Annotated in this window: 215 protein-coding genes, 6 tRNA genes, 1 other RNA gene and 2 pseudogenes (1 of these 224 only partly in view); 82 read left to right on the forward strand and 142 right to left on the reverse strand. The window is 73.4% G+C overall.

Going from position 1 to position 228,064, the window contains the following annotated elements; genetic code table 11:
- Positions 1-90: 90 nt before the first annotated feature.
- The 10 genes from ftsY to ileS all read right to left on the reverse strand — a co-directional run bounded on the left by ftsY (position 91) and on the right by ileS (position 13,800).
- Positions 91-1,296, reverse strand: coding sequence for a signal recognition particle-docking protein FtsY (ftsY, locus tag CLV34_RS01370; protein ID WP_100348484.1), 1,206 nt, complete (start codon positions 1,294-1,296; stop codon positions 91-93).
- 57 nt (positions 1,297-1,353) lie between these two features.
- Positions 1,354-1,656, reverse strand: coding sequence for a hypothetical protein (locus tag CLV34_RS01375; RefSeq protein WP_100348485.1), 303 nt, complete (start codon positions 1,654-1,656; stop codon positions 1,354-1,356).
- A gap of 114 nt (positions 1,657-1,770) precedes the next feature.
- Positions 1,771-5,346 carry a chromosome segregation protein SMC gene (smc, locus tag CLV34_RS01380; protein ID WP_211289317.1) on the reverse strand — a complete coding sequence of 1,192 codons (3,576 nt, stop codon included), beginning with the start codon at positions 5,344-5,346 and terminating at the stop codon, positions 1,771-1,773.
- A gap of 68 nt (positions 5,347-5,414) precedes the next feature.
- Positions 5,415-5,837, reverse strand: coding sequence for a nucleoside-diphosphate kinase (gene ndk, locus CLV34_RS01385; RefSeq protein WP_100348486.1), 423 nt, complete (start codon positions 5,835-5,837; stop codon positions 5,415-5,417).
- 21 nt (positions 5,838-5,858) lie between these two features.
- Positions 5,859-6,347 carry a DUF4233 domain-containing protein gene (locus CLV34_RS01390; protein WP_342747189.1) on the reverse strand — a complete coding sequence of 163 codons (489 nt, stop codon included), beginning with the start codon at positions 6,345-6,347 and terminating at the stop codon, positions 5,859-5,861.
- A gap of 61 nt (positions 6,348-6,408) precedes the next feature.
- Positions 6,409-7,158 (reverse strand): dihydroxyacetone kinase phosphoryl donor subunit DhaM, encoded by a 750-nt coding sequence (gene dhaM / locus CLV34_RS01395; protein WP_245858878.1) that lies wholly within the window; start codon positions 7,156-7,158, stop codon positions 6,409-6,411.
- A gap of 20 nt (positions 7,159-7,178) precedes the next feature.
- Complete coding sequence (dhaL, locus tag CLV34_RS01400) at positions 7,179-7,817, reverse strand: dihydroxyacetone kinase subunit DhaL (RefSeq protein ID WP_100348487.1); 639 nt, start codon at positions 7,815-7,817, stop codon at positions 7,179-7,181.
- 46 nt (positions 7,818-7,863) lie between these two features.
- Complete coding sequence (gene dhaK / locus CLV34_RS01405; RefSeq protein ID WP_100348488.1) at positions 7,864-8,859, reverse strand: dihydroxyacetone kinase subunit DhaK; 996 nt, start codon at positions 8,857-8,859, stop codon at positions 7,864-7,866.
- A 118-nt stretch (positions 8,860-8,977) separates the two neighbouring features.
- Positions 8,978-10,390 (reverse strand): bifunctional folylpolyglutamate synthase/dihydrofolate synthase, encoded by a 1,413-nt coding sequence (locus CLV34_RS01410; RefSeq protein ID WP_100348489.1) that lies wholly within the window; start codon positions 10,388-10,390, stop codon positions 8,978-8,980.
- Positions 10,387-13,800: an isoleucine--tRNA ligase gene (gene ileS, locus CLV34_RS01415; RefSeq protein WP_100348490.1), complete on the reverse strand. Its 3,414-nt coding sequence runs from the start codon at positions 13,798-13,800 to the stop codon at positions 10,387-10,389. Before ileS ends, CLV34_RS01410 begins: the two co-directional genes overlap by 4 nt.
- 336 nt (positions 13,801-14,136) lie before the next feature.
- Between ileS and CLV34_RS01420 the strand changes: the two genes are divergently transcribed.
- From CLV34_RS01420 to CLV34_RS01435, 4 genes are all read left to right on the forward strand, one after another.
- On the forward strand, positions 14,137-14,442 hold the full coding sequence (locus CLV34_RS01420) for an STAS domain-containing protein (protein WP_100348491.1): 306 nt from the start codon (positions 14,137-14,139) through the stop codon (positions 14,440-14,442).
- 11 nt (positions 14,443-14,453) lie between these two features.
- On the forward strand, positions 14,454-14,912 hold the full coding sequence (locus tag CLV34_RS01425; protein WP_100348492.1) for an ATP-binding protein: 459 nt from the start codon (positions 14,454-14,456) through the stop codon (positions 14,910-14,912).
- Positions 14,905-17,226 (forward strand): SpoIIE family protein phosphatase, encoded by a 2,322-nt coding sequence (locus CLV34_RS01430; protein WP_100349127.1) that lies wholly within the window; start codon positions 14,905-14,907, stop codon positions 17,224-17,226. Before CLV34_RS01425 ends, CLV34_RS01430 begins: the two co-directional genes overlap by 8 nt.
- 124 nt (positions 17,227-17,350) lie before the next feature.
- Entirely contained in the window at positions 17,351-17,797 is a 447-nt protein-coding gene (locus tag CLV34_RS01435) for an ATP-binding protein (protein ID WP_157803652.1), read from the forward strand.
- A gap of 19 nt (positions 17,798-17,816) precedes the next feature.
- On the opposite strand, the gene CLV34_RS01440 is transcribed toward CLV34_RS01435, so the two are convergent.
- On the reverse strand, positions 17,817-18,596 hold the full coding sequence (locus CLV34_RS01440) for an SDR family oxidoreductase (protein WP_100348494.1): 780 nt from the start codon (positions 18,594-18,596) through the stop codon (positions 17,817-17,819).
- 152 nt (positions 18,597-18,748) lie between these two features.
- Between CLV34_RS01440 and CLV34_RS01445 the strand changes: the two genes are divergently transcribed.
- From CLV34_RS01445 to cofD, 4 genes are read left to right on the forward strand one after another with little or no spacing between them, the layout of a single operon-like run.
- On the forward strand, positions 18,749-19,849 hold the full coding sequence (locus CLV34_RS01445) for a putative F420-0 ABC transporter substrate-binding protein (RefSeq protein ID WP_245858880.1): 1,101 nt from the start codon (positions 18,749-18,751) through the stop codon (positions 19,847-19,849).
- Positions 19,846-20,937 carry a putative F420-0 ABC transporter permease subunit gene (locus CLV34_RS01450; protein WP_211289318.1) on the forward strand — a complete coding sequence of 364 codons (1,092 nt, stop codon included), beginning with the start codon at positions 19,846-19,848 and terminating at the stop codon, positions 20,935-20,937. Before CLV34_RS01445 ends, CLV34_RS01450 begins: the two co-directional genes overlap by 4 nt.
- A complete protein-coding gene (locus CLV34_RS01455; RefSeq protein ID WP_100349130.1) occupies positions 20,934-21,716 on the forward strand; it encodes an ATP-binding cassette domain-containing protein in 783 nt (260 codons plus the stop codon). The genes CLV34_RS01450 and CLV34_RS01455 overlap by 4 nt, the downstream gene beginning before the upstream one ends.
- Before the next feature lies 1 nt (position 21,717).
- Positions 21,718-22,764, forward strand: coding sequence for a 2-phospho-L-lactate transferase (gene cofD / locus CLV34_RS01460; protein ID WP_245858882.1), 1,047 nt, complete (start codon positions 21,718-21,720; stop codon positions 22,762-22,764).
- Positions 22,765-22,796: 32 nt separating this feature from the next.
- Here cofD and cofC read toward each other — a convergent pair whose 3' ends face one another.
- On the reverse strand, positions 22,797-23,453 hold the full coding sequence (gene cofC / locus CLV34_RS01465; protein ID WP_100348495.1) for a 2-phospho-L-lactate guanylyltransferase: 657 nt from the start codon (positions 23,451-23,453) through the stop codon (positions 22,797-22,799).
- 164 nt (positions 23,454-23,617) lie between these two features.
- Between cofC and CLV34_RS01470 the strand changes: the two genes are divergently transcribed.
- From CLV34_RS01470 to CLV34_RS01480, 3 genes are all read left to right on the forward strand, one after another.
- A complete protein-coding gene (locus CLV34_RS01470) occupies positions 23,618-23,893 on the forward strand; it encodes a hypothetical protein (protein WP_100348496.1) in 276 nt (91 codons plus the stop codon).
- A gap of 168 nt (positions 23,894-24,061) precedes the next feature.
- Positions 24,062-24,658, forward strand: coding sequence for an HhH-GPD-type base excision DNA repair protein (locus CLV34_RS01475; protein ID WP_100348497.1), 597 nt, complete (start codon positions 24,062-24,064; stop codon positions 24,656-24,658).
- Positions 24,659-24,669: 11 nt separating this feature from the next.
- Positions 24,670-25,143 (forward strand): nitroreductase family deazaflavin-dependent oxidoreductase, encoded by a 474-nt coding sequence (locus tag CLV34_RS01480; RefSeq protein WP_100348498.1) that lies wholly within the window; start codon positions 24,670-24,672, stop codon positions 25,141-25,143.
- Here the strand turns inward: CLV34_RS01480 and cofE are convergent.
- Both cofE and CLV34_RS01490 read right to left on the reverse strand, forming a co-directional pair.
- Positions 25,116-25,979: a coenzyme F420-0:L-glutamate ligase gene (cofE, locus tag CLV34_RS01485; RefSeq protein ID WP_100348499.1), complete on the reverse strand. Its 864-nt coding sequence runs from the start codon at positions 25,977-25,979 to the stop codon at positions 25,116-25,118. The two genes, CLV34_RS01480 and cofE, sit on opposite strands and share 28 nt — an antisense overlap.
- A 35-nt stretch (positions 25,980-26,014) precedes the next feature.
- Positions 26,015-27,013, reverse strand: a complete 999-nt coding sequence (locus CLV34_RS01490; protein ID WP_100348500.1) for a TIGR03557 family F420-dependent LLM class oxidoreductase — start codon at positions 27,011-27,013, stop codon at positions 26,015-26,017.
- A 96-nt stretch (positions 27,014-27,109) separates the two neighbouring features.
- On the opposite strand from CLV34_RS01490, the gene CLV34_RS01495 reads away from it, so the two are divergent.
- Positions 27,110-27,733: a nucleoside deaminase gene (locus CLV34_RS01495; RefSeq protein ID WP_100349132.1), complete on the forward strand. Its 624-nt coding sequence runs from the start codon at positions 27,110-27,112 to the stop codon at positions 27,731-27,733.
- Between the two features lie 63 nt (positions 27,734-27,796).
- Positions 27,797-30,607, forward strand: a complete 2,811-nt coding sequence (gene valS, locus CLV34_RS01500) for a valine--tRNA ligase (protein WP_100348501.1) — start codon at positions 27,797-27,799, stop codon at positions 30,605-30,607.
- Between the two features lie 54 nt (positions 30,608-30,661).
- Here valS and CLV34_RS16225 read toward each other — a convergent pair whose 3' ends face one another.
- From CLV34_RS16225 to CLV34_RS01535, 7 genes are all read right to left on the reverse strand, one after another.
- Positions 30,662-31,861 (reverse strand): baeRF2 domain-containing protein, encoded by a 1,200-nt coding sequence (locus tag CLV34_RS16225; RefSeq protein WP_157803653.1) that lies wholly within the window; start codon positions 31,859-31,861, stop codon positions 30,662-30,664.
- A gap of 82 nt (positions 31,862-31,943) precedes the next feature.
- Positions 31,944-32,276 carry a chorismate mutase gene (locus CLV34_RS01510; RefSeq protein WP_100348502.1) on the reverse strand — a complete coding sequence of 111 codons (333 nt, stop codon included), beginning with the start codon at positions 32,274-32,276 and terminating at the stop codon, positions 31,944-31,946.
- 86 nt (positions 32,277-32,362) lie between these two features.
- Complete coding sequence (gene clpX, locus CLV34_RS01515; protein ID WP_100348503.1) at positions 32,363-33,667, reverse strand: ATP-dependent Clp protease ATP-binding subunit ClpX; 1,305 nt, start codon at positions 33,665-33,667, stop codon at positions 32,363-32,365.
- Between the two features lie 201 nt (positions 33,668-33,868).
- Positions 33,869-34,582, reverse strand: a complete 714-nt coding sequence (locus CLV34_RS01520; protein WP_100348504.1) for an ATP-dependent Clp protease proteolytic subunit — start codon at positions 34,580-34,582, stop codon at positions 33,869-33,871.
- Positions 34,583-34,620: 38 nt separating this feature from the next.
- The gene (locus CLV34_RS01525) at positions 34,621-35,232 is read right to left on the reverse strand and encodes an ATP-dependent Clp protease proteolytic subunit (RefSeq protein ID WP_100349133.1); all 612 of its coding nucleotides are present in this window, start codon (positions 35,230-35,232) and stop codon (positions 34,621-34,623) included.
- A 246-nt stretch (positions 35,233-35,478) separates the two neighbouring features.
- The gene (gene tig, locus CLV34_RS01530) at positions 35,479-36,843 is read right to left on the reverse strand and encodes a trigger factor (protein WP_100348505.1); all 1,365 of its coding nucleotides are present in this window, start codon (positions 36,841-36,843) and stop codon (positions 35,479-35,481) included.
- A gap of 200 nt (positions 36,844-37,043) precedes the next feature.
- Positions 37,044-37,117 (reverse strand) — tRNA-Pro (locus tag CLV34_RS01535).
- Between the two features lie 189 nt (positions 37,118-37,306).
- Between CLV34_RS01535 and CLV34_RS01540 the strand changes: the two genes are divergently transcribed.
- A tRNA-Gly gene (locus tag CLV34_RS01540) sits at positions 37,307-37,380 on the forward strand.
- A 441-nt stretch (positions 37,381-37,821) separates the two neighbouring features.
- Here the strand turns inward: CLV34_RS01540 and CLV34_RS01545 are convergent.
- Genes CLV34_RS01545 through CLV34_RS01555 form a run of 3 tightly spaced genes read right to left on the reverse strand, consistent with a single transcriptional unit; the run spans position 37,822 to position 41,182 of the window.
- Positions 37,822-38,268: a response regulator gene (locus CLV34_RS01545; protein WP_100348506.1), complete on the reverse strand. Its 447-nt coding sequence runs from the start codon at positions 38,266-38,268 to the stop codon at positions 37,822-37,824.
- Positions 38,265-39,962, reverse strand: a complete 1,698-nt coding sequence (locus CLV34_RS01550) for a sensor histidine kinase (protein WP_100348507.1) — start codon at positions 39,960-39,962, stop codon at positions 38,265-38,267. The genes CLV34_RS01545 and CLV34_RS01550 overlap by 4 nt, the downstream gene beginning before the upstream one ends.
- Entirely contained in the window at positions 39,959-41,182 is a 1,224-nt protein-coding gene (locus tag CLV34_RS01555) for a PP2C family protein-serine/threonine phosphatase (RefSeq protein WP_245858885.1), read from the reverse strand. The genes CLV34_RS01550 and CLV34_RS01555 overlap by 4 nt, the downstream gene beginning before the upstream one ends.
- Before the next feature lie 552 nt (positions 41,183-41,734).
- Between CLV34_RS01555 and cysK the strand changes: the two genes are divergently transcribed.
- The 3 genes from cysK (at position 41,735) to CLV34_RS01570 (ending at position 44,574) form a co-directional block, all read left to right on the forward strand.
- Positions 41,735-42,670 carry a cysteine synthase A gene (cysK, locus tag CLV34_RS01560; RefSeq protein ID WP_100348508.1) on the forward strand — a complete coding sequence of 312 codons (936 nt, stop codon included), beginning with the start codon at positions 41,735-41,737 and terminating at the stop codon, positions 42,668-42,670.
- Positions 42,670-43,389, forward strand: a complete 720-nt coding sequence (epsC, locus tag CLV34_RS01565; RefSeq protein WP_100348509.1) for a serine O-acetyltransferase EpsC — start codon at positions 42,670-42,672, stop codon at positions 43,387-43,389. Before cysK ends, epsC begins: the two co-directional genes overlap by 1 nt.
- A 114-nt stretch (positions 43,390-43,503) precedes the next feature.
- Entirely contained in the window at positions 43,504-44,574 is a 1,071-nt protein-coding gene (locus CLV34_RS01570) for an LLM class F420-dependent oxidoreductase (protein ID WP_100348510.1), read from the forward strand.
- Positions 44,575-44,578: 4 nt separating this feature from the next.
- Here CLV34_RS01570 and CLV34_RS01575 read toward each other — a convergent pair whose 3' ends face one another.
- The 5 genes from CLV34_RS01575 to CLV34_RS01595 all read right to left on the reverse strand — a co-directional run bounded on the left by CLV34_RS01575 (position 44,579) and on the right by CLV34_RS01595 (position 48,733).
- Positions 44,579-44,908, reverse strand: a complete 330-nt coding sequence (locus CLV34_RS01575; protein WP_100348511.1) for an MGMT family protein — start codon at positions 44,906-44,908, stop codon at positions 44,579-44,581.
- 19 nt (positions 44,909-44,927) lie between these two features.
- Complete coding sequence (locus CLV34_RS01580; RefSeq protein WP_100348512.1) at positions 44,928-45,725, reverse strand: methyltransferase domain-containing protein; 798 nt, start codon at positions 45,723-45,725, stop codon at positions 44,928-44,930.
- Position 45,726: 1 nt separating this feature from the next.
- A complete protein-coding gene (locus CLV34_RS01585) occupies positions 45,727-47,070 on the reverse strand; it encodes a GNAT family N-acetyltransferase (RefSeq protein ID WP_100348513.1) in 1,344 nt (447 codons plus the stop codon).
- A 64-nt stretch (positions 47,071-47,134) separates the two neighbouring features.
- On the reverse strand, positions 47,135-48,241 hold the full coding sequence (locus tag CLV34_RS01590; protein WP_100348514.1) for an Fpg/Nei family DNA glycosylase: 1,107 nt from the start codon (positions 48,239-48,241) through the stop codon (positions 47,135-47,137).
- A 42-nt stretch (positions 48,242-48,283) separates the two neighbouring features.
- Positions 48,284-48,733 carry a ribose-5-phosphate isomerase gene (locus CLV34_RS01595; RefSeq protein ID WP_100349135.1) on the reverse strand — a complete coding sequence of 150 codons (450 nt, stop codon included), beginning with the start codon at positions 48,731-48,733 and terminating at the stop codon, positions 48,284-48,286.
- Positions 48,734-48,808: 75 nt separating this feature from the next.
- Between CLV34_RS01595 and CLV34_RS01600 the strand changes: the two genes are divergently transcribed.
- Positions 48,809-50,872 carry a M13 family metallopeptidase gene (locus CLV34_RS01600; protein WP_100348515.1) on the forward strand — a complete coding sequence of 688 codons (2,064 nt, stop codon included), beginning with the start codon at positions 48,809-48,811 and terminating at the stop codon, positions 50,870-50,872.
- A gap of 72 nt (positions 50,873-50,944) precedes the next feature.
- On the opposite strand, the gene CLV34_RS16230 is transcribed toward CLV34_RS01600, so the two are convergent.
- The 3 genes from CLV34_RS16230 to CLV34_RS01620 form a co-directional block, all read right to left on the reverse strand.
- Positions 50,945-51,838, reverse strand: coding sequence for a hypothetical protein (locus CLV34_RS16230; protein WP_157803654.1), 894 nt, complete (start codon positions 51,836-51,838; stop codon positions 50,945-50,947).
- A gap of 162 nt (positions 51,839-52,000) precedes the next feature.
- Entirely contained in the window at positions 52,001-52,519 is a 519-nt protein-coding gene (locus CLV34_RS01615) for a pyridoxamine 5'-phosphate oxidase family protein (protein WP_157803655.1), read from the reverse strand.
- A gap of 46 nt (positions 52,520-52,565) precedes the next feature.
- Positions 52,566-53,162 (reverse strand): mycothiol-dependent nitroreductase Rv2466c family protein, encoded by a 597-nt coding sequence (locus CLV34_RS01620; protein ID WP_281255172.1) that lies wholly within the window; start codon positions 53,160-53,162, stop codon positions 52,566-52,568.
- Positions 53,163-53,433: 271 nt separating this feature from the next.
- Between CLV34_RS01620 and pepN the strand changes: the two genes are divergently transcribed.
- The gene (gene pepN, locus CLV34_RS01625; protein WP_100348520.1) at positions 53,434-56,016 is read left to right on the forward strand and encodes an aminopeptidase N; all 2,583 of its coding nucleotides are present in this window, start codon (positions 53,434-53,436) and stop codon (positions 56,014-56,016) included.
- A gap of 103 nt (positions 56,017-56,119) precedes the next feature.
- Here the strand turns inward: pepN and malQ are convergent, their stop codons facing one another.
- Positions 56,120-58,270: a 4-alpha-glucanotransferase gene (malQ, locus tag CLV34_RS01630; RefSeq protein ID WP_100349136.1), complete on the reverse strand. Its 2,151-nt coding sequence runs from the start codon at positions 58,268-58,270 to the stop codon at positions 56,120-56,122.
- A gap of 63 nt (positions 58,271-58,333) precedes the next feature.
- Here malQ and CLV34_RS01635 point away from each other — a divergent pair, with 63 nt between their 5' ends.
- Both CLV34_RS01635 and CLV34_RS01640 read left to right on the forward strand, forming a co-directional pair.
- Positions 58,334-59,260 (forward strand): mechanosensitive ion channel family protein, encoded by a 927-nt coding sequence (locus tag CLV34_RS01635; protein ID WP_100348521.1) that lies wholly within the window; start codon positions 58,334-58,336, stop codon positions 59,258-59,260.
- Positions 59,257-59,799: an HAD-IA family hydrolase gene (locus CLV34_RS01640; RefSeq protein ID WP_245858886.1), complete on the forward strand. Its 543-nt coding sequence runs from the start codon at positions 59,257-59,259 to the stop codon at positions 59,797-59,799. Before CLV34_RS01635 ends, CLV34_RS01640 begins: the two co-directional genes overlap by 4 nt.
- Here CLV34_RS01640 and CLV34_RS01645 read toward each other — a convergent pair.
- Positions 59,763-60,287 carry a PTS sugar transporter subunit IIA gene (locus CLV34_RS01645; protein WP_211289320.1) on the reverse strand — a complete coding sequence of 175 codons (525 nt, stop codon included), beginning with the start codon at positions 60,285-60,287 and terminating at the stop codon, positions 59,763-59,765. The genes CLV34_RS01640 and CLV34_RS01645 overlap by 37 nt on opposite strands.
- A gap of 164 nt (positions 60,288-60,451) precedes the next feature.
- Here CLV34_RS01645 and CLV34_RS01650 point away from each other — a divergent pair, with 164 nt between their 5' ends.
- The 3 genes from CLV34_RS01650 to CLV34_RS01660 all read left to right on the forward strand — a co-directional run bounded on the left by CLV34_RS01650 (position 60,452) and on the right by CLV34_RS01660 (position 63,365).
- Positions 60,452-60,850 carry a globin gene (locus CLV34_RS01650; protein WP_245858888.1) on the forward strand — a complete coding sequence of 133 codons (399 nt, stop codon included), beginning with the start codon at positions 60,452-60,454 and terminating at the stop codon, positions 60,848-60,850.
- A gap of 4 nt (positions 60,851-60,854) precedes the next feature.
- Positions 60,855-61,757, forward strand: a complete 903-nt coding sequence (locus tag CLV34_RS01655; protein ID WP_100348524.1) for an acyl-CoA thioesterase — start codon at positions 60,855-60,857, stop codon at positions 61,755-61,757.
- A 78-nt stretch (positions 61,758-61,835) separates the two neighbouring features.
- Entirely contained in the window at positions 61,836-63,365 is a 1,530-nt protein-coding gene (locus CLV34_RS01660) for an SDR family oxidoreductase (protein ID WP_100348525.1), read from the forward strand.
- On the opposite strand, the gene CLV34_RS01665 is transcribed toward CLV34_RS01660, so the two are convergent.
- The 7 genes from CLV34_RS01665 to CLV34_RS01695 all read right to left on the reverse strand — a co-directional run bounded on the left by CLV34_RS01665 (position 63,362) and on the right by CLV34_RS01695 (position 72,086).
- Positions 63,362-64,204 carry an MOSC domain-containing protein gene (locus CLV34_RS01665; protein ID WP_211289321.1) on the reverse strand — a complete coding sequence of 281 codons (843 nt, stop codon included), beginning with the start codon at positions 64,202-64,204 and terminating at the stop codon, positions 63,362-63,364. The genes CLV34_RS01660 and CLV34_RS01665 overlap by 4 nt on opposite strands.
- A complete protein-coding gene (locus CLV34_RS01670) occupies positions 64,201-64,701 on the reverse strand; it encodes an acyl-CoA thioesterase (RefSeq protein WP_100348527.1) in 501 nt (166 codons plus the stop codon). Before CLV34_RS01670 ends, CLV34_RS01665 begins: the two co-directional genes overlap by 4 nt.
- Positions 64,702-64,742: 41 nt before the next feature.
- A complete protein-coding gene (locus tag CLV34_RS01675; RefSeq protein WP_100348528.1) occupies positions 64,743-66,152 on the reverse strand; it encodes a hypothetical protein in 1,410 nt (469 codons plus the stop codon).
- A gap of 91 nt (positions 66,153-66,243) precedes the next feature.
- Positions 66,244-67,926, reverse strand: coding sequence for an energy-dependent translational throttle protein EttA (gene ettA / locus CLV34_RS01680; RefSeq protein WP_100348529.1), 1,683 nt, complete (start codon positions 67,924-67,926; stop codon positions 66,244-66,246).
- Between the two features lie 195 nt (positions 67,927-68,121).
- Positions 68,122-68,718, reverse strand: a complete 597-nt coding sequence (locus CLV34_RS01685) for a single-stranded DNA-binding protein (RefSeq protein ID WP_100348530.1) — start codon at positions 68,716-68,718, stop codon at positions 68,122-68,124.
- An 84-nt stretch (positions 68,719-68,802) separates the two neighbouring features.
- Complete coding sequence (locus CLV34_RS01690; protein WP_100348531.1) at positions 68,803-70,344, reverse strand: GTP-binding protein; 1,542 nt, start codon at positions 70,342-70,344, stop codon at positions 68,803-68,805.
- Positions 70,341-72,086, reverse strand: coding sequence for a GTPase (locus tag CLV34_RS01695; protein ID WP_245858890.1), 1,746 nt, complete (start codon positions 72,084-72,086; stop codon positions 70,341-70,343). The genes CLV34_RS01690 and CLV34_RS01695 overlap by 4 nt, the downstream gene beginning before the upstream one ends.
- Positions 72,087-72,169: 83 nt before the next feature.
- On the opposite strand from CLV34_RS01695, the gene CLV34_RS01700 reads away from it, so the two are divergent.
- The 4 genes from CLV34_RS01700 (at position 72,170) to CLV34_RS01715 (ending at position 74,560) form a co-directional block, all read left to right on the forward strand.
- Positions 72,170-72,242: transfer RNA gene (locus CLV34_RS01700), tRNA-Arg, on the forward strand.
- A 214-nt stretch (positions 72,243-72,456) separates the two neighbouring features.
- On the forward strand, positions 72,457-73,137 hold the full coding sequence (locus CLV34_RS01705) for a biotin transporter BioY (RefSeq protein WP_100348533.1): 681 nt from the start codon (positions 72,457-72,459) through the stop codon (positions 73,135-73,137).
- Between the two features lie 155 nt (positions 73,138-73,292).
- Complete coding sequence (locus CLV34_RS01710; protein WP_100349138.1) at positions 73,293-73,961, forward strand: energy-coupling factor ABC transporter ATP-binding protein; 669 nt, start codon at positions 73,293-73,295, stop codon at positions 73,959-73,961.
- Entirely contained in the window at positions 73,958-74,560 is a 603-nt protein-coding gene (locus CLV34_RS01715) for an energy-coupling factor transporter transmembrane component T family protein (RefSeq protein WP_100348534.1), read from the forward strand. The genes CLV34_RS01710 and CLV34_RS01715 overlap by 4 nt, the downstream gene beginning before the upstream one ends.
- On the opposite strand, the gene CLV34_RS01720 is transcribed toward CLV34_RS01715, so the two are convergent.
- A complete protein-coding gene (locus tag CLV34_RS01720; protein WP_100348535.1) occupies positions 74,561-75,229 on the reverse strand; it encodes a phosphatase PAP2 family protein in 669 nt (222 codons plus the stop codon).
- A 448-nt stretch (positions 75,230-75,677) separates the two neighbouring features.
- On the opposite strand from CLV34_RS01720, the gene orn reads away from it, so the two are divergent.
- Positions 75,678-76,316, forward strand: coding sequence for an oligoribonuclease (gene orn / locus CLV34_RS01725; RefSeq protein WP_100348536.1), 639 nt, complete (start codon positions 75,678-75,680; stop codon positions 76,314-76,316).
- A 54-nt stretch (positions 76,317-76,370) separates the two neighbouring features.
- Complete coding sequence (locus tag CLV34_RS01730) at positions 76,371-76,583, forward strand: three-helix bundle dimerization domain-containing protein (protein WP_100348537.1); 213 nt, start codon at positions 76,371-76,373, stop codon at positions 76,581-76,583.
- Positions 76,584-76,689: 106 nt separating this feature from the next.
- On the opposite strand, the gene CLV34_RS01735 is transcribed toward CLV34_RS01730, so the two are convergent.
- The 5 genes from CLV34_RS01735 to CLV34_RS01755 all read right to left on the reverse strand — a co-directional run bounded on the left by CLV34_RS01735 (position 76,690) and on the right by CLV34_RS01755 (position 79,276).
- Positions 76,690-76,765 (reverse strand) — tRNA-His (locus CLV34_RS01735).
- Positions 76,766-76,848: 83 nt separating this feature from the next.
- Positions 76,849-77,787: an ATP-grasp domain-containing protein gene (locus CLV34_RS01740; protein ID WP_100348538.1), complete on the reverse strand. Its 939-nt coding sequence runs from the start codon at positions 77,785-77,787 to the stop codon at positions 76,849-76,851.
- Between the two features lie 9 nt (positions 77,788-77,796).
- Positions 77,797-78,618: a tRNA (guanosine(46)-N7)-methyltransferase TrmB gene (gene trmB / locus CLV34_RS01745; RefSeq protein WP_100348539.1), complete on the reverse strand. Its 822-nt coding sequence runs from the start codon at positions 78,616-78,618 to the stop codon at positions 77,797-77,799.
- A gap of 118 nt (positions 78,619-78,736) precedes the next feature.
- A tRNA-Lys gene (locus tag CLV34_RS01750) sits at positions 78,737-78,809 on the reverse strand.
- A gap of 77 nt (positions 78,810-78,886) precedes the next feature.
- The gene (locus CLV34_RS01755; RefSeq protein WP_425436162.1) at positions 78,887-79,276 is read right to left on the reverse strand and encodes a GroES family chaperonin; all 390 of its coding nucleotides are present in this window, start codon (positions 79,274-79,276) and stop codon (positions 78,887-78,889) included.
- A gap of 66 nt (positions 79,277-79,342) precedes the next feature.
- Between CLV34_RS01755 and bcp the strand changes: the two genes are divergently transcribed.
- Both bcp and CLV34_RS01765 read left to right on the forward strand, forming a co-directional pair.
- Positions 79,343-79,816, forward strand: a complete 474-nt coding sequence (gene bcp, locus CLV34_RS01760; RefSeq protein ID WP_100348541.1) for a thioredoxin-dependent thiol peroxidase — start codon at positions 79,343-79,345, stop codon at positions 79,814-79,816.
- Between the two features lie 109 nt (positions 79,817-79,925).
- Positions 79,926-80,008 (forward strand) — tRNA-Leu (locus CLV34_RS01765).
- Between the two features lie 19 nt (positions 80,009-80,027).
- Here CLV34_RS01765 and trxA read toward each other — a convergent pair.
- Entirely contained in the window at positions 80,028-80,405 is a 378-nt protein-coding gene (gene trxA / locus CLV34_RS01770) for a thioredoxin (protein ID WP_100348542.1), read from the reverse strand.
- A gap of 151 nt (positions 80,406-80,556) precedes the next feature.
- On the opposite strand from trxA, the gene CLV34_RS01775 reads away from it, so the two are divergent.
- Positions 80,557-81,132: an NUDIX hydrolase family protein gene (locus CLV34_RS01775; RefSeq protein ID WP_100348543.1), complete on the forward strand. Its 576-nt coding sequence runs from the start codon at positions 80,557-80,559 to the stop codon at positions 81,130-81,132.
- The gene (locus tag CLV34_RS01780) at positions 81,129-81,539 is read left to right on the forward strand and encodes a DUF3054 domain-containing protein (protein ID WP_100348544.1); all 411 of its coding nucleotides are present in this window, start codon (positions 81,129-81,131) and stop codon (positions 81,537-81,539) included. Before CLV34_RS01775 ends, CLV34_RS01780 begins: the two co-directional genes overlap by 4 nt.
- 12 nt (positions 81,540-81,551) lie before the next feature.
- Here CLV34_RS01780 and rdgB read toward each other — a convergent pair whose 3' ends face one another.
- The 7 genes from rdgB to clpS form a co-directional block, all read right to left on the reverse strand.
- On the reverse strand, positions 81,552-82,193 hold the full coding sequence (gene rdgB, locus CLV34_RS01785) for an RdgB/HAM1 family non-canonical purine NTP pyrophosphatase (protein ID WP_100348545.1): 642 nt from the start codon (positions 82,191-82,193) through the stop codon (positions 81,552-81,554).
- Positions 82,190-83,005, reverse strand: coding sequence for a ribonuclease PH (rph, locus tag CLV34_RS01790; protein WP_100348546.1), 816 nt, complete (start codon positions 83,003-83,005; stop codon positions 82,190-82,192). The genes rdgB and rph overlap by 4 nt, the downstream gene beginning before the upstream one ends.
- Before the next feature lie 22 nt (positions 83,006-83,027).
- A complete protein-coding gene (locus CLV34_RS01795; RefSeq protein WP_100348547.1) occupies positions 83,028-83,834 on the reverse strand; it encodes an MBL fold metallo-hydrolase in 807 nt (268 codons plus the stop codon).
- A complete protein-coding gene (gene murI / locus CLV34_RS01800) occupies positions 83,834-84,637 on the reverse strand; it encodes a glutamate racemase (protein WP_100348548.1) in 804 nt (267 codons plus the stop codon). Before murI ends, CLV34_RS01795 begins: the two co-directional genes overlap by 1 nt.
- Before the next feature lie 91 nt (positions 84,638-84,728).
- Positions 84,729-84,884: a hypothetical protein gene (locus tag CLV34_RS16530; protein ID WP_170044545.1), complete on the reverse strand. Its 156-nt coding sequence runs from the start codon at positions 84,882-84,884 to the stop codon at positions 84,729-84,731.
- Positions 84,885-85,031: 147 nt separating this feature from the next.
- The gene (locus tag CLV34_RS01805) at positions 85,032-85,655 is read right to left on the reverse strand and encodes a DUF2017 family protein (RefSeq protein ID WP_100348549.1); all 624 of its coding nucleotides are present in this window, start codon (positions 85,653-85,655) and stop codon (positions 85,032-85,034) included.
- On the reverse strand, positions 85,655-85,981 hold the full coding sequence (gene clpS, locus CLV34_RS01810) for an ATP-dependent Clp protease adapter ClpS (protein WP_100349139.1): 327 nt from the start codon (positions 85,979-85,981) through the stop codon (positions 85,655-85,657). The genes CLV34_RS01805 and clpS overlap by 1 nt, the downstream gene beginning before the upstream one ends.
- Before the next feature lie 73 nt (positions 85,982-86,054).
- Between clpS and CLV34_RS01815 the strand changes: the two genes are divergently transcribed.
- The gene (locus CLV34_RS01815; protein WP_100349140.1) at positions 86,055-87,422 is read left to right on the forward strand and encodes a nicotinate phosphoribosyltransferase; all 1,368 of its coding nucleotides are present in this window, start codon (positions 86,055-86,057) and stop codon (positions 87,420-87,422) included.
- A 5-nt stretch (positions 87,423-87,427) separates the two neighbouring features.
- Here the strand turns inward: CLV34_RS01815 and CLV34_RS01820 are convergent, their stop codons facing one another.
- The 9 genes from CLV34_RS01820 to CLV34_RS01860 all read right to left on the reverse strand — a co-directional run bounded on the left by CLV34_RS01820 (position 87,428) and on the right by CLV34_RS01860 (position 97,505).
- On the reverse strand, positions 87,428-89,269 hold the full coding sequence (locus CLV34_RS01820; RefSeq protein ID WP_100348550.1) for a DEAD/DEAH box helicase: 1,842 nt from the start codon (positions 89,267-89,269) through the stop codon (positions 87,428-87,430).
- Entirely contained in the window at positions 89,269-89,583 is a 315-nt protein-coding gene (locus tag CLV34_RS01825; RefSeq protein ID WP_100348551.1) for a DUF3039 domain-containing protein, read from the reverse strand. The genes CLV34_RS01820 and CLV34_RS01825 overlap by 1 nt, the downstream gene beginning before the upstream one ends.
- A 101-nt stretch (positions 89,584-89,684) precedes the next feature.
- Positions 89,685-91,112: an extracellular solute-binding protein gene (locus tag CLV34_RS01830; RefSeq protein WP_100348552.1), complete on the reverse strand. Its 1,428-nt coding sequence runs from the start codon at positions 91,110-91,112 to the stop codon at positions 89,685-89,687.
- 88 nt (positions 91,113-91,200) lie between these two features.
- The gene (gene nagB / locus CLV34_RS01835) at positions 91,201-91,983 is read right to left on the reverse strand and encodes a glucosamine-6-phosphate deaminase (RefSeq protein WP_100348553.1); all 783 of its coding nucleotides are present in this window, start codon (positions 91,981-91,983) and stop codon (positions 91,201-91,203) included.
- A 2-nt stretch (positions 91,984-91,985) separates the two neighbouring features.
- Positions 91,986-92,966 (reverse strand): ROK family protein, encoded by a 981-nt coding sequence (locus CLV34_RS01840; RefSeq protein ID WP_245858892.1) that lies wholly within the window; start codon positions 92,964-92,966, stop codon positions 91,986-91,988.
- Between the two features lies 1 nt (position 92,967).
- Complete coding sequence (locus CLV34_RS01845) at positions 92,968-93,870, reverse strand: carbohydrate ABC transporter permease (protein WP_211289322.1); 903 nt, start codon at positions 93,868-93,870, stop codon at positions 92,968-92,970.
- Positions 93,867-94,850, reverse strand: a complete 984-nt coding sequence (locus CLV34_RS01850; RefSeq protein ID WP_100348554.1) for a carbohydrate ABC transporter permease — start codon at positions 94,848-94,850, stop codon at positions 93,867-93,869. Before CLV34_RS01850 ends, CLV34_RS01845 begins: the two co-directional genes overlap by 4 nt.
- 53 nt (positions 94,851-94,903) lie before the next feature.
- Positions 94,904-96,259, reverse strand: coding sequence for an extracellular solute-binding protein (locus CLV34_RS01855; RefSeq protein ID WP_211289323.1), 1,356 nt, complete (start codon positions 96,257-96,259; stop codon positions 94,904-94,906).
- An 85-nt stretch (positions 96,260-96,344) separates the two neighbouring features.
- The gene (locus CLV34_RS01860) at positions 96,345-97,505 is read right to left on the reverse strand and encodes an ROK family transcriptional regulator (protein ID WP_100348556.1); all 1,161 of its coding nucleotides are present in this window, start codon (positions 97,503-97,505) and stop codon (positions 96,345-96,347) included.
- 285 nt (positions 97,506-97,790) lie between these two features.
- Here CLV34_RS01860 and CLV34_RS01865 point away from each other — a divergent pair, with 285 nt between their 5' ends.
- Positions 97,791-98,132, forward strand: coding sequence for a hypothetical protein (locus CLV34_RS01865; protein ID WP_157803656.1), 342 nt, complete (start codon positions 97,791-97,793; stop codon positions 98,130-98,132).
- 71 nt (positions 98,133-98,203) lie between these two features.
- On the opposite strand, the gene ssrA is transcribed toward CLV34_RS01865, so the two are convergent.
- From ssrA to CLV34_RS01940, 15 genes are all read right to left on the reverse strand, one after another.
- Positions 98,204-98,572: a transfer-messenger RNA gene (gene ssrA, locus CLV34_RS01870) on the reverse strand.
- A 119-nt stretch (positions 98,573-98,691) separates the two neighbouring features.
- Positions 98,692-99,162, reverse strand: coding sequence for an SsrA-binding protein SmpB (gene smpB / locus CLV34_RS01875; protein ID WP_100348558.1), 471 nt, complete (start codon positions 99,160-99,162; stop codon positions 98,692-98,694).
- Between the two features lie 141 nt (positions 99,163-99,303).
- Positions 99,304-100,773: a M23 family metallopeptidase gene (locus CLV34_RS01880; protein WP_100348559.1), complete on the reverse strand. Its 1,470-nt coding sequence runs from the start codon at positions 100,771-100,773 to the stop codon at positions 99,304-99,306.
- 5 nt (positions 100,774-100,778) lie between these two features.
- Positions 100,779-101,693, reverse strand: a complete 915-nt coding sequence (gene ftsX, locus CLV34_RS01885; RefSeq protein ID WP_100348560.1) for a permease-like cell division protein FtsX — start codon at positions 101,691-101,693, stop codon at positions 100,779-100,781.
- Between the two features lie 2 nt (positions 101,694-101,695).
- A complete protein-coding gene (gene ftsE / locus CLV34_RS01890) occupies positions 101,696-102,385 on the reverse strand; it encodes a cell division ATP-binding protein FtsE (RefSeq protein WP_100348561.1) in 690 nt (229 codons plus the stop codon).
- A gap of 218 nt (positions 102,386-102,603) precedes the next feature.
- Complete coding sequence (gene prfB / locus CLV34_RS01895; RefSeq protein WP_100349143.1) at positions 102,604-103,728, reverse strand: peptide chain release factor 2; 1,125 nt, start codon at positions 103,726-103,728, stop codon at positions 102,604-102,606.
- A 69-nt stretch (positions 103,729-103,797) separates the two neighbouring features.
- Positions 103,798-104,220 carry a hypothetical protein gene (locus tag CLV34_RS01900; protein ID WP_157803657.1) on the reverse strand — a complete coding sequence of 141 codons (423 nt, stop codon included), beginning with the start codon at positions 104,218-104,220 and terminating at the stop codon, positions 103,798-103,800.
- A 77-nt stretch (positions 104,221-104,297) separates the two neighbouring features.
- Positions 104,298-104,786, reverse strand: coding sequence for a pilus assembly protein TadE (locus CLV34_RS01905; protein WP_100348563.1), 489 nt, complete (start codon positions 104,784-104,786; stop codon positions 104,298-104,300).
- Positions 104,783-105,175, reverse strand: coding sequence for a TadE family protein (locus CLV34_RS01910; RefSeq protein WP_281255159.1), 393 nt, complete (start codon positions 105,173-105,175; stop codon positions 104,783-104,785). Before CLV34_RS01910 ends, CLV34_RS01905 begins: the two co-directional genes overlap by 4 nt.
- Positions 105,172-105,426, reverse strand: coding sequence for a hypothetical protein (locus CLV34_RS01915; protein ID WP_100348564.1), 255 nt, complete (start codon positions 105,424-105,426; stop codon positions 105,172-105,174). Before CLV34_RS01915 ends, CLV34_RS01910 begins: the two co-directional genes overlap by 4 nt.
- Positions 105,427-105,496: 70 nt before the next feature.
- Positions 105,497-106,444 (reverse strand): type II secretion system F family protein, encoded by a 948-nt coding sequence (locus CLV34_RS01920; protein WP_100348565.1) that lies wholly within the window; start codon positions 106,442-106,444, stop codon positions 105,497-105,499.
- Complete coding sequence (locus CLV34_RS01925) at positions 106,441-107,298, reverse strand: type II secretion system F family protein (protein WP_100348566.1); 858 nt, start codon at positions 107,296-107,298, stop codon at positions 106,441-106,443. Before CLV34_RS01925 ends, CLV34_RS01920 begins: the two co-directional genes overlap by 4 nt.
- A 1-nt stretch (position 107,299) precedes the next feature.
- Positions 107,300-108,568 (reverse strand): TadA family conjugal transfer-associated ATPase, encoded by a 1,269-nt coding sequence (locus tag CLV34_RS01930; protein ID WP_100348567.1) that lies wholly within the window; start codon positions 108,566-108,568, stop codon positions 107,300-107,302.
- A 157-nt stretch (positions 108,569-108,725) separates the two neighbouring features.
- Positions 108,726-109,046 (reverse strand): hypothetical protein, encoded by a 321-nt coding sequence (locus tag CLV34_RS01935; RefSeq protein ID WP_100348568.1) that lies wholly within the window; start codon positions 109,044-109,046, stop codon positions 108,726-108,728.
- Between the two features lie 127 nt (positions 109,047-109,173).
- Positions 109,174-110,310 (reverse strand): S1C family serine protease, encoded by a 1,137-nt coding sequence (locus CLV34_RS01940; RefSeq protein WP_100348569.1) that lies wholly within the window; start codon positions 110,308-110,310, stop codon positions 109,174-109,176.
- A gap of 202 nt (positions 110,311-110,512) precedes the next feature.
- On the opposite strand from CLV34_RS01940, the gene CLV34_RS01945 reads away from it, so the two are divergent.
- Together CLV34_RS01945 and CLV34_RS01950 are read left to right on the forward strand one after the other, a co-directional pair.
- Positions 110,513-111,820 (forward strand): MFS transporter, encoded by a 1,308-nt coding sequence (locus CLV34_RS01945; RefSeq protein WP_100348570.1) that lies wholly within the window; start codon positions 110,513-110,515, stop codon positions 111,818-111,820.
- A 75-nt stretch (positions 111,821-111,895) separates the two neighbouring features.
- Complete coding sequence (locus CLV34_RS01950; RefSeq protein WP_245858894.1) at positions 111,896-113,137, forward strand: aminotransferase class I/II-fold pyridoxal phosphate-dependent enzyme; 1,242 nt, start codon at positions 111,896-111,898, stop codon at positions 113,135-113,137.
- A 27-nt stretch (positions 113,138-113,164) separates the two neighbouring features.
- Here the strand turns inward: CLV34_RS01950 and CLV34_RS01955 are convergent, their stop codons facing one another.
- Positions 113,165-113,797 carry a LysE/ArgO family amino acid transporter gene (locus CLV34_RS01955; protein ID WP_100348571.1) on the reverse strand — a complete coding sequence of 211 codons (633 nt, stop codon included), beginning with the start codon at positions 113,795-113,797 and terminating at the stop codon, positions 113,165-113,167.
- 90 nt (positions 113,798-113,887) lie between these two features.
- Between CLV34_RS01955 and CLV34_RS01960 the strand changes: the two genes are divergently transcribed.
- The gene (locus CLV34_RS01960) at positions 113,888-114,829 is read left to right on the forward strand and encodes a LysR family transcriptional regulator ArgP (protein WP_100348572.1); all 942 of its coding nucleotides are present in this window, start codon (positions 113,888-113,890) and stop codon (positions 114,827-114,829) included.
- 27 nt (positions 114,830-114,856) lie between these two features.
- Here CLV34_RS01960 and CLV34_RS01965 read toward each other — a convergent pair whose 3' ends face one another.
- Entirely contained in the window at positions 114,857-117,160 is a 2,304-nt protein-coding gene (locus tag CLV34_RS01965; protein ID WP_100348573.1) for an esterase-like activity of phytase family protein, read from the reverse strand.
- A 106-nt stretch (positions 117,161-117,266) separates the two neighbouring features.
- Positions 117,267-118,496 (reverse strand): multidrug effflux MFS transporter, encoded by a 1,230-nt coding sequence (locus CLV34_RS01970; protein WP_100348574.1) that lies wholly within the window; start codon positions 118,494-118,496, stop codon positions 117,267-117,269.
- Between the two features lie 72 nt (positions 118,497-118,568).
- Between CLV34_RS01970 and CLV34_RS01975 the strand changes: the two genes are divergently transcribed.
- Positions 118,569-119,360 (forward strand): SOS response-associated peptidase, encoded by a 792-nt coding sequence (locus tag CLV34_RS01975; RefSeq protein ID WP_100348575.1) that lies wholly within the window; start codon positions 118,569-118,571, stop codon positions 119,358-119,360.
- Between the two features lie 115 nt (positions 119,361-119,475).
- On the opposite strand, the gene CLV34_RS01980 is transcribed toward CLV34_RS01975, so the two are convergent.
- Both CLV34_RS01980 and CLV34_RS01985 read right to left on the reverse strand, forming a co-directional pair.
- A complete protein-coding gene (locus CLV34_RS01980; RefSeq protein ID WP_100348576.1) occupies positions 119,476-120,477 on the reverse strand; it encodes an adenylate/guanylate cyclase domain-containing protein in 1,002 nt (333 codons plus the stop codon).
- 25 nt (positions 120,478-120,502) lie between these two features.
- Complete coding sequence (locus CLV34_RS01985; RefSeq protein WP_100348577.1) at positions 120,503-121,387, reverse strand: biotin--[acetyl-CoA-carboxylase] ligase; 885 nt, start codon at positions 121,385-121,387, stop codon at positions 120,503-120,505.
- 142 nt (positions 121,388-121,529) lie between these two features.
- On the opposite strand from CLV34_RS01985, the gene CLV34_RS01990 reads away from it, so the two are divergent.
- From CLV34_RS01990 to CLV34_RS17255, 9 genes and pseudogenes are all read left to right on the forward strand, one after another.
- Positions 121,530-123,143, forward strand: coding sequence for an acyl-CoA carboxylase subunit beta (locus CLV34_RS01990; protein WP_100349146.1), 1,614 nt, complete (start codon positions 121,530-121,532; stop codon positions 123,141-123,143).
- 19 nt (positions 123,144-123,162) lie between these two features.
- Positions 123,163-123,696 carry a hypothetical protein gene (locus CLV34_RS01995; protein ID WP_100348578.1) on the forward strand — a complete coding sequence of 178 codons (534 nt, stop codon included), beginning with the start codon at positions 123,163-123,165 and terminating at the stop codon, positions 123,694-123,696.
- On the forward strand, positions 123,693-123,968 hold the full coding sequence (locus CLV34_RS02000; protein ID WP_100348579.1) for an acyl-CoA carboxylase epsilon subunit: 276 nt from the start codon (positions 123,693-123,695) through the stop codon (positions 123,966-123,968). Before CLV34_RS01995 ends, CLV34_RS02000 begins: the two co-directional genes overlap by 4 nt.
- A gap of 55 nt (positions 123,969-124,023) precedes the next feature.
- On the forward strand, positions 124,024-125,745 hold the full coding sequence (locus CLV34_RS02005) for a DUF885 domain-containing protein (protein ID WP_100348580.1): 1,722 nt from the start codon (positions 124,024-124,026) through the stop codon (positions 125,743-125,745).
- A 233-nt stretch (positions 125,746-125,978) separates the two neighbouring features.
- On the forward strand, positions 125,979-127,265 hold the full coding sequence (locus tag CLV34_RS02010) for an acyltransferase family protein (protein ID WP_100348581.1): 1,287 nt from the start codon (positions 125,979-125,981) through the stop codon (positions 127,263-127,265).
- 51 nt (positions 127,266-127,316) lie between these two features.
- Positions 127,317-127,976: pseudogene (locus tag CLV34_RS16820) on the forward strand (Maf family protein); the annotation flags it as partial.
- Between the two features lie 735 nt (positions 127,977-128,711).
- Positions 128,712-130,490, forward strand: coding sequence for an acetyl/propionyl/methylcrotonyl-CoA carboxylase subunit alpha (locus CLV34_RS02020; protein WP_100349147.1), 1,779 nt, complete (start codon positions 128,712-128,714; stop codon positions 130,488-130,490).
- A 47-nt stretch (positions 130,491-130,537) separates the two neighbouring features.
- Complete coding sequence (locus CLV34_RS02025) at positions 130,538-131,164, forward strand: type IV toxin-antitoxin system AbiEi family antitoxin domain-containing protein (RefSeq protein ID WP_100348582.1); 627 nt, start codon at positions 130,538-130,540, stop codon at positions 131,162-131,164.
- Positions 131,161-132,480, forward strand: a complete 1,320-nt coding sequence (locus tag CLV34_RS17255; protein WP_211289324.1) for a nucleotidyl transferase AbiEii/AbiGii toxin family protein — start codon at positions 131,161-131,163, stop codon at positions 132,478-132,480. Before CLV34_RS02025 ends, CLV34_RS17255 begins: the two co-directional genes overlap by 4 nt.
- Here CLV34_RS17255 and CLV34_RS02035 read toward each other — a convergent pair.
- Together CLV34_RS02035 and CLV34_RS02040 are read right to left on the reverse strand one after the other, a co-directional pair.
- Positions 132,444-133,847 (reverse strand): histidine-type phosphatase, encoded by a 1,404-nt coding sequence (locus tag CLV34_RS02035; RefSeq protein WP_100349148.1) that lies wholly within the window; start codon positions 133,845-133,847, stop codon positions 132,444-132,446. The two genes, CLV34_RS17255 and CLV34_RS02035, sit on opposite strands and share 37 nt — an antisense overlap.
- Positions 133,848-133,964: 117 nt before the next feature.
- Entirely contained in the window at positions 133,965-134,459 is a 495-nt protein-coding gene (locus CLV34_RS02040) for a hypothetical protein (RefSeq protein ID WP_100348583.1), read from the reverse strand.
- Positions 134,460-134,602: 143 nt separating this feature from the next.
- Here CLV34_RS02040 and CLV34_RS02045 point away from each other — a divergent pair, with 143 nt between their 5' ends.
- Complete coding sequence (locus tag CLV34_RS02045) at positions 134,603-135,274, forward strand: NAD(P)-dependent oxidoreductase (RefSeq protein WP_245858896.1); 672 nt, start codon at positions 134,603-134,605, stop codon at positions 135,272-135,274.
- Positions 135,275-135,315: 41 nt separating this feature from the next.
- Here the strand turns inward: CLV34_RS02045 and CLV34_RS02050 are convergent, their stop codons facing one another.
- Complete coding sequence (locus CLV34_RS02050; protein WP_245858897.1) at positions 135,316-136,770, reverse strand: NAD(P)H-quinone dehydrogenase; 1,455 nt, start codon at positions 136,768-136,770, stop codon at positions 135,316-135,318.
- A 38-nt stretch (positions 136,771-136,808) separates the two neighbouring features.
- Between CLV34_RS02050 and CLV34_RS02055 the strand changes: the two genes are divergently transcribed.
- The 3 genes from CLV34_RS02055 (at position 136,809) to CLV34_RS02065 (ending at position 140,722) form a co-directional block, all read left to right on the forward strand.
- Entirely contained in the window at positions 136,809-137,669 is an 861-nt protein-coding gene (locus CLV34_RS02055; RefSeq protein ID WP_100348586.1) for a purine-nucleoside phosphorylase, read from the forward strand.
- A gap of 136 nt (positions 137,670-137,805) precedes the next feature.
- Positions 137,806-139,689 carry a phospho-sugar mutase gene (locus tag CLV34_RS02060; protein WP_100348587.1) on the forward strand — a complete coding sequence of 628 codons (1,884 nt, stop codon included), beginning with the start codon at positions 137,806-137,808 and terminating at the stop codon, positions 139,687-139,689.
- A gap of 286 nt (positions 139,690-139,975) precedes the next feature.
- On the forward strand, positions 139,976-140,722 hold the full coding sequence (locus CLV34_RS02065; RefSeq protein ID WP_100348588.1) for a DUF4352 domain-containing protein: 747 nt from the start codon (positions 139,976-139,978) through the stop codon (positions 140,720-140,722).
- 64 nt (positions 140,723-140,786) lie between these two features.
- Here CLV34_RS02065 and CLV34_RS02070 read toward each other — a convergent pair whose 3' ends face one another.
- Genes CLV34_RS02070 through CLV34_RS02085 form a run of 4 tightly spaced genes read right to left on the reverse strand, consistent with a single transcriptional unit; the run spans position 140,787 to position 143,790 of the window.
- Positions 140,787-141,650 carry a siderophore-interacting protein gene (locus tag CLV34_RS02070; RefSeq protein ID WP_100348589.1) on the reverse strand — a complete coding sequence of 288 codons (864 nt, stop codon included), beginning with the start codon at positions 141,648-141,650 and terminating at the stop codon, positions 140,787-140,789.
- Positions 141,647-142,336 (reverse strand): deoxyribose-phosphate aldolase, encoded by a 690-nt coding sequence (gene deoC, locus CLV34_RS02075; RefSeq protein ID WP_100348590.1) that lies wholly within the window; start codon positions 142,334-142,336, stop codon positions 141,647-141,649. Before deoC ends, CLV34_RS02070 begins: the two co-directional genes overlap by 4 nt.
- Positions 142,333-143,511, reverse strand: a complete 1,179-nt coding sequence (locus CLV34_RS02080; protein WP_100349149.1) for an adenosine deaminase — start codon at positions 143,509-143,511, stop codon at positions 142,333-142,335. The genes deoC and CLV34_RS02080 overlap by 4 nt, the downstream gene beginning before the upstream one ends.
- A gap of 51 nt (positions 143,512-143,562) precedes the next feature.
- Positions 143,563-143,790 carry a hypothetical protein gene (locus CLV34_RS02085; protein WP_100348591.1) on the reverse strand — a complete coding sequence of 76 codons (228 nt, stop codon included), beginning with the start codon at positions 143,788-143,790 and terminating at the stop codon, positions 143,563-143,565.
- Between the two features lie 166 nt (positions 143,791-143,956).
- On the opposite strand from CLV34_RS02085, the gene CLV34_RS16840 reads away from it, so the two are divergent.
- Entirely contained in the window at positions 143,957-144,898 is a 942-nt protein-coding gene (locus CLV34_RS16840; protein ID WP_157803659.1) for an NUDIX domain-containing protein, read from the forward strand.
- On the opposite strand, the gene CLV34_RS02095 is transcribed toward CLV34_RS16840, so the two are convergent.
- The 13 genes from CLV34_RS02095 to CLV34_RS02155 form a co-directional block, all read right to left on the reverse strand.
- Positions 144,853-145,431, reverse strand: coding sequence for a HipA domain-containing protein (locus CLV34_RS02095; protein WP_245858990.1), 579 nt, complete (start codon positions 145,429-145,431; stop codon positions 144,853-144,855). The two genes, CLV34_RS16840 and CLV34_RS02095, sit on opposite strands and share 46 nt — an antisense overlap.
- Positions 145,326-145,949 (reverse strand): HipA N-terminal domain-containing protein, encoded by a 624-nt coding sequence (locus CLV34_RS02100; protein WP_100348593.1) that lies wholly within the window; start codon positions 145,947-145,949, stop codon positions 145,326-145,328. Before CLV34_RS02100 ends, CLV34_RS02095 begins: the two co-directional genes overlap by 106 nt.
- On the reverse strand, positions 145,949-146,197 hold the full coding sequence (locus CLV34_RS02105) for a helix-turn-helix domain-containing protein (protein ID WP_245858899.1): 249 nt from the start codon (positions 146,195-146,197) through the stop codon (positions 145,949-145,951). The genes CLV34_RS02100 and CLV34_RS02105 overlap by 1 nt, the downstream gene beginning before the upstream one ends.
- Positions 146,198-146,293: 96 nt before the next feature.
- Complete coding sequence (locus CLV34_RS02110; RefSeq protein WP_100348594.1) at positions 146,294-146,617, reverse strand: DUF202 domain-containing protein; 324 nt, start codon at positions 146,615-146,617, stop codon at positions 146,294-146,296.
- Between the two features lie 31 nt (positions 146,618-146,648).
- The gene (locus CLV34_RS02115; protein WP_100348595.1) at positions 146,649-147,080 is read right to left on the reverse strand and encodes a YidH family protein; all 432 of its coding nucleotides are present in this window, start codon (positions 147,078-147,080) and stop codon (positions 146,649-146,651) included.
- Between the two features lie 2 nt (positions 147,081-147,082).
- A complete protein-coding gene (locus tag CLV34_RS02120; RefSeq protein WP_100348596.1) occupies positions 147,083-148,381 on the reverse strand; it encodes a thymidine phosphorylase in 1,299 nt (432 codons plus the stop codon).
- On the reverse strand, positions 148,381-148,830 hold the full coding sequence (locus tag CLV34_RS02125; protein ID WP_281255161.1) for a cytidine deaminase: 450 nt from the start codon (positions 148,828-148,830) through the stop codon (positions 148,381-148,383). Before CLV34_RS02125 ends, CLV34_RS02120 begins: the two co-directional genes overlap by 1 nt.
- A gap of 4 nt (positions 148,831-148,834) precedes the next feature.
- The gene (locus CLV34_RS02130) at positions 148,835-150,133 is read right to left on the reverse strand and encodes an ABC transporter permease (protein WP_100348597.1); all 1,299 of its coding nucleotides are present in this window, start codon (positions 150,131-150,133) and stop codon (positions 148,835-148,837) included.
- A complete protein-coding gene (locus tag CLV34_RS02135) occupies positions 150,130-151,374 on the reverse strand; it encodes an ABC transporter permease (protein WP_100348598.1) in 1,245 nt (414 codons plus the stop codon). The genes CLV34_RS02130 and CLV34_RS02135 overlap by 4 nt, the downstream gene beginning before the upstream one ends.
- Positions 151,371-152,939 (reverse strand): ABC transporter ATP-binding protein, encoded by a 1,569-nt coding sequence (locus CLV34_RS02140; protein WP_100348599.1) that lies wholly within the window; start codon positions 152,937-152,939, stop codon positions 151,371-151,373. Before CLV34_RS02140 ends, CLV34_RS02135 begins: the two co-directional genes overlap by 4 nt.
- A gap of 142 nt (positions 152,940-153,081) precedes the next feature.
- Positions 153,082-154,188 (reverse strand): BMP family lipoprotein, encoded by a 1,107-nt coding sequence (locus CLV34_RS02145; protein WP_100348600.1) that lies wholly within the window; start codon positions 154,186-154,188, stop codon positions 153,082-153,084.
- Between the two features lie 192 nt (positions 154,189-154,380).
- Positions 154,381-155,574 (reverse strand): amidohydrolase, encoded by a 1,194-nt coding sequence (locus CLV34_RS02150; protein WP_245858991.1) that lies wholly within the window; start codon positions 155,572-155,574, stop codon positions 154,381-154,383.
- 32 nt (positions 155,575-155,606) lie between these two features.
- Positions 155,607-156,731, reverse strand: coding sequence for a mannose-1-phosphate guanylyltransferase (locus tag CLV34_RS02155; protein ID WP_100348602.1), 1,125 nt, complete (start codon positions 156,729-156,731; stop codon positions 155,607-155,609).
- A gap of 272 nt (positions 156,732-157,003) precedes the next feature.
- On the opposite strand from CLV34_RS02155, the gene sdhC reads away from it, so the two are divergent.
- The 4 genes from sdhC to CLV34_RS02175 all read left to right on the forward strand — a co-directional run bounded on the left by sdhC (position 157,004) and on the right by CLV34_RS02175 (position 160,574).
- Positions 157,004-157,384: a succinate dehydrogenase, cytochrome b556 subunit gene (sdhC, locus tag CLV34_RS02160; RefSeq protein ID WP_100348603.1), complete on the forward strand. Its 381-nt coding sequence runs from the start codon at positions 157,004-157,006 to the stop codon at positions 157,382-157,384.
- The gene (gene sdhD, locus CLV34_RS02165; protein ID WP_100348604.1) at positions 157,384-157,860 is read left to right on the forward strand and encodes a succinate dehydrogenase, hydrophobic membrane anchor protein; all 477 of its coding nucleotides are present in this window, start codon (positions 157,384-157,386) and stop codon (positions 157,858-157,860) included. The genes sdhC and sdhD overlap by 1 nt, the downstream gene beginning before the upstream one ends.
- 93 nt (positions 157,861-157,953) lie before the next feature.
- A complete protein-coding gene (gene sdhA, locus CLV34_RS02170; RefSeq protein ID WP_100348605.1) occupies positions 157,954-159,798 on the forward strand; it encodes a succinate dehydrogenase flavoprotein subunit in 1,845 nt (614 codons plus the stop codon).
- Positions 159,798-160,574, forward strand: a complete 777-nt coding sequence (locus tag CLV34_RS02175) for a succinate dehydrogenase iron-sulfur subunit (RefSeq protein ID WP_100348606.1) — start codon at positions 159,798-159,800, stop codon at positions 160,572-160,574. Before sdhA ends, CLV34_RS02175 begins: the two co-directional genes overlap by 1 nt.
- On the opposite strand, the gene CLV34_RS02180 is transcribed toward CLV34_RS02175, so the two are convergent.
- The 4 genes from CLV34_RS02180 to CLV34_RS02195 all read right to left on the reverse strand — a co-directional run bounded on the left by CLV34_RS02180 (position 160,558) and on the right by CLV34_RS02195 (position 164,019).
- On the reverse strand, positions 160,558-161,871 hold the full coding sequence (locus CLV34_RS02180) for a YihY/virulence factor BrkB family protein (protein ID WP_100348607.1): 1,314 nt from the start codon (positions 161,869-161,871) through the stop codon (positions 160,558-160,560). The genes CLV34_RS02175 and CLV34_RS02180 overlap by 17 nt on opposite strands.
- 45 nt (positions 161,872-161,916) lie before the next feature.
- Positions 161,917-162,465, reverse strand: coding sequence for a 2'-5' RNA ligase family protein (locus CLV34_RS02185; RefSeq protein WP_100348608.1), 549 nt, complete (start codon positions 162,463-162,465; stop codon positions 161,917-161,919).
- The gene (gene trpS / locus CLV34_RS02190; protein WP_100348609.1) at positions 162,462-163,499 is read right to left on the reverse strand and encodes a tryptophan--tRNA ligase; all 1,038 of its coding nucleotides are present in this window, start codon (positions 163,497-163,499) and stop codon (positions 162,462-162,464) included. The genes CLV34_RS02185 and trpS overlap by 4 nt, the downstream gene beginning before the upstream one ends.
- A gap of 103 nt (positions 163,500-163,602) precedes the next feature.
- Positions 163,603-164,019: a twin-arginine translocase TatA/TatE family subunit gene (locus CLV34_RS02195; protein ID WP_157803660.1), complete on the reverse strand. Its 417-nt coding sequence runs from the start codon at positions 164,017-164,019 to the stop codon at positions 163,603-163,605.
- Between CLV34_RS02195 and CLV34_RS02200 the strand changes: the two genes are divergently transcribed.
- Complete coding sequence (locus CLV34_RS02200; RefSeq protein ID WP_100348610.1) at positions 164,009-164,797, forward strand: O-methyltransferase; 789 nt, start codon at positions 164,009-164,011, stop codon at positions 164,795-164,797. The two genes, CLV34_RS02195 and CLV34_RS02200, sit on opposite strands and share 11 nt — an antisense overlap.
- Before the next feature lie 87 nt (positions 164,798-164,884).
- On the opposite strand, the gene CLV34_RS02205 is transcribed toward CLV34_RS02200, so the two are convergent.
- The 5 genes from CLV34_RS02205 to dapE form a co-directional block, all read right to left on the reverse strand.
- Positions 164,885-165,052, reverse strand: coding sequence for a DUF3117 domain-containing protein (locus CLV34_RS02205; RefSeq protein ID WP_100348611.1), 168 nt, complete (start codon positions 165,050-165,052; stop codon positions 164,885-164,887).
- 166 nt (positions 165,053-165,218) lie between these two features.
- Positions 165,219-166,541 (reverse strand): hypothetical protein, encoded by a 1,323-nt coding sequence (locus CLV34_RS02210; protein WP_100348612.1) that lies wholly within the window; start codon positions 166,539-166,541, stop codon positions 165,219-165,221.
- Positions 166,541-167,479 (reverse strand): dihydropteroate synthase, encoded by a 939-nt coding sequence (gene folP / locus CLV34_RS02215; RefSeq protein WP_245858902.1) that lies wholly within the window; start codon positions 167,477-167,479, stop codon positions 166,541-166,543. The genes CLV34_RS02210 and folP overlap by 1 nt, the downstream gene beginning before the upstream one ends.
- On the reverse strand, positions 167,476-168,306 hold the full coding sequence (locus tag CLV34_RS02220) for an LOG family protein (RefSeq protein WP_100348613.1): 831 nt from the start codon (positions 168,304-168,306) through the stop codon (positions 167,476-167,478). Before CLV34_RS02220 ends, folP begins: the two co-directional genes overlap by 4 nt.
- A complete protein-coding gene (gene dapE / locus CLV34_RS02225; protein ID WP_425436163.1) occupies positions 168,303-169,457 on the reverse strand; it encodes a succinyl-diaminopimelate desuccinylase in 1,155 nt (384 codons plus the stop codon). The genes CLV34_RS02220 and dapE overlap by 4 nt, the downstream gene beginning before the upstream one ends.
- Positions 169,458-169,526: 69 nt before the next feature.
- Here dapE and dapD point away from each other — a divergent pair, with 69 nt between their 5' ends.
- Together dapD and CLV34_RS16245 are read left to right on the forward strand one after the other, a co-directional pair.
- A complete protein-coding gene (dapD, locus tag CLV34_RS02230) occupies positions 169,527-170,513 on the forward strand; it encodes a 2,3,4,5-tetrahydropyridine-2,6-dicarboxylate N-succinyltransferase (RefSeq protein WP_100348614.1) in 987 nt (328 codons plus the stop codon).
- A gap of 157 nt (positions 170,514-170,670) precedes the next feature.
- On the forward strand, positions 170,671-171,555 hold the full coding sequence (locus tag CLV34_RS16245) for a hypothetical protein (protein WP_170044581.1): 885 nt from the start codon (positions 170,671-170,673) through the stop codon (positions 171,553-171,555).
- Between the two features lie 102 nt (positions 171,556-171,657).
- Here the strand turns inward: CLV34_RS16245 and CLV34_RS02240 are convergent, their stop codons facing one another.
- The 3 genes from CLV34_RS02240 to fdxA form a co-directional block, all read right to left on the reverse strand.
- Complete coding sequence (locus CLV34_RS02240; RefSeq protein ID WP_100348615.1) at positions 171,658-172,953, reverse strand: citrate synthase; 1,296 nt, start codon at positions 172,951-172,953, stop codon at positions 171,658-171,660.
- 301 nt (positions 172,954-173,254) lie between these two features.
- Positions 173,255-174,379: a succinyldiaminopimelate transaminase gene (gene dapC, locus CLV34_RS02245; RefSeq protein ID WP_100348616.1), complete on the reverse strand. Its 1,125-nt coding sequence runs from the start codon at positions 174,377-174,379 to the stop codon at positions 173,255-173,257.
- Positions 174,380-174,388: 9 nt separating this feature from the next.
- The gene (gene fdxA / locus CLV34_RS02250; protein ID WP_100348617.1) at positions 174,389-174,706 is read right to left on the reverse strand and encodes a ferredoxin; all 318 of its coding nucleotides are present in this window, start codon (positions 174,704-174,706) and stop codon (positions 174,389-174,391) included.
- A 79-nt stretch (positions 174,707-174,785) separates the two neighbouring features.
- Here fdxA and CLV34_RS02255 point away from each other — a divergent pair, with 79 nt between their 5' ends.
- The 4 genes and pseudogenes from CLV34_RS02255 to CLV34_RS02265 all read left to right on the forward strand — a co-directional run bounded on the left by CLV34_RS02255 (position 174,786) and on the right by CLV34_RS02265 (position 176,564).
- Positions 174,786-175,142, forward strand: coding sequence for a hypothetical protein (locus CLV34_RS02255; protein ID WP_245858905.1), 357 nt, complete (start codon positions 174,786-174,788; stop codon positions 175,140-175,142).
- Positions 175,143-175,177: 35 nt separating this feature from the next.
- A pseudogene (gene uraD, locus CLV34_RS16845) lies at positions 175,178-175,735 on the forward strand (2-oxo-4-hydroxy-4-carboxy-5-ureidoimidazoline decarboxylase); the annotation flags it as partial.
- Positions 175,718-176,125 (forward strand): hydroxyisourate hydrolase, encoded by a 408-nt coding sequence (uraH, locus tag CLV34_RS16850; protein ID WP_245858993.1) that lies wholly within the window; start codon positions 175,718-175,720, stop codon positions 176,123-176,125. The pseudogene uraD and the gene uraH, both read left to right, overlap by 18 nt.
- Positions 176,126-176,216: 91 nt before the next feature.
- Entirely contained in the window at positions 176,217-176,564 is a 348-nt protein-coding gene (locus CLV34_RS02265) for a hypothetical protein (protein WP_100348619.1), read from the forward strand.
- Positions 176,565-176,905: 341 nt separating this feature from the next.
- On the opposite strand, the gene CLV34_RS02270 is transcribed toward CLV34_RS02265, so the two are convergent.
- Together CLV34_RS02270 and pucL are read right to left on the reverse strand one after the other, a co-directional pair.
- A complete protein-coding gene (locus tag CLV34_RS02270; RefSeq protein WP_245858907.1) occupies positions 176,906-178,387 on the reverse strand; it encodes a nucleobase:cation symporter-2 family protein in 1,482 nt (493 codons plus the stop codon).
- Positions 178,388-178,441: 54 nt separating this feature from the next.
- Positions 178,442-179,479, reverse strand: coding sequence for a factor-independent urate hydroxylase (gene pucL / locus CLV34_RS02275; RefSeq protein ID WP_100348621.1), 1,038 nt, complete (start codon positions 179,477-179,479; stop codon positions 178,442-178,444).
- Between the two features lie 771 nt (positions 179,480-180,250).
- Between pucL and CLV34_RS02280 the strand changes: the two genes are divergently transcribed.
- Together CLV34_RS02280 and allB are read left to right on the forward strand one after the other, a co-directional pair.
- A complete protein-coding gene (locus CLV34_RS02280) occupies positions 180,251-180,679 on the forward strand; it encodes a hypothetical protein (protein ID WP_157803662.1) in 429 nt (142 codons plus the stop codon).
- A gap of 554 nt (positions 180,680-181,233) precedes the next feature.
- Positions 181,234-182,667, forward strand: a complete 1,434-nt coding sequence (gene allB / locus CLV34_RS02285) for an allantoinase AllB (protein WP_100348623.1) — start codon at positions 181,234-181,236, stop codon at positions 182,665-182,667.
- Positions 182,668-182,671: 4 nt separating this feature from the next.
- Here allB and CLV34_RS02290 read toward each other — a convergent pair whose 3' ends face one another.
- On the reverse strand, positions 182,672-183,382 hold the full coding sequence (locus CLV34_RS02290) for a YoaK family protein (RefSeq protein ID WP_100348624.1): 711 nt from the start codon (positions 183,380-183,382) through the stop codon (positions 182,672-182,674).
- 77 nt (positions 183,383-183,459) lie between these two features.
- On the opposite strand from CLV34_RS02290, the gene CLV34_RS17260 reads away from it, so the two are divergent.
- The 7 genes from CLV34_RS17260 (at position 183,460) to CLV34_RS02330 (ending at position 193,472) form a co-directional block, all read left to right on the forward strand.
- Entirely contained in the window at positions 183,460-185,925 is a 2,466-nt protein-coding gene (locus tag CLV34_RS17260) for an amidase family protein (protein WP_342747191.1), read from the forward strand.
- Positions 185,926-185,999: 74 nt separating this feature from the next.
- On the forward strand, positions 186,000-187,211 hold the full coding sequence (locus tag CLV34_RS02305) for a pyridoxal-phosphate-dependent aminotransferase family protein (RefSeq protein WP_100349157.1): 1,212 nt from the start codon (positions 186,000-186,002) through the stop codon (positions 187,209-187,211).
- Positions 187,208-188,509: an allantoate amidohydrolase gene (locus tag CLV34_RS02310; RefSeq protein ID WP_100348625.1), complete on the forward strand. Its 1,302-nt coding sequence runs from the start codon at positions 187,208-187,210 to the stop codon at positions 188,507-188,509. The genes CLV34_RS02305 and CLV34_RS02310 overlap by 4 nt, the downstream gene beginning before the upstream one ends.
- A gap of 76 nt (positions 188,510-188,585) precedes the next feature.
- Positions 188,586-189,314: a TetR/AcrR family transcriptional regulator gene (locus tag CLV34_RS02315; RefSeq protein ID WP_100348626.1), complete on the forward strand. Its 729-nt coding sequence runs from the start codon at positions 188,586-188,588 to the stop codon at positions 189,312-189,314.
- On the forward strand, positions 189,311-190,645 hold the full coding sequence (locus CLV34_RS02320) for an MFS transporter (protein ID WP_245858910.1): 1,335 nt from the start codon (positions 189,311-189,313) through the stop codon (positions 190,643-190,645). The genes CLV34_RS02315 and CLV34_RS02320 overlap by 4 nt, the downstream gene beginning before the upstream one ends.
- Complete coding sequence (locus CLV34_RS02325; protein WP_245858912.1) at positions 190,642-192,021, forward strand: type III PLP-dependent enzyme domain-containing protein; 1,380 nt, start codon at positions 190,642-190,644, stop codon at positions 192,019-192,021. Before CLV34_RS02320 ends, CLV34_RS02325 begins: the two co-directional genes overlap by 4 nt.
- Positions 192,018-193,472, forward strand: a complete 1,455-nt coding sequence (locus CLV34_RS02330) for a D-arabinono-1,4-lactone oxidase (RefSeq protein ID WP_100348627.1) — start codon at positions 192,018-192,020, stop codon at positions 193,470-193,472. The genes CLV34_RS02325 and CLV34_RS02330 overlap by 4 nt, the downstream gene beginning before the upstream one ends.
- Positions 193,473-193,488: 16 nt before the next feature.
- On the opposite strand, the gene CLV34_RS02335 is transcribed toward CLV34_RS02330, so the two are convergent.
- The 8 genes from CLV34_RS02335 to CLV34_RS02370 all read right to left on the reverse strand — a co-directional run bounded on the left by CLV34_RS02335 (position 193,489) and on the right by CLV34_RS02370 (position 203,911).
- Positions 193,489-194,580 carry a prephenate dehydrogenase/arogenate dehydrogenase family protein gene (locus CLV34_RS02335; RefSeq protein ID WP_100348628.1) on the reverse strand — a complete coding sequence of 364 codons (1,092 nt, stop codon included), beginning with the start codon at positions 194,578-194,580 and terminating at the stop codon, positions 193,489-193,491.
- A 7-nt stretch (positions 194,581-194,587) separates the two neighbouring features.
- Positions 194,588-195,547, reverse strand: a complete 960-nt coding sequence (locus tag CLV34_RS02340; RefSeq protein ID WP_100348629.1) for a prephenate dehydratase — start codon at positions 195,545-195,547, stop codon at positions 194,588-194,590.
- Positions 195,544-196,494: an ACT domain-containing protein gene (locus CLV34_RS02345; protein WP_245858913.1), complete on the reverse strand. Its 951-nt coding sequence runs from the start codon at positions 196,492-196,494 to the stop codon at positions 195,544-195,546. The genes CLV34_RS02340 and CLV34_RS02345 overlap by 4 nt, the downstream gene beginning before the upstream one ends.
- A 3-nt stretch (positions 196,495-196,497) precedes the next feature.
- Complete coding sequence (locus CLV34_RS02350) at positions 196,498-198,261, reverse strand: VanW family protein (RefSeq protein ID WP_100348630.1); 1,764 nt, start codon at positions 198,259-198,261, stop codon at positions 196,498-196,500.
- Positions 198,262-198,350: 89 nt separating this feature from the next.
- On the reverse strand, positions 198,351-198,866 hold the full coding sequence (locus CLV34_RS02355) for a DUF6113 family protein (protein WP_157803663.1): 516 nt from the start codon (positions 198,864-198,866) through the stop codon (positions 198,351-198,353).
- A 4-nt stretch (positions 198,867-198,870) separates the two neighbouring features.
- On the reverse strand, positions 198,871-199,929 hold the full coding sequence (locus CLV34_RS02360; protein WP_245858915.1) for a PIG-L family deacetylase: 1,059 nt from the start codon (positions 199,927-199,929) through the stop codon (positions 198,871-198,873).
- Between the two features lie 4 nt (positions 199,930-199,933).
- Positions 199,934-201,865 carry a translational GTPase TypA gene (typA, locus tag CLV34_RS02365; protein WP_100349162.1) on the reverse strand — a complete coding sequence of 644 codons (1,932 nt, stop codon included), beginning with the start codon at positions 201,863-201,865 and terminating at the stop codon, positions 199,934-199,936.
- A gap of 174 nt (positions 201,866-202,039) precedes the next feature.
- On the reverse strand, positions 202,040-203,911 hold the full coding sequence (locus CLV34_RS02370; RefSeq protein ID WP_100348632.1) for an ABC transporter ATP-binding protein: 1,872 nt from the start codon (positions 203,909-203,911) through the stop codon (positions 202,040-202,042).
- 47 nt (positions 203,912-203,958) lie between these two features.
- On the opposite strand from CLV34_RS02370, the gene CLV34_RS02375 reads away from it, so the two are divergent.
- Positions 203,959-204,543, forward strand: coding sequence for a PH domain-containing protein (locus CLV34_RS02375; protein WP_100348633.1), 585 nt, complete (start codon positions 203,959-203,961; stop codon positions 204,541-204,543).
- A gap of 11 nt (positions 204,544-204,554) precedes the next feature.
- Here CLV34_RS02375 and CLV34_RS02380 read toward each other — a convergent pair whose 3' ends face one another.
- The 3 genes from CLV34_RS02380 to CLV34_RS02390 all read right to left on the reverse strand — a co-directional run bounded on the left by CLV34_RS02380 (position 204,555) and on the right by CLV34_RS02390 (position 209,232).
- Positions 204,555-205,661 (reverse strand): ABC transporter permease, encoded by a 1,107-nt coding sequence (locus CLV34_RS02380; protein WP_100348634.1) that lies wholly within the window; start codon positions 205,659-205,661, stop codon positions 204,555-204,557.
- Positions 205,658-207,190, reverse strand: a complete 1,533-nt coding sequence (locus tag CLV34_RS02385) for an ABC transporter permease (RefSeq protein ID WP_100348635.1) — start codon at positions 207,188-207,190, stop codon at positions 205,658-205,660. Before CLV34_RS02385 ends, CLV34_RS02380 begins: the two co-directional genes overlap by 4 nt.
- Before the next feature lie 188 nt (positions 207,191-207,378).
- Positions 207,379-209,232, reverse strand: coding sequence for an ABC transporter family substrate-binding protein (locus tag CLV34_RS02390; protein WP_100348636.1), 1,854 nt, complete (start codon positions 209,230-209,232; stop codon positions 207,379-207,381).
- 384 nt (positions 209,233-209,616) lie between these two features.
- Between CLV34_RS02390 and CLV34_RS02395 the strand changes: the two genes are divergently transcribed.
- On the forward strand, positions 209,617-211,284 hold the full coding sequence (locus CLV34_RS02395; RefSeq protein ID WP_100348637.1) for a bifunctional phosphatase PAP2/diacylglycerol kinase family protein: 1,668 nt from the start codon (positions 209,617-209,619) through the stop codon (positions 211,282-211,284).
- A gap of 27 nt (positions 211,285-211,311) precedes the next feature.
- Here the strand turns inward: CLV34_RS02395 and CLV34_RS02400 are convergent, their stop codons facing one another.
- Both CLV34_RS02400 and CLV34_RS02405 read right to left on the reverse strand, forming a co-directional pair.
- Positions 211,312-212,070 carry a class I SAM-dependent methyltransferase gene (locus CLV34_RS02400; RefSeq protein WP_100348638.1) on the reverse strand — a complete coding sequence of 253 codons (759 nt, stop codon included), beginning with the start codon at positions 212,068-212,070 and terminating at the stop codon, positions 211,312-211,314.
- A gap of 86 nt (positions 212,071-212,156) precedes the next feature.
- Positions 212,157-213,962 (reverse strand): BCCT family transporter, encoded by a 1,806-nt coding sequence (locus CLV34_RS02405; protein WP_245858916.1) that lies wholly within the window; start codon positions 213,960-213,962, stop codon positions 212,157-212,159.
- 153 nt (positions 213,963-214,115) lie between these two features.
- Between CLV34_RS02405 and gad the strand changes: the two genes are divergently transcribed.
- Positions 214,116-215,510, forward strand: coding sequence for a glutamate decarboxylase (gad, locus tag CLV34_RS02410; RefSeq protein WP_100348639.1), 1,395 nt, complete (start codon positions 214,116-214,118; stop codon positions 215,508-215,510).
- Positions 215,511-215,556: 46 nt separating this feature from the next.
- Complete coding sequence (locus CLV34_RS02415) at positions 215,557-216,348, forward strand: YrhK family protein (RefSeq protein ID WP_211289325.1); 792 nt, start codon at positions 215,557-215,559, stop codon at positions 216,346-216,348.
- A gap of 30 nt (positions 216,349-216,378) precedes the next feature.
- Here the strand turns inward: CLV34_RS02415 and CLV34_RS02420 are convergent, their stop codons facing one another.
- Together CLV34_RS02420 and CLV34_RS16250 are read right to left on the reverse strand one after the other, a co-directional pair.
- The gene (locus CLV34_RS02420) at positions 216,379-217,482 is read right to left on the reverse strand and encodes a DUF3592 domain-containing protein (RefSeq protein ID WP_157803664.1); all 1,104 of its coding nucleotides are present in this window, start codon (positions 217,480-217,482) and stop codon (positions 216,379-216,381) included.
- A gap of 107 nt (positions 217,483-217,589) precedes the next feature.
- Complete coding sequence (locus CLV34_RS16250; protein ID WP_157803665.1) at positions 217,590-218,282, reverse strand: TetR/AcrR family transcriptional regulator; 693 nt, start codon at positions 218,280-218,282, stop codon at positions 217,590-217,592.
- A 106-nt stretch (positions 218,283-218,388) separates the two neighbouring features.
- Here CLV34_RS16250 and CLV34_RS02430 point away from each other — a divergent pair, with 106 nt between their 5' ends.
- Both CLV34_RS02430 and CLV34_RS02435 read left to right on the forward strand, forming a co-directional pair.
- Positions 218,389-219,189, forward strand: coding sequence for an alpha/beta hydrolase (locus CLV34_RS02430; protein ID WP_100348641.1), 801 nt, complete (start codon positions 218,389-218,391; stop codon positions 219,187-219,189).
- A gap of 14 nt (positions 219,190-219,203) precedes the next feature.
- Entirely contained in the window at positions 219,204-219,989 is a 786-nt protein-coding gene (locus tag CLV34_RS02435; RefSeq protein WP_100349165.1) for an SDR family NAD(P)-dependent oxidoreductase, read from the forward strand.
- Here the strand turns inward: CLV34_RS02435 and CLV34_RS02440 are convergent.
- From CLV34_RS02440 to CLV34_RS02450, 3 genes are all read right to left on the reverse strand, one after another.
- A complete protein-coding gene (locus CLV34_RS02440) occupies positions 219,976-221,718 on the reverse strand; it encodes a SulP family inorganic anion transporter (protein ID WP_100348642.1) in 1,743 nt (580 codons plus the stop codon). The genes CLV34_RS02435 and CLV34_RS02440 overlap by 14 nt on opposite strands.
- 129 nt (positions 221,719-221,847) lie before the next feature.
- Positions 221,848-222,309, reverse strand: a complete 462-nt coding sequence (locus CLV34_RS02445) for a phage tail protein (RefSeq protein WP_100348643.1) — start codon at positions 222,307-222,309, stop codon at positions 221,848-221,850.
- Between the two features lie 89 nt (positions 222,310-222,398).
- Positions 222,399-223,037, reverse strand: a complete 639-nt coding sequence (locus CLV34_RS02450; RefSeq protein WP_100348644.1) for an IMPACT family protein — start codon at positions 223,035-223,037, stop codon at positions 222,399-222,401.
- Positions 223,038-223,121: 84 nt separating this feature from the next.
- Here CLV34_RS02450 and CLV34_RS02455 point away from each other — a divergent pair, with 84 nt between their 5' ends.
- Positions 223,122-223,592: a DUF2199 domain-containing protein gene (locus tag CLV34_RS02455; protein ID WP_245858917.1), complete on the forward strand. Its 471-nt coding sequence runs from the start codon at positions 223,122-223,124 to the stop codon at positions 223,590-223,592.
- A gap of 623 nt (positions 223,593-224,215) precedes the next feature.
- Positions 224,216-224,821 (forward strand): hypothetical protein, encoded by a 606-nt coding sequence (locus tag CLV34_RS16255; RefSeq protein ID WP_157803667.1) that lies wholly within the window; start codon positions 224,216-224,218, stop codon positions 224,819-224,821.
- 22 nt (positions 224,822-224,843) lie between these two features.
- Here CLV34_RS16255 and CLV34_RS02465 read toward each other — a convergent pair whose 3' ends face one another.
- From CLV34_RS02465 to ychF, 5 genes are all read right to left on the reverse strand, one after another.
- Positions 224,844-225,077 carry a hypothetical protein gene (locus tag CLV34_RS02465; RefSeq protein WP_100348647.1) on the reverse strand — a complete coding sequence of 78 codons (234 nt, stop codon included), beginning with the start codon at positions 225,075-225,077 and terminating at the stop codon, positions 224,844-224,846.
- A gap of 545 nt (positions 225,078-225,622) precedes the next feature.
- Positions 225,623-226,096, reverse strand: coding sequence for a DIP1984 family protein (locus tag CLV34_RS02475; protein ID WP_100348649.1), 474 nt, complete (start codon positions 226,094-226,096; stop codon positions 225,623-225,625).
- A gap of 113 nt (positions 226,097-226,209) precedes the next feature.
- The gene (locus CLV34_RS02480; RefSeq protein WP_157803668.1) at positions 226,210-226,566 is read right to left on the reverse strand and encodes a hypothetical protein; all 357 of its coding nucleotides are present in this window, start codon (positions 226,564-226,566) and stop codon (positions 226,210-226,212) included.
- Between the two features lie 136 nt (positions 226,567-226,702).
- Entirely contained in the window at positions 226,703-227,044 is a 342-nt protein-coding gene (locus CLV34_RS02485) for a hypothetical protein (RefSeq protein WP_100348651.1), read from the reverse strand.
- 150 nt (positions 227,045-227,194) lie between these two features.
- Positions 227,195-228,064, reverse strand: the 3' portion of a protein-coding gene (gene ychF, locus CLV34_RS02490) for a redox-regulated ATPase YchF (RefSeq protein WP_100348652.1). The gene runs 216 nt beyond the window's last position; only the last 870 of its 1,086 coding nucleotides appear in the window; its start codon lies beyond the right edge, outside the window — the gene reads right to left on this strand; its stop codon occupies positions 227,195-227,197.

A 228,064-nucleotide genomic window follows, 5' to 3' on the forward strand; every position in this document is an offset into this window, starting at 1 on the left:
CGGTGCCGGCGTTACGCACGCGTGACGAGTGGGCGCGCCGTGTAAACACCTCGTTTCGGCGCCCGGCGCGCGTGCGCCGGGCGCCGGCCCTCAGTCACCCAGGAGCGCGTCGACGAACTGCTCCGGGTCGAACGGCGCGAGGTCGTCGGGGCCCTCGCCGAGGCCCACGAGCTTGACGGGCACGCCGAGCTCGCGCTGCACGGCGACGACGATGCCGCCGCGGGCGGTGCCGTCGAGCTTGGTGAGGACGATGCCGGTCACGCCGGCCACCTCGCCGAACACGCGCGCCTGCGTGAGACCGTTCTGACCGGTCGTGGCGTCGAGCACGAGGAGCACCTCCGACAGGGGGGCCTCCTTGGTGATGACGCGGCTGATCTTGCCGAGCTCGTCCATGAGGCCGGCCTTGTTCTGCAGGCGGCCGGCGGTGTCGACGAGCACGACGTCGGTGCGCTGCGTGCGGCCCGTGCGCACGGCGTCGAAGGCGACGGCGGCCGGGTCGGCGCCGTCCCGGTCGGACCGGACGGTCTGGACGCCGACACGAGCGCCCCACGTCTCGAGCTGGTCCGCGGCGGCGGCACGGAACGTGTCCGCGGCGCCGAGCACGACCGTGCGGTCCTCGGCGACGAGGACGCGCGCGAGCTTGCCCACCGTGGTGGTCTTGCCCGTGCCGTTCACGCCGACCACCAGGACGACGGCGGGCAGGTGCGACCCGTCGGGCGCGGTCGCGGGTGCCGTCGACAGCGACCGGTCGAGGCCGGGCTCGACGAGCGCGAGGAGCTGCGCACGCAGCAGCTCGCGGGCACGGGCCGGGTCCTTGACGCCCTCGACCCGCACCTGCGTGCGCAGCGCCTCGAGGAGCTCCTCGGTGGGACCGGCGCCGAGGTCGGACACCAGGAGGGTCTCCTCGAGCTCGTCCCAGTCGTCCTCGGTGAGGTGGTCGCGCGACAGGACGGACAGGAGCCGGGCGCCGAACGGCGAGCCCGACCGAGCCAGCCGCCCGCGCAGGCGCGACATGCGTCCGGCGACGGGCTCGGGGGCCTCGAGCGCCGGCGCACCGCCGGGAGCGGGCTCCGCGACGGCCTCCTCGACGGGCGCGTCGGACGGGGCGCCATGCGCAGCGGGCTCCGCGCCAGGCGCGGACGCGTCCGGCGGTGCCTCAGCGGGTGCGGGTGCGGACGGGCCCGACGGCGCGGGCGGGGTGGGGCGGCGCGAGCCGCGTGCACGGAAGCCGACGAGCCCGACGACGACGAGCAGGACGACGCCGAGGACGATCCAGAGCCAGGTGAGGTCGTTCACCCGCACAGTCTCCCAGCCCGACGCGTCCCGGTGCGACGCGGGCGGGCCCTGCGGCCGTCAGGACCAGCGCGGTCCGGGCGCGTCGTCGGGCTCGGACCAGTCGAAGACGTCGCCGAGCGGGCTGTCGACAGGCTGCAGAGCCTGGTGTCGCAGCGCGATCTCGGACGCCATCTCGGGGTTCTTGCGGGCCACGCGCTCGGCGCGGATCTCGCCCCAGCCGGCGCGGAAGTCGGCGACGAAGCCGCGCAGGTCGCCGCTGGAGACCTCCGGGTTGGCGCGCCGTTCGACGCGCAGCACGAGAACGAGCACTGCCGCCGCAGCGATCAGGGCCAGAAGCATCCACACCAGGACTTGCACCACGCGTTCAAGTATCGGGGACGCGCGCCGTCGTGCAGCCGGACAGGCCCGTCGTTGCCGAATCGACATCGACGTTCACGCGATGTGCACAAACGGGCGGGGCCGCGCCGGCGCGTCTCAGACCGGCGCGTCCTCGCGAAGGCGCTGGCTGATCACGGTGGTCACCCCGTCGCCCCGCATCGTGACGCCGTAGAGGGCGTCCGCGATCTCCATCGTGCGCTTCTGGTGCGTGATAACGATGAGCTGGGAGTCCTGCTGGAGCTCGGTGAAGATGTCGAGCAGGCGCCCGAGGTTCACGTCGTCGAGCGCGGCCTCCACCTCGTCCATGACGTAGAACGGGCTGGGCCGCGCCTTGAAGATCGAGACGAGCAGCGCGACGGCCGTGAGCGAGCGCTCGCCGCCCGACAGCAGCGACAGCCGCTTGACCTTCTTGCCGGCGGGGCGCGCCTCGACCTCGATGCCGGTCGTCAGCATGTCCGACGGGTCCGTCAGGACGAGCCGCCCCTCGCCGCCCGGGAACATGCGCGGGAAGACCCGCTCGAACTGCGCGGCCGTGTCGCGGAACGCCTCGGCGAAGACCTGCTCGACGCGGTCGTCGATCTCCTGGACGATCTGGAGCAGGTCCGCGCGCGACTTCTTGAGGTCGGCGAGCTGGTCGGTGAGGAACTTGTGCCGCTCCTCGAGCGCCGCGAACTCCTCGAGCGCCAGCGGGTTCACCGTGCCGAGCTGGGCGAGCGTGCGCTCCGCGGACCGCAGCCGCTTGACCTGCTCGTCGCGGACGTACGGCCGGTGCCTCGGGGCGTCCGCGTCGACCTCGACCCCGGGCGCCACGACGACCGGGACGGGCCGGTCCGGCCCGAACTCGTCCACGAGGACGCCCGGGTCCAGCCCGAGCTCCTCCACGGCGCGCTGCTCGAGCTGCTCGATGCGCAGCCGCTGCTGGGTGCGGGCCACCTCGTCGCGGTGGGCCACGTCGGTGAGCTCGCGCAGCTCCTGGTCGTGGCGGGCGACGTCCGCGCGCGCCGTGACGAGCCCCTGCTCGCGCTCGGCCCGCTGGGCCTCCGCCGTCTCCCGGGCGTCACCTGCCCGGACGAGCGCCACGGCGAGCGCGTCGAGCGTGACCTCGGTGCCCGTGGCGACCGCGCGCGCCCGCGCGGCCTCCGCGGCGCGCTGCCGCTCGCGCACCTCGGCCCGCGCCCGGGCCTCCCGCTCGTTCGCCGCCGCACGCTCGAGCGACTGCGCCCGGCCCGCGAGCGCCCGCGCCCGCTCTTCCGCGGTGCGCAGCACGAGCCGCGCCTCGGTCTCGCGGGTGCGCGCGGCCGACGCGTCCGCCGACAGCCGGACGCGCTCGTCGTCGGAGCCGGCGGCCTCCGACCCCGCCGCGGTGTCGTCGGGGGCGTCCTGCGCGGCCTCGAGCCGCGCAGCGAGCGCCGCGAGGTCCGCCTCCTGCTGCGCCAGCGTGGTGCCCGCCTCTGCCAGGCGCGCGCGGGAGCGCTCGGCCTCCGACCGGGCCGCGCGTGCCGTCGCGCCCAGGTGGCCGAGCTGCTCCGCGACGGCAGCGAGCGCCGCGTCCGACTCGTGCAGGCGACCCAGCGTCTCGTCGTGGAACGTCTGCGCCTCGGCCTGCTCCGCGAGCGCGGACGCCAGCGCGAAGCGCGCCCGCTCCCCCGCGGCCACGGCCTCGGCGAGCGACCCGCGGGCCTCGTCGAGCGCGGCCTGGAGGTGCAGCGCACCGGGCGCCGACGCCGACCCGCCGGACGCGTGCCGGGCCCCCAGCAGGTCGCCGTCGCGCGTGACGGCCCGCAGGTCGGGGTGCGCGGCGAGGACCGCGCGGGCCTGGGCGAGGTCGTCCACGACGACCACGTCGCAGAGCTCCGCGAGCAGCCCGTGCGCACGGGGGTCGGCCGTCACGACGTCCACGAGCCGGCGCGCGCCGTCCGGGAGGGAGCCCGCCTCCGCCGGGCGCCCGTCCTGGCCGCCGACGACGACGGTCGCGCGTCCGGCGTCCTCGGTGCGGAGCCAGCGCAGGGCGTCCACCGCGGCGTCGACAGAGCCGACGACGACGCCGTCGGCGAGCGGCCCGAGCGCCGCCGCGACGGCTCCCTCGAACCCGGGCTCCACCGCGAGCGCCGCGGCGACCGAGCCGTGCAGGCCGTCGGGCGCGCCGGGTCCGTCCGCGGCCAGCAGGGCGCCCGCACCGTCCTTGCGCTCGAGGCTGAGCTCGAGGGCGTCGACGCGTGCGGACCAGCTCGCACGGTCCCGGTCCGCGCGCTGCTCGTCGCCGCGCAGGGCGTCGACGCGCGAGGTGGCGGCGTCGAGCCGCTCGGTGGCCTGCTCGTGCGCGGCGTCGAGCCCCTCCTCGCCCGCCTCCGCGCCCACGACGCCCGCCTCGAGCTCCGCGAACCGGCCCGACGCGTCCTGGTCACGCGCCTCGGCCTCGGCGACCACCTCGTGCAGGCGCCCGATCTCGGCGGTGGTCGCCTCGAACCGGCTGCGCTGCGCGGCGACCTGCCCGGCGAGGCGCGCGAGGCCCTCGCGCTGGTCCGCGACCGCGCGCAGTGCCGCCGCGTGGGCTCGCTCCGCGGTCGCGACCGCGTCCTCGGCGGCCGAGCGCTCCGCGACGAGCGTCTCGAGCGACGCGCGGGCGGCGTCGACCTCCTGCGCCAGCTCGTGCTCGGAGCGCCGCACCCTCTCGGCCTGCGCCGCGAGGTCGTCGGGGTCCTGGCCCGTGGCGGCCGGCGCGGCGGTGCCGAGGAGCCGCTGCCGCTCCTGCGCGAGCGTCAACGTGCCGCGCAGCCGCTCCCGCACCGCGGAGAGCTGGTACCAGGTGTCGTGCGCCGCCGCGAGGCGCGGCGAGTCCGCGGCTGCCTCCGCCTCGAGCCGTGCGAGCGCCGCGCGCGCGGCACCGAGGGCCGCCTCGACCTCCTCCTGCCGCGCCCGCAGGGCCGACTCGTCCGCGAGCTCCTGCTCGAGCGTCGCGGTGAGCTGGGCGAGGTCGTCCGCGAGCAGGCGGGACCTGGCGTCGCGCAGGTCGGTCTGCACGACCTGCGCCTTGCGTGCCACCTCGGCCTGCCGCCCGAGCGGCCCGAGCTGACGGCGCACCTCGCCCGCCAGGTCGGCGAGCCGCGTCAGGTTGCCCTGGACCGCGTCGAGCTTGCGGACCGCCTTCTCCTTGCGCTTGCGATGCTTGAGGACGCCCGCGGCCTCCTCGATGAAGCCGCGACGGTCCTCCGGGGTCGCGCGCAGCACCGCGTCGAGCTGGCCCTGCCCCACGATGACGTGCATCTCGCGCCCGATGCCCGAGTCGGACAGCAGCTCCTGGATGTCGAGCAACCGGCACGACGACCCGTTGATCGCGTACTCCGACCCGCCGGACCGGAACAGCGTCCGGGTGATCGTCACCTCGGTGTAGTCGATCGGGAGGGCGCCGTCCGTGTTGTCGATCGTGAGCGACACCTCGGCGCGGCCCAGCGGCGGCCGCCCGGACGTGCCGGCGAAGATGACGTCCTCCATCTTGCCGCCGCGCAACGACTTCGCGCCCTGCTCGCCCATGACCCAGGCGAGGGCGTCCACGACGTTCGACTTGCCCGAGCCGTTCGGGCCGACCACGCAGGTCACGCCCGGCTCGAAGCTCAGCGTCGTCGCCGAGGCGAACGACTTGAAGCCCCGCAGCGTCAGCGTCTTGAGGTGCACAGGCCGAGCCTAGACGCGCGGGCGCCCGCCTCCGGGGAGGCGGGCGCCCGCGGGTGCGTCACCGACCGTCAGACACCGGGGAACCAGAGCCCGATCTCGCGCGCGGCGGACTCCTGCGAGTCGGAGCCGTGGACGAGGTTCTGCTGGACCTTGAGGCCCCAGTCGCGGCCCAGGTCGCCGCGGATCGTGCCCGGCGCCGCGGCCGTCGGGTCGGTGGCGCCCGCGAGCGAACGGAAGCCCGCCACGGCGCCCTGACCCTCGGCGACGACCGCCAGGATCGGGCCCGACAGCATGAACTCGACGAGCGGCTCGTAGAACGGCTTGCCCTGGTGCTCCGCGTAGTGCTGGGCGAGCAGCTCGGGGGTGGCGGTGCGCAGCTCGACGGCGGCCAGGACGTAGCCCTTCGCCTCGATGCGACGCAGGATCTCCCCGGACAGGCCGCGGCGGACACCGTCGGGCTTGACGAGGACGAGGGTGCGTTCGGTGGTCATGGCGCCACCCTACCGGCGGGGTCAGTCGGCGGTCGGAGCGGTCTCGGGGTGCTCGGCGTCGTACGCCGCGCGCTCCCGGTCGATGCGGCCGCCGACCCGCAGGGACGCGATCCACAGCGCCACGAAGATGCCCCCCGCGAGCAGCATCATCGGCACCCACAGCGCGAGCGCGAGCACCGGCACCTGGACGACCGACCCCGCCACGTACCCGGCGGGCGACCCCACCGACCGGGACAGGATCGCGAGGACGAGCGCGAGCGTGCCGCCCAGCACCCAGATCGCCGTGCCCGACGGGGGCGCGAGCAGCGGCCACGCGCCCGGCACGTCACGCAGCCCGTACATCACGAGCGACGCGAACAGCACCACGAACGCCTCGAGCAGGAGCATCGCCTGGGTGAACTGCAGCTTCGCGGACCGCTTCGCGACGATGCGGGCGGGCGCGTCGGACGCCGCGGCGTCGGGGCGCCCGGCAGGGCGGTCGGGGGTGGCGTCGGCAGGCAGGGTGCTCACCCCACCAGGGTACGGGGACGCGCCGGCCCGCAGGGCACTCGGTCCGTCCGCACCACGGAGGTCACGCCTCGCCGAAGCCCGAGGCGATCTCGTCCGCGACCGCCGCGAGCGCGGCGGTCGCGTCCGGGCCCGACGCCGTCACCTCGAGCTCCTGCCCGCCTGTGGCACCGAGGCCCATGAGCTCGAGGACGCTCGCGGCGTCGACCCCGGCCACCGTGACGGCCGCGTCGAAGCCCGCGGCGAGCCGCGCGAGCGTCGCCGCCGGCCGGGCGTGCAGGCCCAACGGGTTGCGCAGCGTGACGGTGCGACGCAGGACCACCGCGTCGGCGTCGGTCGTGCCGGAGACCGGCCCCTGCTCGGCGGCCGACGCGGCACCTCCCGCGAACGACGCCCCGGCGCCCTGCGCGGCCGCCAGCACCGCGTCCACGTCGCCTCCGCCCTGAGCCGCGACCGCGGCCGCGACCGCACCCTCGACGAACGGTGCGTCGGCCAGACGAGCACGGGCCCGGTGGTCGTCGTCGAGGAGCTCGAGCACCGAGTCGACGGTGAGCACCGCGGAGCCCAGGTCGGCCAGCAGGACCGCGCCGCGGCACGCCGCGAGCACTCCTTCGACGGCGGCCTGCACGCGGTCGAAGTCCGTGCCGATCCCCCCGTCGGGCCGGCCGCCCGCGACCTCGACCCGGACGTCGGGCGCCATCTGGGCGGCGAGGTCCCGCGCCCCGGCAGCCAACGGCGCGGAGTGCGACACGAGGACCAGGCCGACCCGACGGTCGTCACGGTCGTCGTCGCGTCCCGACGGTTCGGACGGCACAGCGGCTCCTTCCGTCCCGATCAGCCGGCCTCGGACGCCGCCACGCCCGCCGCGAGCACGAGCGCGGTCGACGCCGCCCCAGGGTCCTCGTGGCCGGCGCTGCGCTCGCCCAGGTAGCTGGCGCGACCCTTCGTCGCGACGAGCGGGACGGTCGCCTCCGCACCCTGCTGCGCGGCCTGCGCCGCGGCGGCGAAGACCTGCGCGGCGTCACCGCCGGAGTCTGCCGCCGCGACCGCTGCCTCGACCGCCGGGACGAGCGCGTCCACCATCGTCTTCTCGCCGGCGGTGGCCTTGCCCCGCGCCTGCACGCCCTCGAGGGCCGCTTCCAGCACGGCGACGACGCCCTTACCGTCGAGCTCCGTCACGTCCGCGACCTTCGACGCGCGCAGGTACGCCGTCCCGTAGAGCGGTCCGGCGGCACCCCCGACGGTCGACATCAGGGTCGTCGCGACGAGCTTGAGGACCTCGCCGACCGTCGCCGGCGGCTCCTCGAGCGCGTCGAGCTTCGCGACGACCGCCCGGAACCCCCGGACCATGTTCTCGCCGTGGTCGCCGTCGCCGATCTGCCGGTCGAGCTCGGTGAGCTCGTCCCGGTGGTCCGCGATGCTCTGGGCCGTCTCGTGCACCCACCGGCTCGCCCACGCCACGTCCGCCGTCATGCTCCGCCCTCTTCTCCGTCCTGACCGGACCCCGTCGCCTGCCGGGTCACCAGCGCAGCGCCGCGGTGTGCACGGGCGCGTCCCACAGCTCGGTGAGCTCCGCGTCCAGCCGGAGCACCGTGACGGACGCCCCTTGCATCTCGAGGGACGTCACGTAGTTCCCGACCAGCGAGCGGACGACCACCGCGCCGCGTCCCTCGAGCAGCTTCCTCGCCTGACGATAGACGACGTACAGCTCGGACAGCGGGGTGCCGCCCATGCCGTTGACCAGCAGGAGCACCTCCTCGCCGCTCGTGAGGCCCAGGTCGTCGGCGACGGGGTCGAGGAGCATCTGCGTGATCTCGTCGGCGGGCGCGAGCGGGATGCGGCGCCGGCCGGGCTCGCCGTGGATGCCGATCCCGATCTCGATCTCGTCGTCGGGCAGGTCGAACGACGGCTTGCCGACGTGCGGGACCGTGCACGCCGTGAGCGCCACGCCCATCGTGCGGACGTTGGCGTTGACCTTGCTCGCGACGGCGGCGACGGCGGCGAGGTCGTCGCCGCGCTCCGCGGCTGCGCCGGCGATCTTCTCGACGCACACGGTGCCTGCGACGCCGCGACGCCCGGCGGTGTACAGAGAGTCCTGGACGGCGACGTCGTCGTCGGTGACGACCGTGGCGACCTCGACGCCCTCGGCCTCGGCGAGCTCGACCGCCGTCTCGAAGTTCAGCACGTCGCCCGTGTAGTTCTTGACGATCGCGAGGACGCCGGCGCCGCCGTCCGCGGCGAGGAGCGCGGGGGTGATCTGGTCGGGCGTCGGCGAGGTGAAGACCGCACCGGGGACGGCGGCGCTGAGCATCCCGACGCCGACGAACCCGGCGTGCAGCGGCTCGTGGCCCGATCCGCCGCCGGAGACCAGCCCGACCTTGCCCTGGACGGCGCCGCCCACGCGGGTGCCGAAGATCGGGTCGTCGTGCGCCTCGACGATGTCGGCATGGGCCGCGACGAAGCCCTCGACGGACTCGACGACGGCGTTGGCCGGGTCGTTCAGCAGCTTCTTCACGGTGCTCGCTCCTCCGTTGGCCGACCCCCCGTGCGTCTCATGAAACACCGAGACGCAGGTCTGCGCACGGCGCGTGCACGGACGTGCAGCGCCGTGCGCGGGACCGGCCCGCGAAGGGTCAGCCGCGCCCGAGGACGACTCGCGCGTCCGCCGCCAGGATCACCGACCCGGTAACGAGCACCCCGACGCCCTGGCCGCCGCCGACGGCGTCGTACGGCTCCACGAGGTCGGCGGCCGTCGTGATCGCGTCGGCGAGACGCTCCACGACGTGCACGCGGTCCTCGCCGAAGACGTCGCGCGCGATCTCGGCGAGGTCCTCCGGCTCGGTCGAGCGCGGCGACGACGACCGCGTGATCACGACCTCCGCCAGCACCGGCTCGAGCACCGCGAGCAACCCCTCGGCGTCCTTGTCGCCGAGCACGCCGACCACACCGACGAGACGCTCGAACGCGAACGACTCGTCGAGCGCCGCGACGAGGGCCTCGGCACCCGCAGGGTTGTGCGCAGCGTCCACGAGGACGGTCGGGCTGGACCGCACGACCTCGAGCCGGCCGGGCGAGGTGACGCCCGTGAACGCGGCCTCGACGAGCCCGCCGTCCAGTGCGCGGCCCCCCGACAGCAGGGCCTCCGCGGCGCCGAGCGCGAGGAGCGCGTTGTGCGCCTGGTGCGCGCCGTAGAGCGGGAGGTACACGTCGGCGTACACCGCCGCGGGGGTGCGCAGTGCCATCACCTGGCCGCCGACCGCGGGTGCCCGCTCGACGACGGCGAGCTCGGCGCCCTCGCGCAGCACGTGCGCGCCGCGCGCCGCGGCGACCTCGGCGATCACCTCGTCCGCCTCGGGCGTCTGCTCGGCGACGACGACCGTCGCGCCGTCCTTGACGATCCCGGCCTTGGTGCGGGCGATCTCCTCGAGAGTGTGCCCGAGCCACTGCTGGTGGTCCATCGCGACCGGTGCGATGACGGCCACCTCGGCGTCGATGACGTTCGTCGAGTCCCACTCGCCGCCCATCCCGACCTCGACGACGGCGACGTCGACCGGTGCGTCCGCGAACGCGGCGTACGCCAGCACGACCAGCACCTCGAAGAAGGACAGCGGGGCGCGGCCCTGCTCGGCGAGCTCCGCGTCGACGATCTGGACGTACGGGTGGACGTCGTTCCACGTGTCGACGAAGCGCTGCGCGCTGATCGGCTCGCCGTCGACCTGGATGCGCTCGGTGACGCTCGTCAGGTGCGGGCTGGTGAACAGGCCGGTGCGCAGCCCGTGCTCGCGCACCAGCCGCTCCGCCATGCGCGCGGTGCTCGTCTTGCCGTTCGTGCCCGTGACGTGGATCGCCCGGAACGCCCGGTGCGGGTCGCCGAGGATCTCCATGACCCGCTGGACCCGGTCGAGCGACGGGTTGATCTCGTGCTCGGGTGCCCGCGACACGATGTGCTGCCAGATGCGGTCGAGGTCGGCGCGCGCGGCGGCGTCCTCGGCTCCTTCGCGCGCGGCCCGGGCGGCCGAGCGTCCGTCCGGGGTGCGCGGGCTCATGCCTGCACCACCCGTCGGGCGACCGACACGACCGGTGACCGGTCCTGCGCGGAGTCCGGCAGCGCGCTCAGGTCGAGGTCGACCGCGAGCGTCTCCGCCGCGACGAAGTCCCGGTACTCCTCCACCGCTGCGAGGTGCTCGACGGGCACCTCCACGCGCAGCGCGATCCGGTCGCTCACGTCGAGGCCCGCGGCCTTGCGCGCGTCCTGGACCTCGCGGACCAGGTCGCGGGCGTAGCCCTCGGCGCGCAGCGCGCCGTCGAGCACGAGGTCGAGCACGACGAAGCCGCCGCCCGACAGGACCGCGGCCCCGACCGTCGCGTCACCGCCCTCGGCCGCACCGGCGGCCTCGTCCCCGGCGGCGCCGCCCACGACCGTCGTCACCTCGAACTCGCCCTCGACGAGAGGCACGTCGCCGTCGGCGGTGTGCGCGACGGTCGTGCCGTCGTCCGCCACGGACCAGTCGCCCGCGCGGGCCGCCTTGATGACGCCCTGGACGGAGCGCCCGAGGCGCGGCCCCGCCGCGCGGGCGTTCACGGTCAGGCGCTCGCTGATGCCGAACCGCTCCGCCACGCCGTCCTCGACGCCGACGAGCTCGACGGTCTTGACGTTGAGCTCGGACGCCAGCAGCCCGGTGTACGGCGCGAGCGCCCCCGGGTCGGCGACCACGACGGTCAGGCGCGACAGCGGCTGCCGCACCCGCAGGCCGTGCGCCTTGCGGACGCCGAGCGCCGACGACACGACGGCACGGACCTCGTCCATGCCCGCGACGAGGTCCGGGTCGGCCGCGAGCACGCGGCCCAGGTCCGACGGTGCCGACGGCTCGCCGAGGTCCGGCCAGTCCGCCAGGTGCACCGAGCGCCCACCCGTCAGACCGCGCCAGACCTCCTCGGTGACGATCGGCGCGAGCGGCGCCATGACCCGGGTCAGCACCTCCAGCGCGGTGTACAGGGTGTCGAACGCGTCGGCGTCCTCGGCCCAGAACCGGTCGCGCTGCGTGCGGACGTACCAGTTGGTCAGGACGTCGAGGTGCTCGCGCACCGACTCGCACGCCCCCGCGATGTCGTACGCGTCGAGCTGCTCGCGCGCGGCGGCGACGAGGTCGTGCGTGCGGGCCAGCAGGTACCGGTCCATCGGGCCGAGGCCCGCCACCCGGTCGGCCGTGAGCGCCTGCGCCCGGTAGCCCGCGGACGCCGCGGGGCCGCCCGCCGCACCGGCCGCAGCACCCGAGCCCGCGCTGTTCGCGTACAGGGTGAAGAAGTAGTACGTGCTCCACAGCGGCAGCAGGACCTGCCGGACCGAGTCGCGGATGCCCTCCTCGGTGACGACCAGGTTGCCGCCGCGCAGGATCGGGCTCGACAGCAGGAACCAGCGCATCGCGTCGGCGCCGTCCCGGTCGAAGACCTCGTTGACGTCCGGGTAGTTGCGCAGCGACTTGCTCATCTTGCGGCCGTCGGAGCCCAGCACGATGCCGTGCGAGATCGCCGAACGGAACGCCGGCCGGTCGAACAGGGCGGTCGACAGCACGTGCAGCAGGTAGAACCAGCCACGGGTCTGCCCGATGTACTCGACGATGAAGTCGCCGGGGAAGTGGTGCTCGAACCAGTCCGCGTTCTCGAACGGGTAGTGCACCTGGGCGAACGGCATCGACCCCGAGTCGAACCACACGTCCAGGACGTCCGGGATGCGGCGCATCGTCGAGCGGCCCGTCGGGTCGTCCGGGTTCGGGCGCGTCAGCTCGTCGATGTACGGGCGGTGGAGGTCCGGCTCCCCCGCGGCGTTCGTCGGGACGCGGCCGAAGTCGCGCTCGAGCTCGGCCAGCGAGCCGTACACGTCCGTGCGCGGGTACGCCGCGTCGTCGCTCACCCACACCGGGATCGGCGTGCCGAAGTACCGGTTGCGGCTGATCGACCAGTCGCGCGCGTTCGACAGCCACTTGCCGAACTGGCCGTCCTTGATGTGGTCGGGCGACCAGGTGATCTCCTGGTTCAGCTCGACCATGCGGTCGCGGAACTCCGTGACGCGCACGAACCAGCTCGACACCGCCTTGTAGATCAGCGGGTTCCGGCAGCGCCAGCAGTGCGGGTAGGAGTGCTGGTACGTCTCGTGGCGCACCAGGACCGGCCGGCGTGCCGCCTCGACACGCTCGAACGGCCCCGACATCTTCTTGAGGTCCGCGATGATCCGCGGGTTCGCGTCGAAGACCTGCTCGCCGTCGTAGTCCGGGACGAGGTGCGTGAACCGGCCGCGCGAGTCGACCGTCACGACCGTCGCGATGCCCGCCGCGTCGCACGCCGCCTTGTCGTCCTCGCCGAACGCGGGCGCCATGTGGACGACGCCCGTGCCGTCCTCGGTCGTGACGAAGTCGGCCAGCAGCACGCGGTGCGCGTTCTCCTCGCCCACGAAGTAGTCGAACGGCGGGTCGTAGCTCGCGCCGCCCAGGTCGGCGCCGCGCAGCGTCGCGACGACCGTCGCCGCACCGAGCTCCCGCTCGTAGGCGCCGAGGCGCGCCGCGCCCAGCACGACCCGCTCCCCCGGGTGCTCGTCCGCGAACGGCGAACCCTGCGCCGGCTCGACGACCACGTACTCGACGTCCGGGCCGACCGCCACCGCGAGGTTGGACGGCAGCGTCCACGGCGTCGTCGTCCACACGAGCAGGAACGCGCCGGCCGCAGGGTGGCCGGACGCGGCGGGCCCGCCCACGTCGTGCAGCCGGAAGCCGACCGTCAGCGCCGGGTCCTGGCGCGACTGGTAGACCTCGTCGTCCATGCGGAGCTCGTGGTTCGACAGCGGCGTCTCGTCCCGCCAGCAGTACGGGAGCACGCGGTGCCCCTCGTACGCGAGGCCCTTGTCGTGCAGCTGCTTGAACGCCCAGACCACGGACTCCATGTAGGTCACGTCGAGCGTCTTGTAGTCGTTCTCGAAGTCGACCCACCGGGCCTGCCGGGTGACGTACTCCTCCCACTCCTTCGTGTAGCGGAGCACGGACGAGCGGCACGCCTCGTTGTACGCGGCGATGCCCATCGCCTCGATCTGCGACTTGTCGGTGATCCCGAGGATCCGCTCGGCCTCGAGCTCGGCGGGCAGGCCGTGCGTGTCCCAGCCGAACCGTCGCTCGACGTGCTTGCCGCGCATCGTCTGGTAGCGCGGGACGGCGTCCTTGACGTAGCCCGTCAGGAGGTGGCCGTAGTGCGGCAGGCCGTTCGCGAACGGCGGGCCGTCGTAGAACACGAACTCGTTGCTGCCGTCCTCGCCGGCGGGGCGCGCCGCGACGGACGCACGGAACGTGTCGTCGGCGTGCCAGTACGCGAGCGTCTCGCGCTCGAGCGCGGGGAAGCTCGGCGAGGCGGGGACGGCCTCGGTCGTCTGGTCGGTGGTCTGGCGCGGTGCGCGGTGCAGCGGGTAGGCCATGGGTTCGGCTCCTGGGTGCGTGGTCCTGCTCCTCGGTGCGAGGACGACGCCTGGGCGCCGCGGTACCACCCCGCTTGTCGACCCCACGGCGCCGGCGGACCGGTGCACGGGCGACGACCGCTCGTGACGGCTGTGACGGGCCTACCCGTCCGGTTCTACTGGGGCCGACCGCAGCCGACCCGTTCTTCCGGAGGCTCGCCGGTGATGGCCGGGTCGACGCCTGTGCGTCTATCGTACCGGGCGTCGGCGCCCCGTTCCCGTAGAGTGGCCCGGCAGCGCAGGGGCCCGAACCAGGCGGTCCCACGGCGCGCCACGACAGGACGAGGTAGCGACCCGATGACCGGACCGAGCACGAGCGGCGTGCGAGTCGAGCAGGACGGCGCACACTGGGTGATGTGGGGCGAGATCGACGCCGCCGCCATCGCTCCCGTGAAGGACGCGATCGACGACGCGATGTCCCGCCACGCGACCTTCAGCCTCGACCTCGGAGACGTGACCTTCATGGACTCAGCGGGCTTGCGCGTCCTGTACCTCGCGGCGACCACCGCGACCGAGCCGCCGCGGCTCGTCGGTACGCCTGCGTCGGTGCGTCACCTCCTGGAGATCGCCGGGGTGACCGATCTGTTTGCTCTGACCGACTGAGGAGTCCGACCGTGCCCTTCTCCGTCGTCCGCACCACGCCCCCCTCGTTCCACGAGGTGGGCGCGTGGCCCTTGGAGTCGATCGACGACGTCGCGACCGTCCGCGCCGGCCTGCGCACTCTGCTGGCCGCCGACCCCGACTTCACCGACGGGGACTCCGTGGTGCTCGTCGCGAGCGAGCTCGCGACGAACGCCGTCCGCCACGGCAGTCCGCCCGCCGGCCTGCGCCTGCTGCGCGGCCCGGAGGGCTACGTGGTCGACGCCGTGGACGCCGCGACCGACGTCGTGCCGCACATCTCGCGCGGCCGCGCTCCGGGCCTCGGCGGTTTCGGCATCGCGCTCGCGGTGAAGATCGCGACGGACGTGGGCTCGTACGCCGACGACGCCGTCAAGCACGTCTGGGCCCGCTTCGGCGGTGTGCCTGCGCTCGACGCACCGGGGGCCGGTGCCGCGGCCCGCCTCGATGCCTGAGCGCGTCGAGGGGGTGCACGGCGCAGTCCCCCTGTCCTCGGACGACGCCTTCCTGGCGCCCGGCGAGCCGGTCGACCTGGACAACTGCGCCCGCGAGCCCATCCACGTGCCGGGCCTGATCCAGCCCCGCGGCGTCCTGCTGGTCGTGCTCGAGGAGACCGGCGAGGTGCTGCAGGTCTCGGCGAACGCCGGCGACGTGCTCGGGGTCGACGTGCCGGCCGCGCTGGGCGCACGGCTCTCCGGGGTGCTCGGGAGCGACGGCGAGCGGGTCCTGCGGTCCGCGACGCGGACGGCCGACCTGGCGGCGCACAACCCGTACCTGGTGCGCCTGCCCGCGACCGCCGACCGCGCCGAGCTGCTCCTGGACGCCGTGGTGCACCGTCCGCCGCTGGAGCCGGACGACACGCCGGTGCTCGTGATCGAGCTGGAGGCCGCGGCCGCCGCACGCCCGCTCGCGTTCCCGAACACGTACCGGGGCGTGCGGCAGGCGCTCGGGGCGCTCGAGCAGGCGGCGACCCTCGGCGACCTGTTCGCGGCGGCCGCGCACCACGTCCGCCTGCTGACGGGCTTCGACCGCGTGATGGTGTACCGCTTCGACGCCGACTACAACGGCGAGGTCGTCGCGGAGTCCAAGCGGGACGACCTCAACCCGTTCCTCGGGCTGCACTACCCGGCGACCGACATCCCGGCGCAGGCGCGGGCCCTGTACGAGAAGAACTGGATCCGGCTCATCGCGGACGTCGCCTACACGCCGGTGCCGCTGGTGCCGACGTGCCTGCCTACGACGGGCCGGCCGCTCGACCTCACGTACTCGACGTTGCGCAGCGTGTCTCCCATCCACTGCGAGTACCTGGGCAACATGGGGGTCGGCGCGTCGATGTCGATCTCGTTGCTCCGCGACGGCCGCCTGTGGGGCCTCATCGCGTGCCACCACTACTCCGGGACGCACGAGCCGTCGTTCGAGGTGCGGACGGCTGCGGAGTTCCTGGGTTCCACGCTCTCGGTGCGCCTCGTCGCGCAGTCCGAGGAGGAGCGTGCCGCCGCGGTCGAGCGGTCCGCGTCGCTCCTGTCCGCGCTGGTCGCCCAGACGACCGACGCCGACGTTCCCCTGGCAACGCTGCTGACACGCGACGACCGCCTGCTCGAGGCGCTCGGCGCGGACGGCGTCGTGGTGCGCGCCGAGGGCCGCACCGCGAGCCGGGGCGCCGTCCCGGGTGAGGCGGGTGTCCTCGCGCTCCTCGGCTGGGCCGCGACGAGCGGCGAGGAGATCGTGCACACGGACCGCCTCGGCGAGGCCGCGCCCGACGTGGCACGCTCCGCGCCGGACGTGGCCGGCGTGCTCGCGATCCTGCTGCCCGACGGGCAGGAGATCCTGTGGCTGCGCACCGAGGTCGCGAAGTCGGTCGACTGGGGCGGCGACCCGCACAACAAGGCGATCGCGCGCCTCGAGGGCGACACGGTGCGCCTCAGCCCGCGCAAGAGCTTCGACCGGTGGCGTGAGGTCGTCAGCGGCCACAGCCTGCCCTGGGGCCTCGACGCCCGGGAGGCGGCGGGTGCGCTGCGCCGACACCTCGTCGAGGTGCTGTACCGGCGTGGCCGCCGCGACGTGCGGGCGACGCAGGCGCTCCAGCGCAGCCTCCTGCCCGACGTGCTCCCTTCCGTGCCGGGCTGGACGGTCGACGCCCGCTACGACGCCGCGGGCACGGGCCTGGTGGGCGGCGACTGGTACGACGTGATGCCGCTCAGGGACGGCCGCGTGGCGCTCGTCGTGGGCGACGTCACCGGGCACGGGCTCGACGCCGCGGCGGCCATGGGGCAGCTGCGCAACGGCTTGCGCTCGGCCCTCGTGTCCGCTCCCGATCTGGCGGCCGCTCTCACGCAGTTCGGTGCCGTGGCCGCCTGGACGATGGCGGGCCAGGTCGCGACGCTGGCCGTGGTCGTCCTCGACCCGTCGGACGGGACCTTCGAGCACGCTTTCCTGGGACACCCGCCCGCACTGGTCGCCGACCGCGACCGGCGGACGCGGTGGGTCGACCGGGGCGCGGGGCGTCCGGTCGGCGTGGGCGACCTCGTGGTCGACGTGCGGCGGGACCGGGTCCCGGAGGGCGGGGTGCTCATCCTGTTCACCGACGGTCTCGTGGAGCGGCGCGACGAGTCGATCGTCGACGGGCTCGACCGGCTCGCGCGCGTCGTCGCGGCGCGCAGCGCCACCACGGTCGACGACCTCGTCGCGCTGGTGCGCGACCCCGCGTCGACGGACGACGCGACGTTCGTCCTCGCACGCCACGACGTCGCCCGGCCGGGCGCGTCCTGACCTCGCCTTCCACAGGTCGGACCTGGACGCGCCGAGACGCCTCGCGCCGCCTAGGCTCGGACCTGGCTCGGACCGTTGCCACCAGAGCGGACCACCCGGTCCGCCCGAACCACGGAGCACACCCATGTCCCTCGCATCCCATCGCGCCCCCGGATCGTTCCGGGTCGTGCGCACGTGGGACCTCGAGCGGCTCGAGGACCTCGCGGCCGTGCGGTCGGACCTCCGTGAGGTGCTCGGCACCGCCCACGAGGAGGCGCCCTCCGTGGAACAGCTCTCCGAGCGCATCGTGCTGGCGGCGAGCGAGCTCGCCGCCAACGCCCTGCGGCACGGCGCACCGCCCGCCTCCCTGCGTCTGCTCACCGACGGCGAGGCATGGGTGCTCGACGCGCTCGACCACGCCGCGGCGCACGCGGCGCAGGTCGCCGGAGACCGGGCGCCGGGAGACGGCGGCTACGGCCTGCTCCTCGTGGGCCGGCTGTCGGACGGCGTGGGCTCGTACGTCGTGGGCGGCACCAAGCACGTGTGGGCGCGGTTCGCCGACGAGTGCGAGGAGCCGGCCCGGGCCGGTTGACCGGTCCGGTGCCGGGCGGTCAGGCGCGGCGGTCCAGCTTGGTCGGCGAGCCCTGCGCGCGCGGGCGGACGACCAGCTCGTCGACGTTGACGTGCGGGGGCAGAGACAGGGTCCAGCGCACCGCCTCGGCGACGTCCTCCGCGAGCAGCGGCCCCGGGACCCCCGCGTACACGGCGTCGGCCCTGGCCTGGTCGCCGCCGTACCGGACGAGCGAGAACTCCTCCGTCTTGACCATCCCGGGAGCGATGTCGATGACGCGGACCGGCTCGCCGACGAGCTCGAGGCGTAGCGTGCGCGTGGCGACCCGCTCCGCGAACTTCGCGGCCACGTAGCCGCCCCCGCCCTCGTACGGCTCGTGCGCGGCGGTCGAGGTCACCACCACGATCGATCCCTCGGCCTCCCGCAGCGCGGGGAGGAGCCGCTGCACGGTGCGGAACGTGCCGAGCACGTTCAGCTCGTACATGCGGCGCCACTGGTCGATGTCGGCCTCGGCGACCGGGTCGGTGCCGAGCGCGCCGCCCGCGACGTTCACCAGCGCGTCCACCGGACCCGACGCCACGACCTCGTCGACGAGGCGGGCGACGTCGTCGTCCGAGGTGAGGTCCGCCACGACGACCTGCGCGCCCGTGCGTTCTGCCACGCCCGCGAGGCGGTCCGCGCGGCGCGCGACCGCGACGGTGTCCCACCCGTCGGCCGCGAGGGCGGCCACCGTGGCCGCACCGATGCCGGACGACGCTCCGGTGACGACCGCACGGCGGCGGCGGGTGGGCGGGTGGTGTGCGGTGGCGTCGTGGCTCATACGTCCACGCTACCGGGCCGGGACTAGGCTGGTGGTGGGATCGCGAGCCGCCGATTCGGCCCGACGTGGCGCCCCGGACTTGGGGCGCGTGTCCCTGCGCGCCGTCGTCGCGCCTGTCGACACATCCCTGCCACCGGAAGGTCCCGCCACCCGTGCGCCCTCTGCTCGACGCGTCTGCGTCCCGCACCCGTCCGTCCGGACGTCGCTCGCTCGTCCACCCGTCCGTCCGGCCGTCCGTGCGGCACGGCGTGGCCGTGGTCGCCGCCCTGTCGGTGCTCGGCCTCGCCGCCTGCACGTCGGGCTCGTCCGCCCCGTCGGGGCCCACCTCGCCCGCCGCGGGTGCCGCGGCCGACGCGGGCCCGCGCACCACCTACCCCGTCGACCTCGACAACTGCGGCACCAAGGTGTCGTTCGAGGCGGCCCCCACGCGCGTCGTGACGATCAAGTCCTCGACGACCGAGATGATGCTCGCGCTCGGGCTCGGCTCGAAGATCGTCGGGACGGCGTTCCTCGACGGGCCGATCCCGAAGAACCTGGTGTCGCAGGCGAACCAGGCGGTCGCGAGCCCGCTGTCCGACAAGGTCCCCGCGAGCGAGGCCGTCCTGGCCCTCCAGCCCGACCTCGTGTACGCCGGCTGGGAGTCGAACGTGACCGCGCAGGGCGCGGGCGACCGGGCGACGCTCGCCAAGCTCGGCGTGAACACCTACGTGTCGCCGTCCGCCTGCCAGGAGACGGGCTACCAGCCCGACCCGCTCACGTACGACGACGTGTTCGGCGAGATCCAGGAGGTCGGGAAGGTCTTCGACGTGCAGGGTCGGGCCGCCGCGCTCGTCGCGCAGCAGAAGAAGGAGCTCGCGGCGATCCGGCCCGACACCCGCGGGCTCACCGCCCTGTGGTGGTCGTCGGGCGACGACACCCCGTACGTCGGCGGCGACATCGGCGCGCCCGCGATGATCCTGAAGCAGGTCGGCCTGACGAACGTCGCGGCCGGCGTGCACGCGACCTGGACGCCACTCGGCTGGGAGAGCATCGTCGCCGCCGACCCCGACGTGATGGTCCTCGTCGACGCGTCGTGGAACACCGCGCAGGCGAAGATCGACTTCCTCGAGTCGAACGCCGCGACGAAGAACCTCACCGCGGTCAAGGAGCACCGTTTCGTCGTCCTCCCCTTCGCCAGCACGGAGGCGGGCGTGCGCAACGTGGACGCGACCCGGACCCTGGCGGCCGACCTGGCGAAGCTCGGCGCGCCGTGACCACGACCGCGCACCGTCCGGGCACGTCGTCGCGCGACACCGCTGCGGCCGGGCGCCCGGGCGGCCGGCGCGGCTTGCGAGCGACCGGCTGGCTGGTCGGCGCCGCCGTCCTGCTCCTCGCGAGCGTCTCGGTCGCGGTCACGCTCGGCCCCGCCCACTTGCCGGTCACCGACGTGTGGCGCGCGGTGGTCGACCACCTGGGCCTCGGCCGGACCCTCGGCGTGACCCCTCTCGCGCCGCTGCCGGACGGGATCGTCTGGGAGCTGCGCCTGCCCCGCGTCCTGACGGCCGCGGGCGTGGGCGCCGGCCTGGCGATCTGCGGCGTCGTCATGCAGTCCCTCACCCGCAACCCGCTCGCCGACCCGTACCTGCTCGGCCTGTCGTCCGGCGCGTCGCTCGGCGCGGTCGCGGTGCTGGGGCTCGGGCTCTCGCTCGTGCTGCCCGTCGCGGCGTTCGCGGGCGCGCTGCTCGCGCTCGCCGCGACCCTCGGCCTGGCCGGGGCCGCGGGCGGGCTGACGCCGACGCGGACCGTGCTCGCAGGGCTCGCGGTGAGCCAGCTCGCCGCGGCGGCCGTGAGCTTCGTGGTGTTCTGGACGGCGACCGGCGACTCGTACCAGGAGATCCTGTCGTGGCTGCTGGGCTCGGTGGCCGGCTCGACATGGACCTCGGTGGCCGTCGCGTGCGGCGCCACGCTCGTCCTGGGGTCGCTGCTCGCGAGCACCGGCTCGCTGCTCGACGCGTTCACGTTCGGCGACACGGCGGCCGCCGCGCTCGGCGTGCCCGTCGAGCGCGCCCGACGCGTCCTGCTGGTCGTCGTGGCGGTGCTCACCGGTGCGTTGGTGTCGCAGTCGGGGTCGATCGGCTTCGTCGGGCTCGTGCTGCCCCACGCGGTGCGCCTCCTCGTGGGCGCCGGGAACCGGCTCCTGCTCCCCCTGTCCGGCCTCCTGGGCGCGACGTTCCTCGTGTGGGCCGACACCGCCGCACGGACCGTCTTCGCGCCCCGCGAGATCCCCGTCGGCGTCATGACGGCCGCGGTGGGGGCGCCCGTGTTCGCCTTCCTCCTGTGGCGCGGACGGGGGCGCGCGTGAGCAGGGACGGGCTGGGCGCCGAGCGGGTCGCCTGGTCGGCGGGCGGCAGGCTCATCGTCGACGGCGTCGCGATCGACGCCCCGCCCGGTGCGGTGACCGGGCTCCTCGGCCCGAACGGGTCCGGCAAGACGTCCCTGCTACGCCTCCTCGCCGGCGTCCGACGGCCCGACGACGGTTCTGTCGCGTTCGACGGCACAGACCTGCTGCGCGCCGCACCCCGGGAGCGCGCCCGGACCCTCGCGCTCGTCGAGCAGGACGCGTCCACCGACCTCCCGATCACGGCGCTCGACGCCGTGCTCCTCGGCCGCATCCCGCACCGCTCGCTGCTCGCCGGGCCGACCGCCGACGACCGGGCGGCGGCACGCGACGCGCTCGCGGCCGTCGAGGCGGAGCACCTGGCCGCACGGCACGTCACGAGCCTCTCGGGCGGAGAGCGGCAGCGCGTCCACCTCGCCCGTGCGCTGGCCCAGCAGCCCCGGCTGCTGCTGCTCGACGAGCCCACCAACCACCTCGACGTGCGCGCGCAGCTCGCCACCATGACCCTGCTGCGCAAGCTCGCCGCGGACGGCGTCACCGTCGTCACCGCGCTGCACGAGCTCACCATGGCCGGTCAGACGTGCGACCACGTCGTGCTGCTGTCGCAGGGACGCGTCGTCGCGGCGGGCCCGGTGGACGACGTCCTGGTGCCCGCCGTCCTCGAGCCCGTCTACGAGGTGCGCGTCGACGTGCTGCGCCACCCCCGCACGGGCCGTCCCGTCATCACCTGCACGGAGTCCTGAGATGACCACATCCAACACCACGACCACGACCACGACCACGACCGATCACCCCCTGCGCGTCACCCTCCTCGCCGGCGGCGTCGGGGGCGCACGCTTCACGCGCGGTCTGCGCGACCTGCTCGTGCGACGCGGCGTCGACGCCGAGCTGACAGTGGTGGTGAACACGGGCGACGACCTGTGGGTCGACGGCCTGCGCGTCTGCCCCGACCTCGACACGGTCCTGTACACGCTCGCCGGCGTGGTGCATCCCGACCAGGGCTGGGGGCGGCAGGACGAGACGCTCCGCGTGTCGGCCGAGCTGCACGCGTACGGGCTCGGTCTGCCCTGGTTCACCCTGGGCGACCTCGATATCGCCACCCACGTCGCCCGGACGGCGATGCTGCGCGAGGGCGTGCCCCTGTCGGCCGCCACGGCGCGGCTCAGTGCGCGCTGGCCGCTCGGCGTGCGGCTGCTCCCGATGAGCGACCAGGAGGTCGAGACGCACGTCGAGCTCGCCGACGGGTCCGGGACCGTCCACTTCGAGGAGTGGTGGGTGCGCCTGCGCGCGGCCGTCCCGGCACGGCGGTTCGTCCAGGTGGGCGTCGAGGACGCGTCGCCCGCGCCCGGCGTGCTCGACGCCCTCGCGTCGGCCGACGTGGTGCTGCTGCCACCGTCGAACCCGGTCGTCTCGGTCGGGACCGTGCTCGGGGTGCCGGGGATCCGCGAGGCCGTGCGGACGACGAGCGCCCCCGTCGTGGGCGTCTCGCCGATCCTCGGGGGCGCGCCCGTGCGCGGGATGGCCGACGCCTGCCTCACGACGGTCGGGGTGGAGACCAGCGCGCTCGCCGTGGCGCGGCACTACGGGTCGCGGCGTGCCTCCGGACTGCTCGACGGGTGGCTCGTCGACGACGTCGACGCCCCTGCGGTGGCCGCACTGGCCGCGGACGGGCTCGCCGCCCGTGCTCTGCCGCTGCTGATGGGCGACGACGTGGGCGACGACGGGCGCAGCGCGACCGACGCGATCGTGCTCGCCGCCCTCGACCTGGCCGGGGTGCGGCTGCCGGGCTGACCGTCCGACGCACGGCTGCGCGGCCGTGCGGGTCAGGGCGGGGGCGCGGCGTGCGACGCGAGGAACGCGCGGGTCCGCGGCCCGAGCCCGAGCACCGCCGCGGCGGCGAGGTCGTCCGGGGTGTCGACGTCCTGGCGCACGCTCGGCGGGACCCGGTCGAGGTCGACGTGCCCGGCCGCGCGGTGCGCCGCGGCGGACCCCGGCCCGAAGCGCGGACGCAACAGCCCTGCCGCGCGTGCGGCGAGGAGAGTCGTGCCCGTCCCGGCGGCGTCCGGGACGAACGACCGGTCGAGGTCGCGCGCGGCCGTCAGCACGTCGTCGAGATCGCTCGGGCGCAGCGCCGGCAGGTCGCCGAGCAGCACCCCGACAGGCACACCGCCGTCGGCCGCCGTACCGGCGCGGACACCCGCCCGCACCGCGGCGACCAGACCGCCGCCCGGGTCGGGGACCATGTCCAGCCCTGTCGTGCCGGTGAGGTCCACCCCGTCCGTCACGACGACCACCCGCGCCACCGACCGGGCCGATCGGACGGCCTCGAGGGTGTCCCCGGCGAGCGCGTCCGCGAGTCGGCGACGCTCCGCAGGGTCGGGGACGAGGTCGCGGAGGCGGGACTTCGCGCCGTCACCACCCTTGACCGGCACCACGACGACCCATCCCGCGCCGTCCGAGGCGCACTCCCGTACGTCCACGTACCACCTTCCGTCGCGTCGAACCGTCCGGCGTCAGTCTCGCAGCCCCGACCCCCGCCGACCGCGTACAGGTGGGCGTGCTCGCCCACCCGGCACGCAGGCGTCCGGTCCTGGCGTCTTCCTGACCTCTGGCGCGCGACCCGTCCGCCCGCTACCGTAGGCCCATGCCGCTGACGAACGAGGACCCTCGGAAGAGGTCGGGGGCCGGTGGGGCGAGCACCCGTCGCCACGTCCGCGGCGGCTGGGCGGCCGCCGCGCTCCTGACCCTCGTCGTCACCTTCCTGATCTCGGGGACCCAGGTCGCGAGCTGCTCCGACGGGGTGACGACCAGCACGTGCACGTCGACCACACCCGTCGGTGCGCCGGCTCCGGTCGTGGTGGCGCTCGGTGTGGCCGTCGCCGCATGGTGCGCGTACCGCGCCCTGCGTGGTGCACGGTGAGCCGTCCGGAGGACCCGCGGCGGACGTGCTGTGCCTGGTCTGTCGACAACCGCTCTACGGCCGCACCACGCTGGGCCCGCAGCTCCAAGGAGTGGAGTGCGGCGCTGACGCCGGTCGACCGCTCCGGTGGCCCGTGCGGCGGGGCGTCCGGCGCGGCACGATGGACGCATGCCCTCCGCCGACCTGTGGCTCACCGGTGATCCCGACGCCGACGCGCTGCTGACGCGCGACCCGTTCGCCCTGCTCGTCGGGATGCTCCTCGACCAACAGGTGCCGATGGAGTCGGCTTTCGCCGGTCCCCGCAAGCTCGACGAGCGGCTCGACGGCGGTCTGAGCGTCCACGCCGTCGCGACCGCCGACCCGGACGCGTTCGCGGCCCTGTGCGCGACTCCCCCGGCGGTGCACCGGTTCCCGGGCTCGATGGCTGCCCGGATCCAGTCGCTCGCCACGATCCTCGAGGACGATTACGACGGCGACGCGGCACGCCTCTGGACGGACCCGTCGTCGGACGGCACCCCACCGGACGGCGCGACGGTGCTGGCGCGCGTGAGGGCGCTGCCGGGCTTCGGCGAGCAGAAGGCGCGCATCTTCCTCGCGCTGCTCGGCAAGCAGTACGGCGTCACGCCGGACGGCTGGCGCGAGGCCGCCGGGCCGTACGGCGAGGACGGCGCCCGGAGGTCCGTCGCGGACGTCGTCGACCCGACCTCGCTCCAGGAGGTCCGTGCCACCAAGAAGGCGGCCAAGGCCGCCGCCCGGAGCCGATGACAGGAGTCGCCGTGCCACTGCCGCAGTCCATCCCCCAGGCCGCGAAGAGGTTCAACCCGCACGTCCTGGCGCTCGCCCGGCACCGACCGCCCTTCGCCGTGGTCTACCACGAGGGCCGCACGACGGGGCGCCGCTACCGCACGCCGGTCATCGTGTTCGCGCGGCCGCGCGACGACGGCGAGGTCGACGCCCTGTTCGCGCTGCCGTACGGCCCGCGAGTGGACTGGGTGCGCAACGGCGAGGCCGCGGGCCGGCTCCTGCTGGAGCGGGCCGACGTCGTGTACGTGCTCGACGACCTGCGCACGCAGCACGGCGACGAGGCCATGGCGCAGGTGCCGGACCCGGCGCGGACGTTCCTCACCACCCTCGGGACACGCGACGTGCTGCTGGCGCGCGTGCGCCACCTCGTCGAGCCGCCCGCGGACCCGCGCCCCGGGGCGGTCGGGCCCGAGGAGGATCAGACCATCTCCGCCGACTCCGCCTGAGCCTCGCCGTCCGCGAACCCCTGCTCGTAGCCGGCCCGGTACGCCGGGTCCCGGGTCTCGTCCACGGCGTCGTCGTACCCGGCGTCGTACCCGGCGTCGTACGCCTCGGTGCTGCCGGTGCGGAACATGTCCTCGTCGGACGGCCGGACGGCTGACCGCGCGCCCGGCCCGTCCTCCGCAGAGACCCAGTGCGCCGCACCGCGCACGACCGCCACCGGTGCGGCGTCCGCCTTGCCGCGCACCAGCTCGGTCGCGGCCGCGAGCTGGTCGGCGACCGCGACGACGGTCCCCGTCAGGACGCGCCCGCTCGCGTCGGGCCGACCACGCAGGTCGTCGAGCACGACGACCCCGGCGGCACCGATCGCGATGTCCGTGACGCCCGACCGCCAGGGGCGCCCGACGGTGTCGGACACGACGACGCCCACGGTCCGGCCGGTCGCCTCGGCGATGCGCGCACGCAGGGCGCGGGCGGACGCGTCCGGGTCCTCGGGCAGCAGCAGCACCGTCCCCTCAGGGGTGTTGCTCGCGTCGACGCCCGCGGCCGCCATGACGAGCCCGAGCTTGTTCTCGACGATGCGCAGGGTCTTCCCGTCGGTCTCACGGGTCGCGACGACGCGCACGGTCTCGGCCGTGATCGCCGCCTCCCGGTCGTCCCCGCGGACGACGCGCCCCTCGGCCTTCGAGACGACCTTGCTGGCGACGACGACGACGTCGCCGTCCTCGAGCGACGTCCCGGCGGGGCCGGTGAGGGACCGCACGACGATCGCGGCGAGGTCGTCCCCCGGGGCGACCTCACCGATGCCGTCGACCGACCAGACCTGCAGCATCTGCGACATGTGCCCTCTTCTCCTGGTCCCGCGCCTCGGCGTGGTCAGCGGGTCAGCTTCGGCAGCACCTCGCGGCCGAACGTCTCGATCCACTCACGCTGGTTACGACCCACATTGTGCAGGTAGACGCGGTCGAACCCGAGGTCGACGTACCGCTGGATCGCGGCTCGGTGCACGTCCGGGTCCGACGAGATGACCATGCGGCCCTCAAAGTCCTCGGGGCGAACGAGCTTGGCCATCTGCTCGAACTCGAACGGCGAACGGATGTCGGCCTTCGGGAACTTCATGCCGCCGTTGGGCCACTCGTGCATGGCGTTCGCGAGCGCCTCCTCGTCGGTGGCCGCCCACGACAGGTGGATCTGCAGGGCGCGCGGCATGTCGTCGGGGTTGCGGCCCGACTCGCGCACGCCCTCGTCGAACTTGCCGAACAGCATGGAGATCTTCTCGAGGGGCGCCCCCACCGTGATGAGCCCGTCGGCGACCTTCCCGGCGCGCTTCGCGGTGACCGGTCCCCCGGTCGCGACGAGGATCTCGGGCGCCTCCTCGGGCATCGTCCACAGGCGCGTCGACTCGAGCTTGTAGAACTGCCCGGCGTGCTTGACGTCCTTGCCGGCGAGCGACCCCGTGAAGAGCTTCTTGATGACGTCGATCGCCTCGAACATGCGGTTGATCCGCTCGGGCGCCTCCGGCCAGTACTGCGCGGTGATGTGCTCGTTGAGCGCCTCACCCGACCCGAGCCCGAGCCAGTGCCGGCCCGGGTACATGGCGGCGAGCGTCGCCGACGCCTGCGCGACCATCGCCGGGTGCCACCGGAAGGTCGGGGCGGTGACGCCCGGACCCATGTCGCCCGTGGTGCGCTCGCCGAGCGCGGTGAGGACGTTCCACACGAACGCCGACTGCCCCTGCGCGGGGACCCACGGCTGGAAGTGGTCGGCGGCCATGACACCTGAGAAGCCGTGCTGCTCGGCGTACGCCGCGAGGTCCACCGCCTCGGTGGGGTGGAACTGCTCGAGCTCTGCCACGTATCCGATCGTCAGACCCATGCTCCCGACACTAGCCCGCGCCGGCGCCGGGTACCGGGTTCGGGGCCGCTCGGCGCCGCAACCTCCACGACACGTGCGGCCGTTACGGTGGTCGGCATGACGAACGCGTACGACGACGCCGCCCTGCACCGTCTGCTCGACGTGGTCGAGCGCGACGTCGTCCCGCTCACGCGGGCGGGTGTGGACCGCGGCGACAAGCTGTTCGGCGCGGCGGTGCTGCGCGCGGACGACCTCTCGCTCGTCGTCGCGGGCACGAACAACGAGACGGTCAACCCGCTGTGGCACGGGGAGGTCGACGCGCTCAACCGGTTCTTCGCGCTGCCCGCCGACGAGCGTCCCGCCCCTGCGGACTGCGTGCTGCTCGCGACGCACGAGCCGTGCTCGCTGTGCCTCAGCGCGATCACGTGGTCGGGTTTCCGGCGCTTCGCGTACGTGTTCTCGCACCGCGACTCGGCGGAGTCGTTCGCCATCCCGTACGACATCGCGATCCTGCAGGGCGTCTACGCCGTGCCGGACCCGGACCGGGCGGCCCCCGCGCCCGGGCGCGACCTGTACAACCGGCAGAACGCGTACTTCTCGTCGGTCGACCTCGCCGCCGAGATCGCGGCGTCCGGCGACGCGTCGCTCGCGACCCGTCGTGCTTCGCTCGCCGCGACGTACGCCGCGCTGTCCGACACCTACCAGCGGGGCAAGGGCGCGCACGGCATCCCGCACGCCTGAGGAGGCGTCCACGCGCCGGGACCGGGGTCCTCGGCGGCGCGTCGATCTGGGAGAATGTCGCCCATGAGCGACCTCACCCCGACGTCCCCGACCCGTCCCGACGACCCCACCCCCGCGGCGCAGCGCGCGGTCGCCGTGGAGGTAGCCGCGGACGCCGTCGTCCGGGGCGTCCCGGACCGCGTGTCGCTGGAGGGTCTCGAGGACTCGCTCGGCGCACGCTGGCGCGACGAGCAGACGTACACGTTCGACCGTTCCGCGACCCGCGACCAGGTGTTCTCGATCGACACGCCGCCGCCGACGGTGTCGGGCTCGCTGCACGTCGGGCACGTGTTCTCGTACACGCACACCGACCTCGTGGCGCGCTACCGCCGCATGCAGGGCAGCGAGGTCTTCTACCCCATGGGCTGGGACGACAACGGCCTGCCCACGGAGCGCCGCGTCCAGAACTACTACGGGGTGCGCTGCGACCCGTCGCTCCCGTACGTCGAGGGCTACGAGCCGCCGCTGCAGGGCGACACGTCGACCGGCAAGGGGCGCGCGGCCGACCAGCAGCCGATCTCGCGCCGCAACTTCGTCGAGCTGTGCGAGCGCCTGACCGCCGAGGACGAGCAGCAGTTCGAGGCGCTGTGGCGCCACCTCGGCCTGTCGGTCGACTGGGAGCACCACTACCAGACCATCGGCCAGCCGGCGCAGAAGGTCGCGCAGACCGCGTTCCTGCGCAACCTCGCCCGCGGCGAGGCGTACCAGGCGGAGGCGCCCGGTCTGTGGGACGTGACGTTCCAGACGGCCGTGGCACAGGCGGAGCTCGAGGCACGCGACTACCCGGGCTTCTTCCACCAGGTGGCGTTCCACGCGGGCGGTGACGACCGGGTGGTCATCGAGACGACGCGCCCCGAGCTCCTGCCCGCATGCGTCGCCCTCATCGCACATCCGGACGACGAGCGCTACCAGCACCTGTTCGGCACCGCCGTGCGCAGCCCGCTGTTCGACGTCGAGGTGCCCGTCCTCGCGCACCCCGCCGCCGAGCCCGACAAGGGCGCCGGCATCGCGATGTGCTGCACGTTCGGCGACCTGACCGACGTCCAGTGGTGGCGCGAGCTCCAGCTCCCGACGCGCTCGGTGGTGCGCCGCGACGGCCGCGTCACCGCGGAGACGCCCGACTGGATCACGGCCGACGCGGGCCGCGCCCTGTTCGCCGAGATCGCCGGCAAGACGACGTTCTCGGCCCGCACGCTCGTGGTCGACGCGCTGCGCGAGGCGGGCGACCTGCTCGCCGAGCCCGTCGCGACGCAGCGCAAGGCCAACTTCTACGAGAAGGGCGACAAGCCCCTCGAGATCGTCACCAGCCGCCAGTGGTACATCCGCAACGGCGGGCGCGACTGGCTCGACACGGACGCCGAGGGTGCGCCCGGCTCAGGCATGGTTCGCGACCTGCGCGCCGAGCTGCTCCGCCGCGGCGAGGAGCTCGGGTTCCACCCCGACTTCATGCGCGTGCGCTACGAGAACTGGGTCAAGGGCCTCAACGGCGACTGGCTCGTCTCCCGCCAGCGGTTCTTCGGTGTGCCCATCCCTGTGTGGTACCCCGTGGACGCCGACGGCGAGCCGCAGTGGGACGCGCCGCTCGTCCCGTCGGAGGCCGAGCTCCCGATCGACCCGTCCTCGCACGTCCCCGCCGGGTACACCGAGGACCAGCGGGGCGTCGCGGGCGGTTTCGTGGGCGACCCCGACATCATGGACACGTGGGCGACCAGCTCGCTGAGCCCGCAGATCGCAGGCGGCTGGCTCGACGACCCCGACCTCTTCGCGCGCGTCTTCCCGATGGACCTGCGCCCGCAGGGCCAGGACATCATCCGGACGTGGCTCTTCTCGACCGTGGTGCGCTCGCACCTCGAGCACGGCTCCCTGCCGTGGTCGGACGCCGCGATCAGCGGCTGGATCCTCGACCCGGACCGCAAGAAGATGTCGAAGTCGAAGGGCAACGTCGTCACGCCGATGTCGCTGCTCGAGGAGCACGGCTCGGACGCCGTCCGCTACTGGGCCGCGTCCGCGCGCCTCGGCACCGACGCCGCGTTCGAGGTCGGCCAGATGAAGATCGGCCGCCGCCTCGCCATCAAGATCCTCAACGCGAGCAAGTTCGCGCTGTCCTTCGGGGCGGACCCCGCGACGGACGAGACGACCGGCCACACCGTCCGGCTCGACCCGTCGCTCGTGACCGTCGAGATCGACCGCGCGATGCTCGCCGGGCTCGCCGCCGTCGTCGCGCAGGCCACGGAGGCGTTCGAGGCGTACGACCACACGCGGGCGCTGGAGATCACCGAGACGTTCTTCTGGACGTTCTGCGACGACTACCTCGAGCTGGTCAAGGACCGCGCGTACGGTGCCGGGGCCGGTGCCGACGCGGCACCCGCGACCCAGTCCGCCCGGACCGCCCTGGCGCTCGCGCTCGACACGATGCTGCGCCTGTTCGCGCCGTTCGCGCCGTTCGCGACCGAGGAGGTCTGGTCGTGGTGGCAGGAGGGCTCGGTGCACCGCGCCGCGTGGCCCGTCGCGGCTCCGCTCGCCGCGGCGGCGGGTGACGCCGACCCGCTCGTCCTGACCGCGGCCGGGCACGCGCTCGCCGCGCTCCGCAAGATCAAGTCCGAGGCGAAGGTCTCGATGCGCGTGCCGATCCTCGGCGCGACCGTCGCGGTCCCCGGCGCCCTGCAGGCCGGGGTGCGCTCGGCGATCGACGACGTCCGCGGCGCCGGGCGCGTCACGGGCGGGCTCGAGATCGTCGACCCGGCCGACGGCCAGGGCGACGTGGCCGTCCAGGGCGGCATCGTGGTGCTCGCCTCCGAGCTCGGCGAGCCGGAGCCCAAGCAGCCACGCGCCTGACGCACCGCAGGCCGCTCCCGCAGTCCCGGGGGCGGCCTGCTGCGTCCTCCCTGCCTACACGACGTCGCGCAGACGCCGCTGGTCGCCCGACATCGTGGGAGCCGACTCGCTCGGCGTCCCCGCGTCCGTCCAGCGCAGCAGCGCACCGACCCCGTCGACCAGCTCGACCGACCCGGCCGGGACGAACGTCAGACCGGCGTCCTGGCCGAGCGCCGCCCGGACGAGCGCGACCGACGCCGGCAGCGGGTGCACGCCGTCGTCGGCGCCCAGGGCCACGACGGAGGCACGGTCCGAGCCGATCTGCAGCGGCTCCGGCCCCACCCACACCTCGGTGCCGTCGATCTCGGAACCCGAGCGCAGCTCGTCCGACAGGATCAGCTCGCGCACCTGACCGCGCTGCAGCACCGTCACGACGTCCGCGAGGGCGGTGACGGAGCCGTCCGCGCGCCCCTGTCCCTCGCGGTAGGCGTCCACGACCACGGCGCGCCGGCGGGCGCGGCACGCCTCGACCTCGTCCGCGAGACGCTGCGCGAACACGGAGTCCTTCGCGCCCGCCGAGCGCGAGCCGCCCGGGACCTCGACGAGGAGGTCGACGGACCGCTTGGACAGGGCGCCCCGCACGAGCCCGACGCTGCGTCCCTCCCCCGTGAGCACGACGAGCTCGGGCCGGTGCTCGGCGACCTGACGGTCGACCTCGGCCGCGACCGCCTCCGCGTTGCGCTCCCAGGAGTCCTCGGCGCGCGCGTCGAGCCGTCTGTCGTTGAGGCTCCCGGTCTTCACCTTGGTGATGTCGTCGTGCCCACCCTCGACGGTGAGCGGCTCAGGCTGGTTCGCTCGCTCCCCGCCGACCGACCACGTGAGGTCGGCGCCCTGCCGGTCGACGGTGACGACCAGGTGGTCGACGGTCTCGTCGGCGGCGCGCGCCGCCTGGATGAGGTACGGGACCGGCCCGTACTCGCCGTGCTGCACGGCGGGAGGCTCGCTGAGCACGCGGTCGACGAGGATGCCCGCCTCTTCCGTGGCGACCAGCACCCGCCCGTGCACCCCGACGCCCCGCGCCGACGACCGCAGCGCCTCCTCGAGCGTGTCGCAGAGCCCGGGCGGCGCCCCCTGTGACTCGAGCGACCGGCGGACCGACCGCCACCTGCTGCCGATCTCCCGGTCGGTGGACTCACGCGACGGGGTCGCGTCGAGGTAGACGGTCGCGAAGGGGCCCGGCTCCCCGAGGAGCGGCCTGAGCCAGTCGATCTTCACAGGTGGTCACCTTCCGTCGGACGGGGATCACCCCAGCGTCACCCGGTTCGGTGCGTCGCGCCACCCGTCGTCCGGCGTGCCCTCAGGAGTAGGTGTCGAGCACGGGGACGTCTCGCCCCGCGTGCTCCGCCGCGATGCTCTCGTGGTGCCGGATGACCTCGGAGACGATGAACTCGCGGAACTTCTCGGCGAACGCCGGGTCGAGACCCGACGCGTCCGCGATCCCGGTGAGCCGCTCGATCTGCTGGCGGTCGCGAGCAGGGTCGGCGGGAGGCAGACCGCCCGAGGCCTTGAGCTCGCCGACGCGACGCGTGCACTTGAAGCGTTCGGCGAGCAGGTGCACGAGGGCGGCGTCGATGTTGTCGATGCTGGCGCGCAGGGCGAGGATCTCGTCGGGGACCGGGGGGACGTCCATACGTCGATCCTCGCACGTCACCAGGCACGGCCCAGACGCGGTCCCTCAGGGTCGAGGGCCGCCGCGGCCGTCACGGGGCCGCTCTGTCAGGCGCTCTTCTCGCGCGGCGCGCGGCGCGAGACGCTGCGCGGCACCAGGGTCGGGTTGACGTTGTCGCGGACGACCTCCGCGGTGACCACCACCCGCTCCACGTCGTCGCGGCTCGGCACCTCGAACATGACCTGCTGGAGGACCTCCTCCATGATGGCCCGCAGCCCGCGCGCACCCGTGCCGCGCAGCAGCGCCTGGTCGGCGATCGCACCGAGGGCGTCGTCCTCGAACTCGAGCTCGACCCCGTCGATCTCGAACATGCGCTGGTACTGCTTCACGAGGGCGTTCCGCGGCTCGGTGAGGATCCGGACCAGCGCGTCCTGGTCGAGCGGTGCGACGGTCGTGATGACCGGCACGCGGCCGATGAACTCGGGGATCAGGCCGAACTTGAGGAGGTCCTCCGGCATGACGTCACCGAACGGGTCGGTCTCGGACGGCATGTGCAGCTCGGCGCCGAAACCGATGCCGCGCTTGCCCGACCGGCTCTGGATGATGTCGTCGAGCCCCGCGAACGCCCCCGCGACGATGAACAGGACGTTCGTCGTGTCGATCTGGATGAACTCCTGGTGCGGGTGCTTGCGCCCACCCTGCGGCGGGACCGACGCCGTCGTGCCCTCGAGGATCTTGAGCAGCGCCTGCTGCACACCCTCGCCCGAGACGTCGCGCGTGATCGACGGGTTCTCGGCCTTGCGGGCGATCTTGTCGATCTCGTCGATGTAGATGATGCCGGTCTCGGCCTTCTTCACGTCGAAGTCGGCGGCCTGGATCAGCTTGAGCAGGATGTTCTCGACGTCCTCGCCGACGTAGCCCGCCTCGGTGAGGGCCGTGGCGTCCGCCAGCGCGAACGGGACGTTGAGCATCCGTGCGAGGGTCTGCGCGAGATACGTCTTGCCGCACCCGGTGGGCCCGATGAGCAGGATGTTCGACTTCGCGATCTCGACGGGGTCGGCGTCATCGGCGCCCGCGACCGCGGCGCCGAGCGCCTTGGGGGCCGACGGCGCCTGGCCCGCCTGGATCCGCTTGTAGTGGTTGTAGACGGCGACGGCGAGGGAACGCTTGGCCGGCTCCTGCCCGACGATGTACTGCTCCAGGAACTCGAAGATCGCCTTCGGCTTCGGCAGCTCGGCCATGCCGAGCTCCGCGGCCTCGGTGAACTCCTCCTCGAGGATCTCGTTGCACAGCTCGATGCACTCGTCGCAGATGTACACCCCTGGTCCTGCGATGAGCTTCTTGACCTGCTTCTGCGACTTGCCGCAGAAGGAGCACTTCAGCAGGTCGGATCCATCCCCGAGTCGGGCCACCGATTGCCTCCGTCGTTCGGGCCCCGCGTGGACGACGCGGGGCGGTGCCCGGCGGCGCCCGCCGGACCCTCATGCTCCCATTGCACACCACCGAACAGGTGGATGTCAGCCGCGGGTGTCGCGTCCGGTTGCGAGCCCGGGGTCGTCGTGATCACGACGACCCCGGGAGACGGCTCACCGGCGGCCGGCGGACGGCCGTCGTCAGCGGGCGACGACCTTCGGCTTGCGGCTCTCGAGGACCTGGTCGACCAGGCCGTACTCCTTGGCGGCCGCGGCCGTGAGGATCTTGTCGCGCTCGATGTCCTGACGGATCTGCGCCACGTCGTTGCCGCTGTGGAACGCGAGGGTCTCCTCGAGCCACTCGCGCATGCGGATCAGCTCGTTCGCGTGGATCTCGATGTCGGACGCCTGCGCGTAGCCGCCACCCTCCATCGCGGGCTGGTGGATGAGCACGCGGGCGTTCGGGAGCGCGAGACGCATGCCCGGGTGGCCCGCGGCGAGCAGCACCGCGGCGGCCGACGCGGCCTGACCCAGGCACACGGTCTGGATGCGCGACCGGATGAACTGCATCGTGTCGTAGATCGCCGTCAGGGCGGTGAACGAGCCACCCGGCGAGTTGATGTAGAGCGTGATGTCGCGGTCCGGGTCCTGGCTCTCCAGCACGAGGAGCTGCGCCATGATGTCGTCCGCGCTCGCGTCGTCCACCTGCACGCCGAGGAAGATGATGCGGTCCTCGAAGAGCTTGGTGTACGGGTCCTGGCGCTTGAACCCGTAGGCGGTGCGCTCCTCGAACTGCGGCAGGACGTACCGGGACGACGGCGACGCGGCCGCCAGGCCGCCGGGCATGCCGGCGGGGAGGCCATGGCTGCCCGCGAGCCGCTGCGCGGTCGAGATGTACTGGGACTCGATGCTCACGATGTTCTCCCTGGGTCAGGAAATCTGGGGGCGGTGGATCAGTCGTTGGCGGCTGTGCCGCCACCACCGGTGACCGCGTTCGAGCTGGTCACGACGTGGTCGACGAAGCCGTACTCGAGGGCCTCCTGCGCCGTGAACCAGTTGTCGCGGTCGTTGTCCTGCAGGACCTTCTCGAGCGACTGTCCGGTCTGCTCGGCGGTCAGCTCGGCCAGCACGTTCTTCATGTGCATGATGAGCTGCGCGTTGATGCGGACGTCCGTCGCGGTACCACCGATGCCGCCGGACGGCTGGTGCATCATCACGCGGGCGTGCGGGGTGGCGTAGCGCTTGCCCTTCGCGCCGGACGAGAGCAGGAACTGCCCCATCGAGGCGGCCATGCCGACCGCGATGGTCGCCACGTCGGGCTGGATGTACTGCATCGTGTCGTAGATCGCCATACCGGCCGTGATCGAGCCGCCGGGCGAGTTGATGTACAGCCAGATGTCCTTGTCCGGGTCCTCGGCCGCGAGCAGCATCATCTGGGCGCAGATGGCGTTCGCGTTCTCGTCGCGCACCTCCGAGCCGAGCCAGATGATGCGTTCGCGCAGGAGCCGGTTGTAGATGGAGTCGGTCAGGCCGAAGCCACCGCCCTCTCCACGCAGGGCGGGCATGGCGGGTGCGACTGCGTCGTTCACGAGATTCTCGCTCCTCCTCGTCGGCGCCGGTGCGGTGACGCCCGGCTGATCCCGACCCTAACGTCCGACGGACCGCGTCCAGGCCCGGACCGCCCCCCTTTCGCTCACGGCGCACGACTCCCCCCGCACCGGTTCTCGCAGCGTCCCGGGACGACGACGGCCCCCGTCCCGGTGAGGGGACGGGGGCCGTCTGGCTCGGGCGCCGGTGTCCGGCGCGAGAGGTCAGTCCTTGTCGGTCGCCGAGGCGCTGTCGGCCACGGCGGACGCGGCGGCCGCGTCGGCGAACGCGTCGGCCGACGCCTCCTCGGCGTCGCCCTCGTCCGAACCGATGAACGCGGACAGGTCGACGTCAGCGCCCTCGGAGTCCTTCACGGCTACCTGGCGCAGCGCGACGGCGAGCGCCTTCGAGCGCGCGACCTCGCCGACCATCGCGGGGATCTGGCCGTTCTGGTCGATGGCCTGGACGAACTGGTTCGGGTCCATGCCGTACTGGCGCGACTGCGCGACGAGGTACTCGAGCAGCTCGTTCTGCGCGACCTGCACCTCGAGCTTCTCGGCGAGCGTGTCGAGGACGATCTGGTTGCGGAGCGCCTTCTGGGTCTCCTCCGTCACCTCGGTGCGGTGCTCGTCGTCCTCGAGACGACCCTCGGACTCGAGGTGACGGTGCACCTCGGCCTCGACGACGCCCGACGGGACCGGGACCTCGAGCGAGCCGACGATCTGCTCGAGGAGCAGGTCGCGGGCCTGGACGGCCTGGTTCTGGGTCTTGATGCCGGCGACCTGCTCGCGCAGGTCGTCCTTCAGCTCGTCGAGGGTGTCGAACTCGGACGCGAGCTGCGCGAAGTCGTCGTCGGCGGCGGGGAGCTCGCGCACCTTGACCTGCTGCGCGGTCACCGTGATGTCGGACTGCTTGCCCTCGTGGTCGCCACCCGCGAGCGGGGCGCGGAACGTCGTGGTCTCGCCGGCCGAGAGGCCCGTGAGCGCCTCGTCGATGCCCTCGAGCATGTTGCCCGAGCCGATCTGGTAGCTGACACCGGAGACCGCGTCGATCTCGTCGCCGTCCACCTCGGCCTTGAGGTCGATGACGACGAAGTCGCCGTCCTCCGCCGGGCGGTCCACGCCCACGAGGGTGCCGAAGCGCTCGCGGAGCGCGTCGAGACGCTCGGTGACGTCCTCGTCGGTGACCTCGCTCGCGTCGACCGTCACGGTCAGCGCGTCCAGCGCGGGAAGCTCGACCTCGGGGCGCACCTCGACCTCGGCGGTGAAGTGCAGCTCACCCTCGTCGTCGCCGGGGACCTGCGTGACCTCGACCTCGGGCTGGCCGAGCGGGCGCAGCTCGTTCTCGCGGACCGCGTCGGAGTAGAACCCGCCGAGACCCTCGTTGATGGCGTGCTCGAGCACGGCGGAACGACCCACGCGCTGGTCGATGATGCGCGGCGGCACCTTGCCCTTGCGGAAACCGGGGATGTTGACCTGCTCCGCGATGTGCTTGTACGCGTGGTCGATGCTCGGCTTGAGCTCGTCGGCGGTCACCTCCACGGTCAGCTTGACCTTCGTGGGGTCCAGGTTCTCGACGGCGCTCTTCACTTCGATGATCTCCAACCGGTGGGCGCACGCCGACGGGCTGCGCGGGACACGTGTGTGCGGGGCCGTGCCACCCTGGCAGCCCCCGTCGGGGGCGCGCGCCGGGCGCACGAACAACCCTTCGATCGTACGGCACGGGCTCACGGCGACGAAAACGCGTCAACGCGTCGGCCGCGCCGAAACCTCGTGCCGGACTCAGACGGTCGGGGTGACAGGATTTGAACCTGCGACCTTCCGCTCCCAAAGCGGACGCGCTACCAACCTGCGCCACACCCCGTCGCCGCGCGGTGGCGCGACGGCGGTCAGTCTAGTGCGGCACCGACGCACACCGCGCCGCGCCGCGCGCGGGCCCGGAACACGACACGGGCGTGCACGACGTGGTCGCGCGGGTTGCTAGGATCGTGGCCGCGCGCTTCTCCGGATGCGTCGGCCGAACAGTCGACGGACCACACTCGGAGCACGCCGCGCGGACGTAGCTCAATGGTAGAGCCTCAGTCTTCCAAACTGATCACGCGGGTTCGATTCCCGTCGTCCGCTCCATCACTCGCTCCGTGGCTGGGCACGGCTCGCTCGACGGCCCGCCCGACGGCTCGTCGAAGCAGCGCGGGGATCCACCGCGGCGCGGCACGAGGCGCTCCTGCCACACGCATCTTCCGGCGGGGCGGCTTCACCGACGACCTCACGCACCACGCGATGCACGCCCTCGGCAGCCGCGCCTGGGGCTTCTCGCAGGAGCTGTTCGACAGCGCTCCGCCGACCGCGCCGCCCGACCCCGCGACCCTCGCCGCACTCGCGACCGCGTTCCCGAACGTCGCCGCCGTCGCGGCGCCGGCCACCCACGACGACGGCTCCGTCGTCGCGCGCGGCTGCGACGACCAGCGCGAGTTCGAGCTCGCGCTCGACCTCCTCTGCTCGACGGTCTCGGCCGCCTGCACGCGCAGGGCTGGCACTCCTGAGGCGTCGCCCTGCGACGCCTGCGCGTCAGAGGTTGCGGCCGGGGAGCCGCACGACCTCCACGAAGAACTCGTCGACCTGCCGCACCACGTTGATGAAGCGCTCGAAGTCCACCGGCTTCGTGACGTACGCGTTGGCGTGCAGCGAGTACGACCGCACGACGTCCTCCTCGGCCTCGCTCGTCGTCAGGACGACGACCGGGATGGCACGCAGGTTCGCGTCCTCCTTGAGCGCCGCGAGGACCTCGCGCCCGTCCATGCGGGGCAGGTTGAGGTCGAGCAGGATGAGGTCCGGGGTCGGCGCGTCCGCGTACTCGCCCTCCTTGCGGAGGAACTGCATGGCGCTCACGCCGTCCTGCACCACCGAGAGCCGGTTGGTGACCTTGTGGTCCTCGAACGCCTCCCGGGTCATGAGCACGTCGCCGGGGTCGTCCTCCACGAGCAGGACGTCGATGGTCTTGCGGGCGTCGGTCACGAGCGGTCTCCTTCGAGGGACGGGGTCTTGGGGGCGTCCGGCAGGTCGCGGGCCGCGGGTGCGGCGAGCGGCGCGAGGGACGGGACGAGCACAGGGTCCGCGGACGGCACGGGAGCCGGTGACGCAGCAGGGAGGGTGAACCGGATCCGCGTGCCCACGCCGTCGTCCGGCGGGTCGATCCAGATCTGGCCGCCGTGGAACTCGACGATCTTCTTGCACAGGGCCAGGCCGATGCCGGTGCCCTCGTAGACGTCCTTGGGGTGCAGGCGCTGGAAGATGACGAACACGCGCTCGGCGTACTGCGGGTCGATGCCGATGCCGTTGTCGCGGCAGTCGACCTCCCACCGGTCGCCGTCGCGACGCGCGCTCAGCCGCACCACGGGCGCCCGGTCGGGAGCGCGGAACTTGATGGCGTTGCCGACGAGGTTCTGCAGGAGCTGGACGAGCAGCGGCTCCTCCCCCCGCACGGTCGGCAGGTCGTCGACGACGACCTGCGCGCCCGACTCCTCGACGAGCTCGGCGAGGTTGTCGAGGGTGCGCGCCAGAGCCCGGTCGAGCGCGACGTCGGTGACCTCGCCGCCCACCCGGCCCACGCGGCTGAAGCCGAGCAGGTCGTGGATGAGGCGCTGCATGCGCTTGGCGCCGTCGACCGCGAACTCGATGTACTGGTCGGCGCGTTCGTCGAGCTGGCCGCCGTAGCGCTTCTGCAGGAGCTGGGTGAACGACGCGACCTTGCGCAGCGGCTCCTGCAGGTCGTGCGACGCGACGTACGCGAACTGCTCCAGGTCGCGGTTGGACCGGCTCAGCTCCTCGGCCTGCTCGACGAGCCGGTCGTTCGCCGCCATCGCCTGGGCGTGCGCGGCCTCCGTGGAGGCCACCTGGGCGACCAGCGTCCGGCGCATGGCCTCGATGTCGGCGGCGAGCGCCGCGATCTCACCGGGCCCGTGCGCCGTGACGGGATGCTCCAGGTCGCCGGACGCCACGGCCCGGCTGTCCGCGGCGAGCTCGTCGACCGGGGTGATGACCCACCGGCGCAGCGCGACCCAGACCAGGGTCCCGGCCACGACCCCCGCGACGCCCATCGCGATGAGCGCGACGAGGGCGAGGTTCGTCCACCGCTCGAGCTGACGCGACTCGCGGTCGCGCACCTGCGCAAGCTCGTCCGAGAACGCCAGCGACGCGGCGCGCACCTCGTCGAACTGCTCCTTGCCCTGCTCGACCTGGGTGGACGTGACCGAGTCCGGTCCCTGCGTCTTGACCTGCTCGACGAGGGGCGCCGCGTAGCCCGTCACCCAGTCCTGGGCGAGCGCGTCCGCCCGGGTGGCGGCGGCGTGCAGCGCGTCCTGGTCGACGGCGATGTCGGCGAGGCTGTCGGCGACGTCGTCGAAGGTGTCGTCGCGGGACGCCAGCGCGTCGTCGTACGGCTCGAGGAGCGTGGGGTCGCCCGTGATGACGTAGCCGCGCACTCCGGTCTCGGCGTCCACCATCGCGAGGAGCCGGTCGTCGGCGTCGCGGCGCGCGTTGAACAGCTCGACGGTGACCTGCTTCTGGACGGTGAAGAGGCGTGCGAGCGCGAGCCCGTCGGCGATCATCACCACCGCGAGGACCACAGCCGCGCCCGCGAGCAGCCACGCGATGCGGCGGCGCAACGTGACTGTGGGCCGCGCAGCGGCCCAACGGCTCCGGGCGCTCATCGGCGGTCCTCGACGACGACGACGGCCGCGTCGTCGTCCAGGTTCCCGCCGTGCAGCGCGCGGACCTCGTCGAGGACGGCCTGGGCGAGCACGGACGCCGGGACGACCTCGTCGGGGGCGGTCTGCGTGCGGACGCCCTCCGCGACCTCGAGGAAGCCGGTCATCCCGAGCCGTTCGCGCGAGCCGCCGAGAGTGACCTCGAGCACTCCGTCGGTGTACAGGGCGAGCCGCCAGCCCACCGGCAGCTCGATCCGGGCGGGGTCCCAGCGTCCGGGCCCGGGGAGGCCGAGCAGCCGGCCGCGGTGCGTCGTCGGCAGGAAGGCGGCCTCCGGGCCGAGCGCGAGCGGCTCCGGGTGGCCGGCGAGGTACAGGTCGGCCGCGGAGCCGTCCGCGGTGATCTCGACCATGACCATCGTCGTGAACACCCAGTCCTCGGCACGCTCCGCGACGAGCACGCGTTCGAGGAGCCCGAAGAGCTCTCCGGTCGGCGTCCCCGTCAGGACGAGCGTGCGCCAGGCCGTGCGCAGGGTCGCGCCGAGCGCGGCCTCGTCCGGGCCGTGCCCGCAGACGTCGCCCACCACGACGAGGACGGACCCGTCCGGACGTTCGACCGCGTCGTAGAAGTCGCCGCCGAGCACGCCGTCGCGACCGGCGCGGTAGGCGACGCCGACCTCGACCGGCGCGTGGGTGACGACGGGGCGCGGCAGCAGGGCACGCTCGAGGCGGTGCGACTCCTGGGTGCGGACCTCGCTGCGGTACAGCTCGCGACCCGTCACCTCGAGGCGACGACGCTGCACGGCGTAGCGCACGGACCGGGCGAGCAGGCGGCCGTCGACCTCGTCCTTGACGAGGTAGTCCTGGGCCCCCGCCGCCACGGCGAGCATCCCGGCCTCGTCGCCCGACAGACCGGTGAGCACGACGACCGCGGGGGCACCCGCGTCGAGCACGCGGCGCAGCGCGGGGATTCCGACGCCGTCGGGCAGACCGAGGTCGAGGAGCACGCAGTCGACGTCGAGGGCGCCGAGCGCCTCCCCGAGCGTGCGGACGTGCTGCAGCTCGACGTCGATCGCGGCGTCCTGGAGGTTCTCGTGGACGAGAAGGGCGTCGCCCTCGTCGTCCTCGACGAGGAGCACCCTGATGACACCGTGGTCGGGGTCCTGCGGAAGCCGGTCGGCAGCGTCGCTCCTGGCCTCCCACTCCCTGTCGGGTGCGGTGATCACACGTTCCTCCGGTCCGTCGACGAACTCGGGCCGCTGCTTGACCACGTCTCGACTGCGCGAGGCACGCTACCCGAAAACAGGGCCGCGTCACGAGTACGGAACACCACGCGACCGGTCGGCGTTGTGCACCGTGACGCCCGCAGCCGCGGCGTCTCAGCATCGGGGACGCCGTTGCAGCATGTGGACACCCCGGGCTAGCGTGTTCGTGTCAGCCGCACCACCACCGGACAGGAGGATCGATCATGGGCGACGCCCTGACCGGTCACCGCGCGACGTCGCGCGTCCTCGTCCTGCCTGTCGTGTCGTGCGTGTGCTGTCCCTGCTGTCCGTAGAGCGCTGACCGCTCCCCGGAGATCGCTCCGGGCCGTCGAGGCCGCCCGGCCCCGGTCACCGCTCCTCCCCCGCCCCCGGCGCCTTCACCGGGCACAGCCGCGGCCGCCCCTGGCGCACACCGTCACCAGACCGGTCACCCGGCCCGCCCCGTGCCCACCCGCCGGAACCCCCCTCAGATCCGCACCGCCCGGCACCCTGGGCTCCACCGAAGAGGAACACATGGCACGCATCTACGACGACGCGACGAAGCTCATCGGCAACACGCCGCTCGTGCGTCTGAACAAGCTCACCGAGGGCCTCGAGGCGACCGTCGTCGCGAAGCTCGAGTTCTACAACCCCGCGAACTCCGTGAAGGACCGCATCGGGGTCGCCATCCTGGACGCCGCCGAGGCGTCGGGCGAGCTCAAGCCGGGCGGCACCATCGTCGAGGGCACGTCGGGCAACACCGGCATCGCGCTCGCGTTCGCCGGCGCCGCGCGCGGCTACAAGGTCGTCCTCACGATGCCGGAGACCATGTCCAAGGAGCGCCGCGCGCTGCTGCGGGCGTACGGCGCCGAGCTCGTCCTCACGCCGGGCTCCGAGGGCATGAAGGGCGCGGTCGCCCGCGCCGAGCAGATCGCGGCCGAGCGCCCCGGCGCGATCCTCGCCCGCCAGTTCGCGAACGCCGCCAACCCGGAGATCCACCGGAAGACGACCGCCGAGGAGATCTGGGCGGACACCGACGGCGCGGTCGACATCGTCGTCGCCGGGATCGGCACGGGCGGCACCATCACGGGCGTCGGCGAGGTCCTCAAGTCGCGCAAGCCCGAGGTGCAGATCATCGCCGTCGAGCCGGCGGAGTCCCCGATCCTCACGGGCGGCCAGCCCGGCCCGCACAAGATCCAGGGCCTCGGCGCGAACTTCGTGCCCGACATCCTGAACCGCGAGATCTACGACGAGGTCCTGGACATCGACGCCGAGACGGCCGTCGAGACCGCGCGTGCCACGGCGAAGGCCGAGGGTCTGCTCGTGGGCATCTCGTCCGGTGCCGCGATCCACGGCGCGCTCGAGATCGCGAAGCGCCCGGAGAACAAGGGCAAGCTGATCGTCGTGGTCGTCCCCGACTTCGGCGAGCGCTACCTGTCGACGATCCTCTACTCGGACCTGCTCGACTGATGACGACGACGGCACGACGAGCGACCCCCGAGGCTCCGTCCACGGGGGCGCTCGTCGCTGCCGCCGACGCCCCCGCCACCCCTCCCGCCGCGGCGCAGCACGTCCCCGCCGCGCCCGGCGTCCTCGCCGCCCTGCGGTCCGCGCGCGACCGCGTCCGTGAGGACGTCGAGGTGGCGCGCCGGCGCGACCCGGCCGCCCGCTCCACCCTCGAGGTCGCCCTCGCGTACCCCGGCGTCCACGCCGTGTGGGCGTACCGGCTGGCGCACCGCATGTGGCAGCACCCGGGACTGCGCCTGCCGGCGCGCCTCGTGTCGCAGGTGGCGCGCTCGATCACCGGGATCGAGATCCATCCCGGGGCGACGATCGGGCGTCGCCTGTTCATCGACCACGGCATGGGCGTGGTCATCGGGGAGACGACCGTCGTCGGCGACGACGTGCTGCTCTTCCACGGCACCACCCTGGGGGGCCGGTCGATGAGCCACGGCAAGCGGCACCCCACCCTGGGTGACCGGGTCACGGTCGGCGCGGGCGCCAAGGTGCTGGGCCCGGTGCTGATCGGCGACGACGCGCAGATCGGCGCGAACGCGGTCGTGGTGAAGAACGTCCCGACCGGCGCGGTGGCCGTGGGCGTCCCGGCGCGCGTGCGCGTGCCGGAGCGGCGCGTGGTCCCGCCGCAGACGATCGAGGACCCGTCCCAGCTCATCGAGTACGTGATCTGAGACCTGCGCCCGCGGGGCGGTAGAGTGCGCAAGTACCTGAGACGGACAGTCTCAGGAAGTTTGCTCACCGCGGTCGGCACCACGGTCGACAGCCCTCGACGAGGAGGACGCGTCATGCGCTTCGGCATCCAGACCGGCTACTGGTCCGCAGGACCGCCCCCCGGGGTCCAGGACGCCGTCGTCGAGGCCGACCGCCTCGGCATCGACTCCGTCTGGACGGCCGAGGCCTACGGCTCCGACGCGTTCACCCCCCTGGCCTGGTGGGGCTCGCAGACCTCGCACGCGCGGCTCGGCACCGCCATCGCGCAGATGTCCGCCCGGACGCCGACGGCGACCGCCATGCAGGCCCTCACGCTGGACCACCTGTCCGGCGGACGGTTCGTCCTCGGGCTCGGCGCCTCCGGCCCCCAGGTCGTCGAGGGCTGGTACGGCCAGCCGTACCGGCGCCCCCTCGCCCGGACCCGCGAGTACGTCGACGTGGTGCGGCAGGTGCTGCGGCGCGGCGAGCCCGTCCAGGTCGACGGCGAGTTCTTCCAGCTCCCGCTGTCCGCCGAGCGCGGCGGCAGCGGCCTCGGCAAGCCGCTGCGACCGACCGTCCACCCGCTGCGCGCCGACCTCCCGATCCTGCTCGCCGCCGAGGGCCCGAAGAACATCGCGCTCGCCGCCGAGATCTGCGACGGCTGGCTCCCCGTGTTCTACGCGCCGCGGCTCGACGAGATGTTCCGCGGCTTCCTCGCCGAGGGCTTCGCCGCGCGCTCCCCCGAGCTGCCGCCCGCCGAACGGTTCGAGGTCGCGGCGAGCGTGCCCGTGAGCGTCCACGACGACGTCGAGCGCGCCGCCGACCGCCTGCGCCCCTGGATCGCGCTGTACGTCGGTGGGATGGGTGCCAAGGGCGCCAACTTCCACCGCAACGCCGTCGACCTGCTCGGCTACTCCGACGCGGCCGACGAGATCCAGGACCACTACCTCGCCGGCCGCAAGGACGACGCGGCGCGCGCCGTCCCGACCGCGCTGGTCGAGGACATCGCGCTCGTGGGCCCGGCCGAGAAGATCGCTGCCGAGCTCCCCCGGTGGGAAGCGAGCGCCGTCACGACGATGCTGCTCCAGGCCGACGCCGACGCGGTGCGGACCGTCGTCGGCGCGGCGGCCGCGGCCGGGCTTCTCCAGGGGCCGCGCAGCGCGTAGAGCGTCAGTCCGGCAGCCACACCGCGTCGCGGAGCCGGACCCGCGCACCGTCCGCGGTCAGCGGGCAGCCCTCGGCGCGCAGCGCGTCGAGAGCACGGGTGGCGTGGCGGGCCGGCGGCGCGCCCGACGCGTTCACGACCCGCCACCACGGGACGCCCGAGCCCGCCCGTGACAGCACGGTCCCGACCTGGCGCGGGCCACCCCTGCCGCGGACTCCGAGGTCGGGCTCGGAGTGGTCGCGCAGGAACTCGGCGACCAGGCCGTACGTCGTCGCGCGGCCCGGCGGCACGCGCACGACCACGGACAGCACCGCGTCGAGGTAGTCGTCGTCCACGGCGTCGAGAGTACGAGCCTCAGGCCGTCGGCGTCGGCTTGCGGAGCTCGAAGAGGGTGCGCGACGAGTGCGCGACGAACACGCCGTCGCGGCGGATCAGCGCGTCGAGGTCACGCAACCGGTCGCCGTACGCCTCGACCGTGAATCCCGGCACCCACCAGACCAGCTTGCGCAGCAGGTACACCACGGCCCCCACGTCGAAGATCTCGATGCGCAGCCGCTGCGTGCGCACGTCGACGACCTCGAGCCCGGCCGCGCGGGCCGCCGCCTCCTCGTCGTCGTGGTGCCGACCGCGCCGTGCCTCGGGCTGGGGCCCGAGGAACCACTCGATGAGCTCGAACCCGCTCGCCGGGCCGACGTGCTGCGCCAGGTACGTGCCGCCGGGTGCGAGGACGCGCGCGATCTCGCTCCACGGCGGGTCGACGGGGTGGCGGCTCGTCACGAGGTCGAACGCACCGTCGGCGAACGGCAGCGGGGCCCGCTCCTGCGTGGCGACGACCGCGACCCCACGGGGGTGCAGCAGGGCCGTCGCGACGGCCGCGTTGGGGGGCCAGGACTCGGTCGCGACCGCGACGGGCGGGAAGTCGTCGGCCGAGCCGAGCACCTCGCCACCGCCCGTCTCGAGGTCCAACGACGCGCGCGCCCTGGCGAGGCGTTCCGCGAGGAGCCCGCGGTACCCCCACGCGGGTCGTTCCTCGGTCGCGCGACCGTCCAGCCAGGAGAAGTCCCAGCCGTCGACCGACACCTCGGCGGCCTCCGCGACGAGGTCGTCGAAGGACCGCGAGGCGTGCGGATGCCCGGCGGCGGCGTGCGCCACGTCAGAACACCCAGCTCGACAGCGGCGCGACGGGCCACGCGAACGCCGCCGACGCCGCGGCGAGCGCACCCGAGGAGTGGACCTCGACGAGGCCCGCCCCTGCGAGCGCCGCGAGCGTCGGGCCGCCCAGGTACACGGACCCGAGGTCGCGCACGTCGAGCGACAGGTCGGCCGCGTCCGTGGTCCGCTCGGCGCTCACGCCGTCCTCGAACGCCGACGCCCGTAGCCGCCACCGACCCGCATTCGCGGGCAGGAGCGCGTCCCGCACCTCGAGGACGACGTCGACCTCGCCGGCGTAGCGCCGGGCCGCGAGCGCCACCGGCACGTCGAGCAGCCGCACCCAGAGGTTGTCGTAGAGGGTCGGCGCGGCGCCGCGGTAGCTCGCGAGGAGATGGACCAGCGGGTCGTCGGGGGCGATCATGAACGGCCGGACCTCGTCCGTGAGGTCGAGGTCGAGCAGCACGTCGTAGAGCGCCTTGGCCGCCGCGGCGTCGAGGGCCACGACCTCGCCACCGGACACCCAGCCCCGGGCGCCCAGGGTCTCCCACGACAGCTTGCGGCGGAACGTCGTGTACCCGCGGGGCTCGCCGTCCCGCTCGACGATCACGATGCGCTGCGGTTCACGGCCCTCGCGCGTGGCCTCGTGGTCCGTCCAGAAGTACCGGCGGAGCTCCGAGGTCTCCCGGCTCACCCAGCCCGGACGGTTCAGCCCGCTCCCCCCGACGTCGCGGCCGGCCCGCTCGTGCAGGTCCTCGCACAGGGCGGCGTGACGGTCCGGGTCGACCGTCTCGATGCGGACGGTGTGCTCGGCGGCCCCGGGGACGTCGCGCAGGGCGGCCCGGCGCGGGACGGTGAGCCGCAGGTCCTGCGCGGCCACCCCGTACCCGAACCGGCCGTAGATGGTCGCCTCGGCCGCGAACAGGACGGACACCGCCTCGCCGCGTGCGAGCGACCTCGAGACGTGCGCGTCGATCATGGCGGTGAGCAGGCCGCGGCGCCGGTGACCGGGGTGCACCGCGACCCAGGTGAGCCCGGAGGCGCGGGTCGTGCCGCCGGGGACAGGGAACCGGGCGAACGGGTACGACGCGTGCATGCCGACGAGATCGCTGCGCACGGGGACCGCGCCGTCGACGGGCACGGCGTCCGGGTCGTCCGCGTCGTGGAAGACGCCGACGGCCCGGTCCCACGAGAGGGGCGACGGCGCCTCGGCCAGCGACTCGACGCTCGCGCCGGTCGGGAAGGCCCAGCCGTCGAGGGTCAGGACGTCGCGCTGGTCGGCGGGACCGAGGTCGCGGAACCGGTATCCGGGCGGGAGGGACGCGGTCGGTGCGGGGCGCTCGGGCATGCGGACGACTCTGCCGCACGACGGCCCGGGCTGCACGCGCTTTCCGGTGCTCAGCGTCCGGTGCTCAGCGCTGGCAGACCGCGCACCAGTAGAGCGTGCGCCCCGCGACCTCGCGCACGAGCACCGGGTTGCCGCACACGCGGCAGGGCAGACCCTCGCGGTGGTAGACGTAGAACGCCGCGTCGGACCGCACCGCGCCGGGCGTCTCGTCCGTGTTCTGCCGCACGCGGTGGCGCCCGGCCGTGCCGCCCGGCACGCGGTCCGCCTCGCGCGTGGTGACGATCGCGCCCGTCCGCACGCCGTCGCGCATCAGGTCGACCAGGTCGTCCCACACGGCGCGCAGGTCGTCGGCCGGGACCGACGACCCTTGCCGGAACGGGTCGATCCGCGCCCGGAACAGCACCTCGGCGCGGTAGATGTTGCCGACGCCCGCGACGACCGACTGGTCCATGAGTCGCACCCCGATCGAGGTCCGCGACCGGCGCACGGCGTCCGCGAACCGCTGGGGGTCGTCCCGGTCGTCGGGCTCATCGCCGGCGTGGACGGCATCGCCCCACCGGATCGGGTCGGGCCCGAGGGTCGCGACGACGGCCGCCGCCTCGTCGCGCGTCAGCACCTCGCACGTCGTAGGGGCGGTGAGGTCGGCCACGGCGTGCTCACCCAGGAGTCGCACGCGGACCGCGCCACGCGGTGCCGGCGGCGTCCAGGCGTCCTCGCCGGCGGACGCCGCCCGCGCCGCGGCGAGGTCACCGCGCCTGCCCGCAGGGGCGCCCTCCGGTCCGGCCGCCGACGCGGGCGACCCGGCGCCGCGCGGCAGCGGCTCGGGTTCCGGCGCGAGCGCGGGCAGCGGCGTCTCCGTCTCCCCCACGCGTCGCCGGGGTGCGCCGATCGCGTGCACCACCTCGGCGCTGCCGTCCCCCGCGAACGTCCACGCGCCGTAGAGCCCCAGGTGGACGCGGAGGACGAGCGGCTCGCCCGCCTGCCCGGGCGGCGGCGCCAGCTCGACGAAGAGCTGCTTGCCCCACGCGCTCGCGCCCGCGAGGACACGCCCGTCGAGGCGTGCAGCACCCGCGGCGAACCGGCCCTGCGGGCTCGTGACCGCGAGCGCCTGGCCCGCGAACAGGTCCGTCAGGGCGCGCGCGAGACGGTGAACGGTGTGACCCTCAGGCACGGGAGCTCCTGCAGGACGAGCCCCCGGCCGACGTCGGACCGTTCAGCGCGACGCCTCGTAGTCGGCGAGCTGGTCGATGCGGCGCTGGTGACGCTCGTCGTGGCTGAACGGGGTCGCGAGGAACAGGTCGACGAACGACGCCGCCTCCTCCACCGTGTGCTGCCGGCCGCCGACTGCGATGACGTTCGCGTCGTTGTGCTGGCGCGCGAGCTCGGCCGTCGCGGTGTTCCACGCGAGCGCGGCGCGCACGCCCGTCACCTTGTTCGCGGCGATCTGCTCGCCGTTGCCGGAACCGCCGATCACCACACCCAGGCTGCCCGGGTCTGCCACGACCGCCTCGCCTGCCGCGATGCAGAACGCCGGGTAGTCGTCGAGGTGGTCGTAGGCGTGGGCGCCGTGGTCCACGACGTCGTGTCCTGCGGACTGGAGGTGGGCGACAAGGTACGCCTTGAGCTCGTACCCGGCGTGGTCGGAGGCGATGTGGACGCGCATGACGCCCATCATGCCGCACCGCACGCGCCCGAGCGGAGGCCGACCAGGGCGCCGACGACGGCATAGCCTGACTCCATGACGCAGACCACCACCCCCAGCGGGGACCAGTCCGCCGTGCCGTCGTCCGGGCGTTCGTCCGGGCGCTCCTCGGGTATCGAGGTCGACGCGCTCGACCCGGCAGCCCGCCCGCAGGACGACCTGTACGGGCACGTGAACGGCCGCTGGGCCGCCCAGCACGTGATCCCCGCCGACCGGGCGATCGACGGCACGTTCCGGCGCCTGCACGACGAGGCCGAGGAGCAGGTCCGCGCGATCGTCGAGGAGTGCGGCGCGCGCGCCCGCACCACCGGGACGGCGGACGGGGTCGCGGAGCAGGTCGGCACCCTCTTCGCGGCGTTCATGGACACGGCCACGATCGACGCCCTCGGCGCCGACCCCCTGCGGGCCGACCTCGACCTCGTGGCCGGCGTGACCAGCCAGGCGGAGCTGACGGGCGTCCTCGGCGCCCTCGCCCGCACCGGCGTCCCCGGACCCGTCGAGCTCTACGTGGACAACGACGCCGAGCAGCCCGACCGGTACGCCGTCCACCTGGTCCAGGCGGGCCTCGGCCTGCCCGACGAGGCCTACTACCGCGAGGAGCAGCACGCCGAGCTGCGCGCCGCCTACGCGGCCCACGTCGGGCGGATGCTCGTGCTCGCGGGCGTCGTCGGCGAGGACGAGGCCGCGGCCGCGGGGGCGTCGGTCCTGGCGCTGGAGACCCGCCTCGCGGCGCACCACTGGGACGTCGTGAAGGACCGCGACGCCGAGCTGACGCACAACCCGTCGTCGCTCGCCCGCCTGACGCAGGACGCGCCCGGCTTCGACTGGACGGCGTGGGTCGCCGCGCTGGCCGCGCCCGCCGGCGCGTTCGACGCGATCGTGGTGCGCGAGCCGAGCTATCTCACCGGTCTCGCGGAGGTCTGGCAGGAGCTGCCGCTCGAGGAGTGGCGCCTGTGGGCGTCGTTCCACGTCGTGTCGTCCCGGGCCGCGTACCTCACCGACGCGTTCGTCGAGGCGAGCTTCGACTTCTACGGCCGCACCCTCACGGGCGCCCAGGAGCTGCGGGACCGGTGGAAGCGCGGCGTCGGGCTCGTCCAGGGCGCGCTCGGCGAGGCCGTCGGCGAGGTGTACGTGGCCCGCCACTTCCCGCCGACGCACAAGGAGCGCATGGACGAGCTGGTCGCGCACCTCGTCGAGGCGTACCGCTGGTCGATCTCGCATCTCGACTGGATGGGCGCGGAGACGCGCGAGCGCGCCCTCGCGAAGCTCGACGCCTTCACGCCGAAGATCGGCTACCCGGTCCGCTGGCGCGACTACTCGTCGCTCGTGATCGAGGCGGGCGACCTGGTCGGGAACGTGCGCCGCGCGAACGCGTTCGAGCACGACCGCGAGCTCGCGAAGATCGGCGCTCCCGTCGACCGGGACGAGTGGTTCATGACGCCGCAGACCGTGAACGCCTACTACAACCCGGGGATGAACGAGATCGTCTTCCCCGCCGCGATCCTGCGCCCGCCGTTCTTCGATCCCGACGCGGACGACGCCGTGAACTACGGCGGGATCGGCGCCGTGATCGGGCACGAGATCGGCCACGGGTTCGACGACCAGGGCTCGAAGTTCGACGGCGAGGGCCGCCTGGTGAGCTGGTGGACCGAGGCGGACCGCACGGAGTTCGAGCGTCGGACCGCCGCACTGGTCGCGCAGTACGACGCGTTCGTGCCGCCGCAGCTCGGGGCGGACGGCCCGCACGTCAACGGCGCGCTCACGATCGGCGAGAACATCGGCGACCTCGGTGGCCTGTCGATCGCGCTCACCGCGTACCGCATCGCGACGACCGGCTCGGCCACCGGCTCCCTCGACGACGCCCCGGTGATCGACGGGCTCACCGCGCTCCAGCGCGTCCTGCTCGGCTGGGCGCAGGTGTGGCGCACGAAGGGCCGCGACGAGGAGGTCCGGCGCCGTCTGGCCACCGACCCGCACTCGCCCGCCGAGTTCCGCTGCAACGGCGTCGTCCGGAACGTCCCGGAGTTCTACGCGGCGTTCGACGTCGCGCCCGGCGACGCGCTCTACCTGTCGCCCGAGGAGCGCGTGCGGATCTGGTGACGCCCCGCGGGGCGGTGCCCGGGCCGGGAGGCCGGGCACCGCCCCCCAGCGCGTACCAGGGGTGCGCGTCGCTCAGAACGACCCGATACCCGCCTTGGCGATCGTGAAGCCCTTGCCGGACGACTTCTCCGTGCACCGGACGCCCTCGCGCGTGCTGTGGCACGTGAACGGGCCGGCGGACCTCTGCTTGCCGTACGCCAGCACGGACACCGACGACGGCGCCGCGGCCGGTCGGGAGGCGGCGCACGGCGCGCCGACCTTCCCTGCGGCGTCGAGCGTCGCGACGTATCCCACCGTCCCCTCGCACCCGTCGACCGGCGCAGGCGTCTTCGCGAGGTCGGCGATGTCGCAGGTCACGGCGTCCTTGGACATCGCGCACGTGATGTTGCGCGACGGCGACGCGAACCTGACCTTCACGGGCGCCGCAGCGGCCTGGTGCGACGTCGTCGACGACGGCTCCGGCGCGGCAGCGGCCCCGCCCGAGCCCCCGCCGCCGAGGACCACGAACGCCATGACGACCGCCGTGACGACGAGCATCAGGACGACACCGCCGAGCACCACGACAGCGGGCTCGAGCTCACCGAGGTAGCGGCGGACGGCGACCGTGCCGCCGACCGGACCGGCAGCCGCGCCCCGCGTCGTCCGCGGGCCGGACGCGCGCGACGGAGGACCTTGCGCCGCGCGCGGGTCGGCAGGAACGGGTGCGGCCGGGCGCGGGGCGGCCTGCCGCGGGTCCGTCGGACGCGGCGCCGGGGGCTGCTGCGGCACGGACGACGGCGCCGGCTCGACCCGGACGGCACCGAAGACCGCCGTCGCCTGCTGCGCGTCCAGGTCGGGGCCTGCGACCGAGGGCGACTGGGCGGGGACCTGCGCGTGGCCCGGAGCCGAGGAGGCCGGGACGACGTGCGACGCGGTCGCCCGGGAGCCACGCGGGGCGACCGACGGCGGGAACGTGCGAGGTGGCACGCCCGCGCTCGCCGCGGGGTTCGCGTGCGGAGGCGGCGGTGTCGGCACAGGGCCGGGTCCGTGACCGGACATGGGTCTCCTTCCAGCGGCGTCAGGCGTCGGGGCAGCATGCCACGGTGCACCGGAAGGGACAAAAAGCCCGGGCGGTCCCCCGGGACCGGGTCAGGGTTCGGAACGCGTGGTGAGCCCCGCCGTCGGGGTCCACGTCTCGTACCTGCTGCCACCCTCGACCGCGGTGACCAGCTCCACCGACGTGACGTCCAGCCAGTAGCCGTCGGGGACCGGGCCGGCGAGCCAGCGCTCGAGCGTCGGCGAGACGCCACCGAACGCCTCCTGGACGCCGGTCAGCGAGAGCGGGGTCGCCCGGCCGTGGACCATGGCGTCACCGGCCCGGCGCGACCCGTCACCCGGGTTGGAGTGCAGGGCGAAGCGCGGGTCGCGGCGCAGGTCGTCGGCGACCGGGCGTCCGGCGGTGCCGACGACCGCGAGACGCGCCCCGACCCACCGCACCTGCGCTCCCGAGACCCGGGGCGAGCCGTCGAACGCGCGCGACGCGAGCACGTGGTCGGGCGCCGACTCGAAGCGGGCGCGGACACGCCCGGCGAGGTCAGGCGCCTGGCGGGCGAAGAGCTCCCACCGCGCGGCGGACGGCGGGACGGCGGGCACACGATGCAGCGTCACGAGGCGATGCTGCCACGCGACCGGGCGCCCGCGCCGACCGAGCCCGTCAGTCGAAGACCGGGCCCTGGGTCCGGGTCCGCTTGAGCTCGAAGAAGCCCGGGGTGGACGCGACGAGAACGCAGCCGTCCCACAGGCGACCGGCCGCCTCGCCCTTCGGGGCGGGCGTCACGACCGGGCCGAAGAACGCGGTGCCGGCGAACGCGACCACCGGGGTGCCGACCTCCTCGCCCACCCGCCCGATGCCGTCGGCGTGCGACGCGCGCAGCGCCTCGTCGTGGTCGGTCGACGTCGCGGCGTCCGCAAGCTCCGCCGGGAGCCCCACCTCGGCGAGGGCCTCGCGCACCACGGCGTCGTAGTCCGTGCGTCCGCCCGGGTGCACGCGCGTCCCGATCGCGTCGTAGAGCGGCTTGAGGACCTCGTCGCCGTGCGCCTGCTGCGCTGCGACGAGGACGCGCACCGGACCCCACGCCTTCGCCATCAGCTCGCGGTAGCGCTCGGGCAGCTCGTCGCGGCCCTCGTTGAGCACGGCGAGGCTCATGACGTGCCACCGGGTGCGCACCGGGCGGACGCGCTCGACCTCTCCCATCCACCGGCTCGTCATCCACGCCCACGGGCACACGGGGTCGAACCAGAAGTCGGCCACGCCGACGGCACCCCCGTCCGGCGCGGCACCGTCGCTCGCGCCGTCGGTGAGGGTGGTCGTGGCCGGTGCTGCGCTCGTCGTCACGGGGTGCTCCTGTCGCGGTCGGGGGACGGTCACCGGGGCAACCTGGCCCACGATGCCCGTATTCCCGCCGGGGCGCCGCACCACGCGTGGCACGATAGGGGCGGCCCGCCGGACCCCGCGGGCCGCCGACAGCGGTCGCACCACCGAGCCCCTCGCTGTCCTCGCCGCTGCCTGCTAAGGAGAGCCCGTGCCCGGAGAGAACCTGACCCGCGACGAAGCCGTCGAGCGCGCAGGGATCGTCCAGACCCGGTCCTACGAGGTCGTGCTCGACCTCACGACCGGTCCCACCACGTTCCGCTCCACGACGACGCTCCGGTTCGACGCCACCCCGGGTGGGGCGACGTTCGTGGACCTCGTCGCGCCGACGGTCCGCTCGATCGTGCTGAACGGGCGCGAGCTCGACCCGGCCGAGGTGTTCGCGGACTCCCGCATCGCGATCGACGAACTCGCCGCCGAGAACGTGCTCGTGGTCGACGCCGACTGCGCGTACACGAACACGGGCGAGGGCCTGCACCGCTTCGTCGACCCGGTCGACGACGAGGTCTACCTGTACTCCCAGTTCGAGGTCCCGGACTCGCGCCGCGTGTACGCGGTGTTCGAGCAGCCCGACCTCAAGGCGACGTTCCAGCTCACCGTGACGGCACCCGCCGCGTGGGCCGTGGTGAGCAACTCCCCGACGCCCGAGCCGGTGGCCGTCGAGCGCGAGGCGACCGACGACGCCGCTGCCGACGCGCAGGTGGCCGCGGCGACCTGGACCTTCGCGCCCACCAGCGTCATCTCGTCGTACATCACCGCCCTCGTCGCCGGCCCGTACGTCGGCACGCACAGCGAGCTCACGAGCGCCGACGGCCGCGTGATCCCCCTCGGCGTGTACGCCCGCGCGTCGCTCGCCGAGCACCTCGACGCGGACTACATCTTCGAGAAGACCCGCCAGGGCTTCGTCTACTACGAGGACAAGTTCGGCGTCCCGTACCCGTTCGAGAAGTACGACCAGCTCTTCGTCCCCGAGTTCAACGCGGGCGCGATGGAGAACGCCGGATGCGTCACGCACACCGAGGCGTACGTCTTCCGCTCCAAGGTGACGGACGCCGTCAAGGAGCGCCGCGTCGTCACGATCCTGCACGAGCTCGCGCACATGTGGTTCGGCGACCTCGTCACCATGAAGTGGTGGAACGACCTGTGGCTCAACGAGTCGTTCGCCGAGTGGGCGTCCACGATCTGCACTGCCGAGGCCACCGAGTGGACCGAGGCCTGGACGACGTTCAACGCCATGGAGAAGACCTGGGCGTACCGCCAGGACCAGCTCCCGTCGACGCACCCGATCGTCGCGACGATCAACGACCTCGAGGACGTCCAGGTCAACTTCGACGGCATCACGTACGCGAAGGGCGGCTCGGTCCTCAAGCAGCTCGTCGCGTGGGTCGGCATCGACGCGTTCTTCGCGGGCGTCGGCGCGTACTTCCGCAAGCACGCGCACGGCAACACCGTGCTCAAGGACCTGCTCGTCGAGCTCGAGGCCACCTCGGGCCGTGACCTGTCCGGCTGGTCGGCCCTCTGGCTCGAGACCGCGGGCGTCAACACGCTGCGCCCCGAGCTCGAGATCGACGGCGACGGCGTCATCACGTCGTTCGCGGTCACGCAGACCGCGCCCTCGGACTACCCGACGATCCGCCCGCACCGCCTCGCGATCGGCTTCTACTCGCTCGACGAGCAGGGCGCCATGACCCGGCACCACCGCGTCGAGCTGGACGTCGACGGCGAGCGCACCGACGTGCCGGAGCTCGTCGGCCTGCAGCGCCCCGACCTGGTGCTCGTCAACGACGAGGACCTCGCCTACGCGAAGATCCGCCTGGACGACGCCTCGCGCGCCGCAGCGCTCGCGCACCTGTCGCGCATCAGCGACCCGCTCGCCCGCTCGCTCGTGTGGGCCAGCGTGTGGGACGCGACGCGCGACGGCGAGACGCCCGCCACGGACTACGTGCAGCTCGTGCTCGGCAACATCGCGGCCGAGACCGAGTCCACGACGATCCGCACGACGCTCGGCCAGCTCGGCCTGGCCGCGACCGCGTACGTCGCCTCGGAGCGCCGCACCGCGACCCTCGAGCGCGTCGGGGACGGCCTGTGGGAGCTCGCGGCCGCAGCGGAGCCCGGGTCCGACCTGCAGTTCCAGCTCGTGAAGTCGTTCGCCCACGAGGCCTCGACGCCCGCCCACGCGGCGACGCTCCAGGCCCTCCTCGCCGGCGACACGCGGCTCGAGGGGCTCGAGATCGACACCGACCTGCGCTGGGAGCTGCTCGAGGGGCTCGTGCTGCTCGGCGAGGCCGGCGGCGACGAGATCGACGCCGCGCTCGCGGACGACCACACCGCGACCGGACAGCAGGCCGCCGCGCGCGCACGCGCCGCGATCCCCACGGTCGAGGCCAAGGCGGCGGCGTTCGCGTCGCTCGTCGAGCGGTCCGACGCGCCGAACCTCGTCGCCCGCTACACGGGCCTCGGGTTCACGCACGTCACCGACCCGACCGTCCTGGCGGACCTCGTGGCGCCGTACTTCGGGTCGCTCGAGACGCTGTGGGCCGAGCGCAGCTACCACATGGCCGACACGATCATCCACGGCCTGTACCCGGCGCCGCTCGCGAACGAGGAGCTCCGGGCGGCCGGCCAGGGGTGGCTCGACGAGCACCCCGACGCCCCGCCGGCGCTGCGCCGCATCGTGGCGGAGAACCTCGCCGCGACCGAGCGCGCGCTCGCCGCGCAGGCCGCCGACGCCTGACCCGGCTCCGTCGGGCCCACCGGGCCAGTACCCGCAGCACGACGACGCCCGCCGTCCCCTCACGGGGCGGCGGGCGTCGTCGTGTGCCGGTGTCTGCCGCCGGTCAGGGCGCGCGGTGGTGGACCGCGCCGTCGACGACGGCGAGCAGCGACTGGAGCCGCACCGACCCGAACAGGTCGTCGAGCAGCACCGGCTCCCCCGTCCCGTCGCCCAGCGGCACCTTCCAGTTCGGGTACTCCTGGTCCGTCCCGGGCTGGTTCTGGGCCCGGCGCTCGCCCGTGGCGTCCGCGAGCGACACCCCGACGAGGAGCGACGGGGTCGCCGCGACGAAGGCGTGCAGCGCCTCGACGACCTCACGCTCGGAGGCGTCCTCACCGAGCAGCCCGCGGTCGCGCAGGGCGCGGAGGACGGCCTCGCGCTCGCGGCGGGCGTCGCGGCGGACGACCTCCGGGTCCTCGGTGAGCAGCCCGAGCCGCTCACGCAGCTCGACGTGCTCGCCCGCGAGGTAGGCCGGGGTGGGCGGGAGGTCGTGGGTCGTGACGGTCGTCAGTGCCAGGCGGCGGTACGCCTCGGGCGGCAGGGGCGCGCCGTCGCGCTGCTCGAACCAGAGGATCGACGTGCCCAGCACGCCGCGGTCCGCGAGGTAGTCGCGGATCCACGGCTCGACCGTCCCGAGGTCCTCGCCGATGACGACCGCGCCCGCGCGCTCCGCCTCGAGGCACAGGATGCCGACGAGCGCCTCGTGGTCGAACCGGACGTACGTCCCGCGGTCCGGCGTCATGCCGTCGGGCACGAACCACAGCCGGAACAGACCGAGGATGTGGTCGATCCGGATGCCGCCCGCGTGCCGCAGCACGGTCCGCAGCATGTCCCGGTACGGCGCGTAGCCGACGCGCGGCAGCTCGACCGGGTTCCACGGCGGCTGCGACCAGTTCTGGCCCTGCTGGTTGTACATGTCCGGCGGAGCACCCACGCCGACGCCGTTCGCGAGGACCTGGCGCTGCGCCCAGCGGTCGGCGCCCTCCGGGTGCACCCCGACGGCGAGGTCGTGCACGATCCCGACGGACATGCCGGCGTCGAGCGCCGCCCGCTGCGCGCGCTCGAGCTGCTCGTCCGCGACCCACTGCAGCCACACGTGGAAGTCGACCCCGTCGGCGAGCTCGGTGCGCAGCTCGGCGACGAGCGGGCTCGTGAGGTCGAAGGCCTCGTCGGGCCAGTCGCGCGTCCCGCCGAAGTGGTCGACGAGCGCGCACCACAGCGCGAAGTCCTCGAGGCCCTGGCCCTCGCGCTCCCGGAACGCGTCGAGCGCCGCCTGCCGCGCCGTCGAGCGGGGGTGCGCGAAGACGACCTCGAGGGCCGAGCGCTTGGCGGTCCACGCCGCGTCGCGGTCGATCGGCCCGGGGTCGGTGTCGAGGTCGCGCACGGTGTCGAACGCCCACTCGACGAGCGACCGGTCGGCCGCCGACAGGTAGGCCGTCTCGCGGACGTCCTCGACCCGGACGTACAGCGGGCTGACGAAGCGCCGCGTCGTCGGCAGGTACGGCGACGGGGTGAGCGGGGCGCGCGGCTCGGCCGCGTGCAGCGGGTTCACGAGCAGGAAGTCCGCGCCCGACCGACGGGCCGCGAGCCAGGCGAGGTCGCCCAGGTCGGTGAGGTCGCCGACGCCCCACGACTGGCGGGACCGCACCGAGTAGAGCTGCGCCATGAGCCCCCACGCCCGGGCTCCCTTGCGCAGCGCGCGCGGTAGGCGCAGGTGCGCGGGCGTGACCGCGAGGACGGCGTGCGAGGTCCGGTTCCCGCTCGACGCGTGCAGGGTGTGCCACCCGAGGCCCACGTCGTCCGGGACGGCGAACGTCGCCTCGCCGAGCAGCCGGCCGTCGACGGTCCGCGGCTCGACCACCCGGTCGACCTGGTGCGCGGCGACGGTCCCGCCGCCCTCCAGCTCGATCCACACGTCGACCGGGTCACCGTGCTCGACGTGCACCGGGAACGTCGTCCCGGCGCCCGCCCGCGCGACCACGGTCGGCGGGAGCATGCGCCGCCAGGGAGCGTCGAGCCGGTGCGCCAGATGGATCCGCACGAGGTCCGGCGTGGACGCCGGCACGCCCAGCGACTCGAGGACCGCGACCAGCGTGTCCTCTTCGACCTGCACCCGCGCACCGAAGAAGTCCCAGTACTCGGCCGCGACGCCGTACGCCTCCGCGAGCTCGCGCAGCGCGCCGTCGTCCCCGGTACGGGGCCTTTTTCTCTCCACGGACCGATCCTGCCAGAGGGGGGCGGGCGTCGCCCGGACGAACACCCCGATAACCTCGGGTGCATGCTCGTGCACCACCTGCCGTCGGTCCGCACCGACTCCCCGTCGCCCTCCCCCGACCTCACGCCGCAGGACCTCTCCGACCCGCAGTCGTGGTGGGACTGGTTCCTCGGCGTGCCCCTGCAGATCGCCGTCACCGTCGTGATCGCGTCGATCGTGCTGCTCGCGCTGCGCGTCTCGGTGCACCGCGTGACCGAGCGGATCGCGTCGGGCGGCCAGGAGGCGACGCCGCCCGGCAGCCCCCTGCAGCGCGCCAACCCGCTCGCCACGCACCGGCGCGCGCAGCGGGCCCGGACCCTCGGGTCCGTGCTCGGCTCGACGGCCACGATCGTCGTCGGCACCATCACGCTCCTCATGGTGCTGGCGGACCTCGGCGCGAACATCGCCCCGCTCATCGCGTCCGCGGGCGTCGTCGGCGTCGCGCTCGGCTTCGGCGCGCAGAGCCTCGTCAAGGACTTCCTGTCCGGCACCTTCATGCTGCTCGAGGACCAGTACGGCGTCGGCGACACGGTGGACTTCGGCACCGTCCGTGGGACCGTCGAGGACGTCGCCCTGCGCGTCACCAAGGTGCGCGACGGGTCCGGGACGCTCTGGTACCTGCGCAACGGTGACATCGTGCGCGTCGGCAACGAGACCCAGGAGTTCTCCGTCGCCGTGGTCCCCGTGGTCGTCGACCCGGCCGCCGATCTCGACGCCGCGCGCGCAGCGGTGGAGCGCGCCGTCGACTCCGTCCAGGAGGACCCGGTGCTCGGCGCGGCGCTGCTCGAGCCGGCCGTCGTCGTCCCCGGGGTGGCGCTGACCGCCGACGGCATCACGCTGCAGGTGCGCGTCCGAACGCGCCCCGCGATGCAGTGGGACGTCCAGCGTGCCGTCCGGCTGGCCGCGCGCGACGAGCTCGCGCACGCGGACGTGAAGCTGGTGTCCGCGTGAGGGCGCGCGTGCGCCACGTCCTGCTGGGCGCCGACGGCGTGGTGCAGACCGCGTCCGACGGCGGGGCGCTCGGCATCGAGCCGTCCCGAGCCTCGCTGGAGCTGGTGCGCCTGCTGCGCGCCGGCGGGTTCGGGGTGCACCTCGGCACGAACCAGGAGTCGTACCGCGGCGCGTACATGCGCGACGTGCTGGGGTACGACGCGCTGTTCGACGTGAGCTGCTACTCGTACGACCTCGGCGTCACGAAGCCCGACCCCGGGTTCTTCGTCGAGGCGGCCCGCCGCATCGGGGCCGACCCTGCGGAGGTGCTCTTCGTGGACGACACCGAGCGCAACGTCGAGGCCGCCCGGACCGTCGGGATGCCGGCGTTCCGGTGGGACGTCACGCAGGGTCACGGGCTGCTGCTCGGGCTGCTCGCGCAGCACGGCATCACGGTGGACACCGCGGGCGCGGTCCCGGCCGGGCGCACCACGGGCGCGGTCCGGCCTCGCGGCCGCGACGGTCAGTCGTCCGCTACCACCCAGGACAGCACCGGCTGACCGGCCCGCACGGCGTCGCCCGAGGCGACGAGCAGCGACACGGCCCCGGCGTCCGCCTGGAGCGCGACGACGGGCGTGAGCGTCGAGAAGCCCGCCGCGGCGACCTCGTCGGGGTGCCAGCCGATCACGGGGTCGCCGAGCGCGAGCTGCTCGCCCTCGCCGGCGTAGATCGCGAAGCCGGCGCCGGCGAGGCGCACGGTGTCGAGGCCGAGGTGGACCAGGACGGGCAGCCCGGGCTGCGGCTCGACCGCGAAGGCCTGCGCGAACACGGTCACCAGCCGACCCGCGACCGGGGAGTGTGCCAGGACCTGGCCGGCGGCGCCGGGAAGGGGCTCGACGGCGACTCCCGGCCCGGCGATGCCCGCCGCGAAGACGTGGTCGGGCAGCTCGTCCAGAGCCCGGACGACGCCGTCGAACGGCGCGCAGAGCACGACGGCGGCACCGGCGCGCGACGTGTCGTCACGTGTATCGCGATCGTCCTCGAGCACCGGCGCACCTCCTCGCTCCCCGGGGGATCGGTGCCCACCTTATGCCCGGTAGGTCCACCCTGCGCCCCGGGCGTCGTGAGCCGCCTCACACGCCGTGGCGCCGGTCGGGACTCTGCGCGCACGGCCTGCCGGAACTCCGTCCTCCGGGTTGCGATACTGGACCGGTGACCTCCCCTGCGCCCCGCCCCGACACCTTCTACGAGGAGGTCGGTGGGCACGAGACATTCGTCCGTCTCGTCGACGCCTTCTACGAGGGCGTGGCCGACGACCCCGTCCTGCGACCGATGTACCCGGAGGAGGACCTGGGGCCGGCCCGGGAGCGTCTCACGATGTTCCTCGAGCAGTACTGGGGCGGTCCGGCGACGTACTCGGAGACGCGGGGCCACCCGCGCCTGCGGATGCGGCACGCGGGGTTCCGGGTGAACCCCGACGCCCGGGACCGGTGGCTCGGGCACATGCGCGCGGCCGTGGGGGCGCTCGAGCTCCCACCGATGCTCGAGGCGACCCTGTGGGACTACCTCGAGCGGGCCGCGTTCTCGCTCGTCAACACCTTCGAGGAGTGAGCCGGTGACCGATCCGCTCGCGCACCTGCTGCGCGTCCTGGACCTGGAGGCCCTCGGTGCGGTCGAGCAGGCGAGCGCGGGCGCGCTCGTCGGCGACGACCTGTTCCGGGGCGAGAGCGTCCACCAGCCCAACGGCCGCGTGTACGGGGGGCAGGTGCTCGCGCAGGCGCTGGTCGCCGCGCAGCGCACCCTCGCCGACCACGCGTCGCGCGCGCCGCACTCGCTGCACGGGTACTTCCTGCGGCCGGGCGACCTGTCGGTGCCGATCGACTTCACGGTCGAGCGCCTCCGGGACGGCGGGTCGTTCAGCGCCCGCCGCACGCACGCGGTGCAGCACGGCCGCCCGATCCTGTCGATGATCACGTCGTTCCAGGAGCTGCAGGGCGGCGCGGAGCTCGCCGGGGAGGCGCCCGCGGCCCCCGCGCCCGAGGACGTCCCGTCGGCGGCGGACGTCCTGGGCGGGATCGACCACCCGTACGCGCGGCACTGGTCGGACGACAGCGCGTTCGAGCTGCGGCACGTCGACGGCTCCCTGTACCTGCGCCCGCCCGCGCCGAGCGAGCGCCAGCTCGTGTGGCTGCGGGCGCGCGGCCCGGTGCCGGACGACCCGTTCCTGCACCGCGCCCTCCTGCTGTACGCGTGCGACCAGGTGATGCTGGAGCCGGTGCTCCGGGCCGAGGGCGTGGCGTGGCCGACGCCCGGGCTGTCGGTCGCGAGCCTCGACCACGCCATGTGGTGGCACCGCGACGTCCGGGTGGACGAGTGGCTGCTGTTCGAGCAGACCGCGGTGAGCGCCCAGGGCGGGCGCGGTCTCGGCGCCGCGCGGGTGTGGTCGCCCGACGGCCGGCTCGTCGCGTCGATGGGCCAGGAGGGCATGATCCGCGTCCCGGCGGCCGACGCGCGCTGACCGCTCCCACGCCGGCACGGCGATCCTGCGGGGGCGTCCGGGCGCGCCAGAGCACCGCCGCCGGACGCACAGTGGAGGATGGACCGACCACTGACCGTTGCCGTCACCGGGGTCACCGGCTACGTCGGCGGACGTCTCGTCCCCGAGCTGCTGGACGCCGGGTACCGGGTGCGCGCGCTGGCCCGCGACCCGCGCCGCCTCGCGGGGCGCTCGTGGGCCGACGACGTGGACCTCGTCCGGTGCGACGTCGCCGACCTCGACGCGGTGCGTGCCGCGCTCGAGGGCGCCGACGTCGCCTACTACCTCGTGCACTCGCTCGGGACCGGGCGGGACTTCGAGGCCCGCGACCGGCACCTCGCCCGGACGTTCGCGCGCGCGGCACGTGAGGCGGGGGTGCGCCGGATCGTGTACCTCGGCGGCCTGTCCCCCTCGGGCGTGCGGCTGTCGCGCCACCTGGCGAGCCGCCGGGAGGTCGGCGAGATCCTGCTCTCGTCCGGCGTGCCGACGACCGTGCTGCAGGCTGCGGTGATCCTCGGGTCGGGCTCGGCGTCGTTCGAGATGCTGCGCTACCTCACCGAGCGCCTGCCCGTCATGACGACGCCGCGCTGGGTGTCCAACCGGATCCAGCCGATCGCGGTGCGCGACGTGCTGCGTTACCTCGTGGGCAGCGCGGAGATGCCGCCGGACGTGTCCCGCACGTTCGACATCGGCGGCCCGGACGTCCTCACGTACCGCGACCTCATGCAGCGGTACGCCCACGCCGCCGGCCTGCCGCGCCGCCTGATCGTGCCGGTGCCCGTGCTCACGCCGCGCCTGTCGAGCCTGTGGGTCGGCTTGGTGACGCCCGTCCCGTCGGGCATCGCGAAGCCGCTCGTCGAGTCGCTCGAGCACGAGGTCGTGTGCCAGGAGGACGACGTGCGCGAGCTCGTCCCGGACCCTCCGGACGGCCTCGTGGGTGTCGACCGCGCGCTGGACCTCGCGCTGCAGCGCATCCACGACGGCGAGGTCACGACCCGGTGGTCGTCCGCGTCGCTGCCGGGTGCGCCGAGCGACCCGCTGCCCACGGACCCCGACTGGTCGGGCGGGTCGTTCTACGTCGACGAGCGGCGCACCGTCGTCGAGGCCCCCGCGGACGTGCTGTGGCAGGTCATCGAGGAGATCGGCGGGCACCGTGGCTGGTACTCGTGGTCGCTGGCCTGGCGCGTCCGCGGCCTCATGGACCGGGTCGCCGGCGGGCCGGGCCTGCGCCGCGGGCGGCGCGACGAACGGCACCTGCGGGTCGACGACGTGCTGGACTTCTGGCGCGTCGAGGCGATCGAGCCCGGCCGACGCCTGCTCCTGCGCGCCGAGATGCGCCTTCCCGGGCTCGCATGGCTCGAGCTGCGGGTCGACGACGCCGCCGAGGAGCTCGGCACCCCCGACGACGGACCGTCCCCCGAGGACGCCGCCGGCGCGGGCCGCACCTACTTCGCGCAGCGCGCGCTCTTCTCCCCGCACGGGCTCGCGGGCCAGCTCTACTGGTGGTCCGTCAAACCGTTCCACGGCGTCGTGTTCGGCGGCATGCAGCGCAACGTCGCCGCCGAGGCGGCGCGCCGCGCCGACGGTTAGCCGAGCACCTCGACCGGGTCGCCGACGCGCAGGGTGCCCGGCCCGTCGGTCAGCAGGTTCACCGCGAACAGGAGCTCCTGGGCGACCTTGCGGTGCCGCGCGAGCGTGCGCAGCGGCTCGCGGCGACGCTCCCCCGACTCCTGGTCGGTCGTCGTCATGACGCAGCGCGCGCACGGGCCGGCCACGCGCAGCGTCGTGTCCCCGACCCGGAGCCGCCTGCCCGACCAGTCGTCCTCCGCCCACGCGTCGAAGCCCGACACCACGAGGTTCGGCCGGAACCGGGTCATCGGCACGACCTCGTCGGGCGACGACTCCGCCGCGATCCAGTCGTTGAGCGCGGCGAGCGACGACGTGCTCGCGAGGAGCAACGGGTAGCCGTCCGCGGCGCTCACGACGTCGCCCGGACGCGTCCACTCGGCGTCCAAGACGGGCCGCCGGGTGGGGTCGTCCATCCACACGAGCCGCAGCTCGCGGCCCGCGGCGCGCGACAGCCACGCGTCGGCGTCGTCACCGCACGACGACGCCCGGAACTCCGTGCCCCAGATCGACGCCGTGACGTCGGCACGCGCCGCCGTCGCCACGTCCAGGTCGGGCAGGTCGTCGCGACCCGGCGCGGTGAGCGTCAGCACGCCGTCCGCGAGCGCCGGACGGACGCCCGTGAGCGCCCGCACCTCGCGCTGGCTGACGAGCTTGCCCGTCTCGTCGACGGGCAGGAAGCGGCGGTCGCCCACCAGCCCCCACGGGTCCAGCGTCGCACTGTCGACGTCCACGCGGTGGCAGCCCTTGACGGGGTACACGTGCAGGGAGTCCACCCTGCCCGCAGTGCTCGCGGTGCTCACGACCGGCGCCGGAACGCGATGGGCTCGCCGAGGAACGGCTCCCACGCCGCCCGCTCGGCGGGCGCCAGGCGGCGCGGCGCACCCGTGCGGGCGTCCACGACCACGATGGTCGTCGTGGCGCGCGCGTAGGGCCTCCCGCCCGACGACGGTCCTACCCGGTCGAAGCGCGGGCCCCCGTCGTGCACCTCGTAGCAGACGTCGAGGCTCGCGCCGCCGAGGTGCCCGATCCACATCTCGACCCGGACGGGGTGCCGGGTGAAGCCCAGCGGGCGCAGGTACTCGATCTCCTGGTGCGCCACCAGCGTGTGCGAGGGAGCGTCCGGGCCCGTCGCAAGGACCGCGGTCGGCCAGGCCTCGCCGTCCTCGGCACCCGGGTGCTCCCAGAACGCGGTGATGCGGGCGTCCTCCAGCAGCCGGAACATCTCGACGTTGTTGACGTGCTGGTAGGCGTCGAGGTCCGACCAGCGCAGGGAGACGGGGACGTGCAGGCGGGTCACGGGAGTCGAGACTACCGGTGAGGACGGCGTGGTCCCGCCGGTCAGGACGTCCCGGTGCGCGCGGCCGGCAGGACGATCCGGCCGTCGGGCAGCGTCGCGACGACCGACACGACGGGGACGTCGGTGTCCTCCGCCGTGCCGTCCTTCGCCCACGTGGACGCGGCCGGACGCGGGACGACGCCGCCTCGCGCCGCGAGGTGCACGCTCGACCCGGGGACCCGCACGTCCACGCGCGAGACGCCGGGAGCGGCGGCCACGACGAGGCTCGGCACCGTGCCGGGCTCACGTGAGACCCACCCGGACACGAGGGTCGGGTCGCCGAGCGCGCCGCCCGGCCTCCCCTCGGCGAGGGCGACCGTCAGGCTCGACGCGCTGCCGCCGGAGCTCGCCTCGGGGTCGAACGCGAGCTGCGCGGCCGTCCAGCTCCCCCGCGCGCGGACCGCGACGACCGCCGCCGGGGCGTCGGGGGCGACCCGGTAGTCGCCCAGCAGCTCGACGTCGAACGGTTGCGACGGGCTGTCCGGACCGCTCGTGAGGGCCCGGTCGGCGGTTTCCAACGTCGTCCACAGAGCGGCCCAGGTGCGCCGCTCGCGGGTCGGCGACCCCAGCGCGGACCACAGTGCAGCAGGCTCCGGCACGGACGCCAGGACCCCGCGCTCGTGGTCCGTGAACGCCACCAGGTGCTCGCTCTCGCCCCGCTGCGCCGGGAGGCGCACCGCGCCCGCACCGTCGAGGGCCAGGAGCCCGCTCTGCAGCGTCTCGTCGACCGTCTCCGCCGTCGACGGACCCTCGTCGCTCCAGGACGGCTCGCCTGCCGAGGACAGGTCGTCGTCCTCCAGGACGGGGACGGTCTCCTGACCGAAGGGCACCGCGTCGTGCGCGACGAGCACGACGCTGCCGTAGCGCGCAGCGAACGGGATCGCCGAGTAGTCCTCGGATCCGCGCGACGCCTCGTCGAGGACCTCGAAGTCCTCGACGGTCCGGCCGCCGTCGCGGTCCACGTCGATGTCCGCGCCGACGAGGACCGTCCGGAAGCCCTGGCTGAGCACGACGTAGCGGTGCCCGACCGGCTCCCACACCGCGGGCGGGTCGGCCGACACGATCGGGACGTCACCGGCCCACAGCACGTCCATCCTTCCGTCGTCCGCCGGCTCGACCCTCGTCGTCGTGCGCCACGCGTCGGCTGCGGCGGCGAGGACGTCCGCGTGCTCGTGCGGGTCGGCGAGCTCGCCGCGGGCCGGGAACCGCCCGTACGAGCGGGCCTCCACACCACCGGCCGGGTCGTCCTCGTCGCCCGAACCGCGCGTCAGGACGACGACCACGACGAGCACCACGGCCAGCGCCGCGGCGACCACCCAGACCGTGCGGCGCCGCCACCACGGGCGACGCTGCGGGCGGGGCGGCTCGGCAGGACGCGGTGCGTCGAGGTCGGGGACGGACCAGGAGCTCATGGGCGACGACCGTAGCGGCGTGCGTCCCCGAACGCAGCAGCGCGCCCACCGCACGAGACGGTGGGCGCGCTGCTGCGGAACGCGGAGCGACTCAGTCGCGCGTCAGCTTGCGGTACGTGACGCGGTGCGGGCGCGCGGCGTCGGCGCCGAGACGCGACACCTTGTTCTCCTCGTAGGACGCGAAGTTGCCCTCGAACCAGTACCAGCTCGACGGGTCCTCCTCAGTGCCCTCGTAGGCGAGGATGTGCGTCGCGACCCGGTCGAGGAACCACCGGTCGTGGCTGACCACGACGGCGCAGCCGGGGAACTCGAGCAGCGCGTTCTCCAGCGAGCCGAGGGTCTCGACATCGAGGTCGTTGGTGGGCTCGTCGAGCAGCAGCAGGTTGCCGCCCTGCTTGAGCGTGAGCGCCAGGTTCAGCCGGTTGCGCTCACCACCGGACAGCACGCCCGCGGGCTTCTGCTGGTCCGGGCCCTTGAAGCCGAACGACGCGACGTACGCGCGCGACGGGATCTCGACGTTGCCGACCTTGATGAAGTCGAGGCCGTCGGACACGACCTCCCAGAGCGTCTTCTTCGGGTCGATGCCGCCACGACTCTGGTCGACGTACGAGATCGAGACGGTCTCGCCGACCTTGAGGTCGCCGTCGTCGAGCGGCTCCAGGCCGACGATCGTCTTGAACAGGGTCGTCTTGCCGACGCCGTTCGGGCCGATGACGCCGACGATGCCGTTGCGCGGCAGCGTGAAGCTCAGGCCGTCGATGAGCACGCGGTCGTCGAAGCCCTTCTTGAGGTCGTTGGCCTCGATGACGACGCTGCCCAGACGCGGGCCGGCGGGGATCTGGATCTCCTCGAAGTCCAGCTTGCGGGTCCGCTCGGCCTCCGCCGCCATCTCCTCGTAGCGCGCGAGACGGGCCTTCGACTTGGTCTGGCGGCCCTTGGCGCTGGAACGCACCCACTCGAGCTCGTCCTTGAGGCGCTTGGCGAGCTTCGCGTCCTTCTTGCCCTGGACCTCGAGACGCGCCTGCTTCTTCTCGAGGTAGGTCGAGTAGTTGCCCTCGTACGGGTACAGGCGACCACGGTCGACCTCGCAGATCCACTGCGCGACGTGGTCGAGGAAGTACCGGTCGTGGGTCACGGCGAGGACGGCGCCGGGGTAGCTCGCGAGGTGCTGCTCGAGCCACAGGACCGACTCGGCGTCGAGGTGGTTGGTGGGCTCGTCGAGGAGCAGCAGGTCGGGCTGCTCGAGCAGCAGCTTGCACAGCGCGACGCGGCGGCGCTCACCGCCCGAGAGGACCTTGACGTCGGCGTCCGGCGGCGGGCAGCGCAGCGCGTCCATCGCCTGCTCGAGCTGGGAGTCGAGGTCCCACGCGTTCGCGGCGTCGATGGCCTCCTGCAGCACGCCCATCTCAGCGAGCAGCGCGTCGAAGTCCGCGTCCGGCTCGGCCATGAGCGCCGAGATCTCGTTGAACCGGTCGAGCTTGCCCTTGATCTCGGCGACGCCCTCCTCGACGTTCCCGAGCACCGTCTTGTCCTCGTTGAGGGGCGGCTCCTGCAGCAGGATGCCGACGGTGTAGCCGGGCGACAGACGCGCCTCGCCGTTCGACGGCTGGTCGAGGCCCGCCATGATCTTGAGGATCGTCGACTTCCCGGCGCCGTTCGGGCCGACGACGCCGATCTTGGCGCCGGGCAGGAAGTTCAGCGACACGTCGTCGAGGATGACCTTGTCGCCGTGCGCCTTGCGCGCCTTGTACATGGAGTAGATGAACTCAGCCACAGGCTCGTTCCACCGTTCGCTCGCTCGTGAGGGGCACCCGCCGCACCGCCGGCAGGGGCACCTGACGGCACCCGGACGGGCAGGTCGACGGGCGGCGCCGCCTCCCACCCGTCCGGCCGCGGTGGTCCCGCGTCCACGACGCGGGGGTCCGCGGTGCTCGTCGGCTCACCAGCCTACGCGGTCGCAGCCTCGCGCTCACGCCCCCGCGACGGCGGGCTCGGGCTCGTGCGGCACGGCGTCCTCGGTGCCCCCGCCGTCAGCGTCCAGGAGCCCCGCCGCCCACGGGTCGTCGTCGTCCGTGGTGTCGCGCGCCGACTCCTCCGGCGCTGCCGCTCCCGGCCCGTCGGCCCGATCGACCACCAGGGTCTGCTCCGCCGGGCGACCGTCCCCGTCGCCGCTGCCCGTCGATCCGGGAGCGGGCACCGTCGGGCGGTGCACCACCTGGACGAACCGTGCCTCGCCGCGGGACAGGTCGGGCCCGAGCGACCGAGCCTCGAGGACGAGCGACGTGCGCGGCCCGTCCGACCCGGTCCACTCGTCCACACCGAGCACCCCCTGCGCGACCACGGGGTCGCCCTTGCGCAGCGACTGCGCGACGTTGCGCGCCGTGTCCCGCCACGTCTTGACCGTGAACCACAGCGTCTGCCCGTCGCGCCACTCCCCCGACGACCGGTCGAAGTACCGCCGCGTCGTCGCGGTCCGGAACGTCGTGTACGACGTCCCCGATGCCGACACCACGTGCCGCGGCTCCGTCGCCACGAACCCGGTCAGCGTGACCGTCACCTCGCTCATGCGTCCTCCCCTCTCGCACCGGCCCCGACGGCCGGTCACGCGAGGAGGCTCGCGCACCCGGGGCGCCCGGCGCGATCGTGCGGCTCAGGCTGTGGACGGGAGCTGCGTGGACGCGACCACGGGATGGCCGTGCGGGGCGGTCAGCGGCGGTTCGTCCGTGACCTCCCGCGCGCGCTCCGCCAGGCGCCGCACCTCGTCCCGCTGCCCGAGGATGCGCCGGGTCGGGTCCGCGAGACCCGCCCGCACGACGCGCTCCAGCGCGGCGCGCCCCGACCCGAGCACCCCGTCGCGGCGCCGACGCGCGAGCGTGCGCCGGGACTGCACGTTGACGAGGAACAGCACGAGCGCCACGAGCAGCGCTGCCACCGCGCCGACCGCGAGGCCCCCGACCCAGCTCTCGACCATCGACAGCACTCCCGACGCACCGAGGAGCGCGACCACGGCGGCGAGGACCGCCAGCACCAGGAGCACGAGCGCCGTGCGGCGCATCGGCCGGGCCGACGACGGCCCGCGCGTGTCGAGCGGGATCGTCTCGAGCTCGCGCCGCGACGCCGCGACGAGCTCGGCGGGCGTCGCGAGGCCGCCCTCGAGCGCCGACTCCCACCCCGGGCGCAGGCCCTTGCCCGCGCGCGAGAGCCAGCGGCCGCGCGACGTCGCCACCGCCGCCGTCTGGATCTCCCCGAACTCCGGGCGCCCGTAGCCGCGCCGGATCGCCGCCTGGACCTGCTCCGCGACCGACCCGAGCCCGACCGCCTGCGAGAGCGCGTCCACCTCGCGGTCCAGCGCCGCGTCCGCGTCCCACGGCGCCCCCGCGGGCGCCTGCTCGAGCAGGACGCGTCCGGCGCGGTCGAGCTCGGCCGCGGCCCGCCCCGCCGCGACGCTGCGCCGGGCGACCGCCTGCTCGAGGACCTCGCGCAGCTCGGCGACGCCCTCCCCGGTGCGCGCCGAGACAGCGAGCACGGGCACCCCGACGAGCCCGTCGTCCGCGACGAGGCGGACCACGTCGTCGAGCAACGACGAGCGCCGACCCTCCGGCACCGTGTCCACCTGGTTGACGGCCACCACCATCGCGGCCTCCATCCCGACGGACGCGCGCAGGTAGCCCGAGTGGAGGGCGTCGTCGGCGTACTTCTGCGGGTCGACGACCCACACGAGCAGGTCGACGAGCGGGAGGACGCGGTCGACGACCTCACGGTGCGCGGGCTCGATCGAGTCGTGGTCCGGCAGGTCCAGCAGGACGAGCCCGTGCAGCCCCTGCTCGTCGTCGCCGTCGAGGAGCGACTCGCGGGTGATGCGGCGCTCCCGCGCGACCCCCACCCAGTCGAGGAGGGCGTCCGCCGCGTCGCTCCACGAGCACGCGGTGACCTCGGCCGTCGTGGGACGGCGGACGCCGACGTCCGCGAAGGTGAGCCGCGAGACGGCGTTGAACAGGCTCGACTTGCCCGACCCGGTGCCGCCCGCGAGCGCCACGACGGTGTGGTCCACGCCGAGCGCGAGGCGCTCGCGCACGCTCCCCACGGCGGCCTCGACGTCTGCGACCACGACGGCGTCGGTGCGTTCGCGGGCGATGCGGAGCGCGTTCTCCAGGTCGTCGGTCCGGTCGCGCAGGCGTGCGTCGTCGGTCATCGAGCCTCTTCCGTGCGGGACGCGGCGCGGGCGACGCGCGCGTGGCGGGTGAGCCGGGCGATCTCGGCGCGGCGCAGCCGCAGCGCCGCGGGAGCGGCCTCGTCGTACGGGCCGCCGCGCAGGCTGTCGGTGACGGCGTGCGCGACGTCGCCAGCGGTCGCGGCGGACCGGTCCGCGAGGTCGGAGCGCAGCGCCGCGACGGGCTCCTCGACGTCCGGGCCGACCACACGGGCGAGCACCCGGTCGGCGTCGTCGAGGCCGGCGGCGGACAGGAGGAGCAGCGCGGCCAGCCCGCGGGTGCCGAACGCGGTGCGTGCGGCCGCCGCGCGGTCGCCAGGGAGGGCCTGTGCAGCCGTCGTCCCGCGCTCGGCCCACGCATCGACCTGGGTGCGGGCGGCGTCCGTCCGGCGGTCCTCGTGGACGGTGTCCGCGAGCCCGACCGCGACCGCCCGTCCTCCCGACGGGGCGTCGGGGCCGGTGAGCAGGTCGCGCACGGTGCGCTCGGCGTCGGCGGCGGTCGCGACGAGCACCTCGCGCACCGATCCCGTCAGGGCGTCGAGGACGACGCCCAGCGCGTCGTCGCGCTTGCGCCCCGCGCGCTTCGAGGAGCGCGCCACACCGGACTTGACGCGCACGTTGTCGGTCCGGGCGTGGGTCAGCTGCGCCCACGCGCCCGACACTCCCCCGCCGACGGTCGCGCCCGAGCGCACGCGAGCCCGGGCGGCGTCCTCGAGCGCGGGTGTCGCGGCGTCCAGACGGCGCCGGATCGCGGCGGCTGCCTCGACCTGGTGCTCGACCGCGTCCTCGACCCGGGAGACCCAGCCGGGCAGCGCGTCGAGCGAGCCCTGCAGGGTCCGCAGGATCACGGAGCGCGAACGCTCCGGACCGGCGAGGAGGCGCAGCCAGCGGCGGACGGGGGCGACCACCTCGTCGTCGAGCAGCCCCTCGTGCGGGCCGAGGTCGGGCACGACGAACAGCGGCGTGTTCGCCATCCCGTGGTCGCGCAGGCGCTGCAGGAGGTCGGCACGGATCGTGGCCAGGGAGTCGCGCGGGACGCGGTTGAGCACCATCGCGACGCTCGCACCCCGCTCGGTCGCGAGCTCGAGGGTCTGCCACGGCAGCGCGTCGCCGTACCGGGCGGCCGTCGTGACGAACAGCCACAGGTCGGCACCCTCGAGCAGCTGCTTCGCGGTCGCACGGTTGGCGTCCTCGAGCGAGTCGAGGTCAGGGGCGTCGAGCAGGGCGACGCCGCGCGGCACCTCGTCGTGCGGCACGACCCGGGAGATCCGCGTGACCGGCGCGTCGGGCACGACGTCGGCATCGAGCGGGTGGTGCGCGTACACCGGCTCGCGCGTCGTCGGGCGCAGCACGCCCGCGGGCGACACCTCGCGGCGCAGCACCGAGTTGTACAGGGTGGACTTTCCGGCACCCGTCGAGCCCGCCACCACGACCACCGCCGGCGCGCTCAGCTCCCGCAGCCGCGGAAGCAGGTGCTGGTCGAGCTGGTCGAGCAGACGCAGCCGTGACGCCTCCGCGTCGTCCCGACCCTCCAGGTCGAGCGGGAGCTCGACGGCGGCGACGTCGCGGCGCAGGTCACGCGACACGTCGTACAGGGTGGGGGTGAACGACCCCGTCGCGTCCGGCTCGGCCTGGACCTCGCCCGGGGGCACGGGCCTGTGCTCGGACGGGCGGTCGGCCCGCGGCGCGGCCGGGGTCGCGTCGGCTGCGGCTCGTGAGGTCACGCACTCATCTTTGCTGTTCGAGCCACCGGCGCAAACGCGCCGCACCGCAGCGTCGGCGGGCACTACGATGTTCGGGCGCGCCCGCCTCGATAGCTCAATGGATAGAGCAACGGCCTTCTAATCCGTAGGTTGCAGGTTCGAGTCCTGCTCGGGGCACCCTGAGAGTCGTCGTCCGGTCGCTGCGTCCGTCGCTGCGGGCGACAGCCACGCCGGGCGTCACACCGGACACCGGTCGCTTTGTCGGGAACCTCCAACGACTTGTGGAGCCGACCCAAAGGCGGCGCCCCAGGATCGGTGCACCGGAGCCTTCCCCGACCTCGTGCCCGTCGGACAGAGTTGTGCCCGACACACGAACCGACGAAGGAGCAGCATGTCGACCGAGACCACCGCGCCCGATCCCGCCGGCGGCACCACCGCGACCGCGACGGCCGCCAGCACCGGCACCACGGGCACGACTCCCGCCGCCCCCGCCCGGCCGAGCCGCTGGACGATCACCGCCGCCGACGCGGCCCGCATCGCCACGTTCGCCGCCCTCATCTGCGTCCTCTCGCTCGCGGGGCAGATCCAGTTCACCGAGGGCATGGCGCCCATCACGCTGCAGACCCTCGGCGTCATGCTCGCGGGGACCCTGCTCGGTGCGTACCGCGGCGCGCTCGCCGTCGCGACCTTCCTGCTGCTGGCCCTCGCCGGACTGCCGATCCTCGCGGGCGGCAGCGGGGGCCCGGCACCCTTCGTCGGCCCGACCGCCGGCTACCTGTACGGGTGGCTGTTCGGCGCGGCGCTCACCGGGTGGCTCGTGGACCGTGTGCGCGGCCGCCTCACCGTCCTCCACGTGTTCGGGGCGGCCCTCGCGGGCGGCGTGGGCGTCGTCTACGCGTTCGGGATCCCGGTGACGGCCGTCGTGACCGGCCTCCCCCTCGGCAAGGTCGTCGCGCTGTCGGCCGTGTACCTGCCCGGCGACGTCGTGAAGGCCGTGATCGCCGCCGTCATCACCGTCGCCGTCGTCAAGGCGTACCCGGCCGCGTCGCCCGCGGCCCGCCGGAGCCGCTGACCGTGGCACTCTTCCGTCGCTCGCGCCCCGCAGGCCGCCCCGCGGGCGCCGCCACGGGGGGCGCGAGCCCGTCCGCACCGTCGCACGTCGCCGCGGCGGCGACCGCGGACACGACCGACGCCGGCCCGGTCGTCGTCCGGCTCGACGACGTCCATGTGACGCTCGGCGAGCGCGAGGTGCTGCGCGGCGTCGACCTCGAGCTCACCGAGCAGCGGGTCGGCGTCGTCGGGGCGAACGGGTCCGGCAAGTCGACGCTCGCGCGGCTGCTCAACGGGCTGGTGCTCCCGACGCGGGGCCGCGTCACTGTCGGCGGTCTCGACACGGCCCGCGAGGGCGCCGCCGTACGCCGGCTCGTCGGGTTCGTGTTCACCGACCCGGACGCCCAGATCGTCATGCCGACCGTCGCCGAGGACGTCGCCTACTCGCTGCGCCCCCGCCGCGGCGAGCCGGCGCTCGACCCGGAAGAGCGCGACGCCGTCGTGCACGCCGCGCTGGTCGAACGCGGGCTCGCGGACCACGCCGACCACCCCGCACACCTGCTGTCGGGCGGCCAGAAGCAGCTCCTCGCGATCACGTCCGTGCTCGTCACGCGGCCTCGCGTGCTGGTCGCCGACGAGCCCACGACCCTGCTCGACCTGCGCAACGCCCGCGCCGTCCACGCGCTCCTGCGGGGGCTCGAGCAGCAGGTCGTCGTGGTGACCCACGACCTCGACCTGCTCGACGGGTACGACCGCGTCCTCGTCGTCGACGGGGGCCGGGTGGTCGCCGACGACGAGCCCGGCCCGGCGGTCGCCTGGTACCGGCGCGCCATGGGGGCGTCGTGACGCTCCTCGGCGCCTACGTGCCGCGGGACTCGGTCGTCCACCGAGCCCCCGCGGGCGCCAAGCTCGTCGCGCTGCTCGCGGTCTCGGTGGCCGTCCTCGCCGTGCCCGGCCCGTGGGCCGTCACGAGCCTCGCCGCGCTGCTGCTCGCCGTGACCCTGGCCGCGCGACTGCGCCCCCGCCACCTGTGGCAGCAGGTGCGGCCGCTGCGGTTCGCCGTGCCCGTCCTCTTCGCGCTGCAGTGGTGGTCGCTCGGGCCGGAGCGTGCGGCGCTGCTCTGCGCGCGGCTCGTCCTGCTCGTGGCGCTCGCCGGGACCCTCACGCTGACGACCCGCACGTCCGACGTGCTCGACGCCCTGACGGCGGCGACGCGCCCGCTGCGGGTCGTCGGGGTGCGCCCCGACCGCGTCGCCCTGGTCCTGGCTCTCACGGTCCGGAGCATCCCCGTCCTGGTCGCGCTGTCGGACGACGTCCGGGCAGCCCAGCGCGCCCGTGGCCGCGAGCGGGACGTGCGCGCCTACGCGGTGCCGCTCGTCGTGGGGACGCTGCGGCGGGCCGACGCGCTCGGCGAGGCGCTCCGGGCGCGCGGCGTCGACGACTGATCACGGCAGAGTCGGCGGAGGCAGGGTCGGCGGACGCGTCCGGGCGGCGACCACCGCGAGCAGCCCGACGACGACGAGCCCGCCCGCGAAGCCGGCCACCACGTCCGTGAGGTAGTGGTAGCCGAGGTAGAGACGGCTCAGCGCGACCAGAGTCGTCACGGCACCCGCGAGCAGCGAGCCCGTCCACCACCAGGCGCGGCCGCGGCACGGCTCTGCGAGCAGCACGAGCAGCCCGAACGTCAGGGCCGCGGTCCCCATCGTGTGACCGGACGGGAACGAGTGCGTGACGACCGCACCGGGCACCACCTGCGCGACGTCGGGCGGTCGCGGCCGGTCGATCACCGCCTTGAGGAGAAGCGACGCCACGGCCTCGCACGCCATCGCCACCGCGAGCAGCACCGGCCTGCGCACCGAACGGCTCAGCAGCCACCACAGCACGCAGCCGACACCGACGACGACCGGGAGCACCACCGGACCGAACACCGTCGTCACCGCGTGCCACCAGTCCGTGAGCCCGGACGTGCGGTGCGCGACCATCCACTCGAGCACGGGCGCGTCCCAGCGTGCGAGACCGGTCGAGGTCGCGACCATGAGCAGGTCCACGACGAACACCAGAGCGCACGCGGCAGCCAGCCACCATCCCTGACGCTCCCCGACCGCACCCGGCATGGGTGGAACCTACCCGGGCGGTTAAAGACGTGCTCTGTGTCACACCCTCCTGTCAGGCTGGAGCCACTCACCGCGGTGACGTCCCTCGACATGTCGCACCCTGCGGCGCGGCCCGGCCAGGCTGGTCGAGACACACGTCATGGAGAACACGAGATGCACCCCGACATGATCTTCCGCGCAGCGGAGATCGAGCACCGGCAACGCCTGGAGGAGTCGACCCTGCGCCGCGAGCGCCTGCGGTTCGTCTCCACCCGGGTCACTGCGCGAACGCGCAACCACGAGCCGTCCCGAAGGTCGGCATGACACCCAGCGTCGAGCCTGGCAGGCTCGCCGACGTCCCGGACGCCCCATCAGCGCCGGCCACACCGGCTGGAGCGGACGGGGCGTTCGTCGTGCACGCGCCCGGCGGACGTCCCTCACCTGCACGTACGCTGGGCAGGTGAGCCCGATGACGACCTCCCCCGCCACCGACCGCATCGTCTGGATCGACTGCGAGATGACCGGTCTCTCGCTCGAGCACGACGCCCTCGTCGAGGTGGCGGCCGTCGTCACCGACTCCGAGCTGAACGTCCTGGGCGACGGCGTCGACGTGCTGATCAAGCCGCCGCAGGAGGCGCTCGACCAGATGAACGACTTCGTGCGCACCATGCACACGACGTCCGGGCTGCTCGAGGAGCTCGCGCACGGCACCACGCTCGCCGACGCGCAGCAGCAGGTGCTCGACTACGTGCGCACCTGGGTGCCCGACGCGAAGAAGGCACCGCTGGCTGGCAACTCCGTCGGCACGGACAAGACGTTCCTGGACCGCGACATGACCGAGCTCGTCGAGCACCTGCACTACCGGATCATCGACGTGTCGTCGATCAAGGAGCTGGCCCGCCGCTGGTACCCGCGCGTGTACTTCCAGTCGCCCGAGAAGCACGGCGGTCACCGGGCCCTCGCCGACATCCTCGAGTCGATCGACGAGCTGCGGTACTACCGGGAGGTGCTGTTCGTGCCGCAGCCCGGTCCCGACAGCAAGTCCGCGAAGGCCGTCGCCGACAAGGTCCTCGCGTCGCCGTCCCGCGCGGGAGACGCCCCCGCCTGACGCTCGCCTGACGCCGGGCGTGCGAGTGCGCCGTGCTCCCGCCACCCTGGGCGCATGACGACGAACAACGAACAGCGGGCCCTCGGCGACGCGGTCGACCGGCTCACCGAACGCCACCCCGACGTCGCCGCGGACGAGATCCGTCGACAGGTCGACGAGACCCACGAGGAGTTCGACGGCGCGCCCGTGCGTGACTTCGTCCCGATCCTCGTCGAGCACCAGGTCGACGAGACGCTCCGCACCCAGGACAGCGAGACGCCCACCTGACCGACGGACCGGCGGTTCGCCGAGGCTCCGGGAATCCGGGACTCGCAGGAATGACGAGGGGCCCGCACCCACCAGCCTGACGGCTGAGGGTGCGGGCCTCCGTGCGTGGGGTGAGTAACGGGACTTGAACCCGCGACCCCCTGGACCACAACCAGGTGCTCTACCAGCTGAGCTATACCCACCACTACCACCCGCTGATCACCAGCAGGGGCTCGGCCACTCACCAGGAGGGCCGACGAAAAGTGTACCCGGTCCGGGACGCTGCTCAGGACACGCGAGCGCGCAGAGCCCGCAGCGCGATCGCGTCGGCGAACTTCTCGACCGCGTCGGCGTCCCGCGCGAGGAACAGGGACGGCTCCGTGAGCTCGAGCTCGATGAGCTTGGGCTCACCGTCCTGGCCGGGCACGAGGTCGACGCGCGCGTAGAGCGGCTTGGCGGCGTGCGCCACGATCTCGGCGGCAGCTCGCAGCGTCTTCTCCCCCACGGCGAGCTGCTCGGGCGTGGCCACGGCCGAACCGATCTCCTCCTCGACGAACAGCGCGGCCTCGGCCGGCTCGTACGGCCCGGAGAGCAGCGCGCGCTTCTTGATGGCGTGGGAGAAGCGGCCGTCGATGTACACGAGCCCGGTCTCGCCGGTGGTGTCCACGGCGTCGAGGTACGGCTGGATCATGACGTGCCGGCCGCTGCGCAGCAGGGCGAGGGTGTGCGTGACGGCGAGGCCGCGCTCGGTCGCGTCACCCGACTCGTAGCGGCCCGTGTCCTTCGCGCCGGCGCTCACCGTCGGCTTGATGACGAAGTCGCCGTGCGCCGGCATGCGGGTGTGGACGGCACGCCCCGAGAAGTTGCGGTCGGGGTCGAGCCACAGCGTCGGGATGGTGGGCACCCCACGGTCAGCGAGCTCGCGCAGGTACGCCTTGTCGGTGTTCCAGGCGACGACGTCGGCCGGGTTCAGGAGCTTGGGCACGCGGCGCGCCCACTCGACGAACTCGTCGCGGCGCGCGCTGTAGTCCCACGTGTTGCGGATCACGACGACGTCGAAGGACTCCCAGTCCACCTGCGGGTCGTCCCACACCACGGGTGTCGCCTCGACACGGCGCTCCGCGAGGGCTGCCACGAGGGGCTGGTCGTCGAGCTCGAGGTCGGGGAGCTCCGCGCACGTCGCGAGGCCGGCACGGAGACGGTTGGGGGCTGAGGCGTCGGTCACACCCCGAGCCTAGGCCCTGTCACCAGGGTGCACGTAGGTGACGTCGCGCACGGTGCGGCCCGCATCGGTGCCCTTGCGCTCGAAGCTCGTCAGGACGCGGCCCTCGAACCGCGGCCACCAGCCCTCGGCGTCACGCCCGGGCGCCGCGACGAACGCCGGGTGCTCGTCGAGCAGGTCGCGCACCTGCTCGGCGTAGGGCTCCCAGTCGCTCGCGAACCGCAGCACGCCACCCGGTCGCAGGACGCGGGCGACGAGGTCGGCGAACCCTGCATCCACCAGGCGCCTCTTCTCGTGGCGCGCCTTGCGCCACGGGTCCGGGAAGAACACCCAGACCTCGTCCACGGCGTCCGCAGGCAGGGCGGTTGCGAGGAGCTCGGGCGCATTCGCCTGCAGGAGCCGCACGTTGTGCACGTCGCCGGCGGCGGCGCGGCGGGCGGTGTGCGCGAGCCCGGGCTCGTACACCTCGACGGCGAGGAACCGGTCGTCCGGGTGCGCGGCGGCGGCCGCGACGACGGCCTCCCCCTGGCCCGACCCGATCTCGAGGATCGTCCGGCCCGTCCGCACGCCCGTGCCCGCCAGAGCCGCCGGGACCGTGGGGGCCGCCGGGACCGTGGGGGCCGCGGAGAACAGGGCGTCGACGTCGAGAACGAATGTCGGCTCGACCGACGTCGACGCCACCGCCCGCGGCACGTCGACGAGGTACTCCGGGCGCTGCTCGTCCCAGAGCCGCTGCTGTCCGGGCGTCAGGCGACGACTGCGCCGGACGAACGACACGGGCTGCGTGCGGTACGTCGACGCACCGGTCGGGGTGGTCGCTGCGGGGTCGGGCACCGCGCCAGTCTAGGCGGGCGTGCGCTGCGTCCGTCGGAGCTCGCGGCCGCCGCACGGCGCACCCAGAGCGCGAACGACGAAGGCCCGGAACCGTCTGGTTCCGGGCCTTCGTGGAGAGTGCGCCATCAGGGACTCGAACCCCGAACCCGCTGATTAAGAGTCAGCTGCTCTGCCAATTGAGCTAATGGCGCAACAGGAAGAAACTTAGCAGCCGAACACGGCGAACACGAAATCGGATCCGGCCCGCGCACCGGCGTCGTGGCCGACGTCACAGGTAGAGGCCGGTCCGCTCCCCGCCAGCGGGCGCCTCGGACACCCCGTGCAGGTCACGCTCGCGCAGCAGGACGTAGTCGGCACCCTCGAACGACACCTCGGCGCGCTCGTCCGGGTCGAACAGCACCCGGTCGCCGACGACGACCCGGCGCACGTTCTCGCCCGCCGCGACGACCTCGCCCCATGCGAGCTTCTTGGGCCCGACAGCAGTCGCCGGGATGACCAGGCCGGCCGCGCTCTGCCGCTCGCTCGCGTCCGTCTCGGGAAGGACGAGCAGGCGGTCGTGGAGCATGCGGATCGGCGGGCGGGCGTCGCCTCGGGGCGCGGCAGACGGGGCGGTGCCGGCTCTGCCGGTGGTGCTGGAGGTGCTGGAGGTGCTGGTCACCGCTCACACGCTACCCGCCGGCGATAGGCTCGCCGCACCCCTTCCCGTCCACCTCCTGGAGCCACCATGCCCCGCCTGACCGTCGGCGACGCCGCACCAGACCTCACCCTGCCCACCGCCGACGGCGGCACCTGGTCGCTGGCCGACCACCGTGGCCGTGACGTCGTCGTGTACTTCTACCCGGCGGCGAGCACCCCCGGTTGCACCACGCAGGCCTGCGACTTCCGCGACAACCTCGCGTCGCTCGCGGCACACGGGTACGACGTCGTCGGCGTGTCCCCCGACGCGCTCCCCGCGCTGCAGGAGTTCGTGGAGGCGGAGCACCTCACGTTCCCCCTGCTGTCCGACCCGGAGCACGCCGCGCTCGAGGAGTGGGGCGCCTGGGGCGAGAAGAAGAACTACGGCAAGACGTACGTCGGCGTGATCCGCTCCACCGTCGTGGTGGACGCGGAGGGCGTCGTGCGGCTCGCGCAGTACAACGTCAAGGCGACGGGTCACGTCGCGAAGCTGCGCCGCGACCTGGGCATCGACGCGGTCTGACCTGTCGCGGCGGTGCGCCCGACGACAAGAAGGTCCGTCAGCCGGTGGGCTGACGGACCTTTTGCTGCGGCGACGAGCGTCGGAGCGCTGCGCCTAGGATGGTGCCCGCGCGCGAGTGGCGTAATCAGGTAGCCGCGCCGGGTTTAGGTCCCGGTGCCTTCGGGCGTAGGGGTTCGAGTCCCCTCTCGCGCACTGCTCGGCCGGCGACGTCTCAGCTCTCCTCGGAGCCCTCGCGCGCCTTGTCGATCTGCGCGCGGACGTCGTCCATGTCGAGGCCGCGGACCTGGTCGATCACCTGCTGCAGCGCCGGTGCGGGCAGGGCGCCCGGCTGCGAGAACACGAGGACGCCCTCACGGAAGGCCATGAGCGTCGGGATGGACGTGATCTGGGCGGCACCGGCGAGGCCCTGCTCGGCCTCGGTGTCGACCTTGCCGAACACGATGTCGTCGTTCGTCTCGGACGACGCCTCGAACACGGGGCCGAACTGCTTGCACGGGCCGCACCACTCGGCCCACCAGTCCACGAGGACGATGTCGTTCTCGAGGACGGTCTTCTCGAAGGTGTCACCGGTGAGGGTCTGCGTGGCCATGCTGGTCCTTCCACTGGGGTCAGGGGTTCGTGAGGTAGAGCGTCCTCGGAGCCGCCGCTATTCCCCACCCTGCCCCCACCCGACCCTCGCCGACCCCTGCGCCGCAGGGCGCTGGTGGCCGCCGACACGTGCCACGGGGTAGAAAGGACGCGTGACCGACACCGCCGACCTCCCCCCGGACGACGACGACCTCTCGCGTGAGCGTCCCCGGCCGGCTGGCTGGCTCTCCCCGCGCGACATCGCGACCGCCCGCGTCCAGCTCCCCCTCGTCTACGTCGACGCCGTCCCGGTGCGCGTCGACGAGTCCGGCGACGTCGTCGCGGTGGGCCTGCTGCTGCGCATCAGCCCGACGGGCGCCATGACGCGCGCGCTCGTGAGCGGCCGCGTGATGTACCACGAGCGGATCCGGGACGCGCTGCTGCGCCACATCGAGAAGGACCTCGGCCCGGTGGCGCTGCCGCTCGTGCCGCCTTCGCCGCAACCGTTCACGGTCGCCGAGTACTTCCCCACGCCCGGCATCACGTCGTACCACGACCCGCGCCAGCACGCGGTCTCGCTCGCGTACGTCGTCCCGGTCACGGGCGACTGCCAGCCGCAGCACTCGGCGCTCGACCTGGCGTGGCTCACGCCCGAGCAGGCGTGCAGCGAGGCGGTCCAGGCCGAGATGCACGGCGGTCAGGGCGTCCTGCTGCGCCAGGCGATGGCGCACGTCGGACGCCTCCCGTGACCGAGCGCGCCGCCGGCGCGGAGGCCCCGGGCCGAGCGCTTCCGACGGCCCGGACGGTCGCGCTCGCCGCCGCCGCGGACACCGTGTGGGTGCTCGTGTTCGCCGCGATCGGCCGCCGCTCCCACGACGAGCACGAAGGTCTCGTGCAGGTGCTCGCCACCGCGTGGCCGTTCCTCGCCGGTCTCGCCGCCGGCTGGCTCGCTGTGCGGGCGTGGCGTCGTCCGCTGCCGCTGTGGCCCACGGGCGTGTGGGTGTGGGCGGCGACGTGGGCGCTCGGGATGCTGCTGCGGCTGCTCACCGGGCAGGGCATCGCACCGTCGTTCCAGGTGGTCGCCGCGGTGTTCCTCGGCCTCGGGCTGGTCGGCTGGCGCGCCGTGGTGCACCTCGTGCGGCGCCGCCGAGCCTGACGCGCCGGGCCGTCAGCGCGCGAGCGCCGCCGCGAGGTGCGGAGCCACGGCCCGGAACGCCTGCCCACGGTGGCTGATCGCGTTCTTCTCGTCCGCGGTGAGCTCGGCGGTCGACCGGTCGGACCCGACCGGCGCGAACACCGGGTCGTAGCCGAAGCCGCCGACGCCGTGCCGCTCCGTGAGCAGGGTCCCGCGCAGGACGCCCCGGACGACGTGCTCGGCACCGTCCGGCGTGACGAGCGCGGCCGCGCACACGAACTCCGCTCCGCGGTGGTGCGCCGGGACGTCCGCGAGCTGGGCGAGCAGCAGGTCGAGGTTCGCGGCGTCGTCACCGTGGCGTCCCGCCCAGCGGGCCGAGAACACGCCGGGCGCTCCACCGAGCACGTCGACGGAGATACCCGAGTCGTCGGCGATCGCCGGCAGGCCCGTCGCCTCGGCGAGCGCCCGGGCCTTGATCAGGGCGTTCTCCTCGAACGTCACCCCGTCCTCGACGGGTGGCTCGACACCGAGGTCGCCCGCGCCGACGACGGCCTCCGGGTCGAGCCCGGCGAGCTCTGGCAGGCCGGCCAGGATGGCGCGCAGCTCCCCCACCTTGTGGGCGTTGTGCGTCGCGAGGACGAGCCGCGGCGCGGGCGGCGTCCCGGCGCCGGTCACCGGTGGCCCTCGGGCTCCGCTGCGAGCGCCTCGCGCTGCAGACGTGCGAGGTCCGCGTTGCCGGCGACGGCGAGGTCGAGCAGGGCGTCGAGCTCGGCGCGGTCGAACGGCGCGTGCTCCGCCGTGCCCTGCACCTCGACGAACGCCCCCGACCCGGTCACGACGACGTTCATGTCGGTGTCGGCACGCACGTCCTCCTCGTAGGGGAGGTCCAGCATCGGCACGCCGCCGATGATCCCGACGCTGACCGCGGACACCGAGTCGCTGAGCACCTGACCGGCGCCGGTGATCGCGCCGTGGCGGCGGCCCCAGGCGATCGCGTCGGCGAGCGCGACGTACGCGCCGGTGATCGCCGCGGTGCGGGTGCCGCCGTCGGCCTGCAGGACGTCGCAGTCGAGCACGATGGTGTTCTCGCCGAGCGCCTTGACGTCGACGACGGCGCGCAGCGACCGCCCGACGAGCCGGGAGATCTCGTGCGTGCGCCCACCGACGCGGCCCTTGACGGACTCGCGGTCGCTGCGGCTGTTCGTCGCCCGCGGGAGCATCGCGTACTCGGCCGTGACCCAGCCCTCGCCCGAGCCCTTCTTCCAGCGCGGCACGCCCGGCGTGAAGGACGCCGCGCAGAGCACGCGGGTCCGTCCGAACTCGACCAGCACGCTGCCCTCGGCGGCGTCGAGCCAGCCGCGCGTGATGCGCACCGGGCGGAGCTCGTCGGGGCGGCGGCCGTCAGCGCGCACGACCGGCGGGGTCGCGGTCGTGGACTGAGCCGTGGCAGAGGACGTGGCGGAGGAAGCAGGGATGGCGTCGGTCATGGCACCACCCTACGGGCGGGGCCTACAGCGCGAGGACGTCCCCGGGCCGCGCGACGGCGACCGGTCCGTCGTACACCCCGCCGGCCTCGGCGAGCGCGGTCGCGGGCTCGTTCCACGCGGGCAGGTGCGTCAGGACGAGCCGGTGCGCGCCCGCGTCACGCGCGGCCTCGCCCGCGCGACGACCGGTGAGGTGGACCCCCCGCACCGTGTCGCGACCCTCGACGAACGCGGCCTCGCACAGCAGCACGTCGGCGTCCCGCGCGGCCGCGACCAGGCCGTCGCACGCGTCCGTGTCGCCCGAGTACGTCAGCACGGCCGTCATGCCCAGCCCACGCTCGGACGGTCCGGTGACGCGGACCGCGTAGGCCTCGACCGGGTGCTCGACCGGGAACGCCTCGAGGACGAACGGCCCGATGCGCGTGGGACGCGCGGGCTCCCACGTCCGGACCGCGAACGTCGAGTCGACGTCGGGCGCGGCGGCCCCGTCCCCGTACGCGTCGGCGAGCCGCCGCGCCGTCCCGCGCGGCCCCCACAGCGCGAGCGGCGCGAGACCGGGGTGCCGGACGGAGCCGTGCTCGGGGTGGTAGCGCCGGTACACGTACAGGCCGCACAGGTCGACGAAGTGGTCGGGGTGCAGGTGAGACACCGCGACGGCGTCGAGCGCGAACGGGTCGACGTGGCGCTGGAGCGCACCGAGCGCACCGTTGCCGAGGTCGAGGACGACCGACCAGGTGCGGCCCGAGCCGTCCTCCGCCTGGACGAGGTAGCAGGACGCCGGCCCGTCCGGCCCGGCGAACGAGCCGGCCGAACCCACCACGACCACCCGCATCAGACGCGCTCCACCAGGCGCACCTCCGGTCCGAGGAACCGTCGGGCGAGCTGCTCGAACGGCTCCGGGGTGCCCGTCGAGAGGAACTTGTGCTCGGGCGCACCCGCGCTGCGCGACCGCTCGAGACCGTGCGCGACGAGCATGCGGTACACGTCCTTCGCGGTCTCCTCGGCGCTCGACACGAGCGTCACGTCCTCGCCCATGACGTACGAGATGGCACCCGTGAGCAACGGGTAGTGCGTGCAGCCCAGGACGAGCGTGTCCACGCCCGCCGCGCGCACCGGATCGAGGTACTCGTGCGCGACCTCGAGGACCTCGGGCCCCGACGTGATGCCCGCCTCGATGAGCTCCACGAACCGCGGGCACGCCCGCGACACCAGCGTGACGCCCTGCGCGACCGCGAACGCGTCGTCGTAGCTGCGCGACGCGATCGTGGCACGGGTGCCGATCACGCCGACGTGGCCGGTCCGCGTCGCGGCGACCGCACGGCGGGCCGCCGGGAGGATCACCTCGACCACCGGGACGCCGTGCCGCACGGTGTAGCGCTCGCGGGCGTCCCGCAGGACCGCCGACGACGCGGTGTTGCATGCGATGACGAGCATCTTCACGCCCTCGTCGACGAGCTGGTCCATGATCGACAGGGACAGCGCGCGGACCGCGGCGAGCGGCTTGGGGCCGTAGGGGGTGTTGGCCGTGTCGCCGATGTAGAGCAGCGACTCGTTGGGGAGCTGGTCGAGGATCGAGCGGGCCACGGTCAGGCCGCCGACCCCCGAGTCGAAGATCCCGATGGGGGCGTCGTTCACGGTGTCGAGCCTAGTCGCGCGCGGCCGCCCGGACATGACGGCGCCCCGCCGACCACGAAGGTCGGCGGGGCGCCGCGGAGGCTGTCGGGCGTCAGACCCGGGCGCCTCGTCCTCGGCCCAGGAGCCAGCCGACGACACCGATGATCAGGATGATGACGCCGATCCAGAGGAAGATGTGTCCGATCGTCGTGGCGCCGAGAACCAGCAGCACGAGACCGATGATGAGCAGGATGAGCCACAGAGCCATGGGAGGGTCCTCTCCTCGTCGAAGCGCCCGTGACCTTCACGGGCCCCCCTTCTGACCATCACTTTTCCGCCTGCCGGGTCCGCACGCTCGTCGAACGACCCGGTCCGGATGTCCGTTTCGTACGAAGGGCGTGGCGGCGGATTCCTGCTACCGTGCGCGCAGCTCGCCGAGCATGGCCGTGACCAGCGACTCCTGGAGCCACCCCAGCGTCACGAAGACCGCCCCGAGGAAACCTCGCGGGCCGCCCTCCTCTGCGGCGTCGTCGACGTCGTCACCCGCCGCGCCGCGCTCGACCGCCGCGTACAGGCGCTCCGAGTCCTCGTCCGACCGGACGTCCAGACGCTCCGCCAGCACCAGCCGGACGTCCGTCATCGCCGCCGCGATGTCGCGAGCGGCAGCGCGGTCCACGGTGAGGTCCGTCGGGACGTCCGTCGCGGGAGCCGGCGCAACCCCGCCCGCCGCGGCGCGCGCCACCGGGTCGTCCAGGAGCAGGTCGGCGAACGCGACGAGCCGGGTCACCTTCGCCCCGACGAGATCCTCCTGCGTGAGACGCCGGAACTCCTCCGACACCTCGGGCTCGTCCCGCGACGCGTCCGGGAGCAGGCGACGCAGCGCCGGGTCGTCGGGCCACCCAGCAACGGCGCCGGCGGCCGCGCCTGCAGACGACTGGAGCAGCTCCGCGGTGTCGCCCACCACGTGCGCCAGGACCAGCCGCTCCGTCGAGTCCAGCCCGGCGACGTAGCCCTCGGGGGCCACCCGGAACGCGCGCATCAGCCGGCCTCGCGCTGCAACGTCGCCCACAGGCCGTGGTCGTGCATGGCCTGCACGTCCACCTCCATGCGTTCGCGGCCGCCCCGCGACACCACCGCCCGCCCGTCGTGGTGCACCTGCAGCATCAGCGCCTCGGCACGGGACGGCGGGTAGCCGAAGTAGCTCTCGAACACGTACGACACGTAGCTCATGAGGTTCACCGGATCGTTCCAGACCACCGTCGACCACGCGTCCGACGACGCACGCAGGGACGTGTCCTCGGCGAGCGAGAGGTCCTCCTGGACCGCCTCCTCGGTGGCAGGACGGAGCAGCGGCGGGTCAAGGATCGGCACCCCACCATGCTAGGTCCCGGACCGGACGCGGACGGCGGCACGCCGGGCCGTGGCCTACCGTGTGGACATGATCCCCGGCCGTGACGGCGCGACCGAGCGCACCCGCTACCTGCCCTCGCAGTCCACCGCTCTCCTGACGGACAAGTACGAGCTCACGATGCTCCAGGCGGCCCTCGCCGACGGGTCGGCCGCCCGGCACTGCGTCTTCGAGGTGTTCACGCGCCGGCTCCCGGCCGGACGACGGTACGGCGTGCTTGCCGGGACCGGCAGGTTCCTCGAGGCGCTCGCCGGGTTCCGCTTCGACGACGACGTGCTGTCCTGGCTGTCGCGCGACCACGTCGTGGACGCGCGCACCGTCGACTTCCTCGCGTCGTACCGGTTCACGGGGAACGTGGCCGGGTACGCCGAGGGCGAGGTCTACTTCCCCGGCTCTCCCCTGCTCACGGTCGAGGGCACGTTCGCCGAGGCGGTCCTCCTGGAGACGCTGGCCCTGTCGATCCTCAACTACGACTCGGCCGTCGCCGGCGCGGCGTCCCGCATGACGAGCGCGGCCGTCGACCGGCCGTGCCTCGAGATGGGTTCCCGCCGCGCGCACGAGCAGGCCGCGGTCGCCGCCGCTCGCGCGGCGGTCGTCGCGGGCTTCGCCGGGACGTCCAACCTCGAGGCCGGACGCCGCTACGGCCTGCCCGCCATCGGGACGGCCGCCCACGCCTTCACGCTCCTGCACGACGACGAGGAGGCCGCGTTCGCGAGCCAGGTCGCTGCGCTCGGGCCCGGCACGACCCTGCTCGTCGACACGTACGACGTCCGGCGCGGCGTCGAACGGGCCGTCGCCGCCGCGGGCACCGGCCTCGGCGCGGTCCGCCTCGACTCGGGAGACCTCATGGGGCTCGCCGTCGAGGTGCGCCGCCAGCTCGACGGGCTCGGCGCGACCGGCACGAAGATCGTCGTGACGTCCGACCTCGACGAGCACGCCATCGCGGCGCTCGCCGCCGCACCCGTCGACACGTACGGCGTCGGGACGTCGTTGGTCACCGGCTCCGGAGCACCGACCTGTGGCATGGTCTACAAGCTCGTCGCGCGCGAAGCGGCGAGCGGTCGCCTGGAGCCCGTCGCGAAGGCGTCGACGCTCAAGACGTCCACGGGTGGCCGCAAGGTCGCCGGACGCCGCCTCGACCAGGACGGGCGCGGCCTCGAGGAGGTCGTCGCGACCGGCGCCGACCTGTCGCTGCGGTCGTGGCAGCCGCCCGAGGACGCACGACCCCTCCAGGTGCAGCACGTCATGGACGGCGCCGTCGACACCCGGTGGGTCGGCGCGAGCGGCGTGCAGGCCGCGGTGCGACGCCACGCCGCATCCCGCGACGAGCTGCCCCGCGGCGCGCGCCGCCTGTCCGCCGGTGACCCGGCCCTGCCCACCTCGTACATCACCGTCTGACCACGTCAGCGCTTCCCGACGAACCAGCCCCGGACGAGGTCGACCCGCGCCTCGAGCTGCGTGGACGTCGCCTGCGGAACCTCGGGGCCCCCGCAGCGCCGTCGGAGCTCGTGGTGCACCGAACCGTGCGGCTGGCCCGACCGCCGCGCCCACGCCGACACGAGCTTCTGGAGCTCCTTGCGCAGCTCTCCGGCGCGCCGGTGCTCGGCCTCCGGGTCCGGTCCTGCAGCCCGCTGTCCGACCTGCGCCGCCTGCCGCTCGCGCAGCAGGGTCGTGACCTGGTCGGCGTCGAGCAGACCGGGCAGCCCCAAGAAGTCGAGCTCCTCGGCCGAGCCGACGTCGGCACCCGTGCCGAACTCGCCCCCGTCGAACAGGACGCGGTCGAACGTCGCCTGCGCCTCGAGCGCCTTGAACGTGCCCTCCAGCCCGTCCGGCCCGACTGCGTCGGGGCCCGAGCGGTCCTCGTTCGCCTGTGCGACGAGCGCGTCCTCCGGGGCGAACAGGTTCCCCTCCTCCTCGGCCGTCTGCGGACGGTCGAGGGCATGGTCGCGCTCCTCCTCCATCCCGTTCGCGAGCGCGAGGAGCTGCGGGACGCTCGGCAGGAAGATCGACGCCGTCTCCCCCCGGCGCCGGGCGCGCACGTAGCGCCCCACCGCCTGGGCGAAGAACAGCGGCGTCGACGTGCTCGTCGCGTACACGCCCACGGCGAGACGCGGGACGTCGACGCCCTCCGACACCATGCGGACGGCGACCATCCAGCGCTGCGTTCCGGCGGAGAAGTCGTCGATGCGGCTCGACGCGCCGTCGTCGTCGGACAGCACGACGGTGGGCGCCTCGCCCGTGATGCGACGCAGGTGCGCGGCGTACGCGCGCGCGTCCGACTGGTCGGACGCGATGACCAGCCCACCCGCGTCCGGGACGGCCCGCCGCACCTCGGACAGGCGCGTGTCGGCAGCCTGCAGCACCGACGGCACCCACTCCCCCTCCGGGTCGAGCGCGGTGCGCCACGCCTGCGCCGTCATGTCCTTGGTGAGCGCCTCGCCGAGACGCGCGCTCACCTCGTCGCCCGAGCGGGTGCGCCACCGCATGTTGCCCGAGTAGGACAGGAAGATCACGGGCCGCACGACGTGGTCGCGCAGCGCGCTCCCGTACCCGTAGGTGTAGTCGGCGACGGACCGGCGGATGCCGTCCGGGCCGCGGTCGTAGCGCACGAACGGGATCGCGGACGTGTCCGACCGGAACGGCGTGCCGGTGAGCGCCAGGCGGCGGGTCGCGCCCTCGAACGCCTCACGGACCGCGTCGCCCCACGACAGGGCGTCGCCGCCGTGGTGCACCTCGTCGAGGATGACGAGCGTGGGAGCCGCCTCCGTGCGCGCACGGTGCAGCGCCGGTTTGCTCGCGACCTGCGCGTACGTCAGCGCGACGCCGTCGTAGTGCGTGCCGTGGCGACCCTGCGCGTTCTTGAAGCTCGGGTCGATCTTGATGCCCACGCGCGCGGCCGCGTCGGCCCACTGGTGCTTGAGGTGCTCGGTGGGCGCGACTACCGTGACCCGGCGCACCGTGCCGCGCTCGAGAAGCTCGGTCGCGATGCGCAGCGCGAACGTCGTCTTGCCGGCGCCGGGTGTGGCGACGGCGAGGAAGTCCCGCGGGGCGCTGCGCTGGTACAGGTCGACGGCCTCGGCCTGCCACGCGCGGAGCTTCGACGCGGTACCCCAGGGGGCACGCCGCGGGTAGGCCGGCGAGAGGTGCTCGGCGGCAGCGGTCGACGCCGCGTGCGGGCCTGCGGCGAAGAGCGACGGCTGAGAGGAGGACGGGGGGGCGGTGGGACGGGAGGATTCGCGCGCCATCACTTGCCGGAGTCGCCCTCGCCGTCCTGCGGAGCGCGCAGCCCGTCGTAGATCTCCTTGCAGGTGGGGCAGACCGGGAACTTGTTCGGGTCGCGGCCCGGCACCCAGACCTTGCCACAGAGCGCGATGACCGGGTTGCCCGTCATCGCCGACTCCATGATCTTCTCCTTGCGCACGTAGTGCGCGAAGCGCTCGTGGTCGCCCGGCTCGGTGAGCTCCTGGGTCTCCTCGCGCTCGAGGACCGCGGTGGACGAGCCGCCGTCCGGGTCGGCGTGCGGTGCCGGGGAGGACGGGCTGGAGAGCGGTTCGGTCATGCCTCGATCCTACGTGCCGGTGACGACACGACGCCCCCGCCGCAGGTGCGGCGGGGGCGTCGGAACGGATCGGCCAGAGGCCGACGAGGGGTGCGAGGCACTCAGCCGTCCGCCTTCGTCGGCGCGTTGAGGATCTTCTCGATCTGCGCGTCGAGGTCGGCCGCGATCTTCGTGACGTCGCCACCCTTCGCGATCTTCTGGAAGGCGTCGTCGAGCACCTTCGAGTCCTCGACGTCCCTCCAGTTGGGCGCCGCAGGCGTCGACACAGCCTCGAGCGCCGACTTGGCCGCCTCGAGCGAGGTCGCGTCCTGCGGGAGGTGCACCGACGACGAGATGCGTCCCGGGATCATGGCCTGGACGGCGAGGAGGTCCTGGAACCCCTGCGACGTCATGATCTTGAGCGCCTCGTACGCCAGCTGCTGGTGCTCCGACTTCGCCGGGATCGCGAAGTTCGACCCGCCCGCGAACGTCTTCGCCACGGTGCCGGGCGTCAGACCCGGCATCGCGAACGCCTTGACCTCCTTCGCGTGGCCGTTCGGGCAGACCGAGTCGACGTACTTCGGGTCCTTGGCGATGTCCTCGGCGTTGGTCTTCTTGAGGGTCTCCACGGACGTCTGCATGGCCGGACCGAGGCTCACGTCGCCGGGCAGGTAGCCGACCTTGCCCGCGCAGAACTGGTACCGGTTCGCCGGGACCTCTCCGAGGTCGGCGTTGGTGGTCTCGTCCGTGTTCGCGGGGGCCACCGTGTCGTTGTTGGCCTCCTGGAAGGCCTGCTGGAACTGCTTGAGGCCCCGGATGCTGTCGGCGGTCGAGAAACCCGCCTTCCACGACCCGTCGTCCTGCTGCTGGGCGATGTAGCCGCCGTTGGTGTAGACGAAGGCGATGTCGTCGTGCCAGTCGCGACCGGGCAGGAACAGGCCGGCGTAGTCGACCTTGCGGAGCGCCGTCCCGTTGTGGACGAGGTCGCCCAACGTGGCGGGGTTGGTCAGCGTGACGTCCTTCGAGTCGTACCAGACGACGCGCGCTCCGGCGTAGAACGGAGCGGCGTAGAACTTGCCGTCGTACGTCCCACTCTGCACGAGGCCCTTGAGGAGGTCGGCCCCGCCGAGGTCGTCGAACTTGCCGGTGATGTCCGTGAGGACGCCCTGTGACGAGTACGTCGGCACGTCGGTGTTCCCGAGCTCGATCACGTCGGGCACGGTGCCCTCGCCCTTGACGACGGACTTCTCGTAGTCGTCCGTGCGGGTCGGCCAGGTGGTGTTGGCGAACGTCAGGGTGTTGCCGGGGAACTGCGTCTCGAAGGTCGCCTTGAGGTAGTCCATCGCGGGCTGCTCCGCAGGCGCGGGCGAGATGAACGACACGACGATGTTCTGCCCGGTGGGGAGCTTGGCGGCGGCCTTGTCCCCCGTGTCGGCGTCGGAGCTGCCGGAGCAGCCCGCGAGGACGAGCGCCGCCGCGGTGGCGGTCGCGAACAGGGGCAGTGCCACGCGTCGGGTGCGACGCGTGCGCGTGGTGAAGGAGGAGTTCACCGTGGGGTCCTCTCGGTACTGCTCGGTCGAGCGGTGCCGGCGCGCTCGCGCGCGCCGGCACGGTGTGCGGTGGGGTCGTCCCCTGGGATCAGAGGCCCTGCCAGCCGGGCTTGGACGCGTAGGTCTGGCGGTAGTAGTCGGCGAGCTGCAGACGGCTTGCCGCGGCGTCGTCCACGAGGACGGTCGCGTGCGGGTGCAGCTGCATGACGGTAGCAGGCCAGAGGGCCGAGATGGCGCCCTCGGCGAGCTGGTGGACAGCCTCGGCCTTGCCCTTGCCCGTGGCGAGCAGGACCAGGTGCTTCGCGGACATGATCGTCGCGAGGCCCTGCGTGAGGCAGTGCCGCGGCACCTGCTCGATGTCGTCGTCGAAGAAGCGCGCGTTGTCCTCGCGGGTCTGCGCCGTGAGCGTCTTGATGCGGGTGCGCGACGCCAGCGACGAGCCCGGCTCGTTGAACGCGATGTGGCCGTCCGTGCCGATCCCGAGGATCTGCAGGTCGACACCGCCGGCGTCCACGATCGCCTGCTCGTACGCCGCACAGGCGGCGGGCAGGTCGTCGGCGAGGCCGTCGGGGCCCTGGACCGCGTCGGGCGCGAAGTCCACCCGCGACGCGATCTCCGTCTCGATGACGTTCCGGTACCGCTCGGGGTGCTCGGCGGGCAGGCCGACGTACTCGTCGAGCATGAACGCACGCGTCTGCGCGAACGAGAGGCCGTCCTGGGTGTGCCGGCGAGCCAGCTCGTCGTACACCTTGAGCGGGCTCGATCCCGTCGCGAGACCGATCACGGCCTCCGGCTTCGAGCGGACGAGCCCCTCGATGGCATCGGCCGCGATGCGGGCGAGCTCCTCTGCGGGAGCGATGACGATCTCCATGTTCAGTCCTTCCGAAGTCCGGCCAGGGCGGCGCCCACGGCAGCGATCGGCACGTCGTTCGGCGCGAGCGACACCCGGTCACCGATCTTCAGGCTCGCGAGGAACGCCGAGCTGCGCGCCTGCACCTCGAGGTGCTCCCGGAGGAGCTCGAGGAGCTGCGGCCCGAGACCTGTGACGCCACCACCGATCACGACGCGCTCCACGTCGTACGAGAGCGTGATGATCCGCACGACGTCAGCGAGCGCTGCGCCGAAGTCCGCGCGGATCTCCCGCGCGAGCTCGTCACCGGCAGCAGCCGCCGCGAAGATCTCCAAGGGAGCGGGGACGTCGCCCGACGACGGCCACCGCCGCGCCAGGCCCGACCCGCTCGCGTAGAGCTCCACGCAGCCGCGCTGGCCGCAGGCGCACACCGGCCCGTCGGGCCGGATCGGGATGTGCCCGACCTCGCCCGCGGCACCGCTCGCACCCCGGCGCAGCTCACCGTTGATGACGATACCGGCAGCCATGCCGGTGCCGAGCGCCAGGTAGGCGAGGTCGTCCGAGCCGGGGCCGAGCGCGTACGAGGCCCCGAGGGCCGCGACGTTGAGGTCGTTGTCGACGCTCACCGTGGGCCCGCAGAGCTCGTCCGTGATCCGGGCGGCGAGAGGGAAGCTCTCGCCGGGGATGCCGAGGTTCACCGCGTGGTTCACGGAGCCGGTCAGCGGGTCCACGAGACCGGGGACACCGACGCCCACCGAACCGATGGCCGTGACTCCGATGCCGGCGTCGGAGGCGAGCTGCTGCACCACGTCCGTGGCGGAACGGACGACACCGTCCCCACCGCGGACCGTCGGGAGGCGGACGGACCGCAGGACGGTTCCGTCCGCGTCGAGCAGGACACCGAGGACTTTCGTCCCACCGATGTCCAGCCCGACCGCGAACGTCGTCGTCCCCGGGTCCCCCGCCTCGGTGTCGAGTGTCTCGATCGAGGCAGAGTTGGTCACGTCAGCCCTTCACCGCGCCGGCCGACATGCCGGAGACCAGCTTGCGCTGGATGAGCAGGAAGAAGATCACCACGGGCAGGGAGAACAGCACCGAGGCGGCCATCTGCGCCGCGTAGTTCGTCGCCTGGTTCGGCACGGAGAACGACGCGAGCCACAGCGGCAGCGTGTACATCGACTGGTCCTTCATGAACACGTACGCCGTCAGGTAGTCGTTCCACGCGGCGATGAACGCGAAGATGCTGGTCGAGATGACGCCCGGAGCGACGAGAGGGAACCAGATCTTCCACAGGATGGTCCACGTCTTGGCGCCGTCGACCTGCGCTGCCTCCTCCATCTCCTTGGGGATGGCGACGAAGAAGCCTCGCATGACCCAGATGGAGAACGGCAGCGTGGCTGCGACGTACGCCAGGATCAGACCGAGGTAGCTGCCGAGCAGGCCCAGGCGGTTGAACACGAGGAACTGCGGGATGAGCAGCGCCGCGGCGGGGAGCATCTGGACGGCGAGGATCGCGACGAGGATCGGTCGCCGGCTCTTGAAGCGGAACCTGGACAGAGCAGCCGACGCGAAGAAGGCGAGCCCGATCGCGAGGATCAGGGTACCCAGCACCACGATGACGGAGTTCCGCAGGTTGATGAGGAAGTCCGTCTTCGTGACCGCGGTGACGTAGTTCTGGAAGGTCGGATGCTTCGGGAGAAACTGCGGGGTGAGGTTGCTGACGTCGCCGAGCGGCTTGAACGACGTGTTCAGCATCCAGTAGACCGGGAACACCCAGATGAGCGACACGATCCCGGCGATGATGTTCGTGCCGGTGTTGTGACGGCGTCGGCGCCGGCGCGGCGCGACAGGGGGACGCTCGGCGGAGTCGACCGCGCCGAGCGGCGCGGCGGTGGAGGTGGCGGTCACAGGTCCTCCCCGGAACGGAGCAGTCGGCGGATGTAGAAGCCGGTGAAGATCATCAACAGGATGGTGGTCACGACAGCGGTGGCCGATCCGAGTCCGATCTTGAAGCCGACGAACGCCTGCTTGAAGTTCCAGACGCCGAGCGTGGACGTGGTGTCGTCCGGACCACCCTGCGTGAGCAGCCAGATCTGGTTGAAGACGTTGAAGTCCCAGATGATCGACAAGATGGAGATGAGCAGCAGCGTCGGGGCCAGGAACCGGATGGTGATCGCGAAGTAGATGCGACGCTCGGAGGCACCGTCGAGGCGCGCGGCCTCGTAGTAGGCCGGGTCGACCTGGCTCTGCGCCGCGTAGAGCGTGAGTGCGATGAACGGGACGGCCTGCCACACCACGAGCAGCCAGATCATCGTGAAGCCCAGCCAGGTGTTCTGCGCCCAGTTGGTCTGGGTCATGTCACCGAAGACGTGCAGCTGCGTCAGGAACCAGTTGAGGATTCCGTACCCGGGCTGGAACAGCCAGTTCCAGACCTGGGACGACGCGACGTTCGGCATCGCCCACGCAAAGATCAGCACGACGGTCAGCACGTAGCGCATCACCGTCGACGCACGGACCAGCACGTTCGAGAGGAACATCCCGATGATCACGCTGCCGAGCACCATCGCCGCCGTGAAGACGACGGTCCGCGCAAGAGCGGCCCAGAAGTCGGCATCCTGGAAGATCTCGGTGTAGTTGTCGAACCCGACGCTCTGATAGGCACCGGTGAACAGCGTGCGCTGGTTGGTGTTGGTGAAAGACGTGTAGACCAGGTAGACGATCGGGACGACCGTCAGCAGGACCATCACAAGCCCTGCAGGACTTACCAGAGCCCAGGGAGCGATCGACGCTCCGTTCTTGCGGCGAGAGCCACGCGGCTGCCGTGGCGCGATGAGCGCCACGGCAGCCGTGCCCTCGCCTGCGGACTCGTCCGCAGTCGGGGTGTTCATCGGGTTCTCCTACTGGGTCGCCCCGCAGGGGACCCGATCGGTGGTGCGGACGATCAGCTGTTGCCGTTCAGCGTCTCGTCGAGGTGCGAGTCGAACTCCTTCGCGGCATCGGCAGGCGTCTTCTTGCCGAGCGCGACCGAGGAGAAGAACTCCTGGACCGACTGGTCACCCTCGATGGGCAGCCAGTTCGGCGCCGGCGGGGCCGCCTTGGAGTTCGCGGCGGCCGCGTAGTACGGCTTGATGAGGTCGCTGGCCGAACCCTCGGCCTCCTTGGCACCCTCGACCGTGTTCGGGATCCAGGGCTGAGCAGCGAGGATCGACTGGATCTCCGGGCCCGCAGCGATCTTCGTCCAGACGAGCGCGAGGTCCTGGTTCTTCGACTTGGCGGCGATGCCCCAGTCGGACCCACCACCGAAGACGGGCTGCAGGCCGCTGCCCGACGAGCTCGGGATCGCGAAGGTGCCGAGGTCAGACTCCTTCACCTTGCCCTTGGAGCTGGCGACGACCGAACCCGGGTCCCAGAGCGCGCCGATGATGGTCGCGGCCTTGCCGTCCGCCATGATCTGGGTCTGGGCGGGCTCGGTCTTGCTGCCGGTGTCGATGCCCTGCGAGGCCTTGGTGGAGTACGTGTTCTGGAACGACTTCCACGTCTCGAGACCCTTCTGGGCCTCGGCCGAGGAGGTGGCGCCCGTCCACTTGCCGTCCGCCTGGGTGGCGATGTCGCCGCCCGCGTCCCAGATCCACTGCATGCCCGCGTACCAGTACTTGCCCGGCAGGTAGAACGGGGAGAAGTCCGCCGCGGTGTTCTTGGCCTTGATCTTGTCGAGGTCGGCCGTGAGGTCCGCGTAGGTCGTGGGGACGTCGGTGATGCCGGCGTCTGCCCAGATCTTCTTGTTGTAGATCGCGACGCGCACGCCGGCGAACGACGGCACGGCGTAGACCTTGCCGTCGAGCGTCGCCGGCTCGATGAGGGACGGGAGCCACGTGCGGTCCTGCTTCAGCGCGTCCTGGTACTGCGAGAGGTCCATCAGCGCGCCGTTGTACGCGTAGTTGGAGACCCAGGTGTTGCCGAGGTCGACGATGTCCGGGGTGTCGTCCTGGCCGAGAGCCGTCGAGAGCTTGGTGCTCGCGTTGGCCCACGGAAGCACCTGGACCTTGACCTCGGCGCCGGTCTCCGTCTTGAACTCGGAGTTGATCTTCGCGAGCGTCTCGTCCTTGTAGTCGCCCTCCATGACCCACACGTTGAGCGTCTTGCCCGTGCCGTCGACCTTGTCGATGGTCTTCTGGGTCGTGGCGTCCGGCGTCTTGCCGACCTCGCCGCCGTTGTCGCTGTCGCTGGAGCAGGCCGCCAGGCTGAGTGCGGCGACGATGCCGAAGGCGCCGATCGCCATGGTGCGTGTCTTCTTCAACGCATCTCCTAGTTTCGTGCGCTTCCGCGCATTCCGGGGAACCTGCCACAGCGCAGGGCGGTGCCAGGGTTGTCCATCTGGGTGGTCACGCGACCCCCAGCTGGTTTGCGAGGACGAGGACGGCGGCTCCCGCGAGCACGTCGTCCTCACCCAGGGTCGCCATCTCGAGCCGCAGCCCGCCGCCGATGGCCGGCAGCGTGCGCTGCTGGACGACGTCCAGTGCAGCGTCCCGCAGCGCGCCGCCCAGCAGGTCCGCAGGACCGCTCAGGAGGACGTCCGCGAGGTTGAGCGTGCTGATGACGGGCACCAGTGCCGCGCCGAACAGCGCTCCGACCGAGGCCAGGGCGGCCTCGGCAGCTTCAGCGTCCAGCCCGTCGACCCGTTGGCGCAGGGACGGGACGGACAGGATGGTCTCGAGGCAGCCGTGGCGGCCGCAGGCGCACAGCGCGCCATCTTGCTCGACGACCGTGATGTGGCCGATCTCGCCGGCGGCGCTCCCACGTCCACGCAGCGGGACGCCGTCGAGCATGATGCCCGCGCCGACGCCCTCACCGATCGCGACCACCATGAGGCCGTCGCCGTCAGCGCCACCGAACGTGTACTCGCCGAGCGCCGCGATGTTCGCGTCGTTGGCGACGTGCACCGGGATGCCGAGGCGGTCGGTCAGCTGCGCACCGAGCGGCTCGTCGTACCAGCGCCGGTTCGGGGCCTGGATCACGACGCCGGCGTCGTCGACGACACCGGGCGAGCCGATGCCGACGCCGATGACCGGCTGCCCCGCCTGCGCGATGAGCCCCCGGGCGAAGCGGGCGAGCAGGTCGACCATGTCGGCGCCCGTGCGACCCTCGATGTGGAGGCTCTCGCGGTGGACGAACTCCCCCGTGAGGGTCGAGACCGCGCCGCGCATGACCTCGCCGTCGGTGAGATCGATCGAGACGATCTCGAACGCGTCCGTGCGCATCCCGACGAGGATCGCCGGCTTGCCGACGCGCTGCCCGGGACGGATGCCCAGCTCCTCGACGAGGCCCTCAGCCATGAGTGCCGCGACCAGGTCCGAGATCGTCACCCGCGTGAGCGAGGTGGCCCGTGCGAGGTCCGCTCGGGACGTGGGGCCCTCGTGGAACAGGTACCGCAGGACGAGCGAACGGTTGTGCGCGCGAGCGTGCTCGGGGAGCACCTTCGCGTTGGATCGCAGTGCGCCCAGGCCTCGCCTGGGGGCTGCTGCGCCGCTGACCGTCGTCGTCATGGGTGTTAGTAGACCTTCCTTACGAAGCGTCGTCAACTTTCTTCCTCCGACCGTGTCCAATCCGTGACCTGACGTTCACGCGGCCGTGCTCGTGGAGAAGTTGTCGAGCGCTCGTGAGCCCTGGTCACGCTCCGGGAACGCGTCCCGGCCCAAGGTCACGAGTCGCTCACAGCCTCGTTCCACCAGGGACTCGACCGAGCTCGCGCGCCTATGGTTTCAGGTACCTGACCGATGACGTACCGCGCGGACCCGACCGGCCCCGCGCGAGAGCGAGAGGAGTCCCTCGTGAACCTCGCCCCGGCCCCCGCCCCCGCCCGCCGCGTGGGCAGGCTGCACGCCCCGGACTCCCGGCTCGTCGGCCATCTCGTGACGCGCGTCGCGACCCACTGGGACGTGGTGGGCCCGCACCGTCGCCCCCTCTACGCCAACCCCAAGGAGCGGCTCGAGTGGCGCGTCGCGTACGTCGACCACCGCCCGGACCTCTACTGCGACGACCCCGCTGCCGTCACCCACGCGGCGAGCCGTGAGATCGCCGGCGGCCACCTCGTCGTCGACGGAGCCGACCTGCACGTCACCTGGCTCGACGGTCAGGAGGCCGAGGACGCCTGGCGCACCCTGCGCTGGTGACCCAGAACGTGCCCGAGACAGCACGAAGGCCGCCCCCTCGCGGGGGCGGCCTTCGTGTCACACGGGGTGTGCAGTGGAGGTGCGGGGAATCGAACCCCGGTCCGGTGACGCAGATCCAGGACTTCTCCGGGCGCAGTCCGCTACGGATTTTCTCGGCCCCAGCACTCACGCAGACAAGCTGCTGACAGGCCCAGTCGTCAAAGAGTCCCTGTTACGCCGACGACGGACGCAACAAGCAGTGGCCCTCTAGATGACGCCAGCTACCAGGTCGAGAGCAACCCTGGGCTGACGGACTTCGAAGCCTCGCTCAGGCGGCGAGGGCGAAGTCGGTGCGCTTGGAATCGGCACCTATAGGTTTGCAGGCATCGTTAACGAGACAAGCCTGCGTTCTCGGCCCGCTTCTCCTGGAAGCACGACCACCGTCGAAACCGATCACCCCCATGTGCAGTTGTCAACGCACCGACCTGCCGCGAACGGCAGGCTGGGCGACGACGCACGCCGAAGCGTGCAGGTCCAGCCTAGTCGATGAACCCCGGACGCAGCACCGCTATTCCGTGCGTCAGGCGATCTCCCGCTGCCGCATGGCGCGCCGCGCCTCGAGGTCGTCCTGCCGCTCGCGCAGCGTCTGGCGCTTGTCGTACTCCTTCTTGCCGCGGGCGAGCGCGATCTCGACCTTCGCGCGACCGTCGAGGAAGTACAGGGCGAGCGGCACGATCGTGTGCCCCTTCTCGCGGGTGCGCGCCTCCAGCCGGTCGATCTCGTCGCGGTGGAGCAGCAGCTTGCGCTTGCGGCGCGGCGCGTGGTTCGTCCACGTGCCCTCGGAGTACTCGGGGATGTACACGTGCTCGAGCCACGCCTCACCATGGTCCACCAGGACGAACCCGTCGACGAGGGAGGCACGCCCCTGCCGCAGCGCCTTGACCTCGGTCCCGCTCAGCACCAGGCCGGCCTCGAGCACGTCCTCGATGACGTAGTCGTGCCGGGCCTTGCGGTTGCTGGCGACCAGCTTGCGACCGGTCTCCTTCGGCATGGTGGCCTCCAGGGCGTACGACGGCCGGGGCGGCCGAGGGGCGGGAACGGGAACCACCCTACGCGGGACGGCCCACGGCGTCCGGCGATTTCGCGCAGAGCACGGCACCCTCGCGGAGTCGCACGAACGCGAGACCTCGCGTCAGAGGAAGATCATCGGGTTGACGTAGGTCGAGTTCTCCATGACCTCGAAGTGCAGGTGGCAGCCCGTGCTGAGCCCGTAGTTGCCCGCGTAGCCCACGACCTCGCCCTGGGACACGTGCTCCCCCGGGTGCACGACGTACCGGACCATGTGGTTGTACGTCGTGAACAGGCGGTAGGTCTTGTACCGCCCGTGATCGACGATCACCCGGTTCCCGTACCCGTCGACCCAGCCGGAGAACACGACGTAGCCGTCCGCCGCCGAGTGGATCGGCACACCGCAGGGCGCGTGCAGGTCGACCCCGGTGTGCTCGCGCCAGATGTGCAGGATCGGGTGCAGGCGCCAGCCGAACGGCGACGTCACGTACGAGTTGGCGACGGGCCACGCCAGCACCCCCGAGCTCTTCAGCCCGACCGCGCCGCCGCCGGAACCCGAGCCACCGCCGGAGCCCGAACCTCCGCCGGACCCGGACCCGGAGCCGGACCCGCCGCCCGAGCCCGACTTGTGCTTGCGGGCCTCCTCCTCGGCCTTCTTCTTCGCCGCTGCGGCCCGCTTGGCGCGCTCCACCGCCTCGCGGTGCTCGATCTGCTTGACGTAGGTCGTGACCTGCTGCTTCGCCGCCGCGAGGTCCGCCTTGTTCTCGTCGAGCGACGCGAGCGCCTTGGTCTTCTCGCGCTGGATCGCGGCCTTCTTCGCCGTCTGCTGCGCGAGCAGGGCGTCGACTTCCTTCTTGCGCTCCGCCGCAGCAGCCTGTGCCGTCTGCGCCTCGGCGACCTTCGCGTCCGCCTGCTTCTTGAGCGACGCGACCTCGTCCTGCACCGCATGGAGGCGCGCCTCGCGGTTCGTCGCCACCGCCTGCGTGCGCTGGAGGGCCGCGAGGTCACGGGTCTGCGTCCGCGCGACCGTCCGCGCGATCGCGTGGTCGTCCACGTACTGCTCCGGGCTCTGCGCCCCGGTGACGACGCCCAACGACGACAGCCCGCCCGCGCCCCGCATCGACTGCCGTGCCAGCCCCGCCACGTCCGCGCGCGCGGCTGCCACGTCCTTCGCGCCCGTGTCGACCTGCTCGCCGAGCGTCGCGACCTCCTCCTGCGCGTCGGCCAGGCGCTGTGCGAGCAGCGTCTGCTCGCGCTGGGTCGACGCCACCTTCGCGTTCGCGGCGTCGAGGTCGGCCTGCGCGACCGGGAGCTTCGCCTCGATCGTGTTGAGGTCGAGCACCGCCTTCTGCAGGGACGCGCTCGTGTCCTCGAGGTCCGCCTGCAACGTCTCGCGCTGCTCCTCGATCTTGTGCTGCTGCGCCTGCGCCGCCGCCTTCTTGTCGTCCAGGTCGTCCGCGGACGCACCGACAGACGCGACCACCGGGCTCGCCAGCAAGGCCGCGGCGAGCAGCGCCACCACCCAGCGCGCCGCCCAGCGGGCGCGCCGCGTGACCGCGCGCTGCACCGTCGGACCCTTCACCGCTCGCGTCATCCGCCTCACACCCTCGTGTACCGACGCAGGGTCACGCCGCTGGCGACCACGGCGAGCAGGATCGCGATCCCGACGAGCGCGGGCGCGAGCGTCAGGACGTCCCGCTGCGTGACGTACGGCGCCCACGTGACCGACTGCGCGAGCCAGTCGTCGACGACGTACTTCACCCCCAGCCACAGCCCGCCGACGGCGAGCCCCGCCCCGACCACCGCCGAGATCGCGCCCTCCAGCATGAACGGCAGGTGCACGAACCAGTTGCTCGCCCCCACGAGGCGCATGATCTCCGTCTCGCGGCGCCGGTTCATCGCCGACAGCCGGATGGTCGTCGTCGTCAGGAGCACCGCCGCGACGAGCATCACGACCGCGAGCCCCGCGGCCAGCGCCGACGCCCGGTTCATCGCCAGGAACAAGGAGTCGAAGACGCGTCTCTCGTCCTCGACGTACTCGACCCCCGGGCGTCCCGTCAGCACGTCCGCGACCACCTCGTACTCCGACGGGTCGGTGAGCTTGATCCGGAACGACGCCTGCATGTCGTCCGCGGTGAGCTGCGTGCCGTCGTAGCCGTCCGGGTAGCGCTGCTGGAACTCCTTGAACGCCTCGTCCTGCGACTCGAACGTGGCCTTCTGCACGAACGGCGCGACGTCGTCCGACGCGAGCAGGTCCCGGAGGTCGTCGACCTGCGCCTCCGTCGCCTTGCCCGACGCGCAGTTCGCCACCGTCGAACCCGTCGGGCACAGGAAGACCGAGACCTCGACCTTGCCGTACCACTGGTCCTTCAGCTTGCCGACCTGCATCTGCAGCAGGCCCGCCGCACCGACGAACGTCAACGACACGAACGTCACGAGGATCACCGCGACCACCATCGTGAGGTTGCGGCGCAGCCCGAGGCCGACTTCCGACAGGACGTACTGTGCCCGCACGCTCAGCGCTCCGATCCGTAGACGCCGCGCGACTCGTCGCGCACGACCTCGCCGTCCTTCAGCTCGATGACCCGCTTGCGCAGCTCGTCGACCATCTCGTCGTCGTGCGTCGCCATGACGATCGTCGTGCCGTTCCGGTTGATGCGGTCGAGCAGCCGGGTGATCCCGAGCGACGTCGTCGGGTCGAGGTTGCCCGTCGGCTCGTCCGCCAGCAGGATCTGCGGACGGTTCACCATCGCGCGGGCGATCGCGACCCGCTGCTGCTCACCCCCCGAGAGCTCCTCCGGGTGACGCTTCTCCTTGCCGTCCAGGCCGACCAGCTCGAGCACCTCCGGCACCCGGAGCCGGATCGCGTGCCGCGGCTCGCCGATCACCTGCATCGCGAACGCCACGTTCTCCTGGACCGTCTTGTTGGGCAGCAGGCGGAAGTCCTGGAACACCACCCCGATCTGCCGGCGCAGCTGCGGCACCCGCCAGCTCGACAGGCTCGACAGGTCGCGACCCGCGACGAACACACGGCCGCCCGTCGGGCGCTCCTCCCGGAGCACCAGCTTGAGGAAGGTCGACTTTCCCGACCCCGACTGACCCACCAGGAAGACGAACTCGCCGCGCTCGATGTCGACCGCGACGTCGTCGAGCGCAGGTCGCGCACCGCGCGTGTACACCTTGGTGACGTCCTCGAACCGGATCATCACCCCTCCCCGCTGGGTGCCGCGGCCACCGACGGGCCTCAAGACCGCGTCGTCGGCAGACGCCGCGGGCCGCACGGACGCACGGCGGGTTCGAGAGTAGGCACGGCCGCCGGAGGCGGGACGGGAGGCACGCCGGTGTGTCGGCTACCTGGGCGTCCGCTGTACCGCGTGGGCCAGGGCCGCGGGCTGGGCTGCCGTGGCGCGCAGCCCGGGCAGCATCAGTCCTGGCCGCCGCCGCGACGCCAGCGGATGCCGGCCTCGATGAAGTCGTCGATGTCGCCGTCGAACACCGCCGACGGGTTGCCGACCTCGTGCTCCGTGCGCAGGTCCTTGACCATCTGGTACGGCTGGAGGACGTACGAGCGCATCTGGTCGCCCCAGCTCGCCTTGATGTCGCCCGCGAGCTCCTTCTTCTTCGCCGCCTCCTCCTGCTGGCGGACCAGCAGCAGGCGGGACTGGAGCACGCGCAGGGCGGCCGCGCGGTTCTGGATCTGCGACTTCTCGTTCTGCATCGACACGACGATGCCGGTCGGGATGTGCGTCATGCGGACCGCGGAGTCCGTCGTGTTGACCGACTGACCGCCCGGTCCGGACGACCGGAACACGTCGACCTTGATCTCCGACTCGGGGATCTCGACCGAGTCGGTCTGCTCGATGAGCGGGATGACCTCGACCGCCGCGAACGACGTCTGCCGGCGGCCCTGGTTGTCGAACGGCGAGATGCGGACCAGGCGGTGCGTCCCGGCCTCGACCGACAGGTTCCCGAACGCGTACGGCGCCTTGACCTCGAACGTCGCGGACTTCAGGCCCGCCTCCTCCGCGTACGACGTGTCGAGCACCGTCGTCGAGTGGCCGTGCCGCTCCGCCCAGCGCAGGTACATGCGGAGCAGCATCTCCGCGAAGTCCGCGGCGTCCACGCCACCGGCGCCCGCGCGGATCGTCACGACGGCCTCGCGCGCGTCGTACTCGCCGTTCAGGAGGGTGCGGACCTCGAGCGCGTCGAGGTCCTTGCGGATCGCGGTGAGCTCCGACTCAGCCTCGGCCAGGGTGTCAGCCGTGTCGCTGCCGTCCTCTCCGTACTCAGACGCCATCTCGACGAGGACCTCGAGGTCGTCGATCCGGCTCGCCATGTGGGTGACCCGGTCGAGCTCGGCCTGCGTCTGCGACAGCGCCGTCGTGACCTTCTGCGCCGACTCCGGGTCGTCCCACAGGTCCGGAGCGGCCGCCTGCTCGGACAGCTCGGCCACCTTCTTCTCGAGCGCCGTCGGGTCGCTCACCGACTCGATGGACTCGAGGGTGGAGCGAAGCGCCTTGATCTCAGCCGCGAAGTCGATGGTTGCCACGGTGCTCAAGGGTACGCGAGTCGTACGCCCACCCCGGCCCGCGGTCGTACCGCAGGGACCCGCAGGAGCTCAGTCGGCCCGCGCGCTCGACTGCGCCGTCACCGTGATTCCGTCCGCAAGGCCGGCCGTCAGCCACGTCAACGCCCCCGGGCGAACCCTCGTGGACAGCGCGACGTGCGCGGTCCGACCGTCGGGCGTGGACGCGTCGACCACCCGCACGTCCGTCAGCCCGCGCAGCGCCTCCGGGTGCTCCCGGACCTGGTCCCCGACCGCGTCCGCCACCCCGGTATCGGTCAGCATCACCTCCGGCGAGCCGCCCGCGCCGAGCCGGTCGTAGTACGACCCGGTGTCGAGCTCGTCCGCCGCCCCGACGGCGAGCGCGTCCGCGGCGTCGTACAGGCGCTGGCGCGCCAGATGTACTTGAGACGCCGCAGCCAGCACCAGCACCAGCGCGAGCGCCACCGCGACCACCCCGATCGTGAGGAGCAGCACGCTGCCCCGCTCCCCCGCGCGACCGGCGCACGCACCGTCGTCTCCCCTCCGCCGGACGCTGCACGCCCACCACGCCATCAACCCCACCCCGACAGGTCCGCGTACCGGTCGAACGTCCCCGTGCCGTCCGCCACGACGACGACGTGCAGCGGCACGTGCCCCTGCAGGAAGCGCGGCGCGCCGGGCAGCGGCACGTCCACCCGCACGTGCGTCAGCACCGTCGAACCCGGTCGCCCGCAGCCGTCCGCGGGGCAGGTCACCGTGAGAGCCGACGGGCCGGCACCGGCGACGTGCTGGTCGGCGAACGCGAGCCGTGTCGCCGCGAGCGCCAGACGGGTACCGGTCCTCTCGTCGGGCGACGTCACGAACACGCGCGCCGCACCGCTCGCCGCCTGCTCCGCCGCGAACGTCGCCGCCTGGACCCGACCGACGGTGACCACCAGGTAGACGAGCGGGAGCAGCAGGAGCAGGGTCGCGCCGAGGAACTCGACCACCGCGCTCCCCTCCTCGCGGCGCCGCGCCGTGCCGTGGTCGCGTGCGGCCCGTCGCCGAGCGTCCGCCGTCACGACGGCTCCCGCACCGCGTGGCCCACGACCGTGAGCCAGCCGCCCGGCCCGAGCAGACCCACCACAGGCAAGGGCGCCCGGACCGTCACCTCGACCACGGAGACGCCGTCGACCTGCGTGTAGCGGGCCGACACGTCGTCCGCGAAGCGGGACGAGAGATCGGCTGTCGCGAGCTCGCGCGTCCGCGCGACGGCGTCCTCCGGCGACCGGTCCGCCCGCGCACCGTAGCGCGCCCCCTCCGCCGCGCTGTCCACCAGGACCGCGCGGACGTGGCGCGCCAGTGCCACCTGCACGACCCCGAGGAACAGCGCCATGACGAGGATCGAGACGAGCACGAAGTCGACGACGGCCGCACCGTCCTCGCGACCGCCACGGCGAGGACGGCTCACGGCCCCTTGACGCTCGAGATCGCGTCGGAGAACGTCTTCGACAGTGCCGGACCGGCGATGGCCCACAGTGCGACGACCAGTCCCGCCGTCATCAGCGTGACGAGCACCCAGCCCGGCACGTCGCCGCGTTCCCTGTCATCCCGCGCCCGCCGCACCGCGACCGCGGCACGGACCCCGGCGCGGAGGGCGACCTCCTGCGCGCCCTCCCGCACCGCGCGGCCGACCCCTGCGACCTCGCTCCACCTCGACATGTCAGTCCTCTCAGGTTCCCGGTCGACCGACCGGCTGTTCCGGATGCGCCGCACGCGCGGCGCGGGTTCCTCACATCCCCACCCGGAGGGTGGCGAGGCTCGGGAAGACGGCGAACGCGACGGTCACGGGCAGGACGAGGAAGACGACCGGGACCATCATCCCGACCTCCTTGCGTCCCCCGGCTTCGAGCAGTGCGCGACGGCCGGCCTCGCGGACGTCCTGCGCCTGCGCGCGCAGGACGTCCGCGAGCGGTGTGCCGCGCTCGACCGCGACGGCCACGCCGTCCGCGAACCGGGTGACGGGCGCCAGGCCGACGCGGTCGGCCAGCTCCTCGAGCGCGCGGCTGAGCGGCGTCCCGGAGCGCACGGCCGCGAGCGCCGCCGACAGCTCGTCGGCGAGGGCGCCGTGCGCGGTCCGGGCCACCCGGTCGAGCGCTCCGACGGGCGCCTCCCCCGCGGTGACGGCGAGCGCGAGGAGCTCCGCGACGGTCGGGAACTCGGCGAGGATGCGCTCCTCGCGGGTCCGCACCTGCCGGGACAGGTTCTGGTCGCACAGGAGGACGCCCGCGACGCCCGCGACGACGACGAGCAGCAGCGCCGGCACGACGGAGGCCCCACGGACGACGACGAGGAGGACGGCGACCGCCAGACCGAGCGCGAGCCCGACCGCACCGGCAACGAGCTGTCGCGCGCGGAACTGCTCGACGGTGTCGCGCCGGCCGGCGCGTGCGAGGCGCCTTTCCACGTCGGCGCGGGACGATCCGAAGCGCTCGAGCCCGCGCCCCACGTCGGTGGACCAGGGCGCGACGAGGCGTTCCAGCACGGCGAAGGGCGTGGTGACGGGATCTTCGTCGAGCAGCCGCGAGACCGCGGACCAGGAGCGCAGGCCGGGCGCCACACGGGCGACGAGGGTCGGACGGCGCCGTCGCAGCCGGGTCACGACGAGCAGCACGCCGAGCGCGGCCGTCCCGCCGAGGACGGCCCCGGTCGGGACGAGGTGGGTCGAGGCACCGGTCATCGCAGCACCCGGTTCTCCTCGGGCAGCCGCCCGATGCGGATCATGGTGCGGTACGCGACGACGCAGCTCGCGGCACCGGTGAGCAGGACGGCGGCACCGGTGACGGAGTCATAGGCGCGCGCCGTCTCCGGGCGGGTCGCGAGCAGGCCGAGGACGACCCACGGTCCGGCGACGGCGAGGCGTGCCGCGTTGACCGTCCAGGACTGGCGTGCCTCGATCTCGCCGCGGGTGCGTGCGTCCTCCCGGAGGAACCGGCTCAGGGTCCGCAGGAGCCGTCCGAGGTCCGTCCCGCCGACCTCGCGGGTCATGCGCAGCGCCTCGACGATGCGGTCGCCGACGGGGTCGGCCAGCCGCTCCTTGAGCAGGTCGAGCGATTCGCCGAACCGTCCCGACGCGCGGAAGTCGCGGGCGAAGGCGAGGAACTGGGGCCGCAGCTCGACGGGCCCGCGGTCGCCGAGCTGGACGAGCGCCTCGGGCAGCGACAGGCCGGCGCGGACGGCGGACGCGAGGTGGTCGACGACCTCGGGCCACACGTGCCGCAGCGCGGCGCGACGACGCCGGGCCCTCGACCGGACGAGCGACCACGGCAGGCCTGCGGCGAGCAGCGCGAAGGCGAGGGCGATGGTGGGAGAACGCGTCAGGGCGGCGGCCAGCACCAGGACGACGACCGCGAGCGCGACGCTCGCACCGACCAACCCCGACGGGCGAACCGTTCCGGCGCCTGCCTGCACGAGGAGGTCCTGCGTGCGGGCGGACCAGCCGGTGCGACGGGCGCGCTGCTGCGTGGGAGGCCAGCAGGCCGCCCACACGGAGGCCAGGCCGGCACCCAGGAGCAGTCCGATCACGACGCCCATCTCAGACGTGCACCCCGACCGGTCGCGCGGTCGGCGGACGGCTCAGGAGCGTGGCGACGTCGATGCCGGCCCGGGCGAACCGCTCCGGGGCGGGGACCTCGGCGTCGCCCCGGACGAGCTCGCCGCCGGTCGGACCGGCGCCGACACGACGGAACAGGCTGGCGGTCTCGATGACGCCGTTCTCCACGCGGCCGGGCACGGCGAGCACCTCGCGCACGTGACGTCGACCGGACGGCGCGACGTCGAGGTGGACGACGAGGTCGACGCACGACGCGACCGTGGGAACGACGAACCGGTCGCTGACGTTCTCGCCCGCGAGGAGGGGCAGCGCGGTGAGCTTGCGCACGGCGTCGCGCGCCGAGCTGGCGTGCAGCGTGCACAGTCCGGGCAGGCCGGCGTTGAGGGCGACGAGGAGGTCGAAGGCCTCGGCCTCGCGCACCTCGCCGATGACGATCCGGTCGGGGCGCATGCGCAGCGCCTCCTTGACGAGCCGGCGCAGGGTGATCTCGCCCGTCCCCTCGAGGCTCGCCTGCCGGCACTGCATCGCGACGACGTCGCGAGCACCGACGCGCAGCTCGAACACCTCCTCGCAGGTGACGACGCGTTGCGTGACGGGCACGGAGCCCAGCAGCGCGTTGAGCATCGTGGTCTTGCCCGCCTGCGTCGCACCCGAGACGAGGATGTTGAGCCCGGCGCGCACGCTCGCGTCGAGGAACAGTGCGGCGTGCGGTGTGAGGCTGCCGAGGGCGACGAGCTCGCCGAGGTGCCCGGCGCGCAGCGTGTGCTTGCGGATGTTCACGGCGGGGTGCTCGCGCGTCACGTCCGGGAGGACGACGTGGAGCCGTTCGCCGCCGGGCAGGCAGGCATCGACGAACGGTGACGAGATGTCGAGCCGTCGGCCGGTCGGTGCGAGCATGCGGTCGACCAGCGCCCGCAGCTCACCGGGGTCGAGGATGGTGGTCGTGAGCTCGGGCTCTCCGCGCCGCGCCACGAACACCTGGGCGGGGCCGTTGACCCAGACCTCCTCGACGTCGGGGTCGTCGAGGTAGGGCTGGAGGGGGCCGAAGCCGGCGACGGCGTCGAGCACGTGCTGCGCGACGGCCGCCGGGTCCGTGAGGGTGGGCACGAGACCGCGGACGGCGCGCGCGTCGTAGTCGACGAGCACCTCGTCGACCAGGCGTCGCGCACCGGCGGCGTCACGTGCCGGATCGAGCCCGCGACGGCGCACGAGCTCGCGCACCTCGCCCTCGACGATCTCCCCTGCGTCCACATCCGCCCCCTCGCGGTCCCGCTCGTCGCGGTGCCCTCGGCCGCCACCGTAGGGCTTTTCCGTCACGGCCGTCAGCGGCCTGTGGACAACCCGTCGGACTCCCGTTCACCGCGTGCCGGACGGACTCTCGTCGCGGCACGCGGTGAACGGCGTCCGGTCAGGGGCGGCGCTTGCAGGACGCCGTCGCGGTGGCGTTGTCGGAGATCACCTTGAACGTCGCCTTGGAGCCGTTCGCGCTGACGTTGACAGCCCAGTACGTCGTGTTGCCGTTGGTCGCCGAGTAGGCCTTCACGCCGTTGACGTAGACCGAGATCTGCCCGCGGCCGCTCGCGCTGACGTAGGCGACCGGTGCGTCCGCGGGGCAGCTGATCGACGCGGTCACCGTGCGGATGGTGGCCTGCGCCGCCGTGACCGGCACGACGACGGACGCGACGAGGACGCCGAGACCGATGAGACCAGCAGAGAGCTTCCTGACCATCATGTTCCCCCAGGTGGTAGATACCCGGCATCGTCGCCGGACCGGGGATAACATAGCGAACCTTACATATCGGGACAAGGCCTGAAACCGGTGCATGAACCACGCGGCCGCGCCGGCCACGCGACGGTCAGGCGTCGACACGCGCCAGGATCTGGTGCACCACGGACAGCACGTCCCCCGCGGGGATCGCGTAGCCGGTGACGACGCGCGTGCCCGAGGACGCCGCCGTCGTGATGCCGACGACCTCGTCCTCGTCGTCCAGGAGCGCTCCGCCCGAGTCCCCCGCGACGACGTCGGCGTCGACCACGATGAGCCCCGAGAGCGACTCGCTCGTCTCGCCCTGCGACGCGCTCGTCGTGATCGAGGCGTCGAGCTGCGTGACGTCGCCCGACGCCGCGACGAGGACGCTGCGCCCGCCGGCGTTCCCCACGGCGGTGACGTCGTCGCCGACCGCAGGATCGTCGTCGTCGTCCCAGGTGGCCGTCGCCAGCCCGGACGCACCCTCGAGCTGGAGCACCGCGATGTCCGAGGTCGTGCTCTCGCCCACCACCTCGGCCCGGTACGACTCGCCGGTCGACGGGAGGGTCACCACCACCTGGGTGGCGCCCTCGACGACGTGCGCGTTGGTCACGACCTCGCCCGACGACGTGAGCACCACGCCTGTCCCGGCGGCCTCGCCCTCGTCCGTGGCGACCTGGACCACGACGACGCCCGTCGACTGGGCGTCCGTGGCGGCGGCGACCGACTCGTACGAGGTCGTCGAGCCCGAGGTGCCCGACCCCGACCCGGAGGTCCCGTCCTGGTCCGTGCTTCCCTGGGGGCCGCCGAAGCCGTCCGCGGGTCCGCCGGCGGAACCGTCCGACGACCCGCCAGGCGCGCCGCCGCCGCCTTCGGTCGTGCCGCCGGACGTCCCCGGCCCGGTGTCCTGGCCCGGCACTCCCGAGCTCTCGCCGCCGAACGCTCCCTGCTGCCCGCCGGACGACCCCTGGGCGACCTCGCTCGACCCCGAGCCGCCGTCGGCCAGCGCGACCGCGCCGGCCCCCAGACCACCGCCGACCACCAGTGCGGCGGCGACCGAGCCGACGAGGACACGTCGTGCCCGGACCGCGGGCACGACGTTGTGGGTCGCGTGCCCGGCCGGGACCTCGTCGTCGCCGAGGTGGTGGAGCGGGTGTCCGGGTCCGCCGTGCTCGGTCGCGCCGGACGAGGTCGGCGAGGTCGGCGGCGTCGAGGCGTCGGGTCGCGGCGTGTGCTGGTCGTCCATGGTGTCCTCCGAGGTTCGTCGAGGTCACCCATGCCACCCCGCGGCGTTGTGCGGACCGTCAGCCGACCCCAGGCCTGCACTGAGAAACACCTGACAACTTCCGGGGAAGGTATGATCGAATCGATTCGGACCGTGCCTCTCGCCGGCCGGACCCCCGCGCGAGCGGCCGCTCGGCCCCGCACCCCCCACCCCCGGAGTCCCCGTGGCCACGCCCGCACTCGAGACCGTCGTGCCCCCGCACGTCCGCCGCACGCGCCTCAGCCTGCTCGGCGTCTTCGCGCTCTTCGGGCTCGCCTCGGCCGCGTGGCTCTCGCGTCTGCCCACCGTGCGGACCCAGCTCGGCGTCTCGGACGCACAGCTCGGCGCGATCCTCACCACCGGCGCCGTCGGCGCCCTCTGCGCGGTGATCGTCTCGGGCGCCGTCGTCGCGCGCTTCGGCAGCCGCACGACCCTCGTGTTCAGCAGCTGGGTGTTCGTCGTCGCCACCGCGACGCTCGGCCTCGCGCTCGCGACCCGCTCCGTCCCGCTGCTCGTCGTGGGGCTGTTCGTCAACGGCGTCACCGGCGCCCTGACGAACGTGCCGATCAACACCAACGCGGCCGCCGTCGAGAGGGCCATGGGCCGGTCGGTGATGTCGCAGTTCCACGCCACGTTCTCCGTGGGAGCCGTCGCCGGCTCGGCGCTGGGGGCACTGTGCGCCCACCTCGAGGTCGGGCTCCCCGTCCAGCTCTTTGTCACGGCGGCCTTCGTCGGAGCGGCCCGGCTCGCGCTCGTCCCCTCCGCGACCGCACTGACGCGCGGCGACCAGGTGGACGGCACGAAAGAGCCACAGGTCGACCCCCGCATCGACGCGGCGCTCGCAGACCCGGGCGCGGCGGAGACCCTCGACCCGCCGCCGGCACGCCGCCGGGGCGGAGCCGTCCGGGCCGCCGCGGCGGCATGGCGCGAGCCCCGGACCGTCCTGATCGGCCTCGTCGTGCTCGCCGCATCGCTCTCCGAGGGGACCGCGAGCAACTGGCTGCCCATCGCGGTCGGCGACGGGTTCGGTCAGGCCGACGCCACCGCGGCCCTCGTCCTGACGACGTTCACGGCCTCGATGACGCTCGTCCGCGCGCTAGGACCCCAGATCGTCGACCGGCTCGGCCGCACGCGCACGCTCGTGGTGTCGGGCACCGTCGCGACCGTCGGCCTGCTCGCCTTCGGGCTCGCCCCGTCCTTCGCGCTCGCCTGGGTCGGCGTCCTGCTGTGGGGCTTCGGCGCCGCGCTCGCCAACCCCGTCGCGCTCACCGCGGCGGCCGACGAGCCGCAGCACGCACCGGTCCGGGTGTCCGTCGTGACGACGTTCGGCTCCGTCGCCCAGCTGTCGGCCCCGCCCGTGCTGGGGCTCCTCGTCGACGGCATCGGGGCGCGGCACACGCTCACGCTCATCGTGGTCGCGATGGTCGTCTCGGTCGCCGCGTCGCCCGCCGTGCGGCCGATCGGGGCGGCCGCCCTGCGCACGCGACGCTGAGGTGCGCGTCGCACACAGGTGCGGGGGCTGGCTCGCAGCGGTTCGTCCCGACAGGCGGACAGTACGCTCGGGCCCGTGCCCGCCCTCCCTCCCGGCCGCTGGCGCGACGCGGCCCGCGCGACCGGCCTGCTCGCCCCCGACGGCACGGTCGCCGCGACCGTGTTCGCCGAGATGAGCGCGCTCGCCGCGCGCACCGGCGCGATCAACCTCGGGCAGGGCTTCCCGGACGTCGACGGCCCGTCGTGGGTCCGCCGGGCGGCCGTCGACGCGATCGCCCCGGACGCCGAGTCGGGCGCCAACCAGTACCCGCCCGGCCCGGGCGTCCCCACCCTGCTGGACGCGGTCGCCGCCCACCAGGACCGGCACTACGGGATCCGACTCGACCCCGCCACACAGGTCCTCGTGACGACGGGCGCGACCGAGGCGCTCGCCGCGACGGTCCTCGCGCTCGCGGGACCGGGCGACGACGTCGTCACGCTCGAGCCGTTCTACGACGCGTACGCCGCGTGCATCGCGCTGGCCGGCGCGCGACACCTCACCGTCCCGCTCGTCCGCGACCCCGCGCGACCGGGCGCTCCCCTCCGGCTCGACCTCGACGCGCTGCGCGCCGCCGTCACGGACCGCACCCGGATCGTCCTCGTGAACACCCCGCACAACCCGACCGGGACGGTGCTGACGCGCCCCGAGCTCGAGGCGGTGGCCGACGCGGCGCGCCGCCACGACGCGATCGTCCTGACCGACGAGGTCTACGAGCACCTCGTGTTCGACGACGCCGTGCACGTGCCTGTCGCGACGCTGCCCGGCATGGCCGAGCGGACGCTCACGGTGTCGTCGGTCGGCAAGAGCTGGTCGCTGACGGGGTGGAAGGTCGGCTGGGTGACCGGCCCCGCCGAGCTGCTGACCGCCGTACGGACGGTCAAGCAGTTCCTCACCTACGTGTCGGGCGCACCGTTCCAGCCCGCGGTCGCACGGGCGCTCGGCGACGACACGTTCCCACGGGAGCTCGCCGCCTCGCTCGCGGCGCGCCGCGACCTGCTGTGCGAGGGCCTCGACGCCGCGGGCTTCGCAGTGTCGCGGCCGCGGGGCACGTACTTCGTGGTCGCGGACGGCTCCCCGCTCGGCTTCGACGACGGGGCCGACCTGTGCCGGCGGCTGCCCGCGCTCGCAGGCGTGGTCGGCGTGCCGATGTCGGCGTTCTGCACGCCGGGCTCCCCGACGGCCGTCGCCCTGAGGTCCTCGGTCCGGTTCACGTTCGTGAAGAAGGAGCCGGTGCTGCGCGAGGCGGTCCGCCGCCTCGCCGCGCTCCGGCGCGCCTGAGGGCGCGCCGCTGACGGGACGCGCCCGTCAGCGCAGGACGAGCGAGACGGCCACAAGGACCATGACGACCGCGACGACGCCGTCGAGCACGCGCCACGCGACGGGCCGTGCGAACAGCGGCGCCAGCAGCCGGGCGCCGTACCCGAGCCCGACGAACCACACGACGCTCGCGCACCCCGCCCCGGCGGCGAACGCCCAGCGCTGGCCGCCGTGCCCTGCGGCGACCGAGCCCAGCAAGAGCACCGTGTCCAGGTACACGTGGGGGTTGAGCCACGTGAGCGCGAGCGTCGTGACGACGGTCGCGCCGAGCGCGGCGGGCGGTCGGGCGCCGGCGGGGTGCAGCGTGCCCTCGGCGCCACGCGGCAGGGCGCGCCACGCGGCGCGGGCGGCGTAGGCGAGCAGGACGGCCGCGCCGCCCCACCGCACGACGGTGAGGACGGCGTCGGACCGCGCGACGACGGCGCCGAGCCCCGCGGTCCCCGCCGCGATGAGGACGAGGTCGCTGCCGGCGCACAGCGCGACGACGGTCCCGACGTGCTCGCGCCTCAGCCCCTGCCGCAGCACGAAGGCGTTCTGCGCGCCGATCGCGACGATGAGCGAGAAGCCGAACAGCGCGCCGGCGACGGCGGTGGCGGCGGTGGCGGGGTCGGAGGCGGGCACGTCTCGAACCTAGGCCGGTCTGGCCGCGCGAAGGCGTCGCATCGGTCTTCAGCAGGACGACATCTCCTGCGGGATCCTTAGCATGGCTTCATGGAGTGGGATCTCGCCCAGCTGCGGGCGCTCGACGCCGTGGTCACGCACGGCACGTTCGAGGCGGCGGCGCGCGCCCTGCACGTGACGCCCTCGGCCGTGAGCCAGCGGATCAAGACGCTCGAGGGAGCGGCCGGTCGCGTCCTGGTGCGGCGGTCTCGGCCCGTGACCGTGACCGACGACGGGCGGACCGTGCTCCGCGTCGCGCGCCAGGTCGCGCTCGTGGTCGCGGAGGCGGACCGCACCCTCGGGAGCGAACCGGACCCGGACGGAGACGTCGCGCCCTCCCCCGCCCCGGTGGTCGTCGCGGTGGCCGTCAACGCCGACTCGCTCGCGACATGGGTGCTGCCCGCGCTCGCCGGGCTCGGCGACGGCGTGTGCCTCGACCTGCGCCGCGAGGACCAGGACCACTCGCTCGACCTGCTGCGCGACGGCGACGTCATGGCGGCCGTCACGAGCGAGCCCTCCCCCGTCCAGGGCTGCACGGTCACGCGGCTCGGCGCGATGCGCTACCTGCCGATGGCGTCACCCGCGTTCGCGCGCCGATGGTTCGGGTCGCGGACCGCGCCGACGGTCGTCCGCGAGCGCCTCGCGGTCGCCCCCGTCGTCGTCTTCGACCGCAAGGACGACCTGCAGGACGCCTACCTGCGCGGGGTCGCCGCCACCGGTCGACGCGGCGAGCGGGACGCGGTGCTCGACCCGCCACGCCACCACGTCCCGGGGTCCACCGCCTACGCGGAGGCCGTCCGGCGCGGCATGGGCTGGGGCATGCTGCCCGAGCAGCAGGCGGCCGACCTGCTCGCGCGCGGCGACCTCGTCGTCCTCGACCCGGCCGCGGCGCACGACGTGACGCTGTTCTGGCAGCAGTGGCGGATCCGCTCCGACGCGCTGGACCGGGTCGCGGCGGCGGTGGCCGCCGCGGCCCGGTCCGCGTTGCGCTGATCCCTCAGCGCCGCCGGCCGCGGCGCGTCACGACCGCGCGGCCGCCCGGATCGCGGCGGTGCCGCGGTCCGCGGCGTCCGTGAAGAACCCGTCCATGCCGGCGGCGAGGAACGCGTCGACCTCGGCCGTCATGTCGCCGTACGCGTTCGGGTCGGCGCTCGACCGCAGGTCGGTCGGCAGGAACGTGTTCTCGGGCCGGAACGTCCACCCGTGCACGACGAGCCCGGCGCGGTGCGCGTCCCGGATCACGGTCGTCGGCGTCCCGAGGGTGCCGGCCGCCGTGCGCGGGATCATCACGTCTTTGCACACGCCCACGCCGTCCGCGTACCGGGCGACGTCGCGCAGGCCGCTCGCGGTGACGAGGTCGGCGTACGTTCGAGGGTCGCCCGCCGCGCGCAGGTCGTACGGCGCGCCCGAGCAGTCGACGAGCTGGACGAGCGGGAGGCGCGTCATCCGGTGCAGGGCCCGGAGGTTGCCCACCTCGAAGCTCTGGATGAACACCGGCGAGCCGGGCCGGTCGAACCCGTTGCGGTGCAGCTCGGCGAGGAGCGGCTTCTCGAGCGGCAGCCCGACCGAGGCGAAGTACGACGGGTGCTTGGTCTCCGGGTAGACGCCCACGGCCTTCCCGTCGCACGTGCGCGAGTGGCGGGCCAGGTCGAGGACCTCGTCGAGCGTGGGGACCTGGTAGAGACCGTCGAGCGCCGTGTTGGCCGGACGGGTCGCCGGGATGCGCTCCTTGGCCCGCAGCGTCTTCAGTTCGGCGAGCGTGAAGTCCTCGGTGAACCAGCCGGTGACCGCCTTGCCGTCGATCGTCTTCGTCGTCCGGCGGTCCGCGAACTCGGGGTGGCTCGCGACGTCCGTCGTGCCGCCGATCTCGTTCTCGTGCCGGGCGACGAGCACGCCGTCCTTCGTGGAGACGACGTCGGGCTCGATGTAGTCGGCGCACAGGCGGATCGCCGTCGCGTACGACGCGAGCGTGTGCTCGGGCTCGTAGGCGGGCGCGCCGCGGTGGCCGATCAGGGTCACGTCGTCGGTCGCGACACGCGTGGGCCGGATCTCGACGACGTCCATCTCGGTGTCGTCCGGCGTGCCCGGGACGCGCGCGTCGTTGCCCGGGTAGTTGTTGTCGTTCGCGATGAGGTAGCGGTCGTGGCCGAGCGGGACGATCGTCTCGAACGACTGCACGGGCAGCGAGAACGGGTCGCCCGTGCCGTACCCGTCGCCGGCGCCGATGCCGCCCGGGTTGGCGATGTCGAGCGCGTCGAACAGGAGGGTCTTCGTGGCGTAGCCCTCGGCGTCGGTACGGTCGAGGTCGACCGTGTAGACGCGCTTGATGACGGCCTTGGCGCCCTGGAAGTCGTCGCGCTCCGCGATCACGAGACGGTGGCGTCCGACGGTGTGGGCGTCGGCGACCATGTCGCCGTCCATGTCGGTCTGGTACGCCCAGCGCTGCCCGGTGTACCGGTGCTTGCGGGTGTCGTACTCGTAGACCCACCGGCGCCGGGCCTGCGTGTCGTCGAGCAGCGCGCGCTCGACGACCGGGTAGAGGTAGCGGCCGTCCGCCGACGCCGCGAGCGCCTCGAACCCGCCGGACGACGGCACGTTCGGCTTCTCCCCCGCCGCGAGCGTCGGGTTGCTCGGCGACTTGCCGTCGGGGAACGCGACGGGCGCCTCGAGCACGCGGCCCGTGCGGTCGGCGTGCACGAGGAACGGACCGAACTCGTCACCGATCCACAGGCTGCCGTCCTGCGCGCGGACGACGGACTCGATGTCGAGGTCGGCGCCGGTGAGCAGCCGGTCGCGGGTGTCCTCGTGGACGATCGGGAACGGGAAGCGGTGGTCGGGATCGCGCAGCGAGATGTAGCCCTCGACCTCGATCTCGCCCGAGCCGGTCAGCGCGCCGTGGCGGGAGGTCTGCCAGTGCGGGTCGACGTGGTAGAGGCGCAGGAGGTAGTCGGCGGAGTTGGCCTTCGATCCGAAGCCGTTGTCGGGCTGGGCCCAGAAGGTGCCGTCGCCCGCGTCGAGGACGGCGGAGAACCCGGGGATCACCTGTCCCGCGAAGGGGCCGGTGCGGCCGTTCGCGGGGGTGGCGAGGGCCCCGGACGCCGGTCCGGGCGCGAGGTAGTCGGCCGAGAGGGTGGCGCGGGCGACGAGGGTCGCGCGGTCGACGGTCCGGGTCGTCTGGTGCGACGACGCGTCGTGCAAGGGGGCACCGTGCGCGGCGGCGCCGTGGTCCGCGCCGGAAGCAGCCGCGGTGAGCGTGGTGAGGGGCGCGAGGAGCGTGGCGGCGAGAGCAGTCGCCACGACGGGTGCGATCTGTCGTCTTCTCATGGTTCCGACCGAACCGCGAGGACCTGGAATCGCGGTGCCGTCCCGGCGCACGCCGCACGACGTCACCGTGAACTCTGGGGCGCCGCACAGGCGGCGCCCCGCGTGCTCAGAGCCGGAAGCCGCCGCCGCGCCGGAAGGCGGGGGTCGCGACCGCCAGGACGATCAGGGCGAGGGCGATCGACCCGGCCATGACGGAGCTCATGGCGAGCGCGGTCGCGCCGAAGACCCCGACGAGCGGGCTGATGACGCCCGCGATCCCGGTCTGCAGCGCGCCGATCACCGCGGACGCCGTCCCGGCCATCTCGCCGTGCCGGGTGAGGGCGAGCGCGGACGCGTTGGACGGCACCATGCCCTGGAACGCGAGCACGAGCCACAGCCCGACGAGCACCCCGAGGATCCCGCCCGCGCCGGTCGCGGTGAGCACGACGAGCCCGGCCGCGAAGCACATCTGGACGACCAGCGCCGTGCGCAGCAGGCGGATCGGCGCGACCCGGTGGACGAGCGCCGCGTTGACCTGCGCGGAGGCGACCAGGGCGACGCCGTTGATCGCGAACAGGAGGGAGAACTGCGCCGACGACAGCCCGAAGCCCTCCTTGAAGACGAACGGCGAGCCGGAGACGTAGCTCAGGACGACGGCCATCCCGAACCCGGGCAGGGAGGCGAGGGCGAGGAACCGCGTGTCCCGCACGAGGGTGCGGTAGCCGCGCAGGGCTGTGCCGATCCCGCCGGCGGTGCGCCGCTCGGGTGCGAGCGTCTCGGGCAGGACGCGCCAGACGACGACGGCGAGCACGACGCCCATGCCCGCCAGGACGACGAACGTGCCGCGCCAGCCGCCGAACCCTTCGACGAGCGAGCCGATGGTCGGGGCGAGCAGCGGCGAGAGGCCGATCACCAGCATGAGCCGCGAGAGCATGCGGGCGGCGTCGGCACCGGCGAAACGGTCGCGGATGATCGCCATGCTCGTGACCGCGCACGCCGCGTTGAACATGCCCTGGACGGTGCGCAGGCCGACGAGGACGCCGATGGTCGGCGCCACGACGCAGAGCAGCGAGGTGACCACGTGCCCGGCGAGACCGACGAGCAGCGGGGGGCGGCGGCCGAACCGGTCGGACAGGGGCCCGATGACGAGCGTGCCGAGTGCGGAGCCGATGAGCATGGCGGACATCGTGAGCTGCGCGCCGGCGTCGGTCGTGTGCAGGTCGTGCCCGACGTCGGGGAGCGTCGGGAGGTACATGTCGGTCGTGAAGGCCGGGAGGGCGGCGAGCGCGCCGAGCAGTAGGATCCAGGCGACGTTCGACCGGGGGCCGCGAGCGGCGGCGGGATGAGGGTCGGTCACCCGGTCATCGTACTCGAAACGATTCGAGAGGGCCTCGGGAAATTGTCGGCGGCCCGCGGCAGGATGGCACCCATGTGCGGCCGCTACGCCTCCTTCCGTGAGACCCAGGACCTCGCCGACGCGTTCGCGATCGACGCGGCGCTCGTCGACGACCGCGCGCGCGAGCTCGCACCGTCCTGGAACGTCGCCCCGACCGACGACGTCCGCATCGTCGTCGAGCGCGGGCGCAAGCAGGACGACGGCACGACCGGACCCGTCGAACGCAGCCTGCGCGTCGCCCGCTGGGGCCTCGTCCCGAGCTGGGCCAAAGACCCGTCGGTGGGCAACCGCATGATCAACGCGCGCGCTGAGTCGCTGCTCGACAAGCCCGCCTTCACCAAGCCGTTCGCCGCCCGGCGCTGCCTCGTGCCCGCCGAGGGCTACTACGAGTGGCGCGTCGTCGAGCCCGGCACGCCCGCGACGGCCGGACGCAAGGCCACCCGCCCCCGCAAGCAGCCGTACTGGATCACCCCGGCGGACGGCGACGTCGCCGCGCTCGCCGGGCTCTACGAGTTCTGGCGCGACCCCTCCCGCGGCGCCGACGACCCGCTGCGCTGGCTCGTCAGCGCCGCCGTCGTCACACGCGCGGCCTCCGACGACCTCGCCCCGATCCACGACCGCATGCCGCTCGTCCTGCCCCGGTCGGCCTGGGACGCGTGGCTCGACCCGACCGTCGGCAAGGACGAGGCCGCCGCCCTGCTCGACGTCGCACCCGAGACGATGGTCACGCGCACCGTGTCGCCGCTCGTGAGCAGCGTGCGGAACAATGGACCGCAGCTCCTCGACCCGACCGACCCCGGAGAACCACCGTGTGCTACCCCGTGACCTGCGCGACCTGCGGCAAGACGACGTGGGACGGTTGCGGCCAGCACGTCGAGGACGTCCGGCGCGTCGTACCGGCCGCCGAGTGGTGCCCGGGGCACGACGCCGGCGGAACCGCTCAGCCCTGATACGCCCGCTGCAGCCGGACCGGCTCGACCACGCCGAGGCCCTGAACCTCCCGGGGCGACTCCGCCGTGAGCGCCAGCCCCGGCTCACCGGCGAGCAGCGCCGCCGTCGCGCGGTCCATGAGCACCGACCCGGGCTCGGCGATGTCGACGAGCCGTGCGGCAAGGTTCACGCTCGGCCCGAACACGTCGCCGAACCGTGACAGCACGCGGCCCCACACGAGGCTGACCCGCACGGGGACCCCGGCGGCACCCGGCTCGTCCGGGGACTCGCGCAGCCGCAGCGCCACCTCGGCACCCGTCGCGACGGTGTCGGCGACGAACAGGACCGCGTCGCCGATCGTCTTGACGACCCGCCCGCCGGCGGAGGCGATCCGGTCCCGCGCCCCCGCCTCGAAGCTCTGCACGAACTGCGACAGCTCGACCGAGTCGTAGCCGGCCGTGCGTTTCGTGAAGTCGACGATGTCCGCGAACCCCACGGCCCGGGCGAGCTCCAGGTCGTCCACCGGCGTGCCGTCGTCGCGCATCGCCGAGAACTCGACCTCGTACCGGGTCGCGTACGTCGCGAGGTGCCGCCGCCAGGCGTGCCGGAGCTGCTCCTCGAGCAGCGGCGCGATGCGGGGCAGGGCGTCGAGCAGCTTGAGCCGGGCGGTGACCGGGTCCACGCCGTGGTGCTCGACCAGGTCGCCGACGAGCGCCTCCGCCTGCCACAGCACCAGGCGCTCCATCGTGTGCCCTGTCGAGCGCACCAGCGTCGTCATCGTGGACTCGTCGAGACCCGTCGCCTGCGCGAACGCGAGGATCTGCGACAGCGCCGCCACGTCGTCCTCGGTGAAGATGCGCTCCGCGCCCTCCACCACGGGCAGGCCGAGCGCGAGCCAGTAGGCGCGCACCGTGTCCTCGTCCGTGCCGACCCGGGCGGCGAGCTCCGTCAGGGTCAGGTCGTCGCCCGGGCCGCCGGCCCGGGACGGGACCCCCTGTGCGTCCTGCGTCACGCGCCCAGACTAGCCACGACAGGGGTCACGCGGTCCGGTTCTCGGCGCGGACGTGCCGGACGTCGCCCGTGACGACGGGCACGTCGACCCCGTCGGCACCGCGCACGACGAGCTCGCCGTCCGGCCCGAGACCCGTCACCGTGCCGACGAGCACCGAGCCGTCCACGCGGTCCACCGCGACCCGGACCCCGAGCGTCGCGCACACGTCCGCGACCTCGTCGGCCAGCGTGCCGCCCGTCGCGCCCCTGGCCGCCCGCGCGTCGCCACCGGCCGCGCGCCAGGTGTCGAGCACCCCGAGCACCTCGCGGACCTGCGCGTCGAGCAGCGCGCCCCGGTCGGTCGTGGCCGCGCCCGCGAGCGCCAGCGACGTCGCGCTCGGCACGGGCAGCTCGTCGGCCCCCTGGCTGACGTTGATCCCGACGCCGAGCACGGCCCGGCCGTCCGGCAGCCCCTCGCAGAGGATCCCGGCGACCTTCCGGTGCGGGCCCCACCCGTCGACGGCGTCGGCCGCGGGGAGCAGGACGTCGTTGGGCCACTTGAGGACGGCGTCCAGGCCCGTCGTCGCCCGGAGCGCCCGGACGACCCCGAGCCCGACGAGCAGCGGCAACCACGGGACGCGGTGCGGCGGGACGCCGGGGTCGACGAGCAGGGACGACGTGAGCGCAGCGCGCGGCGGGGTGTGCCAGACGCGGCCCGCGCGGCCGCGGCCGGCGTCCTGGTGGTCGGCGACGAGCAACGCAGGAGCCTGCCAGGCGGACGGCTCGGCGGCCACCGCGGCGACGAGGTCGGTGTTCGTCGACCCGCTGCGCGCCACCACGTCGAGCCGCGCGAGCGGTCCCGCCGGGGCGACGAGCGTCGCAGCGAGGAGCTCGGGGTCGAGCGGTGCACGGGCCGCCGGAGTCGTCAGCATGCGCCCATTGTGCCCGCGTGCGAGCCGGGCTCGGCGTTGTGCGACTCCTCCAACGGCGGGCGGCGCGTGCAGGCCGCACCTGCCATCGAGTTGGCGGCAACCACCAACTAGGCTCGGGGACGTGACCGAGGCCATCCCGTCGATTCAGTCGTCGTCCCCGTCCGCCGATGCACCAGCTCGTCCCGTGGGCACCGCCGGAAAGCTTGCCGACCTCGCCGCCCGCGGCGCACAGGTCCGTGAGGCTGCCGAGGAGACCGCGCGCGCCAAGCAGCACCCCCGGGGCAAGAAGACCGCCCGCGAGCGCATCGACGCCCTGCTCGACGAGGGCAGCTTCGTCGAGCTGGACGCCTTCGCGACCCACCGGTCGAGCAACTTCGGGCTCGACAAGAAGAAGGTCCCCGGCGACGGCGTCGTCACGGGCTACGGGACGATCGACGGCCGCCAGGTCTGCGTCTACAGCCAGGACTTCACGGTGTTCGGCGGCTCGCTCGGCGAGGTGCACGGGCAGAAGATCACGAAGGTGCAGGACTTCGCGCTGCGCACGGGCGTGCCGCTGATCGGCATCTCGGACGGCGGCGGCGCGCGCATCCAGGAGGGTGTCGCGGCGCTGACGCAGTTCGCGGAGATCTTCCGCCGCAACGTGGCGGCGTCGGGCGTCATCCCGCAGATCTCGCTCATCCTCGGCCCGAGCGCGGGCGGCGCGGTGTACTCCCCCGCGTTGACCGACTTCATCGTGATGGCCGACAAGACGTCGAACATGTTCATCACGGGCCCGGACGTCATCCGCGCGGTGACGGGCGAGGACGTCGGCTTCGAGGAGCTGGGCGGCGGCCAGACCCACAACGAGCGCTCGGGCGTCGCGCACTACCTGGGCGCCGACGAGGACGACGCGATCGACTACGTCCGCCACCTCGTGTCGTTCCTCCCGCAGAACAACCTGTCGGACGCGCCGCAGTACGTCCCCGAGGACGTCGACCTCGAGGTCACCGCGGACGACCTGGTGCTCGACACGCTGGTCCCGGACTCCGACTCCCAGCCCTACGACATGCGCGCCGTCCTCGAGACCGTCCTGGACGACGGCGACTTCCTCGAGGTGCAGCCGCTGTTCGCGAAGAACGTCATCGTGGGCTTCGGGCACGTCGAGGGGCAGAGCGTCGGCGTCGTCGCGAACCAGCCGCAGGCGATGGCCGGGACCCTCGACATCAACGCGGCCGAGAAGGCCGCGCGCTTCGTGCGCACGTGCGACGCGTTCAACATCCCGGTGCTGACGTTCGTCGACGTCCCCGGCTTCCTGCCCGGCACGGACCAGGAGTGGAACGGCATCATCCGCCGCGGCGCGAAGCTCATCTACGCGTACGGCGAGGCGACGGTCCCGCTCGTCACCGTCATCACCCGCAAGGCGTACGGGGGCGCGTACATCGTCATGGCGTCCAAGCAGCTCGGCGCCGACGTCAACCTCGCGTGGCCGACCGCCCAGATCGCCGTCATGGGTGCGTCGGGCGCGGTCAACATCCTGCAGCGCGGCGCGCTGCGGTCGGCCGCGGAGGCCGGCCAGGACGTCGAGGCCGAGCGCCTGCGGCTCGTGCAGGAGTACGAGGACGCGATCGTCAACCCCTGGGACGCCGCCGCGCGCGGGTACGTGGACGCCGTGATCGCGCCGTCCGAGACGCGCGTGCAGATCGTGCGGGCGCTGCGGGCGCTGCGCACCAAGCGCGCGAGCCTGCCCCCCAAGAAGCACGGGAACATCCCGCTGTGACGCGTGCAAGGATCGTGCGATGAGCGACCACGACGACACCACCCACGGCCCCGTCCCCCTGCGCGACGTCGACCGCGCGCCGTTGCACGCCGCCGTCGACGCCCTCGCGGCCGCGCTGCACGAGTACGTCGACACGGCGGTGGGCGTGCGGGCCGAGTTCGGCGCGTCCGAGGCGGACGAGGACCCGCGCATCCTCGCGCTCGAGTCCCGGATCGCGGGCCGCAACGCCGACGTGTTCGACGCCCTGCACACCTCGCTCGGCATGCACCCGGACCTCAACACGCTCACGTGGGGCGACGCCGACGCGCACGACCACGACCACGACGGCGCCGACGAGCCCCTCGAGGCCGAGGTGTTCTACCTCGGTTTCGTGGTGACCCCGCCGACGCGCGCCAGCGACACCACGATGGGCGGCGTCATCGGCCTCCTGGACGAGGCGGGCGAGGCGACCGTGCAGCGGCTCGGCGAGGCCGGGTTCGAGGTCGTCGAGTGGGCGGCGTCGCGCGGCGAGCCCGACCTGTTCGACGACGACGACGACGAGGACGACGCGTGACGCCCGCGGACCGGGGCGCGGCGGACGACGCCCGTGCGGCTCTCCCGCAGGTCCGGGTGGTGCGCGGCGAGCCGGACGAGCTCGAGATCGCCGCGCTCGTCGCGGGCCTGGCGGCGGCGTCGTCCGGCACCGTGCCGGACGACGTGGCACCCGTGGAGGAGTGGACGAACCGGACCCGCGTGATGCGCGGGAACGGGGGCACGGCGAAGAGCTTCGGTGCCCGTGCGGGACGTCACAACGCGGACTCGTGGCGCTGGAGCCTGCGCTCCTGAGCCCCCGCCGCCGAGCGGCGGCGACGACACCGTACCGGCCGGTAGGGTGCGGGGCGTGGCAGATCAGCAGCGCACCCCCTCGTCCGTCGACGCCGTCGCCGACTCGTACGTCGACACGCTCGCCCGCCTGGACCCGTTGTTCGCGACCGAGGCCGGGATCCCGGGGCACGACCACGAGCTGCCGGACCTCTCCCCCGCGGGTCACGAGGCGTACGCGGCCGCCGCCCGCGAGGTGCTCCGCGCGCTCGACGACGCGGAGGCACGGGCCGGCGACGACCTCGACGCCACCGACCGGGTCACGCTCGCCGCGATGCGCGAGCGTGTCGGGCTCGACGTCGAGTCGTTCGACGCCGGGGACCACCTCAGCGACGTCAACAACATCGCGAGCCCCGCGCAGGGGTTGCGCGACGTGATCGACCTCATGCCCACGGCCACGGTGGCCGACTGGGAGAACGTGGCCGCGCGACTCACCGCGCTGCCCGCCGCGCTCGACGGGTACGTCGAGACGCTGCGCGAGGGCGTCGCCCGCGGCCAGGTCGCGGCACGCCGGCAGGTCGTCGAGGTGGCACGCCAGGCGCGCGAGCTGGCCCACGCGGACGAGTCGTTCTTCACGTCGCTCGTCCGGGGGCCCGAGGTCGACGCGGTGCTCGACGGGTCGTCGGCGTGCTCGCTGGTGCGCCGCGACCTGGAGCACGGCGCGAGCGACGCGCGGGCCGCCTACGGGCGGCTCGCGGCGTTCCTCACGGACGAGCTCGCGGCGCACGCCCCCGAGCGCGACGCGGTGGGTCGCGAACGGTACGCGCGGGCGTCGCGCCAGTTCCTCGGCGCGACGATCGACCTCGACGAGGCGTACGCGTGGGGCCTGGACAACCTGGCGCGCGTCGTCGCCGAGCAGGAGGCCACGGCCCGTCGGATCGCGGGCCCGGGCGCGACCGTCGAGGACGCCGTGGCGGCGCTCGACGCCGACCCGGCCCGCGTCCTCGACGGCACGGACGCCCTGCGCGCCTGGATGCAGGAGACGTCCGACGGTGCGATCGCGGCGCTCGACGGCCGCCACTTCGACATCCCGGGGCCGCTCCGCACCCTGGAGTGCCGGATCGCGCCCACCCAGTCGGGCGGCATCTACTACACGGGCCCGAGCGACGACATGTCCCGGCCCGGACGCATGTGGTGGTCGGTGCCTCCGGGCGTCACGCAGTTCTCCACCTGGCGCGAGAAGACGACCGTCTTCCACGAAGGCGTCCCCGGCCACCACCTCCAGGTCGGCCAGGCCGTGTTCAACCGCGCCGCGCTGAACCGCTGGCGTCGGCTCGCCTGCTGGGTGTCGGGCCACGGCGAGGGCTGGGCCCTGTACGCGGAGCGGCTCATGGCGGACCTCGGCTTCCTCGAGGACGACGGCGACCGCTTCGGCATGCTCGACTCGCAGCGGCTGCGCGCCGCGCGCGTCGTCTTCGACCTGGGCGTCCACCTCGAGCTGCCGGCCCCCGAGGAGTGGGGCGGCGGCACGTGGGACGCCGACAAGGCGTGGGCCTTCCTGCGCGCCAACGTCAACATGGACGAGGGCTTCCAGCGGTTCGAGTGGATGCGCTACCTCGGGTGGCCGGGGCAGGCGCCGTCCTACGCGCTCGGGCAGCGCCTGTGGGAGGAGGCCCGCGACTCCTCGCTCGCCGCCGACGGCGCGGCGGGCCGCGAGCCGGACCTGCGGGGCTTCCACGCCCGCGCCCTGGCCCTCGGCTCGGTGGGCCTCGACGTGCTCCGCGACGCGCTGTCGTCCTAGGCGCGGGGACCGCGGTCTGCCGGGCCGCCCAGAAGTTACCTCCCGGACACACGTCGAGCGAGACGCGGGGGCCCGGGCGCGCTTACGGTGGGCGCAGAACGACGCACCGCGCCGTCGGACGCCGCCCCCACGGTCGGCTGACGACGGACCGCCACCGGCCCCGGAGACGGGGCCCGTCGCGGAAGCCATCGCCGCCTTTCGCCCATGACGCGAGAGACCGCGAGGAGCCTGCCGTGACCCTGAACGCTCCCATCCCGCCTGCCGTGCCGACTGCGACGACCGGTCCACCACGGGCCCGGTTCGAGCTCGACGCCGTGCGCGCGCTCGGCGCCCTGGCCGTCGTGATGTACCACGGGTACCAGCACGACGGGCAGCCCCTGTGGGGCACCGCCTGGCACTCCCTCATCTCGAACACCGTGTTCGTCGAGATCTTCTTCGTGGTCTCGGGCTTCCTGCTGTGGCTTCCGCTCGTGCGCACGGCCCGGCTCGAACGCTCCCCGACACCCGGCGCCACGATGCTGCGGCGTCGCGCGACGAGCCTGCTGCCCCTGTACGTCGGGGTGATCGTCATCGTGTGGCTGATCAACAACCCCCAGTGGCCCGGCTGGTGGCAAGACCTCGCGCTCCACCTCACGATGACGAACGTCTACTCCGACCAGTTCATCTTCTGGACCGACGGCCCGGCGTGGAGCCTCGCGGTCGAGTTCCACTTCTACGTCGCGGTCGCGATCCTCACGTTCTGGATCAACGCGACGGTGCGGCGCGACGCCGCGGAGGCCGTGCGGGAGGGCGCCGGCACGGCCACCGGGAGGCGGCGGGCACGCAGCGCTCGCCGGCTCGTCGTGCTCGTCCCGGTCGTGCTGCTCGCCGTGTCGGTCGCCTACCGGCTGTGGGCGGCGCTCGTGCAGGACTACCCGTCGACGTCGTACGCGGTGTGGTTCAACCCGCTCGCGCAGGGCCACGACTTCGCGCTCGGCATGCTGCTCGCCGTGCTCGTCGGGTGGCGGGTGCGGCTCGGCCGCTGGGCGCGCGCCGGGGTGATCGTGGTCGCGGCCGGCGGCCTCGCCGCGCTCGTCCAGCTCGACACGACCGCGTCGCCGCAGACGGTCAAGCTCGCGCAGGCGGGCGTGAGCCTGTGCGCCGCCGCGCTCATCGGCACGATCGTCCTGAGCTCCGACCCGGCGCCCGCGTGGCTCACCTGGCGCCCGCTCGTCTGGGTCGGCGGGGTCAGCTACGGCCTCTACCTGTTCCACGAGCCCGTGATGCGGGCGCTCGGCGCGCTGCACGTCCTGCCCGAGCAGCCCACGCGATGGTGGCTCGTCGGCGCGTTCGTCGTCGCCGCGACCCTGCCGCTCGCGTGGCTCGCGAACGTCCTCGTGCGGACGCGGCTGTCGCCCCGCATCGACGCCGCGATCGTCCGGCACCGCGAACGGGTCGCCGCCGCCCGGTCGGACGGCCAGGCGCCGCCCGCGATCGTCGCCGCGCCGTCGTACGAGACGCACTTCGGCTGGACGGAGTAGGCGTGCCGGCGGCTCGGCCGGCCCGGAGCGCGCTGCCCTAGTGTGAGGGACATGCCCGACGCCGCCGCGCCCGTCCGCCTGCCCGTCCCCCTCGTCCTCGCCTCCGCCTCGCCGGCGCGCCTCGCGACCCTGCGTGCCGCGGGCGTCGAGCCGCGGGTCGTGGTCTCCGACGTCGACGAGGACGCCGTGCTCGACGCGGCCCGCCGCAGCCGGACGGTGACGCCCGCCGACGCCGTCCTCCTGCTCGCCCGCGCCAAGGCCGAGGACGTGGCGTCCCGCGTCGCGGCGGCGCGCGAGACCGACGGCGGCGCGCTCGTCCTCGGGTGCGACTCGATGCTCGAGCTCGACGGCGAGGTGCTCGGCAAGCCCGGCACCCCCGACGTCGCGCGGGAGCGCTGGCACGCGATGCGCGGCCGGTCCGCCGTCCTGCACACCGGGCACTGGCTCGTCGACGCCCGGACGGGGGCGCTCGCCGCGTCCGGGACGACCGCCTCGACGACCGTGACGTTCGCCGACGTCGCCGACGACGAGATCGACGCCTACGTCGCGACCGGGGAGCCTCTCGTCGTCGCGGGCGCGTTCACCATCGACGGGCTCGGCGGCGCGTTCGTCGAGCGGGTGGACGGCGACCACCACAACGTCGTCGGGGTGAGCCTCCCGCTGGTGCGCCGCCTGCTCGCCGGGCGCGGGGTGGCGTGGCCGAGCCTGTGGTCGACCCCGACCCCGACCGCGCCCGCGACCGCGACCGCGTCCGACGTCGAGGAGCGCAGCATGACGAGCCGGCACGTGAGCACGGTCGTCGGTCGTCCCGCCGCCGAGGTCTACGCCTTCGCGTCGGACCTCGACAACCTGCCGCGGTGGGCTGCCGGGCTCGCGACCGGGCTGCTGCGCCGCGACGGCCGCACCCTCGTCCTCGACTCCGCGCTCGGCGAGATCACCGTGACGTTCGCCGACGTCAACGAGCACGGCGTGCTCGACCACGACGTCACCCTGCCGTCGGGCGAGGTGGTCCAGAACCCGTTCCGCGTGCTGGCGCACCCGGACGGCACCGAGCTCGTGTTCACGGTCCGTCAGCTCGACCTCACCGACGACGAGCTCGACCGCGACGCCGCCGCCGTGGCCGCGGACCTCGCGACCCTCAAAGGCCTGCTCGAAGCCTGACCCGGTGTCCGTCCGGCTCCCGGGACCGAGCGTGCTGTTGTCGCCGTCGGACAACTGGGTGGTCCTCTGGGGCGCCTCTGGTCCCGCGTCGATGGTGGATCCCTACAACCGCCTCCGACAGCACTTGGCCACTCCCCCAATCTTGGTGGGACGACCCGGACGGAGGACCGGTCGGGCGAGGGCGGCGCGTTACGGTAAGCCGTGCCCACCGAGCAGACCCCCTCCAGCGTCGCGCCGTCCGACGCTCCCGCCGCCGCCCGGACCGCCGACGTCGTCGTCCGGCCGCTGCGGAAGGTGCTGATCGCGAACCGTGGCGAGATCGCCGTCCGCGTCGTGCGTGCGTGCCGTGACGCCGGCATCGCGTCGGTCGCCGTGTACGCGGACCAGGACCGCGAGGCCCTGCACGTGCGGCTCGCCGACGAGGCGTTCGCGCTCGGCGGCGCCCGTGCGCAGGAGACGTACCTCGACCAGGCGAAGCTGCTCGACGTCGCGCGCCGCGCGGGTGCCGACTCCGTCCACCCCGGCTACGGCTTCCTGTCGGAGAACGCCGAGTTCGCGGCCGCGGTGCTCGACGCGGGTCTCGTGTGGATCGGCCCCGGGCCGGACGCGATCTCCTCGCTCGGCGACAAGGTGAGCGCCCGCCACATCGCCGCCCGCGCCGGCGCACCGCTCGTCCCCGGCACGCCCGACCCGGTGCAGGACGCCTCGGAGGTCCAGGCCTTCGCTGCCGAGCACGGGCTGCCCATCGCCATCAAGGCGGCGTTCGGCGGCGGTGGCCGTGGCCTCAAGGTCGCCCGCGTGGCCGAGGAGATCGAAGAGCTGTACGACTCTGCCGTCCGTGAGGCCGTGGCGGCGTTCGGGCGCGGCGAGTGCTTCGTCGAGCGGTACCTCGACCGCCCGCGCCACGTCGAGACCCAGTGCCTCGCCGACGCGTACGGCACCGTCGTCGTCGTCTCGACCCGTGACTGCTCGCTGCAGCGCCGCCACCAGAAGCTCGTCGAGGAGGCGCCCGCGCCGTTCCTCACGCCCGCGCAGGAGGCCGAGCTCGACCGGGCCTCGAAGGCGATCCTCTCCGAAGCCGGGTACGTCGGGGCGGGCACGTGCGAGTTCCTCGTCGGCGCCGACGGCACCCTGTCGTTCCTCGAGGTGAACACGCGCCTCCAGGTCGAGCACCCGGTCTCCGAGGAGGTCACGGGCATCGACCTCGTGCGCGAGCAGCTGCGCATCGCCGCGGGCGAACCCCTCGGGTACACCGAGACGGTCACGCGCGGTCACTCGATCGAGTTCCGCCTCAACGGCGAGGACCCGGCCGCGAACTTCCTGCCCGCCCCCGGCACGGTCACGAAGCTGCGCTTCCCGTCCGGCCCGGGCGTGCGCGTCGACTCCGGGATCGTCGAGGGCGACACCGTCTCCGGCGCGTTCGACTCGATGATCGCCAAGCTCGTCGTCACGGGCGCGGACCGCAAGCAGGCGGTCGAGCGAGCGCGACGCGCGCTCGCCGAGCTCGAGATCGAGGGCATCCCGACCGTCGTGCCGTTCCACCGCGCCGTGCTCGAGGCCGAGGAGTTCGTGCCGTCCGGCGACGAGCCGTTCACGGTGCACACCCGCTGGATCGAGACCGGGTTCGCCGACCGCCTCGCTCAGCTCGCCCCCGCCAAGGCACCCACCGACGTCGAGTCCGCCGAGAACGAGCCGCTCACCGAGCGCGTCGTCGTCGAGGTCGGTGGCAAGCGGCTCGAGGTCGTCATCCCCGCCGGGCTCGGCATGGTGGGCTCGCGCGCCCGCACCGCCAACGCCGCGCGGCGCCCGACGCGTCGAGGCGGCGCGAAGGCCGGACCGGCCGCGAGCGGCACGTCGCTCACGTCGCCCATGCAGGGCACGATCGTCAAGGTCGCCGTCGAGGACGGCGCGACCGTCGAGGCGGGCGACCTCGTCGTCGTGCTCGAGGCCATGAAGATGGAGCAGCCGCTCGTCGCGCACCGCGCCGGCACGGTCCGCTCGCTCGCCGCGGGCATCGGCGCGTCCGTGAGCTCCGGCACGGTCATCTGCGAGATCGTCGACTGATCACGTTCACTCTGCAGAAAGTAGCCTCTGGGCCTATTCTCTGCAGGGTGAACGAACGCCTCGACGTGCGCACGCTCGTCGCACGCGCACCCCTGCGGACGGTGCGGACGCGCGACCTCGCAGCGGTGTACGCCCACCCGGCGCAGGAGGTCCCCGCACTCGTCCGGCGTGGGGTGCTCCACCGGCTCGCCCACGGTCTCTACTGCGCCGTCCCGCCCGAAGCCGACCCCGCCACGTGGCGCCCCGACCTGGAGGCAGCGGCCGCGGGGGTCGCGACCGCCCACTTCGGCGACGGCGTCCCCGTCCTCACCGGGACGAGCGCCGCGCGGGTGCACCACGCGATCCCCCGCGCGATCCACGTCGCCGCCGTCGCCGTCCCGACGCCGAGACGCCCGCTGCGCCTCGCCGACCGGGACGCCACCGTCCGTTTCGTCGTGCGCGACGTCGCACGCCTCGACGCGGTGCGGATGCCCACCGAGCTCGGACCGGCGCTCGTCACGACGCCCGAGCAGACCGTCCTGGACCTGGCGCGCGCCGACCCGGCGGGACACGGCGACACGAGCGAGGCGGTGCGGGCGCTCCTTCCGCTCTGCGACGACGACACGCTGGCGCAGATCGCGACAGCACAACGCATGCGAGCGACCCTCGCCAGGGTCCGCGGGGCTGCGTCGTGAGCGACGTCGAGGCAGAGCTGCGGGACGTCGCCCGCCGGTTCGGCGTCGGGATCCAGCAGGTCCGCAGGGACCGCCTCGTGTCGTTCGTGCTGGCCGGGATCGCGGCGTCCGCCCCCGAAGACGTCGTCTTCGTCGGAGGCACCGCGCTCTCGCGCACGGTGCTGACGGACCAGCGGCTCAGCGAAGACGTCGACCTCGTCGCGCTCACGTCGCGTTCCGACGTCGCGGCACGGCTCGAGCGCGGGATACGCGCCGCGCTCGCCCGGAGCCACGGCCACCCCGAGTGGACACCCGCGTTGACGGCGACGTCCGGAAGCCAGCCGGCCGTCCTGCGGACACCTGACGGCCTCGCCGTCCAGGTCCAGCTCATCGACGACCCGGGCTACGCGTGGTCCACCGAGACGGTGGCGATCGAGCAGCGATACTCCGACGCGCCCGTCGCGCACCTGCGCGTCCCGACACCGCGCGCGGCGGCCGCCGCGAAGCTCACCGCGTGGATCGACCGGCACGCGCCCCGCGACCTCTTCGACCTGTGGGCGCTCACCGAACGAGGGGCCGTGGACGCCCGGGCCGTCGACGAGTTCGTCGTGCACGGGCCGTTCGGTCGCCCGCCCTCGCCGTGGGTCTTCGACCGCGGACCCGACGAGGCGACGTGGCGCGGTGCGCTCGGCCACCAGACGCGGCTCCGCGTGACCGCGGAGCAGGCACTCTCCACCGTGCGTGACGCGTGGGCCGCGGCGGTCGCCGCCAGCGCGTCGACGTCACGCCGCACGCGACCGCCGACCGGGCTGCACCGGCACCCCGGCGACGGCTGGGTCGTGTGCGGCGACCACCGGCACTGGGGGCTGCACGGCGCCGCCGGCCTGTTCCTGGTCCGCCGGGACGACACCGGCGCGGTGACCCACGTCGCGCTCCAGCACCGCGCCGTCTGGTCCGACCAGGGCGGCACGTGGGGCGTGCCGGGCGGCGCGCTCGCCCCTGGCGAGTCCGCTGTCGACGGCGCGCTGCGCGAGGCCGAGGAGGAGGCCGGCATCCCGCCGGGCGCCGTCCGCGTCCTTGCGACGCACGTCCTCGACCACGGCCCCTGGGCGTACACGACCGTCGTCGCGGACGTCGCGCCAGGCGCGCCCGTCGAGCCCCGCGCCACCGACCCCGAGAGCCTCGAGGTCCGGTGGGCCACCCTGCCAGAGCTCGGGGTGCCCGCAGGCGAGGAGACCGCCGCGACGCTCCCCCTGCTCCCGGCGTTCGCGCGTGCCCTGCCTGCGCTGCTCGACCTCGCTCAGTCAGCGTGCCCGCGCGCCGACGACCAGCCGTAGCAGCGCTCGAGCTCGTCGAGGTCGTAGAACGTGCTGCCAGGCGCGACCGGCCGGCACGACGCCTTGAACGGCGTCTCCTTCTCGTCGTAGAACATCCGCACGAGGTATGAGCTGCCGTGCGCGTAGAGGTCCCACTGGACGTTCGCAGCCATGGGCGCGACGCGGGCGCCGCGGAACGGGTTGTCCAGGTACGTCATCTCGCGACCGACGGCCTGCTGGACCGTGCTGCCGGGCAGTCCGAGGAGCGCGGCGAGCGGCATGATCTCCTCCGCGTGCGTGAACCGCGCCTGCTCGACGAGGTCGGAGGTGCCGTCCCGCTTCGCCTCGAGGGTCGCGAACATGTCGTCGAGCAGCACGTCCGCCATGCCGTACGTGACGTCGTCGCCCCGGAACCCGGGACCGCTCTCGTAGAACGACGTCACGTCGTCGAGGTAGCCGAACCAGGCCGCCTGCGGGCGGGTGAGGTACGGGTCGAGGTCCCAGCCCGAACCGGCGGGCAGGTCGTGCGCCGCCTGGTCGACCGCGTAGAGCGCCTGCGCGGCGGCGACCTCGTCGTCGAACGCGGACACGTCGCCGGCGGCGAGCCGGTCCACGAACGCCCGCGTGAACGACCGCTCCAGAGCCGCCCCGGCGACGGCGTGCGTCACGCCCGTGTCGACCGGCGCGGCGACGGCGTCCGCGAGCCGGGCGTCGCCGTCCAGGTACGCGTTGTACGCCACGTCGGTCTTGTGGAAGTACAGGTGCGCGTTGTCGACGCGCGACGCGCCGACGAGCGGCGCGATCCCCGGCACGGTCTGCTCGAGCCCGGCGACGTACGCCGCGGCGCTGTCCTGCGTGCGCCGCTGGCTCGACGTCGACACGTCGATCCGCGGCGCCGCGCTCGTCGTGCCGGCGGCACCGCCCACCGCCGACGAGAAGAGGCTCGGCAGCCGCTGGGCGGTGCGGCGCGCGATGCCGGCGAGCTCGTCGGCGCCGCGCGACGACAGCTGCCCGTACCCGATCGTGGCGCTGTCGTCGAGGACGCCCCGGACCTGCGCGGCAAGGCCCTGGCCGCGCGCGGTGAGGCCCCCCGCCGCGGACGCCTCGTCCCACAGTGCGAGGAGCGCGTCGCCGTCGTCGGAGTCGGACAAGGCGCGCGACCCGTGCCGCGTGACGATCTGGGTCAGCACGGGGCGGTAGCCCGCCGGGGCCTTCGAGTACCTGCGCGGGTCCTGCTGCGGCGCGTAGGGCGTCTTCGTCGTGAACGCGTCGGCGAGGCTCACGGGCGGCAGCGCCGGGGCGCCGGCCTGCGCCGACGCGGCGAGCGGGACGACGAGGACAGCGCTCACCAGGAGCGCGGTCCCGGCGAGCAGAGGACGGACAGGCATGACGGGTCCCTTCGCGGCGTGGGTGACGCCACGCAGCACACAGGACCGCGATGAACGGACGACGTCACCCGGGCGCCGGTCGCGTGAACCCCGCCCGGCGCCCGGCCGCCGGACGGCTCAGTCCAGGACGCGGAACGTCGGAGCGACGGCGAGGTCGAGCGAGATCCGGCCCGCGCCGAGGTCGATGCCGGTGACCGTCGCACCAGCGACGTACCGGTCGGCGACCTCCTGCACCTGCACCTTCGCGAGCGGGTCTCCCGACCCGGTGACGATCGTCACGGCGTCCTCAGGCAGACCCTGCGACCGCAGGAACGACCGCAGCGGACCGTCGACGAACCCGAGGAGCTTCTGGATCGGCAGGCCGGCCGCCGTCGCGGTGACGCGCAGGCCGAGGACACCGTCGTCGAACGACTCGTAGCGGGCCGCGACGTGGACCTGCGGCGTGAGGACCGCGGCGAACCGCAGCGCGCCGGGCGGGTTCGGGATCGCGCGCAGGTCGACCGTCACGTACACGGTGTCGTCCTCGCACGTGAGGGACGGGACGACGGGGGGCAGCGGCTCGCCGCGCAGGGCGAGCGCACGGGCTTCCTCGAACGACAGGTCGACGTGCACGCGGTTCTCCTTCGGTCGGGGGCGGACGCCCCATCATGGCCCACCTCCGCCGCCGAGACCCGACCGCCCGCCGGAATGTCCGCGGCCCGCACGCGTTGGCCCAGGTGGGGTGCGGCACGTGCCGGCCCGCGAGAGGAGCGACGGTGAAGATCAGCGTGTGGGGCGGGACGGGGTACTCGGGCGGGCACGTGGCACGGGTCGCGGCGGAGCGGGGCCACGAGGTGACGGCGTTCGCGCGGACCGCGCCGTCGGACGCGCCGTCCGACGCCCCGGCGCACGCCACCGGCGGCGTCGCATACGAGGTGGGGACCGTGCTCGACGCGGCGGACCGCGCCCGGTCGCTCGACGGGGCGGACGCCGTCGTCGTCGCCCTCTCGCCGCGCGGCGACATGGCGGACCGGATGCGCGAGGCCGTGACGGCGCTCGCCGAGGACGCGCGCCGGGTCGGCGTACGGTTCGGCATCGTGGGCGGCGCCGGGTCGCTGCTCGTCGCCGAGGACGGCCCCCGGTTCGTCGACACCGAAGCGTTCGCCCCCGAAGAGGCGAAGCCGGAGGCGCTGACGGTCGGTGCCGTGCTCGACGACCTGCGGGCCACCCCGGACGACCTCGACTGGTTCATGGTGAGCCCCTCGCCCGTCTACGGCGCGTGGGCTCCTGGCGAGGCCACGGGCTCCTACCGGCTCGGTGGCGACGTGCTGCTCCCGGGGACGGACGGCGGCCCGGCGGCCCTGTCCGGCGCGGACCTGGGCGCCGTGGTGGTGGACGAGCTCGAGCGTCCCGCGCACCGCCGCGCCCGCTTCACCGCCGCGTCCTGACGGCGGACGACCGACCGCGGTGCGGGCGCGCGGTCGGTCGGTCAGTCGAGCGGCTGGTGCAGCATCCGCGCGACCTCGGCGATCGACCCGGACAGCGACGGGTACACCGTGAACGCCTCGGCCACGTCGTCGACGGTGAGCCGGTGCGCCACGGCCAGCGTCACGGGGAAGATCAGCTCGCTCGCCCGAGGCGACACGATCACGCCGCCGAGCACGACGTGCGCCTCGGGGTGCGCGAACAGCTTCACGAAGCCGTCGCGCATCCCGAGCATCTTGGCGCGCGGGTTGCGGGCGAGCGGGAGGGTCGCGGTGACGTACTTCGAGCCGGACGCCCGGAGCGCGGCCTCGGACTTCCCGACGGTCGCGATCTCGGGCGCCGTGAAGATGTTCGCGGCGACCGTCTGCAGGTTCAGGGGGTGCACCGCGTCGCCCAGCACGTGGTGCACGGCGATCCGGCCCTGCATCGCGGCCACGGACGCCAGCGGCAGCACACCGGTGCAGTCGCCTGCCGCGTACACGCCGCGGGCGCTCGTCCGGGACACCTTGTCGACGACGACGTGCCCGGACGGCGTGAGCGCGACGCCCGCCTCCTCGAGCCCGATGCCCGCGGTGGCCGGGACCGCGCCGACGGCCACGAGCACGTGCGACCCCTCGACGACGCGCCCGTCGGCGAGCGTGACGCGCACGCCGTCGGCGGTCCGCTCCGCGGCCTCGGCGCGCGAGCGTGACAGCACCTCCATGCCGCGCGCGGTGAAGACGTTCTCGAGCAGCTCGGCCGCGTCGGCGTCCTCGCCCGGGAGCACCCGGTCACGGCTCGACACGAGCGTGACCTCGGCGCCCAGCGCCCGGTACGCGCCCGCGAACTCGGCCCCGGTCACGCCCGAGCCCACGACGACGAGCTTCTCCGGGAGCGTCTGCAGGTTGTAGAGCTGCTTCCAGGTGAGGATCCGCTCCCCGTCGGGCACGGCGGTCGGCAGCTCGCGCGGCGTCGCACCGACGGCGACGAGCACGGCGTCGGCGTCGAAGGTCTGCTCGCGCTCCCCGGCGCCGGGCCCGGCCGGGACGACCACGCGCCGCGGCCCGTCGAGCCGGCCGGCACCGAGGACGACGCGCACACCCTCGCGCTCGAGGCGCGCCCGGATGTCGGCGGACTGCGCGGCCGCGAGCGCCAGCACGCGCTGGTTCACGGCGGCGAGGTCGACGCTCGCGGCGGGGGCGTCCGAGCCCGGGGTGCCGCCGAGGCGGATCCCGAGGGCGGGGGCGCGCTCGGTGGACGACATCCACTCGGCGGCCGCGATGAGGGTCTTGGACGGCACGACGTCGGTGAGGACGGCGGCACCGCCGAGGCCCTCCTGCTCGACGACGGTGACGTCGGCGCCGAGGCGACGGGCGACGAGTGCGGCCTCGTAGCCGCCGGGTCCGCCACCGAGGACGACGATGCGGGTGGCCTGCAGGTCGGGGTGCGACGCGGGACCGTTCGGGGAGGGGTTGCTCACGCTCCACATTGTCCCTGACCGCGGGCTAGCCTCGGAGCATGAGCCACCCCTCCGCCCCCGCTGACCTCCTCGACGACCCCGCCACCGACCCGTTCGACGTCGCGGCGGACGCCGCCCGCTTCATCGCCGAGCGGTCGGGTGTCGAGCGGCACGACGTCGCCCTGGTGCTCGGCTCCGGTTGGGGTGGTGCGGCGGACCTGCTCGGAGAGACGGTGGCCGAGATCCCGAGCCACGAGATCCCGGGTTTCCACGCGCCGGCGGTCGCGGGCCACGTCGCGACGACGCGGTCGATCCGCATCGCCGACGCGTCCGGGGACGGCACCGCCCCGCGGCACGCGCTCGTCCTCGGCTCGCGCACGCACCTGTACGAGGGCAAGGGCGTGCGCCGCGTCGTGCACGGGGTGCGGACGGCGGCCGCGACGGGCGCGCGCGTGACCGTCCTGACGAACGGGTGCGGGGGCCTGAACCTCGACTGGCGGGCCGGCACACCCGTCCTCATCAGCGACCACATCAACCTCACCGCGACGAGCCCGCTCGAGGGGGCGACGTTCGTCGACCTCACGGACCTCTACTCCCAGCGGCTGCGGGACGTCGCGCGGACGGTGGAGCCGGCGCTGGCCGAGGGCGTGTACGCGCAGTTCCGCGGCCCGCACTACGAGACGCCCGCCGAGGTGCGGATGGCGGGTCGCATGGGCGCGGACCTCGTCGGCATGTCGACGACGCTCGAGGCGATCGCCGCCCGGCAGGCAGGCATGGAGGTGCTGGGGCTGTCGCTCGTGACGAACCTCGCCGCCGGGATCAGCCCGGAGCCACTGTCGCACCAGGAGGTCATCGAGGCGGGACGGGCGGCCGGGCCGCGCATCTCCGCGCTGCTGGCGGCGGTCGTCCCGCTGCTGTGACCGAGCCCGGCCTGTGGCGCCCGGCCTGCGGGCGGGCGCCCGCCACGGGACGATCGTCACAGGACGACGACAGCACAGGACGACCCACGACGAGACGGCCGCGACGACGCCGCTGGACCGGACCCGAGGAGCAGAGATGACGCAGCCCGCCGCCACCGAGGCCGACGACCCGCGCTTCGAGACGCCGTCGGCGACGACACGACCGCCGGAAGGGCCGTCGCCCGAGCTCGCGGACGCGGTGCGTGCCTGGATCGCGGACGACCCCGACGAGGCGTCGCGCGACGAGCTCACCGCGCTGCTGACGGTGGCGTCCGCGGCGCCGGACGGCGACAGGCAGGTACCGGCGGCCGGGGTCGCGGCGATCACGTCCGACGCGGCGCTCGCCGAGCTGCAGGACCGGTTCGCGGGGCACCTGCAGTTCGGCACCGCCGGGCTGCGCGGTGCGATGGCGGCCGGTCCGAACCGCATGAACCGGGCGGTCGTGATCCGGGCCGCCGCCGGCCTGGCCGCGTACCTGCGCGACGTGCTGCCGGACGCGACCCCGCGGATCGTCGTGGGGTACGACGCGCGGCACCGGTCACGTCACTTCGCGCTCGACACGGTCGGCGTCATGACGGCCGCGGGGGTCGAGGCGCTGCTCCTGCCGTCGGCCCTGCCGACGCCCGTGCTCGCGTTCGCCGTCCGGCACCTCGACGCGGACGCGGGCGTCATGGTCACCGCGAGCCACAACCCCGCCGCCGACAACGGGTACAAGGTGTACCTGGGAGGGCGGGTCGTGACCGACGGCGGCCAGGGTGCGCAGATCGTGCCGCCCTTCGACGCGGACATCGCGTCCCGGATCGACGCCGTGGGGTCCATCGCGGGCGTGGACGTCGCGACGTCGGGGTGGCGCGTCCTCGGCGACGACGTGCTCGAGGCGTACGTGTCTGCGGTCGTGGCACGCTCGGACGGCGCGCCGACGCGGGACCTGCGCGTCGTGACGACGGCCATGCACGGCGTCGGCGGCGCGGTGCTGGCGGACGTCCTCGACCGGGCGGGCTTCCGCACGGTCGCGGTCGTCGACGAGCAGGCGGCGCCCGACCCCGACTTCCCGACGGTCGCGTTCCCCAACCCGGAGGAGCCCGGCGCCATCGAGCTCGCCCTCGGCGTCGCGCAGGACTGGGACGCCGACGTCGTCATCGCGAACGACCCCGACGCCGACCGGTGCGCGGTCGCCGTGTGGGACCACCGGTACGGCACGTACCGCGACAAGGAGACCGCGACCAGCCAGGGCTGGCGCATGCTGCACGGCGACGAGGTCGGGGCGCTGCTCGGTGCGGACGCCGCCGGGCGCGTGTCGGCGCAGGCCGTCGACGGTGCGCAGCCCGCGACGTTCGCCAGCTCCGTCGTGTCGTCCCGCGTGCTGGGCCGCATCGCGTCCGCGCACGGGCTGCGGCACGTCACGACCCTCACGGGCTTCAAGTGGATCTCACGCGTGGAGGGGCTCGCGTTCGGGTACGAGGAGGCGCTCGGCTACTGCGTCGCCCCCGCGAATGTGCGCGACAAGGACGGCATCAGCGCCGCGCTCGCCGTCGTCGAGCTCGCGCAGCGGCTCAAGAACGCCGGCCGCACGCTCGTCGACGCGCTCGACGACGTCGCCCGTGCGCACGGCCTGTTCCTCACGGACCAGGTGTCCGCCCGCTACACCGACCTGTCGGAGATCGGTCACACCATGGAGCGCCTGCGGACCTCTCCCCCGGCCCGGCTCGGCGGCGCCGCCGTCGTGGGGTCGTTCGACCTGTCGGAGGGTTGGAACGGCCTCCCGCCGACCGACGGCATCGGGTTCCTCACCGCCGACGACTCGCGCGTCATCGTCCGACCCAGCGGCACCGAGCCCAAGGTCAAGGCGTACCTCGAGGTCGTCGTCCCGGTGAGCCCGCAGGCGTCCGACGACCAGGTCGGCGACCGACGTGCCACCGCGCGCAAGCGTCTCGACCACGTCGCCGCGGACGTCCGCGAGGTGCTCGGCATCGCGGGGTGAGCAGCGGCGCTCGCCTTCGTCTGCTCGTCCTCGTCACCGTGGGCGTCTACGTCACCGGGCGTGGTGCCGACGCAGCGTGGCGTCCCGGCGTCGGTGACCGAACTCACGGTCGGACCTATCCGTCACGGTCGACCTGACCGACAAATCACCATGGTGCGAACCGTTGTCCGTTCGTTATCTTTGAGGGAGCCAAGGACCTCCGCAGGACGGCGTCGAGCATCGCTCCGCACCACACCGCGTCGAGGGCGGCGGCAGCTCCACATTTCCCCTCCGCGAAGGAACGACGATGACGCACGCACAGGCAGGCTGGTACACCGACACGACCGACCCCACCCGGCTCCGCTGGTTCGACGGGAGCTCGTGGACCGAGCACACCACGCCTCTCCCCCCGGCCGGCGCCCCGGCACCGGCAGCCCCTGTCGCCGGGACGAGCGCACCGACCACTGCACCGTATGCCGCAGGCTCTGGAGCCTCCAAGAAGCCGTCCTGGTTCCGTCGTCACAAGATCATGACGACGACCGGCGCCGCCGCCGTCGTCCTCGTCGGCGGAATCAGCATCGCATCGGCGGGTGGCAGCGCTGCCGACGCCGACGGTGCGTCGACGTCCGGGCACCACGCCGCGGCGTCGACAGAGACGCCAGGGGTCGGCGACAAGGTGCGTGACGGCAAGTTCGAGTTCACCGTGACGAAGGTCGAGACCGGCGTCAAGAAGGTCGGGACCAAGTACCTCAACGAGAAGGCCCAGGGCGAGTTCGTCCTCGTGCACATGAAGGTCGAGAACATCGGCGACGAGGCGCAGACCCTCGACGACACCGCCCAGGAGCTCACCGACTCGAAGGGACGGACGTTCGACGCCGACTCCACCGCCGACATCTACCTCGACGACGCCAACTCGTTCTACGAGGACATCAACCCCGGCAACTCCGTGAAGGGTGTCGTCGTCTACGACGTCCCGAAGGGTACGGACCTGTCGACCATCACGCTGCACGACTCGGTCTTCTCCGGCGGGGTCGACGTCTCCCTCGAGGACTGACAGCACAGCCCACCGCTCTGACGGACGAACGCCCGCCTCCCACGGGAGACGGGCGTCGTCGTGCTCAGGCCACCCGGGCGTCGTCCGCCTCGACGGCCTCGTTCCACTCCCGCTTCTCGGCGCGCCAGCCCTCGTCGGTGCGTCCGGCACGCCAGTAGCCGGACACGGAGACGAGCGCCTCGCGCGCGTAGCCGCGCTCCTCGCGCAGGTGTCGACGCAGCGCCCGGACCATCGTCGCCTCGCCGTGGAGGAACACGTCAGGGGCGTCGCCCGGCAGGGTCGCGTCGGCGAGCCAGCCGGCGAGCGCGCTTCCCACGGGACCGTGCCCGCGGTGCACCCAGTGCACGGTGACGTCGGTGCCGTCGGGCACGTGGAGGTCGATCTCGTCGCGCGGCCCGGCCACCTCGCAGAGGACGTGCGCGCGGGCGCCCGGCGGCAGGACGGCGACGGCCGCCGCGAGTGCGGGGAGCGCCGAGTCGTCGCCGATCAGCAGGTGCCACGACGCGCCCGCGGACGGCGCGTACCCGCCGCCGGGACCGCGGAAGGCGACGGTGTCGCCCGGCTGGGCGGCCACGGCCCAGGGCGCGGCGACCCCGGCGTCCGGGCCGTCGTCGTGGACGACGAAGTCGAGCGCCATCTCGCCGGTCGACGCGTCGAACACGGCGATCGTGTAGGTGCGCAGGAGCGGGCGCGGGGCCTCGCCGTCGGGCCCGAGGACCGCGTCAGGGTCGGGGAACACGAGCTTCACGTACCGGTCGCTGTACGGGCCGGGGTCGAGCGCCACGACGTCCGGGCCCCCGACCCACACGCGGACCAGGTGGTCCGTGAGCCGTTCCGTCCGGGTGACGGTCGCGTGCTGCGGCGGTCCGCCGCGACCACCCCGTCCGCCGGGACCGCCCGGACCGCCACCGGTCGTCGGGGCGCTCACAGGGCGTCGAAGCCGTCGAGCACCGCGGCGGTGCCGGACAGGCCGAGTCGCGTGGCGCCGTGGTCGATCATGGCGAGCGCGTCCGCGAGCGTGCGGATGCCGCCCGACGCCTTGACGCCGAGGCGTCCGCCGACGGTCTCCGACATGATCGAGACGGCCCGGGTGGACGCACCGCCGGCCGGGTGGAACCCGGTCGACGTCTTCACGAAGTCGGCGCCCGCCTGCTCGGCGGCGCGGCACGCCTCGACGATCTCGTGGTCGGTCAGCGCGGCCGACTCGATGATGACCTTGAGGACCTTGTCGGACGGCACGGACGCCCGCACCGCGGCGATGTCGAGCTCGACGACCTCCCACGCTCCCGCCTTCGCGGCGCCCACGTCGATGACCATGTCGACCTCGTCGGCGCCCTGAGCCACGGACAGCGCGGCCTCCGCGGCCTTGACCTGGCTGTGGTGCTTGCCGGAGGGGAACCCGCAGACGGTCGCGACGGCGAGGCCGTGCGCTTCGAGCGGGAGGAACGACGGCGAGACACAGACGGAGAACACCCCGAGCCGAGCACCCTCGGCGACGAGCGCGTCGACCTGCTCGCGCGTCGCTTCGGGCTTGAGGAGGGTGTGGTCGACGAACTGGGCGAGGCCCGCGCGGTCGAGCCCGTGCGAGCCCGCGGCGGTGTCGGTGGTGCTCACAGCTGCGCTCCTTCGATCTCCGCGTAGCGCGGAGCGATGATCTCGTCGACGAGCCGGCGCCGCTCGTCGTGGTGCACGAAAGCGTTCCAGGCCGCGTTCATCGTGACCTCCGCGAAGTCCTCGATCTGCCAGCCGGCCTCGTCGGCGAGCAGCGTCATCTCGCGCGTCATGGACGTGCCCGACTGGAGGCGGTTGTCGGTGTTGACCGTGACCGCGAACTCGAGCTCGAGCAGACGCGTGATGGGGTGCTCGGCGATCGACGCCGCTCCCCCGGTCTGCACGTTGGACGACGGGCACAGCTCGAGCGGCACCTGGTGGTCGCGCACCCAGTGCGCGAGCCGGCCGAGCCGCGCGACGGGCTCGAGCGTCACGGGGTCGTGCGCGCCGTCGTCCGCGAAGTCGATGTCGTCGACGATGCGCACGCCGTGCCCGATGCGGGACGCGCGCCCGAGGTGGACAGCCTCCGAGATCGAGGCGAGCCCGTCGGCCTCGCCGGCGTGGATCGTCGTCGGGAAGCTCGCCTCCGCGAGGGTGGACCAGGTCTCGGGGAACCGCGAGGGCGGGAACCCGAGCTCGGCGCCCGCGATGTCGAAGCCGACGACCGCGCCCGGGTTGTCCGCGAGCGGACCGTCGACACGGTTCGCGAGCGCCAGCTCGGCGATCTCGGCCCACCGGTCGGCGTGCCGCATCGCGGTCACGAGCTGGCCCACCCAGATGACGCCGCCCTGCTCGGCGACCTGCGCGGCGCCCTCGGCGAGCCCCTCGCGCACGGCGTCGACGGCCTGCTGGAGGGTCAGGCCCTGCTGGAGGTGCTGCTCGGGCGCCCAGCGCTGCTCGGCGTACACGACGCCGTCGGCTGCGAGGTCGAGCACCGACTCGCGGGCGACGCGGCGCAGGTGCTCTGCGGTCTGCATGACCGCGATCGTGTGGTCGAACGTCTCCAGGTACAGCGGCAGCGAGCCCGAGGTGGCGGCCTCGACGAACCAGGCGCCGAGGGCGTCCGGGTCGGTCGCGGGCAGCTCGTGCCCGATCTCGGCCGCGATCTCGACGATCGTCGCGGGCCGCAGCCCGCCGTCGAGGTGGTCGTGCAGGACGACCTTCGGGAGCTGCGCGACGTACGCGCTGGAGGTGGAGTCAGCAATGGCGGAGGTCGTCGGTGACGCGTCGGACGGCATGGCACCACGGTACCCGGCGACCCTCTGGTCCACTCCTCCGGGTGGCGGGCGTCACAGCTCGTCCGGGTCCTCCAGGCGCACCTCGTCGGCCTGCTCGACGACGTCCGCGTCGTCGGCCTCGCGGTCCGGGTCGGGCAGGCCGGGCGACGGCTGGTAGTCGGCCTCGTCGAGGACGTCCGCGTCGGGGGACGGCTCCTGCGCGGCGTGCACGACCGCGTCCGTGCCGACGGGCTCGAGGCCCGCGTCGCGCAGGGAGTCGTCGCCGGGAAGGGTGCTCATGGGTGGCCTCCGTGCAGGTGTCGGGTGGTCGGTCGGTGGTCGTCGGCCGCGGGAGCGGACGCGCCCGAGGACCTGTCCATCGTGGCCCGCCGACCGTCCCCTCGCACCCGTCCACGGCGACCTCCTCTGTCGCCGAGCGTCGGACGACCACGGCTAGGGTCATGCCATGACGCAGGTGGTGCTGACGTGCGGACCGGCCGGTGCGGGCAAGTCGACCTACGCGCGACGTCTCGAGCGTGAGGGGTTCGTCCGCCTGTCGTTCGACGAGACGGCCTGGGCGGCGGGCCACCGCGAGCACCCGCTCCCGCCGGACGTCGCGGCCGAGGTCCACGCCGGGCTGCAGCGCCGGCTCGCCGAGAGCGTGGGACGCGGCGAGGACGTCGTCGTCGACACGTCCTTCTGGTCCCGCGCCTCGCGGGACGCGTACCGGGCCGCGCTCGCACCGCTCGGCGTCGAGCTCGTCGTCCACCTGCTCGCGACGCCGAGGGACGTCGTGCTCGCGCGGCTCGGCGACCGCCGCGGCACCTCGCCGCACGACGTCGTCGTCCCGCCCGACCTCGCCGCCCGGTACCTCGACGGCTTCGAGACGCCGACCCCGGACGAGGGCCCGCTGGTGACCGTCCTCACCGCGACGCACGGCGGCACCCCGGACGGTGAGGGCCAGCCGTTCCGCCGGACGGCCGCGGTCGCGCTGGTCGACGGCGGGCGGGTGCTGCTCGGCCGCCGCACCGCCGCCAAGACGTGGTTCCCGTGCCTCTGGGGGTTGCCGGGGGGCCACGTCGAGCCGGGCGAGACCGTCCTCGAGACCGCGGTGCGCGAGCTGCGTGAGGAGCTCGACGTCGTGGTGGACCCCACGGACGCCCGACCGGTCGCCCGGGTGGACGGCCCGGACTACAGCATGGACGTGCTGGTCGCCGAGCGGTGGCACGGCACGGTGCGCAACGCGTGCCCCCGGGAGCACGACGAGCTGCGCTTCGTGACCGTCGAGGAGGCGCGCGGGCTCGAGCTCATCGACGGCGACGTGCTGGTCCGCGTGCTCCAGGCCGTCCTTGCCGCAGCCGCTCAGCGGGGCGCGGCGAGCAGCTCCTCCACGCGACGCACCCGCTGACGCAGCGCCGGGAGCAGTCGTTCCCGCACCGCGCGCACCGACCCGTCCCCGTCGTCCACCTCGTCCAGCGCCGCGGAGACCGCGGGGAGGACGGCCGCCGCTACCTCGACACGACCCAGTAGGTCGACCGGGTCGAGACCGGCGGAGTCGGCCAGCGAGGTCCACTGGGCCGCGCCGACGCGGTCGACGGCGTGCTCGCCTCCGACGGACATCGACAGCACGCGGTCCTCCCGCGCGTGCGCCAAGGAGGTCGCCACGTCGAAGAGCGGAGCGAGGTGGACGCGGTCCTGCTGGAGCAGCACGGCGTCGTTTCGCGCGTGGGCGTCCGGTGCGGCGATGACGGTGCTGAAGACGACGCCGTCGAGGAAGCGCGACACGCTGGCCCGCGCGTCGAGACCTGTCCGCGCCGTGTCGCGCAGCAGCCGGATCACGGCCGAGACACCGGGGCCGCCGAACGCCTCGTACTTCTCCTCGACCCCGAGGGCCTGGCAGAGGTCCTCCTGATGGAGTCGCTCGAGACGTCCGTCGTCCAGACGACGGTCGAACCGCCGGACGACGATCGCCCGCTCCGCGCGAACTTCGCCTGCGTGCCGCCGAGCGACCAGTGGTCGCCGGTCATCGCCCATGACGCCCGGTCGTCGAGACGCAGCTCCCCCAGGTGGGCCTCGATCTCCCTCGCCGTCACCGGCGTGAGCGAGCCCGGTCGTTCCAGCGCACGGTCGACGGCGTCCGTGGGGCAGAACTGCACGGCCCCGGGGCAGTCCGTGCCGATCGCCGCGAGAAGGCTCAGCGGGTCGCGAGGATCGACGCCCGGATGACGCCGACCGATCGCCGCGCGGGCGGCGTCGGACTCCGGGAGCAGGGCTTCGACGAACCGCGCGACGCGTCGGCCGGAGAACGAGCGCTCGACGACCGGGAGCGAGAGCGAGAGAGGCGTGCTCGTCGCGGGCACGGACCGGTCGTAGCTGAAGCGCGGCGCGCCGGCGCGGGTGCGCTCGAGGAGGCCGACGACACGACCCTCCAGGACGACGGCGAGGGCCGGCGCGGCCATCAGCGGTCACCCGCGTCGCCGACGTCGTCCCGCACGACGAGCGACGCACCGATCTCGTCGAGGACCCGCATCACGAGCCCGACCTCGAGCCCGCGAGTCTCGCCACGCTCGACGGCGACGACCCACTGCCGTGAGACACCGGCACGCGCCGCGAGCTGTGCCTGCGTGAGACCGCGCGCGGTGCGCAGCCCACGGATCGCTTGGCCAAGTAATGGCAACGAGCGCGCGTTGAGGATTCGTTCGGTCACTTTGTCGGCGTACGTGGACTTCGCTGCAATGTCTCCGTATGTAGACACCGCGGTGATGTCTCCGTACGTCGACACCACTGAGGGGCGGCCAGCTCGTCAGCCGGCAAGGCGCTCCACGGCGGCGACGACGCCCAGCAGCCCGAGCACGGCGACGACACCCGACGCGACGAGCAGCGGCACCCACGGCGGGTGCTGGACGCTGATCCGGCGCCGCGACGCGACCACCAGCGCCCACCAGGCCGTGAACCCGCCGAGCACCCCGGCGAGCGCGCCGAGGTAGGGGTGCCCCTCACGGACGACCGTGAGCGCCAGCACGGCGCAGCCGATGACGACGCCGATGGCCGTCCGCTGCCACGCCAGCTGGGTGCGCTCGGGCTGCAGGCCCGGGTCGCTCCACTCCTGGCGGGGCACGACCCTCATCGCAGCCCGACCCTCATCCGCGTCCCGGCCCTCATCGCGTGACGCCCGACCAGACGGCGTAGGCCGCGAGCAGGATGCCGAACAGCACGACGGCCGCGACGACGACAGGCAGCGCGCTCGGCGCGGGCAGCGGCTCGCCGACCCGGATCGCGCGCTCGTTGCGCCGCCACGCCACGAGCGCGTACAGCGCGAGCAGCGCGCCGGCGAGGCACGCCGCCGCCGCGACCACGTCGAGCAGCCGCGAGAGGTCGGCGAACGTCGCGAACGACGTCAGGGCGATGCCTCCGCCGACGAGCCCGAGGCCCGTGCGGACCCACGCGAGCGCGGTGCGCTCGTTCGCCAGCGAGAAGCGGGCGTCCGGGTCCGCACCCACGCTGTACACGGACCGGGGACGACGGTCCGGCACGGGGGCGTCGTCGTCGGGCGCCCCGGAGCCACCGGCGTCGTCGGTGCGCGAGGACATGCTCAGTCGCCGATCCGGTCGAGCACGACGGGCCCGCGCTCGGCGTGCAGACCGGCGTCCACGACGCGGGTCGCGCCCTCGAGAGCCTCGACCGCCCGGCCGAACCGCTCCGGGGTGTCGGTGTGCAGGGTGAGCAGCGGCTGCCCGTGCACGACGACGTCACCCGGCTTGGCGTGCATCTCGACGCCAGCAGCGGCCTGGACGTCGTCCTCCTTGCGGGCGCGACCGGCGCCGAGCCGCCACGCCGCGACGCCGACGGCGAGGGCGTCGAGGTGCGTGAGGACGCCCGACTCGGGCGCGGTGATCGTGTGCGTCTCCCGCGCGGTCGGCAAGGGCGCGTCGGGGTCGCCGTCCTGGGCACGGATCATCGCGCGCCACACGTCCATCGCGCGGCCGTCGGCGAGGGCGGCGCGCACGTCGTCCTCTCCGTGGGGTCGTCCGGCGCCCGCGAGCATCTCGACGGCGAGCGCCACGGTGAGGTCGACGACGTCCCGCGGCCCTCCCCCGGAGAGCACCTCGACGGACTCGCGGACCTCGAGCGCGTTGCCGGCGGTGAGGCCGAGCGGGGTCGACATGTCGGTGAGCAGCGCGACGGTCCGCACGCCCGCGTCCGTCCCGAGCTCGACCATGGTCTGCGCGAGCTCACGCGCCGACGCGCCGTCCTTCATGAACGCGCCCGAGCCGACCTTGACGTCGAGGACGAGCGCACCCGTCCCCTCGGCGATCTTCTTGCTCATGATCGAGCTGGCGATGAGCGGGATCGCCTCGACCGTCCCGGTGGTGTCGCGCAGCGCGTAGAGCTTGCGGTCGGCGGGAGCGAGACCGGAGCCCGCCTGGCAGATCACCGCGCCGACGTCCTCGAGCTGGCGGTGCATCTCGTCGTTGCCCAGCGCGGCACGCCAGCCGGGGATCGACTCGAGCTTGTCGAGCGTGCCGCCGGTGTGGCCGAGACCGCGCCCGGAGAGCTGCGGGACGGCGACGCCGAAGGCCGCGACCAGCGGCGCGAGCGGCAGGGTGATCTTGTCCCCCACCCCGCCGGTCGAGTGCTTGTCGGCGGTGGGGCGCGACAGGCCTGCGAAGTCCATGCGCTCTCCGGACGCGATCATCGCGGCGGTCCAGCGGGCGATCTCGGGGCGGTCCATCCCGTTGAGCAGGATCGCCATGGCGAGCGCGGACATCTGCTCGTCCGCGACGACCCCGCGCGTGTACGCGTCGACGACCCAGTCGATCTGCCCCTGGGACAGGCGCTCCCCGTCACGCTTGGCCCGGATGACGTCGACGGCGTCGAACGGCTCGGTCATCATTCTCCTTCCCGGTGCGAGCGCACCACGTCGAGCGCGGCCGGGCCGAACGCGTCCGGCAGCACCTCGTCCATCCGCCGGACGCCGCGCACGGTCTCCACGAGCAGGTCCGGACCGCCGTGCTCGAACAGGAGCTGGCGGCACCGCCCGCACGGCATGAGCACCTCGCCCCGCGCGTCGACGCACGTGAACGCGACGAGGCGCCCTCCCCCGCCGACGACGAGCGCCGACACGAGCGAGCACTCGGCGCACAGGGTCACGCCGTAGGCGGCGTTCTCGACGTTGCACCCGACGACGACACGGCCGTCGTCGACGAGCGCGGCGGCACCCACGGGGAACCCGGAGTAGGGCGCGTACGCGCGCGTCATGACGTCGGCGGCGGCGCGGCGCAACGCGTCCCAGTCGACGTCGGTCGCGGGCTCCTGCCGCCCGTCCTGCTGACCGTCCACCGGCTCAGCCCTTGACGTACGGGACGCCTGCAGCGGCCGGTCCGCGCACGCGTCCCACGAACCCGGCGACCGCGAAGATCGTCAGGACGTACGGGAGCATCAGCAGGAACTGGCTGGGCAGGGGCGTGTCCAGCACGGACAGCACCGAGGCCAGCTTGGACGCGAACCCGAACAGGAGCGCGGCGCCCAGCGACCCGACGGGCGTCCACCGGCCCAGGATCATCGCGGCGAGCGCGATGTAGCCGCGGCCGCCCGACATCTCCGGACCGAACGCCCCGACGTACCCGATGGTGAAGAACGCGCCGCCGAGGCCTGCGGTCGAGGAGCCGGCGACGACGTTGCGCCACCGGGTCCGGTTGACGTCGATGCCGACGGTGTCGGCAGCGGACGGGTGCTCGCCCACCGCGCGCACCCGCAGGCCCCAGCGGGTGCGGAACAGCAGCCAGGTCAGCAGGAAGACGGCCCCGTACAGCAGGTAGACGAGCAGGTTCTGCCGGAAGAACACGGGCCCCACGAGCGGGATCTTCGACACGAGCGGGATGGCGATGGGGTCGAGTCGCGGCGGGCTGTTCAACGTGGACGAGTTCGGCTTGAGCACCGCGTTGAACAGGAAGCTCGTGAGGCCGACGGCGAGCACGTTGAGCACCACGCCCACGATGATCTGGTTGACCGCGTACTTCACGGTGAACAGGGCCAGCAGGAGCCCGAGGAGGTACCCGGCCACGGGTGCGGCGACGAGGCCCGCGTACACGTTCCCGGTGACGGACGCCACGACGGCCGCAGCGAAGGCGCCCACGAGCAGCTGGCCCTCGATCGCGATGTTCACGACGCCGGCGCGCTCGCACAGCAGGCCGCCGAACGCTCCGAACGCGAGGGGCACGGCGAGCAGGAGCGAGCCCTGCAACAGGTCCACCAGGGACGTCGATGAGCCCGCGACGATCCAGACGAGGAACGACGACGCCCACAGCAGCCCGTAGAGCGCGAGGAGCCACCACGGGCTGGTCCGTCCCCGCAGGGCGAGCCAGATCGACCAGGCGGCGAGCGCGACCAGGACGACCCCGAGCGCGATCGTGGTCGGCCGGACCGACACCACCCACGGGTCGAACTGCACGGCGTCGGAGCGCAGGGAGATCGCGAACGTGGACGTCTCGCCGCTCTTCGCGCCGAAGCCGAACACCCCGAGTGCGACGACGGCGAGGATGCCGAGGAGCACCGGGATGCGCAGCGGCGCGCGGCGCGCCACCGGCGACCCGTTCGCGGCCAGCGGCTCGGCGGGCTTCTGCGCGGGGGCCAGGGCGGTCATGCGGCACTCTTCTCGACGAGCCGGGGCTCCGGCAGACGGAACACGCCGCGGACGAGACCTGGGGCGGCGATGAACAGGACGACCAGGGCCTGCAGCACGAGGACGATGTCGATCGGCGTCCCGGTCGCGACCTCCATGAACTGCCCCCCGCGGGTCAGGCCGCCGTACAGGAGACCGGCGAACACGATGCCGAGCGGCCTGGACCGCCCCAGCAGGGCGACGGTGATGGCGTCGAAGCCGATGGACCCGGCGACGCCGTCGGTGAGCGCCTTGGAGGTGCCGAGGAGCTGCACCGCCCCGGCGAGACCGGCGAGGGCGCCCGAGATGAGCATCACGTAGGTCGTCATCCGGGGCACGCTGATGCCCGCCGTCCGTGAGGCCCTCGGGTTGGAGCCGACCGCACGCAGCTGGAACCCGAGCCGTGAGCGCGACATGAGCCACCAGACGACGACGGCGCCCAGCAGCGCGACGACGAACCCCCACGTGACGTCGTACCGGTCGCCGAACAGCGGCGGGAGCTGCGCCGAGTCGTCGACCGCGGGGCTCTTGGGCTCGTTCGAGCCGGGCACCTGGAACGCGGTGGTCGTGAGCAGCCACGCGAGCAGGTACGTCGCGACGTAGTTGAGCATGATCGTCACGATGACCTCGTGTGCACCGGTCCGGGCCTTGAGGAGGCCCGCGATCCCACCCCAGACGGCGCCCGCCGCGATGCCTCCGGCGAGCGCGAGCGGCAGGTGCACCACGGCGGGCAGGTGGTAGGTGAACCCGATGTACGCGGCGACCGTCGCGCCGACCGTCACCTGGCCCTGCGCACCGATGTTGAACAGGCCGGCGCGGAACGCCACCGCGACCGCGAGCGCTGCCACGATCAGCGGGCTGGCCTGGGCCATCGTCCCCGCGAGCGGCTTGAGCGCGTCGGCGACGGTGTAGGCCTCGAAGTTGATCACGGAGCCCCGGAAGAGGGCCGAGTACGCGCTCCAGATCGCGTCCCAGGCGGCGCTGAACAGGTCCCCGGGCCGGCTGAAGAAGTACGAGGCGGCGTCGTCGACGTCCTCGTCCACGGCCGCGATGAGGACCGCGCCGATGACGAAGGCGAGGACGAACGACAGCACGGTGACGCCGAACCCACCGGTGGCGACGCGACGGAGCCACGAGGAGGCTTGCTCCTCGCTGCTCGGCTCGTCCCGTGGCGGGGTGGGCGGCGGTGCGGCCGCGACGTCTCCGACGAGCTCGTCGCTCACGGCTGGTCTCCTTCCTCGATGAGGGTCTCCACGGTGGGGTGATCTTCGGCCTGACGCTGCGCCTCGTCGAGCGGGACGCCCGCCATCATGAGCCCGAGCACGTCGCGCGGGGTGTCGCCCGGCACGATGCCGACGACCTTGCCCCGGTACATCACGGCGACCCGGTCGGCGAGCGCGGCGACCTCCTCGAGCTCGGTCGAGACGATCAGCACCGCCGTCCCCTGGTCGCGCTCGGCGACGATCCGGCGGTGCAGGAACTCGATCGAGCCGACGTCCACGCCGCGCGTGGGCTGGCTGGCGATGAACAGGCGCAGCGGGCGTGACAGCTCGCGGGCGACGACGACCTTCTGCTGGTTGCCGCCGGAGAGCTTGCCGGCCGCCTGGCCGGGCCCCTGCGTCCGGATGTCGTACTCGGCGATCCGCTCGCGGGCGTTGGCGCCGATCGCGGCGAGGTCGAGGGCGAGCCCGTGCCGGAACCGGGTGTCGTGCACCAGGTCGAGCACGAGGTTCTCGGCCACGGTGAAGTCGGCGACCAGCCCGTCCTCGGTGCGGTCCTCCGGGACGAAGCCCACCCCGGCGTCGAGGACGTCCCGCACGGAGCGGCCGAGGAGCTCGGTGCCGTCGAGCCGGACCGACCCGGCGACCGCGGACCGCACGCCCAGGACGGTCTCCACGAGCTCGGTCTGGCCGTTGCCCTGCACGCCCGCGACGGCGACGATCTCGCCGCGCGCGACGCTCAGGTCGACGCCGTCCACCACCCGGGTGCCGAGCGCGTCGACGACGGTGAGGTCGTCGATCTCGAGTGCGACGTCTCCGACCTGCGGGGGCGCCTTGTCGACCTGGAGCGAGACGTCGCGCCCGACCATCATGGCGGCGAGATCGTTCTCGGCGGCCGTCGGTTCGGCCGTCCCGACGATGCGGCCACGGCGCACGACGGTGATGACGTCGGCCACGGCCCGCACCTCGCGCAGCTTGTGCGTGATGAAGACGATCGACGTCCCGGCGTCCCGGAGCTGGCGCATGATCTCGATCAGCTCGTCGGTCTCCTGCGGCGTGAGGACCGCGGTGGGCTCGTCGAGGATGAGGACCTTGGCGTCACGGGCGAGCGCCTTGACGATCTCGACGCGCTGCTGGACGCCGACCGGGAGGTCCTCGACGACGGCGTCGGGGTCGAGGTCGAACCCGAACCGGTGGGCGACGTCGCGTACCAGCGTTCGCGCGGACTCCAGGTCGAGCGAACCGCCGCGCCGCGTGGGCTCGTGGCCCAGCATGACGTTCTCGGCCACGGTGAAGACGGGGACCAGCATGAAGTGCTGGTGCACCATGCCGATACCGGCGGCGAGGGCGTCGCCCGGGCTGGTGAAGCGCACGGGCTCGTCGTCGACGACGATCTCGCCCTCGTCGGGCCGGTACAGCCCGAACAGCACGTTCATGAGGGTCGACTTGCCCGCACCGTTCTCGCCGAGCAGCGCGTGGATCTGGCCGGGTTCGACCACCAGGTCGATGTGGTCGTTCGCGACGAGCGCGCCGAACCGCTTGGTGATGCCGCGGAGCTCGAGCTGCACTGACCGTCCTCCTTCGTGGCGTGGCCCGCTGGTCACGCTAGTGCGGGTCCCCGTGCCGTGCATGCGGCGCGGTCGGGTCGACGCGGCGACGGCGGGCCGGGCTCGCGCCCGACCCGCCGTCACGCGTCCGTCGTCGGCAGCGTCAGCTACCGGACTTCGGGGAGCCGTCGGACTGCACGACGATCTTGCCGGAGATGATGTCCTGCTGGAGCTGCGTCACCTCGTCCTGCAGGTCCTGCGGGATCTTCGACGCGAAGTCGTGGTACGGCGCGAGGCCGACGCCCTTGTTCTCGAGCGTGCCGACGTACGGCGTGTTGTCGAACGAGCCGTTGGCCGTGTCCGTGACGACCGAGTCGACCGCGGTGCTGATCTCCTTCATGACCGACGTCATGATGAGCGACGTCGCGTCGGGGTTGGTCAGGGTGCCGTCCGAGTCGACCCAGATGACGGACACGTCGCCCGCGTCCTTCGCGGCGGTGAGTGCGTCCACCCCGGCGCCGCCCGCGACGGGCAGGATGATGTCCGCGTTCTTCGAGTCGATCAGGGTGTCGGCGTTGGACTTGCCCGAACCCGCGTCGAAGGGGTGGTCACCACCGTCGAACAGACCCTTCTGGGTCTCCTTGTTCCAGCCCTCGACCTTGACGCTCTTGCCCTTGACCTCGTTGTACTTCGCGACGCCGTCCGCGAAACCGTCCATGAAGACGGTGACCGTCGGGATCTGCAGACCGCCGAAGGTCCCGACGACGCCCGTCTTGGTCATGCCGGCGGCGAGGTATCCGGCGAGGAAGGCCGCCTGCGCGGTGTCGAACTGGATCGACTTCACGTTGTCGAGGTCGAGAGCCTTGCCCTTGGCGTCCGTGGCCGGGGAGTCGACGATCGCGAACTTGGTGTCGGGGCTCTTCTGCGCCGCGTCGCCCGTCGCCGTCGCGAGCTTGAAGCCCACCGTGACGATGATGTTGCAGTTCTGCGACTGCAGGTTCGAGATGTTCGTCGCGTACTGGTCGTCGGCCTTCGACTCGGCCTGCGCGGTCTGGATGCCCAGCTCCTTCTGCGCGTCGAGCAGCCCGTTGTACGCCGACTCGTTGAAGGACTTGTCGTTGAAGCCGCCCGAGTCGGACACCACGCAGCCCTTGAAGTCGGACTTCCCGCCGGCGGTGGTGCTGCCACCCTCGTCCGGCGCCTGGCCGCACGCGGCGAGCGCCAGGGCGGCCGCGGCTCCGATCACTCCGGCACGCATCACGTTCTTCACGTCAACCCCTCACATCGGTCCGTCGCCCCAGGACCCGGGCGGCCGCTGACGGGTTTCGCCGCGGTCCTGCCCATGGCGCTCGCACGTCGTCGGGCGAGCGGCCTGGGGTCGCTGCCTCGAACCCTAACCGGGCGTACGGGTCCGGCACGTTACCAGCGGGTAACACAGCCCGTCCGTGATCGAAGCGTGACCTCAGAGGGTCGCGACGCGCGCCAGGAGCGACGCACCGACCGCGATCGCGCGCTCGTCGACCTCGAGGTCGCCCTGGTGGATGTCGAACGTCCGACCGCCCGGTGTCCGCGTGCCGAGCCGGGCCATCGCCCCCGGCACCTTCGTGAGGTACCAGGCGAAGTCCTCCCCGCCGAGCGACTGCTCGGTCAGGAGGACCGCGTCCTCGCCCTGCTGGTCGCGGGCCGCGCGCTCCAGGAGCGTCGTCGACAGCTCGTCGTTGTCGACGGGCGGCACCCCGCGCACGTGCTCGAGGTGCACCTCGACGTCGTACGGCGCGACGACCTGGTGGACGGCCTCGTCGAGGACCTCGCCCGCCCGCTCCCACGCGCGCACGTCGAGGCAGCGCATCGTCCCGGCGAGCGTGCCCGTGCCCGGGATCGCGTTGTGCGCGAGCCCGGCGTGCACCGCGCCCCACGTGAGGTTGACCCCCGACCGCGGGTCGAGCCGACGCCCGAGGACCGCCGGCACCTGCGTGATGACCTGGCCCAGCGCGTACACGACGTCGCCCGTGAGGTGCGGCCGCGACGTGTGCCCACCGGGCGACGTGAGCGTCACCGTGATCGAGTCCGACGCCGACGTGATCGGGCCGATGCGCGTGCCGATCTGTCCGACGTCGATCTTCGGCTCGGCGTGCACGGCGAACACGCGCTCCACCCCGTCCAGGCCGCCCTGTGCCATGACGTCGAGCGACCCGCCCGGCTGGACCTCCTCGGCCGGCTGGAAGATCAGCCGAACGGGGCGCCGCAGCAGCCCCTCCTCGTGCAGGCGCGCCAGCACGAGGCCGGCGCCCAGCACGACGGTGGTGTGCACGTCGTGCCCGCACGCGTGCGCCAGCCCCTCGACCGTCGACGCGTGCGGCAGGCCGCAGCGGTCCTCGAGCGGCAGCGCGTCGAGATCCGCCCGCAGCCCGACGGCCGGGACGTCGTCGCCGAACGCGTGCTCGCCCGTCCGGCCGACGTCGCACACGAGGCCCGAGCCGTCCAGCAGCCGCGGCTCCAGACCGGCCTCGCGCAGCCGGTCGGCCACCCGACCCGTCGTCCGGACCTCCGCACGCGCCAGCTCCGGGTGTGCGTGCAGGTCGCGCCGGAACGCCACGAGCTCGGCCTCGAGCTCCGCCACCAGCGACCGCACCCGGCCCGGCACGCCCGCGTCCACCGGGTGCGCCGCGGGGTTCGCCTTCTCGCCGCTCACAGGAGGTCGTCCTCTCCGCGCTCGCGCAGCGCCGCGACGATGTCCTTGACCTGCTGCGCCCGCGCGCGCGTCGTCACGAGGAGCGCGTCGGGCGTGTCCACCACGACCACGTCGTCGAGACCCAGCACCGCGACCGTGCGGCCCGACGCCGGCACGAGCACCGAGCCCGCGCTCTCGACCCGGATCACCGCGGACGTGTCGCCGAGGATCTTCGTCCCGCTGCCGTCGACCGACGGCAGCAGCGCCGCCAGCGAGTTGAAGTCGCCGACGTCGTCCCAGCCGAAGACGCCCGGCACGACCGCCACACCGCCCTCGGCGGCGACCGGCTCGGCGATCGCGTGGTCGATCGCGATCTTCTCCAGACCCGGCCACGTGTCGGCGAGGACGCGCGCACGTGCGTCGGCACCGGTGTCCCACGAGGCCGCGATGCGGCGCAGGCCGTCGTGCAGCGCGGGCCGCAGCCGCGCGAGGTGGTCGAGGAGCACCGACGTGCGGACCACGAACATCCCGGCGTTCCACCGGTACTCGCCCGTGGCGAGGTAGGCGCTCGCCGTCGCGGCGTCGGGCTTCTCGGTGAAGCCGACGGCGTGCAGGGCCGACGGCGCGCCGTCGACGCCCAGACCGGCCCCCGAGCGCACGTACCCGAAGGCCGTCGACGGTCGTGACGCCGCGATGCCGACCGTGACGACGTAGCCCGCACGGGCGGCGACGACGGCCTCGCGGACCGCCTGCTCGAAGCCGTCCCGGCCCGAGATCACCTGGTCGGCGGCGAACGAGCCGATGACGACGTCGCCGTGGCGCTCCTGCAGGATCGCCGCGGCGAGCCCGATCGCGGCCATCGAGTCGCGCGGCGAGGGCTCGGCCACGAGGGCCTCGTCCGCCAGGCCGAGCTGCTCGCGTGCCGCGTCGACGTGCGCGGCACCCGTGACGAGGACGACGCCGTCCTCGCCCGCGAGCGGGACGAGCCGGTCCACGGTCGCCTGCAGCAGCGACCGGCCGGAGCCGGTGAGGTCGTGCAGGAACTTCGGGCTCGCGGCCCGGGACACCGGCCACAGGCGGGTCCCGGAGCCGCCGGCGGGGACGACGGCGTAGAAGTCGGCGATGGGCTCGGGCTCTGGCATGCTCCGAGCATAGTGACGGCGAACCTGTGGGATCAGTCACAAACCCCCCGCACCAGGCGCCGATTGCGGCGTCCGACCTGTCGCGGTGTCATTACAGTGGGGGCCAGTGGGGTGACGCAGGTGGGTGCTGTCCCGCCCGAGTCACCGGCCTGACACGGGTCGCCGCGGACGCAGACGTCGCGGTGGCCGGTGCCCGACCGGGCAGCCTGTCGTCGCTCCGCGGGCGTATCCCCCGAGCGTCCGGACAACACTTCGCCACAGGAGGCCCTCAAGTGCCCAGCGCACCTGCAGGCACGCTGTACCGCGGCCGTGAAGGCATGTGGTCCTGGGTCGCGCACCGCGTGACCGGCGTGCTGATCTTCTTCTTCCTGCTCGTGCACGTGCTCGACACGTCGCTCGTGCTGGTCTCGCCCGAGTCGTACAACGACGTCATCGGGACGTACAAGAACCCGATCATGGGCCTGGGAGAGGCGGGCCTCGTGGCCGCCGTCGTGCTCCACGCCTTCAACGGCATCCGGATCATCCTGGTGGACTTCTGGGCCAAGGGCGCGAAGTACCAGCGGGTCATGCTGTGGATCGTCATCGGTCTTTTCGTCGTCACGATGGCCGGCTTCCTGCCTCGCCACCTCATGAACGTGTTCGGAGCGCACTGATGGCCACCACCGAGACCGGCGCCCCCGCGAGCCCCACCATCAGCGCGCCGCGCGACCCGTACAAGCGCCGCAAGACCACGCGCGGCAACTACGAGCTCTACAGCTGGGTGTTCATGCGCGCGTCCGGCGTGCTGCTCCTGGTCCTGGTGTTCGGCCACCTGTTCGTCAACCTCATGACGGGCGACGGCGTGCACCAGATCGACTTCGCCTTCGTGGCGGGCAAGTGGGCGTCGCCGTTCTGGAAGACCTGGGACCTGCTGATGCTCTGGCTCGCGATGATCCACGGCACCAACGGCGTGCGCACCGTGGTCAACGACTACGCGTCGCGCGACGGCGTGCGGATCACGCTCAAGGTCCTGCTCTACGTCGCGGCGGTCGTGACGATCGCCCTCGGCACGCTGGTGATCTTCACGTTCGACCCCTGCATCTCCGGCGGCGACACCGACCTGCTCCCGGCGTTCTGCTTCGCGAGCTGACGGCGGCGCCGCCAGCGACCGGCAGAGCCCGACAGCACACCAGTCCAGCAGGACACCCCCCAAGACTGCTCCTCTAAGGAGGCATCGAACCCGATGCAGACCCATCAGTACGACGTCGTCATCGTCGGCGCGGGCGGCGCCGGCATGCGCGCAGCGCTCGAGGCGTCCGGCCGCGCCCGCACGGCCGTCATCTCCAAGCTCTACCCCACCCGCTCCCACACCGGCGCCGCCCAGGGCGGCATGTGCGCCGCCCTCGCGAACGTCGAGGAGGACAACTGGGAGTGGCACACGTTCGACACCGTCAAGGGCGGTGACTACCTCGTCGACCAGGACGCCGCGGAGATCATGGCCAAGGAGGCCATCGACGCCGTCCTCGACCTCGAGCACATGGGCCTGCCGTTCAACCGCACGCCCGAGGGCCGCATCGACCAGCGCCGCTTCGGCGGCCACACCCGCAACCACGGCGAGGCCGCCGTGCGTCGCGCGTGCTACGCCGCGGACCGCACCGGCCACATGATCCTGCAGACGCTCTACCAGAACTGCGTCAAGCAGAACGTGGAGTTCTTCAACGAGTTCTACGTCCTCGACCTCATCTCGGACCACGACCTGTCGACGGGCCACGTGCCCGAGGGCGAGGAGGTCAACGCCACGGGCGTCGTCGCGTACGAGCTGGCCACGGGCGAGATCCACGTCTTCCAGGCGAAGTCGATCGTCTTCGCGACCGGTGGCGCGGGCAAGATCTTCAAGACGACGTCGAACGCCCACACCCTCACGGGTGACGGCATGGCGCTCGCGCTGCGCCGCGGGTTCCCGCTCGAGGACATGGAGTTCTTCCAGTTCCACCCGACCGGTCTCGCGGGCCTCGGCATCCTCCTGTCGGAGGCCGCCCGCGGTGAGGGCGCGATCCTGCGCAACTCCGAGGGCGAGCGGTTCATGGAGCGCTACGCCCCGACCATCAAGGACCTCGCGCCGCGCGACATCGTCGCCCGGTCGATGGCCAACGAGGTGCGCGAGGGCCGCGGCTGCGGACCGAACAAGGACTACGTCCTGCTCGACCTGACGCACCTCGAGCCCGCGCACATCGACGCGAAGCTCCCGGACATCACCGAGTTCGCGCGCACCTACCTCGGCGTCGAGCCGTACACCGAGCCCGTGCCCGTCTACCCCACCGCGCACTACGCGATGGGCGGCATCCCGACGAACGTCACCGCCGAGGTGCTGCGCAACGACACCGACGTGGTCCGCGGCCTGTACGCGGCCGGCGAGGTCGCGTGCGTGTCCGTGCACGGCTCGAACCGCCTGGGCACCAACTCGCTCCTCGACATCAACGTGTTCGGCAAGCGTGCCGGCCGCGCGGCCGCCGAGTACGCCCAGACCGCGGTCTTCCGTGACCTGCCGGAGAACGCGGCCGACGCCGTCGTCGCGCAGCTCGAGGCGATGCGCAACCGTCCCGACGGGGAGCGCGTCGCGGACGTCCGCAAGGCGCTCCAGGAGACGATGGACCGCAACGCCCAGGTGTTCCGCACGGCGGACTCGCTGCGCGAGGCGCTCGACGACGTCCGCGCCCTGCAGAAGCGGTACGCGAACGTGTCGGTCCAGGACAAGGGCCGCCTGTTCAACACGGACCTCCTCGAGGCGCTCGAGCTGGGCTTCCTGCTCGACATCGCCGAGGTGACGGTCGTCGCGGCGCTCAACCGCAAGGAGTCGCGCGGCGGGCACTTCCGGGAGGACTTCCCGACGCGTGACGACGCGAACTACATGAAGCACACGATGATCTACCGCCGCCCCCTGGCGGACCAGGACGGTCAGACCGCCGAGGTGTTCGACGGGTCCGACGAGTACTTCTCGCACGTCGAGGAGTTCGACGACTACAAGGTGGTGCTCGGCTCCAAGCCGGTGACCACGACCCGCTACCAGCCGATGGAGCGCAAGTACTGATGACTGCCCTCGCCGAGAACCCCGCCGACACCGCCGCGCAGCCCGAGGCCGGTGCGATCCCCAGCTTCGAGGTCACGCTGCGCGTGCGCCGGTACCTGCCGGAGTCGGAGCACGGACAGGACTCCTACTGGGACGAGTTCACCGTCACCGCGCACGGCACCGACCGCGTGCTCGACGCGCTCCACAAGGTCAAGTGGGACCAGGACGGCTCGCTGACGTTCCGCCGCTCGTGCGCGCACGGCGTGTGCGGCTCGGACGCGATGCGCATCAACGGCCGCAACCGGCTCGCCTGCAAGACGCTCCTCAAGGACGTCAACCCCGACAAGCCGATCACGGTCGAGCCCATCAAGGGCCTGCCCGTGGTCAAGGACCTCGTGGTCGACATGGAGCCGTTCTTCGCGTCCTACCGCGAGATCATGCCGTTCCTCGTGACGGACGGGCACACCCCCACCAAGGAGCGCCTGCAGTCCGCCGAGCAGCGCGAGCGGTTCGACGACACGACCAAGTGCATCCTGTGCGCCGCGTGCACGAGCTCGTGCCCGGTGTTCTGGAACGACGGTCAGTACTTCGGCCCGGCCGCGATCGTCAACGCGCACCGCTTCATCTTCGACAGCCGGGACGACGGTGCGCAGCAGCGCCTCGAGATCCTCAACGACAAGGAGGGCGTGTGGCGCTGCCGCACGACCTTCAACTGCTCGGAGGCGTGCCCGCGCGGCATCGAGGTCACGAAGGCCATCGCGGAGGTCAAGCGCGCGATGATCACGCGCGCCTTCTGAACCAGCGCGACCAGCGCGACCGGGACGGCCGGTCCTCCCCCGAGGTCTCGGGGCGGGGGCCGGCCGTCCTCGCGCGTGCTGGACGCGTCGCGGCCGTCGCGGCCCTCGCAGGCCTGGTCCGGACCGCCGCCGTCCGGTAGTGCTCCGGCTCGAGCGCCGACGCGGACGCCCGGCGGGCGTGGGTGCGCGGTGCCCGCTCCCGCTCGTCGTCGTGGGGCGCGGGGTACACGTCGGACGCGGGCGGGTCGGCGAGCCACGCCGCGACGAGCAGGAGCACGCGCGCGACGAAGTTCACGAGCAGCAGGATGGTCACCAGGGCGGCGAAGCCGGCGAGGAGGGCGTTCTTCGACGCGCTCCCGACGACGAGGCTGGTCCCGAGGAAGCGCAGCACCCCGAGCACGACCGCGGCCGTCACGGCGGCCCGGAGCGTGTCGGCCCACCCGGCGCGCGAGCCGCCCAGCACCCGCAGCACGTACAGCACGACGAGGACGTCGACGAGCCCGGCGACCACGAGGCCGCCGATGGTGAACAGGGTCGTGACGTCGTCCGGCAGGCTCAGGGTGCGCACGAACCAGCCGGCCGCGGCGGTCGCCATGATGCCGGCCGCGGTCGACGCGAGGAGCGCGACGAGCAGCACGACGAAGCCGCCGAGGTCCCACAGCTTGCCGATCACGAAGTTCACGGGCTGCTGCTGGAGCCCGAGCATCGTCCGGACGGCGCCGCGCAGCGCGCTCATGAACGACAAGGCCGACCACAGCAGCACGAGCACGGCGATCACGCCAGCGAGCGAGCTCGCGGACAGCAGCAGCTGGTCGGGCTTGATGGCACCGTCGCCGTCGCCGGTGTCGATGAGCCCGGGGATCGCCGTGTTGATCTGGTCGAGCAGGCTGTCGCGCAGCCGCTCGTTGCCGCCCAGGACCGCCATGAAGCCGGTGTACCCGATCGCGAGGCCGGCGAACAGCGCGAACAGGGCCGTGTAGGCGAGCCCGCCGCACAGCAGCCCGCCGCGCGACAGGTTGAACCGGGCGAGCGCGCGAGCTCCGCGTGTGGCCTTCCACCAGTCGAAGGTGGCGCTGCCGCGCTGGATCGCCGCCCCGACGAGCCGCGCCACGGGACGCGGGACGGCACCGGGGACCCAGGACGGCGGCGCGGGGCTGCCGCGGTGCCCGCCGAGGGCTTGGCCGAGGTCGTGCGCGGACTCGCGCCACGTGCGCGTCCCTGCGCCCTCGGGCAGCAGCCCGGGCCGTTCGCCGGCCACGCGTCGGTGCCGGTGCTGGGTGCTCGTGCCGCTCGCCACGGCACGACACTAGGTGGCGCGGAGGTCGGACGCGCGCGCCGCGGCTCAGGCGAGGCCGCCACCGAGCGGGAACGCCCGCACGGGTCGCCAGACGCCGTCGTCCCCGTGCTCGAACAGGTGCACGGCCTCGACGGTGAACGACGCCACGAAGCCGTCCAGGTCCGCGGACGCGCGGTCGAGGGCGTCGTCGGGCACCTCGTGCGCGACCGTCACGTGCGGGTGGTACTCGAACCGCAGCGGGACGTCGAGCGGCCCGGTCCGCACGGCCTCCTCGACGCGCACGCAGCCCTCGCTCCCCCGCGCGAGGTCCGCGAACACGACGGGCGACACGGGACGGAAGCTGCCGGGCCCGCGCAGCTCGACGTCGAAGGCCGGGCACGCCGCGGCCGCGGCCGCGAGGTGCGCGACCACGTCGTCGAGCGCGGTCTGCTCGACCACGGTGGGCGGGACGACGGTGATGTGCGGCGGGATGGCGTCGGCCAGCGGGTCGCCCGACCGGCGCCGCGCGTCGACGAGCGACGTCGCGTACGGCTCCGGGACGGCGAGCGAGACGCCGATGCGGACCTGGCTCGCCGACCGGTCGGGCAGGATCACCAGGCCGCTCCCCGTGCCGGCAGCAGCCCCACCTTGTCGTAGACGCGGGCGAGGGTGCCGCGGGCGATCTCGCGGGCGCGGTCCGCGCCCTGCGCGAGGACCGCGTCGAGCTCGTGCGGGTCGGACAGGTACTCGTCGACGCGCGCCTGGAGCGGCGTCAGGAAGTCGACGACGACCTCGGCGAGGTCCACCTTGAGGTGGCCGTACATCTTGCCGTCGTAGTCCTTGACGACCGTCTCGATCGGTCGGCCCGTGAGCGCGGAGAAGATCGTCAGGAGGTTGGACACGCCGGGCTTCGCGACGGGGTCGTACGCGATCTCGGAGCCGTCGTCGGTCACGGCGCCACGGATCTTCTTGGCGGCGGCCTTCGGGTCCTCGAGCAGCCAGATGGTGCCCTTGCCCAGCTCGGTCTTGCTCATCTTGCGGGTCGGGTCCTGGAGGTCCTGGACCTTGGCGAGCGCCCGCACGATGTGCGCCTCGGGCACGACGGCGGTGTCGCCGCCGAAGCGCTGGTTGAGCCGCTCGGCGAGGTCGCGGGTCAGCTCGAGGTGCTGACGCTGGTCCTCGCCCACGGGGACGAGCTCGGCGTCGTACAGCAGGATGTCGGCCGCCATGAGGACCGGGTAGGTGAACAGACCGACCGTGGTGCCGTCCGAGCCCTGCTTGGCCGACTTGTCCTTGAACTGGGTCATGCGGCTCGCCTCGCCGAAGCCCGTGAGGCACGACAGGACCCAGGCGAGCTCGGCGTGCTCCGGGACGTGCGACTGGACGAACAGGGCCGACCGCAACGGGTCGACGCCCGCCGCGAGGTACTGGGCGGCCGTGCGGCGCGTGCGGTCGCGCAGGCGCGCCGGGTCGGGCTGGACGGTCAGCGCGTGGAGGTCGACGACGCAGTACAGCGCGTCGTAGGAGTCCTGCAGCGCGACCCACTGCGTCAGCGCACCCACGTAGTTCCCCAGGGTCAGGGAGTCCTCGGTGGGCTGCATCCCGGAGAGGATGCGCGGGGGGCGGCTTCGCGGCGCGTCGGGGGCCATGCCGCCATTGTGGCAAAGGAGCCCTGCCGAACCGAAACCGGCGGCTGCTGCCGCGGCAGGGGCTGTGAGAGGGGCAGCGCGAGGAAGCGATCCCGCGGGACGCTCAGGTCGCCTCGTCGTCGAACGGCGCCGGGCCGGTCTCGCGGCGCGCGCCCACCGGCACGCCCGCCGCGACCCCGGCACCCGTGACCCCGCTCGCGTTGCGCGGCCGACCGCCGAGCGCCTCCCCCAGGCTGCCGAACGTGCCGTCCAGCGCGGCCTGCGACTCGTCGTCGAGCAGAGCGTCACGGACGATGCGGCGCGGGTCGTAGCGCCGCGGGTCGAGCTTGGTCCAGTCGACGTCGCCGAGCTCGCCGCCCATCTCGGCGTCCACGCGGTCCTTGGTGGATGCGACGAAGCCGCGGAGCCGCTTCACGAGCCCCGCCAGCTGCTCCGCGTACGCCGGCAGCCGCTCGGGGCCGATGACGATCACGGCGACGACGAGGAGGACCAGCATCTCCCCGCCGTTGATGTCGAACACGCACCCAGCCTACCGCCGCGGGCCCCTCCGCCCGGTCGCCGACCGGCTCCCGCCGGGTACGATCGCGGCACGGCACCAGCGGGGCGGAGCCGCACGACAGGCAGCCTGGGAGGCCACCATCGCGTACGACCTGCCGCAGAAGCCGGCCCACACCGACAAGGCGTCGTCCTGGGCGTACGCCGAGGAGTTCGTCGCCGAGGACGACGTCCTCCTGACGGCCCGCGAGGTCGGGGTGGAGATCGGGTGCCGCGCCGTCCAGCCGGGCGCCGGGGCCGTGCTCCGCGTCGCCGCGGCGGCGCTCCAGGCACGTGCTGTCGTCGAGATCGGGACGGGCACCGGGGTCGGTGCGCTGTGGCTGCTGCGCGGCATGCCGGAGGACGGGGTGCTCACGACGATCGACCCGGAGGTCGGCCACCAGCGCGCGGCACGCCAGGTGCTCGCCGCGGCGGGTATCGCGCCCACCCGGCTGCGGGCGATCGCGGGCCGCGCCACCGAGGTGCTGCCGCGGCTCGCGGACGGCGGGTACGACCTGGTCGTGGTGGGCGGCGACCCGGCGCACTACCCCGAGGTCGTCGAGGAGGGGCTGCGCCTGCTGCGGCGCGGCGGGATGCTGGCGGTCGACGCGGCGCTGCTGCACGACCAGGTCGCGAACCCGGCGCGCCGCGACGAGCTCACGACCGTGGTGCGCGAGGTGGGGCGCCGCCTGCGCGACGACGACCGGGTGCTCCCGGCGCTGCTGCCGAGCGGCGACGGGCTGCTGCTCGCCGTCGTGCGCTGAGCCCGCTGCGTGCCCTGAGCCCGCGCCGAGTCACCCGGACACACCCCCGGGCGGGACGCCGTCGGCGCCCCGCCCGGGAGGAAGTGTTCAGGAGACGACGGCCTTGAGGGCCTCGCCCAGCTCGCTCGCCTCGGTCGCGTTCAGCTCGACCACCAGGCGGCCACCGCCCTCGAGCGGAACCCGCATGACGATGCCACGCCCTTCCTTGGTGACCTCGAGAGGTCCGTCACCCGTACGTGGCTTCATCGCTGCCATGAGTGGCACTCCGTTTCGTCGTCGTGTCGAACCGACCCGCCTCGGGCCCGACCTCGCTCGCCCGTCCCTCAGATCGTGGGGAGAAGGTGCGAAAGGTCCGTGACCATTCTAGTTCACGGCTGGCCCCACCTGTGCGAACGCGCGACGACAGGTCGGCGGCCACGGGTCACGGCGCCCAGTCGGACGGCGGGATGAACCGCCACAGCTGCCACACCCACACGGCCTGCAACCACAGGAAGAGCAGCATGAGGCTCGTCATCCAGGCGGTGAAGCGGAACCTCCCACGGACCCAGCCGACCATGATCGCGAGGAGCGGGAACGCGAGGAGCAGGAAGCGCCACGTGGACGTCCACGGGTCGGTCACCAGGACGAGGTAGGCGACGTACGCGGCCCCCCACCCCTGGATCTCGGGGCCGAGGCGGAACGCGACCGGGCTGAGCAGCATCGCGACGACCACGAGCAGGATGCCGGCCAGCACCCACGGACCGTGCTCGTGGAAGATGATCTTCGAGTTGGTGACCCACGGCTCGAAGTACTTCACGGGGCCGGAGCGCCAGGCGGCCTGGGTCGCGAAGTAGGCGTCCGACCGGCCCGTCACCCAGGCGGCGACCTCGAGCCAGAGCAGCCCGGAGACCACGGACGCCACGAACAGGGACACGACGCCCCAGACGTCCCGCCCCGGCAGCGGGTCGGCACCGCGGCGTGCGTGCCACCAGCGCCACAGCCCGTGCCATAGCACGACCGCCGCCATGGGCAGCGCGACCGAGCGGGTGAGCCCCAGCAGGACGACGACCCCGATGGCCCACCAGTACCGGCGCAGGGCCATGAGGTAGAGGGTCCCCGCGATGAGGAGCAGCGCGAGCGACTCGGTGTACGCGGTCTGCATGACGGGCGACGACGGGAAGAAGCTCACGAGGGTCACGGTCGCGAGCGGCAGCGGGGCGCACCGCGCGACCGCACGTGCTCCGCCGACCTGCACGAGCCGGTAGATCACGAGCACCGCCCCTGCGCCCAGCAGGAGGGACAGCGTCGGCGCGATCGTCGTCCAGGCGAGGCCCGTGACGCTCATGAGGAGCTTCACGACGACGGGGAACAGCGGGTAGAACGCCCACGCGTTCTGGTCGACGGTCCCGTCGTCGCGCAGCGGCAGCTCGTGCGGGTAGCCGTCCTCGGCCACCCGCAGGTACCAGGTCGCGTCGAACATCCGACCCACGTAGTCGGCGTACGACGGGTGCTCCCCCGTCCAGCCGTTCGCCGCCTGGTGCTGGGCGACCAGGACGAAGACGACCGCGGAGAACAGCCGCGCGATCGCGTACACGACGAGCACCTGCGCCCACCAGCGCCACCCGCGCGGGCGGACCGTGACGAGCGCCCACCGGTGCAGGCGGTCGGTCAGGCGGTCCGGGCGGTCCTCGGTGGGCGCGTCCGGGACGGACGGCTCCGGCGCGGAAGGCTCCGGCGCTGACTGGTCGACGGCGGTGGTGGTCATCACTCGATCCCTCTGGTGGCCTCGGCGGGCGGTGCGTCACCTCGCACGGCCGCCACCATCTGCAGGACCTCGCGCGTCGCACGCACGTCGTGGGCCCGGAACACGGTGGCGCCGAGCCACGCGGCGACGGCGGTGGACGCGAGCGTACCGCCCAACCGGTCGTCCGCGGCCAGCCCGAGCGTCTCCCCCACGAAGTCCTTGCGGGACAGCGCCATGAGGACGGGGAACCCGAGGCCCGCGACCGCGTCCGTGCGCCGCAGCAGGTGCAGCGAGTGCCACGTGTTCTTGCCGAAGTCGTGCGTGGGGTCGACGAGCACGCTGCGCGGCGGGACGCCGCACGCGACGGCCCGCTCGGCACCCGCACGCAGCGTCGCGAGGACGTCCAGCAGGACGCCGTCGCGGGGGTCCGTGCCCGGGGGCGCGTCGTCGGGCAGCGGGTACGCGACCCGGTAGGGGTCGGTGCGGGGCGTCGCGCCGCCCGTGTGCGAGCACACGACCCCGACGCCGGCGCGGCCCGCGACCTCGACGAGCCGCGGGTCGTGCCCCGCCCACGTGTCGTTGACGAGGTCCGCGCCCGCGTCGATCGCGGCCTCAGCGACCTCCGCGCGCCACGTGTCGACCGACACGAGGAGCTCGGGCAGCTCGCGTCGCACGCGCGCGACGAACGGGACGACGCGCGCGATCTCGTCCGCAGGCGTCACCTCGGGGCCGACGCCCGCGCGCACACCGCCCACGTCGAGGATCGCGGCGCCGTCCTCCAGCGCCTGCTCGGCGGCGCGCACGGCGTCGTCGTCGCCCGCGTGGCGGGCACCCGCCCAGAACGAGTCGGTGGTGCGGTTGACGATCGCCATGACGACGGGCCCGTCCGCGCCCAGCGACCGCCCGCGCAGGACGAGCGGGCCCGCCGCGGGCGGGACGTGCGGGTCGTCCGTGCTCACGTGGCGGACGACTGGGCCTCGGGGCTCGCGGTGGCGAGCTCGGCGTCGGCCGTCACGACGATCCGCACGGCCTCCTCCGGGTCGTCCACGACGTGCAGCAGGTCGAGGTCGTGCGTGCTGATGGTGCCGTGGTCCGCGACCGTGGTGCGCAGCCAGTCGAGCAGCCCGGACCAGTACTCGCGCCCGACGAGCACGATGGGGAACTGGGTGACCTTGCGCGTCTGGACGAGCGTGAGCGACTCGAAGAGCTCGTCGAACGTGCCGAAGCCGCCGGGGAGCACGACGAACCCCTGCGAGTACTTCACGAACATGGTCTTGCGGGCGAAGAAGTAGCGGAAGTTCACGCCGAGCTCGACGTACGGGTTCATGCCCTGCTCGAACGGGAGCTCGATGCCGAGCCCGATGGACACTCCCCCGGCCTCGGAGGCGCCCTTGTTCGCGGCCTCCATGATGCCGGGGCCGCCTCCCGTGATGACGGCGTAGCCCTCGCCGACGAGACCGCGCGCGACGGCCTCCGCCTTCGCGTAGTACGGGTCGTCCGCCTTCGTGCGGGCCGACCCGAACACGGACACGGCACGGCCGACCTCGGCCAGCGCGCCGAAGCCCTCGACGAACTCCGCCTGGATGCGCAGCACGCGCCACGGGTCGGAGTGCACCCAGTCGGCGTCGCCCGCGGACTCCAGCAGCCTCTGGTCGGTGGTCTCGCGCGGCACCTGGCCGCCGCGCAGCAGCACGGGCCCCTTGCGGTGCTCGCGGCGGCCGCCCGACGTCTCCTTGCCGCCCTCCGGAGGCGGTTCCTGCGGCGCACGGTGGCTCACGGTCGTCATGCGTCCTCCCCGGTCAGCCACACGCGCAGCGCGCGGTGGCACAGCTCGATCTCTGCGGCGACGACGTGCTCGTCGTCCTTGTGGGCCAGGAGCGGGTCTCCCGGCCCGAAGTTCACGGCGGGGACGCCGAGCGCCGAGAAGCGCGCGACGTCCGTCCAGCCCTGCTTGGCGGTGGGCTCGGCGGCGCCCGTCGCGGCGAGGATCGCACGGACGAAGTCGCGCGCGACGCCCGTGTCGAGGCCGGGGCGGGCGCCGGGCGCGGCGTCCGTCACCGTGACCTCGAACCCCTCGAAGACCTCACGGACGTGGGCGACGGCGTCCTCGACGCTGCGCGACGGGGCGAACCGGTAGTTGACGGTGACGACGCACCGGTCGGGGACGACGTTGCCGGCGATCCCGCCCGTGATGCCGACCGCGTTGAGGCACTCGCGGTACTCGAGGCCGTCGACGACGAGGTCCTGCGGCTCGTAGGCCGCGAGGCGGGACAGCACCTCGGCGGCGTCGTGGATCGCGTTGTGACCGGTCCAGGCGCGCGCCGAGTGCGCGGCGACGCCGTGCGTGACGACGTCGACGCGCAGCGTGCCCTTGCAGCCGCCCTCGACGCTCCCGGACGTCGGCTCGCCGAGGACGGCGAAGTCGCCCGCGAGCAGGTCGGGGCTGTTCCGCAGCACCCGGCCGAGCCCGTTGAGGTCGCTCGCGACCTCCTCGTGGTCGTAGAAGACCCACGTGAGGTCGTGATCCGGCTCGTGGCCCTCGGTCGCGCCGACCTCGGCGGCCAGCGCGAGGAAGATCGCCGTGCCGCCCTTCATGTCGACGGTGCCGCGTCCCCACAGCTCACGGCCGCCGCCCTCGCCGACGACGCGCACGGGCAGGTTGCCGGCGACCGGCACCGTGTCGAGGTGGCCCGCGAGGACGACGCGGCGCTCGCGCCCCCAGCGGGTCCGCGCCACGACGGTGTCGCCGTCGCGGGTCACGTCGAGGTGCCGCAGCGGGCGCAGGACGCCCTCGACGAGGTCCGCGAGCTCGCGCTCGTTCCCGCTGACGGACTCGACGTCGCAGATCTGGCGCGTGAGCTCGACGACGTCGTGCAGCGCGAGCGTCGGACGGCGGGGGGCGGTCGGCAGGTCGCTCGGAGTGTCGGGCTGGGTCACGCACCGACCCTACCCGGGCGCCCCCCGCCGGGCCCGCAGCGGGCCCGGAGGTCGCTAGGGTTGTCTCCCATGACCGCACGCACCGCCTGGGCCTACGGCCTGGCCACCGTCACGACCCCGGCCGGCTCGACGCAGAGCCCCGCCGCGGGCGCCACGCTCGACGTCTGGTACCCCGCTCCGGCGCTCGGTGAGCGGCCCTCCGACGTGTCCGCCGACTCCGCCCCGGCAGACCTGGTCGACCTCGAGCGCGAGGACGCCGTGCGCGGGGTGCGCACCGAGGTCGTCCTCACCGAGATCGACCTGGACGCGCCGCCGGCGTCCACCGCGGACGCGTACCTGCGCCTGCACCTGCTGTCGCACCGCCTGGTGCAGCCCCACGGGCAGAACCTCGACGGGATCTTCGGCGTCCTGCCGAACGTCGTGTGGACCAGCGCCGGTCCCTGCGCGGTCGAGGGCTTCGAGACCACGCGGCTGCGGCTGCGCGCCGCCCACGGGCACCTCACGGTGCACGGCGTCGACAAGTTCCCCCGCATGGTCGACTACGTGCTGCCGTCGGGCGTGCGCGTCGCGGACGCCGACCGGGTGCGCCTGGGCGCGCACCTCGCGGCCGGCACGACGGTCATGCACGAGGGCTTCGTGAACTACAACGCGGGGACGCTCGGCACCTCGATGGTCGAGGGCCGCATCTCGGCGGGGGTCGTCGTGGGTGACGGCTCCGACATCGGCGGCGGCGCGTCCATCATGGGCACGCTGTCGGGCGGCGGGACGACCGTGGTGTCGATCGGGCGCCGGTCGCTGCTGGGCGCCAACGCCGGCCTGGGCATCCCGCTGGGCGACGACTGCGTGGTCGAGTCGGGCCTGTACGTCACCGCGGGCACGAAGGTCACGCTCGTCGGGCAGCACTCTCCCGACGGCGACACCGTCATCGTCAAGGCGCGCGACCTCGCGGGCCAGGACAACCTGCTCTTCCGCCGCAACTCGGTGACCGGCGGGGTGGAGGCCGTGTCGCGGCTCGGTGCGGGCGTCGAGCTCAACGCCGCCCTGCACGCCAACTGAGGTGCCGTCACCCACAGCACCGCAGGGCACCCCGCAGACGGCGGCACCCGCCGAGCACGTGGTGCGGGCGCACCGTCCGGGGCGTGCCGACGGGGGCGGCCGGTCGCGGCGCCGCAAGCGGCGACGACGCGGCGGCGCGGCCGTCGGTTGTCTCGTGATGACGGGCACGTTCGTCGGGCTGGTCGCGGCGGGCGCCGGGGCGGTCGTCCTGGTCGCGCGGCACTTCCAGCACCCGGCCCCGCTCGTGCTGGGCTGCACGGCGACCGCGGACGACGTGGGGTGGCCGCTCACGCCCGACCAGGCGGACAACGCGGCGACGATCACGGCTGTGACCGTCCGGCGCGGGCTGCCCGCGCGGGCGGCGACGGTCGCGCTCGCGACCGCGCAGCAGGAGTCGAAGCTCCGCAACATCGAGTACGGGGACCGGGACTCCCTCGGCCTGTTCCAGCAGCGTCCGTCGCAGGGCTGGGGCACCGACGCGCAGATCCTCGACCCGGTCCATGCGACGGGTGAGTTCCTCGACCACCTCGTGCAGGTGCCGGACTGGCAGAAGCTCGAGATCACCGTCGCCGCACAGAGGGTGCAGCGTTCGGCCTACCCCCAGGCCTACGCGATCCACGAGGCGTCCGCGCGGGCCTGGGCGTCGGGCCTGACGGGCTGGACTCCCGCCGGGGTGACCTGCACGCTCGCCGCGATCGACGGCGCGGCCCCCGCGGACGGGTCGGAGCCGCTCACCGCGGACGACGTCGCGGACCGTCTCGACCAGGACTACGGGACCCTGCCGCACACGGTCGACACCGCCGCCCGGACAGTCACCGTGGACGCCCGACCGCTCGGCTCGAGCAGCGCCGCGGACGCGCGAGCCGCCTGGTCGGTCGCGTCCTGGGCCGTCGCGACGGCGAGCGCGCAGGACGTCGTGCGGGTCGACGTCGACGGGCAGAGCTGGGTGCGCGGCCAGGAGGGTTGGCACACCGCCGACGACGACGGGTCCGCGGCCGCGGACCCGGGTGCCGGTCGCGTCCGGATCACCGTGGCGCACTGATCCGGGCACCGGGACGTCGGCCGGAAGGGGTCCGCCCGCGAGACGTGAGAGGCGCCCCGCACCATCAGGTGCGGGGCGCCTCTCGTCGTGGTGCGTCTGCGGTCAGCGACCGGAGACCGGGACGTAGTCGCGCTCGGTGGCACCCGTGTAGATCTGGCGCGGGCGACCGATCTTGGTCTGCGGGTCGTTCATCATCTCGCGCCACTGGGCGATCCAGCCGGGCATGCGGCCGAGCGCGAACAGGGGCGTGAACATGGCGGGCTCGAAGCCGAGCGCCTTGTAGATGAGGCCCGTGTAGAAGTCGACGTTCGGGTAGAGCTTGCGCTCGATGAAGTAGTCGTCGTTGAGCGCGATCTCCTCGAGGCGCTTCGCGATGTCGAGCAGCTCGTCGTCCTTGCCGAGGGTGGACAGCACGGCGTCGGCGGACTTCTTCACGATCGCGGCGCGCGGGTCGTAGTTCTTGTAGACCCGGTGGCCGAAGCCCATGAGGCGGACGCCGTCCTCCTTGTTCTTCACCTTGCTCATGAAGGTGTCGACGTCGTACTCGGCGTTCTTGATCTTGTCGAGCATCAGGAGCACGGACTCGTTCGCGCCGCCGTGCAGCGGGCCAGACAGGGCGTTGACGCCGGCCGCGACGGACGCGTAGAGGTTCGCCTGGGCCGAGCCGACGATCCGGACGGTCGACGTGGAGCAGTTCTGCTCGTGGTCGGCGTGCAGGATGAGGAGCTTGTCGAGCGCCTCGACGACGACCGGGTCGGCGTCGTACTGCTCGTACGGGCGCGCGAACGTCATGCGCAGGAAGTCGTCGACGTAGCCGCGCGAGTAGTCCGGGTAGAGCAGCGGCTCGCCGACGCGGCGGCGGTGCAGGTACGAGGTGATCGTGCGGGTCTTCGCGAGCAGGAGGACGGTCGCGAGCTCGACGGTCTCAGGGTCCTGCGGGTCGAGCGACTCGGGGTAGAACGTCGCGAGGGCGTTGACCGCTGAGGCCATGACGGCCATCGGGTGCGCAGCGCGCGGGAAGGTGCCCATGAAGGTGCGGAAGTCCTCGTGCACGAACGTGTGCCGGTTGACGCGCTCGGTGAACGCCTCGAGCGTCGGACCGTCCGGCAGCTCGCCGTGGATGAGCAGGTAGGCGACCTCGAGGAAGGTCGAGCCGTCGGCGAGCTGGTCGATCGGGTAGCCGCGGTAGCGCAGGATGCCCTGGTCGCCGTCGATGTACGTGATCTCCGAGGTGCACGAGGCGGTGTTCATGAAGCCCGGGTCGACCGTCACGAGGCCGGTGTCCTTGAGGAGCGAGGAGACGACGAGACCGTCGTTGCCCTCTGAGGCGCGCACCACCGGCAGCGGTCGCGACGTCCCGTCGACGGTGAGCTCGACGGCAGCAGCGGAGTCGGTCATGACTTCCTTCCTTCGCGCGACACGGCGCGTGGGACGCACGGTGGTTCACAGCAGTTGTTCGGGCCCCGGACACGACCGCACGACGGGCAGCCACGGGACAGCAGGGATCACCGCACCGGTGCGGAGCCTGTCGTCCGACTGTACGCGCACGAATCGGACGTGACCAAGCCCGGACGCTTGCTATACCGACGCTCGACCTGTGGCGCAGATCACACCCGGTCGGTCGTGCTGCGTGCCAGTCGGACGCCGGGGTTGTCCCATGGCGTCATCGGCAGGAGTCAGCCCGACGTCCCAGCGCTGATCAGGCCCCTGACAACCGCGCCGCAGCCTCGGCCACGCGCTCGTCGGACGCGGTGAGCGCGATGCGCACGTGACCTGCGCCGTCGGGCCCGTAGAACGCACCCGGGCCGACGAGGATGCCGAGGCCGGCGAGGTCGCCGAGGGTCTCGAAGCAGTCGGTCGGGCCGCCCGCCGGGCGCGTCCACAGGTACAGACCGGCCTCGGAGTGGTCGACCTCGAGGCCCGCGTCCGCGAGGGCGCGCTGCAGCGTGCTGCGCCGGCGCAGGTACACCGCGCGCTGTGCGGCGACGTGGGCGTCGTCGTCCAGCGCGGCGATCATCGCGGCCTGCACGGGCGCGGGCACGATCATGCCGAGGTGCTTGCGGGTCGCGAGGAGCCGGCCGACGAGCGCGACGTCGCCCGCGACGAACGCGGCGCGGTAGCCCGCGAGGTTCGACTGCTTGGACAGCGAGTAGGCCGCGAGGAGCCCGTCGTGCGACCCGCCACAGACGCGCGGGTCGAGGATGCTCGGGACGCCCTGCGACACCCACGGCTCGGTCCACGGCAGGAGCGCGTAGCACTCGTCGCTCGCCACCACCGCTCCGATCGCACGAGCAGCCTCGACGACGCGGCGCAGCTCGTCGACGTCCGCGACACGGCCCGTCGGGTTGCTCGGCGAGTTCACCCAGACGAGGCGCACGTCGGACCGCGACGACCACTCGTCGACGTCGTCCGTCGCGAGCGGCGTGGCGCCCGCGAGCCGGGCGCCCACGTCGTACGTCGGGTACGCGGTGCGAGGGTGCACGACGACGTCGCCCGGGCCGAGGCCCAGCAGCGACGGGAGCAGGCCGACGAGCTCCTTGGAGCCGATCGTCGGGAGCACGCCGTCGGGGTCGAGCCCCGCAACGCCCCGGGTGCGCGCGAACCAGCCCGCGACGGCCTCCCGCAGGGCGGCCGTGCCGTGCGTCGTCGGGTACCCGTGCGCGTCGGACGCGGCGGCGAGGGCGTCACGGACGACGTCAGGCGTCGGGTCGACCGGGGTGCCGATCGACAGGTCCACGAGACCCCGGGGGTGGGACCGGGCGCGCGCGACGTACTCGCCGAGCGTGTCCCAGGGGTAGGCGTCCTCGAGCGGGTGGAAGCCCATCGGCCGAGGTCAGGCCTGCGGCGGCAGGGCCGCGATCATCGGGTCGTCCTTGTCGATCTGACCCATCTTGGCGGCGCCACCGGGCGAACCGAGGTCGTCGAAGAACTCGACGTTCGCGCGGTAGTAGTCGCTCCACTCCGTGGGGACGTCGTCCTCGTAGTAGATCGCCTCGACGGGGCACACCGGCTCGCACGCACCGCAGTCCACGCACTCGTCCGGGTGGATGTACAGGGAGCGGGAGCCCTCGTAGATGCAGTCCACGGGACACTCCTCGATGCACGCCTTGTCCTTGACGTCGACGCACGGCTGAGCGATCACGTAGGTCACTGCAGATGTCCTTTCGAGGGGAGCCGGAGGGGGTGCCGGACGCCTCTAGTATCGCGCAGAGGAGAGGGAGGTCGACCACATGTCCGAGGGATGGCACCCGGGTCCGGCCGTGGGAGAGGGGTCGGCGCACGCTCCGAGCCCCGTGTGGCGCGCCTGGACGGTCGGCGACCGCGTCGTGGTGCGTCGGCGCCTGGCTCACGCCGACGGCTCCGGGAGCGACGCTGCAGGCGACGCCGAGCACCTGTACACCGACGTGCTCGGCGTGGTCACGGCGGTCGACGACGCCGGCGTGACGGTCCGGCCCGACCCGCCGCGCGCCGCCACGGGCCGCGACCACCGGGCCGACCCGGTGCGGATCGACGCCGGTGACATCGCGCTCGGCAAGCGCGTGCCGCCGCGGCCCGTGCGCCGCAACACGTCCGACACGTCCCGGTAGCGACAGCGCCGCCCGGGCACGACATCATCGACGCCATGACCTCGCTCCCGTCCGGTCCGTTCACGCTCGACGCCTTCCACGACGCCCCCCGCGCGGAGGTCGTCGACCTGCTCCTCGCGTGCGCAGCGGTCCCCCGCTGGGCTGAGGAGATCGCAGACGCCCGACCGTTCGCGGACACCGGCGCGCTCGTCACCGCGGCCCGCGTCGCCGCGAGGCCGTGGACGGACGACGAGGTTCTGGCTGCGCTCGCCCGGCACCCGCGGCTCGGCGAGAGGCCGTCGGGCGACGACGCGGAGTCCGCGATGTCGCGGCGCGAGCAGGCGGCGCTCGGGGTGCCGGACGAAGCGAGCGACGCTCCGGAGGGCGCCTCGCCGGCGGTGGCCTCCGTGGCCACGGTGGCCGAGCAGCTCTCCGACGGGAACCGGCGGTACGAGGAGAGGTTCGGGCACGTGTTCCTGCTGCGCGCGGCGGGACGCAGCGCGGACGAGGTGCTCGCGATCCTGGACCGGCGGCTCCAGAACACCCCCGACGTCGAGCTGCGGGCCGCAGCAGCGAACCTCCGCGAGATCGCTGTGCTGCGCCTCGCGGAGCTCGTCGGGGCGCCGAGCCACGTGACGACGCACGTGCTGGACGCCGCGTCCGGGCGCCCCGCCGCGGGCGTGGGGGTCGTGCTGGAGGCGCTGCGCGCCGAGGCAGGCGGCGGCCATGCGGGCCGCGGCAGCGGGTGCTGGCACGGCGTCGCGACCGCCACGACGGACGACGACGGGCGCGTCCGCGACCTCGGACCCGCCGCCCTGCACCCCGGGACGTACCGGGTGCGGTTCGCGACGGGCGACTGGTTCGCCGCGCGCGACGTCGACACGTTCTACCCCGAGGTGGTCGTCGTGTTCCGTGTCGGAGCACCCGACGAACCGGGGGCCGGGCACTACCACGTGCCGCTGCTGCTCAGCCCGTTCGCGTACTCGACGTACCGGGGCAGCTGACACACTCGTTCCCAGCGGGAGCGTCGTCCGGCGTCCGTACTCTTTCCTCGCGCCTCACAGAGAGTCGGACCGCTCCCTTCGAGGCGGTCACGTGTTCGTCGACGAGAGCAAGAAGCAGGACTACCTGCTCGTCGCCGCGGCGATCGTTCCCGGTGACCTTTCACGCGCGCGCACGACCGTACGTGGTCTGCAGAAGCCCGGTCAGCGTCGGTTGCACGTGGTGAACGATCTACCGGGCCGGGGCGGGGTACCGCACGAACATCGAGCGGCGCGGAGCGTGCCTGGAACGGCTCGTCGAGGACATCGCCGCGGCAGGCTGCGCCCGGCTGATGCTCGAGAGGTGCTGGCGATACCGGACGCGATCGCGTGGGCATGGGCGCATGGTGGTGACGCCCGCCGTCGCGCCGAGCCCTTGGTCACCGGCGTCGTCCGGCTCTAGACAGCGCGAAACCCGAGCGCCACAACCGTCCGGAAGGGTCTCGGGTCCACTTCTCGCCGCTACTGCGGAGAGCGCCTCACTTCTAGGCGCCCGCGTTGCACGCGCGCAACGAACTACCGGACCCGACCCGGCCGACGAACACGCCCAGCGGCACGAGCCTCTCGGCGTGGGGGCCAGGCTGATGACGCTCGCGCGCAACACCCGGACCTTCGACACCACTCTGCGATCCGTCGCCGACCGCGGCAGCACGCTCATCAGCGATGTCGAGCTCCGCGGCAGGGTCATGCTCGACCGCTGCCACATCACCGCGATCACCGTCGCTACCGCCGGCGCGGGGGCGCTCAGGTCTGAGCGCTCGGCTCCTCCGACGTCGGCATCCGCTCCGGCAGGACGAGCGGCGGGCCGGCCGCGACGACGGACGGCTGCTTCGGCTCGCCCGGGCGCCAGACGTTGAAGAACAGGTTGAGCGCGACGCCCATGATGGCGGCGGAGCTGATGCCCGACCCGAAGATCGTCGCGAACCAGTCGGGGAAGTTCGACCAGAAGCCGTCCGCGACGACGGGCAGCAGCCCGAACCCGAGCGTCGTCGCGACCACCACGAGGTTGAGGTTGTCGCGGTACTTCACCTGCGACAGGGTGCGCACGCCCGACGCGGTCACCGAGCCGAACAGGACGATGCCGGCCCCGCCGAGCACCGGCCCCGGGATGACTCCCACGACCGCGGCGAGCCACGGCGACAGACCGAGCAGGACGAGCACCCCGCCGCCCAGCGCCACCGCGAAGCGGCTCTTGATGCCGCTCAGTGCGACCAGGCCGACGTTCTGCGCGAACGCCGTCGTCGGGAACGCGCCGACGACCGGCGCGACCGCGCTCGACAGCATGTCCGCCCGGAGGCCGTCGCTCAGGCGCCGCGAGTCGACCTTCGTCCCGACGATCTCGCCCACCGCGAGCAGGTCGGCCGTGGTCTCGACCATGATCACGAGCATCACGACGACCATCGACACGATCGCTCCCACCGCGAAGGCCGGGGCGCCGACGTCGAAGAGATGCGGGAGCGCGACCGCGTCCACACCCGAGAGGCCGTCCGTGCTCGCCTTGCCGACGACGAACGCGGCGACCGTCCCGACGACCAGCCCGAGCAGGATCGACAGCCGCGACAGCACCGGCACCTTGCTCAGCACGAGCACGACGAGCAGCGTGAAGCCCGCGAGCGCGATGTCGCCCGGGTTGGCGTAGCCCGGAGCGGTCGGGTCGTTGCCGATGATCCAGCCCGCCGCCGTCGGCATGAGCGACAGCCCGATGACCGTGATCACGCTGCCCGTCACCACTGGCGGGAACAGGTGCACGATCCGCGAGAAGAACGGCGCGACCACGAACCCGACGACAGCCGCGACGATCACCGCGCCGTACGCGTAGCGCAGGCCGGTCTCGCCGCCGCCCTGCGTGGTCACGATCGTCAGGAGCGTGGACACGGACGCGAACGAGATGCCCTGCACCAGCGGGAGCTGAGCACCGAGGAACGGGACGCCGAGCGTCTGCAGGAGCGTCGCGAGCCCGCTGAACAGCAGCGCGCTCGACACGAGGACCGCCTGCTGCGTCGGGGTGAGGCCGGCCGCCCCGCCGATGATGAGCGGGACCGCGATCACCCCGCCGAACATCGCCAGGATGTGCTGCAGCCCGTACCCGAGCGAGCGGACGAACGGGAGGCGCTCGTCCTCGGGTCGCGCCGACGTCCCCGGTGCCGCCGCGTCGGACGTGGGTGCAGGGTCCACCGCCGGTTCGGCTGCAGGTTCAGCGGGCGGTTCGGTCTCGCGGACGGTCACGGGTGCTCCTTCGGGGGGTCAGGCGAGGGCAGAAGGCGAGAAAGTGCCGGACTGTCAGACGAACGGCGTCACGGCGTCCCACGCGGCGGGCGCCTCGGCGACGCCCGCGCGGATCACGGCGCCGTCGATCAGCCCGTACGGCCGGTCGGCGGCGTAGAAGACCTCGCCGGGGTTGTCGAGGCCGAACGGCGCGAGGTCCACGAGGAAGTGGTGCTTGTTCGGCATCGAGAACCGGACTTCGGCGACCGCGTCGACCTCCTCGATCGCCCGGCGGCCCATCGCGTAGAGGGTCTGCTGGAGCGCGAGCGAGTGGACGTCCGCGAACGTCGCGAGCAGGACCGCGCGCACCCGCTCGTACAGCGCGTCGAAGTCGACCGCGCCCGGGGTGCGGGCCGCCTCGACCGTCTCGTCGGTGTACCGCCACCGGGCCGTCACCGACGTGGCGAGGATCCGGTCGTCTGTCTCGACGAGGGTCGTGTACCGGTCGCGGGGGAAGCCGTGGAACTCGCTGCCCGTCGACTTCAGGACGGTGAGGTCCTCCAGCCCGGCGACGACCCAGCGGCGGTCGCCGTCGACGACGACGAGCGCCGTCCGCGTCTCGGTGCCGCCGCGGACGAACGCGTGGTCGTGCCCGACGCCGCCCTCGGAGGTCTCGCCCGAGGCGTCCGTGACGATCCGCCCCCACGAGTGCGCCAGCGCGCCGAACCGGCCGCCCGTGATCCAGTCGAACTCGCCCGTGAAGTGGTCGGCCAGCCGCGTCAGGAAGTCCTCGGGGGCACCCACGCCGTCCCGCGCGAACGCGTACACCGTGTTCTTCTGCGTGTCCGTCGCCACGACCTTCGCGTTGTCGCCCACCAGGTAGCTGTCCGCGAGCGCCTCGCCGCGCAGCTGCGTCGTGACGGTGAGGTCCTCGATCTCGTGCCGCGCGCTGTCGCGCGTCACCCGCACCAGCCGGACCTCCGCCTTGCCGTACTGGTTCGCGCCGAGCACGACAGCCGGGCCGACGTCCGCGACCGTCGGCGCTCCGGACGAGATGCCGGACGCCGCGGTCGACGTGGTGGGCGGGGTGCGGGGTGCGGTGGTGCTGGTCATGGCGGCGACGCTAGACAGCGCGGCGCTGCTTGCGGTTTCCCGGTCGTAAACCCTGCGTAACCGGTGCGGGACCAGCGACGTCGCGGATCGGGGGCCAGGTCGATGATCACGGTGGCGTACGTGTCCGCACGGCGTGTGTGACGCCACACGTGCTCATCGACCCCGACGGTGGTGAGGCCCAGATCACCGGGGCCGAGCGCAGCAGACCCCGTTCTGGCCAGGGTGCGCGCCGCCTGCCCCCGAGGGCGGGGCCTTCAAGACCAGCGCCACGGGAATCTCGTCACCTCTTAGGCGACAAGCCCGTCTTCGTCATGCGCGTGCATCCGGGGCAACTGGTCGCCGCCAGATCATCGTTCGGCGCTTTGATCTCACCAGCGCGAACAGCCGGGTGAAAAGGTCCTGGACCGCGACTTTCGCGAACGAGGACCCTGTACATTCGCGGCGGACAGGCAGCGCCCAGCCTGCGGCGAGAGAGGAAATGCATGGCACGCCGTACCGGTTCGACCAGCTGGTCGCGACCCGCTACCGGACGTCCGATCGCAGCACTGAAGGCCGACGGAAGTTACGACGGCAAGTACTACTCGGTCGGGCGGGCAGCCGGACCATCGGTCGATCGGCCGGCGGCTCGTCGCGCACGAGTAACACGTCACGGGCGTCGCGGGGCACGGGGTCCGGCCTCAAAAGGATCACGGTTCCTCGATCCTCACACCGCCGATACTGCGATAGTCTCGAGCGCTGATATGAGAGGTGCAGCCCGGAAGCGAGGAACACGTGACCCCTGACAGTCCTGACGAACTGACCCGCCTGCTCCAACTGAGTGAGACCGAGTTCTCCATGACAGCCGCCCACGCTGCCAGCCTCGGATACACCGAGTCCGCAATCAAGGACGCGCGTGAAGTGCGTGTGTGGATCCACCAACTCGACGTCCAGTCGGCCAGCAAGGCATATAACGCCGTCGCTGGCTGGTTCGTCGGGGGGATCAGCCTGCTCGCAGGAATAGGCTGCCTCGTCTTTGATTGGCGCCCCGAAGACGTTGCGCAGGCCCACGCGACTGGATGGGGGCTCCTCTTGATCGCTGGAATCGCCCTCACCGTCAGGTTTGCACAAAATGCACGGTCGAAAGAGTTGATGAATAAGTACTTTGACGCCCTGGAGACGTTCGACATTTCCCGAAGCGTCACCGAGAGCTGGCGAAAGTAATCGGCGACGAGCCGTTTAGGCGCTGAGTTCGAGGACGAGGTCACCGCAACACAACGTGCCAGACGAACCTGCTGGATGGTCGAGGTCGACCGTCCTCCAGGAACGACGGCAGACGAGCTGGCAGCCTCGGTGTCGACGACGACAGTTTTCCTCGCCGACCCTCACCATGCCGTTGATCGTCCTGCCTCGCGTACGCCGCCCAGCGGGCCGACCCCGACGACGGCGGCCAGGGACGGGCGCTAGAGCGCTCGCCACAAAACACCGCGGATCGCGATGGTGACCAGACAGTAGGTTGCCCGCGACCACAGTCACCAGAACACTGAGACGGCAGGTTCAGTCATCGCGTCAGATCGACAGAGCCCTGCACAAGCGCTGTGCGAAGACCGTGTCCCTGGGGACCGCCGCACTCCCGACCGTCCGGTGCCACACCCTCCGTCATGCAGACGACACACCACCGAAACGGACCGCCGCCACCGAGGGCGTAGGTTCACGGTCCGCACCGACGTTCACGCCGAGCACCGATGTGCACGTCAGCACCGGCGAGAGGAACCCGCATGACGCAGCAGCCGCCCGGCCCGTCCCCCGACCTCGTCGTGCGTGCGCGCCGCGCCTGGGTCGACACCGCGTGGGCGTCCGTGCAGGTGCACGTCGTCGGTGGCGAGGTCGCCGCGGTCGACGCCTTCGACGCGCCGCTGCCCGCGGGCGTCCCCGTCACCGACGTCTCCGCCGACCAGGTGCTCCTCCCCGGCCTGGTCGACAGCCACGTCCACGTCAACGAACCGGGCCGCACCGCCTGGGAGGGCTTCGCGTCGGCGACGCGCGCGGCCGCGGCGGGGGGCGTCACGACGCTCGTCGACATGCCGCTGAACTCGATCCCGCCCACGACGACCCCCGACGCGCTCGACGCCAAGCTCGCGGCGACGGCGGGCAAGCTCACCGTCGACGTCGCGTTCTGGGGCGGCGCGGTGCCCGACAACCTCGGCGCGCTCGCCCCGCTGCACGACGCCGGGGTGCGCGGGTTCAAGGCGTTCCTCGCGCCGTCGGGCGTGGACGAGTTCGGGCACCTCGGCCCCGACGAGCTCGACCGGGCGCTCTCCGAGGTCGCCGCTCTCGACAGCGTCCTCGTCGTGCACGCCGAGGACCCGCACCACCTCGTCGCACCGCCGGGTGACGGCCGGCTCGGCGCCCGGTACGCGGACTTCCTCGCGTCGCGCCCGCCCACGAGCGAGCAGGCCGCCATCGCCCGCCTGCTCGACGGCGTGGCCCGCACGGGCGCGCGAGCGCACGTCCTGCACCTGTCGGACGCGGGCGCGCTACCGCTGCTGCGCGCGGCGAAGGCGTCCGGGCTGCCCGTGACCGTCGAGACGTGCCCGCACTACCTCACGCTGCGCGCGGAAGACGTCCCCGACGGCGCGACCCAGTTCAAGTGCTGCCCGCCCATCCGTTCGGCCGCGAACCAGGACCTGCTGTGGGAGGCGGTGCTCGACGGGACGATCGACGCGGTCGTGTCCGACCACTCCCCCGCGACGACCGACCTCAAGCACGCGGACGGCGGCGACTTCGGCCGGTCGTGGGGTGGGATCGCGGGCCTCCAGCTCGGCCTGCCCGCCGTGTGGACCGAGGCGCGCCGTCGCGGGATCCCGCTCGACGCGCTCCTTCCGGCGTTCACGACCGGACCCGCGCGCGTCGCCGGGCTGGACGGCCGCGAACCGGGCGAGGCGCCGCTCGGCCGGATCGTGCCGGGAGCCCCCGCCCACCTCGTGGCCCTCGACCCGGAGGCCGAGTTCGTCGTCGACGCGCGGCGGCTCGAGCACCGCAACCCCGACTCCCCCTACGACGGAGCGACGCTGCACGGCGCGGTGCGCACCGTGTGGCTCGGCGGCCGTCCGGTCGTCGCCGACGGGCACGTGCTCGCCGGAGCACCCCGCGGACGCACGCTCCTCGCCCTGCGGACGACGGCCGCTCCGACGACGGCCGCGCGTGCGTGACGCGTCAGACCGCGGCGGGCTCGGGGCGGTCCGCGTCGCGCACCGTGTGCCCGAACGTCGTCACGCCGAGCGACAGCAGCCCCGCGAGCAGGAGGCCCGCGCCGACCCCGTGCTCGCCCGACTTGACGAGCAGCGCGCCCACGCAGGCGCCCAGCAGGATCAGGACGACCGCGAGGAGGCGGCGCGGCCAGTGCTGCCCGTCGCCGCCCGCGAGCTGCGAGTCGGCCGCGAGGCCGGTGAGGGTCGACGTCACGACGACCGTCGTGACGTCCTTGACGGCGAGCCGGCGCGCCACCGCGGCCTGCAGGCCCATCGCGACGGCGAGGACCCCCGTCACCGTGAACGCCCACGTCGTGTGCTCCACGGGCGGGTGGACCAGCGCAGCAGCACCCAGCGCGGTCGCCGTCGCGCCGGTGAGCGTGAAGCCGACCGTCGACCGACGCCCCCAGCCCGTCGGCCCCTTGCGCACCAACCGGCCGCCCAGGACCGCGCCCACGAAGAACCCGGCCAGCGCGATCGCCGGGCCCAGCACCGGCAGGTCGTCGGCGCCCGCGAGCGCCATGCCGAGCACCACCACGTTGCCGGTCATGTTCGCGGTGAACACCCGGTCGAGGCCGAGGTACCCGACGGCGTCCACGACACCGGTCGTGAACGTCAGCGCGAGCATGAGGACGAGGTGGGCGTGGGCCGGCGTGCGGCGCAGGTGGTGGAGCATCACCGCGTCATGATGACGGTCCACGCCCCAGGCCGTCCACGCGTGCACCTGACCGCCCACCCTCCGAGAGGATCACGATGATCGTCCTGCAGCCCGGCAGCGGCCCCGTCCGCGGCGCCCAGTACCTGCCGTCCGGACCGGGCACGGTCCGCTGGGGGCGCCTGCCCTGCGCGTCCGACGAGCCCGTGCTGCGCGTCGCGCCGGGCACCGAGGTCACGATCGACACGGTGAGCCACGAGGGGCTGCTCGACGACCAGGGCAGCGACCCCGTGTCCTACTTCGGCGGGCACGGGGTGCCCCGCGCCGAGGTGCTGGACGACGCCGTCGAGATCGTCCGCGAGCTGCGGCGTGACCCGGCGCACGACGGCCCGCACGTCGTCACCGGGCCGGTCCACGTCGAGGGCGCCGAGCCGGGCGACCTGCTCTCCGTCACGCTGCTCGAGGCGCTCCCCCGCGTGCCGTACGGGGTCGTGTCGAACCGCCACGGCCGCGGGGCGCTCCCCGGCGAGATGCCCGCGGGGCCCGACAACGTCAGCGTGCTCGTCCGCGCGGTGCCGCGCGCGGACGCGGACCAGGCGGCAGCCGGCACCGCCGCAGGGCTCGTCGGCCTGCTGCCTCTCGTCGACGGCGGCGAGCCGGTCGTCGAGGTCCCGCTGCGCCCGTTCCTCGGGATCATGGGCGTCGCCGTCGCGGGCGACGTGCCGCCGCACTCGGTGCCACCCGGCCCGCACGGCGGCAACATCGACATCTCCCTGCTCCAGGTCGGCTCGACGCTGCACCTGCCCGTCCAGGTGCCCGGCGCGCTCGCGTACGTGGGAGACCCGCACTTCGCGCAGGGCGACGGCGAGGTCGCGCTCACGGCCTGGGAGGCGTCGCTGCGCGTGACCGTGCGGTTCGACGTGGTGCCGCGCGAACGAGCGCTCGCAGAGTTCGGCGAGCTCGCCGGGCCCCTCGGCGAGACCGTGGAGCACCTCGTGCCGACGGGCATGGACCCCGACCTCGACGAGGCGCTGCGCCGCTGCGTCCGGCAGGCCGTCGCGCTGCTCGGCGCCCGGTACGGCATGACGCCGCACCTCGCGTACGCGTACCTGTCCGCGGCGACGGACTTCCGGGTGTCGCAGGTCGTCGACCTCGTCACCGGCGTCCACGCCACGATCCGCAAGGACGACTTCGCCCGCGTCGCGCGCCGCGGCCCGGGCTCCGTCGTCGGCTCGGCCTCCGGACCCGCCGCCGGACCGGTGTTCCGCGTCGAGGGCTCGCCGCTGGTCGCGCCGACGGGCCGCGGGCCGCTCGACGGGCTCGGCGTCGCCGTCAAGGACCTGTTCGACGTCGCCGGGCACCGCGTCGGCGCGGGCGTGCCTGCGTGGCTCGACGCCGCCGCCCCCGCGGACCGGCACGCCCCCGCGGTCGCCGACCTGCTCGCCGCGGGCGCCCACGTCGTCGGCATCGCCCACACCGACGAGCTCGCGTACTCCGTCGCCGGCGCCAACCCGCACCACGGCACGCCGCCCAACCCCGCCGCGCCCTGGGCCGTCCCGGGCGGGTCGTCCAGCGGGCCCGCGAGCGCCGTCGCGTCCGGGGCCGCGGACGTCGGCCTCGCGACCGACACCGCCGGGTCGGTGCGCGTGCCCGCGTCATACCAAGGCCTCTGGGGGCTGCGGACGACGCACGACGCCGTCGACCGCACCGGCCTGGTCCCGCTCGCGCCGTCGTTCGACACCGTCGGCTGGATCACCCGGGACGCGGGCACGCTGCTCGCGGTGGCGTCCGCGGTGCTGGCGGGCGCCGCGCCGGCGACCGCACCGCCACCGGCAGCGGGTCCCGACGACGACCCGTCCGTGACGCTCGCCTGGTCGCCCGCGCTGCTCGCGCACGTCGAGCCGACCACGCGGGCCGCGTTCACCGCCCTGCTCGCCCGGTGGGCCGCGCTCCCCGGGGTCCGGGTGCGCGCGCTCGCCGACGACGCGCTCCCCGACCCCGCGGACGCGTTCGCGGCGTTCCGCACGGTGCAGGCGGCGGAGGCGTGGCGCAGCCACGGGTCGTTCGTCGACGCGCACGCCGACGCGCTCGGCACCGCCGTCGCGCGACGGTTCGCGGCCGCCCGCCGGGTCACCCCGGACGAGGAGGCCGCCGCTCGCGCCGAGGCCGACCGGGTGGCGCGCGCCGTCCGCGCCGTGCTAGCCGACGCGGTCCTCGTGCTCCCGACGACCCCCGGGCCCGCACCGCGGCGCGCGACCCCGGAGGTCGAGGAGGTGCGCGTCCCCACGCTCGAGCTCACGTGCCTCGCCGCGCTCGCGGGCGCGCCCGCGCTGTCCGTGCCGGTGCTCGTCGTCACCGTCCCCGAGGCGGGCCCCGCGCCGGTCGGCGTCAGCCTCGTCGGCAGGCCGGGAGACGATCTCGCGCTCGTGCGGCTCGGCGCACGGCTCGACTCCCGCGCCGCCACCACCGGGGCGTCGAACCCCCGAAACCTCGCCGCAACGACGCCGCCCTACGCTGCGAACGCGTCCCGCACCACCACCTCAGAGCACCGAGGAGCCTCCTGACCATGACGGTGACCACCCCGGTGACCCCACCGGCCACGACCGCCGGCCCCGTCGACCCGCCCGCCCGCCTGCTCATGGGCCCGGGTCCCGTCGACGCGCACCCCAGCGTCCTGCGTGCCATGTCGGCGTCGCTGATCGGCCAGTTCGACCCCGTCATGACGGGGTACATGACCGAGACCGCCGCCCTGTACCGCGAGGTGCTCGGCACGACGAACAGCGCGACCGTCCTCGTGGACGGGACGTCGCGCGCCGGCATCGAGGCCGTGCTCGTGTCGCTCCTGCGACCGGGCGACCGGGTGCTCGTCGCGGTCATCGGGCGGTTCGGGCACCTGCTGCGCGAGATCGCGACGCGGGCCGGCGCGGAGGTCCACGTCGTCGAGGCGCCCTGGGGGCAGGTGCTCACGCCGGCGGCCGTCGAGGAGGCGGTGCGGCGCGTCCGCCCGGTCGTCGTCGCGACCGTCCAGGGCGACACGTCGACCACGATGTGCCAGCCGCTCGACGAGCTCGGCGAGATCTGCCGGCGGCACGGCGCGCTCCTGTACGTGGACGCGACGGCGTCGCTGGGCGGCAACCCGTTCGAGGCGGACGCGTGGGGCGTCGACGCCGTGAGCGCCGGCCTGCAGAAGTGCCTGTCCGGGCCGCCCGGGAGCGCGCCCGTCAGCCTGTCGGACGCCGCGGTGGCCGTCGTGCGGTCGCGGCACAGCGTCGAGGCGGGGCTGCTGGAGCCCGGCGACGACGTGTCCGACGACCCCGTCCGGTCCAACTACCTCGACCTCGGGCAGATCCTCGACTACTGGGGACCGCGCCGCCTCAACCACCACACCGAGGCCACGTCCATGCTGTACGCGGCGCGCGAGTGCGCGCGCCTGCTGCTCGTCGAGGGTCGCGACGCCGTCGTCGCCCGGCACCGGGCCGCGGGTGACGCGATGCTCGCTGGCGTGCGCGGTCTCGGTCTCGACGTCTACGGGGACGTCGCGCACAAGATGACGAACGTCGTCGCCGCCGTCATCCCCGACGGGGTCGACGGCGACGCCGTCCGCGCGGCGCTGCTCAGCGACTACGGCATCGAGATCGGGACGTCCTTCGGCCCGCTCCACGGGCGCGTCTGGCGCCTCGGCACCATGGGCTACAACGCGCGGCGCGACGCCGTGCTCACCACGCTCGCGGCGCTCGAGGACGTCCTCCGGCGAGCCGGCGCACCCGTCGTGCCCGGGGGCGGCACCGACGCGGCCCGCGCGGCGTACTCCGGCACGAGCGACGCCACCGACACCGAGGTGCAGCGATGACCGACGCGCGGGCCACCACCCCGACCACCACGTACCGCGAGTCGCCCGCGTGGGCGCGCGACGCCGCCCGGCGCGTCATGGCGCGCTGCGACGCGCTCGCCCGGGTCTCCGCGCGGCCCGACGGCATCGAGCGCGTCCACCTGTCGCCGGAGCACGCCCGCGCGAACGACCTCGTCGCCAACTGGATGTGCGACGCGGGCATGCGCTCCTGGCAGGACACCGCGGGCAACCAGCGCGGACGCGTCGACCCCGTCCCCGCGTCGACGCCCGCACAGCTGCGCCCACCCGCCCTCCTGCTCGGGTCGCACATCGACACCGTCGTGGACGCCGGCCGCTACGACGGCATGCTCGGCGTCCTCATGGCGGTCGAGGTCGCCGCGGCGCTGCGCGAGGACGTCGGCCGGCTGCCGTTCGCGCTCGAGGTCGTCGCGTTCTCCGACGAGGAGGGCACCCGCTTCGGCAAGGCGCTGCTGGGCAGCTCGGCGCTCGCCGGGCTGTGGGACGACGCGTGGTGGGACCTCGCGGACGCGGACGGCGTCACGCTGCGCGAGGCGTTCGTGCGGTTCGGGCTCGACCCCGCACGCGTCCAGGAGGCTGCGCACCGCCCGGGCGAGCTCGTCGGCTACCTCGAGGCGCACATCGAGCAGGGTCCGCTCCTCGAGGCGGACGACCGGCCGCTGGGCGTGGTGACGTCGATCGCGGGCGCCCGGCGCTTCGTCGTGGAGGTCGTCGGCGAGGCGCGGCACGCGGGCGGAACCCCGTACCCGATGCGGCGCGACGCGCTGCTCGGTGCGGCGGAGATCACGGTCGCCGTCGAGCGCGTGTGCCGCGCGGGCGGCCAGATCGGCACGGTGGGCCGGCTCGCGACGTGGCCCGGCGCGGTCAACGTCGTGCCCGGGCGTGCGGAGCTCACGGTCGACCTGCGCGCCGCGGACGACGCGGCGCGCGACGCAGCCTGGGACGACATCTGCGCCGTCGCCGACGAGGTCGCGGACCGCCGCGGCCTGACGTGGACGGCGACGGAGGTCCACCGGGCACCCTCCGTGCTGTGCGCACCGCGGCTGCGCACCGCCCTCGCGGATGGGATCCTGGCGACGGGCGAGCCGGACGCGCCCGAGCTGTTCAGCCGTGCCGGGCACGACGCGATGGCGGTCGCCGCACTGACGGACGTGGGGATGCTGTTCCTGCGCAACCCCGGTGGGGTGAGCCACGCGCCCGACGAGTCCGTCGCGATCGAGGACGTCGCGCAGGGCCTCGTGGCGCTGGTCTCGACGGTGCGGGCGCTGGGCGGGCTCTGACGGGCAGGCTCTGACGGGCGGGGTGTGACGCACGCCCAGGTGTGACCCGCGGCACACGCCGGTTACAGTGGGACACATGTCCAAGACGACTGTCCCGGTCGATCCGGCTCCCGGCGACGGCACCGCGGCCCACGAGCCCGCGCCGCGCGCCGCGCGGGCCGCCCGTCGACGCAACCCGCACCGGACCGCGCGCAAGGTCGTGCGCATCCCCGTCGCCGAGCGACGCGCCGCCCTCGTCGAGGCCGCGATCACCGTGATCGGACGCGACGGCGTACGGGCCGCGTCCACGCGCGCCATCGTCGCCGAGGCCGGGATGTCGCTCGCCTCGTTCCACTACGTGTTCGAGTCGCACGACGAGCTCATGCGCCAGGTCGTGCTCGAGGTGCTCGAGCACGAGGTCGCGACCGTCACCGACCGCGTCGTCGCGCTGAGCGCCGCCGGCGGCGACCTCACCGATCTGCTCGGCGCGGCGCTCCACACGTTCGTCGAGACCGTCGCGGCGAACCCGGAGCGCGAGAACGCTCTGCTCGAGCTGCACCAGTACGCGCTGCGCACCGAGTCGCTGCGCGACCTGACGCTCGTCGAGTACGAGGCGTACTACGCGGGCGCCACCCAGCTCCTGCTCGCCGTCGCCGAGGCCGCCCAGGTCGAGTGGACCCGGCCCGTCGAGGACCTCGCGCGGTACGTCGTGACCCTGACCGACGGGCTGACCGTCGCCGTGCTGACGTACGGCGACCAGTCCGTCGCCGACTCCGTCCGGGACGTCGCCGTCGCCGCGCTCGTCGCCCAGGCGCGGCCGCGGTGAGCGCCGCACCCGTGCGCGAGCAGGACCGCGGGGCTGGCGGCGCCGACTCCTCCGCCCCGACCGGCTCCGTCCCCACCGGCACCGTGCCCACCGGTGCGGAGCCCACGAACCTCGTCCCCGCGCTGTGGATCGTCGGGTTCGCGACCGCGTGGCTCGGCGTGTGGATGGCGCAGCTCACGCCCATCCAGCTGCTCCTGCCCACGCAGGTCGACGACATCCTCAACCTCGGCCAGGACGACTGGAAGGCGTCGGTCACGGGCTTCGGGACCGTGTCCGCGATCGCCGGCGTCCTCGCCCTCGTCGCCTACCCGCTGACCGGCGCCGCCTCGGACCGCACGACGTCGCGCTTCGGGCGCCGCCGCCCGTGGATCGCGCTCGGCACCGTCGTGTTCGCCGTGTCGCTCGTCCTGCTGTCGCTCCAGCACACCATGGTGGGCGTGGGCGTCTGGTGGTCGGCGAGCCTCGTCGGGTTCTGCATCCTCACGGCCGCGCTCACCGCGACCATCAGCGACCAGGTGCCCGCCCACCAGCGTGGCACCGTGTCCGGGTGGATGTCCGCGCCACAGGCCCTCGGCATCCTGCTGGGCGTCGGGATCGTCACCGCCCTGGTGCTCGGCCAGGTCGCCGGGTACGTCACGGTGGCCGTCGCGCTCGTCGTCCTCGTGCTGCCGTTCCTGCTCACGGTCCCGGACGCGCCCCTGGCTCCCGAGGACGCCCCGCCGTGGTCCGTGCGGACCGTCCTGCTCGGGCTGTGGATCTCCCCGCGCGAGCACCCCGACTTCGCATGGACCCTCGCCGGGCGCCTGCTCGTCATGACGGGGAACGGCTTCGGCACCGCGCTCCTGCTGTACTTCCTGCGCTACGGCCTGCACGACGACGACGCCGACGACGACCTGCTGACGCTCTCGCTCATCTACATGGTGTTCGTCATCGTCGCGGCCCTCGTGCTCGGCCGTCTCTCCGACCGCCTCGGCCGCCGCAAGGTCATGGTGTTCGTGTGCGCGGCCCTCCAGGGCGTCGCGGCGCTGCTGCTCGCGTTCGCGCCCGCGCTGTCCGTCGCGATGGTGGGCGCCGCGTTCCTCGGCCTGGGGTTCGGCGCCTTCCTGTCGGTCGACCAGGCGCTCGCCACGCAGGTGCTCCCGAACGCCGCCGACCGCGGCAAGGACCTCGGCATCATGAACGTCGCCTACGCCGTCCCGCAGGCGCTCGCCCCGCTCGTCGGCGGCTGGCTCGTCGTGCAGACGGGCTCGTTCATGGCGCTGTTCCTCGCGGCCGGCGTCCTCGCGATCCTCGGTGCCCTCGCCGTCATCCCCGTGAAGAGCGTGCGATGAGCGCGACCGCGCCGTTCACGCTGCCCCGGGACGCCCCCGCGAGCGTCGCCGACCCCGGCCGCCGGCCCTGGACGCGGCCCGAGACGTACTGGCCCGCCCTGACCGCCGCGACCGAGCACCTCGACCCGCCCTACGCGACGCTCGACCTGCGCGCGCTCGCGCACAACGCCCACGACCTGCTGCGCCGAGCCGGCGGCGTGCCCGTGCGCGTCGCGTCCAAGTCGCTGCGCGTGCGGTCCGTGATCGACGCCGTCCTCGCGCTGCCCGGGTACGCCGGCGTCCTCGGGTACACGCTGCCGGAGGCGCTGTGGCTGGCGTCCGACACGGGCACGGGCGACGGGGAGCACCGGGCGATCGAGGACGTCGTCGTCGGGTACCCGAGCGTCGACCGTGCCGCGCTGCGCCGCCTCGCGACCGACCCCGCGCTCGCCGCCCGCGTCACGATCATGGTCGACGACGTCGCCCAGCTCGACCTCGTCGACAGCGTCCTGGCGCCGGGCGAGCGCGAGGAGATCCGGGTCTGCCTCGAGCTCGACGCGTCCTGGGACGTCCCGGGCCTCGCGGCCGCGCTCGGCACCGTCGGCCGCGCGGACCTCGCGCACGTCGGCGTCCTGCGCTCCCCCGTCCACACCGCCGCACGCGCCCGCACGCTGGCGCAGCTTGTCGCCGACCGGCCCGGGTTCCGGCTCGTCGGCATGATGGCGTACGAGGCGCAGATCGCGGGGCTCGCCAACGCGACCGCGGGCGCACGCGCCCGGTCGGCCGTGATCCGCCGCCTCCAGGCGGTGTCCGCCACCGAGCTGCGCGGACGCCGCGGCGAGGCCGTCGCCGCCGTCCGGGAGGTCGCCGACCTCGCCTTCGTGAACGCCGGCGGCACGGGCTCGCTCGAGTCGTCCGCGGCGGACGCCTCGGTCACCGAGCTCACCGCCGGGTCCGGCCTGTTCGGGCCGCACCTGTTCGACAACTACGCGCACTTCACGCCCGCACCCGCCGTCGCGTTCACGCTCCCCGTGGTGCGGCAGCCCGCACCCGGCGTCGCGACGCTGCTCGGCGGCGGCTGGGTCGCGTCCGGCCCGCCCGGGCCCGACCGGCTCCCGCAGGTCGCGTGGCCGACCGGCACCCGGTACGTCGGCACCGAGGGTGCCGGCGAGGTGCAGACGCCGCTGCGCGGCGCGCCCCAGCTCCGCGTCGGTGACCGGGCGTGGATGCGCCACACCAAGTCCGGCGAGGTGTGCGAGCACGTCGACACCCTGGTCGTCCTCGACGCCGACGGGGGTGACGCGCCGGCCTCAGGGGGTGACGGCGTGGGCCACGACCGTCTGCGCGTCGTCGGCGACGTACCCACCTACCGCGGTCATGGAAAGGCCTTCCTGTGAGCACCCCCCGCCCCCGTCGCTTCACCCCGGTACCTGGCACCGGCCTCGACCCGTCCGCACCGGACGACGACGCCGTCCCCTCGGGCCCCACCCCGCGGCCCGCCGCTCGCCCGCACCCCGGTGCGGCAGCGACCGGACCGTGGTCGCCCGCGAGCACCTGGCAGAACTGGGGACGCACCCAGACGGCCCACCCCGTCGGCACCGCGCGCCCGACCGACGTCGGCGCCCTCCAGGACGTGCTGACGACCGCCCGCGACCAGGGCCTGTCCGTGCGGCCCGTCGGGTCGGGGCACTCGTTCACCGGCATCGCCGTGGCCACCGGCGTCCAGCTCGACCTCGGCGCGCTCGCGGGGCTGCGCGAGGTCGACACCATGACGGGGCTCGCGACCTTCGGCGCCGGGACGCGGCTCGCCGACATCCCCGCGCTGCTCGCGCCCTACGGGCTCGCGATGGAGAACCTCGGCGACGTCGACCGGCAGACGCTCGCGGGCGCCACGTCGACCGGCACGCACGGCACGGGAGCCCGGTTCGGCGGCATCAGCACGCAGATCCGCCGCGTGCGGCTCGTGACCGTCGACGGCCAGGACCTCACCGTGAGCCCCGACGAGAACGCCACCTGGTGGGGCGCCGTGCAGCTCGGCCTCGGCGCGCTCGGCGTGCTCACCGAGATCACCCTGCAGTGCGTGCCCGCGTTCACGATGCACGCCGTCGAGGCGGCCGCGCCGTTCGCCGAGGTGCTCGAGACGTGGGAGCAGCGCGTCACCGGCGCCGACCACTTCGAGTTCTACTGGTTCCCCGGCACCGACGTCGCGTCGACCAAGACCAACCACCGGCTGCCCGGTGGCACCCCCCTGCGGCCGCGCGGCGCGCTCACGCGCTGGGTCGACGAGGACCTCGTCGCGAACGGCCTCTACCGCGGCATCTGCGCGCTGGGCAGCCGGGTGCGCGCCGTCGTCCCGCCCGCCAACGCGCTCGCTGCGCGCCTCATGGCCCGCAACGACTACGTCGAGCCGTCGCACCAGGTGTTCGTCGCCTCGCGCAACGTGCGCTTCCGCGAGATGGAGTTCGCCGTTCCGCGCGCGGCCGTGCCCGACGTCGTCCGCGAGCTCGCCGACCTCGTGCGCCGCCGCGACCTGCGGATCTCGTTCCCCGTCGAGGTGCGTTCCGCCGCGGCGGACGACCTCTGGCTCTCGACCGCGCACGGGCGCGACTCCGGATACGTCGCCGTGCACCAGTACTACCGCGAGGACCCGCGGACGTTCTTCCGGGCCGCGCAGGACATCTTCCGCGCCCACGAGGGACGCCCCCACTGGGGCAAGATGCACACGCTCGGCGCGGACACGTTCGCCGAGATCTACCCGCGGTTCGGCGACTTCGTGGCCCTGCGCGACGACCTCGACCCCGAGCGGACGCTCGCGAACCCGTACCTGGAGCGTGTGCTCGGCCGCTGACGCCCGGGCACGGCGCTCATCCTGGGGGGAGCAGCGGGTGCGCGTGCGCGATCCCGCGGACCAGCACCGTGACGCACCACCCGTCCGCGCCGAGCGCGGTGAGGGTGTCCCGCCAGCCAGCAGCGCCCAGCGTCACGCGGTGCGTGGGCGCGTCGCGCGTCCACCCGCCCTCGGGTGCAGGGTCGGCTGCCGTGCCGGTCCCGTCTGCGCCCCCGTCAACAAGGCGCCGGCCGTCGAGCCGTGCCCGCAGCCCGTCGGCGCGGGTGAAGAACGCGGTCACGGCGGCGTCGTCGCCCGCGTCCAGGCCGTCGGCCAGCGCGGCGACCTCGGCCGCGAGCGCCCGCAGGACGGGCGCGACGGCGGCGGCGTTGCCCGCGACCATCGCGCGCGTGCGCAGCGGGTCGGTCCGGGCGACCCGCGTGCCGTCACGGAAGGAGCCCGCGGCGAGCCCGACGGCGAGGCCCGCGGCCTCCGCGTCCGCGACGGTGCTCAGCAGCACGGTCGCGGTGACGTGCGGCACGTGCGACACGAGCGCGACGGCCCGGTCGTGGACGTCGGGCTCGACGACGTACACGCCGCCCGCGTCGAGCGGCCCGAGGACGAGCGCCAGCACGGCTCGCACGGCGTCCGCGGGCGCGTCGCCCGGGGTCACCGCCCACCGCGCGCCGGGGAGCAGGTCGGCGGACGACGCCGCGAACCCCGAGTGCTCGGTGCCCGCCATGGGGTGCGCACCGACGAACCGGTCCGCGAGCCCCGCGGCGGCGACCCGCGCGTGCACGGCCGTCTTCACGCTGCCGACGTCGGTGAGCACGCACCCCGGCGCGATCCCCGCCGCCGCGACCCGAGCGAGCACGTCGTCGAGCGCGACGAGCGGGCACGCGAGCACCACCGCGCGCTGCGCCGCGGCGCACACACCGGCCACGTCGTCCGCAACCGTGATGCCCGCGGCGGAGGCGGCGGCGCGCGTGGCGGGGTCCGGGTCGGTCGCGACGACAGGCACGCCGCCCGCGACGAGCGTCCGGGCCAGCGAGCCGCCGATCAGCCCGAGCCCGACGACGCCGACGGTCGCCCCGACCGAGGAGTCGTCCTCGCCGATGACCTTGCTCATCCGCGCCTCATCCCCACAGCAGCCCGTCACGCAGCGCCGCGGCGTCCGACCCGGCCTGGACGGCCCCCGCCGGCAGGTGGTCGAGGTCCACGTCCTCGTCGAGCTCACCGCGCGCCGGGTACACGCCGAGGGTCTTGAGCGAGTCGCCGGCCCGGAGCAGGTCCTCGAGCACCGACCGCGCGCCCCCGTCCCAGGGGGCCGCGTCGACGGTGACGACGAAGACGTACTGGCCCTCCTGCGCCTTGACCGGGCGGGTGATGAGGCTGGACAGGTTGACGCCGCCCGCGCCGAACGCGGCGGTGATGCGGGCGAGCACGCCCGGCCCGGTGACGACGGGCGTGATCGCGAGCATCGTCCGCCACGGGCCGGCATCAGCAGCGGCGTCGCCACCGGATGCCGCGGGCCCCGCCGACGCGGGGGCGAACGCCGCGACCGCCTCCCGGCGACGGCCCAGCAGCAGGAAGCGGGTGCGCGCGCCGCGGAAGTCCTCGACGGACTCCTCGAGGGTCTCGAGGCCGTACAGGTCGCCGCAGAGGCGCGGCCCGAGGGCCACCTGCCCGGGCGCGAGGTCACGGCACGCGGCCGCGTTCGACGACGCGGGCACCGGCGCGAGCCCGCGCCGCGCGACGAACGCCGCGCACTGCGCGAGCCCGTGCGAGTGCGCGGTCGCGACGACGAGCTCGGCGCGGTCGGCGCCGGGCAGCACGAACGCGTCGAAGCCCACGTCGAGGACGGTCTCGTCGACCGCCACGACCTCGGCGGACGACAGCAGCGTGTCGAGGGTCGGTACGACGTACCCCTCGACGCTGTTCTCGACGGCGACGACGCCCCGGTCGGCCCGCCCGTCCACGACGGCCGCATGGACGTCGTGCACGGACGCGCACGGCAGGAGGTCGTGCCCGGGCCAGGCGAGGGCGGCGGCGTGCGTGAACGTGCCCTCCGGACCGAGGTACGCGAGGACGCTCACCCGGCGGACCGCTCGGCGAGGTCCCAGCGGGGCTCGACCGCGAGCGGACCGGGCTCGAACGACTCACCCGGCAGGACGGCGAGCACGCGGTGCGCGATGCCGCGCTCCCGGAAGCCGGCCACGAGGGCGTCGAGCGCGTCGCCGGACGGGCACGAGAACGCGCTGAAGAACACGTGCGGCCCGGCGTCCGAGCGGTGCGAGCGCAGGTGCGTGAGGTCGATGCCGGCCTCCGCGACGACGCCCAGGGTCTGCTGCAGCGAGCCGCGGTGGTCGTCGCGGGGCCCGAACGCGAGCCACACCTGCGCCGGCCCGTCGGGGCGGGGCACGTCCGCCCGGCGCTCCACGAGCCCGTACCAGAGCGGGGTGGGGTCGTCGAGGCGGTCGCTCTCCGGCAGGACCGCGAAGCCTGCGGGGACGGCCGAGCGCTCCACGAGGAGCGTGCCGTGCTCGCCCGCGAGCGCGATCCGCTCCTCCACGGGGGTGCGCGTCGGCACGAGCCGCGGGCTCGCGCCGAGCGAGCGCAGGCGGTGCCGGCAGTCGCGCATGCCGGCCTCGTCGACGACGACCGCGCCGCCGGTCGCGCCCGAGCGGCCGACCCGCACCCACTGACGGGTCACGGGCAGCGCCGCGGTCACGAGCACGCCCTGCGCGGCGGCCAGGAGCGCCCGCTCGAGCTCGGGGGCGGGCTGCTGCGGGTGCGCGAGGTGCACGACGGCGCCGAGGTCGTCGAGGCGAGCCACCGTCTCGAGCGTCGCGGTCGTGGAGCCCAGGTCGAGCAGGTCGTCGGGGCGTCCCAGCAGGGCGGCCGCGGCGCGCGCGTGCGGCCCCGACTCCCGCTCGGTGCGCCCGAGCAGCGTCGGGACGTCAGGCAGCACCGGGGCTGCAGGCAGGTCCTCGGGCAGCGCGGGCGCGGGAGGCAGGACAGGGTCCGGCGCGGGAAGCGTCACTCGTCAGTCGCCCTTCGTGCAGATCACGGTGTTCTCGGGGTTGTACGTCCAGCGGTTCGTCTCGTCCTTGACCTGCGTGCCGTCGAGCCGGCTGACGACGCGCCGGACGCTCACGGTGAACCCGGGCTGACCGCCCGGGTCTGCGACGCACGACGGCGACGCGTTGCGGATCGTGTGGCGCGGCACCACGTCGCTGCGGGCGCTCGTGGTGGTCGCGACCGTGTAGTACGGCGTGCTCCACAGGGCGACGTGCAGCCGGTTGCCCGAGATCCAGGCCTGCACCGCGACCCCGTACGGGGTGTCGTTGGTGAACTTCATGTCGACCGACGGCATGGCGAGCGTCGCCTCGCGCCCCACGGGGTACCGCGAGATGTAGAACGAGTGGGGCTTGTGGGTGACGATGTCGAGCCCGGCGAAGAACGCCGCGTTGTAGGTCGTCGTCGCCATCTGCGAGAGCCCGCCCCCGACCCCGTCGACGAGCTGCCCGTCCGAGATGACGTGCGCCGCGTGGTACCCGCCCGCGAGGGTGATGGGGGCGAGCGCGTCCAGCATCGAGAACGTCTCGCCGGGCTGCACGACCGTTCCCGAGACCTTGGCCGCGCCCGTCCTGATGTTCGCCGTGCGGACCGTGTCCGAGGTCAGCGCCGTCGAGAACGACGAGACGCGCTCGGTGACGCGCAGCGCCCGCAGGCGCTCGGCCGTCAGCGCGGGCTCCTTGACGGAGAGGCGGACGGTGGCGTGCCGGTCGCCGCGGCGCGTGGCGACCGGCACGACGGCGGCGAGCACGGTGTCCGCGTGCACGGTCGACCCGTTGCGACCGTCCCGGACGCGCGGCTCACCCTTGACGAACACGAGGGTGGCGTCGCGCGGGGCCGTGAAGGTCCCCTTCGGCGCGCGTGAGACGACCGCGGTCCGCAGCCCGTCCGCGTCGAGGGAGAGCTTGAGCGACGAGCCGTCGCGGGAGAAGCGCGCGACGCGCGCGAGGGCGTCGGACGGGAGCGTCACGTGCTTCCTGCCGACGGTGAGCTCGACCGGTGCCGACGTCAGCGTGCCGGCGACGACCAGCGCGTCCTGCACGGCGTCGTCGTCGACCTTCGGCGCGACGGCGGTCACCGGGAGGACCACCGGTCCGTCGGTCCGCAGCCACGACGACACGAGCGCGGCCTTCGCGCCGGCGGTGTCGAGGGCCGCGCCGGGACGGGCCGACGTGCTCGTGGCGGAGCCGCCGACGAACGTGACCGCGCCGTCCCGCGGCGCGACGGCGGCCTTCTTGGCGACCGAGGCGAGGCGGGGGGCGAGCGCGGCGTCGTCGACCCGGACGACGGGGTCGACCGCCGTGCCGCCGAAAGCCGCGTGCCACAGGCGCTGCGGTGACAGGTCGAACGTCGCGAGCGGCTCCACGGTCGCGTCGACGTCGACCGTCAGACCGGCCTTGACGGGGTCGATACGAGCCTTCGAGGCGCCGGCGACGACCTGGACGGGCTGGGTCGTCCGGTCGGCGAGGTCAGCAGCCAGCTTCTGCTCGGCGGCGTGGACGTCGAGGCCGCCGAGCGCGACCCCCGCGACGGTCGTGCCGCGCGGCACCTTGTCGGCCACGTACCACTGCGCCGCCGCGTAGAGGCCGACCAGGAGGAGTGCGGACCCGCCGAGCACGGCGAGCACGCGCCACGTCCTGCTGGGGGCGGGCTCGCTGCCGACGCCTTGGAGCAGGTCGGTGTCGTCGGCCTCGGGCCGACCGTCCGGTGCGACGACGTGCTGCTGCTCCACGCGGCGATTCTACGGGCCCGGGACGGTGCTCCTGAGCGGCGCGCCCACCGGTCGCCCGCCGACCGTCTGCCGAGGGTCTCGGTGGTCCGTCAGAGGGGGCGCGGCCGACGCGGACGCGACTCGTCCGCGAACCACGACCACGGGAGGAACGACGTGACGACGATGGCGAGCACGCCACCGAGGAGCCACGCGTTGCTCAGGTTCCGCCGGAGCCAGTCGGCGCTCTCGACGTGCGCCGGGACGATGACGTCGCCGCCCGGCCCGGTGACGAACGCGAGCACGCCCGTCGCCACCATCCAGCCCAGCGCGTAGACCGTCAGGCCGGACCATGCCCCCCACGCCCGCGCGGTGACGCTGCCGGCGAGCGTCGCCGCGATCGCGAGGATCAGCCCCACCGGGTAGGAGGCCTGGAACATCACGGTGCCGACGGTGCCGACGACCGCCCCGACGACGAGGCAGCCGACGAGGCGCAGGACGGTCCGGCCCGGTCCGGTGCGGCGACGCTCCGGCCCGCCGGGGACGGGTGCATCGGGCGCGGTGACGCCGTGCGGGACGTCGGCGACGTCGTCGTGGTGCCCGACGGGCGGCTGCTGCGGGTGGCTCACGCGCTCACCGTACCCGTGGCGCCTGGGCGGGGCGCTGCGCGGCACGGTCCACGACGGCGTACTGCTCGGTGGCGTGCAGGGGCGCGAGGACGTCGTTGCTCAGCGCGTACCGTCCGACGACCGGGTCGCAGGAGACGTCGGAGCGCAGCACGTCGGACCGCGGCGCCACGAGCGCGACGGCCTGCACCTGCGTGGCGTGCGCGCGCAGCGCGGCGGCGAGGCGGTCGGCGACCGGCGCGAGCGGCACCTCGACGAGGTGGGAGCGCGCCCCGGCGTCCACGGCCGCACCGGAGGACCACCAGGTGACCACGGGTGGCAGGACGGGTTCGTCGGGGTCCGGCAGCGCGAGCCCGGCGTCGTCCACGGCCGTCCGGTGGGCAGGAGCCGCGGCCGCGAGGAGGCGGCGCGCGGCACGGACGTCGCGCTCGGGCCGGACGGGCGCCCACAGCTCGGTCACGTGCCACGGCGCGCCGACCGGTCCGTCGGCGAGCCCGTCGAGGGGGGCCGCGGCGTCCTCGGCGAGAGCGAGGGCGCGGACGGTGACGTCGTGCGCGCGGACGTGGTCGGGGTGCCCGTAGCCGCCGCCCGGGTCGTAGGTGACGACGACGCGTGGGCGCCGGTGCCGGACGAGCACGGCGAGGCGGCCCGCGGCGTCGTCGAGCGGGACGCGCGCGAACCCGGCGGGCACGGCGGGGTCGGGGCCCGCGATCCCGGGGGCCACCCACACCATGCCGGAGTCCTCGGACCGCTGCGCTGCCGCACGCAGGCCGGAGCCCGTGTCGGCGGCGTCGAGGAACGCGTGGTCGGTGACGCCGAGCGCGTCGAGCGCGCGGCCGAGCTCGCCCTCGCGGTGCGCGGCGAGCCGCAGCCCGTCCCCTTCGAGCGCGGCCAGGCCGGTCGGGTGGGCTGCGGAGTCGATGACCTCGCCGCGCTCGCCGCGCGTGCACGTCACGACCGTGACGGGCTCCCCCGCCGCCGCCCAGGTCGCGAGCAGCGCCCCCGTCGAGAGCGTCTCGTCGTCGGGGTGCGCGTGCACGGCGAGCAGCCCGCCGTGCACGCGCACCCGATCAGCCCCGCTTCGAGCGAGCCGTCGCCCGGGCGCGCTCGGTCGCGTCGAGCACGACCTTGCGGATGCGCACGACCTCGGGCGTGATCTCCACGCACTCGTCCTCACGGGCGAACTCGAGGGACTCCTCGAGGGTGAGGTGCTTCGGCGGGACGAGGTTCTCGAAGTTGTCGGCGGTCGACGAACGCATGTTCGTCAGCTTCTTCTCCTTCGTGATGTTGACGTCCATGTCCTCGTTGCGGGAGTTCTCGCCGACGATCATGCCTTCGTAGACCTCCTGCGTGGGGTCGACGAAGAACGACCCGCGCTCCTGGAGGTTGATCATCGCGAAGGGAGTGACGGCGCCGGCGCGGTCGGCGACGAGCGAGCCGTTGTTGCGCGTCTCGATGGGGCCGGCCCAGGGCTCGTAGCCCTCCGCGAGGGACGACGCGATGCCGGTGCCGCGGGTGTCGGTGAGGAACCGCGTGCGGAAGCCGATGAGGCCGCGGGCGGGGACGACGAACTCCATGCGGACCCAGCCGGTGCCGTGGTTCGACATGGTCTCCATGCGGCCCTTGCGCTGCGCCATGAGCTGGGTGACGGAGCCGAGGTACTCCTCGGGGACGTCGATGGTCATGCGCTCCATCGGCTCGAGCACCTTGCCGTCGACCTTCTTGGTGACGACCTGGGGCTTGCCGACGGTGAGCTCGAAGCCCTCACGGCGCATCTGCTCGACGAGGATCGCGAGCGCGAGCTCGCCGCGGCCCTGGACCTCCCAGGCGTCGGGGCGGTCCGTGGGGACGACACGGAGCGAGACGTTGCCGACCAGCTCCTTGTCGAGGCGGTCCTTGACCTGGCGGGCCGTGACCTTGTGACCCTTGCCACCCTTGCCCGCGAGCGGGGAGGTGTTGATGCCGACCGTCATGGAGATCGCGGGGTCGTCGACCGTGATCAGCGGCAGCGGGCGCGGGTCGTCGACGTCGGTGAGGGTCTCGCCGATGGTGATGTCCTCGATGCCGGCGACGGCGACGATGTCGCCGGGGCCCGCGGAGTCGGTGGGCACGCGGTCGAGCGCCTTGGTCTCGAGGAGCTCGGTGATGCGGACGGTCTGCAGCGACCCGTCGTGACGCGCCCAGGCGACGTTCTGGCCCTTGCGCAGCGTGCCGTTGAAGATGCGCAGCAGGGCGAGGCGGCCGAGGAACGGCGACGCGTCGAGGTTGGTGACGTGCGCCTGCAGCGGCGCGCCCTCGTCGTACGTCGGCGCGGGGATCTTCTCGAGGATGGTGTGGAACAGGGGCTCGAGGTCCTCGTCGACGGGCAGGCCGCCGTCCTCGGGCTGCTGGAGGGACGCCCGGCCGACCTTCGCGGCGGCGTACACGACGGGGACGTCGAGCACGGCGTCGAGGTCGAGGTCGGGGACCTCGTCGGCGAGGTCGGACGCGAGGCCGAGCAGCAGGTCGGTGGACTCGGCGACGACCTCGTCGATGCGCGCGTCCGGACGGTCCACCTTGTTGACCACGAGGATCACGGGGAGCTTGGCCGCGAGGGCCTTGCGGAGCACGAAGCGCGTCTGCGGGAGCGGGCCCTCGGACGCGTCGACGAGCAGGACGACGCCGTCGACCATGGACAGGCCGCGCTCGACCTCACCGCCGAAGTCGGCGTGGCCGGGGGTGTCGATGACGTTGATGGTGATGCCTTCGGCCTGGCCGACCGCCGCGGCCGCGGGGCCGGCGTACCGGACCGCGGTGTTCTTTGCGAGGATCGTGATGCCCTTCTCGCGCTCCAGGTCGCCCGAGTCCATGACGCGGTCGTCGACCTGCTGGTGAGCGGAGAACGCGCCGGACTGCTTGAGCATCGCGTCGACCAGGGTCGTCTTGCCGTGGTCGACGTGGGCGACGATCGCGACGTTGCGCAGGTCGGGGCGCACGGCCGTGTTCACGGTGGCCTCAGGCATGAAGGAACCAATCTCGAGGAAGAAGAAGTGGGGGCGGTCGTCCGCCGGGTGGGCGGTCTCCCGCGCCGAGTTCTCCCCCATCCTACCGGGCCGGTCGGGAACGACCGCGGGCGGCGTCCGGGCCGCCCGTTCAGGACCACCCGGACGCCGCCCACGGCGCCGCCACGACGTGCGTCAGATCGACTGACGCGTGTTGTCGACCTCGCTGATGCTGACGACCTCGACCTTGGACGCGTCGGCGGCGTGCAGCGCCTCGTCCCGCGCGAGGTCGGACGCCTGCGCGTCGAGCAGCGCGTCGCGGGCGACGCGGCGCTCGCGCTGCGCGTCGGGGTCGGGCACGGGCACGGCGGCGAGGAGCCGCTGCGTGTACGGGTCGCGAGGCGCGGTGACGACCTGCGCGGTCTCCCCCACCTCGACGAGCTTGCCGTGGTGCATGACCGCGATGCGGTCGGACAGCATCTCGACGACGGCGAGGTCGTGGCTGATGAACAGGCACGCGAACCCGTGCTCACGCTGCAGGTCCTTGAACAGCTCGAGCACGGTGGCCTGCACCGACACATCGAGCGCGGACGTCGGCTCGTCGGCGACGAGCAGCTTGGGCTCGAGCGCGAGCGAGCGGGCGATGCCGACGCGCTGACGCTGACCGCCCGAGAGCTCGTGCGGGTAACGGTTGCGCATGGCGCGCGGCAGCTGGACCTGGTCGAGCAGGCGCTCGACCTCGCGCTGCATGGCCGCGCCCTTGACGCCCCGGTGCAGCAGGAGCGGCTCGGCGATCGACTCACCGATGGGCAGGCGCGGGTTGAGCGACGACCCCGGGTCCTGGAACACGATGCCGACCTCGGTGCGCAGCGGCTTGAGGTCGCGCGGCCTGGCGCCGACCATGTTGCGGCCCACGATGGTGAGCTGGCCGCCCGTGACGGGCAGCAGGCCGACGACGGCACGGCCGATGGTGGTCTTGCCCGAGCCGGACTCGCCGACGAGGCCGACGACCTCGCCCGCGTGGATGGTCAGGCTGACCTCGTTGACGGCGCGGAACGCCGGCGTGCGGCGACGCCCGGGGTACTCGATGACCATGTCGACGGCCTCGAGGACCACGACGCGGTCGTCCTGCGGCGCGGCCGCGGGCTCGTCGGCGGGGGCCTGGACGCCGTCGACGACCTCGGCCACCACGACGTCGGGCACCCCGGGGGCGATCACGTCGTCACCCGTGGAGCGGCCCAGGTGCGGGACGGACGCGAGGAGCCGCTGCGTGTACGGGTGCTGCGGGTCGGCGAAGATCTGGTGCACGTCGCCCTGCTCGACGACCACGCCGTCCTTCATGACGAGGATGCGGTCCGCCATGTCGGCCACCACGCCCATGTCGTGCGTGATGAGGACGATGCCCGAGTTGATGCGGCTGCGCAGGTCCCGCATCAGCTTGAGGATCTCGGCCTGGACGGTCACGTCGAGCGCGGTGGTCGGCTCGTCCGCGATGAGCAGGCGCGGGTCGCACGCGAGGGACTGCGCGATCATGGCGCGCTGACGCTGGCCGCCGGAGAGCTGGTGCGGGTAGGCGTCGAAGCGGGTCTCGGGATCGGGGATCTCGACGAGGCGGAGCAGCTCGATGGCGCGGTCCTTGGCCTCGGCCGGGCCGATCTCGAAGTGCGTCCGGAGGGTCTCGACGATCTGGAAGCCGATGGTGAAGACGGGGTTGAGCGCCGTCATCGGCTCCTGGAAGATGACCGCCATCTCCTTTCCGCGGATGCGCCGCAGCTTGCTCGTCGGCATGCCGATGAGCTCGCGGTCACCCAGCTTGGCGCTGCCCGACGCGCGCCCGTTGGGCGGGAGCAGGCCCATGAGCGCCATGGACGACTGCGTCTTGCCGGACCCGGACTCGCCCACGATCGCGAGCACCTCGCCCGGGCGCACCGAGTAGCTGACGCCCGTGGCCGCGGGGTACCACTCGCCGTCCACGTAGAAGTCGACGCCGAGGTCGGTGACGGTGAGGACGGGGGCGTCGGCGTCCGGGGTCTCGGGTGCCGGGGTGGTGTCGATGTCCACGCTCATCAGTGTCCTTCCTGCGCCGGGGTGCCCGGCTCTGCGAACATCGGGGCATGAACCCCGAACGTCACTTCTCGTCGCCGTCCGGCCGTGTGCTCACGGTCGCGGCTGCGCTCGTCGCGCTGGTCGTGCTCGTCGGCGTGGCCGCGGACGGGGGCGTGCACGCCCTCGCGCACGTCGGCGCGATCCCGGTGCTGGCCGCCGCCGTCGTGTGGGCCCTGTACTGGCGCCCCGAGGTGGTGGTGTCGGACGGCGGTGTGACCGTCGCGAACCCGCTGCGCACCACGCACGTTCCGTGGCCGACCTTCGTGGGAGTGGACACCCGCTGGTCGCTCGTGGTCCGCACCACCGACGGTGAGGTGACGGCCTGGGCCGCCCCCCGTGCGTCGGGCACGGCACGTCGGGTGGGACGACGACCCGGTGCCGAAGAGCGCACCGTGCGCGGCGCGAGCGCCGAGACGGTGGCTCTCGAGATCACCGGCCGTCATGCGACGCTCGCTGCCGCGGGTCACCTCGAGGGCGCCCACGAGATCGCTGCGGCGCACGGCATGCGTCCGGCACGACGCTGGGACGTGCCCGTGGTGTCGACGCTGGGTGCGCTCGCCGTGCTGGCGGTGCTGGGACTCGCGCTCGCCTGACCAGCGGGGCGTCATGCGGGTCCCGTCCCGCCCGCGGGCGAGGTGCCGGGCGAGGTCGACGGCGTCGGCACGGCCCGCTGGGCGCGCTTCGCCTTCTCCATCTTGCGGACCGACGGGATGCGCTTCTGGCGCGGGTCGAAGGCGTCGCGCAGGCCGTCACCGATGAAGTTGACGGTGAGCGCAAGGATGACGATGAACACGCCGGGCCACCAGAACAGCCAGGGCCGCGTGTTGAACGACGACTGGTAGTTGCTGATGAGCAGGCCGAGCGACACGTCGGGCGACTGGACGCCGAAGCCGAGGTACGAGAGCGCGGTCTCGAGCAGCACCGCAGAGCTCATGAGCAGCGTGGTGCTGACGATGATCACGCCGATCGCGTTCGGCAGGATGTGCTTGAAGATGATGCGCGTGTTGCTGGCCCCGGCCACGCGCGCGGCGTCGACGAACTCGCGCTCGCGCAGGCTGAGGAACTCACCGCGCACGAGCCGCGCGAGACTGGTCCACAGGACCGCACCGAGCGCGACCGCGAAGATCCACGGGTCGAGGTGGCCCGTCATCTTGCCGATGACCGCGCCGATGACGATGGTCGGCACCGTGATGACGAGGTCGGTGAACCGCATGAGCGCCGTGTCGGTCCGGCCGCGGAAGAAGCCCGAGAGCGCACCGATCAGCACGCCGAGGAGGCACGAGACGATGCCGATCGCGAACATCACCATGAGCGACGTCTGGGTGCCCTTCATGACGTTCGCGAACACGTCGCGGCCGATCTCGTCCTGGCCGAGCGGGTGGTCGCCGATGTGGAACCCGGCGCCACCCAGCCACGAGGGCATGGTCATGGTGGGCGCGCCGCCGGGACGCTCGACGTCGCCCGGGCTGCCGTCCCACTTCCACCAACCGGGGATCGGCCCGAGCCCGACCGACGTGATGGCGAGGACGATGACCGCGATCAGCGCGACCAGGCCGGCCATGGCGCCCTTGTGCCGGAAGAACCGGCGGCGCACGATCTGGCTCTGCGAGAGCCCCGCGACGTCCTTGAGCTCGATCTCGTTCTCTGCGTGCTCCGAGAAAGCCTCGTCGGGCAGGTTCTCGGGGTTCTGGGGGTTCGTGGGGGTGCTCATGCGTCCAACCGGATCCGGGGGTCGACCGCCGCGTAGATGAGGTCCGCGACGATGTTGGCGATGATGGCGAGGGCTGCGGTGACCAGCAGGTAGGCCATCACGGGGTTGATCTCCGCGCCCTGGAGGGACTGCACGAAGAGCTGGCCCATGCCGGGCCGCGCGAAGACCGCCTCGGTGATGACCGCACCGCCGATGAGGGTGATGACGTCGATCGGGACGATCGTCGCCAGCGGGATGAGCGTGTTGCGGAAGCCGTGGCGGACCACGACGACGCGCTCCGGGAGCCCCTTGGCCCGCGCGGTGCGGATGTAGTCCTGGCTCATCACCTCGAGCATGCTCGAGCGCGAGTAGCGCGTGTACGCCGCGAACGCCACGAGGATCAGGGTGATCGACGGGAGCACCAGGTGCGTCAGCGCGTCCAGCACCGTCACCCAGTAGTTGCCGCCGAGGTCGGGCGTGCTGTCGCCGAACGTCGGGATGGGTCGCCCGCCCAGCGCCCGGAAGTACGGGGGCCACACCCGCATGATCTCGTTGACGTAGATCATGGCGGACACGATGAGCGCAGTGAAGCCCGCACAGCGGGCCGAGAGGCCCCAGTCCGGGCCGCCGAACAACCGCCCGATCACCACGCCCACCACGACCGCCAGCAGGCCGAAGCCGGCGGCGACCCAGTTGTTCATGGACCCCGACGAGGTGAGGTTCGAGAACACCGTGTGCATCGGGTAGTACAGGACCGCCCCGACGACGACGGTGGTCAGCGCGGCGTACAGCGCGCGGCGGTTGTGCAGGCCGGCGAAGATCGCGACGATCGCGAACGCCGACCCGGCGCCGAGCAGCACCACGAGCAGCAGGCTGATCTGCGGCTCGAGCCACCAGTCCGAGAGCTGCAGGTAGGCGAACAACGCGAACGTCGCAGCGAAGGCCAGCCCGAGCGTCTGCAGCCGGCGCTGCCTGGTCCCGCCGATCGCGAGCATCCAGAGCACCCCGAAGATCACCGAGATGACCGCGATGGTGGGCCACGCGATCGTGGGGTCCTTGAGGAAGTCGTTGAAGCCGATCGCACCCCACTGCTTGAGCAGCACCGCGATCCAGAAGGACGGCAGCGAGTAGAGGAGGAACGACAGGAAGATGATGAGGTAGTCGAACGACGAGTACTGGCGCAGCGCGCTCACGATGCCGACGGCGACGCCGAGCACGAGGGCCAGGAAGGTCGCGGCGGTCACGAGCTGCAGCGTGGAGCCGATGGCGTGCGCGAGAAGGTCGGACACAGGCTGCTTGCTGCGCCAGGCGATGCCGAGATCGCCGTGGAGGACGCCGCCGAACCATCGGAAGAACCGGATCACGACGTTGGTGTGCAGGTCCAGCTGCTGGATCCGCAGGGCGATGAGCTGCTGCTTGTTGGCCGCCGTGGACTCACGGAGGTCGGCGAGCGGATCGATCGCCCTGTTGACGAGCAGGTACATCAAGAACATCGACACGAAGAGTGTGACGACGCCGGCGACGAGCCGGCGGACGAGGAACGTGAGCACGGGAGTGGACCTCACAGGTGAGCCGAAGCACCGGGGTGCTGCGCGGGACGAACGGCGTTGGGCGAACCGAGCAACCGACGGTGCGAGAGTAGACGACCTGACCGGAGGGCGCCGGGCGAGTGCCCGACGCCCTCCGGTGCAGCGCTGGTGAGAGCGAGAGCTCTCAGGTCAGCTGGCTGCCGGCCAGATCAGCTGGCGGCCGGTGCCGTGCCGCCCTTCCACTCCCAGAAGTCGTAGAAGACGGTGGGAGCAATGGTCAGGTGCTGCACGTTCGAGATCTTCTCCGGGTTCCAGGAGAACACGCCCGGGAACTGGAAGATCGTGGTGCCGAACGCGTCGTCGACGAGCAGCTTCTCGACCTGCGCGAGGATGTCCGCCTGCTTGGCGGGGTCGGTGGCCACCTGGAGCTGGTCGAACAGAGTGTCGACCTGCTTGTTCGAGTAGCCGTAGTAGTTGTTCGCCCCACCGGTGCGGTAGTTGGCGTCCGACTCCGTCACGGCCGTCGACTGCGACTGCCAGCCGAAGAGGGCCGCGTCGTAGTACGTCGTCGCGTTGGAGAGGTCGGTGCCCCAGTCCGTCTGGACCTTGTAGGGCTCGACGTCGAAGCCGGCCTTCTTCGCCGACGCGGCGATGAGCTGGTACTCGTTGACGCGGCGGGTGTTCTCCGGGTCGAACAGCAGGCGGACCTTGACGGCCTTGGTCACGCCGGCGTCCTTGAGGAGCGACTTCGCGCCGTCGATGTCGAGCGCCTGCTGGTCGGCCATGCCGTTGCCACCCGACACCTGGTCGTAGGACGGCGAGCCCGGGGTGACCGTGTACGAGTTGCGCACCGCGGCCTGCGGGTTGAGCGGCTTGATGAGCTGGTCGACGATCTGCTCGCGCGGGATCGACTTGAGGAAGGCCTGGCGGACCTTGAGCGCCTTGTCGGCGTCGCCACCGTAGGACTTGGGGTCGAACGGACCGCCGTTGCCCTGCTGGAGGTCGACGTGCTCGTACGTGGCCTCGTCACCCGTCTCGGTGGTGAGGTTCGAGGTCTTCTTGAGCGCCTCGAGCACGTCCGCGGTCGACTGCGGGTTGATGACGTCGACCTCGCCGTTCTGGAGCGCCTGGACCTGACCCATCGGGTCACCGTTCCAGCGGATCGTCACGGTCGGGATCGTGGCCTTGCGGTCGCCCGTGTACTTGTCGTTCGCGACCAGGGTGACGTACTGGTCCTTCACGAACTTCGAGATCTTGTACGCGCCGTTGGCGACGTAGAGGTTGTCGTCCGACGGCAGCGACGTGTAGTTGAAGTCGTCGCTCCACGACTTGGCGATCTTGGACAGCGCGTCCTTGTCGTCGTCCTGGACGGCCTTGACCAGCTGGTCGGTCGCCTGCTGCGGGTCGGTCACGCCGAGTGCGCGCTCCGCGACCACGTGCGCCGGCAGGAAGGTCGAGAAGTTGACCTCCCAGTCCGCGAACGGCTTGGAGTAGGTGAACGTGATCGAGTTGCCGTCGATCTCCGGGACGTCCTTGATGAGGGCCTTGCCCGGGTCGGCACCGTCGAAGTAGACGCCCTTGTTCAGCGCGCCCTGGTTCGTCGTGTTGCCCTCTTCGTCGGTCTTCTTCTCGACGGTGTTGTACTTGCCGCTCTGCGCGGCCCACTCGAGGAGGAGGTCCGCGGGGCTGGCCTTCACGCCGTCCGACCACTGGTTGTCGTCGGCGAAGGTGTACTTGACCTTGAGCGGGTCGTCAGAGACCTTCTCGTAGGAGCCGAAGGACGTGTCGTGCACGATCTTCAGGTCCTTGTCGTAGTAGTAGAAGCTCGAGTCGGTCAGGTACAGGACGACGTTGTTCGCCGTCGCGTTACCGGTGATCGAGTTGCCGTTGTACGAGTAGAACGGCTGGTTCCACGCGATGTTCACCGACGCGTTGGTGTTGATGCCGGCGTTGTCGCTGTCGTCACTCTTGTTGTCGCCGCTCGAGCTCGAGCAGGCCGACAGGGCGAGCGCGCCTGCGGCGACGACGGCTGCGGCTGCCGCAGCCTTGCGTGTGATCCTCAATGTTCCTCCTGGGAAGTGGTGACGCCATGTCGCTGTGCATCGAGGAGACCGGTCGGGTCCCCGGTCGCGGAGCAGCTACGAGCGTCGCCGAGAGATTGCGGCCACGTTAGGACACTCAGTCCTGGACAAAACGGACCGGCGCCCTCGTTCGGATCGATCGTTACCCGATTGATACTGGTGAGTAGCATTGCCGACACGCACCGCACGCATTCCCGACATCTCGGGGTTATGTCGCGTCCCGTACGGCCCGACGGCCACCATGCTGGCCCTCCGACGGGCCGTCCGCACCTCCAAGCTCCCAGCAGGTGCACGGCACGGACCAGGGCTTTCGTGATAACAGGGGCTGCCGCGCGCCCTCCACCCGACGGCCGTAGCGTCGATGCCGTGTCGCACCTCCAGCGCCGCCTCCGGCACCTGAGCCAGACCGTGGACCGCCGCGGGCGCACCGCCCCCTGGTCGCTCCACCGCCTCTCCCCCGCCGTCCGCCGGCTCGACGCGGCCGTCTCCGCCCGCACCGACGCCCTCCGGCTCGGCGGAGGCGCCGACACCGCCCTCCGCGGCCTGAGCCGGGCCGCCGACCACTCCGTCCTCTGGGCGGGCGCCGCGACGACCCTCGCCGCCACCGGTGCCCGGGGCCGCCGGGCCGCCGTCCGCGGCGTCGTCACGCTCCTCGGCGCGAGCGCCGTCTCGAACCTCGTCGCGAAACCCCTCCTGGGTGGCGCACGCCCCGCGTCGTCGGGACGCGACACCCTGCGGCGCCTGTCGTCGCCACCCTCGTCCGGGTCGTTCCCGTCGGGCCACAGCGCGTCCGCCACCGCGTTCGTGCTGGGCGTCGCGACCGAGTGGCCGCTCGCGGGCGCGGCCCTCGCTCCCGTGGCCGCCGCCGTGGCGTACTCACGCCTGCACGTCGGGGTGCACTGGTTCTCCGACGTGATCGGCGGGATCGCGATCGGGGCCGGCGCGGCCGCCCTGGGACGGGTCGTCGTGCCACCCCGGCCCCGGCGCCACGACCTGCCGCCGCCCGGTCCTCCCGTCCACCTGCCCGCGCTGCCTGACGGCGACGGTCTCGTGGTGGTCGTCAATCCCTCGTCGGGAGCCCAGAAGGGTGGCGGCGACCGTTTCGACGACGCACTGCGCGCCGCGCTCCCCCGCGTCCGGGTCCGCACGCTCGCGCCGCACGACGACGTCACCCGCGTCGTCGCCGACGCCGTCGCCGCCGGGGCGCGGGCCGTGGGCGTCGTGGGCGGCGACGGGACGGTCGGAACGGTCGCCGCGGCCGCCCGCGCGCACGACGTGCCGCTCGTCGTCCTGCCCGGGGGCACCCTCAACCACTTCGCCCGCTCGCTCCACCTCGACGACGACGAGACCGACCCCGTCGAGGCCGTCGCGACAGCCGTGCGCGCCGGCACCGGGGTCGCGGTCGACGTCGCCGAGCTCGAGGTCGGCGAGGGGGACGCCCGCGAGCGCCGGACCGTGCTCAACACGTTCGCGCTCGGCGCCTACCCGGCGCTCGTCGCGCGCCGCGAGCAGCTCGAGGGCCGGCTCGGCAAGTGGGCGGCCGCCCTCGTCGCCGCCGGCTCCGTGCTGCCCGGCGCGGACACGCTCCCCGTGCGGACGCTGCCCGACGACCCCGGCGGCACGGGCGGGTCGGCCCGGCACGACGTGTGGTCGGTGTTCGCCGGGATCGGCCGCTACGCGCCCCGCGGGCCGGTTCCGGTCGAGCGGCGGCGCCTCGACGACGGCGTGCTCGACGTGCGGTCCGTGCTCGCGGAACGTCGGCACAGCCGCAGCAGGACGCTCGTCCGGACGGCGCTCGGCACGGTCGGGTCGCGTGTCGCCGCGAGCGTGCCGCGCGCCCGGTCGTGGCTCGCCACGGACGCGCGTGAGGTCGAGCGCCTGCGGCTGGCGGTGCTCGACGGGACGCTGGTCGCGCACGACGGCGAGACCGTGGAGGCACGCGGGAACGGGGAGGTGCCGGTGACGCTGACGCTGCGCCGAGGGGCGCTGCACGTCTACGTCCCCGTCGACGCGGACCGCTCCGGGCAGCGCTGACGCCGCTGAGCTCCTGCGCCTCTCCCGTCAGGGACGCAGCGCGACCACGATCAGCTCGCCGTCGCCCGCGCCGACCGGCTGCCCCGCCCAGCCGCCCACCACCGAGCGCACGACGAACCCGGCCGCCGTCACGTCGTCCCGGAGCCGCTGCTCCGACCGGAACGCCAGGTCTCCCGTCTCGACCGTGTGCGTCCCGTCAGGCAGCAGCGTGTGGTCGGTCAGGTGCACGACCGCGACGTGGTCCGCACCGTCCGTCGCCGGCTCCGTGCCGGTGACCTCGTACCAGCCCTCGACGACGGTGCCGTCGGGCAGCGTGAGCGACGAGCGTGACGCGTCAGGGGTCCACCGCTCCCACGCGCCCGCCGCGGGGTCGCGCGAGTCGAACGTCAGCAGCCCGCCCGACACGAGCGCGCGGTGCACGTCGGCGAGCGTGGCACGCCACTCGCCGTCGTCCGCGATGGCCTGCACGACGTGCGCCGTCATGATCACGACGTCGAACCGGAGGTCCGGTCCGAGCGCCTCCGACGTGCCCTCGACCCATCGCACGAGGTCCCCGCCGGGCTTGCGGCGGGCGGCCTCGAGGGCCTCGCCGTCCGGGTCGACGCCCGTGACCTCGAACCCGGTGCGCGCGAGCTCGGTCGTCAGGCGGCCGGTGCCGCAGCCGAGGTCGAGCACACGGATGCCGGGACCCTCGGCGGCGCGCGCCAGGAAGTAGTCGTCGTCGGGCGCCCAGACGTTCACCGCGTCGTAGACGGCGGCGCGCAGGTCGGCTGACGTCTCGCTCATCTCCCCACGGTAGGTGCGGGGGTCGGCGGACGTCGTGGGGAAATCGCCGTCGTCTCGCGGTCCGGTCGGACGTCACGACCGGGGTGTCAGCCGTCGGACGGCGGCTCTCCCGCGGTGTCGGACGGCTTGACGCCCCGAGCGCGGCCCCGCACCCTGCGCGAGCGCGTCGGCGCCGCGATGGCGGCGCCGACCCCGAAGTACTCGTTCCAGCGGCGGTCCATCTGGGCGGCGACCCGCTCGGTGACGTGGGTGGCGAGCCGCTCCCGGACCAGGTCGCGCTCGAGCCGGACGATGGCCGCGTGCTCGTCGCGGAAGGCGCGCACGGTCGCGACGAGCATCCCGATCATGATGATCGAGAAGGGCAGGGCGATGAGGATCGCCGCGGTCTGGAGCGCGGACAGACCGCCCGCGAGGAGCAGCGCGGCGGCGACGAGGCCCTGCAGGATCGCCCAGAAGACCCTGCTCCACAGCGGCGGGTCGGGCTCCCCGCCGGACGCCAGCATGTCGACGACGAGCGACCCGGAGTCGGACGACGTCACGAAGAAGGTCGCGACCAGCAGGATCGCCATGCCCACCCACACGGACCCGGCCGGAAGCTTGCCGACGACGTCGAACAGCGCCGTGTCGGTGTCGACGACCCCGTCGGAGCCCACGATCGGGTCGCCCGAGAAGATCTGGCGGTGCAGGGCGCTGCCCCCGAACACGGCGAACCACAGGAGCGTCACGACGGTCGGGACGAGCAGCGTGCCGGCGACGAACTCGCGGACCGTGCGTCCCTTGGAGATGCGCGCGATGAACACGCCCACGAACGGCGCCCACGAGATCCACCAGCCCCAGTAGAACGTCGTCCACGACGCCTGCCACTGGGCCCCCGCCTCGCCCTGGAACGCCGTCGTGTCGAACGTCAGGCGCAGCACGTTCGACAGGTAGTACCCGATGGACTGGACGAAGTTCTGCAGCAGGAAGAGTGTCGGGCCGAGGATCAGCACGACGATCATGAGGATCGCCGCGGCCCCCATGTTGCCGTTCGACAGCCACTTGATGCCCTTGCCGAGCCCCGACGCGACCGACAGCGTCGCGATGCCCGTGATGAATGCGATGAGGACCATCTGCAGCCCGGTGCTGTTGTGCGCGACGCCCGTGTAGTCCAGGCCGGCGCCGATCTGCAGCACCCCGAATCCGAGGGAGGTCGCGACGCCGAAGACCGTCCCGACGATCGCGACGATGTCGATGACGTCGCCGGTCCGACCCTTGACCCGGTCGCCCAGCAGCGGCTCGAGCGCCCACCGGATGGATACCGGCCGGCCCTTGCGGTGGATCGCGTACGTCAGCGCGAGCCCCACGACCACGTAGATCGCCCACGCGTGGATGCCCCAGTGCAGGTAGCTCTGCGCGATCGCGTACTTCGCGAGCGTCGCGTCGCTGCCCTCGACCCCCGGCTCCGGGTGGATGTACAGGCTGAGCGGCTCCGCGACCCCCCAGTACACGAGCCCGATGCCCATGCCCGTCGCGAACAGCATCGCGAACCAGACCGGCGCGGAGAACTCCGGCTCGTCGTCGTCCCGGCCCAGCACGATGTCGCCGTACCGGCTCACGCCCATCCAGATCGCGAAGACCACGAACACGGCCACGAGAAGGATGTAGTACCAGCCGAACCACGCCGACACGTCGCGCTGCAGCGTCGCCATGGCATCGCTCACCGCGTCCGTGAACACCAGCGTGACCACCACGAACAGCAGGATCACCGCCGCCGCTGGCCAGAAGATGCGGCGGCGTGCGTTCGGGGTCAGGCCCTCGTCCTGAGCCGGTGCCGGTGCCGGTGCGGGCGTGACGTCGGCGTGCGGATCGGGGGCGGACCCGTCCTCGCCTGCGGTTCCTTGCGCGTCCTGCACGGGGCCTCCCGGGCTCAAGCGTCGCCGCACGGTGCTGTCGGCAGCCGTGCCGACCCTCTCCCACGATGCCAAAGGCTGCCGGGAGCACAACCGGAAGCCGAGCCGGTTCCGCCACGGCGCGCTCGTTCGAGCGGCCCGACCTACAGTCGGACCATGGCCCTGCACCGGTCCGACCTCGACGAGATCGAGCGCCTGCTCGTCTCCCCCGTGTTCAGCCGCCCCGGCGAGACGAGCCCGACCGCGAAGGACGAGCTGCCGCACCTCGGCCGCGACCCGCACGTCGTGTACCGGCTGATCCACGACGAGCTCATGCTCGACGGCAACGCCCGCCAGAACCTCGCGACGTTCGTCACGACGTTCATGGACGAGCACGCGGACCGTCTCTTCGCGGAGACGCTCGACAAGAACATGATCGACAAGGACGAGTACCCGCAGACGGCCGCCATCGAGGGTCGCTGCGTCACGATCCTGTCGAACCTGTGGCACTCGCCCGGCCACGAGACCGCGACCGGGACCTCGACGACGGGGTCCAGCGAGGCCGTGATGCTCGGAGGCCTCGCGCTCAAGTGGCGGTGGCGGCAGCGGCAGGAGGCCGCCGGCAAGCCCGTCGACCGGCCCAACCTCGTGATGAGCTGCACCGTGCAGGTCGTGTGGGAGAAGTTCTGCCGGTACTGGGACGTCGAGCCGCGGTACGCGCCGGTCGAGGAGGGGCGGCTCGACCTCGACGCCGAGCAGACGCTCAAGCTCGTCGACGAGAACACGATCGGCGTCGTCGCGATCCTCGGGTCGACGTACGACGGCTCGTACGAGCCCGTGCAGGAGATCGCGGCGGCGCTCGACGAGCTCGCCGCGTCCGGGGGCCCGGACATCCCCGTGCACGTCGACGCGGCGTCCGGCGGCTTCGTCGCCCCGTTCATCGACCCCGACCTCGAGTGGGACTTCCGCGTGCCGCGCGTCCGCTCGATCAACGCGTCCGGGCACAAGTACGGCCTGGTGTACCCGGGCGTCGGGTGGATCCTGTGGCGCACCCCCGAGGACCTGCCGGAAGACCTCGTCTTCCACGTCAACTACCTGGGCGGCGACATGCCGACGTTCGCCCTGAACTTCTCGCGCCCGGGCTCGCAGGTCGTGGGCCAGTACTACAACTTCCTGCGCCTCGGGTTCGAGGGGTACCGCGAGATCCAGCAGGCGTGCCGGGACAACGCCCGGTACCTCGCCGACGAGGTCGCGGCGACGGGGCCGTACGAGCTGCTGTCGGACGGGTCCGCGCTGCCCGTGTTCTTCTTCCGGCTCCGCGCCGACGTCACCAACTACACCGTCTTCGACGTGTCGGCGAAGCTGCGCGAGCGCGGCTGGCAGGTCCCCGCGTACACGCTCCCCGCGCCGCTCGACGACGTCGCCGGGCTGCGCGTCGTCGTCCGGAACGGGTTCGGGCGCGACCTCGCCGACATGCTGCTCGACGACCTGCGCCGCGCGACCGAGTACTTCGAGGACCTCGCGCACCCCCTCCCGCCCGACCCGTCGCACACGAGCTCGTTCGCGCACTGAGCGCGACAGCTGCTGAGCGCGCGAGCTCCGGCCGCTGAGCCCCGAGGTGACCCGCCACCTGCCGCTCGTGCTGCGCGGTGTCGTGCCCCCCGACGCGACGGACGTCCGCTGGCACGGGCCGCGCCCGTTCGTCACACGCTGCACGTTCGTCACGGCGGACGGCGAGCACGTCGAGTGGGGCGTCCGCGAGCGGCGCCGCGGCCAGGGCGGCGGACGCGGCCTGACGTGGTGGATCGGGCTGCTGTTCGTCGTCGGCTCGGCGTGCTTCGTGGTCGGTCCCACGCCGGGGTACGCCCGGCTCGTCGGCGTCACCGCGACCGGCGTGACGTTCTTCGTCGGCTCGCTCTTCTTCACGACGGCCGCGTACCTGTCGTACTGGCAGGTGATCCGTCCCGAGGGGCACAGGCTGCTCGGCTGGGAGCCCCGCGTCATGGGCTTCTGGGCGACCGCGGTCCAGCTCGTCGGGACCCTCTGCTTCAACGTGACGACGTTCGCGGCGCTGCTCGACCTGCCCGTCGACGCCGCCGCGCGCTGGGTGTGGCGTCCCGACGCCCTCGGCTCGGTGTGCTTCCTCGTCGCGTCGTACGTCGCGTTCGCGGAGGCCGGGCACCGGTGGCTCTCGTGGCGGCCCGGGCACCGCGACTGGCACATCACCGCGCTCAACCTGTGGGGCTCGGTGTTCTTCGCCGTGTCGGCCGTCGGCGCCTACGTGCTCCCGGACGGCGCGACCCTCGCCGTCGGGTGGGCGAACGGCGGGACGTTCCTCGGGGCCGGGTGCTTCCTCGTCGCGGCAGCGCTCACGATGCGGGAGGCACGCGACGTTCCGACGGCGACCTGACGCCGAACCCGCCCGAGCCCTCCCGGTCCCTCAGTGGGACGCGAGCGTGATCACCAGCGCGAGGACGACCGCGAGGAACGCGACACCGAGACCGATCCCCGCCGCGATCAGGCCGCCCGTGGCGTTCGCGTCGAGGGCGCTCGACCAGCCCGAGCCGGCGAGCACGGAGTCGACCCAGCGCGGCACGTCGCGCGAGGAGAACGTCACGTCCACCTGGCGGCCGACCGTACCGTCCGACCCCACCCCGATGTCGACGCGTCGCTGCGCGGACCACACCCGTCCCTGCACCACGCGGCCCGACGCGCTCAGCGCACCCACGCCGGCGCCCCACTCGACCTCGTGGAGCGTGTCCCGCCGGGCGTACCTGCCCGGGTGCTTCGGCTCGAGACGACACACGAGCGTCTCCGTCAGACCGTGCGCGCGCAGCAGCGTGAACCAGCGGGCGTCCGCGACGTCGTACGTCACGTCGACGCCGCCGTCCGGCAGCGGCGTCACGGCGAACGGCGCGTCCGCACCCGCCCGGGCCAGGTGCGCGACGACCTGCTCCCACGGCCACGGCACGGGCAGCAGGGCGGGGTCCACGGCCGCCGCTGTCGGTGTCGCCGTCGGTGCCGGTGCGGGCGCGGGGAGGTCGGCCTTCGCCGAGGCGCGCCGCGCCGCCAGCGAGCGCCGCCGGACGGTCACGACGAGCGCCGTCGTGAGCAGCCCGGTGGCCAGCACGAGGAGGCCCGACCCGATGAGCAGGAAGATCCGCTCGGTCGTGGGGTCCGTCGTCGTGACCGTCACGGCCTTCTCGGGATGGCCCGGTGGGAAGGCGAGCTCGACCGAGGCGCCCTGGTGGAGGTTGCCCGACGTGACCCCCTGGAGCGGGCGGTGGGTGAGGGCACGTCCGTCGACGTCGAAGTCCACCCAGTAGTTCCGCTGGGTGGTGCGCTGCGTCCCCGAGCCGTTGGTGGTGACGCGGACGTCCGTGATGGTCGCCGTGGCGCGTGCCGTGTAGGCCGAGTAGTCCTTCTGGGACGTCACGACGAAGATCGTCCCGATGACCGCCACGACCAGCCCCACCGCGAGGAGGGCGATCGACACCACTCGCGACGTGGGCGTGCTGCTGCTGAGACGGACGGTCGTGGGCACGGAAGAGCTCCCGGGTGGGTCAGGAGGACGGGATCGACGACGGGCGCGTCGGCGGCGCGGACCGGTCGTCGGACCGGGACCCTTGCACAGATCGTTGCCCGAAGACATCACGATCCGGAGTCTGGGACGTCGTCGTCCTGTCGGGCGGGCGGCAGGCCCGCGTCGACCAGCAGGTCCCAGGACGCGAGGAAGTCCTCGCCGAGGCGCCCGTTCGCGTCGAGCGCGCCGGACACGACTGCACCGGTGCGCAGCATCATGAGCTGTTGCGCGGCGGCGCGCGGGTCGCGGTGGTCCACCTGTCGCAGCAGCTCTTCGAGGCGGCCGGTGACCCACTCCCGGATCTCCCCCGCCTTGACCCGCGCGGCGTGCGACCCGGTGAACTCCGCCGACGCGTTGATGAACGGGCAGCCTCGGCTCGTGCCGGCGAAGTCGTCGCGTGTGAGGACGGCGGCGAGCTCGGTCAGGGCGCCGCGCGGGTCGTCCCTGTACGCCTCGACGATGGCGTCGACCTGGGCGTGGTCGTGCTCGGCACGACGGTCGAGGTAGGCGGCGACGAGGTCGTCCTTCGACGGGAAGTGCCGGTAGAGCGTCACACGCGTGACTCCCGCCTCCGCGACGACGCGCTGGATGCCGACGGCGTGGATGCCCTCGTCGTAGAAGAGCCGGTCGGCGGTGCGCAGGATGCGTTCGCGGGCCGCGGACGGGCGGTCGGGCGCGGACGCCCGCGGGTCGACGGACGTCTCCGAGGCGACGTCGGCTGCTGCAGGTTCGTCGGTCGTGGCGCTGCTCCTCGATGTCACCCGGCGCAGGCGTTGCCGGGCTGGGGGTGTGGCCCTAGTGTAGGCCACGGTAGGTAGAACGATCGGTATACCAGTCGCCCAGACGCCACGCCCCGGAGGAAGACCGATGACCGCCTCGCACGCCCCCGTCCTGTTCATCCACGGCCTCTGGCTCCACGCGACGTCGTGGGACGCCTGGGTCGAACGTTTCGCCGCCGCAGGGTACGAGGCGTCCGCGCCCGGGTGGCCGGGCGACCACGACACCGTCGGAGCGTCGCGCGAGCACGCCGACGACATCGCCGACCACGGCATCGACGACGTCGTCGAGCACTATGCGAGGGTGATCCGCGACCTCCCGGTCCGCCCGATCCTCGTCGGGCACTCGTTCGGCGGCATGATCGCGCAGCGCCTGCTCGGCGAGGACCTGGCCGTCGCGGCGGTCGCGATCGACGCGGCGCAGATCAAGGGCGTCCTCCCCCTCCCCTTGTCGGCGCTCAAGGCCACCCTGCCCGTGTTCAAGAACCCGGCGAACCGGCACCGCGCCGTGTCCCTGACCGCCGAGCAGTTCCGGTTCGCGTTCGGCAGCGCGATCCCCGAGGAGGAGTCGGACGCGCTCTTCGAACGATGGGCGATCCCGGCGCCCGGCAAGCCGCTCTTCGAGGCCGCGGCCGCGAACTTCAACCCGCACTCCGCCGCCAAGGTCGACACCGCCAACGCGGGCCGCGGCCCCCTGCTGCTGATCGCCGGCGGCCAGGACAACACCGTCCCCGAGGTCGTCACGCGGGCGACCCTCAAGCAGTACCGCCACAGCGACGCCACGACCGACTTCCTCGACTTTCCCGACCGTGCCCACTCGCTGACCATCGACCACGGCTGGGGCGACGTCGCCGACGCGAGCCTCGCGTGGCTCGGCGAGCAGGGACTGTGACGGGGGCGATGGCCATGGACCTGAGACTGGGTGGGCGGACCGCCGTCGTCACCGGGGCCAGCAAGGGCATCGGGCTCGCGATCGTGCGTGCCCTCGCGGCGGAGGGCGCGATGGTGGTCGCGGGGTCCCGCAGCAGCACGCCCGAGCTCGACGAGCTCACGCGGACCGCCGACGTGCACACCGTGCCCGTCGACCTCACGACGCCCGACGGACCGGCGGCGCTCGTCGAGGCCGCCGTCGAGCGGTTCGGCGGGATCGATGTGCTCGTCAACAACGTCGGCGCGGTCCGGCCGAGGCTCGATGGGTTCGTCGCGCTCACCGACGACGACTGGGAGTGGTCGCTCACCATCAACTTCCTCGCCGCGGTGCGGACGATGCGGGCCGCGGTCCCCCACATGACCGACCGGCCGGGGGCGAGCATCGTCACCGTCGGGTCCGTCAACGCGTACCTCCCGGACCCCGGGGTCGTCGACTACTCCGCCGCGAAGGGCGCGCTGACGAACCTCTGCAAGTCGCTCTCGAAGGAGCTCGGCCCGGGGATCCGCGTCAACACGATCAGCCCCGGGCCCGTGCGGACCGACCTGTGGCTCGGCTCCGGTGGCGTCGCGGCGACGGTCGGCGGGTCGGACGGGACGGACCCGGGCGACGTCGTCCGCAAGCAGGAGGAGCAGGCGGCGACCGGACGGTTCACCGACCCCCGCGAGGTCGCCGACCTCGTGCTGTTCCTGGCGAGCGACCGGGCCGCGAACATCACGGGGAGCGACGTCCGGATCGACGGTGGGCTCGTCACGACCCTGTGACGCGCACCGCGGGGTCGTCGTCCGGCGACGGCCCCGCGAGCGCGGCGAGGGCGCGGTGCACGTTGCCGTGCAGGTGGTCCTTGCCGAGGGCGGCGACGAGGCCGTCCCGTTCGAGGACGCGACGGACCGCGGGCCGCACCCCGGCCAGCCGGACGTCCACCCCCGCCTCCGTCGCGGTGCGGACCACGTCCGACAGGGCGGCGGTCCCCTGCGAGTCCGCGAACGTCACGCTCGCCAGGTACAGCACGACTGCGCGGACCCCGGCCTCGCCCGACGCGCGGCGCACCCGGTCGGCCACGCCGTCCGCCGTCGCGAAGAACAGCCCGCCGTCCAGGCGCAGGACCACGACGCCGGCCACCGTCTCGTCGCCCGGGTGCTCGTCCAGGTCACGGAAGACCTGCGTCCCGCGCTCGCGCCCCAACGTCGTCACCCGCGGGTGCGTCACGACGTGGACCAGCCACAGCAGCGACAGCACGATCCCGACGACCACCCCGGCGAGGACCCCCACGACGAGCGTCGCGACCAGGGCGGCGACCGCCACCCAGAAGTCCACCCGGGAGACGCGACGCAGGCGGCGCATCTCCGGGACGTCCATCATCCCCATGACGACCGCCTCGATGATGAGCGCCGCGAGGACCGGCTTCGGCAGGGACGAGAAGAGCGGCGCCAGCACCAGCAGGGCGAGCAGGACCACCGCCCCCGACGTGAGCGACGCGACGCCCGTGCGCGCTCCCGCCCGGTCGTTGAGCGAGCTCGCCGACAGGCTCGTCGAGACCGGCATGCCCTGCAGCAGCCCGGCCCCGACGTTCGCCCCCGCCTGGGCGACCGACTCCTGGTCGATGTCGACGTCGTACCGGTGCTTCGCAGCGAACGCGCGGGCGTCGCCGGCCGTCTGCGAGAAGCCGATCATGACCAGGGCGAACGCCGCGAGCAGCACGCTGCCCGCGTGGTCCGTGAGGAGTCCGAGGTCGGGGACCTCGAGCGACGGGAGCCCGCTCGGGATGTCGCCGACGAGCGCGACCCCCCGGTCGCCCAGGTCGAGCAGCGCCGACGCGAGGAGACCTCCCACGACGAGCACGAGCGCGTTCGGCACACGCGGGGCGGCGCGGTGCAGACCGAACACCACGACGAGGGACACCACGCCCACGACCACGGTCGCCGTGTGGGCGTCGCCGAGACCCGTCAGCCACGACCACAGCTCCCGGAACGACGTCTTGCCCTCGGCGTCCGTCCCCGTCAGCTTCGGCAGCTCCCCGACGACGACGTCGATCGCCGCGCCGAACAGGAACCCCGTCACCACGGCGCGGGACAGGAACTGCGAGAGCCAGCCGAGGCGGAACACCGCCAGGGCGAGGAACATCAGCCCGGACACGAGCGTGATGCCTGCGACGAGCGTCGCCACGTCCGGTCCCGTCACGCCCGTGGCCAGGACGGCGCCGCCCGCGACCGCGGCGATCCCCGAGCTCGGGCCCGTCGAGATCTGCCGACAGGTGCCCAGCACGGCGTAGACGATCGCGCCCACCGCGGCCGCGTAGAGCCCCCGCTCGAGCGGCACGCCGGCCACACCGGCGTATCCCAAGTTCTTGGGGATGATCAGCGCGCCCACCACGACGCCCGCCACCAGGTCCCGCCCCAGCCACTCGCGGCGGTAGGTGCGCAGCTGCGCGGTGAGCGGCACGAACCGCGTCAGCCGGCTCCGAGGCGGCGTGGGGACGACCGGCGCCGTCATCGCCGGGACCGGCTCGCGCCGTCGAACGGTTCGGTCGCCCGGAGCGCACGGTCCGTCATCGCGCAAGCGTGGCACGCACGGCCGCGGGGCGCGCGGCCTGCTACCGCGAGCCGCCGTCCGTCCCGGAGATCAGTGCTCGCCCTTGACGACGAAGTAGGAGCCCCGGATCGTGCCGGCGAGCTTGGACCGCTGGCGCGCGAACTTGAAGGCCCCGAGCTCGTCGGGGACCTCCATGCCGTCCGAGAGCTTGAACCCCACGGCCCGCTTGCCCCCCGCCGCGAGCGTGTACAGCACGTTGATCGCGAGCCCTGACGCGTAGAAGACATGGGTCCACCGGATGCCGTCGACCTCGAACGACGTGGCCTCGAGCGGCGGCGACGCGATGCTCAGGCCGCGCTCCTCGCGCAGCACGCGCTCGACGTAGGCGACCGCCTCACCGGCCTCGGACGCCGGGTCGACCGTGAAGACGTGGTCGTACTTGTTCTTGAAGTACCGGGCCTCGTTGGCGCGGAGTCCCGCGAGCGCGTCCGCGACCGGTGAGGACTCGAGGCCGACGGTGGAGACGTTCTCGAAGTCGACGACGTACGACATGCCTGGTCCCCCGGTCTCCTGCGCTACCTCCTGCGACCTGGCCACGCTACCGTCTGCGGGCTCGCCAGGCGCCCCATCCACGAGTCGTCTCAGCCGGGCAGGTCGACGTACGCGGTGCACCCGACGTCGACACCCGCGGCCCCGGACGACAGCTCCGCCACGCGGTCGACGGTCGCGCCGACGTCGCCCGGAGCCACTGCGAGATCGATGCGCAGGGCCTCGCCGTACTCGACGTGCACCGGCACCAGGCCGGTGCGCCGCAGCTCCGCCTCGAGGCCGGGCCCGCGATCCCAGCCGACGTCGACGTGCAGCCGCGTCCGGGGCGCGCGGACCACACGCCGGGCCGCTGCCGCGGACTCCTGGACCGCCGCCGTGTACGCCCGCACGAGCCCCCCGGTGCCCAGCAGCACCCCGCCGAAGTACCGGGTGACGACCGCGACGACGTCCGTCAGCCCCTCGCCGCGCAGCGCCTCGAGCATCGGGAGCCCGGCGGTGCCACTCGGCTCCCCGTCGTCGTTCGACCGGGCCGTCTCGCCGCGCGGGCCGATCCGGAACGCGCTGCAGTGGTGTCGAGCGCGCGGGTGCGCGGCCCGTGCCTCGGCGACGACGGCGCGGGCCGCGTCCTCCGAGGCGGACCGGTCGAGCACGCAGAGGAACCGGGACCGCTCGATCTCGATCTCCGTCTCGACGCGACCGGCCACGGTCGTGTACTCGTCGGCGGAGGTCATGGAACCCATTGTTCCCGACGGTCCTCCCGGGAACCGAGCGCCCGCGAGCTCGACGGCTCGCCGGCATCGGCGATGATCTGCCTCATGAGGCGAACGGCGCCCCCGGCGCAGCGCTGCGTGACATGCGGAGAAGAGCACCAGGGCCTCACCACGGTCTTCGGCCCTCCAGCACCGGATCCATGGGCATCCGCGACCGACGAAGAACGGAACCGTGGAGGGATCAACCGCGACACGTGCGTCATCACGATCGACGACACGACCTCCTACGTCGTCCGAGGTGAGCTGCCGATCCCCGTGCGCGACGCGGCGACAGGCGCCTTCGCCTGGTCCGTCTGGGTGTCGCTGAGCGAGCAGAACATGAGGACGTTGGCCGACCGGTGGTACGACCCCGGACGCGAGTCGCTGCCCCCGATGTTCGGCTGGCTCTGCAACGAGCTGTCTCCCTACCCGTCCACCACTCACCTCGCCACCAACGTCCACACCCGCGCTCCAGGTGTCGAAGGCATCACGATCCACCGCGTCGCGGAGTTGAACCGCCTCCTGCGTGCCACCTGACCGTCAGGGCGTCCCGGTAGGTTCACGCCATGGGATTCCGGGGCGAGGCACAGCGTGTTCGTGACGAGAGCCTGACCCACGGCCAGCGGCTTCGTGCGCTCACCCGCTGCCTGGAACGCGTGCACCCGGTCGGCTTCCAGCCCTCGTGGGACTACCTCGAGGCGAAGCTCGGCACCTCACGAGAGGACGTGCGGTTCCTCGTCCCGGCTCTCGACCTGCTCGACCGCGAGCGCAGCGCGTACCTCGACGTCGACCAGCGCTACGCGGTTCTGAGGCGACGCCTCAAGCGGCGAGGGTCGAGGGCGCCGCGACCCGACGACGTCACGCCGCGCTCACCTCGTCGGTGGCACGGCGACGAGCGGGAGGGTGCGATCCACGTGCTGAGGTGGTGGCTCCGGGAGCGTCTGCCGCCGGGCTTCGTGGACGACCCGGAGGCCCAGCGCGCTGTCGACGTCGCGCGTGCCCTCGCGCACGCCTCGAGTCCTGCTCCGGTCGATCGCGTCGGTCTGCAAGCGAGCCTCCGCTGGGCTCGACGACACGACGCCGGGCAGCTGCTCCACCTGCTCGGCCAGATCCACGTCGCCCTCGACGGACCTCCCGCGGTCGGCATCCCGTGGAACTTCGTGACGCCGACCGACCGAACCACCGGCACGTCGGCGGTCGCACGTGAGTCCTTCAGGGACCCCGTCGGGCTATGGCGCGCCACCCCCGGCAGGGCGAGCCATGTCGTCGACGCGGCCACCGACCTCCTGGTCCTGGGATACGACGCGAGTGCGCTCGGCGAGCTCGCCGGCATGTCGCCGTGCGCGTCTTTCTACGACGTCGACCCCGTTCTCACAACCGTCCTCGATCAGGTGGGAGCAGCAGACCTCCTCGGACGAGGTGCCGACCGTGCCGGACTCGAAGCACATCTTGGTCTCTTCCTGGACCGCACGATCACGCTCCGTGAGCTCTCGACCTGGGCGCACCAGACGATCGGTCATGACGGCGAGGAAGACCTGCAGCCGTTCGTGGAGCTCGACGACGTCTACGACGACTGGGAGTACTCGGGCGAAGACCTCTGCTCCCTCGACACGGTCACCCGCCAGGCCGCGCGAGACTTTCTCGCAGGTCGATCCGTCACACGATTCGACGGGCTCGAGCCATCCCCGCCGGCAGCAACCACCGTGGCGCGACCGCCGGGCTGGCTCGATCGCCTGCGACGGCGTGGTGGCCAACCTGCGCCGTGATCGAGGAACGCTTCCACGGATCTCACGGACTGATACCCCGGGCGACGGCGGCAGCGAAGAGCAACCCGTCGAAGGCGCTCGCCGCCTTGTCTGCCGGCGGCCTGTCGAGCACGGCGCGCACGGCGTCTGCCGGCACCGGGGTGATCCGACGGGCGTCGGCCAGCGCGAGCACCGGCTCCGGCGGGACGCTGCGAGCGACCACCGACCGGCTGATGGTCGGGTCCGTCGTCGGGCAGGAGGTCATCTGGTCGATCAACTACTTCCTCGTCGCGCAGAACCAGGACGACCTGTTCGCGCTCGTGCGCGACGGAGCGTCCGTGGACGTCCGTGGACCGTGCCCGACCTGCTGGTCGACGCCCACCCACGCACGGCCCGACGTCACCCCGACGCCCATGCTCGGGTACTCGCCGACCTGGACGAAGCACCGGTCATCGGGCCTGCGTCTGTTCCGTGCCACGGGCACCTGTCCTTCCGACATCACGGCTCGCGCGGCAACCGCCCGCGAAACCTTCAGGCGCTGCGCGTCTCCGCGGTGGAACAGAGGCGACGGCCGTGTCGATACGCACGGCCCTCGCCCCGGGTGTGGGGCGCCCCGTTCCCGCCCTCGTCGTCCGGATCTGCACGTGGTGGTGAGCTGTGCGGTGTGCCCTGTCACCTGTGCGCCGTGCTGAGCTGCACTGTCGACGGGGAATCGAACCCCATGCGTTGCTCTTCACGCGCCAGGGAGCCGGAAGACCGCCGGCCCTCGGTGTGTGCACGCCTCCGTGACGACTACCTGCTTCCCACACCCAGCTCGTGGGGTCAGTCCTCGATCAGGTCGATCTCCCAGTTGGTCCGCTGGATCAGGGTGTCCACCTCGCGGATCTCCTTCGAGAGGGCATCCGCCTCGGCGCGGAGCTCGGCGACCGGGAGGGCGGAGAGGACCCGCAGCTCGGACCGCAGCTGCCTGACCGCTCCGCGCTGGTCGCGCCCCGACGCGGCGTCGGCGGCCGCGGTGACCACCGAGTGGCGCAGCCGCAGGACGTCCCGGCGGGCGAGGGCGTCGGTCAGCGTGCCACCGCCGTCGATCACCACGGTGGAGTTGGTCCGGTTGATCTGACGGATCAACCGCTCCAGCTCGTCCAGCACCTCACCGGCCTGGGCCAGGACCTCGGCCGCGTTCTCGGCCGGTTCCTCGCCCTCCTGGAACCGGGCGCTGCCGACGACACGCGCCCGCAGCTGCTCCACCCGCCGCACTGCGGCCGCCCGCTGCGCGAGCGCTTCAGCCAGCTTCACTCGTCTTCACCTGTCCGTCTTGGGGATCGTGCGGCAATTATGCACGTCCACGGGGTACCCCGGAGCTGGCAGCTTCACGGCGATGCTGGTGTTCCTTCCACCAGAAATCGGCATCAGAAATCGGCGTCCCTCAGGCCGAGGACCTGCCACATCGACGCCGCCTCGTCCCGAGGAAGCCAGGCGAAGTCGAACACGACCGGCGGGCCGGGGCCCCACCGCTGACTCACCCCACCGAAGACGCCACGGCGCTCCTCCAGGAGAACGCTCGGGCCGTGGTGGTCGAGATGACCGGCATCGAGCTCTCGCACCGTGTACCAGGCGGGGCCGTAGTCCTCGAACGCGGGCTCCTTCGTCCCGTCAGCCCAGACGATGACGAACCAGGGCCACGGAGACCGCCCCGGGAACGTGATCTCACCGACGACGCTCGCGAGGTGGCCCATCAGGATGCCACCCACGTGTAGCGTCCCCACGCCATGGTCGTACGCCCGCAGCTCGGGATCGGGCAGGACATACCGACCCTCTCGAAACGACGTCATGACCGGCCGCTGTGGTGCTGACGCAAATCGACCACTTCGTGGACAAGCGCGGGCGTGACGCTGACCGTCGTCATCGGAACTCGCGAACGACCTCGATCGGACCGACGATGTGCCGGTTGAACTCCTCGAGTTCCTCTGCAGGGATCCAGTACTCGAGGATCGTCTGGCCACCTGCTTGCTGGACGTGGTACTGGTCGAGAAACACCTTGTCGACCTCGAAACGCGTCACGTACCCGACGCCGCTCGCCTTGACGTTCCAGTCGCGGGCGATCCGGACGGTGTAGTCCTCATTCAGGACCGGGTAGAAGATCGGTTGATCGGAAAGCCTTGGGGGCCATGCACGCCAGCCCGAAGCCTCGACCAGGGCGAGCTCGTGGGGACCTGTGGGGCGCCAGAGCGTGACCGTTTCCATGTCCGCAGTCTCGCCGATGCGGAACCTCGGTGCCGAACGCTTTCCGCGTGCCGGTAGCCGTGGCTCCACCAACGCTCATGGCTGAGGCCTTGTCGGACCGTGCGCGGACTACGACGAGAGAACTCCTAGGGCCTGCGCCGACGCGCCGGCTTACACGTTGAAGCGGAACTCCACGACGTCGCCGTCCTGCATCACGTAGTCCTTGCCCTCGATGCGCGCCTTGCCCGCCGACCGGGCGTTCGCGACGGAGCCCGCCTCGACGAGCTCGTCGAACGACACGATCTCCGCCTTGATGAACCCGCGCTCGAAGTCGGTGTGGATGACGCCCGCTGCCTGCGGCGCCGTCCACCCACGCTTGATCGTCCAGGCGCGTGCCTCCTTGGGGCCCGCGGTGAGGTACGTCTGCAGGCCGAGGGTGTGGAAGCCCACGCGGGCGAGCTGCGCGAGACCGGGCTCGGTCTGGCCGGAGTCGGCGAGCATCTCGGCGGCGTCCTCGGGCTCGAGCTCGACGAGCTCGGACTCGAACTTCGCGTCGAGGAACACGGCGTCCGCGGGGGCGACGAGCGTGCGGAGGCGGTCCTGCATCGCGGTGTCGGCCAGCCCGTCCTCGTCCGTGTTGAAGACGAAGATGAACGGCTTCGCGGTCATGAGCTGCAGGCTCGCGACATCTGCGAGGTCGAGCTTGGCGCCGGCCGCGCCCTGGTAGAGCGTCGTGCCCTCCTCGAGGATCGCCTGCGCGGTCTTCGCCGCCTCGTAGAGCTTGGCGTCGCCCTTCTTGATCTTGACCTCCTTCTCGAGACGCGGCAACGCCTTCTCGAGGGTCTGGAGGTCCGCAAGGATCAGCTCGGTGGAGATCGTCTCCATGTCGCCCTCGGCGTCCGACGAGCCCTCGACGCGGACGACGTCCGGGTCGGAGAACACGCGGGTCACCTGACAGATGGCGTCGGCCTCGCGGATGTTCGCGAGGAACTTGTTGCCGAGCCCCTCGCCCTCGCTCGCGCCCTTGACGATCCCCGCGAT

This window comes from Luteimicrobium subarcticum (genome assembly GCF_002798015.1).
GTDB classification, from domain to species: domain Bacteria; phylum Actinomycetota; class Actinomycetes; order Actinomycetales; family Cellulomonadaceae; genus Luteimicrobium; species Luteimicrobium subarcticum.

Excerpts from the sequence above, each read along its gene's own strand:
- CLV34_RS02255 (WP_245858905.1), top strand. The coding sequence starts at position 174,786 with ATGTCCGAGGGATGGCACCCGGGTCCGGCCGTGGGAGAGGGGTCGGCG.
- CLV34_RS01985 (WP_100348577.1), bottom strand. The coding sequence starts at position 121,387 with ATGCTGACGACTCCGGCGGCCCGTGCACCGCTCGACCCCGAGCTCCTC.
- CLV34_RS01435 (WP_157803652.1), top strand. The coding sequence starts at position 17,351 with ATGTCCCTCGCATCCCATCGCGCCCCCGGATCGTTCCGGGTCGTGCGC.
- CLV34_RS02080 (WP_100349149.1), bottom strand. The coding sequence starts at position 143,511 with ATGCCGTCCGACGCGTCACCGACGACCTCCGCCATTGCTGACTCCACC.
- cofE (WP_100348499.1), bottom strand. The coding sequence starts at position 25,979 with ATGTCGCAGATGCTGCAGGTCTGGTCGGTCGACGGCATCGGTGAGGTC.
- CLV34_RS02290 (WP_100348624.1), bottom strand. The coding sequence starts at position 183,382 with ATGCTCCACCACCTGCGCCGCACGCCGGCCCACGCCCACCTCGTCCTC.
- gad (WP_100348639.1), top strand. The coding sequence starts at position 214,116 with ATGGCCCTGCACCGGTCCGACCTCGACGAGATCGAGCGCCTGCTCGTC.
- CLV34_RS02085 (WP_100348591.1), bottom strand. The coding sequence starts at position 143,790 with ATGAGCACCCTTCCCGGCGACGACTCCCTGCGCGACGCGGGCCTCGAG.
- CLV34_RS02175 (WP_100348606.1), top strand. The coding sequence starts at position 159,798 with ATGACTGCCCTCGCCGAGAACCCCGCCGACACCGCCGCGCAGCCCGAG.
- pucL (WP_100348621.1), bottom strand. The coding sequence starts at position 179,479 with ATGACCAGCACCACCGCACCCCGCACCCCGCCCACCACGTCGACCGCG.
- CLV34_RS02450 (WP_100348644.1), bottom strand. The coding sequence starts at position 223,037 with ATGACCTCCGCCGACGAGTACACGACCGTGGCCGGTCGCGTCGAGACG.
- CLV34_RS01975 (WP_100348575.1), top strand. The coding sequence starts at position 118,569 with ATGTGCGGCCGCTACGCCTCCTTCCGTGAGACCCAGGACCTCGCCGAC.
- trpS (WP_100348609.1), bottom strand. The coding sequence starts at position 163,499 with ATGGCCCCCGACGCGCCGCGAAGCCGCCCCCCGCGCATCCTCTCCGGG.
- CLV34_RS01795 (WP_100348547.1), bottom strand. The coding sequence starts at position 83,834 with ATGCGGGTGGTCGTGGTGGGTTCGGCCGGCTCGTTCGCCGGGCCGGAC.
- CLV34_RS01685 (WP_100348530.1), bottom strand. The coding sequence starts at position 68,718 with ATGAGCGAGGTGACGGTCACGCTGACCGGGTTCGTGGCGACGGAGCCG.
- smpB (WP_100348558.1), bottom strand. The coding sequence starts at position 99,162 with ATGCCGAAGGAGACCGGTCGCAAGCTGGTCGCCAGCAACCGCAAGGCC.
- CLV34_RS01825 (WP_100348551.1), bottom strand. The coding sequence starts at position 89,583 with ATGACCGAACCGCTCTCCAGCCCGTCCTCCCCGGCACCGCACGCCGAC.
- CLV34_RS01430 (WP_100349127.1), top strand. The coding sequence starts at position 14,905 with ATGCCTGAGCGCGTCGAGGGGGTGCACGGCGCAGTCCCCCTGTCCTCG.
- ndk (WP_100348486.1), bottom strand. The coding sequence starts at position 5,837 with ATGACCACCGAACGCACCCTCGTCCTCGTCAAGCCCGACGGTGTCCGC.
- CLV34_RS01730 (WP_100348537.1), top strand. The coding sequence starts at position 76,371 with ATGACGACGAACAACGAACAGCGGGCCCTCGGCGACGCGGTCGACCGG.
- dapD (WP_100348614.1), top strand. The coding sequence starts at position 169,527 with ATGACCGCACGCACCGCCTGGGCCTACGGCCTGGCCACCGTCACGACC.
- CLV34_RS01595 (WP_100349135.1), bottom strand. The coding sequence starts at position 48,733 with ATGCGCGTCCACATCGCCTCCGACCACGCCGGGTACGAGCTCAAGGCG.
- rph (WP_100348546.1), bottom strand. The coding sequence starts at position 83,005 with ATGACCGACGCCATCCCTGCTTCCTCCGCCACGTCCTCTGCCACGGCT.
- CLV34_RS02455 (WP_245858917.1), top strand. The coding sequence starts at position 223,122 with ATGAGGCGAACGGCGCCCCCGGCGCAGCGCTGCGTGACATGCGGAGAA.
- CLV34_RS02440 (WP_100348642.1), bottom strand. The coding sequence starts at position 221,718 with ATGACGGCGCCGGTCGTCCCCACGCCGCCTCGGAGCCGGCTGACGCGG.
- bcp (WP_100348541.1), top strand. The coding sequence starts at position 79,343 with ATGCCCCGCCTGACCGTCGGCGACGCCGCACCAGACCTCACCCTGCCC.
- CLV34_RS02370 (WP_100348632.1), bottom strand. The coding sequence starts at position 203,911 with ATGAGCGTGGACATCGACACCACCCCGGCACCCGAGACCCCGGACGCC.
- CLV34_RS01820 (WP_100348550.1), bottom strand. The coding sequence starts at position 89,269 with ATGGCGCGCGAATCCTCCCGTCCCACCGCCCCCCCGTCCTCCTCTCAG.
- CLV34_RS02380 (WP_100348634.1), bottom strand. The coding sequence starts at position 205,661 with ATGAGCACCCCCACGAACCCCCAGAACCCCGAGAACCTGCCCGACGAG.
- CLV34_RS16245 (WP_170044581.1), top strand. The coding sequence starts at position 170,671 with ATGACGGGCACGTTCGTCGGGCTGGTCGCGGCGGGCGCCGGGGCGGTC.
- CLV34_RS01440 (WP_100348494.1), bottom strand. The coding sequence starts at position 18,596 with ATGAGCCACGACGCCACCGCACACCACCCGCCCACCCGCCGCCGCCGT.
- typA (WP_100349162.1), bottom strand. The coding sequence starts at position 201,865 with ATGCCTGAGGCCACCGTGAACACGGCCGTGCGCCCCGACCTGCGCAAC.
- CLV34_RS01805 (WP_100348549.1), bottom strand. The coding sequence starts at position 85,655 with ATGCGCGCGTTCCGGGTGGCCCCCGAGGGCTACGTCGCCGGGCTGGAC.
- CLV34_RS01925 (WP_100348566.1), bottom strand. The coding sequence starts at position 107,298 with ATGGGCGTCGTGATCGGACTGCTCCTGGGTGCCGGCCTGGCCTCCGTG.
- allB (WP_100348623.1), top strand. The coding sequence starts at position 181,234 with ATGACGCAGCAGCCGCCCGGCCCGTCCCCCGACCTCGTCGTGCGTGCG.
- CLV34_RS01525 (WP_100349133.1), bottom strand. The coding sequence starts at position 35,232 with ATGCCCGCCCTGCGTGGAGAGGGCGGTGGCTTCGGCCTGACCGACTCC.
- CLV34_RS02200 (WP_100348610.1), top strand. The coding sequence starts at position 164,009 with ATGTCGAACACGCACCCAGCCTACCGCCGCGGGCCCCTCCGCCCGGTC.
- orn (WP_100348536.1), top strand. The coding sequence starts at position 75,678 with ATGACGACCTCCCCCGCCACCGACCGCATCGTCTGGATCGACTGCGAG.
- CLV34_RS01705 (WP_100348533.1), top strand. The coding sequence starts at position 72,457 with ATGTCGACCGAGACCACCGCGCCCGATCCCGCCGGCGGCACCACCGCG.
- CLV34_RS02220 (WP_100348613.1), bottom strand. The coding sequence starts at position 168,306 with ATGACGACCGTGAGCCACCGTGCGCCGCAGGAACCGCCTCCGGAGGGC.
- CLV34_RS01490 (WP_100348500.1), bottom strand. The coding sequence starts at position 27,013 with ATGGGTCTGACGATCGGATACGTGGCAGAGCTCGAGCAGTTCCACCCC.
- CLV34_RS02430 (WP_100348641.1), top strand. The coding sequence starts at position 218,389 with ATGACCGCCTCGCACGCCCCCGTCCTGTTCATCCACGGCCTCTGGCTC.
- CLV34_RS01470 (WP_100348496.1), top strand. The coding sequence starts at position 23,618 with ATGCCGCTGACGAACGAGGACCCTCGGAAGAGGTCGGGGGCCGGTGGG.
- CLV34_RS01915 (WP_100348564.1), bottom strand. The coding sequence starts at position 105,426 with ATGTCGAGGTGGAGCGAGGTCGCAGGGGTCGGCCGCGCGGTGCGGGAG.
- CLV34_RS02110 (WP_100348594.1), bottom strand. The coding sequence starts at position 146,617 with ATGAGGGTCGTGCCCCGCCAGGAGTGGAGCGACCCGGGCCTGCAGCCC.
- CLV34_RS01510 (WP_100348502.1), bottom strand. The coding sequence starts at position 32,276 with ATGGACGTCCCCCCGGTCCCCGACGAGATCCTCGCCCTGCGCGCCAGC.
- sdhD (WP_100348604.1), top strand. The coding sequence starts at position 157,384 with ATGGCCACCACCGAGACCGGCGCCCCCGCGAGCCCCACCATCAGCGCG.
- CLV34_RS02060 (WP_100348587.1), top strand. The coding sequence starts at position 137,806 with ATGACGCAGCCCGCCGCCACCGAGGCCGACGACCCGCGCTTCGAGACG.
- CLV34_RS02155 (WP_100348602.1), bottom strand. The coding sequence starts at position 156,731 with ATGCCAGAGCCCGAGCCCATCGCCGACTTCTACGCCGTCGTCCCCGCC.
- CLV34_RS02210 (WP_100348612.1), bottom strand. The coding sequence starts at position 166,541 with ATGACCACCACCGCCGTCGACCAGTCAGCGCCGGAGCCTTCCGCGCCG.
- CLV34_RS01960 (WP_100348572.1), top strand. The coding sequence starts at position 113,888 with ATGGAGTGGGATCTCGCCCAGCTGCGGGCGCTCGACGCCGTGGTCACG.
- CLV34_RS02100 (WP_100348593.1), bottom strand. The coding sequence starts at position 145,949 with ATGGCCGCGCCGGCCCTCGCCGTCGTCCTGGAGGGTCGTGTCGTCGGC.
- CLV34_RS16840 (WP_157803659.1), top strand. The coding sequence starts at position 143,957 with ATGACGCAGGTGGTGCTGACGTGCGGACCGGCCGGTGCGGGCAAGTCG.
- CLV34_RS02065 (WP_100348588.1), top strand. The coding sequence starts at position 139,976 with ATGACGCACGCACAGGCAGGCTGGTACACCGACACGACCGACCCCACC.
- CLV34_RS02055 (WP_100348586.1), top strand. The coding sequence starts at position 136,809 with ATGAGCCACCCCTCCGCCCCCGCTGACCTCCTCGACGACCCCGCCACC.
- CLV34_RS16530 (WP_170044545.1), bottom strand. The coding sequence starts at position 84,884 with ATGGCTCTGTGGCTCATCCTGCTCATCATCGGTCTCGTGCTGCTGGTT.
- sdhA (WP_100348605.1), top strand. The coding sequence starts at position 157,954 with ATGCAGACCCATCAGTACGACGTCGTCATCGTCGGCGCGGGCGGCGCC.
- CLV34_RS01475 (WP_100348497.1), top strand. The coding sequence starts at position 24,062 with ATGCCCTCCGCCGACCTGTGGCTCACCGGTGATCCCGACGCCGACGCG.
- CLV34_RS01965 (WP_100348573.1), bottom strand. The coding sequence starts at position 117,160 with ATGAGAAGACGACAGATCGCACCCGTCGTGGCGACTGCTCTCGCCGCC.
- CLV34_RS02120 (WP_100348596.1), bottom strand. The coding sequence starts at position 148,381 with ATGACCGAGCCGTTCGACGCCGTCGACGTCATCCGGGCCAAGCGTGAC.
- CLV34_RS01495 (WP_100349132.1), top strand. The coding sequence starts at position 27,110 with ATGACGAACGCGTACGACGACGCCGCCCTGCACCGTCTGCTCGACGTG.
- CLV34_RS02485 (WP_100348651.1), bottom strand. The coding sequence starts at position 227,044 with ATGGAAACGGTCACGCTCTGGCGCCCCACAGGTCCCCACGAGCTCGCC.
- CLV34_RS01570 (WP_100348510.1), top strand. The coding sequence starts at position 43,504 with ATGCGCTTCGGCATCCAGACCGGCTACTGGTCCGCAGGACCGCCCCCC.
- nagB (WP_100348553.1), bottom strand. The coding sequence starts at position 91,983 with ATGGAGATCGTCATCGCTCCCGCAGAGGAGCTCGCCCGCATCGCGGCC.
- CLV34_RS01880 (WP_100348559.1), bottom strand. The coding sequence starts at position 100,773 with ATGACGCGAGCGGTGAAGGGTCCGACGGTGCAGCGCGCGGTCACGCGG.
- CLV34_RS02035 (WP_100349148.1), bottom strand. The coding sequence starts at position 133,847 with ATGCCTGTCCGTCCTCTGCTCGCCGGGACCGCGCTCCTGGTGAGCGCT.
- CLV34_RS01600 (WP_100348515.1), top strand. The coding sequence starts at position 48,809 with ATGACGCAGACCACCACCCCCAGCGGGGACCAGTCCGCCGTGCCGTCG.
- CLV34_RS02445 (WP_100348643.1), bottom strand. The coding sequence starts at position 222,309 with ATGTCGTACGTCGTCGACTTCGAGAACGTCTCCACCGTCGGCCTCGAG.
- CLV34_RS02240 (WP_100348615.1), bottom strand. The coding sequence starts at position 172,953 with ATGACCGACTCCGCTGCTGCCGTCGAGCTCACCGTCGACGGGACGTCG.
- dapC (WP_100348616.1), bottom strand. The coding sequence starts at position 174,379 with ATGGGCTTCCACCCGCTCGAGGACGCCTACCCCTGGGACACGCTCGGC.
- CLV34_RS02115 (WP_100348595.1), bottom strand. The coding sequence starts at position 147,080 with ATGTCCTCGCGCACCGACGACGCCGGTGGCTCCGGGGCGCCCGACGAC.
- CLV34_RS01660 (WP_100348525.1), top strand. The coding sequence starts at position 61,836 with ATGGACCGACCACTGACCGTTGCCGTCACCGGGGTCACCGGCTACGTC.
- CLV34_RS01550 (WP_100348507.1), bottom strand. The coding sequence starts at position 39,962 with ATGAGCGCCCGGAGCCGTTGGGCCGCTGCGCGGCCCACAGTCACGTTG.
- CLV34_RS01935 (WP_100348568.1), bottom strand. The coding sequence starts at position 109,046 with ATGGTCAGGAAGCTCTCTGCTGGTCTCATCGGTCTCGGCGTCCTCGTC.
- CLV34_RS02205 (WP_100348611.1), bottom strand. The coding sequence starts at position 165,052 with ATGGCAGCGATGAAGCCACGTACGGGTGACGGACCTCTCGAGGTCACC.
- CLV34_RS01675 (WP_100348528.1), bottom strand. The coding sequence starts at position 66,152 with ATGAGCTCCTGGTCCGTCCCCGACCTCGACGCACCGCGTCCTGCCGAG.
- ileS (WP_100348490.1), bottom strand. The coding sequence starts at position 13,800 with ATGGCCTACCCGCTGCACCGCGCACCGCGCCAGACCACCGACCAGACG.
- cofD (WP_245858882.1), top strand. The coding sequence starts at position 21,718 with ATGACCACATCCAACACCACGACCACGACCACGACCACGACCGATCAC.
- CLV34_RS01995 (WP_100348578.1), top strand. The coding sequence starts at position 123,163 with ATGAGCGACCACGACGACACCACCCACGGCCCCGTCCCCCTGCGCGAC.
- CLV34_RS01815 (WP_100349140.1), top strand. The coding sequence starts at position 86,055 with ATGATCCCCGGCCGTGACGGCGCGACCGAGCGCACCCGCTACCTGCCC.
- CLV34_RS01585 (WP_100348513.1), bottom strand. The coding sequence starts at position 47,070 with ATGCCCGAGCGCCCCGCACCGACCGCGTCCCTCCCGCCCGGATACCGG.
- CLV34_RS01920 (WP_100348565.1), bottom strand. The coding sequence starts at position 106,444 with ATGACCGGTGCCTCGACCCACCTCGTCCCGACCGGGGCCGTCCTCGGC.
- epsC (WP_100348509.1), top strand. The coding sequence starts at position 42,670 with ATGACGACGACGGCACGACGAGCGACCCCCGAGGCTCCGTCCACGGGG.
- CLV34_RS02130 (WP_100348597.1), bottom strand. The coding sequence starts at position 150,133 with ATGACCGCCCTGGCCCCCGCGCAGAAGCCCGCCGAGCCGCTGGCCGCG.
- CLV34_RS01940 (WP_100348569.1), bottom strand. The coding sequence starts at position 110,310 with ATGGACGACCAGCACACGCCGCGACCCGACGCCTCGACGCCGCCGACC.
- CLV34_RS01720 (WP_100348535.1), bottom strand. The coding sequence starts at position 75,229 with ATGCCGGGTGCGGTCGGGGAGCGTCAGGGATGGTGGCTGGCTGCCGCG.
- dhaL (WP_100348487.1), bottom strand. The coding sequence starts at position 7,817 with ATGACGGCGGACGTGGCGTGGGCGAGCCGGTGGGTGCACGAGACGGCC.
- CLV34_RS01410 (WP_100348489.1), bottom strand. The coding sequence starts at position 10,390 with ATGAGCCCGCGCACCCCGGACGGACGCTCGGCCGCCCGGGCCGCGCGC.
- CLV34_RS02305 (WP_100349157.1), top strand. The coding sequence starts at position 186,000 with ATGGGCCCGGGTCCCGTCGACGCGCACCCCAGCGTCCTGCGTGCCATG.
- valS (WP_100348501.1), top strand. The coding sequence starts at position 27,797 with ATGAGCGACCTCACCCCGACGTCCCCGACCCGTCCCGACGACCCCACC.
- CLV34_RS02400 (WP_100348638.1), bottom strand. The coding sequence starts at position 212,070 with ATGAGCGAGACGTCAGCCGACCTGCGCGCCGCCGTCTACGACGCGGTG.
- CLV34_RS02325 (WP_245858912.1), top strand. The coding sequence starts at position 190,642 with ATGAGCGCGACCGCGCCGTTCACGCTGCCCCGGGACGCCCCCGCGAGC.
- CLV34_RS02310 (WP_100348625.1), top strand. The coding sequence starts at position 187,208 with ATGACCGACGCGCGGGCCACCACCCCGACCACCACGTACCGCGAGTCG.
- CLV34_RS02335 (WP_100348628.1), bottom strand. The coding sequence starts at position 194,580 with ATGAGCAAGGTCATCGGCGAGGACGACTCCTCGGTCGGGGCGACCGTC.
- CLV34_RS02435 (WP_100349165.1), top strand. The coding sequence starts at position 219,204 with ATGGACCTGAGACTGGGTGGGCGGACCGCCGTCGTCACCGGGGCCAGC.
- cysK (WP_100348508.1), top strand. The coding sequence starts at position 41,735 with ATGGCACGCATCTACGACGACGCGACGAAGCTCATCGGCAACACGCCG.
- CLV34_RS17260 (WP_342747191.1), top strand. The coding sequence starts at position 183,460 with ATGATCGTCCTGCAGCCCGGCAGCGGCCCCGTCCGCGGCGCCCAGTAC.
- CLV34_RS01420 (WP_100348491.1), top strand. The coding sequence starts at position 14,137 with ATGACCGGACCGAGCACGAGCGGCGTGCGAGTCGAGCAGGACGGCGCA.
- CLV34_RS02315 (WP_100348626.1), top strand. The coding sequence starts at position 188,586 with ATGTCCAAGACGACTGTCCCGGTCGATCCGGCTCCCGGCGACGGCACC.
- CLV34_RS01635 (WP_100348521.1), top strand. The coding sequence starts at position 58,334 with ATGCTCGTGCACCACCTGCCGTCGGTCCGCACCGACTCCCCGTCGCCC.
- CLV34_RS02375 (WP_100348633.1), top strand. The coding sequence starts at position 203,959 with ATGAACCCCGAACGTCACTTCTCGTCGCCGTCCGGCCGTGTGCTCACG.
- ftsE (WP_100348561.1), bottom strand. The coding sequence starts at position 102,385 with ATGATCCGGTTCGAGGACGTCACCAAGGTGTACACGCGCGGTGCGCGA.
- CLV34_RS01860 (WP_100348556.1), bottom strand. The coding sequence starts at position 97,505 with ATGACGACGACGGTCAGCGGCGCAGCAGCCCCCAGGCGAGGCCTGGGC.
- CLV34_RS01850 (WP_100348554.1), bottom strand. The coding sequence starts at position 94,850 with ATGAACACCCCGACTGCGGACGAGTCCGCAGGCGAGGGCACGGCTGCC.
- CLV34_RS01690 (WP_100348531.1), bottom strand. The coding sequence starts at position 70,344 with ATGACCGACGACGCACGCCTGCGCGACCGGACCGACGACCTGGAGAAC.
- trxA (WP_100348542.1), bottom strand. The coding sequence starts at position 80,405 with ATGGCCACGCAGACCCTCACCGGTGACACCTTCGAGAAGACCGTCCTC.